This is a genomic window from Lentzea waywayandensis, from assembly GCF_900115955.1.
In the GTDB taxonomy this organism is placed as follows: domain Bacteria; phylum Actinomycetota; class Actinomycetes; order Mycobacteriales; family Pseudonocardiaceae; genus Lentzea; species Lentzea waywayandensis.
In genome coordinates this window covers 1-227,854 of the sequence record NZ_FOYL01000013.1, presented here as the reverse complement: position 1 = coordinate 227,854, position 227,854 = coordinate 1, and the positions used below count along the sequence as shown (strand labels likewise).

Here is a 227,854-nt window from a genome sequence, read left to right as displayed (position 1 = left end):
GTAGAACACCAGCAGCCTCGTCATGGACGTGCGGACGGCCTTCTTGATGGCGTGCTTCGGATCTGCGGCGTCGGCCGCGGCGATCGTGACGACCTCCAGGCCGCCGAACGCGAACACCACCGCCATGAACCCGGCGATCACGCCACCCCAGCCGTGGGGCAGGAAGTCGTGCAGGTTCTGCGTGCCGGGGGAGTCGACGTTCGGCAGCAGCCCGACGATGGCGGCCGCGCCCAGCAACAGGAACAGGACGATCGCGGCGACCTTGAGACCCGCGAACCAGAACTCGAACTCGCCGAAGTTGCGAACGTTCGCGAGGTTCACGGCGGTGAGCGCCGACATGAAGATCAGCACCCAGGCCCACTGCGGGACCGCGGGAACCCAGCCCGACGCGATCTTGGCCGCGCCGGTCGCCTCCACCGCGAGCACGACGCCGACCGCCGCCCAGTAGGTCCAGCCGACCGTGAAGCCGGCCCACGGACCGATCGCCTTTTCCGCGTGCACCGAGAACGCGCCGCCGCTCGGATGTTCTGCGGCCATTTCTCCGAGCATGCGCAGGACCAGCAGAGCCAGAATTCCGGCAAGGCCAAATGAGATGAGCACGGCCGGTCCGGCGAGCGCGATGCCGGCGCCCGTCCCGACGAACAGACCCGCTCCGATCACGCCTCCCAGCGCGATCATGGTGACATGCCGTTCCCGCAGGTGAGTCACGCTCTCCAGCCCCGTTCGAGTGTGCCGATGGCGGCCCGATAGTGAGTTCATGGCGGCGGAGAGTCAAATCGTGTGATCGGAGTTACACCGTACTGAAACAGAGTGAGGGTGAGATCGATGAACTCGCCTAAGGGAGTACTGCCGTCAGGAGTTCTGCCGTCCGGAGTTCTGCCGCAGCTCGACACCTTCTCCGGCGCGCTGGAGCGTTACTCGAGCTGGGGGTGGCTCGTGCTGCGGTCGGAGAACCGGCTGCTGCTGACCACCGACCACGCCGTGTCCGCCGTGGAGATGGCGGCCGGGATCGGCGGGGAGGTGCAGCACTACCTGTCCGTGCGGATGCTCGGCGGGCCGGTGGTGGTGTTGCCGTCCGCTTCCGGGGCTGCCGGGCGGTGGCTCATCCTCACTGAATCGGCCGATGAGGCTTCGCAGGTGAACTTGATTCGGTTGCGGGCTCGTGGGGCGCTGACCCATCGGCTGGGGACGCTGGTGCCGTTGCCGCCCTCGCGGATCGACGGGGGTGGGGTTCGGTGGTTGGGGGACTCGCCTGGGGGGCGGCCGTTTTTGCCGCCGTTTTCGGCTGTTGTGGCGGCGGTGAGGGCGGTTACGGAGACTGCCGGGTTGCGTTGATGGGTGGGGCGCGGCTTTTCGGGGTGGTTGCGTTGCGGGGTGGCGGCCTTGCGGGTGGTCACCTTGCGGGTGACGGCCTCGCGGGCGGTCACCTTGCGGGCCGCTAGCTTGCGGGTGGTTACCTTGCGGGCCGCGACCTTGCCGGGTGGTCAGCGTGCGGGCGGCGACCTTGTGTTGGGTGCTTTCCCTGGGGGCTCTGCCCCCAGACCCCCGGCAATCTGATCGGGGGAGGGCGCCACGGGCGGGCAGATGGCACGCCTGTTGCGTTGGGCGACCGCCGGTTGCTTGGAGAGTTGCGTTGGCGGTGGGGTCCCGTCACGAGCCGCACCAAGAGCGGGCCACACCTGAGGAGGGGTGTCAAACGGACGAAAAGCGTGTCCGTTTGACACCCCTCCTCAGGTGCAGCAAGAGCTGTGGTGCGACTCGTGACGGGACCCCACCGCCCTGACCGCGCGGTAGGACGGCTCGCCTTCGGCTTCGCTGTAGGACGGCTCGCCTTCGGCTTCGCGGGATCAGGTGGTGGGTGGGAGGACGTTCGCCGTGAAGTGGTTGAGGGTGTTGCCGCGCTTGGCGAAGTTCACAACGACGTAGGTGCCGTTGCGGCCCTGCGTCAGGCCCACGCCCACGCGGTCCGACGCCTTCCAGACCATCGCGGTGAAGTGCAGGACGCCGTAGTCGACGTTCGACGGTGTCATCTCTTTGCCGTAGTCGTATCGGCGTGATTCGGCGTACCAGTCTTCCAGGGCTTTCACGATCACGGAATCGATTTCCCTGCGGCCGCCGGTCTCGTAGAGGTTCTCGCCGTAGGCGTTGTCCGGGCGATGTTCGAAGCGGTTTGTCGCGTGCAGGTGATCGGCCCATTCTTGCGCCGTTCTTGACACTTCGGAATCGAGGGAGAAAGGCGGCGCGCCGTGCTTTGCGCGGTAGGAGTTCATGAGTTCCACGGCCTTGGTGACGGGGTCTGTGGCCACTGCCGGGGTCGCTGGGAGGACCAGGGCTGCCGCCACGGCGATTACGGTGAGCATCGGTCGCATGACTCGTTTTGTCCCCCAAATGGGGCATGACGGGCAATAGTCATGGGCAAATCCGTCGTCTTGATAGGCGGTGTGTAGTCATGCTGTAGCCTTGGTGTGTGATGGAGGTCACGGGTGGGCTAGGTGTCGGGGGATACCCCTACGACCCCCTTGGGTTACCGGCGACTACCCCGGTTGCGATGTAAATTCACTCCACAGGACGCGGCTGAGGCTCTACGGTTTGTGATGTCGAACACCAACGTGAGGAGCGGAACATGGATGGCTACGAAATTCTCGCCGACGAGGATGGCCACGTTCGCGGGTACGACTAGAGCTCACTCCACTGGCCGCGTGAGGGAGTCACCCCGAAGCGACTCCCTCACGGCCTGAGTGGGTTAGTGGGTTGTTGTTCGGTCAGGACGAGGAATGTGCCCTGGCCGTGCTTGCGCGGATCACGAGCGTCGTCGGGAGTTCCCGGTGCTCGGCCGGTCCGCCCTCGAGCAGGGTGGCGAGGAGGTCCACGGCGACTTCGCCGGCGGCCTCGGTCGGCATGTGGACCGTCGTCAGCGCGGGCGAGCACATCGCCGCGTACAGGATGTCGTCGAAGCCGGTCACGCTGATCTGTTCCGGCACCTTGACGTCGTGCTCCGCGAGGTAGGCGAGCGCGCCCAGTGCGATCAGGTCGTTGTAGGCGATGAACGCCGTCGCGCCGGTCCTGAGCGCCTGCTCGGCGGCGGCGTAGCCACCGTCGAAGTTCGGGTCGAACGAGCCGAGCAGCTGCGCGCGGCCTCCCAGGCCCTGCATCCTGCGGTTGTTCGACCATGCGGCGGCTGGACCGCCCAGGTAGACGTAGTCCTTGTGGCCCAGCGACTCCAGGTGCGCGACCACCTGGTCCATGCCGCTGGCGCTGTCCATCAGGACGGACGAGACGCCCGGCACGATGCGGTTGATCAGCACGAGCGGTGTCACCGCGGCCAGGTCGACGATCGTCTCGTCGGACAGCAGCGACGCGCACAGCACCACGCCGTCCACCTGCGACGCCATCGTCCGCACCAGTTCGGCCTCGGTCTCGGGGTCCTCCCTGCTGTCGCAGAAGAACACCGAGGTGCCCGCCTCGCCCGCCTTCGTCTGCACGCCCCGCAGGACGGACGGGAAGAACGGGTTGAGGAGGTCGGGCACCACGACGGCGAGGTTGCCGGTGCGGCCGGTGATCAGGCTTCTCGCCGCCCGGTTCGGCTGGTAGCCGAGCCCGGCGACGACGTCCAGGACCCGTTGCCGGGTCGTTTCCTTGACCAGGCCCGGCGCGCTCAGCGCACGCGAGACGGTTGAGACGGAGACCTGAGCCTGGCGAGCGACATCCCTGATCGTGACGGCCACGCGCAAATCATCGCAGTCAAGGTCAAGAGCGACCCGTCAAACGGTTACAACTCCAGGCCGGTCAGGACCAGCACGCGCTGTTCGGTGAGGTCGTCCATGGCCGCGCGCAGGCCCTCGCGGCCGATGCCGGACTCCTTCACGCCGCCGTACGGCATCTGGTCCGCGCGGTAGCTCGGCACGTCGCCGACGATCACGCCACCGACCTGGAGCCGTTGCGCGGCACGGAAAGCGAGTCGCACGTCCGTGGTGAACAGCCCCGCCTGAAGGCCGTACCGGGACGCGTTGACGCGGTCGAACGCCTCCTCGACGCTGTCCACCCGCGTCAGCGTCACGACCGGGCCGAACACCTCCTCGGCGTTGACCTTCGAGTCCTCCGGCACGTCCGTCAGCACGGTCGGCGCGTAGGTGCGGCCGTCACGGGTGCCGCCGGTCAGGACCGTTGCCTGGGCCTCGCGCACCCACGACTCGACGCGGTCCGCGGCGGCGTCGTTGATCAACGGGCCGACGTCGCCGGCCACGTCGAGCTTGTTCACGTGCTGCACCACGGCTTCCGAGACCGCGTCGTACACGTCGGTGTGCACGTAGACGCGCTGCACCGAGATGCACGACTGGCCGGCCTGGTACATCGCGAACGTGGCGATGCGCTGCGCCGCGAACTCGACGTCCTGCCAGTCCGGCGCGACGATCGCGGCCGCGTTGCCGCCGAGTTCGAGCGTCACGTGCTTGCGCGGCACGCGTTCCTTGATGCTCCAGCCGACCGGGCCGGAGCCGGTGAACGACACCACCGGCAGGCGCGCGTCCTCGACGAGACGAGCGGTGTCCTCATTGGACAGGTGCAGGATCGAGAAGGCGCCCTCGGGCAGGTCGGTCTCGGCCAGCAGCTCGCCGAGCAGGAACGCGACCTTCGGGGTGGCGGGCGCAGGCTTCAGCACGATCGGCGCGCCCACCGCGATCGCCGGGGCGACCTTGTGCGCCACCAGGTTCAGCGGGAAGTTGAACGGCGCGATGCCCAGCACCGGCCCGCGCGGCACCCGGCGCACCAGCGCGAGGCGGCCCTCGGCGGACGGGTCGGTGTCGAGGCGCTGCAACTCGCCGGAGAACCGGCGGGCCTCCTCCGAAGCCCAGCGGAACGTGGAGATCGCGCGGGTCACCTCGACGCGCGCCCACTTCAGAGGCTTGCCCGAGTCGTCGTTGATGGCCTGCGCGAACTCCTCGGCGCGCTCGGCCAGTCGTCGCGACACGTGGTCCAGCGCGGCCGCACGGCGGTGCGCGGGCAACGCGGCCAGTTCGGGAGCGACGGCAGCGGCCTTGGCGACCGCGCTCTCGACGTCTTCCGGAGTGTGAAATTCGATCATGCGAGCAGGGCTCCTTCGAGCACGTCGAGTCCTTCGGCGAGCAGGTCGTCCGGGATGACCAGCGGGGGCAGCAGGCGGATCACGTTGCCGTAAGTGCCGCACGTCAGCACGACGACACCCTGTTCGTGGCACGCCTTGGCGACGCGCGCGGCGATGTCGGGCGTGCGTTCGGTGAACTCGATGGCGAGCATCGCGCCACGGCCGCGGATGTCCGCGATGATGTCGGTCTTCTCCGCGATCGCCCTGAGCCTGCCCAGCACGGTCTCCTCGATGCGGCGCGCGGCGGCGTTCAGGTCGCGCTCGCGCATCGTGCGGATGGCGCCCAGGGCCGCCGCACACGCCACCGGGTTGCCGCCGTAGGTGCCGCCGAGGCCACCGACGTGCACGGCGTCCATGATCTCGGCGCGACCCGTGACGGCGGCGAGCGGCAGGCCGCCCGCGATGCCCTTGGCCGTGGTGATCAGGTCCGGCACCACGGCCTCGTGGTCGAGCGCGAACCACGACCCGGTGCGGCAGAAGCCGGTCTGGATCTCGTCGGCGACGAACAGCACGCCGCGCTCACGGCACCAGTCGGCGATCGCGGGCAGGAAGCCCTCGGCGGGGGCGATGAAGCCGCCCTCGCCCTGGATCGGTTCGATCACGACGGCGGCGGTGTTGTCCGCGCCGACCTGCTTCTCGATCGCGGCGATCGCGCGTGCGGCCGCTTCGGGGCCGGTCAGGCCGTCGTGCAGCGGGTAGGACGCCGGCACGCGGTAGACCTCGGGCGCGAACGGGCCGAACCTGTGCTTGTACGGCATGTTCTTGGCGGTCAACGCCATCGTGAGGTTCGTGCGGCCGTGGTAGCCGTGGTCGAACACCACGACGGCCTGCCTGCCGGTGACGTGCCGGGCGATCTTGACCGCGTTCTCGACGGCCTCGGCACCGGAGTTGAACAGCACCGACCGCTTCTCGTGGTCGCCGGGCGTGAGCTCGTTCAGCGCCTCGCAGACGTCGAGGTAGCTCTCGTACGGCGTGATCATGAAGCAGGTGTGGCTGAACCTGTCGATCTGCGCGTGCACCGCCTCGGCGACGGCGGGCGCGGGGTTGCCGACGTTCGTGACGGCGATGCCGGAGCCGAGGTCGATGAGCTGGTTGCCGTCGACGTCGATCAGCAGGCCGTCGTCGGCGGAGTCGATGTAGGCGGGCAGCGTCGAGCCCACCCCGGCGGCGACGGCGCCCTTGCGCCGCGCCTGGAGTTCCAGCGATTTGGGACCGGGGATCGCGGTGCGCAGTCGGGTCATAGCTTGAGCATGGCCCTGGTCAGCGCGCTGCGCAGTGCCTGAAATGGCGATCTGCGGGCGTCAAGTTGTACAAAGTGGCACATGGCCATCACGCTGCGGGAACTCGCTCGGACGCTTCGGCTGCCGGTGCTGGCGGGGGACGTGTCGAGGCCGGTCGGCTGGGTGCACGGCACGGAGCTCGCGGACCCCACGCCGTTCCTGGAAGGCGGCGAGCTGCTGCTCACGACCGGGCTCACGGCTGTTGGTGGCGACTACGTCGAACGGCTGGTGCGCGCGGGAGTGGTCGGGCTCGGCTTCGGCACCGGACTGGGCCACGACGTCGTGCCGTCCGCGCTCGTGGAGGCCGCGGCGAAGGCGGACCTGGGGCTCGTCGAGGTGCCGCGCGGGGTGCCGTTCATCGCGATCAGCAAGGCGGTGTCGAAGGCGCTGGCCGCGGACGAGTACGCGGCGCTGACGCGGACCAGTGAGGCGCAGCGAGCGCTCACGCGCGCGGCCGTGCGGGGTGGAGTGGGCGGGGTGGTGCGCAGGCTCGGCCAGTGGATCAACGGCTGGGTGGTGCTGCTCGACTCGGCGGGGGAACCGGTGCACACGCACAACCCGCGGCTCGTCCCGGACCTGGCGCGGCACCGCGGCCCCGACCTCGCCGCCGCCGTGGCGAAGGTCCGCAGCGCGGGCGGCCTGGCCAGCGCTGCGTTCGAGGCGGGTGGCTGGCACGTGTTCCTTCAGGCGTTGGGCAGCCGGGCCAGGGGAGTGCTCGCGGTCGGCACCGCGGAACCGCTCGACGCCGCCGACCTGAGCATCGTCAACACGGCGGCGTCGTTGCTGACCCTCGCGCTCGCCCAGAACGATGCCGTCGACGCGGCCCACCGCGAGTTGCGGGCGGGGCAGTTCCGCCTGCTGCTGGCGGGGATTCCGGTCGACGGGCTGCCATCGCGGTTCCGCGTGTTCTTGGTGGACGAGCCGCCTGACGACGGCTTCTGGGCCGAGCACGACGGCCGGATCGTCGTGCTGGCACAGGATTTCGACGGGTTCGCTTCGTCCGAAGTGGACATCGACGAGGTCGCGCGTGGCTATCGCGAGGCCCAGCAGGCACGTCGAGCGGGTGTGCGGACGTTCGAGGACCTGGCCGGCAGCCTGAAGGTCCCGGACGGGTTCGCGGACGCGTTGCTCAGGCCGCTCGACGCCGAGACCCGCGAGACGCTGCGGATCTGGCTGACCCACCACGGCGCCTGGGACCCGGCGGCGGCGGAGCTGGGCGTGCACCGGCACACGCTGCGCAACCGGGTGCGCAGGGCCGAGCAGGCCCTCGGCCGCTCGCTCGACTCACCCGGTCTGCGCGCGGAGCTGTGGCTAGCCCTCCACCGCGAAGGTCAGTGAGGCGGTGTAGCCGGACCCGACGTCGCCCGACATGGTCGCCATCTGGTGGTCGACGCCGTCGCGGAACACCATGTCCTGCTTCAGGGACGTCCGCGACATGTTCTGCACGCTCGCCGTGTAGCCGGTCGTGCCGTAGACCTCCTTGCACGTCGTCTCGGGCAACGCGAGCTGCGAGGTCGTGATCTTGTTGCCGGCCTTGGTCGCCTCGGCGAGGCTCGGGTAGACCTCGAAGTGGATGTGCGGCCAGCGCCCCGAGTACGCGCCGGGGAAGACGCTGACGAACTTCAGCTTGCCGGACGAGTCGGCCTCCTGGACGCCGCGCAGGAAGTTCTCGTTCTTCACGCGGTCCGAGTACATCGAGTAGTCGCCGTTGATGTCGCAGTGCCACAGGTAGACGGCGGCGCCCGCGAACGGCTTGCCGTCGTCGTTCTGCACCGTCAGGTCGATGGTCAGCTGCACGCCCTCGGCCGTGCGGGTCGAGGAACCGAAGCTGGACCGGATGTCCGAACGCACGATTCCGCTCTGCGTCAACGCGTTCGGGCCGTTGGAGCCGTCGCCGGGGTACGGGCCGGCTGTCTCCTCGGGGATCGTCTCCAGCGGCGAGCCGTCCGCCGTGGTGGACGAGCCCGCCGTGGTCGTGGTGGTCGAGGTCGCGGTGGTGGTCGACGGGGCGCAGGCCACGAGCGTGAGGCCCGCGCCGCCGAGCAGCGTCAACGCCCGCCGGCGCCCGATGAGCGTGGCGAGATCGAACTGGAGGCCGCGGTCGTGGTTGTCCGTCATGCGCCCAGATTGCGGCCGAATCCTGTGAGCCGCCTGTGGAAGAGCTGTCTGTGTCGTGTGGCCGCTGCTCCGCAGACGGCGGTGAGTTCGCCGGGAGGTCGATCGTCCGGCACGAACTCACGGAGACAGCAGCTCGAACTCCGGGAGTGTCAGCGCGGAGTGCTCCGGGCGCGCGGCCGGGGCGGGCATCGTCTCGCGCGAGCGCAGGGCGGCGTTGCGCGCGGCCAGTGCCTCGGCGGTGCCGGGGAAGAGCTCCGCGTTGCCCACGTCGACCAGGCCCTGGTTCGCCTCGACGAACGGCCGGATCGTGCGTTCGTACGCCCCGAAGTCGCGCATGTTGCCCGCCAGCACATAGGCACCGACCAGCGCGAGGCTCGACCCCTGCCCGGTGAGGAACGACGGGGCGTACGCGGCGTCGCCGACGAGAGCGACGCGGCCGGACGACCAGCGCGGCATCCGGATCTGGCTGACCGTGTCGAAGAACAGGTCGTCGGCCGTGTGCATCGCCTTGACCAACCCCGGCACCTCCCAGCCGTCGTCGGCGAAGACCGACGCCACGAGGTCGCGCTGGGCCTGGGGATCGCGGAACGCGCCGAACGGGGCCTCGGCGCGCGTGAAGCTTAGGAACCCGTGCACGCTCTCGTTCGACGCCACCGCGTACAGGGCGGCGGCGCGGCCGGGTTCGTTCCACATCACGGCCTCCTGCTGGAGACCGAGGTGGTTGGGCAGTGTGAAGCCCGCGAAGCAGTAGCCGAGGTAGCGGTGGAACTGTTCCTCCGGACCGAATGTCAGCGCGCGCACCGTCGAGTGCAACCCGTCCGCGCCGATGACGTGGTCATAGGTGCGTTGAAGGCCGCTGCGGAACGTCACGTCCACACCGCCCGGATGCGAGTTCATCGTGACGATGGTGTTGTCGAAGAGGAACTCCACGTCGTCGCGCACGGTGTCGTAGAGGATCTCGGCGAGGTCGCCGCGCCGGACCTCGAGGTCGCTGCCGTCGCCACCGGAGATCGCTTCTGGACGGATCGACGCGACGTGACCGCCGTCGGCGTCGAGGAACGTGATCTGCCGGGTGTCCACGTGGGCCTCGCGCAGGCGGGGGAGCAGGCCCATCCGGTCGACCACGCCCAACGCGGTGCCGCGGATGTCGATCGGGTAGCCGCCGCCGCGCAGGGCGTGGGACTTCTCCACGACGGTGACGTCGAAGCCGTGCCGCCGCAGCCAGAACGCGAGCGCGGGGCCGGCGATGCTGGCGCCGGAGATCAGGACTGAGCTCATGGTCCCTCCGGATAACTAACTTAGGTATCCTTTTTCAGGTCGCGATGATCGCTACGGTTGCGTGCGACTGAGGCAAGCATATACCTAAGTTAGGTAAGTAAGGTGTGAGATGAGCGAGGCCCTGGACCCTGCGGCACTGCTGCCGCGCCTGATGCAGCTGGGCACCGTGCTCAACCGCAGCCAGCTGGTCGAGCGGGGGATGGAGCACGTCGGCATCCCGCTGGACCGCCCCGGCCTGACCGTGCTCATCACCCTCCGGATGGCCGGTCAGCCGTTGCGGGTGGGGGAGATCGCCGCACGGATGCAGGTCGTCGGCCCGCACGTCACGAGGCACCTGCACGACCTGGAGCGCGCCGACCTGGTCCGTCGCGTCGTCGACCCGGACGACCAGCGTGCACGCCTGGTGGAGCTGACGGACACGGGTGAGGCGGCGGCCGGGCGCTACCTGGAGGCCGTCCTCGGCTGGTTCACCGGCGCGGTCGCCGACTGGTCCGAGGAGGACCAGCGGACGCTCGGCCGGCTGCTCAGCCGGTTCGTGGACGACCTCCAGGCGCACCTCAGCCGAGAGTGAGCAGCACGGTGCTGGAGCCGTGTCGGGGCTGAAGCTTCAGCACCGTGCCACCGAACGTGCCAGGCGCCGAGGAGACAGTCGCCCAGCCCGCCGCTTTGCCGCGCAGGTCCTCGACGGTCGAGGAACCCACGGGTCGGCCGTCGATCACCACGCGCTTCACGTCCGCCGGCACCATCAGCTGCGACTCGCTCGGCGCGCCGCGCAGCGTCACGAGGACGTGCTTGCCGAACGAGTCGACCTGGAGGTTGCCGAACCGGCCGTCCGCCGTGGGCGACACCAGCCAGCCGGCGCGATCGCGCCGGTCCAGGTCGTTGACGTCCCACGCCTTCGACCAGACGTCCGGCGTGCGGAAGTTGAACGGCATGGCCGAAGAAGCCCGCAGGTACAGCGGGAACTCGTCCAAAGTGGACTCGCGCGTGATCGTCCTGCCGCCGGTGACCCGCTCCCCGGAGAACAGGTCGATCCACTCACCGCGGGGCAGCCAGACGTCGACCGGTGTCGGTTTCCCGGCCGCGCCGTCGGTTTCGGCGCGGTCGGCGGTCACCGGGGCCGCGAGCAGGTCGGGCCCGACCATGAACTGCTGGTCGGCCTTCCACGCGGCCTCCTCGCCGGGATGGCGGAACGCCATCGGCTGCGTGATCGGCGTGCCGTCCCGGGAAGCACGAACGGCCTGCGCGAACAGGTACGGGAACAGCTCGTAGTGCAGGACGGCCGCCCGTTTGAACCGCTCGAACGTCGCCGCGTCGTACACCCACGGCGTCGAGTTGCGGCCGGAGCTGCCGACCTGGAACACCGGCGTCACCGCGGACTGCTGCGCCCACCGCACGAACAGCGACTCCGACGGGCCGCCGCCGAGGTTGCGGTAGCCGCCGATGTCCGAACCGTGCACCGGATGGCCGGAGATCCACGAGTTGATGCCGCGCCGGTTCGTGAGCCGCAGCCCGTCGAAGCTCATGTCCGCGTCGGCCTGCCAGAACCCGTGCAGGAGTCCGGGCATTCCGTCGCCGCCCGCGCGGAACAACGTCGTGTAGTTGTCGCCGTGCACCTTCCGCAGCATCTTCACCACGGATTCCGCGTACAGCAACGGATACTCGTTGTGGATCAACGTGCCGGGGCCGCCGGCGAACGTCGTCTCCTCGAAGTTGTGCTCCTCGCCGCGATCGCCCTTGACGAAGTTCACACCCATCCGGAACACGGCTTCCAACCGAGCTTCGTAGTGGGCGCGTGCGACGGGGTTCGTGAGGTCGAGGTCCCACACGTTCGTGCGATCCGACTGGGCGAACGAACCCTCGGGATAGTCGTGCGGGCACGTCTTGCCGTCCGAGGCCTTGCTCAGGAACGGCGCCACCCACACGCCCATGTTCACGCCACGCGAACGCATCCAGTCGATCGTGCCCTGCGCGTCGGGGTACATCGTCCTGTCGAACTTCAACGCGCCGATGCACGCGTAGGTCGGTCGGGCGCCCTCCGGACCCTGCTCCCACGGGTTGTCGACCCACAGCGTGTCCAGCGGCACACCGCGCGCCTGGAACTGCGTGACGTCCTCGACGACCTCGTCGGAGTGGTTGTACTTGTCCCGCCACTTCGTCAGCGCGAACTGGCGGGCGGGCGGCAGCGTGGGCGTGCCGACCCGTTTGAAGTAGGCGCTGTTGACCTTCTGCGGTGAGCCCGCGTAGACCTCGTAGTCGAGCCGGGAGGTCTTGAAGCACAGCTGAATCCGGTCCGGCACGCCGAACGTCACCGGGCACGGCGCCGGCTTGTCGGCGCAGTGGTCGTCGGCCAGGGCACCGGGGAACGCCGTCCTGCCGATGGCGCGAGTGTCGGCGTAGACGCCGTAGCCCGCGCTGGACATGAAGAACGTCGAAGGGGCGCCGTTCTTGTTGCACTTGCCGAAGTTCGAGGCGCCGACGAACACGGCCTTGTTCAGCAGCACACGTCGTTGCAGGTCGACGAACATCGTGTGCGCGCCGCCGCCGAGGAAGTGCTCCTCCAACGAGCCGGTCAGGTTCGCCGACACCTGCGCCACGCCGGTCGGCGGCTCCAGCGTCCAGCCGACGCGAAGCCCCCGATCGGTCCGCGTCACGACCACGTTCGCCGTCCGTGCGGCCTCGGTGGTCGCCACGACGTACCGAACGCCGCCCGGAACCCGTTTCTGGGCAACGACCATCGTCAACGAGTGCTGCGTGCCGTCGGCGAGCCGGTAGAACGTCTCGCGTTGACCGGTCAGCGTGCGCCCGCCGTCCTGGAAATCCAGCGAGAACGGGGTGTTCACGGCCTTCCACGTCAGGCCCGAACCGGCCACGGCGATCGGCGCACTGGCCGAGAGCCCGGCCGCCACCAGGAGAAGTGCGAGCAGGTGCCTCATGCCGGCACCACCCCGTTGATCGTGGTGTTGCGGAACACCAGGCCGTCGGTGTGCTCGATCAGGTTCGGCGCGGTGATCGCGGTGAACGTCGAGTTGGTGATCCGGACGTTCCTGATGTGCTGTTGCGGGAAGCCGCGGAAGGTCGCCGCGACCCGGCCGCCGTCGATCCGCATCCGGTCGATCGTGAGGTTGTCGATCTGCGGGAAGAAGCCCTTCGTGCCGCCGTTCTGGTAGTACATCGACACGTACAGGATCTCGCGCTCGACGTTCTGCCCGAAGACGTTGCGCAGGTGGACGCCGTCGATCACGCCGCCGCGGTCCTGGTTGGTCTTGATGTAGAGGGCGTGCTTGATCGGATAGCGGCCGGGGAAGTCCGGCGCGTTGATCTCGCAGTCGCGGCAGAACACCTTCCGTACGCCACCAGACATCTCGCTGCCGATCGTGATCCCGCCCCAGCGGCCGGAGAACTTGCAGCGCTCCACCACGACGTGCGTGGACGGGATGCCGACCCGCCGTCCGTCGGCGTCGCGTCCGCACTTCACCACGACGCAGTCGTCGTTGGTGTTGAACTTCGAGTCGTGCACGTGCGCGTAGGACGACGAGTCGAGGTCGACGCCGTCACCCTGCGAGTTCGTGGAGTAGATCTCGATCCGGCGCACGGTGATGTTGCGCGAGAACACGAAGTGCAGCGACCACATCGCCGGGTTGCGGATCAGCACGTCCTCGACCAGCAGGTTCTGGCAGCGGAAGAACTGGATCATGTTCGGCCGCATGTTCTTCCCCGGCCCCATGATCCGCTGCTCGACCGGGACGCCGTCCTCGCCCCACTGCCGCAGCAACGCCGTGGAGCCCGCGCCCCAGCTCGCCCATTTGCCGCTCGGAGCGTCGCCGTCGATCGTGCCGTGCCCGGTGATGGCGATGTTCTTCTGCTCGAACGCGTAGATGAACGGCTGGTAGTTGTAGCAGAGCGTGCCCTCCCAGCGGGTGAGCACGAGCGGCAGGTAGTCCTCGGGGTCGGTGGAGAACTTGACGATGGCACTCTCGCGGACGTGGAGCTCCACATTGGACAGAAGGCGGATGCCGCCGGTGAGGAACGTGCCGGCGGGCACCACGACACGTCCGCCACCAGCGCGGTGGCATGCAGTGATCGCGCGCTGGAACGCCTCGGTGTTCTTGGTGAGGCCGTCACCCTTCGCGCCGAACGCGGTGACGTCGTAGTCCTTCCTGCGGAAACGCGGCGGGCAGACGCGCGCCAGGATCAACGGCACCTCGCGCCAGGGGTCCGCGGCCGCGCCGGCGATCCCCGTGGGGAGCAGGACACCGGCGGCGGTCAGGCCGGAGACACGTGCGAAATCACGACGTGACAAGGACACAGGGGTTCTCCTCAGACCTTCTTGCCGTTGATGGTCACGTTGGTGAACGTGGTGCCGTCCGCGTTCTTGACGCTGGGCTTCGCGGTGCTCACGTTCGTGAAGGTGCTGTTGGAGATCGCGACGTTCCTGATGTGCGACTCGCCGAGTCCGTCCAGGGTGACGGCGGTCTTCTTGACCCCGTTGACGGTGAAGCCGTCGGCGGTGATGTTCTGCACCTTGGGGTTCACGATCGGGCCGTAGCCGGGGCCGGTGAGGCTGTAGTTCAGCGTCACCATGATCGCCTCGCGGTCGACGTCGGTGGCCTTGATCCGCCGGGCGTGGATGTTCTCGACGGTGCCGCCGCGCCGCTTGTTCGTCTTGATGTACAGGACGTGGAACGGCTTGTACGACGAGCCCTTCTTCACCGTGCAGTCCTGGAAGAAGACGTTGCGCACACCGCCGGACATCTCGCTGCCGACCGTCAGAGCGCCCCAGCGGCCCTCGAACGAGCAGTTCTCGATGACGATGTTCTCGCTGGCCACGCCGACTCGGCGGCCGTCGATGTCGCGGCCGGCCTTGATCGCGATGCCGTCGTCGCCGCAGTCGAACCGGCACCCGGTGATGTGGACGTACTGCGAGGCCTCGGGATCGCAGCCGTCGACCATGCCGCCGCGGCTGTAGACGAAGATGTTCCGGATCGTCACGTTGCCGCACAGCACGGGATGCACGTTCCACATCGCGGAGTTGCGCAGCTGAACGCCCTCGACGAGGACGTTGCGGCACTCGTAGAGCGTGATCATGTTCGGCTTCAGGTAGTGGCCCATGCCGAACTTGCGGTCGGTCACCGGCCTGTTGTCGACAGCCCATTTCTGGAGCTGTTCCCAGTCGGGCTGCCGCTTGCCGTCGTAGTCGAACCACGGACCGGACGGGCCCTGGCCGTCGATCAGGCCAGGCCCGGTGATCGCGATGTTCTCGGCCTTGCGGGCGTAGATGAACGACGAGAAGTTCATGCACTCGATGCCCTGCCACCGGGTGTAGACCAGCGGGAAGTCCTTGGGATCGGTGGAGAACCGGATGGTGGCGCCTTCCGAGACGTGCAGGTTCACGTTGCTCAGCAAGGTGATCGCGCCGGTCAGGAAGGTGCCCTTGGGCACGACGACCTGGCCGCCGCCCGCCGCGGTGCAGGCCTCGACGGCCTTCCTGAACGCCTCGGTGTTCTTCGTCTTGCCGTCACCCTTGGCGCCGTACGCGGTGACGTCGAACCTGGCATCGGGGAACGTGGGCGGCACGATCTTCGCGAGGATCGCCGGCACCTGGTCCCACGGCGACTCGGCCATCGGTATCGCGGTGTGTTCCTGGGCCGAGGCGACCGGCGCCGACAGGAACGAGCCGGACAACATCGTGACACCCGCGGTGGCACCGGCGACTTTGAGGAAGTCGCGGCGGTTGGTCTCCATCGGCCGTCCTTTCGCACGCATGCGTTGGCACAACTGCGAGCGGCGGCGATGAGAAGGTTGTGAAAACCTTTTCAACCGATGTCTACACCCGTTTCCGGCCCCGCGTCAACGCCTGCCCGAAGTCGGCATACTGGCTTGCGTGCTCGGATTGCGTCCGACGGAACTCGCGGTCTACGAGGCGCTCGTGGACTCCTACCAGCTGGGGCTGGCGGAGCTGTGCCCTGCGGCAGGGCTGGCCGAGCGGGCGGTGCGGACCGCTCTCAGGTCGTTGACCGAGCTCGGCTTCGTCCACCAGATCGACGGGCTGCACACGGCCGTCGCCCCGGACGTCGCGCTGGCGGCGTACTTCCTGCGCCGCGAGGACGACCTGCGGCGGGAGCGGCTGCTGGCGGGCGCGTTGCAGGTCCGCTACGAACGAGCGGCGGGCGTGCGCGCTCCGGCAGACCTCGTCGAGGTGGTGCACGGGGCCGACGCGATCTCGCGGCGCGCGGACCAGGTGATGCGCACGGCCCGGCACGAGGTGCGGTTCGTGGACAAGCCGCCGTACGCCAAGGCGCCCACGTCGTTGCACCCGGTGGAGGAGGAGCTGCTGAACCGCGGCGTCCGGTTCCGGGGCATCTACGAGCGCCGGGCGTTGGAACTGCACGACCTGCGCGCGGACCTGGAGATGGGACTCTCGCTGGGGGAGGAGGCGCGGGTCGTCGCGGTCGCGCCGACGAAGATGATCCTCGCGGACTCCCACCTCGGGCTCATTCCGTTGTACAGCACCGAGACGACGCTGGAGAGCGCGGTGATCGTGCACCGGTCGGCGTTGCTCGACTCGCTCGGGGCGTTGTTCGCGAAGCTCTGGGCGGACGCCGTACCGCTGTCGCTGCCCGGCCAGCCGGCGAGCTCCGAGGTCTCGATCGCGGACGCGCGGCTGCTCGCGTTGCTGGCCACCGGGTTGCCGGACCGCAGCATCGCCAAGCAGCTCGGGCTGAGCTACCGGACCTACCAGCGGCGCCTGCACCGGCTGATGGACGAGTTGGGCGCGCAGACCCGTTTCCAGGCGGGTCTGCGCGCTGCGGCTCGAGGTGCTAGTTCCCTGCTGCCACCACCTCAGCCACCGGAGTGAGTCCGGAAGGCCTTCTGCATGATCTGCGTGACCGTGTTCCCGGAGCCGTCCCTGGCCTCCGTGCGCAGCGACACCTCGCCGCTGGGCTTGTCGACGGTGACCTGCCAGCGGTCACCGTCGGGCTGGACCTGTGCGGGCCGCCACGTCACGCCGTCGGTGGACCACAGCACCTTCACCACCGTCACGGGCGCGCTGCCCGAAGCGCTGACGTGGTAGACGAACGACTTGTTCGCCGGCGCGGAGTTCGTCAGGTCGAGCGGCAGGTCGTGACGCAGCTGGACGAGTGGCTGGAACTGGCAGCTGGTCGCCTGGGCGTGGCAGGAGTAGCCGCGCGGCGGCGGGTTGAGCGAACGGCGTGACTGGAACGTCCACGTCGTCTCGGTGCGCGGAGCGAGCGTGAACAGGACCGGGTTGACCGCCCCAGCGATGGCTCCCGGCGCGTGGGTCTCGATCGTCTCGAGGCGATAGGTGGCCTGCTCGGGCGACAGGGGGAAGGTCGGGTAGAACGCGAGCGGGTCCTGGTTCTGCCCGATCTCGCGGTCGCCCTGGAAGAGCCGGACCTTGGTCGTCGTGAAGAACTTGCTGTTCTGGTAGGGGTTTGTGTAGTGGCCGGGGTTGCCGTCGCTCCACTGCAGGGCGGGGACGAACGTGTCGCCGGTCCGGCAGTTCGAGCAGAGCTGGCGCCACGCGTCACCCGCGGCGGGATAGCGGGCGGGGTGGTCGGACTGGAGGTCGAGCGCGGTGCTGTGCATCGGGCCCGCGAACCACCTCTCGACGGCAGGGGCCTGGCCGGCGCGGAACACGTTCTCCTGGTACATCGCCATCGCCGCCCTGGCGCCCTTGGCATCCGTGCCGCTCAACGTGACCGAGCGCTTCCAGACGATCCGGTCGTCGCCGGGGCCGATGTACTCGTTCCACGCCACGGGCGGGGTGAACGTGGTGCCGCGCATGATCTGCGTCTGCCACAGCCCGGTCGGGAAGGGATACCACGTCTTCTGCACGGTGAGGCCGGGCTTGTCGGCGTGGTAGGAGGTCCTGCGCAGAACGAGCTTCGCCGGATCGACGGTGCTGCGGTGGCCGGCCGGGATGCCGTTGGCGTCGAGGTAGCTGAGGTTGAACACGGACTCCGGACCGGGCTTGATGCTCAGCTTGATCGCGGGTTGCGCCGCGAGGAACTCCCCGTCGGCGTTGCCGACGCTCAGCGACGGCAGCGCGGTGCTGACCTGCCCGGTGAGCGGAAGCGCGCCCTGCTGGTCCACATAGGACAGAAGAGCCTTCCTGCCTTCCTGGGCGGCGGTGGCCGCGGCCGCGTTGGCGGCCTTGACCATGGCCGCGGGGGTGTCCGGCTTGATCTTCACGACCTTGATGCCACCGGTCAGCTCGCCGGACCACTTCGCGGACAGCACCGCGATGTCGCCCTCGGCCTTGAGCGTGCGGCCGCCGGAGGTCAGCGTGACCGTGGCGGTCTGCAGCGTGACGTTGTCCTGCAACGAGATCGCGCCCTTCTTCGCGGCCGGGGCAGGTGTCGCGCGGACCTCCCACGGCGCGGAACCGAGCGCGGCCGAGGTCTCGGTGATCGAGGACAGGTTCTCCCCCTCGGCGGGCAGCACGCGGCGCATCGTGACGGTGCGGTCGCGTTGTTCGGCCGGACCTGGTGGCACGACCTCGATCGGCACGGTCCGCTGCGCGTCGAGCGAGACGTCCTGAGCGCCGGCGACGGTCAGCTCCGGTGCGGCCAGCGCGGACCAGCGGCGCACTCCCGCCGTGTTCTCGGTCGCCCAGCTCACCGCGGAGTAACGCCCGCTCGGCACGTTCGCGAGGCCCTCGCCGTTCACTACGTCGAAGACGTAGTTGACGGTGTCGTCGAACGGGTCGTTGAGGTCGTCCCCGCCGTTGGAGTCGTCGATCAGCTGACCGAAGGCCGGCGCGGGCGCCCTGCCCGCGGTGTCACGGACGTGCACCGACACCGGGAACGTCTGCGGTGCCTCGTAGACGCTGACCGGCGTGCGCAGGGTGATGCCGGCACCGGTGGCGGTGACGACACCGCCGTAGACGCCTGCCGGGCCCGCGTCGGGGTCGAGGGTGAGGGTGGCGGTGGCCTTGGCGTGGGCCGGGATGGTCAGGCGGGCGGTGCTGAGCTGGAACGCGGTCGTGGCCCTGCCGTCCCAGCCCTTCACCGACGCGGTGAGATCGAGGGTGAGCGCGGAGTCGGAGTCGTTGGTGTAGCCGAGTTCCCGGGTGAGCCTGTCGCCGGTTCCCTTCTCCTGGCGCCCGAAGCTCGCGGACGCCGTCGCCGTCGCCTTCTGCGTCACCGCGCGCGCCACGTCCAGGCGACCCGCGCCCTGCTCGTGCCACGGCATGCCCACGTCGGCGGCGCTGGTCACGAGCGCGTTCTTCAAGGTCTGCGCGGACCAGCCGGGATGCTGCTGAGCCAGCAGCGCGGCCGCGCCCGCGACGTGCGGCGTGGCCATCGAGGTGCCGGAGGCCGCGGTGTGGAGGTCGGAGACCGGGGCGCCCATCGACGTGCCGGCGGCACGCGCGGCCACCACTGCCACACCGGGCGCGTTGATCTCGGGCTTCACGTGCGCGTCGCCGATGCGCGGGCCGGTGCTGCTGAAGGGTGCGAGCTTGTTCTGCCGGTCGACCGCGCCGACCGTCAGCGCGGAGGCCGCGGCGCCGGGGGAGGCGACCGAACGTCCGGCCGGGCCGTTGTTTCCCGCCGCCACCACGAACAGCACACCCGTCTCCGCGGACAGTTGGTCGACCAGCGCGCTGAGATCGTCGGAGCCGTCCGTGACGTCGCCGCCGAGGCTGAGGTTGACGATCTTGGCGCCGGACCGGGCCGCCCACTCGATGCCCGCCATCACCTGCGAGGTGTCGCCCTCGCCGGCACCGTTGAACACCTTCGCGATCACCAGGTTCGCTGCCGGGGCGACACCGGTGTACTTCCCGCCGGTGCCCGCGATGGTCGAGGCGACGTGCGTGCCGTGGCCGTGCTGGTCGGTGACGTCGGGCTCGTCGGAGAAGTTCGCCGTCGCGGTGATCCTCGCCGCGACGTCGGGGTGGTGCGGGTCGATGCCGGTGTCGACGACGGCGACCGTGACGCCGGTGCCGTTCAGGCCGGCGGCCCACGCCGCCGGGGCGCCGATCTGCCTGGTGGTCTGGTCGAGCGTGACCTTGATCGGCCGGTCGTACTTCACCCGCACGCCGGATTTCACGCTCATGTCCAGGGAGCGCCAGAACTCCTGCGCCTTGGCCTTCTCGACGTGGATGCCGGACGCGTTGAGGCTGTTGATCCTCGTGTGCGCGCTCGCGCTGATCCCACCGGTCATGAGCACCGGGACGGTGGTCGTGCGGTCGTCGGACTGTCCGGTGCGGACGAGTTCGGTGACGTTGAAGAGAGTGCGTTCGACGGTGCCGGACGTGACGGCGCCGATCGCGTCGGAGGGGTAGACGTGCAGACCTTTGGCCGTCGTCATCGTGTGGAAGATCGGCGGCTCGCCTTCCCTGGGCGCGGCGTGGATCTGGGCGGACTTCCGTCCGTCCGAACGTTCGGTGTAGTCGACGACGTCACCGGTGATCAGCGTGATCCGGTGGGAGGTCTCGGATGTCCGGGCCGGTGGCGGCGAGGCGGCGCCGTGCGCCGGCGGTGCGACGAGCGTGGCCACGGCGATGGCTAGTGCCAAGACGTGTCGAATCACGGCGCCCTCCTTGTGATCAGTTCACAGCAGGATGAGGGGCCGGAATTCCCTGCGGAACAGCGGAAAGCGGCGGTTGGTCGCCTTTGGCGACTTCGCGCCACGCGAGGAAGCCCGGGCCGTCGTCCGACGACGGCCCGGGCTTCCTCGGTGCACCTGCGGAGTGGTCTCTTAGAAGGTGCGCTCCTGCAGCGAGAAGTCACGCTGGTTGTTGTTGGTGTCCTGGTTCAGGATGTTGCGGGTGTTCGAGCCGTTCAGCGCGGCGGTCTGCGCGGTTTCAGGAGAGGCGTTGACGCTCTCCTTGGGAGTGACCGCGCTCGCCGAGAACGCGACGCCGTCGATCTTGAAGGCGGTCGGGGCGTTGCTGCCGAAGATCGCGATGCCGCCGTACACCGGAACGCCCTCGACGCCCATGAAGTTCACCGGAAGGACGTGCGGCGTGTTCGTCGTACCGGAGAACTCGGCACCCGTCAGCACCAGCGTGGAGCCGACGTTGTTCTTGGGCGCCAGCACGATCTGCTGGCCGAGGGCGTCCACCAGCGGGATCGTCTGGATGACCTGGTTCTGCTGGTTGTAGATCTTCAACACCCAGTTGGTGAGGTCGAGTTGCTGGTCCGTGGTGTTGATGATCTCGATGGCCTCGTCGAGCGGCCCGTTCGGGCCCATCGTCGAAACTTCGTTGATGAGCACAGCCGGCACGGCCATGACCTCAGGAGCACCCGGCTCCTCGGCCGCGGTGGCCATACCCGCGAACGCGATCGTGCTCGCGATTGCGAGAGCCGTGGCTCCGCTCAGCAGTCGACGCATTGTTCCAGTCCTTTCGAGAAAATGAACTCGGGGTATTTCTCGGAGCGGCGTTCTGGTCTGGGAGAACGACCTGTCTTGCCGCTGGGACTGACCTTGCTCCGATTTACTGGTGATCGTAAGGGGCCATTCAAGACTGCCTAAAGATTGTTTTCTCCCGGAGTGGGAATGCGGCAGGTGAAGTCTGTCGAGTTGTGATCGGTGTCTCGTGAGGCGCTGTCGCGGCCGAGCGCCGAGCTCTGTCCAGAATTTGGACAGGGTGTCGCCGGGCCGTCTTCCCGGCAGGGAGAAGACGAGGTCAGGCCCACGCTGTCGGTGTGTGCGCCGTGCCGGTTTCGAGCGATAACACCGGAGCCGTCCACGGTGTGCACGACGATCCCGTTGGGCACCGTTCCGCTGAACGCGCTGCCGACTATCAGGAAGTATTCACCCGGAGGTAGCACGGTGCTCGGTGGGATGGTGGCAAGGATTCGTGGAGTGCTGCCGGCGCAGGCCTGGACCGACCATCCTCCGATGTCTGCCTCGGTGGAGCCGGTGTTGCGCAGTTCTACGAATCCGCTCGATCCGAGCGCGATCTCGTTCACTTTCACCGGGGAGACTCCCGGTGCGCCGCCGAACGCCGCCCCGGCGAGTAGCAGGTACGTTGCGACAGAGTTTCGTGAGGGTGTCACGTTCGCAGTCTGGCCCGGCCCGGTGGCCGTCACAGGGGGCCAAAGGCCTGCTCTGCCTGGGACTTGCGGGAAGACGGTGGCCGCGGGGGCCTGGCGGTGCACCGCTTCCCGGGCAAGGGCAGGTTCCCTTCGGCCTGCCCGCCCTCCGTTAGTCGGAGTCGTCTTCCGAGGTCGCCCTGCGTGTCTCACGTGCGATCGTCGCCGCCTTGTCGACCGCGGCGTGCGGCACGTCGAGCGCCGCGCTGAGGAAGGCGCGCCAGTAGGGGCCGGGAATGCGTTTGCCGCGTTCCCATCTTGAGACTTCTTCACGGGTGACGCTGTCGTTTTGTGAGATCTCGCACAACAGGTCCGCGAGTTCGCGCTGGGTGAGGCCCTGCTCCCGCCTCGCCTGCGGAATCAGCGCGGTAATGGGCGGCACATCCTGGTGCTCTTGGGCTGGTCGGGCTGCCTTGAGCACGGTTCTGCTCCGTTTCGGTGTGATGAGTGGGTGTGTCGACCACCATGCCGCAAAGTCTGGATCATGGGGCCCTGCAATGCGGTGATACCGGCGGTCGTTGAAAGTTCGCGTACCTCTGGAATGCGCCGATCGGATGTTCGGGTGAAAGTGAGCTGGGCCAACGGGGTGCGCGATCTCGCATTGTGGTGCTTTGGCTAGTGTGACTGCGCCAGGACCGTTGCGACAGCAATGACAGAGATGAGAAGGTGGAGAAAATGCTCTCGACGGTCGAAGTGGTGCAGGTGTTTCTCGCGCGGCTGGCCGCGCAGGACGCAGCGGGCATCGCGCGGTTGTGCGCACCGACCGTGGAATGGGAGGCGCCCGACCCCGGTGGCGCCCGGTGGACGACCGGCCAGCGCACCCGCCGGGAGGTCGAGTCACAGTTCCTCACCCTGTTCGCCACGTTCGGCCTGGAGCGGCTCTCGGCCCGCCAGGTGATCGTCGACGGAGGAGACGCGGCCGTGGTCGGTTCGGCACGCTGGCGGGTCCTGACCACGGCAGAGCGGGTGGACGTGCGGTTCGCCGCCGTGGTGTCCGTGCACCTGGGAGAGATCGAGCAGTACTGGCAGATGCCGGACACACTGGCCGCCGCCGTCGCCACAGGGGCCGCGCGGACCGAGGCATGAGCGTCAACCGCGAGAGATCGGTCCGCACGAGGGCCAAGCTGCTGCACGCCGCCGCGGAGGTGTTCGACCGCGACGGGTTCGCCGGATCCAGCCTCATCGCCGTGTGCGCGCGAGCGGACGTGTCGAAAGGTGCGCTGTATTGCCACTTCCGCTCCAAGGAAGCTCTCGGCGTCGCGATCATCGAGGAGCAGTCGCTGTTGTGGCACCGGCTGCGCGACGAGCAGCTCGCGATCGAGCAGTCGCCGATCCAGGCGCTGATCGCCATGTCGTTCGAGTTCATCCGCAGGCTGGACACCGACCTCACCGTGCGGGTCAGCGCGAAGCTGTTGCGGGAGGCGGTGTTCTTCGACGTCGTGGCCGCCGCGCAGGTCGTCGGCTGGGTCGCCGTGGTGCGGGAGCTGCTCTCGCTCGCGCGGGAACGAGGCGAACTGCGGCCGGAGGTGAACGTCCGGCACGCCGCCGAGCAGATCGTCGCGGAGCTGCTCGGGTTGCAGTTCGTGGCACAGGCCCTGAGCGGCGGCACCGATCTCCGGACGCGGCTCGCGCGGGTGTGGCGGGCGTCGTCTGGCTGTCTGGTGACAGCACCTGTCTACAAGACGTTGCGTTTCGAGTGACGGTCGTCTCGACCCAATCGAGACAGGAATGCCTGCTCGCGCCAGTGCCGTTGTGCTCCTCGTTCGTCAGGTTTCCTAACGAAGGAGCAAGTGTGAGCAGCATCGTGGTGGTGGATCCGTACTCGGCGGGCAAGGGCATCGCCCCCGCGTTCGCGGCGCGTGGTGTCGACGCGATCGCGGTGCTGACGACGGAGAAGCCGCCCGCCGGCCTCGCCTCGACGTGGCACCCGGACGACTACCGCGAGGTCCACGTGCTGCACGACCTCGACGAGCTCGCCGCGAAGCTGGCTGTCCACGACCCGATCGCCGTCGTGCCGGGCACCGAGACCGGCGTCGAGGCCGCGGAGGCGTTGTCGGAGCTCATCGTGCCGGGCCGGTCGAACGTCCTGACGCTCTCCTCCGCGCGCCGCGACAAGTGGCAGATGGCCGTGGCACTGCGCACCGCCGAGGTGCCGCACCTGCGGCAGATCAGCTCCGACCGCGTCGACGAGGTCGCGGCGTGGCTGCGGCGCGAGGACCTCGAGCACTCGCCGATCGTGCTGAAGCCGCAGGAGAGCGGCGGTACGGACGACGTGTTCGTGGCGATGCCCGGCGACGACTGGCGGGCCAAGTTCAACCGGATTCTCGGCTGCGTTAACAAGCTGAACATCCGCAACGACAAGGTGCTCGTGCAGGAACTCGCGGTGGGCACGGAGTACGAGGTCGACACCTACTCGATCGACGGCGAGCACGGCCTGGTCGCGGTCTGGCGTTATGCCAAGCAACGGCGCGGCGACCGGCTCGGCATCTACCTGTCGAACACGTTGGTGGCGGCGGACGATCCCGTGGTGGACGTGCTGTTCGACTACGTGTGCCAGGTGCTCGAGGCGACCGGCGTCCGCAACGGGCCCGCGCACGTGGAGGTCATGATCACGGCCGACGGACCGCGGCTGATCGAGATCGGCGCGCGGCTGGCCGGTGCGGAGCAACAGGAGCTGACGGTGCTGGGCACCGGGGAAAGCCAGATCACCCGGATGGTGCGGCACCGCGTCGACGGTGACTCGTCGGTCGGGCGGTACTCGCGGCACCGGCACGTGAAGTCGGTGTACCTGTCCTCACCCGCGGCCGGTGAGCTCGGCAACTCGGTGCGATTTGACGAGCTGGCCTCACTTTTGCCCAGTTACCAGAGCGATGCGCTGCCTTACCGCGAAGGTTCGACGGTGCCGCGTACCGATGACCTGTGGACGTCGTTGGGTTCGGTAGTGCTGGCGACGACCGACGCCGACCAGCTGGAACGTGATGTGGCGGTCGTCAGGGAGATCGAAGCCGGGCTGATCGTAGTTTGATCGTCAGGTGTGACCGGGTAGCCGTGATTCCACGCGACCCGTTAGGTTTTGCGGTGCGACGGAGCGGAGGCCCATGAGCGAGCGCTGGGACGGTGACCTGACGGGCGCGGTGGTCGACGACCGCTACGTGGTCGGTTCGCTGCTCGGCTCGGGCGGTATGGCGGAGGTCTATCGCGCGTACGACCGCGAGACCACGTCGTCGGTCGCGATCAAGATCTTCACGGGCCCCGGCCTGCCGGACGACGAACTGCGCCTTCAGCGCGAGGCCTCGATGCTGGTCTCGCTGGAGTGCCCCGGCATCATCCCGGTCTACGCGTCGGGTTCGTTGTCGCGCCGCCCGTACTTCGTGATGCGCGAGATCACCGGCGGCACCCTGCGCCAGCGGATGCGCGAACCGCTGCCGCCGCGGTTCGTGGCGCGGATCGGCAGCCAGATCGCCGGCGTCCTGGACCACGTGCACGCCCTCGGCGTCGTGCACCGCGACATCAAGCCGTCCAACATCCTGATCGACGACGAGGAGAAGCAGGCGTACCTCGCTGACTTCGGCCTCGCGCTGGTGGCCGAGGTGACGCGGGTGACGACGTCCGGCGTGCTGGTCGGCACCGCCGGCTACCTGTCGCCGGAACAGGTGCGCGGCTCGGACGTCGGGCCCGCCGCGGACGTCTACGCGCTCGGCCTCGTGCTGCTGGAGTGCCTGACCGGGCGCAGCGAGTACCCCGGCGGCGACGCCGAGGCCGCGCTGGCCCGCCTGGCCCGGTCGCCGCGGATCCCCCTCGACCTGCCGCCGGCCTGGGAGTCACTGCTGTCCGCGATGACGGACATGGACCCGTCGCGCCGGCCGACCGCCGCCCAGTGCACGCGTTCGCTGGCCGCTGCTTTCGAGGCCAGCCGCGGGTTGCCGGCGTTGCTGCCCGACGCGGCGGTCGCTCCGGACGCACCCACGGGTGTGGTCGTGCCGGAGCCCCGGTCCTGGCGAGGCAAGCGCTTGGCGATCACGGCCGCCGTGGTGGCCGTCAGCGCGATGGCCGTGGTGGTCGCGAACTTCGCGGGTGGCGGGAGTGAGGAGCCGGCGGCGGACAAGCCGGTGACCCCGGACGCGCAGACCCAGGTGGTGACGGTGACGCAGTCCACGGTGACCGTGGTGCAGACACCGGACGGGTCGGACGCGCCGGGCGTGCCCGGGGTGCCGGTACCCGGTGCCGGCGGCGTTGTGTCGTCGACTTCGGCCGCCGAGACGACGGGGGAGGAGCCGGTCGAGGAGTCGACCGCGCCGAGCAAGGAGAAGAAGAAGGACCGCAGGAAGTCCTCGGAGGCGCCCACTCCGTCGCAGGAGCCGCAGCCCTAGGCGTTCGGTTCGGCCACCTCGGCGAACGGCAGGTCGGCCAGTTCCGCCCGCAGCGTGTCGAGGTCCGCGTACACCGCTGAAGCCCCGCGATCGACCAGTTCATCCTCTCCGAACCCGCCTGTCAGCAGTCCGATCGACGGCAGCCCGGCCCGCTTGGCGGCTTCGCAGTCCCACACCGAGTCGCCCACGACGACCGCGCGCTCGCCCTTGACCTCGCGCAGCGCCACCTCGATCAGGTCCGGCGCGGGCTTGCTGTCCTCGACGTCGTCGGAGGTCGTCCACGCGACGTCGCCGGGGTCGAGAAGCTTCAGGTAGTGCTCGACGTGCTTGCGCTTGCCCGAGCTGGCGAGCACCACGGCCAGGCCCAGGTCGGTCGCGGCCCGGACCACGCGGTGCGCGCCCTCCAGGGGCTGGATCTCGTCGAGCATCGCGTCGAAGTGGCGTTCCCACGCGGACCGCAAGGTGTCGCCGTGGTCCTGTTCGACCTTGTCGCCGGCCACGGCAGCGACCAGCTTGTCGCCGCCCATGCCGATCGCGCGGTGCACTCGCCAGCCGGGCACGGTGATGCCGGCTTCGCGGAAGGCGCGCAGCCACGCCACCGTGTGGTGGTAGTTGGTGTCGACCAGGGTTCCGTCCACGTCGAGGACCAGGGTGTTGCTCATGAAACCAGGTTTGCCCGTGCGTCTACCTCGGCAAACCCACCAGCTCGCGGGTCTCCTGCAACGAGAGGAGCTCCCGGCGCAGCACTCCGTCGAGCCATTGTGCGTCCGACATCCACGACTGGTTCGTGTTCAGGCAGACGTGCACGGAGTTGCGGTACACCGACAGCGCGATGCCCACGGCGTGGCCGGGTGCGACCGGCGCCACCGGGTACATCTCGCACAACGCGGCGCCGTCCAGGGCGAGCGGCACGGACGGCAGCGGGACCGACGTGACCAGCGTGTCGAACAGCAGGGGAGCGCAGCGGCCCATCACCGGCGCGGCCAGGCGGTGCACCAGCGGCGGCACCTTGTCGGCGAGCAACGGCAGCGCGCCCGCGCCCCGGTCGGGGCCGGCGGCCTTCGCGGACTCCATTTGCGCGCGGATGCCGCGCAGACGGTCCACCGGGTTCGCCTCACCGACCGGCAACGCGACCAGGAAACCGGAGATCTGGTTGCCCGAGGCGCCGTCGCCGGAGCGTGAGCGCTGGTTAACCGGGATCAGGGCGCGCACGACCGAGTCGGGGCCCGCGCTGCCGTGCGCGGAAAGCCAGTGCCGCAACGCACCCGTGACCAGGGCGAGCAGCACGTCGTTCACCGTGCCGCCGTGCGCGCGCCGGATTCGGTGCACGTCCGCGAGATCCAGGCGCGACATCACCACGCGGCGTGGCCGGGTGGACGCGGTGAGCACCGGCGAGTTCAGCGTCGGCGGGCGCGTGTTCATCAGCACCGAGGAGGCGATGTCGAAGGTGTCCTTGATCCCGCGCAGTGACGGGATGGACGGGATGATCGACTTCGCCGTCGGCTCCGGAGCGTCCGGAATGGACAGCCGGGAGGGGTCGAAGAGCTGAATTCCCAGGCCAACGGCCTTCATGCCGTCGCACAGCGAGTGGTGCAGCTTCGCGACGACGGCGAACCTGCCGCCCGCGAGGCCGGTGATGACGTGCAGCTCCCACGGCGGGCGCGCGAGGTCGAGCGGTTGCGCCATGAGGTGCGACACCAGGGTGGCGAACCGGTCGCGGCCGCGCACGTGGTGCGTGAAGACGTGGTCCTCAGGCGCGAAGCCGGGGTCCTCCACCCAGCGCGCGCCACCGAACATGGAGGTGCGGGCGCGCTGGCGCAGGCGCTGAATCTCTTGCGCCCGTTCGCACAGCACGGCGGCGATGCGGGCCGGATGCACCGGAGTGGACGGTGCGAAGGTCGCCACCGCGCCGAGGTGCAACGGGTTGCTGTCGCCTTCCATTGCGAGGAAAGCGATGTCGAGGGGGGAGAGGTGGTCTGTCATATCCGTGCAAGGAAAACAGGTCCCCGTGTCGTGCGCATTGCGATGAGATGGCGGCGACTCTCTACCGCCCCAAGTACACTCGAACGGTGGTACCGCTGTGACTCGTGTGGGTGCGAACCAGGTCACACAACAGGTTCACCATCACGATTCCGAAGCCGGACAGGCCGGTGAACGACGGCGGGAAACCGGCACCTTTGTCGCTCACCTCGCACACCACCGTGTCGCCCTCCCGCCACATCCGCAGCACCCCGCGCCCGGACGCGTGCAGGATGCTGTTCGTCGCGAGCTCGTTCACCGCGAGCATCAGATCCTCGATCTGCTCGCGGCGCAGCCAGTGCGCGTACGCCGACACGACCTTGCGCATGTGCGCGAGCGTGCCGACGGTGAACGGGTGCTCCTCGGCGTCGGCGGGCGGCGACGGCAACGGCACGTTGTAGATGTCGGCCAGGCCCGCCGGGTCGGTGTACCACTCGCTCGCCACCCGCCGCTCGCCGTCGATCACCACGGGATGGGTGCGCCGCGCGTCCTCCAGCACGTGGCCGGGCAACGCCGACGCGTCGTACGGGCACAGGATGACGCCCTGCCGGCCCTCGAACGCCGTGTTGATCAACGCCTCGTGCTGCACGCACGCCGGGTACTCGAGGTCGGTGCGGCCGGGCCAGATCGGTTCGCCGACCATGCGGAAGCGGCGTTGGGTGCTCGCGCTGAACGCCATCAGCACGCCGGGGATGATCCGGCCCGGGTTGCGGCCGGCCTCGGTCATGTCGATGAAGTGGACCTGGTCCGCCGCGTCGCCCAGCCGGGCGCGCAGCGGGGCGATGTGCGCCTCCGGCACCGCGACCAGCACCGGCTCGCCGCTGTCGACACCGTCCGCCACGAATCTGGCCGTCCCGGAGAGGAAGTCGCCCTCGTCTCGGTAGAACAGGGCCTCGTGCGCGAACGGAGCAACGGAGTTCATCGGCTTCCCGGTGAGGTCGGTGGCGGCGGCAGCTCACCATTCTGCTCCCTGTAACAGTGTTTCGGCGGGGGCCAGGCCGGTGGTTGTCGGTACTCGTGCCGCCGTACGCCGGATTCGTCGTGCGGTCGGGCAAAAGCCCAGGCAGACTCGCGGATGTCGGGGCACAGCGAGGAGGTGACGCCGTGCTGCATCACACCCTGACCGGCCCGGAGGACGCGCCGGTGCTGGTGCTCGGCAACGCGCTCGGCACGACGACCGAGCTCTGGCGCGAGTTCTCGCTGCCCTTCCGTCTGCTGCGCTTCGACCACCGCGGCCACGGCGGCAGCGCGCCCGTCGAAGGCCCGTGCACGATCGAGGACCTGGCGCGCGACGTCGTGGAGCTGTTGGACCACTTGGAACTGCGCCAGGTGTACTACTGCGGCGTGTCCCTCGGGGGCATGGTCGGCATGTGGCTGGCCGCGCACACCGACCGGATCTCCCGGCTGGCCCTCGTGTGCACCACCGCGTGGGTGCCGGACAAGACCAGGTTGGACGAACGCGTCGAACTGCTGCGCTCACACGGGATGGAGTCCGTCGCGGACTCGATCGTCTCGCGATGGTTCACGCCGACGTGCGAGCCGGCCGTCGTCGAGTACTTCCGCGCCGAACTGCTCAAGGCCCACCTGCCGTCGTACCTCGCCTGCGTCGAAGCCGTCCGGGCCATGGACCTGCGGGCGGACCTGGCGAAGATCGACGTGCCGACCGTTGTGATCGCGGCGGCACAGGATCACGCGACGCCGACGGAGCTCGTCCGGCACATCGCGGACGACCTGCCGGACTCGGAGCTCTACGTCGTCGGGGACGCCGCGCACCTGGCGGTCGTCGAGGCGCCGAGAACGATCTCGGTGATCCTCGACGACCACTTCGGCAACGACTAGACCTTCTCCAGCGGACGGTGCGGCTGCGCGGGCAGCTCGACGCGGATCTCGTCACCGGGCCGGACGACGCCGCCGACGAGCACGATCGACATGATCCCCGCGCGCCGGATCAGCTCCCCGTCCGGGCCCTTGCCCACGACCTCCTTGAGCAGCCCCTTCGAGAACCCGTCGATCTGCAGGCACGGGTTGCGCAGCCCGGTCACCTCGACCACGGCCTCGGAACCCAGGTGCAGCAACGTTCCCGTGGGCAGGCCGAGCAGGTCGATGCCCCGCGTGGTGACGTTCTCGCCGATCTGGCCGGGCTCCACGGCGTGGCCCTTGTCCCGCAGCTCGTCGAAGAGCTCCGCGTGCATCAGGTGCACCTGGCGGAGGTTCGGCTGGGTCGGGTCCTGTGCCATCCGCGACCGGTGTTTGACCGTGACGCCCTGGTGGACGTCGCCCTCGATGCCGAGACCGGCGAGCAGGGTAATGCTCTCCCGTGTCGGCTTTGTGAACGTGTACTCCTCGTTGCGGCTGACCGCTGTCACAACCCCCATGCCCCTGATTGTGCACGATCAGTTGAGACGCAACGGATGCGCCGTTCGGCGCAACGAAACACGGAGGATAGAATCGATCAAGGTATCTCAATTCGGGTCACCCGACAGTGTTCTACCTGCATCGATGCACCGAGCTGTGGAAACGCTCTCACGAACTTCCGGCAAGACTCTTGACTAATCCTCACGTCAGGCTGTTGACTCCGTCACACCTCGTCGGAACCGGTACCGAAACCGGTTTCAGGAGGCGGCGGAAGGAAGTTCGGCATGCGTGTCACGATCGCAGAGGTCGCCCAACGCGCCCAGGTGTCCAAAGCGACCGTGTCACGTGTGCTGAACGGCAAGCCGGACGTGGACGCCTCCACCGCGCAGCGGGTTCGCAAGGTCATCGACGAGATCGGCTACGTCCCCAGCGCGCGTGCCGTCGGTCTGGCGCGAGGCCGCACCCGCACGGTCGCCATGCTCGCGCCGTCGCTCACGTGGCCGTGGATGGGCGAGGTCCTGCAGGGCATTGTGGACACTCTCGAAGCCGACGGCTACGGCCTTCTGCTCTACACGCTGAACCGCGGCCCCGAGTCGCTGAACCAGTTCGCGAACCACGTGTCCGCCAACGCCTTCGACGGTCTGCTGGTCGTCGAGCCCCCGGACGCCCTGCACTACATCTCCACGCTCTACCGGGCGGGCCTGCCGGTCGTCATGATCGACGATCGCGGCTCGCATCCGGAGTTCCCTTCGGTGACGACGACGAACCGGCAGGGAGGCGCGGATGTCGCCAGGCATCTCGTCGCGGCAGGCCGCCGCAGGTTCGCCGTCGTCACCGGACCACCGCACTTCGGGTGCACTCAGGCGAGGCTGGACGGGTTCCGGCTCGCTTTGGCGGAAGCGGGCCTGACGCTGCACCCGGACCTCGTGGTCGACGGCGACTTCACCACGGAAGGTGGTGAAGTCGCCGTCGACAAGCTCGTCGCGAGTGGAATCCCGTTCGACGCCGTGTTCGCGCAGAACGACCTCTCGGCGGTCGGTGTGCTGCGAGCACTGCGGGAAGCCGGCCGCGTCGTCCCCGACGACGTGTCCGTGGTCGGCTTCGACGACGTCCCGGTCGCGGGACACACCGAACCTCGGCTGACGACGATCCGCCAGCCGCTGCAGGAGATGGGTGCCGCCGCCGCGCGGATGCTGCTCTCCACGCTCGAGGGACAGCCGATGCCCGACCATCCGCTGGTGCTGCCGACCTCGTTGATCGTGCGCGAATCCGCGCCCTGACCCACCCTGCTCCACCACAACTGAAACGAACACGCCGGGCCTGCCAAAGGCCTGGCGAGTTCGCCGTACGCATGAGAGAGCGCTCTCATGCTCCGTCGTGTCGGGAGATTCCCCCATGCGCAGAACAGTCATCGTCGCGCTAGCACTGGCGCTCGCGGCGACCGGTTGCTCCTCTGGTGGCGCCACCAAGGCTGCCGGAGTGCTGACCGTGGGCATGCCCAACGGGCCGCTGACCGAGAACCACAACCCGTTCCTGCCCACGTCGGCGGCAGGTTCGCTCGGCTACCGCTACCAGATCTACGAGCCGCTCGCGTTCGTGAACAACACGCGCCCGGCTCAGGACCCGGTGCCGTGGCTCGCCACCAAGTGGGACTGGACGCCCGACTACAAGAAGATCACCTTCACGATCCGGGAGAACGTGAAGTGGTCCGACGGCAAGCCGCTCACGGCCGCTGACGTCGCCTTCTCGTACGAGATCCTCAAGAAGTGGCCGGCGCTCAACAACCGCGACTCGCTCAAGGTCGAGACCGCGACCGCGACGCCGGACAACAAGGTCGAGGTGTCGTTCGCGAGCCCGCAGTTCGTGAACCGCAACAAGGTCATCAGCGCGATGGTGATTCCGCAGCACGTCTGGAGCACCGTCCCGGACCCGACGACCTACACGAACCCGAAGCCCGTCGGCACCGGTCCGTACGAGCTGAAGTCGTTCACCTCGCAGACCGTCACGATCGCGCGGCGCGCCGAGTACTGGCAGGAACTGCCCAAGGTTCCGGAGATCCAGTACACCTCGTACAACGACAACACGGCGCAGACGACCGCGTTGGCGTCGGGCGCGAGCCAGTGGTCGTACGTCTTCATCCCGGACTACCAAAAGCTTTACGTCGACAAGGACCCGGCGAACCACAAGCTCTGGTTCCCCGCCGGTCTGGGCATCCACGGTCTGTGGCTGAACACGACGGTCGCGCCGTTCGACAACGCCGCGCTCCGCTCCGCGATGAGCGACGTGATCGACCGCGAGGCGATCTTCGTCAAGGGTGAGGCCAAGCTCTTCCCGAAGCTCGAGTCGAAGACCGGCATGCCGTTGCCCGCCGGTGACTCGTTCCTCGCGCCGGAGTACAAGGACGCGAAGTTCAAGATCGACGTCGACGGGGCGAAGCAGAAGCTCACCGCGGCCGGCTTCAAGCTGGAGGGCGACGTGCTCAAGGCTCCGGACGGCAAGCCGGTCACCATCGAGCTCACGAACCCGTCCGGCTGGTCGGACTACCTGACGGTGCTCGACATCATCAAGGGCGACCTGAAGAAGATCGGCATCGAGGCGACCGTGCGCACGCAGACGGCGGACGCGTGGACGACCGACTTCGCCAACGGCGCGTTCCAGGGCTCGCTGCGCTGGACCAACACCGGTGCGACGCCGTACGAGATGTACCAGAACATCATGGACGCCGCGGAGATCAAGCCGATCGGGCAGACGGCGGCGGTGAACTTCGGCCGCTACAACAGCCCTGAGGCGACCGCGGCGCTGGCTGAGTACGCGAACGCGACGGACGACCCGGCGCGGGCCAAGGCTCTCGCGGTGCTGCAGAAGATCATGGTCGAGCAGGTGCCGATGATCCCGACCTCCGCCGGTCCGATCGGCGCGGAGTACAGCACGAAGAACTGGGTCGGCTGGCCGTCCGAGGAGGACCCGTACGGTCCGCCGCAGGCCACCCTGCCGAACGCCCTGCAGATCGTCATGAAATTGAAGCCTGCGGGATCCTAGATGAGTACTGTGTCTGATTTTGAGGCAGCGCTTGAAGCGAAGGGTCTGGTCAAGACCTACAAGCGCGTGCGCGCGGTGCAGGACGTTTCCATCGTCCTGCGCCGCGGGCGCGTGACCGCCCTCGTCGGCGAATCCGGATCGGGCAAGTCGACGGTGGCGAAGCTGCTCGCGCGGCTCGTGGAACCCACCTCAGGCGAGATCCTGCTGGACGGCGAGAAGGTGCGAAGGGTCCGGGAGTACCGGCGCAAGGTCCAGATGGTGTTCCAGGACCCCTTCGCGTCCCTCAACCCGATCCACACGATCCGCTACCACCTGACCCGGCCGCTGAAGATCCACAAGCGGCCGGACACGGTGGAGGAGCTGCTGGAACGGGTGAACCTGCCCGCCGACTTCGCCGCGCGGTACCCGCACGAGCTGTCGGGCGGTCAGCGGCAGCGCGTCGCGATCGCGCGGGCGCTCGCGGCCCACCCCGAGGTGCTGCTCGCCGACGAGCCGGTGTCCATGTTGGACGTCTCCATCCGGCTCGGTGTGCTGAACCTGTTGCTGGACCTGAAGGAACGGCTCAAGCTCGCGGTCCTCTACATCACGCACGACATCGCGTCGGCGCGCTACTTCGCGGACGAGACGTTCGTGATGTACGGCGGGCAGATCGTCGAGGGCGGTGAGAGCGAGTCCGTGACGCAGCGGCCGGCCCACCCGTACACGCAGCTGCTGATCGAGTCCGCGCCCGACCCGGAACGGTCGGTGCTCGCGCTGGACGCGCCGCTGGAGGAGGTCGCGCAGATCTCCACCGGGTGCCAGTTCGCCGCGCGGTGCCCGAAGGTGCAGGAGCGTTGCTGGACCCAGGCGCCACCGCGCACGGAGGTCGACTCCTACGGTCACTGGGCGGCGTGCTGGTTGTACGCGGAGGCGGCGGCATGACCTTCCTGCTCCGCCGTGCGCTGTTCTACCTGGTCACCCTGTGGGCGGCGATCACGGCGAACTTCCTGCTGCCGCGCTTTCTTCCCGGCGACCCGGTGCAGGCGATGATCACCAAGCTCGGCGGGCGGCTGAACAGCGACGCGATGGCGTCGCTGTACATCCTGTTCGGGCTGGACGACGACAAGTCGATCTGGGAGCAGTACGTCGACTACTGGGGTTCCCTGCTGCAGGGCGATCTCGGGCTGTCGTTCACGTTCTTCCCGACCCCGGTCGCCGACGTGCTCTCGCAGTCGATGCCGTGGACGCTCGGGCTGGTCGGTGTCACCACGGTCATCGCGTTCCTGCTCGGCACCCTGCTGGGCGTCTACGCGGGGTGGAAGCGCGGGTCGTGGATGGACAACCTGATCCCGATCACGACGTTCCTGTCGTCGATCCCGTACTTCTGGCTCGGGCTGATCGCGATCTCGCTGTTCTCCGTGACGTGGCCGCTGCTCCCGGCGTCCGGCGGCTACGCGCCGGGGCTGGTGCCGGAGTTCTCCGGCGAGTTCATCGGCAGCATGCTGGAGCACGCGGTGCTGCCCGGCATCACGATCATCGTGAGCTCGGTGGCCGGCTGGATCCTGGGCATGCGCAACATGATGGTGACCGTGACGGCGGAGGACTACGTGCTCGTCGCACGGGCCAAGGGACTCACCCAGAAGCGGATCATGTTCGCCTACGCGGCCCGCAACGCCGTGCTGCCGTCGATCTCCGGTTTCGCGCTGTCGCTGGGTTTCATCGTCGGCGGCGCCCTGCTGGTCGAGATGGTGTTCTCCTACCCGGGCCTCGGCTACGTGCTGTTCCAGGGCATCGGCGCGAAGGACTACCCGTTGATGCAGGGAGTGTTCCTGGTGATCACACTGGCGGTGCTGGTGGCGAACCTGCTCGCGGACATCGGCTACCTGCTGCTGGACCCGCGCACGCGGCGGGAGGGCTGAGACTCCGATGAACTTCAAGACCAAGCTGGGCCTCGGCATTCTGGCCTTCTTCACGCTGATCGCGGTGATCGGCGAGTGGATCGCGCCCTACGACCCGTCCGCGATGAGCGACGACCTGCTGTCGCCTCCCTCGGGCGCGCACTGGTTCGGCACGACCATGACCGGCCAGGACATCTTCTCCCAGGTGCTCGTGGGCACCAGGGGAGTGATGGTCGTCGGGCTGGTCTGCGGTGTGCTCGCGACGTTCCTGTCCATCCTGGTCGGGGTGACCGCCGGGTTCCTCGGTGGCGCGGCCGACGAGGCGTTGTCCATGCTGTCCAACGTCTTCCTGGTGATCCCGGCGCTGCCGCTGATCATCATCGTGGCCTCGATGCTGCCGTCGGCGGACACGGTCCTGATCGCCGGGGTGATCAGCCTGACGGCGTGGGCGTGGGGCGCCCGGATCCTGCGCGCGCAGACGATGTCGTTGCGGCGCAGGGACTTCGTGGAGGCCGCGCGGGCGTCCGGTGAGCGGACCTGGCGCATCATCGTGTTCGAGGTGCTGCCGAACCTGCTGGCCGTGATCGGCTCCGGCTTCGTCGGCACGGTGATCTTCGCGGTGATGCTCCAGATCACCCTGTCGTTCGTCGGCGTGATCTCGCTGTCGACCTGGAACTGGGGCACGATCCTGTTCTGGGCGCAGAGCAACCAGGCGCTCGGCCTGGGCGCGTGGTGGTGGTTCGTCCCCGCCGGCCTGTGCATCGCGTTGCTGGGCACGGCACTGGCTCTGATCAACTTCGGGATCGACGAGTACGCGAATCCCCGGCTGCGGAAGGTGCGCGCATGAGCCCGGTGCTGGAGATCCGCGATCTCTCGGTGGACTACGGCAACCTGCGAGCCGTGCACAACGTCTCGTTGACGCTGAACGCGGGCGAGGTGCTCGGCCTCGCGGGGGAGAGCGGCAGCGGCAAGTCCACTTTGGCCTATGCCGCGACCAGGCTGCTCCAGGTACCGGGCAAGGTGCCGTCCGGCGAGGTGCTGTTCAAGGGTCAGGACCTGCTGTCGCTGACCGACAAGCAGTTGCAGGTGCTGCGGTGGAACGAGATCGCGATCGTGTTCCAGGGCGCGATGAACGCCCTGAACCCGGTGATCTCGGTCGGCGCGCAGATCGACGACGTGCTGCGCACGCACCGGCCGCGGATGAAGCGTCCGGAGCGGACCGCGCGGGGCCGCGAGCTGCTGTCGCTGGTCGGCATCCCGGTCGACCGGCTGGGCTCGTACCCGCACCAGCTCTCCGGCGGCATGCGGCAGCGCGTGATGATCGCGATGGCGCTCGCGCTGGAACCCGAGATCGTGATCATGGACGAGCCGACGACCGCGCTGGACGTGGTGGTGCAGCGGCAGATCCTCGGTCAGATGATGCGGCTGCGCGAGACGCTCGGCTTCTCGGTCGTCTTCATCACCCACGACATCTCGCTGCTGGTCGAGTTCTCGGACCGCATCGCGATCATGTACGGCGGGCGTGTGGTCGAGGAGGCACCGGCGGACGAGATCTACCGCGCCGCCAAGCACCCGTACAGCCAGGGCCTGCTGGGGTCGTTCCCGGCGCTGCGCGGCCCGCGCCGTGAGCTGAAGGGCATTCCCGGCTCGCCGCCGGACCTGCGTTCGATGCCGTCCGGCTGCCCGTTCCACCCGCGCTGCCCTTCCGCGATGGACGTCTGCGCGGAGCGGATGCCGTCGCTGGAGTCCGTCGAGGAACGCCGTCGCGTGGCGTGCTGGCTGGAGGGCGTCCATGTCTGACGTCACGGCGGGCCTGCCCGCAGACTTCTTCTGGGGCGTCGCGACCTCGGCGTACCAGATCGAGGGCGCGTGCGCCGAGGACGGCAGGACACTGTCCATCTGGGACACGTTCTCCCGTCGCCCCGGCGCTGTGCTGAACGGCGAGAACGGCGACGTCGCCTGCGACCACTACCACCGCATGCCGTCCGACGTCGCGATGATCGCGCGCCTGGGCGTGGACAAGTACCGCTTCTCCGTGTCGTGGCCGCGCATCCAGCCCGGCGGCCGCGGCCCGGTGAACGCCAAGGGCATCGACTTCTACTCCCGGCTCGTGGACGAGCTGCTGGGCAAGGGCGTCGACCCGTGGCTGACGCTCTACCACTGGGACCTGCCGCAGGAGCTGGAGGACGCGGGCGGCTGGCCGCACCGCGACACGGCGTACCGCTTCGCCGAGTTCGCGGGCCTGGTGCACGACGCGCTGGGCGACCGCGTGCCGACGTGGACGACGCTGAACGAGCCGTGGTGCTCGGCCATGCTCGGCTACGACGTCGGACGGCACGCGCCGGGCCGCACGAACTTCGCCGAGGCCATGCGCGCGACCCACCACCTGCTGCTGGCGCACGGCCTTGCCGCACAGGAGCTCCGGACGCGCGGCGTGGCGTCGCTGGGCATCACGCTGAACATGGGCACCCACACGGCCGCCTCGGACGACCCGGTCGACGTGGACGCGGCCCGGCGCGCGGACGGCCTGGGCACGCGGATCTACCTGGATCCGTTGGTGTACGGGCGTTATCCGGAGGACGTGCTGGTCGACATCGCCGCGCGCGGTGCCGGGATCCCGGTCCGCCCCGGCGACATGGAGATCATCTCGACGCCGCTGGACGTCTTCGGCGTGAACTACTACACCTCGCACGTCCACAAGGCGACCGACGACCCGGCCGTGTCCGAGGTGGTGCCGCAGGGCCGTCCGGTCACCGCGATGGACTGGGAGATCGTTCCCGAGGGCTTCACGGCACTGCTGGTCCGCCTGCACCAGGACTACGGCGTGCCGATGGTGATCACCGAGAACGGCGCGGCCTTCGACGACCTCGACGTCGAGGACGGCTACGTCGCCGACACCGGCCGCGTCGAGTACCTGCGGTCGCACATCGCCGCCGTGGCCGAGGCCGTGCGTGCCGGCGCCGACGTGCGCGGCTACTTCGCGTGGTCGCTCATGGACAACTTCGAGTGGGGCTACGGCTATGCCAAGCGCTTCGGCATCGTCCGCGTCGACTACGAGACGCAGGCGCGCACGCTGAAGCAGAGCGCGCAGTGGTTCCGCGACCTGATCACCCGGTCCCGCGCCTAGCTCTCCCCGAACCCCGGCTCGGTCGTCGTGGAATTTCTGCGCCCCCACGGCGACCGGGCCGGTTCCACCTCAGGCGACGGCGAACAGCAACGCGGCCATGACCGCCTCCACCCAGAAGTAGAACCAGATCGGGTAGAACGCCGTGGGTCCGTCGGCGAGCCGAGAGACGAGCCGTCCCAGGGCCATGCCCGCCAGCGCCGCCGCGACCGTGACGACCACGCCCTGACGGATGCCGTCGTCGATCGCGGCGAAGGTCAGCACGGCGGCGATCGCGAGGCCGAAACCGCCGTAGACCGCGCGAATCTCGGACCGGCTCTCCGGTGCGTTCACGAGGATGCGGAACGGTCTGGCGAGGGCCGCGGGCGCGACCAGGGCGTAGAGGCCCATGCCGAGGAAGAACACCGCGGCGACGACGATGATCGTGATCTGCACACGTGGAATCATCGGGCGCGTGACCGATGCCGCGCTTCCGGAAACGTGCTGCCCCGCCGAGCGGGCCACGATCTGGATCTGGCCCGGTCAGGCCGCCTACCTGGGCCCGTCGCTCGAGCTCGACCCGCACTCCGGCTCCGTGCACTGCTTCGCGCTCGGCGTCGACGCGCCGTTCCTGCTCCGCATCGGCGACGACGAGCGCGAGGTCCGCAGCGTCCTCATCCCGGCGAGAACACGGCACCAGGTCGTGTCGGACGGCCGGATGCTGTTCCTCTACCTCGAACCCGACCTGGCCGACGACCGGATCCGGGCCGCGCTGGATCTCCTGCAGGCACACCCCTGCCTGAGCGCGCCGCAGGTCGCGGCCGAGCTCAGCCTGTCGGCGTCGAGGTTCCTGCACCTCTTCTCGGCGCACACGGGCACGAGTTTCCGCAGGTACCGGTTGTGGGTGCGGATGTTGAAGGTCGCGGCGGCCACCGCCGGAGGCGCGGATCTGACCAGGGCGTCCGCCGAGGCCGGGTTCGCCTCGCCGAGCCACTTCAGCGACAGCTTCCACGACATGTTCGGGCTGACCGCGAGCACGTTGCTCAGGAGGAACGCCCGAATCGTCCTCGAGCCGGGGTCGAACGGCGCTCCAGCGGCGTAGATCACGTCCGAATGTACTAGCTAAGGCATACCTTAGTTAAGTTAGGGTTACTTTACGCCTTGGAGAGTGCCAGGAGAGGATCGCGATGGAACCGGTGTTAGACCTGGCCGGAATTGGGTTCGGGCCGTCCAACCTCGCTCTCGCGATCGCAGTGGAGGAACACGCGCTGCCTGTCCGGGCCCGCTTCTTCGAGAGGCAGCCGCGGTTCGGCTGGCACCGGGGCATGCTGCTCGAGGACGCCACCATGCAGGTGTCCTTCCTCAAGGACCTTGTCACGCTGCGCAACCCCACCAGCGGTTTCAGCTTTCTGTGCTACCTGCGCGACCGCGGGCGGTTGATCGACTTCGTCAACCACAAGAACCTCTTCCCGCTGCGCAAGGAGTTCCACGACTACTTCGAGTGGGCCGCCGAACAGGTCGGGCACCACGTGTCGTACGGCGCCGAGGTCTCGCAGGTGCGGACCTGCGACGACGGCTTCGAGTTCACCGTCGGCGAGCAGCAGGTCAGGGCCCGCAACCTGGTGCTGGCGACCGGCCTCGAGGCCAACCTGCCGGACGGCATCGAGACGAGCGACCGGATCTGGCACAACAAGGACCTGCTCACCCGCGTCGACAGCCTGAAGAACCCGCGCCAGGTCGTCGTGGTCGGCGCCGGGCAGAGCGCGGCCGAGGCCGTGGCGTTCTTCCACGACCGCTTCCCCGAGGCGGAGGTGCACGGCGTCTTCGCGCGCTACGGCTACAGCCCCGCCGACGACAGCTCGTTCGCGAACCGGATCTTCGATCCCGCCGCGGTGGACGACTTCTACTCCGCGCCGGAGGAGGTCAAGCAGAAGCTGATGGGCTACCACGCCAACACGAACTACGGCGTGGTCGACGGCGACCTGATCGAGGAGCTGTACCGCCGCGTCTACCGGGAGAAGGTCGTCGGCCGGCAGAGGTTGTTGCTGCACAACACCTCCAAGCTCACCGACGTGACCGCCGACGGCAAGTGCGTGGTCGAGTCGCTCGCCGGCGGCGGGCAGCTGCCGATCGACGCCGACGTGATCGTCTACGCGACGGGCTACCGTCCGGCGAACCCGGTCAGGCTGCTCGGCGACCTCGCTCACCACTGCGAACGCGACGAGCGCGGCCGGCTGAAGGTGACCCGCGACTACCGCGTCGTCACGGACAACGGCCTGCGCGGCGGCATCTACCTCCAGGGCGGCACCGAACACACGCACGGCATCACGTCGTCGCTGCTGTCGAACACGGCGGTGCGCGTCGGCGAGATTCTCGACTCGGTGCTGCGGCGGGTCGCCCAGCAGCAGGCAGAACCGAAGCTCCAGGCAGTCAAGTAGTTCCAGTAGTTCGTGAGGAAGGACCTGTCATGACCAACCCGTTCGAGGACCCGGAAGGCCGTTTCTTCGTGCTGGTCAACGAAGAGCAGCAGCACTCGCTGTGGCCGGTGTTCGCGGAGGTGCCCGCCGGGTGGACCACGGTGTTCGGCGAGGAGAGCCGCGAGGCGTGCCTGGCCTACGTCGAGGAGAACTGGACGGACCTGCGTCCGGCCTCTATCCGTGTTTGACGGCCGCTGTGTTTGATTGCCGCTGCTCCGCAGACGGCGGTGAGTTCGCCGGGAAGTCGGCCGGACGACCGACGCGAACTCACGTGAGGCAGTCAGCTCAGGTAGTCCTCGAACGTTCGCTTGCCCACCGCGCGGCCGGGAGTCAGGTTCCCGCCCGCGCGGTAGGCGCGGTACGTGGCCCCAGGCACCTTCAACGGCACGAGCGTGCGCTTCTTTCCCGTTGCCGCCAAGTACATCCGTGCGAAGTCGACGGCTTCGCGGATCTCCGGGCCGCCCATCTCGGGTGCCTTGCCCGCCGGCGGCGCCTGGGCCAGCGCGGCCAGTTCCAGGCCGACCTCGGCCTCGTCGACCGGCTGGAAGCGGAACCCCGGCACGAGCATCAACGGCAGCTTCGAGGAGCCCTCGAACATCTTGTGCAGCAACGAGTGGAACTGCGTGGCCCGCAGAATCGTGTGCGGCACACCGGAATCGATGATCACCCGCTCGGCGGCGAGCTTCTGCTTGTAATAGGGGAGCGGCACCTCGTGACAGCCGACGATCGAGATGTAGACCAGGTGCGCGGGCTTCGAGGCCAGCACCGCCCGCGCCATCCGCACCTCGTGCCGGAACGACGTCGCGCAGTGCACCACCACGTCCGCCCGCAGAGCGTTCAACCCCGTGCCGCGCAACAGATCCGTTCCGGTGGAGCGTGAGACCGCCTTGGCCCCCGGCAGCGCGGCGACGACGTGCTTGCCCAGCGAACCACTGCCACCCGTGACGACGAAGGTCATGCCGTCACTCTGGCACGGTGGTAGTAGGCCAGCACGACGGTGCCGGACACGGCGGCCACGGCGCTGATCACCAGACCGGCCTGCGACAGCCCGCTCATGCCCGTGCCCTCGCCGAGCAGCTTGATGCCGATCCACGCGGCGACGATCGGGTTCACCACTGTCTGCCCGGCCACGACGAGATCCGGCGGTCCGGCGGCGTATCCGAGCTGGATGAACCACGCCCCGGTCAGGAAGGCGACTGCTAACCCGCCGAGCGAGACCCATTCGATCAGCGGCAGCGCGGTCGTCACGTCCCTGACCAGCACGGCGACCAGTCCGTAGGCGATCCCGGCGCCCACGGCGAGCGCCAGAGCCCGCACGGCGTCCGCGGTGAAGGTCGCGGCCACGACGCACACCAGCACGCCCGCGACGACGAGTTGCCCGGCCTGCAGCGCCACCTTCGGCGACACCTCGGTCGGTATCGCCGCGCCCGCCGTGATCGACACGAACACCACGATCCCGGCCGTCGTCACCAGCACCGCCACGGCGAGCAGCCCGGTCAGGCGTCGTGCGCGTGCCACCGCGATGATCGGGATGGCCAGCGCGTTCAGTGGCGCGACCACCGACACCGGGGCCAGCGCCAGCGCGACGACCTGCAGAACCGCGCACGCGAACAGCACCAGGAACCCGGAGACCCACCGGCGTGACCGCACGAGCTGGAGCGCCGAGGTCAGCTTCAGGTCGGTCGTCTCCTGCACCCCGGCGTGCTGCCACATCGCGCCGAGCGCGCTGCACCCGGCCGCGAGCACCGCGCACAGAATCGCGACCCCGACCACGTGGTGAATGCTACGCCGCCACTGCTATGGTTCATTACATGAGTAACGAACCAAGGAACTAGGCCCATGTTCGACGACCGGAGCCCGATCTACCGGCAGATCGCCGACCGGATCAAGGCGGACGTGCTCAGCGGGGTGTTGAAGGCGGACGAGCAGGTCATGTCGACCAACCAGTACGCCTCCTACTACCGGATCAACCCGGCGACCGCCGCGAAGGCGTTCCAGCAGCTCGTGGACGAGCAGGTGCTCTACAAGAAGAGGGGGATCGGGATGTTCGTGAGCACGAGGGCTCGCGACATGCTGCGGGCACAGGGGCGGGAGAGCTTCTTCGGCGAGGTCGTGGACCCGATGGTCGCGGAGGCCCGCGCTATCGGCATTCCGCTCGCCGAGGTCATCCGCCGGATCGAACAGCACGAGAACAACGGGGGCGTGTGATGCGGGTTGACGTACAGGGCTTAACGGTTCGCTATGGTGAGGTCACGGCCGTCGACGACATGAGCTTCTCGTTGTCCGGCAACAAGATCTACGGGCTGCTCGGCCGCAACGGCTCCGGCAAGACCAGCCTGATGTCGACCCTGGCGGGTTATCGCAAGCCTTCAGGATCCGTTCAGCTCGACGGCGCCCCGGTCTTCGAGAACGCCGCCGCGATGCGCCAGGTGTGCCTGGTCCGGCACTCCGCCGATGCCGCGGACAAGGGCGACAAGGTCTCGTACGTGCTGGAGTACGGCGCGGCCTGGCGTGACACGTGGGACAACGCGTACGCACTGGAACTGGTGGACCTGTTCAAGATCGACCTCAAGACGAAGGTCGGCGCGCTGTCGCTGGGTCAGCGGTCCGCGCTCGGCGTCGTGATCGGGCTAGCCAGCCGTTCACCGCTGACGATGCTGGACGAGGCGCACCTCGGCATGGACACGCCGACCCGGTACGCGTTCTACGACGCGCTGCTCAACGACTTCATGGAGCACCCGCGCACGATCGTCATCTCCACTCACCTCATCGAGGAGCTCGCCTCGTTGCTGGAGGAGGTCCTGATCATCGACAGCGGCCGCCTGGTGCTGCAGGAAGAGGCCGACGTGCTGCGCTCGCGCGGTACCGAGGTCACTGGGAACGTCTCCGACGTCGACGAGTTCACCGCGGCGTTGACCGTGCTCAGCGAGAAGTCGTTGGGAAGCACCAAGGCCGCGATGCTCTACGGCGCTCTCGACTACGACCAGCTGATCCGTGCCCGTCAGCTGGGCCTGGAGCTCGGCCCGATCGCGTTGCAGGACCTGTTCGTCCACCTCACCGAACCGGTCGGAGGCAAGCGGTGAAGATCTTCCGGCACCTGATCACCTCGATCGCCGTGTTCTGCGTCCTGGTCGCGGCCGGCGCCTTCGCGTTCGCCGTCGTGACCACGTTCGTGGTGTCGGCGTTCCGCGACGTCGAGATCAGCGCGTGGAACGTCGTGGCGTCGCAGGTCGCGCGCTGGTTCCTGTTCTGGGTGGGCATCTACCTGATCCACAACCTGTTGCCGATCGCCGTCGCGCACGGCCGGACGCGTCGGGAGTTCCTCGCCGGAGCCTCTGCTTTCAGCGTCGTGCTGGCGTTCGTGATGGGGCTGCTCGGCTGGCTGGGATTCCTCGTGGAGGGCGGGATCTACTCGCTGATGGACTGGCGTGCGGACGAGCACGGCTCATCGGTCGCGTACTTCCTGATGTTCCTGGTGTGGTGCGCGGTCGGCATGTTCTGCGCGGCGGCCTTCGACCGGTTCGGCGCCGGCGGCATCTTCTCGATCCCGATCGCCCTGTCGCTCGTGGCCGTCACGACCACGGGGATCCCCGGATCGGGCAAGCTGCCGTTCGTCCCAGACCTGCCGGTGTTGCTGGGCTCCGGCTGGCACCTGGTGTCGGTGGCGGCGTTCCTGGTCGCGCTGGCCGGGACGTGGGCGATCGCCAGGGACATGCCGGTGCGGCTGCGCACCACGTGATCAGCCGCTGTCCCGCACCACCAGCGACGGCTCGAAGACCACCGACGTGACGGGGGTGCGCGGCTCGCCGATCTGGCGCAGCAGCTGACGTGCCATCTCCGCGGCCATGTCGCTGATCGGCTGGCGGACGGTCGTGAGCTCGGGTTCGGACGTCAGCGCGGCGCTGCTGTCGTCGAACCCGACGATCGCCACGTCGTCGGGAACCTTGCGGCCGCTGCGGTGCAGCACGGGGATCGCGCCGTTCGCCATCAGGTCCGAGGCGATGAACACGCCGTCGACGTCCGGGCAGCATCCGATCAGTCGTTCCATCGCGGCCACGCCGGACTGCCGGGTGAAGTCGCCGTGCACCACCACGGCGTCCGGTACCTCGGCGAGGAACCCGGCGAGCCGGTCCTGGCCCGCCGGGGTGTCCTGCGGCCCGGTGATCGTCGCGATCCTGTTGCACTGCAACGACTTGAGCCTTCGGCCTGCGAGGGCGGCGCCAGCCGTCTGGTTCACGTCGACGTAGGTGATCGGCATCGGCCTGAGCGGGCGGCCGGCCAGCACGACCGGCAGCCCGGCCGCGATCAGCTGACCTGGCACCGGATCCGCCGGATCGGTGTGCACGAGGATCACGCCGTCCAGACGTCCGCAGCGCAGGTCGCTCATCGCCTGCTCACGCGTGCCCGGCCCGGTCATCATCAGCACCAGGTGGATGCCGAGCGGCCGCACGACCCTGGTGACACCGCTGACGACGCTCGCGAGGTGCGGGTCGCCGTCCATCCGGCGTTCGTCGGGCAGCAGCAACCCGATCGCGTCGGCCCGGCGCGTGACGAGCGACCGCGCGGCGATGTTCGGCAGATAACCGGTGCTGGAGATGGCTTTCTGCACGGCGTGCCGGAGTGACTCGTCGACGCTGGAGGCACCGTTGACCACTCTCGACGCGGTCGCGCGCGACACTCCGGCCACGCGGGCCACCTCCTCCAGCGTCACGCGCTTCACCCGGCCGCCAGTTCCGCCGTGCGGTGGCGTTCCATCAGCTTGACCACCTCGGCGGTCGGCGGGTGGGTGATCGCGGAACCGGCCGACCGCACGACCTCCAGCGACTCGGTGAGGTGCGTGCGGACGAACTGCTTCAGCGCGTCCGGGCTGGTCGAGGCGAGCTGGATCTCGGCATCCGTCGGCATTCCTGGCATGTCGTGCCCGGCGTGGTTGTTGACGTACGGCGCGTCGAGCAGCTTCCTCAGTTCGGTGAGCTCGATGTTCCGGTTCTCCTTGAGCGAGGCGGAGTCCGTCAGGTCGAGCAGCTTGAGCGCCTGCTCGTCGGTGGCGATGGCGAGCTCGACGAACGCCCGTTCCGTTGCGCCGTAACCGTTCTGGGGAGTCGTGGGTGGAGGAGGCTGCGGAGGTGGAGCCTGCTGGCAGGCCGCGAGAAGGCCTGCCAGCAGGAGTGCTGTCAACCGTGGTTGCCGGCGTGGTCGCACTTGATCACCACGTTGAGACAGTTGCGGACGCGGCGCTCCATCTCGGCGCGCGGCCACACGTTGAAGAAGTCACCGTGCATCGTCTGCCCTGTGCCAGAAGCGAGGCGCAGTCCGGCCGTGCTGCCGTTGACCGGATACCTGAGCACCATCCGGAGTTTCGGCACCGAGACGGGGTGGCTCGACGGGCAGCCGCCCGCGACCGGGTAGGACATGTGGGACTTGTGGTCGGCCGAGTCGAGGTTGCGGCCGTCCCAGCACTGCGGGAAGTCCAGGTAGGTCTCCAGCATCGTGCCCGCCGGGCAGGTCACGAAGTTCTTGGACGGGTTGACGTGCCCGGCGTGCAGGCAGGACCAGCGCGCGATGCTGTCGGCGTCACCCGTGGCCTTCGCGTTGCCCGCGACGATCTTCAACCCGTACGGCGTCGGCTGGATCGCCGCCGGGTTGTTCACGCCTTCGCCGAGGTAGTAGAACGTGACTCCGGTCGGTGCGATCGCCGTGTTGTTCCGGTACAGCGTCGGCACCCAGTAGGACGAGATGTCCGCGGCCGGGTTGCAGTTGCCGGTCTGGCCTTCCAGCGACTGCTGGGTGGACCGGGCGTTCGTCGAGTGGTTGCCGAAGAAGTCGTGGAAGTGCGAGGCCCCGGCCAGGTTCGGCAGCACGATCGGGTCGTCCGCCAGCCGGTGGCTGATCGGGCACTCCGCGAGGAACTCGGCCACGCGAACAGGTTCTCCTTGTGCCGCAACGGGAATGCTGAGAGCCGTGGCTATCAGTCCGATGACGGCGGCGATGTGGAACAAAGGCTTCCTCATTGAAGCTTTCCTCTCCGCAGCAGGATTGGGAGAGCGCTCTCACGCCCATCGAGCATGGCGCAGCCCGTAATGAGCCGTCAATCCGCAAGAAACGTTCAGAAGTCCCGGTTTTCTTGACACGGCATGCCTGATGCCCTGACTCTCGGCTCTGAACTCCTGTCCCAGAGAGCGCTCTCTCGCGCCGCCGTCCCGTTCTCCGGCCTCAGGAGCATTCATGTCAGGAAGGCTTCAACGCGGAAGACTCCCTCTGTTCGTCGCGGCGATGGTCGCGGCCGCTCTGATCGTCCCGGTGCCGGCCTCGGCCGCCGGTCCGCTGATCTCGCAGAACCGTCCGGTCACCGCGTCCAGCAGTGAGAACGCCGTGTTCGGCGCCGCCGCGGCGGTCGACGGTGACGCCGGAACCCGCTGGTCCAGCGCGTTCAGCGACCCGCAGTGGATCCAGATCGACCTCGGGCAGTCCGCGCGGGTCGACCAGGTCGTGCTGGCCTGGGAGACCGCGAGCGCCAGGGCGTACACGCTCAGCATCTCCGCCGACGGCAACTCGTGGCAGGAGCTGCGCAGAACGACCACCGGGCCCGGCGGCACCGAGACCCTGGCGGTCACCGGCACCGGCAGGTACGTGCGCCTCGACCTCACCCAGCGGGCCACGCAGTGGGGTTACTCGCTGTGGGAGTTCCAGGTGTTCGGCACCCAGGGGAGTGCGGCGGAAACCCTGCTCTCCTACGGCAGGACCGGTGCCGCGTCGACGTTCCAGGACGACCCGGCCTGCGGCCAGTGCACCCCGGCCAAGGCGTTCGACCGCGATCCCGCCACCCGCTGGGCGACGAGCGCGACGAACGGCTGGGTCGACCCGGGCTGGATCTCCGTCGACCTCGGCGCCACCGCCACGATCTCCAAGGTCGTGCTGCAGTGGGATCCGGCGTTCGCCACCGCGTACCGGATCGAGGTCTCCGACAACAACTCGACCTGGCGCGAGATCTACTCGACCACCGCGAGCCGCGGGTTCAAGGAGACGCTGACGGTCAACGGCACCGGACGGTACGTGCGGATGTACGGCACGGCCAGGTCGAACGGCTACGGCTACTCGCTGTGGGAGTTCCAGGTCTACGGCACGGGTGGCGCTCCGATCACACCACCGCCGTTGCCGCCGAACCCGACGTTTCCCGGCCGGCTGGTGTGGGCGGACGAGTTCAACGCGCCTGCGGGCGCCGCGCCGGACGCTTCGAAGTGGACGCCGGAGATCGGGCCGGGCGTGAACAACGAGCTCCAGTACTACACGAACAACAACAACGCCCGGCACGACGGCAACGGCAACCTGGTGCTCCAGGCGCGGCGTGAGGTGACGCCGGGCAGCGCGTGCCCGGTGGATCCGGTCAGCGGCAGCGGGACCTGCCAGTACACGTCCGCACGGCTCAACACCTACGGCAGGTTCACCTTCACCTACGGCCGGGTCGAGGCGCGGATCAAGGTGTCGTCGACGCAGGGGCTGTGGCCGGCGTTTTGGATGCTGGGCGCGGACTTCTTCGACAAGCGCACGCCGTGGCCCGCCTGCGGCGAGATCGACATCATGGAACACGTCGGTCGCGAGCCGAACAACTTCTACTCGACGCTGCACGCGCCCGGCTACTACGGCGCGGGCGGGTTCGGGCAGCAGCTCGCTCTCGGTCAACCGGCGTCATCGGCGTTCCGGACGTTCGCGGTGGAGTGGGACTCCAGCCACATGACGTTCAGCGTGGACGGCAACAGGTTCTTCACCGTCGACCGGAACCAGCTGGAGACCACCCGCGGGCCGTGGGTCTACGACCACCCGTTCTTCCTCATCATCAACAACGCGGTGGGCGGCGACTGGCCCGGCCCGCCGGGGGCCGGGACGCAGCTGCCGCAGGACATGGTGCTGGACTACGTCAGGGTGTACCAGTGATCGAGATCTGCGCGGGCGGTGAGACGTCGAACGCCTCGCTGACCGCCTCGACCTCGATCTGCGCGGTCTCGCCCGAGTTGAGCGGGATCGCCGGCACGAAGTACGCGTCGTTCGTCGTGCCACCGAGGAAGATCCGTTCGGAACCGGTCCACTTGTAGACCCGGTACTGCCTGATCGTGCCGGGCGAACGAGTCCAGGTGAGCCGTGCCGATGCCGTCGTGGCGTTGGTGCGGCTCACCTGCTCGACCCGGACGTTGGACGGGCTCGCGGGTGGCGTCATGACCGGGTTCGTCACGCCGATCCGGCCGATCAGCGCCGTGATCGCCGCGCCGGGCAGGACCCGCAGCGAGATCTCCGTGAGCGTCGCGCCGGAGTGCTCGCCGAGCGGGAAGACGCTGCGCCGCCACGCCCCGCTGACCCCGCCGAGGTCGAGGACGTGTTCTGCCGTGCCGAACCGCAGGATCGCCTGGAGCCTCGACGGACCGGTGCCGGTGCGGTGGACGATCTCGAACTGGCTGCTGCCGGTGAGCTTCAGCGACGTCGCGAACAGCCGGACGTCGTTGGCGGACTGCGGGGTGCCGGTGATCTTCAGCGCGGTGCCGCCGTCGTACGGGTCGTCCCAGTCGAGCGACGGCGTGACCTTCGTGCCGGTGCCGGTGACGCTCCACCGCCACGTCGGCAGGACGTCCTGCAACGACAGGTTGTTCCACGCCTGCGCCGACCGGACCGTGCCGCCGACCGCGAACTTCCTGCCGTGGCCGGTGTTGAAGTTCGTGACGAACGGCAGGCTCGTGATCGGCGTGAGCTCGGTGATGTAGTGGGCGACGCCCTTCCAGCTCGCCGTCGTCGTGGTGTTCGCCGGGTCGCCGTTCTGGCCGACCCAGAACCTGTTGTCCCGGCTGTAGAAGTCGGCGGGGCTGCTCGCCGACTTGAACGTCCATTCCGGACGGTAGAAGCCGAGCGACGTCACGTGCGGCTTGTTCTCGGGGAAGACACTCGCCCAGCCGATGCTCGTGTTGTAGCCGTTGGCCTCGACGTCCACACCGGACGCCAGGTCGTACGGGCTGCGGCCCATCTGCCGGGCCAGCGCGGCCGAGTTCGCGAGACCCTGCGTGCTCCACCAGAAGTTCATGAACATCTCGTCGGACTGCTCGAAGAACATCCGGTTGCGCGCGGTCAGGGCGTTCTGCCAGCTGACGCTGCCCGTGTCGGTCATCGCGTCGTACCAGATGACCCGCAGCCCGGACTTCTTCATGTACACGATGAAGTCGCGCATGTCGTTCGCGAGCTGGGTGTTGCCGCCGGCGGTCTCCTGGTTGAGGAACCAGCCGTCGAACCCGTAGTGGCGCGCGACCTGGATCATCTTGTCCGCCACGGGGAACCGGTCGCCCTCGCGTTTGACGAAGTCGCGGACCCACTGGATCTGGCCGCCGTACGCGGTCGGCGGGAGGAACACGTTGCCGATCACCTTGACCCCGTTGCGGTGGGCCGCGTCGGTGACGGTCGGGTTCGGCGCGAGGATCAGGCCCTCGGACGCGGATCCGCCCCAGAACACCAGTTCGTCGATGTACTGCCAGTAGTTCGTGGCGTAGTAGTTCATGTCGAGCGCGCCCTGGGCGGGGTTGTTGCTCGTGGGCGCGTACGCCACCAGAGCCTGCACTCGAGCCTCGTTGGGACGGGCGTGCGCGTTGGCCGGTCTGGCCGGAACGACACGTCTCGCGAGCGGCACCGTGCTGCGGTTGTACTTCGCGTCCCGGTCGGTCGACGGATCCCAGTTCAGGATCGTCGCCGGGTGCCAGTACGACGCGTAGGGCTGCGCGACTTCGGCTGCGGACGCGGGAGTCTCGGACAGCAGACTGGTGAGTGCTGCTGTGGAGCTCAGAACGAGGAACTGTCTCCGAGTGGGCACGTGATCACCCTTGTGCGCCATCTGATTCGCCGCATACCGCTTCTACGGTGACTGAACAGGACGACAACGTCCCGGTCCGCTGCGCTGGGTGACGAACCGCGTTCGGTGACCAGTTGTCGAACATCGTCGAAATGTCCCCGTAACCATCCATGTGGCCGAATCCGTTCGGAGCTACCGGGCGGTAGCGTGAGCCTCGCCGTCGGTTTTTGGTTCCCCTGCAACCAATCGAGGTGTCATCGTCGTGCGCATCAAAGTCGTGCTTGCGGCACTCACCCTGGCGCTGATCCCGGTCGCCACCCCCGCCGTCGCCACCGCGGCGGCCAACCCCTACGAACGCGGCCCCGCACCTACGGCCGCAACGGTCGAGGCAGCTCGCGGCACCTTCGCCGTGACGTCCGCGGCCGTGTCCCGCCAGTCGAACTTCGGCGGCGGCACGGTCTACACCCCGACCAGTGATCTCACGTTCGGCGCCGTCGCCGTCTCACCCGGCTTCACCGCCACCCAGTCGTCCGTCGCGCACTTCGGCCCGCGCCTGGCGTCCTACGGGTTCGTCGTGATCACCATCAACACCCTGTCCGGCTTCGACGACCCCGACAGCCGGGGCCGTCAGTTGCTGGCAGCACTGGACTACGTGGTCCGAACCAACCCGCGCGTCGATGCCTCGCGCCTCGCCGTGATGGGCCACTCCATGGGCGGCGGCGGTGCACTGCGCGCCTCCGCGACCCGACCCGCCCTGCAGGCCTCGATCCCGATGGCCGGCTGGCACACCACCAAGAGCTGGTCGACGGTCCAGGTGCCGACCCTGGTGCTCGGCGGCCAGAACGACCCCACCGCGCCCAACTCGCAGCACTCGACGCCGTTCTACAACTCGATCACGGCCGCGCCCGACAAGGCGTTCCTGGAACTGCGCGGCGGCGACCACTCGGCGCCTCGCAGCGACAACGTGACGGTACGGAAGTACACGCTGTCGTGGCTCAAGCGGTTCGTGGACGACGACGTGCGCTACGACCAGTTCCTGTGCCCGGCGCCCGCGCCGAACACCTTGATCTCGGCGTACCGGGACACGTGCCCACACGCGTGATCTTGAACGAGTAACCAGTACAGACAGGGAGTTGCCCAAGCGACCGCCGGGGCGGCTTCAACGGCCTGACTGATCGGGTTGCTGTGCCAGCTTGCGACGGCCTGGCGCAGCGACCCGGTCATGTCTCTCTCACCATCAGCCCGGCGCCCTCCGGGATCTCCAGCGGAACCGTGTAGAAGCGGATGTCGTACCCGTCCGGGTCGGTGACGCCGGACAACAGCCAGCCGACCTGCGTCCGCGTCACGCCCGCGTGCGCGACGCCCTGCGCGGCGAGGTGCGCCGCGAGCGCGTTGATGGCCTCCTCTCCCGGCACGCCGATGGCGAAGTAGTCGAACCCGGCCGCCGCGACGGCCTTCTCCGGGTTGAGGCGGATCGCGAAGCCCGGCCCGCCGTTGGGATGCGCCAGGGCGACACCCATCAGGACGCCCTCCTCGACGAAGTGCATGACGGGCAGGTAGCCGAGGTGGTCCTGGTACCAGGCCAGCGACTTCTCCAGGTCGGAGACCGGCAGTTTGAGGTGGTGGATGCCCTCCAGCAGTGGCGCGTTGCTCATCTCGTGACCTCCTGATTGCAGTAAGACTGCACTTATGCAGTTAGACTGCAACATGTGGCAGAAGACGTCAACAGGGATCTGCGAGCGGCACGGCGGGCGGACACCGAGGTCCGGATCATCGAGGCGGCGACCGAGCTGTTCACCGAACACGGCTACGTCGCCACGACGTTGACCGACGTGGCGAAACGCGCCGGCGTGGGCGCACGCACGGTGTACGTGCGGTTCGAGGGCAAGGCCGCGCTGCTCCAGCGCTGTCTCGACGTGGCGATCGCGGGGGACTACCACCGCGTGGCCGTGCCGGACCGCGACTGGTTCCAGCAGGCGATGAACGCGCCGACAGCGGGGGAGCGGATCGCGCGGATGGCCAGGATCAGCGCGCAGCTCATGGAGCGCACCGGGGCGTTGCTGAAGGTGGCGCAGCAGGCCGAGGCGATCGAGCCCGAGATCGCCGAACGCGCGCAGGCGGGCCGCACGCAGACACATCAGGCCATCGGCGGCTTCTTCCGGAAGCTTGCCGCCGATGGCCTGATGTCAGAGGAGAACGTGGACTGGGTCGCGGAGACCGGTGCGGTGCTCGGCCAGGCCGAGACCTACCTGCTGCTCACCAGGACCACGGACCTGTCGGTGGAGCGGTACGAGTCGTGGCTGGCCGAAACCTGGACACGACTCGTACAACCTCACTCGTAGGCGATCGCGTCCAGCACGTTCAGCCTGGCCGCTCGGATCGCCGGCAGGATCGCCGCGATCACGCCGACGAACGCCGCCACCACCAGGTACTGGGCCATGGTCATCCAGGGGAGTCCGATCTCCGAGATGCCCTGGTCCTTCAGCGCCTGCACGGTCGCGATGCCCAGGGCGAGACCGACCGCGAGGCCGAGCACCGCGCCGAACACCGAGATCACCACCGACTCGACGGTGATCATCCGCATCACCTGCGACCGCCGCATGCCGACGGCCCGCAGCAGGCCCAGTTCGCGGGTTCGTTCGATCACCGACAGCGCCAGGGTGTTGATGACGCCGAGGACGGCGATCAGGATCGCCAGCGCCAGCAGGATCTGGATCATCAGCAGGACCGTGTCGAACTGCGAGGTCGTCTGCTTCACGAACGCGCTGCGGTCCTGGACGGTGATCTCCGGGTTGTCCGCGAACAGCGGTTCGACGCGCTTCTGCACGTCCGCCGCGGACACGCCCGATGAGACCTGGACGAACGCCTGAGCGATCTGGTCGGACCGGAACTGCGCCGAGGCCGACTCCGGCAGGACGAGCGCGCCCTGCAGCACCTGCGACTTGGCCCAGATGAAGGCGACCGTGTAGTTCTGCGGCGCCGCGGCCTTGGCCAGTTGCAGCGTGACCGTGCTGCCGACCGTCCAGCCCTTCTCGGCCGCCATCTCCTCCGGCAGCGCGAGCTGGCCGTCCTTCAGCGGCTTGATGTCACCGGACTTCGGCTTCAGCGCGAACATCGTCGCCATCGCGGGCATGTCGGTGACGCCGACCGCGAACAGCTGGTTCTCGCCCTGGAGCACGCCGTCCTGCGACCAGCCGACCGCCGACTTGACGCCGTCGGTCTTCTCGATCTTGGTCAGGACGTCCCGCTTGAACGTCGCGGCCTGGCCCTCCATCTGGCCCTCGCCGGAGATGATCAGGTCGGTCTGGAGCTGACCGGTGGCCAGCTTCTCGATCGACTTGGTCGCCGACGTCAGCACCACGCTCACGCCGGTGATCAGCGAGATGCCGACCATCAGCGCGGCCGCGGTGATCGCGGTGCGGCGCGGGTTGCGCGCGGAGTTGCGGCGTCCCAACAGGCCTGGCATCGACCACGACAGCAGGCGGCCGATCAGCGACACCATCGGCTTGGACAGGATCGGGGTCAGCAGTGCGACACCGACGAACGCCACGAGGATGCCGCCGAAGATCAACGGCAGCGAGGCCTGGTTGAAGCCGAACGCCAGCGACGTGCCACCCGCGGCCGCCACCAGGGCGCCGGTGATCGTGATCTTCGTGAGTGGACGGTCCGGCGTGGCCGCCTCGCGCATCGCCGCCACCGGCGCGATCCGCGACGCCCGCAGCGCCGGCATGACCGCCGCGATCACGGTGACGATCATGCCCACCGCGAACGACGAGATGATCGCCGACATCGGCACGCCGATGCCCGCGAGCTGCAGGTTGGTGCCCCCCACCGAGCTGAAGATCTTCGCCAGCAACGCACCGATGCCGATCCCTGCCCCGAGACCGACGATCGACGCGATCAGGCCGATCACCAGCGCCTCCAGCACCACGGACCCGATGACCTGGCCGCGTGAGGCGCCCATCGACCGCAGCAGCGCCAGTTCCCGCGTGCGCTGGGCGACGATGATGGAGAACGTGTTGAGGATGATGAAGATGCCGACGAACAACGCGATGCCGGCGAACCCGAGCAGCACGTAGTTGAAGAACTTCAGGCCCTCGTTGATCTGGTCGGCCTGTTCCTTCGCCAGCACCGCACCGGTCTTGACGTCGTAGCCGGAGCCCATCTTCGCCGCGACGGCGTCCCGCAGCGCGTCGTCCGACGTGCCCTGGGCTGCGGTGACGGTGATGCCGGAGAAGACGTCCTTCTTGCCCAGCAACAACTGCTGCGCGACCGGCTCGGTGAACGCCACCGACAGCTCGCCGCCCAGCGAGTCACGGCCACCCGCGTACTCGTAGATTCCGGTGACCTTGAAGGTCTTCTTGGGCTCCAGCGTGAGCAACGAGATGTCGTCGCCCACCTTGAAACCGCCGGTCGTCGCGAGATAGCCGCCCAGGACGACCTCGTTCTCGGCGGCGGGCGCCTTGCCCTCGCGGATCTTCTCCTGGCCGGTGCCCGTCCAGTTGAAACCGAACCGGGGCGAGCCCGACGTGGTGATGACCTTGCCGTTCTTGCCGATCGGCCGCGCGGACCCCTGCACGTCGCCGACGGCCGACGCCACGCCCGGCACCGACTTCACGTCGGCGATCGCCTGCGGCGTCAGCGGTTCCGGCTCCTTGCCCTTCTCCGCCTTCGGCGCCACCGAAACGTCCACATTGGCGAAGGCCGACGAGAACAGGTCGGTGAACGAACGCTGAAGCGTGTCGGTCAGAACGAACGAACCGGACACGAACATCACACCCAGCACCACCGCGAGCGCGGACAGCACCAGGCGGAGCTTGCGCGACAGCAAGCTCTTGATAGTCGCCTTAAACATGCGGCACCGCGACAACGGAGTCGAGGTGCTTCATCGTGTCGAGAACCTCTTCGGCCGACGGAGACAGCAGCTCGCGGACGATGTGGCCGTCCTTGAGGAAGATGACGCGGTCGGCGTACGACGCGGCGTTCGGGTCGTGCGTGACCATCACGATCGTCTGGCCGAACTCACGGGCGGAGCGCTGCAGGAACCCGAGCACCTCGGCGCCGGACTGCGAGTCCAGGTTGCCGGTCGGCTCATCCGCGAACACGACGTCAGGGCGCGACACCAAGGCACGTGCGCAGGCCACGCGCTGCTGCTGACCACCCGAGAGCTGCGTCGGCCGGTGCGTGAGCCGGTCGCGCAGACCGACCGTGTCGACGACGACGTCGAACCACGCCTTGTCGACCTTCTTGCCGCCGATCGCGAGCGGCAGCGTGATGTTCTCCTCCGCCGTCAGCGTCGGCAGAAGGTTGAACTGCTGGAAGATGAAACCGACCTTGTCCCGCCGAAGCTCCGTGAGCCCGCGGTCCTTCAGCCCGGTGACCTTCGTGCCACCGACCCACACCTCACCGCTGGTGACGTCGTCCAGCCCCGCGAGGCAGTGCATCAACGTCGACTTGCCCGACCCGGACGGACCCATGATCGCGGTGAACCTGGACTTCTCCAGATCGACGCTCACCCCCGCGAGCGCGGTCACGGCGGCGTCGCCGGACCCGTAAGACTTCCACACGTCGACGGCTCTCGCCGCGACTCCATCGGACGCGCTCACTTCTTGTCCCCTCCTATGGGCTTTCGTGCGCACCATCTTCGGTGACACGGGCACACCGAAGGGTCAGGTCTTTCACTGAGATCGACCCTGAGATTAACCCCGGTGCCCCCGCCCGAGTCACCACGCTGAGAGAACTCTCAGCTGCGCCGAGTAGGCGTGCGGTTGCTTGGAGGAAACGTTATTTCACTGCTGCGGCAGTGTCTTCAGCCTTCGGATGACTAGGCCGTCAACTTCCGTCGCAAGGGGACGGTCGGTTCCATCAGCCATGAAACCAATTCCACGCGGAGGCCTTCCCTCAACGCGTTCTGGGCGAGCCAGTGGTCCACGTCCCCCGCGTAGGCGCCGGCCGGCCGCGGCCAGCAGGCCAGCCACTCGCCGAACGCCGCGTTGAACGCGATCGGGCCGCCCGGCGGGCGCACACCGAGCACCAGCACGGGGTCCTCTCCGGTGGTGAAAGAGGCGGCGGTGTCGTGCACACCACCGAAGAGGATCCGATCCGCACCCAACTCACGGGCCTTGTCCGCCACCCCGAAGAACGCCGACCCACGCCCGTGAGCGCGCACCACCAGCTGGTGCGCGCCGAAGTCGGTGTCGAGGAACTCGTCGGCGTACGTGCCGTCGTCGGCCAGCACCAGCACGTTCGTGCCGCCGGGGAGAGCCCCGACCTGCCCAGGATGCGTGATGCCGATGACGGTGATGCCCACGCCCGCAATCCTGCCGAGCTTGTGTTAACCCTTGGCACCGCTCGCGTTAAACAAGTTTCGGAAGCACTTCGGCGCCGAACAACCGGATCGTCTCGATGACCGACTCGTGCGGCATGCCGCCGATGTCCACGATCACCAGGTGCGTGTCGATGGACAGGTGCTCCGCCAACGCGTTCAGCCGCGCCGCCACCTCGTCCGGCGTGCCGCACACCGCCGCGCCGTCCATGATCGCGTCGACATCGATGTCGCCGTCCCCGCGCCACGGATCCGCGAACCGCGCGTACTCGGCCAGATGTGGCCGCCACCGTTCACGCGCGTCCTCCCGCGACACGAACACGTGACTGGGCACGCCGACCCGTCCGGCCGGGAAGTGCTCCCGGTAGCGCTGCACGACCTCCAGGTAGATCGACGGATCCCGCAACGTCGAGGGCAGCATCAGCGGCATCTCCAGCTCGGCGCCCAGATCCGCCGACACCGCCGACCCCGACCCGATCCACACCGTCGGCCGCGGCGTCTGCACCGGGCGAGGCGTCGTCGTCACGTCGCTCAGCTGCCCCCGGAACCGCCCGTCCCAGCTCACCGACGGCTCCTCCAGCAGCTTCAGCAACAACCGGAGGTGCTCCTCGAACCGCGCCCGCAACTCGCCGGGCTGCACGCCGAACGCCGCGTCCGTCTGCTGGTCGACCCCGCGCGCCACGATCAGCTCGGCGCGGCCGTTCGACAGCACGTCGAGCGTCGCCAGCGCCTCGGCGACCAGCACCGGGTCGCGGTGCGCCAGCAACGTCACGCCGGTCGAGAGTCGCAACGTCGAAGTCCGCGCCGCCACGGCCGCCAGCAGCAGCTCGGGCGCGGACACGATGTAGCGGGTGAAGTGGTGCTCACCGATCGCGACGCCCGCGAACCCGGCCTCCTCGGCCACCACCGCCTGCTCGACCATCGCCCGCAGCCGGTCGGCCTGCGGCACCTCCTGTCCCGTGCACGGATTGGGCAGGTGGTCACCCAGGATCAGCAGGTAGACGTCCATGCGGGCCATTTTCCATCGTCCGAGGCAAGATGGTTGATGTGGTCACCAACAATGAGGCCGAGAGCCGCTACGAGGTCCATGTCGACGGCGCGCTGGCCGGGTTCCTGGAGTACCGGATCATCGGTGAGGTCATCGCGCTCGTTCACACCGAGGTCGACGAGGCGTACGCAGGTCAGGGCCTCGGCGCCCAGCTCGCCAAGTACGCGCTCGACGACGCGCTTGCCCGTGATGTCAAGATTTCCCCGTTGTGCCCGTTCGTGGCGAAGTACATCGACAAGCATCCGGAATACCGTGTTACCGTCCGGTAGATAGTTGCGAGCGCTAACAAAGAGGTGGGCGAGCGTGTGGAGTGAGCCGGGCGCGTTCGAGGTCGCACCAGGTGTGCACCGGATTCCGCTGCCGCTGCCGAACGACGGGCTGCGCGCGGTCAACGTCTACGCGATCGAGGACGGCGACGGGCTCGTCCTGGTCGACTCCGGCTGGGCGCTGGACGAGGCCCGCGACCAGCTCGAAGCCGCGCTGGGCACGCTGAACAAGGGCTTCGAGGACATCAGGAAGTTCCTCATCACGCACGTGCACCGCGACCACTTCACGATGGCCGTGTCGCTGCGCCGGACGTTCGGCAGCAAGATCGGGCTGGGCCTCGGCGAGCAGCCCTCGCTGCGGCACATGCTGCACGGCCAGGACGACCAGCACGTCGGCGACCTGCGCAAATGGGGTGCCTCGGAGCTGGCCGAGACGTGGATCAAGATCATGCACCACGTCGACCGCGGTGAGGCCCTGCGCGACTACGAGGAGCCGGACGAGTGGCTCGTCCGCAGCACGGTCGGCCTCGAACATCGCGAACTCGAGGTCATCCCGACGCCCGGCCACACCCGCGGCCACGTCGTGTTCGTCGACCACACCGCGAAGGTGTTGTTCTCGGGCGACCACGTCCTGCCGCACATCACGCCGTCGATCGGCTTCGAACCGCTCCGGCCCGAACTGCCGCTCGGCGACTACATGACGTCGCTGAGGCTCACCCGCGAGCTGCCGGACCTCAAGCTGCTGCCCGCGCACGGCGAGGTCACCGACAGCTCGCACGCCCGCGTCGATGAGTTGTTGCAGTTCCACGAGCAGCGGCTGGAAGAGATCGGGAAGGCCGTGGCGGGCAGCGCGTTCGAGACCGCCCGCAAGATCGGCTGGACCCGCCGCCAGCGCCGGTTCGACGATCTCGACATGTTCAACCAGGTGCTGGCCATCGGCGAGACGGCCGCGCACCTCGACGTTCTCGTCGAACGTGGCGAATTGACCCGAACTCTGAACGCCGGCGTGCTCGAATACCAGGCGTGACACCGCTTGAGCTGGCCGCCTGGACCTGGAAGATGCCCCGCAGGGGCAGGGGATTCTGGTTCTCGCTGGCGATCGACGTGCTGTGGCCCGTTGTCGTGCTGTTCGTGCGCCTGAAGGTGCGGGGAAAGCAGCACGTGCCGGGCAACGGCGGCGTGATCCTCGCGTTCAACCACCTGTCCAATGCGGACACCGTGGCGGCCGTGGTGTTCGCGCTGATGTCGAACCGGGTGCCGCGCGTGCTCGCGAAGGCCTCCCTGTGGCGCATGCCGGTCGTCGGCTGGGTCATGCGCTCCGGAGGTCACATCCCGGTCGAACGGGGCACGGTGAAGGCCTCAGAGGCGTTGAGGCCCGCTGTGGAGGCACTGCGCGACGGGGAGTGCGTGATGGTGTTCCCCGAGGGCACCTTCACCGACGATCCCGAGAACTGGCCGATGAAGGGCAAGTCCGGCGTCGCGCGGATGGCCCTCGAATCCCGCGTCCCGGTCGTACCGGTGGCCGAGTGGGGCACGCAGGACCTGCTGCCGAAGGGCAAGATCCTGCCGAGGTTGTTGCCGCGCAAGAAGATCGAGGTCGTCGCGGGCGCGCCGGTCGACCTGTCGGACCTGTACGACCTCGATCTCACCGCCGAGGTGCTGGCCGAGGCCACCCGGCGGGTCATGGCGGCCATCACGACCATGCTCTCAGGCATACGTTCCGCTCAGGCGGGTAGCCAGAGTGCATGACCACGCGAGAGGAATTCGAGTTACGCAGGCAACGCCGTCCCGGTGGGACGGGGATCTGGGCCCCGGTCGTCCCTGAACCGCGCGCGCCCCAGGAGTGGGTCGTGCAGGCCGACGACGAACCCGTGATCGTGCGCAGCGTCGACTGAGTGTCTAGTTCACCTGGACGGCGTCTAGAGTCAGTAGACGCGTCTAGCTAACGTGGACGCCATGACTCTGGACGAGGAACTGCTGAGGGCGGCGCGGACGGCGGGCACCGCCTCCGCCGCTGCTCAGGATCAGGCGGACATCGCCAAGGCCGTCTACCACCACTCCGTGCTGCGGCTGCACCGCGCCGGCGGGTCGATGCGCGAGATCGCCGAGGCGCTGAAGATGAGCCATCAGCGCGTGCACCAGATCGTGGAGCAGTCCAAGCGCACCGAGCGCTGCTGGTTCTGCGGGCGCGTCGCCGACGAGGTCGACAAGATGATGGCCGGGCCCGCCGCGCTGATCTGCGACGTGTGCGTCGCCGAGGCTCAGGTCGCCGAGGTCGGCGACTGCTCGTTCTGCAGCGAGACCAAACCCGTCCACGAGGGCGCGGAGGCGAAGATCTGCCGTTCCTGCCTGGACTTCAGCGCCGCCGTGATCAGCGGGGCAGCTTCACTACGGTGACGAAGAAGTCGTCGATCTGGCGGACGACCTCGATGAACCTGTCGAAGTCCACCGGCTTGGTGACGTAGGCGTTGGCGTAGAGGCTGTAGCTGCGCAGGATGTCCTCCTCGGCCTCCGAGGTCGTCAGCACGACGACCGGGATCGAGCGCAGCTCGGCGTCGTTCTTGACCTCGCTGAGGACCTCACGGCCGTCCTTGCGGGGCAGGTTGAGGTCCAGCAGGATCAGGCCCGGCCGCGGCGCGTTCTCGTACTGACCCTCGCGGCGCAGGAACTCCAGCGCCTCGACGCCGTCCTTCACGATGTGCAGCGAGTTGCGGATCTTGTGGTGCTCGAACGCCTCCTGGGTCATCAGGGCGTCGCCGGGATCGTCCTCGACGAGCAGGACGTCGATCACGTTCAGTGGTGACTCAGACATGTACTTCCTCAACCTCGGCGGCAAGTTCCGCGACGACGGGCAGGGTGAACTCGAAGCTGGTGCCGGAGTCCACATCGGTCTTCAACCGGATCGTGCCACCGTGGAACTCGACGATCTTGCGACACATCGCCAGTCCGATGCCCGTGCCCGGGTAGGCGTCCTTCGGGTGCAGGCGCTGGAAGATGACGAAGATCCGGTCAGCGTACTCCGGCTCGATCCCGATGCCGTTGTCGCGCACCGTGAACTTCCACATCTCACCGTCGCGAACGACGTCGACGGCGATCACCGGCGCCTCGGCGCCCTTGAACTTCAACGCATTGCTTATCAGGTTCTGGAACACCGCGCTGAGCAGAGACGCCTCACCTCGCACGGAGGGCAGATCCGCGATCTCGAGGCGGGCGCCGGTCTCCTCGACGCGCTCGGAGAAGCTGTCCACGACGTGGCGCACGAGGTCGTTGAGGTCGATGACCGTCTGCTCGCGGGACATCCGGCCGACGCGGGAGAACGCCAGCAGGTCGTTGATCAGCACCTGCATGCGTTTCGCGCCGTCCACGGCGAACTCGATGTACTGGTCGGCGCGCTCGTCGAGCTGGCCGCCGTAGCGGCGTTGCAGCAGCTGGCAGAACGACGCCACCTTGCGCAGCGGCTCCTGGAGGTCGTGCGAGGCGACGTAGGCGAACTGCTCCAGCTCCGAGTTCGACCGCTGCAGCTCGGCCTTCGCCTCCGCGAGCGTGGCGAGCTCCTGCACGATCCGGCGGCGCATCTGGTTCACGTCCTCGCCGAGCATGACCGTCTCGCGTGGACCGTCCGCGTCGATCTCGTGCTCGAAGTCGCCGGACGCCACCTGCCGGGTGTGGTCGGCGAGGCTCGCGAGCGGCGCGATCAGCAGGCGGTGCAGCAGCAGCGACAGACCGCCGATCACCGCGACCAGCAGCACGCCCATGCCGATCACCAGCCACAGCACCACCTTCGCCGCGCTGTCGAGGTCCGCGCGGGCCTGCCGGGCGAGCCCGCCGATGTCGCTCTGCAGCGCCGCCGTCTCGCTGCGGAGCTGGTCGAACACCACCTTGCCGCGCTCGATGTCGCCGGCGACTCCGGCGGCGGGGCCGGACACCTTGATCGCGGCGACCGTCGGCTCCGCGTACTCGGAGCGCCACTGCCGTGCGAGGTCCTCGATCCGAGTGACCCGGCCGTTGACGTCGCCGACGAGGTCGCGCACGTTCCTGGCGGCCTCCGTCTGAGCCGCCTGACCGTCCAGGTACGGCTTGAGGAAGGCGTCCTGCCCGGTGAGGGTGAAGCCGCGCACGCCGGTTTCCTGGTCGAGCAGCGAGCGGTTCAGGGTCTGGGCACGGCGTGCGGCGGGCTCGATCTTGTCGACCGACCGCGACCGCGTGTCGCCGAGCGCGTCCAGCGCGACCACAGTGGACGAGATCGCCACCGCGGTCATGGCGAGCAGGACCACCACGATGGCGCCCAGCAGGCGGCTCGCCGGCATCCTCTGCGGGAGATTCACTTACCGTCCTTCAGCAGCAGAATGGCCACGTCGTCATCGAGCGCGCCTCCGTTGAGCTCCGTCACCTCCGCGATGACGGAGTCCATCCAGTTCGGCCCGTTCCGCAGGTGCCTGTGCAGGATGTCGCACAGGCGTTCCACGCCGAGCCGGTCGATGTCGTCAGGTACCCGGCCCTCGATCAATCCATCCGTGTAGCAGGCAAGTGACCAGCCGGACGGCAGCGGCACGTCCACGCCGGTCCACGCGTAGTCGGGCAGCACGCCGAGCGGCACGCCGATCTTCGACTGCGGCAGGTCCACGATCCGGTCGCCCACCATCAGCAACGGCTCGGGGTGCCCGGCGAGGAAGTAGCGCGCCGACCGGCGGTCCGGCGCGACCGTGACCATGCAGGCGGTGGTGAAGATGCCGTCACCGTGCCGTTCCGCGACCAGCACCTGGTCCAGCGTCTGCAGCACCTTCTCGGGCGGTGCGCCGGAGAGGACCAGCGCGCGCCACGCGATCCGCAGGCAGACGCCCAGCGCGGCCTCGTCCGGGCCGTGGCCGCAGACGTCGCCGATGATCGCGTGGACGGTGCCGTCCGGCATGCCGACGGCGTCGTAGAAGTCGCCGCCGAGCAGCATTCGCTGGCCACCGGGCTGGTAGCGGACCTCCAGGTCGACGTCCGAGTTCTGCAGCAGCGGGGGAGGGAGCAGGCCGCGTTCGAGCCGGGCCCGTTCGGCGGCCAGCAGCTTGGCTTCCCGCAACTGGCGCTGGGCGTCCTCGGAACGGCGGCGTTCGACCGCGTACCGGACACCGCGCAGCAGCAGTTCGCCGTCGACCTGGCCCTTGACCAGGTAGTCCTCCGCACCGGCCGCGACCGCGGTGATGCCCTCGCGTTCGTCGTCGCGCCCAGTCAGCACCAGGATCGCGGGCGCGTTCGGCTTGCTCAGCAACCGGTGCAGCGCGTTCAGGCCGGTCGAGTCGGGCAGGCCCAGGTCGAGAAGCACGCACTCGGCGTCGCCGAGCAGCCGTTCGGACTCCGCCAGCGTGCGGGCGCGCGCCAGCACGAACGGAGCGCTCACCTCTTCGAGCAACGCCTCGACGAGGAGGGCGTCGCCATCGTCGTCCTCTACCAGGAGGACGCGCACTGTCTTCGTTCGCATCGGGTCGGACTTTAACGTTATTGGGCTGCGGGGTCCGCGTCCGACCTACCAGGATGACGGGCGTGTTGATCCGTCTCGCCCAACCAGCCGAACTGCCGTACCTCCAGCAGATCGAAAACGCCTCCGGAGAGCCGTTCCGCGACATCGGGATGCCCGAGATCGCCGACGACGACCCGATGTCCCTGGAGGACCTCGCCGAGCACGAGGTCTGGGTCGCCATCGGCGCGCAAGGCGTGCCCGTGGCGTTCATCGCGGTCGGCGACGTTGACGGCGCCACCCACGTCCACCAGGTCAGCGTGCATCCAACGCATGCCCGCCAGGGGATCGGTGCGGCGCTGATCGAGCACGTCACCCGCTCCGAACGCGCCGTGACGCTGACGACGTTCCGCGATGTGCCGTGGAACGCGCCGTACTACGAGCGTCTCGGTTTCCAGGCCGTCGCGGACACGTCGCCCGGTCTGGCCGGGATCATGCGCGAGGAGGCCTCACGGGGCCTCGATCCCGCGACTCGTGTCGCGATGATCCTTCTCCCAGCGCAGGTACGAGCCTGAGGCCACCGAAAGACTGCTGAGCAGCCACACGAGGACACCCGCGTCGTCGGTCACGCCGATCACCGGAAGGAACTCCGGCAGGACGTCGATCGGCGACACGAGGTAGACCAGCCCCACCACCCACAGCAGCACCTGGCTGCGCGGCAGCTCCGGGTACTTCCCGCTGCGCCAGGTCTTCCACAGCCGAGGCAACGCCTTCGCGCGCTGGATCGGGTTCCCGACCGGGCCGGGACCGTTCTGCGCGCGTTTGCGGCGGTTGCGCAGCACGCCCAGGACCGCGAAGACCAGCCCGAGCGGGATCAGCACCCAGCCGACCACCGCCGGGCTCAGGCCGCCCAGCGGGGCGTTTCGCAGCAACAGGATCAGCAAGCCGGCCAGGGAGATGAACGATCCGAAGACGACCATCTGAGCGGACCCCTTAACTCGGTTCCTGGAAGAGCATCGTCGGAATGGCCTTGTGCGGCTGCTTGAGCTCCTGGGGTTCCGGCTCGCGCAGGTCGATCACCGGTTCGGGTTCCTCGACGGGCTCTTCTTTAACCACCGGCTTGCGGGCGGCTTTCACCGGTGCCACGTAGGGCTGGTCCAGAGCGGCACGCGCCTTGGAGATCCAGACCTTCTGCATGGCCTCGTCCTTGCCGCCGGCCGCCGTCGCCGCGAGTCCGGACAGGACGCCGCGAATGCGGGGGACGAGTGCTGGGTGACGCCGGATCGCCTGCCACACAGCGTGATCACCCGGTAGCCGGGCTGCGACGAGCTTCGTGATCTGAGCACGGAGCTCCTCTGTGGACAGATCGAGCCAGCGCTCGACCGCTGACGGGCCAATTGCCACGTAGATAGCCTCCCCGAAAACGACAACTGCCCCCACAGGATCTCACGGATCCCGCGGGGGCAGCCCTCTGGTGTCGCGAAACGTCAGGAAGCCACGACTTCGAGCAGGGTCTTGCCGTTCTCGTCGACGATCCGGAACGTCGCGATCTCGTGCCAGCGCATGGCCACGTTCGCCTGCAGCCGGATGGTCTTCTTGTCGCCCGCCACCGGTTCCGGGGCGTACCAGGACGTGACCTGGGCGACGCGACCCGCGCGTCCGACCGCGACGAGGGAGCCCCTGCTGGGGCCGGTCATGCCGCTGACCTCGATGTCCATCGAGGTTCCCCACGGCTCGTCGGAGGCGTTGATCTTCGTGAAGACACCGCTGTTCGGATCCTGCTGCTGGACCTTCATCGAGGAGTCCGTGGAGTTGTTCGCCACCGGAGTCTGCGACGTGGTCGTGGTGCCGCCTGGCGCGGCCTGGTTCGAACCTTCGTCTCCGCCGCGCACGACGAGCGTCGTCACCACGGCGGTCACCGCCACGATGCCGGCGGCGGCGGCCGCGACACCCTGGGCGACGAACCACCGGCGGCGCTTCCTGCGCGCCGAGACGGCGTCGAGCATGACCCGCACCGACTTGCCGTCGGGGCGTTCCGGAGCTGTCCCGCGCAGCATCCCGCCCGCGTCGGCCTCGTCGATGAGGTCGGGCACCACCGCGAAGTCGCGCAGGTCAAGAGCACACCGCCGACACTCGGTCAGGTGGTTCTCGAACGCCTCCACCTCATCGGCATCGAGGATGCCGAGCACGTAGGCGGCGACGTCGAGGTGATCTGGTGCCGTTGTCACCGCGTCTCTCCCCGATCGTGCAACGCACGCCGCAACGCACGGAGCGCGTAGTACACCCTCGACTTGACCGTTCCCGGCGGCACACCCAGTGCAGCCGCGGCCTCACCGACAGTGCGGTCCCGCAGATATGTCTCGAGAATAGCCTCCCTGTGTTCCTCGGAGAGACCGTTCATCGCCTCGGCCACGACGATCGCCGCGAGGGTGCGATCCTCTTCGCTGCCGGAAGGCGACTCGTCCGAAGGGGTCAGTTCGAACTCCTGCGGACGGACGCTTCTCTTACGCCTGTCGTCAATGACCAACCGCCTTGCCACCGTGAACAACCACGACCGCAAGAGCACGGGGTCACGCTCGAGCTTTTCGGCGTTGCGCCATGCCCTGACCAGGGTCTCCTGCACGATGTCCTCGGCCCACTGTCGATCGTGGCCCGTCAACCTCATGCAGTGTCCCAGCAGGGCGCTCCCGAATTCCTCGTACAGCCGACGGATCAACTCTTCCTCGAGAGACCCCGGTCTTGGTGATTGTTCGTCTAACTCGCGTTGACGTCTATGCCGCGCCACGGGGGACATCCTTGCCCTATCAACCGTCTCAAGTCGAGAGGCAAATATTCCTCACGAAGTTCGTGAACCGTTGCCGGAACGTGTCCGTACTCCTCGGTACCCCCGCTGAGAAAGGACCTGCCGATGCGACGTGGACCAGCCATCACCGCCCTGGCGGCACTGGCTATCTCCCTCACCGCGTGCGGCAGCACCCAGACCCCTCCCGGTGGGGAGGCCGCACCCGGTGGCCTGCAGGCGAAACCGGCTGACCTGGGGGGTCACAACAACTACTTCATCGCCAACACCGAGCAGATGGGGTGGTTCGTGATCGACGCCGAGGGGCTGCCCATGTACCGCTACGACAAGGACGTCCCCAAGCCGTCCAAGTCGAACTGCGAGGGCGAGTGCGCGAAGGCCTGGAAGCCGGTCCTCGCGGACAAGACCCCGATGGCGACCGGTGTGGACCCCATCTCGATGGGTGTCCTGACCAGGCCTGATGGCACCAAGCAGCTGACCATCGCGGGCTACCCGCAGTACACGTACGCCGAGGACAAGGTCGCCGGCGACATGAAGGGCCAGGCCAAGGGCGGTGTGTGGTGGGTCACCGCGCCGAACGGCGCCAAGATCACCGGCGGGAAAGCCCAGAACAACAGCAACAGCGGCAAGAGCAGCAGTACGCCGAGCACGTCCCCCGGTTCCGGAACGGCGCAGACACCGCAGTCCGCGGCACCTCCGGCAGCACCCGGCTACTGAGCCCACTGCTCACCCGAAATTCATTGATCCCCTATCGACTTCCTTTGGACAACGAGGACAACAAGACGATGACTAGAGCCCTCGCCACCGTCTTTGCGATGTTGTTCCTCTTCTCCGGCCTCTCCGCCACGGCTGCAGCGCAGCCCGCGGACACCGGGGGAGTGATGGACACCCCGAGCGGACCTTTGACCGCGAACGACCGCGAACTGCTCAACAGGGTGCGCCTCGCAGGCCTGTGGGAGATGCCCATGGGCGAGCTCACGGCCACCAAGGCGTCCAACGCCAGGGTCAAGCAGATCGGCAAGATGATCATGCTCGACCACATGATGCTGGACGCGCTGACGAAGAAGACGGCCGCCGGGTTCGGGCTGACCACGCCCGACGTGCCGAACCCGACGCAGCAGTCGTGGATGGAAGAGATCAACGCGCTCGAAGGCGACGCGTTCGACCAGGCGTTCATCGCCCGGTTGCGCGCCGCGCACGGCCAAATCTTCCCGTTCATCGCGAAGGTCCGCTCAGGAACGCGCAACGACGTGATCCGCGGGTTCGCCCAGGCGGGCATCGACGTGGTGATGAAGCACATGACGTTGCTGGAGAGCACCGGCCTCGCGGGCGACTCGTCGTTCGCCGAGCCCCAGCCCGCCGGCGGCATCATCAACGCGACTCTGGCCTCCGACGAGGGGCCGAACATGTGGGTGATCCTCACGGTCACCGCCGCGGGAGCCGTTCTCACCGTGCTCCTGCTCCGAGTACTCCGCCCGCGACGACCGGTGCGGTGATTCTGCAAGACCCCGTTGTACGGCAGCAAACGGAGGTGGTGTCCCAAGGTCAGAGGCACTCCAACGCGGACCTGTTCCCACCCGCCCGGCCCTGAAGTGTCCACTCCTGCACCGCAGGTCCGGGCGGGTTCCCGCGAAGTTCTCTCGGAGGAAGTGTTGTTGTCCAGCCAGATTCCGCTCCTGGTGGCCCAAGCCGAGTTCGACTCGGGTGTCAAGAAGATGGCTCAGCTGTCTGCCAGGCTGGCTTACGTCATGATGTGCGCCACCTTGTCCTGGGGTGTGCTCATCGCGACCGGGTGGGCCGAGAAGCTCACCGGACGTGAAGGACTGAAGAACGGGCACATGGTGCTCGCCTCGTTGGCTATCGCGTTCGGCAGCATCCACGCGTTCGCCTTCACGCTGATCCAGACCGGTACGTTCAGCTTCATCAAGCTCGTCCTGCCGTTCGTCGACGGCGGCCTGTTCCGGCACGCGCTGGGCATCCTCGGCCTGGAGGTCATGCTCGCGATCGCCGTGCTCGCCTCGATGAGGCACAAAGTCTTCTACCGCAAGTGGCTGAGGTTCCATCAAACGGCGTACATCGCGGTGACGATCACCGTGGTGCACTCCTGGTTCGGCGCCATCGCGAACGGCAACCTGTCCGTTCTCTGGCTGGCCGGCCTCACCGTTCTCGTTCCCACCGCGACCCTGGCCCTGGCCCGGTTCCTCCCGCCCGAGGTGCTGATGCGCATCGGCATGCTCGACTCCGAGCGCGGCAAGGAACCCGGCGTCGGCGAGGGCGACGCGATGGACGTGAGCGTCAACAACGAGAAGTGCCACCGCTACGGCACCTGCCAGGCGGAGGCCCCGGACGTCTTCCAGTTGATCGAAGACAACCGCCTGACCTACAACCGACGGCCGCCAGAGGAGCACTTCGCTCAGGCCCGGTCGGCAGCCCGCGCGTGCCCGATGCGCGCGATCGAGATCAGGGAGCGAGTGAAGTGAGCGAACGGATCGTGGTCGTCGGCGGCGGACTCGGAGGAGTCCGTTCCGCGGAACGGCTGCGGGAGATGGGTTTCGACGGGCAGATCACGATCCTGTCCGCCGAGCGGCACCTCCCGTACCACCGCCCATGCCTGTCGAAGCAGATCATCACCGGAGAGTGGACCCCCGACGACTCGTTGCTGTCGTTCTCGGGCGACCTCGACGCCGAGTGGCGGCTCAACTCCCCGGCCCTGCACCTGGACCCCAAGACGCAGTCCGTCTGGGTGCCCGGCGGCGAGGAGATCAAGTACGACGGCATGATCATCGCCACCGGCGTCGACGCCAGGGCGATGGGCGGGGCTCCGCGCCACGACCCGCGGGTGCACGTGCTGCGGACGTTGGACGACGCGGTCGCGATCCGGCGCAACATCCGTCAGTCGCAGGGCCTCGTCGCCGTCATCGGCGGCGGGTTCATCGGCTGCGAGCTCGCCTGTTCGGTTCGTCACATGGGCCGCGACGTGGCCCTGATCGTGCGCTCGCCCGCGTTGCTGGGCGGCGTCGTCGGTGACGACATCGGCAAGAAGATCACCGAGGCGCACGTCGAGCACGGCGTCCGTCTCGCCACCGGCGTCGGCATCAAGCACTGGGTGCGTCAGCCCGGCGGCATCGGCATTCATCTCTCGGACGGCCAGGTCTTCTTCGCCTCGTGCGTCGTGCTGGCCGTCGGCGCCTCCCCGGCCGTCGACTGGCTGCGCGGCTCCGGCCTCGACATCTCCGACGGCGTGCTGTGCGACTCGACGAACCACGTGGTCGGCGCCGAGAACCTCGTCGCCTGCGGTGACGTGGCCCGCTGGCCCAACATGCGCTTCAACGGCGTCGTGCGCCGAGTCGAGCACTGGCTCAACGCCGTCGAGGGAGGCCGTGCCGCCGCCGAGAACCTGTTGGTGGGCCGCAACCACGCCAAGACGTACACGCCGGTCCCGCGTTTCTGGACCGAGCAGTACGGCATGCGCGTGCAGGGCGCCGGCCTGCCCGTCCTGGGCACCGACACCACCGACGTGAACGGACTCACCGGCTTCATCGCCAACGGCAAGCTCGTCGGCATCGTGGGTCTCGAATCGCCGGGCAAGATCATCACCGAGACTCCGGAACTCTTCCGGCAGAACGAGGTCGAGACGAACACTCCAGTGTGGACGCAGCCAGAGGAAGAGCCCGCTGCCGCCGCCGAGGAGGTCCTCCCGACCACCATGATCCCGGTTCCCGAACCGGTCGCCGCCCGCGCATCATCAGTTCCCCCGTCCGTCTCGTCGTCGATGTCCCCGCCATTGCAGCGGCGGAGGCATTCGCGCTCGAGGCCGGAGATGGTGCGAGTGGGCGGAGGACGTGCGAGGCCCTAACCAGGTACAGGAGGACTTCAGGCAGTCGGTACAGGGCAAGCGGGAACGGCGAACTCCGACGTCGCCCGCGTGGCCAGGTGGCGGACCGATGACGTCACGCGGCGATGCGCTCGTTCCCGCACCGGCAGCCTGAACCTTCTTCTCGTGCGTCACCAACGGTGTGGCGGCTCGGCGGGCTCCCGAGTCGCCACACCGGCCTATTTCCCGGAGTGTGCGGTCACGGGGCGATGATCACCTGACCCGCCCACGACAGCCCGCCACCGAAGGCGAACAGCAGGACGGGCTGACCGGACGGAAGTTCCCCGCGCTCGGCCATCTTGGACAGCGCGAGCGGCACTGAGGCGGCGGAGGTGTTGCCGGACTCCACGACGTCGCGCGCGATCACCACGTCGTCGCGCAGACCGAGCCTCCGCGTCATCGCCTCGATGATCCGCAGGTTGGCCTGGTGCGTGACCACGGCCGCGAGGTCCGTGACGGCGATGCCGGCCCGTTCGCACGCCTGCACGGCGACGGCGGGCAGTTCGCTGGTGGCCCAGCGGAAGACGGCCTGGCCCTCCTGGGAGAACCGGGGCTGCCACTGGTCGACGAGACGCACCGCGTTGGCGCGCGTCGGGTCCGAGCCCCAGGTGACCGGGCTGATGAGGGCGTCGGGGGAGGCGCTGACCACGGCCGCGCCGGCGCCGTCGCCCAGCAGGATGCAGGAGGAGCGGTCGGTCCAGTCGACCAGGTCGGACATCTTCTCGGCACCGATGACCAGCGCGTGCCGCGCGGCGCCGGCCCGGATCGTGTGGTCGGCGGTGGCGAGCGCGGTGCAGAAGCCCGCGCAGGCGTTGTTGAGGTCGAAGACGACCGCGGACGGGATCGACAGGTGCGCCGCCACCCTGGCCGCGGTCGAGGGGGAGCGGTCGATCGGCGAGCAGGTGGCGACGATGACCTGGCCGATGTCGGACGGCGCGAGGCCGGACGCGGCGAGTGCCTTCGCCCCCGCCGCGGAGGCCATGTCGGCGACGGTCTCCGTCTCGGCGGCGATGTGCCGGGTGGCGATGCCGGTGCGCTGGCGGATCCACTCGTCGTTGGTGTCCACCATCTTTTCCAGGTCTGCGTTGGTCAGCACGCGCTCGGGCTGGTGATGGCCGAACGCGACGACACGGGATCCGGACAAGGTGAACTCTCCTTCAGGCCAGGCGACCCGGCGAATATAGCAACCGATCGGTCGGTAGCTAAAGAGACGTAGACTACAAACATGAGCCCGCGCCGATCCGTCGCCGACACCCGCGAGACGCGGCAGCGCATCCTCGACCGGAGCCTCGCCATCGCCTCGGCGGAGGGCCTCGAAGGACTCACGATCGGGCGGCTGGCGACGGAGCTCGGGATGAGCAAGGCGGGGTTGCTGGGGCACTTCGGCACCAAGGAGGCGTTGCAGCTCGCGGTGGTCGACCAGGCGGCGGAGGTCTTCCTGCGGGAGGTGCCGCGCAAGGTGAAGCAGATGCCGTCGGGACTGCCGCGCCTCATCGACGTCTGCGAGGCCTGGGTGTCCTACCTCGAACGCGAGGTGCTGCCCGGCGGGTGCTTCTTCACCGCCGCCACGGCCGAGTTCGACGGCCGCAGCGGACGGGTGCGGGACGCGCTGGCCGGCATGAACGCGTTGTGGCGCAGGGATCTGCGGATCCACATCCGGCGCGCGGTGAGCGACGGCGACCTCAAGCTGGACACGGACGTCGACCAGCTGATCTACGAGATCCTCGGGGTCATGCTGGCGCTCAACCACTTCCTGCAGCTCGAACACGACAGCGCGGCGCCGCGCCGGGCCCGTCAGGCGCTGAAGCGACTGCTCACGAAGTGATTGATCACTGAGGCGACTTCCGCGGGCTGCTCGGACACCATGCCGTGCGTCGCGTCGATCTCGTGCACCTGCACGTTCGGGGGCAGGTCGCGGCGCAGTCCCGCGCGATGGGCGTCCATCAGCGGCAGGAGATCGTGCGGCACCGGCAGGTTGCGGGTGGCGAGCACCAGCAGGAACGGGCTCTTCACCGCGGCGAAGATCGGCAGCGCGTCCAGGAACTCGGGTGACGTCCGCAGGACCGACGTGATCGAGCGGTCCGGCCTCGTGACCATCTCCAGCTGGGCGGTGAACATCGCGTTCAGCTTCGCCAGGCTCTCGGTCACCGCGTCGTCGGCCAGTCCAGCGTAGTTCGCCGGATCCGTGGTGGCGGAACGATGTCCGTCCAGGCTCACCGCCGCCGGGCACGACGGGTGCCGCAGCGCCCACATGCCCGCGAGGATGCCGCCCAGCGAATGCCCGACGACCACGGGGTTGTCGAGTCCGAAGTGGACGGCCGCCGCGTCGAGGTCGTCGAGCACCGCCTCCCACTCCCACGGCCCGTCGGGCGACTCGCCGTGCCCGCGCAGATCGACCGCCACCACGCGCCCGTCCAGTTGCGGCGCAAGCGTTTCCCAGACGGACCTGTCGCCACCCAGTCCGTGCAACAGCAGGAAAGGCGTGCCGTCGCCGCCGAAATCGGTCGCCGCGAGCTTCACAGTTCTCTCCTCAGGCCGAGCCGGGCGCGGATCGAGTCGACGGTCACGCCGCCGTCCGGGTGCCGCAGCAGCTTGTTGCGGTTCACGAGGTCATGAACGCCCTGGCGGGTGATGCCGAGCATGGCGCCGGCCACCCCCAGCGACACGTGGTCCTTGCTCGGGTGGCCGGCGCGGCGCGCGGTGACGCGGCCCAGCGGCGTCGCCCACCAGCTCTCGGGCGGGTCGAACGGGGTGTCGCCGGGATGCAGCACGCACATCAGGCGGACGGCCACCTGCCGGGCCAGCGCGTCGTCGGGCCCGAGCAGCTGGGCCGCCCACATCTCGGCGTCGGCCTCGACGGAAGACCGCAGGCCGACGAGATCGGCCTGCGGCAGCAGGATTTCCAGCGGGTCGAGCAGACGGCTCGTCACGAGCCGGATCAGGTCGGTCCGCAGGTCCACGTGTTCCGAGGTGGTCGCCACTTGACAGACGATAGCAAGTACTTGACGCCTGCCGTCAAGTAGCTACGCGGCCCACATCTGCACGGGAGCGATGTAGTTCCAGGAGTACAGCTGGTTCGCCCCGTCGTAGCTGCCGTCCGTGCCGGCGCCATAGGTGTCGTGGACGTAGAACTGACCGTTGTCGTGGTAACCGATCACCACGGACAGGTGGCCGGCGGTCGAGCCCCACGTGCCGCTCATGATCACGAACTTGCCCTGGTCGAGGAACGCGCGGACCTGCGCCGGGGTGAAGTTGCCCTGCTGGACGGCGGCGCCGTTGCGGGCCAGGAAGTCGCGCTCGGACTCCCACGAGGCGCAGGGACGGGCCGGGTTGCCGCCGCAGTAGTAGCCGGTGATCCAGCCGTGCGCGCCCTTCCAGCTGCCCGTGCGCGACCAGTCGTTCATGGTGCGGTTGAAGGTGGTGCCGCGGTTGGAGAACTCGTCGGTGATGTAGCGGCCCCACTTCGAGTAGTGCGAGAACGGCTGCGAGACCTGCACACCGAACTCGGTGGGCAGCTGGTAGGTGACGAGGTCGATCACCGCGCTGGTCGGGCCGCAGGATGAATTGCCGTTGAACTCGTTGCGCGTGTCCCACAGCTGGTGGATGTACTCGGCGCGGTTGAGCCGGCCCATCGTGGTCACCTCACCGTCCAGCGAGGCGGCGCGAAGGCCCGATGCCTTCACATACCCCTTCGCGGGGCTGCCGATCACGGCCTCCGTGCCGTCGATGCCGGTCAGCGCGTGGGTGAACGACAGGCCCTCGACGACTCGCGACGCCTTGCGCGTGGCCAGGTCCTGCACGTAGACGCCGTTGAAACCGGCGAACTGGTCGGGGCCGAGCGTCTTGTCGGACACGCACCCCATGACCTCGTACGCGACGCGCGCGCCGTCGGTGCTCCACACCGCGCTGCGGTAGTGGTGCCGGGTCTCGCCGATCAGCGACCGGACCTCGCCGTTCTCCGACGCCAGCCCCAGCCACTGCGGGTCGGCGCCGCCGCAGCGGTAGATCTCGTTGTGCTTGATGAAGCTGACGTGCCGCTCGCCCTTGACGTCGACGAGCTTGAAGTCGCGGTACAGCGACGAGGAATCCGACGTGATCAACGGCTTCGCGGCGCCCGACTTCACGTCGAACCGCACCAGCGAACCCACGTACGTGCTGTCGTCGGCGACGTCCGGGTGCTGCACGGCCAGCAGACCGGTGCCGTCGGTGGTGAAGCCGAGCAACTGGGGTGCGCGGCCCTTGAGCTTGCCCACGGAGACACCGTCGACCACGACGTTCTCGCCGTCCGCGTAGGCCAGCGTCGAACCGTGGAAGACGGCCGAGGTGATCGCCCCGCGTGCCACGAAACGAGACTTGCCGTAGCGGTCGACCGTGTTCAGGACGCTGCCGCTGGTGCCGTTGAAATCGGAGATCACGGCAGCCAACGCGCCGTCGGCTGAAGAGGAGGACCTGATCGTGAAGGCGGGGTCGCTGACGGCGAAGGTGGCTCTCTTGGCGCCGCCGACGATCACGTCGTAGCCGTCGCCCGAGCGGACGGCGTGCGACTCGGACGGGCTGGAGGAGTACGGCTCGACGGCCTGAGCGGGGGACACGGCGGCAGCCAGCGTGCCGAGTGCCACCACCAGTGCGAGTGAGGTTTTCGTCATGGCGCAAACGTCCTGGCGCGTGGCATGCGTCCGGTATGTGTTCGGTAGTTACGATCGGGAGTTGTGGAGTTCCGGGTGCTCGGGCCGGTCGAGTGTTACGCCGACGACGGCGTGCGGGTGAGCCTTGGGCCGCCCAAACAACGCGCGGTGCTGGCGCTGCTCCTCGCCCAGCCCGGCCGGGTGCTGCCGGTCGACCGGCTGATCAGCGTGCTGTGGGACGACGCGCCGCCCAAGACGGCGTTGAAGAACCTCCAGGTCTACGTCTACCAGCTGCGCAAGATCGTCGGATCGAGGCTGCTCTCGCGGGCGCCCGGCTACCTGATGTCGATCGACCCCGCCGAGCTCGACCTCACCCGGTTCACCGAACTGCTCGACGCCGCCCGCCGGGAACGCACGCCGCGCGGCTACCGGGAGGCGCTCGCGTTGTGGCGCGGGCCCGCCCTCGCGGATCTCGCCGCGTCCGGACTGCTGCGCGGGGTCGTCGCCCAGCTGGAGGAGCTGCGGCTGGCCGCGCGGGTCGAGTGCGCCGAGGCGGAGCTCGACCTCGGCCGGCACGTCGAGATCGTCGCGGACCTGAACGAGTGGGTGCGCGAGCATCCGTTGAACGAACGCCTGCGCGAGCAGCAGATGGTCGCGCTGCACCGCGCGGGACGTCCGGCCGAGGCGCTGGCCGCCTACCAGGAGTGCCGCCGGGTGCTGATGGACGAGCTCGGCGTCGAGCCGGGGGAGTCGCTGCGGCGGCGACAGGCCGAGATCCTGCGCGCGAAACCCGTTGGCGCGGCGGCGATCCGGCAACTGCCGCCCGACGTGGTCACCTTCTCCGGCCGCGGCCGCGAGCTGAACCTGATCAAGACGCAGCTCCGGCAGGACCGGGTCGCGGTGTGCGTGATCACCGGGCAGGCGGGCATCGGCAAGTCGGCGCTCGCCGTGCGGACGGCCCACGAGATCGCCGCGAGGTTCCCGGACGGCCAGCTTTACGCCGACCTCTCCGACGGCGCCTCCGAACGGATCCTGAGCCAGTTCCTGCGCGCACTCGGGGAACGGCCCGGCGACGAGGAGGCCCTGCGCTACCGCTCGCTCACCGCGTCGCGCAGGCTGCTCGTGGTGCTGGACAACGTCGCCACCGCAGGCCAGGTCAAGCGCCTGCTGCCGACCGGCCCCGGCTCGGCCGTGCTGATCACGTCCCGCCGCCCGCTCACCTCGCTGACCGGCGCCTCGTACGTGAAACTCGGGGCGCTGCCGCTGGAAGACGCGTTCCGGCTGTTGGAAGGCGTCGCCGGCAAGGTCGAGGACGCGACGGAACTGGTGCGCTGGTGCGGCGGACTGCCGCTCGCGCTGCGCATCGCGGGAGCCCGCCTCGCCGCCCGTCCACAGTGGACCGCACCACTGCTCGCCGCCAGACTGGCGGACGAGACGCGCCGTCTCGACGAACTCCGGCTCGGCGACGTCGCGGTGCGCTCGGCGTTCGCGGTCAGCTACGCCGAGCTCGGATCCACCGCGGTGGCAAGGGTCTTCCGGCTGCTCGGACTGCTCGACGGCCCCGACTTCGCGGTCGCGGCGGCACGGGCGCTGACCGACGTCCCGGACGTCGAGGACCTGCTCGCCGAACTCGCCGACGCACACCTGGTCGACGAACCGGTGCCAGGCCGGTTCGCGCTGCACGACCTGCTGCGCCTCTTCGCCCGCGAACGCTGCCGCGGGTCGGAGTCGTCCGAGGAACGGTCGCTGGCGCTCGAACGCCTGCACAAGCACTACCTGGAAGCGTTGGCGGACAACCCGACCGACCTCTGGCTGGCCGAGGAGCGCGACAACCTGATCGCCGCCGCACACCAGGCCTCACCGGCCGACGCGATCGCGTTCGCCGCCGGTCTGTCCTGGTACTTCCGCCGTCGCTCGGAGGTGGCGGACTGGGCCGCGTTGAACACGCTAGCCCTGGAGGCCGCCCGCTCGCTGGGCGACGTCCGCGCGGAGGCGTTGGCGTTGAAGGAACTCGGCGCGGCCTGCGAGCGCGGCTTCAAGTTCGCCGAGGCCCAGCACCACTGGACGGCGGCGCTGACGCTGGCCCGCGACCTGCACGACCGCCAGCTCGAAGCCGTGACGCTCAACAACCTCGGCATCGCGCACTGGCGCCGCCGCGACCTGCCCGCCGCGCTGACCTCGCTGGAGGCCTCGCTGACGTTGCGCGAGGAGCTGGACGACTCGCAGGGCGCGGCCTACGTGCGCACCAACCTGGGCCTGGTGCACGCGGCGCTGGGCGATCTCCCGGCCGCGCTGGTGTGCTACGAGGAGACGCTGACGACGCTGCGCGCGTGCGGCGACAGGTCCGGCGAGCTGCACGCGCTGGCGAACATGGCCGATGCCCACCGCCAGCTCGGCTCCCTGGACCAGGCGCTGGAACTGGCGGACGAGGCGTTGCGGCTCGCGCGGTCGGTGGGGGACAGGCAGATCGAGGCGGGCGTGCTGCTCGACCGCGGCACCGTGCACGAGCTGGCGGGGCGGGCTGGAGAGGCGCGCGTTTCCTACACCGAGGCCGTGGAGCTGTCGCGCCGCATCGGATTCCGGTGGGGGGAGGCGGAAGGGGCGCGGAAGCTGGCGGGGCTGGGTGGCTGGCGCGGCTGTGCGGAAGCTGGCGGGGTTGGGTGGCTGGCGCGGTTGTGCGGAAGCTGGCGGGGTTGGGTGGCTGGCGCGGTTGTGCGGAAGCTGGCGGGGTTGGGTGGCTGGCACGGCTGTGCGGAAGCTGGCGGCGCTGGGTGGCTGGCGTGGCTGTGCGATAGCTGGCGGGTTGGGTGGCTGGCGCGGTTGTGCGGAAGCTGGCGGGGCTGGGGGGCTGGCGCGGTTGTGCGGAAGCTGGCGGGGCTGGGTGGCTAGCGCGGCTGCGCACAAGCCGGCGGCGGTGGGCGGCTAGCGCCGCTGCGCACAAGCTGGCGGGGCTGGAGGCCAGCGCGGCTGTGCGGAAGCTGCGGAGCTGCGGAGGCCAGTGCCGCTGCGCACAAGCCGGCGGCGCTGGCCGGCCGGCGCCGTTGCCCACCTCACCCGCCGGCCGCGTACCTCCCCGGCGCGAACACCCCGTCCGGATCGAGCGCCTGCCCGATCCTGGCCTGCAACGCCGTCGCCGCCCCTGGCCGGTCGACATCCCGCCGATAGGCCAGAAATCCCTGTGCCGCAAACGCCTGGTGCAACCGATCGAGCGTCTCCCGTGCCTCGATGACGGCCGAAGGATCGCCTGCCGGGAAGCCGAGCGCGATGACGTGGTCGACGGCATCGCTGTCGAGCACGTTCACCGTGACAGCGGGCGTCGACGGGCAGCAGTCGCGGATCAGTTTCTCGGTGAGGGTCACGGCCTCGCCGGAGAACGGCACGATCGGCAGGAACATCAGCAACCCGAGCTCGGCGTCGATCCGCTCGGCCGGACAGCCCATGGTCCTGCGCTGGAACCACGTGTCGGCCGGATCAGGATCACCCGCGTACGTCGCGCGGACCACCTCGTCCGCCGGCGGGGCGGCGACGAGCGGTGAATGCCTTGCCGCGCCGAGAAGTACCGAACTGAGTGCCTCGACCACCTCGCCCGCACCGCTGAGGCAGACGTGTGCGAGGTAGCCGTCCAGCTGCGCCGCGACCGGGTTGTAGACCTTGGTCGTCGGCGGGATCAGCCGCTGCTCCGTCCACGACCGCAGCACGTCGACCGCGTCGGCGAGGTCGTCCCCGGCGAACGTGAAGGGCAGTACCCGCACCTCTTCCGGCCTCGGCAGCAGCCCGACGACAGCGGCCGTGACGACCGCGAACGACGACTGCGTGAACAGGTGCGTGAGCGTCGGCCCGAGACCGTGCGGCCGCGGGACGGCCGAGGTGCCCGGCCACCAGCCGACGTGCTCGCGCCGTCCGTCGGCGAGCACCACCTCGAGCCCGACCAGGTCCTCGGCGCGGGCCCGGTGCACACCGACGCCGCGCTCCAGTGAGTTGCCGATGATGCTGGTGCGCAACGAGGACGTGGTGAGGTTGAAGATCCTCGGCGTGCCGCGCAACAACTCCGCGAGCGCGCCCTGGGTCACGCCCGGCTCCACCACGGCGTAGCCGCGTTCGAGGTCGAGTGCGCGAACTCGGTCCAGGCCTGACAGATCCAGGACCGTGGCACCGTCGCTGACCGGCAGACCCGAACCCAGGCCCCAGTTGTAGCCCGTGCTGATCGGGTGCAGCGGCCGCCTGCCGGAACGGACGATCTCCACGACCTCGTCGGCCGTCGCCGGACGGAGGACCTCGGTGATCGTTCGCGGGCGGAAGGCGGCGGGTTGCTCGATGGACACGCGGCGCACGATAGGACGAAGCGGCGGCGGAAGCCGGTAGCCGGGCGCCGCGCGTCACGGTGAGGGCCTGACCCGAACGGCCTAGTCTGGATCAGGTGGAACTGCTGCACCTCAGGTACTTCGTGGCGGTCGCCGAGGAACTGAACTTCTCGGCGGCCGCGCGGAAGCTGCACATGGCCGCGTCGCCGCTGAGCCAGCGCGTCAAGGACCTCGAACACGAGCTGGGGCGGCAGCTGTTCGACCGCAGCACCCATCACGTGGCGCTGACGGACGCCGGCGCCGCCCTGCTGCCGATCGCGCGGGACGTGCTCGACCGCGTCGGGTCCATCAGATGGCGGCTCGACCAGGCCACCGAGCCTGCCAGGTCGACGGTCTTCGTCGGCGTGCCCGCCGGACTCCACCCGGCGCTGCGGGAACGGCTGACCCTCCTCGCCGACCGGGTCGGCGGCCGGTTCGAGGTCAAGCGGTGGCCGGGGACGACCACGGACCTCGTCGCGGCGGTGAAGGACGGCAGGCTCGCGCTCACGCTGGCGCGGTTGCCCGTGCAGGAGGCCTCTCTCGACACCCTGCACGTGATGTCGGAACGCCTCGGCGCCGTGGTGCCCGCCGACCGGTTCGAAGGCCGTGAATCGGTCAAACTGGCCGATCTCACCGATCTGGCGTACGCGAAGTCGCCGGAGGAAATCATGCCAGCGTATTTCGAGCAGCTCGACCGGCAATTGCACGAGCTGGGCATCAAAAAGCGCATCCAGCTGAGCAACACCGGCTACCAGGGCACCTCGGAGATCGTGTCGGGCGGGCTCGGGTTCTCCGTCTCGATGCTCGACGAGGACAGCTCGATGCGCGGATATCGCCTGGAGAACATGGTGGTCCTGCCGTTCGAGGACTTCCGCGCGCAGCTCGACACCGGACTGCTGTGGCGGCGCGACCGAGCAGAAGGTGGCGACATCGAGGAACTCGTCCAAGCGGCCCGAGAAGTGTTCGCGGAGCCGATAATCAAATGAACAATGGTGTGACCGCTGTGGTCATACCATTGTTCGCGACATGATCGTTCCCTTTCTCGCGGTTCGTCACTAACTTCGGTGGTGCAAGAACGAACAGGTGCGAAAGGACGAACGATGAAGGACATCACCGCCGGTCCGCTGGACGGCGTGCGGGTGATCGACCTCTCGACCGTGGTCATGGGCCCGTACGCGGCCCAGATCCTCGGAGACCTCGGCGCCGACGTGATCAAGATCGAGTCGCCTGTGGACACCGTCCGCAACGGCCGCTACCGCACCACGCCGGGCATGACCCCGTTGAGCCTCAACGTCAACCGGAACAAGCGCAGTGTCGCTCTCAACCTCAAGGACGAGAACGACCGCGAGACCACCCTCAAGCTGATCGACACGGCCGACGTGCTGATCACCAACATGCGCCCCGGCGCGCTGAGCAGGCTCGGGCTGAACTACGCCGACGTCGCCGGGCGCAACCCCGGCCTCGTCTACGCCCACGCGCAGGGCTTCCGCGGCGACTCCGACCGCGCCGGTGTCGCCGCCTACGACGAGACGATCCAGGGCGCGTCCGGCCTGGTCGACATCGCGAACCGCGCGATCGGGCGGCCCGTCTACCTGCCGACGATCATCGGCGACAAGGTGTCGTCGCTGACCATCGCCTACAGCGTGCTCGCCGCGCTGGTGCACCGGAACAACACCGGCGAGGGCCAGCGGGTCGAGATCCCCATGGCGGACACGATGATCGCGTTCAACCTGGTCGAGCACCTCGCTGGCCACGCGTTCGTGCCGGAGGAGGGCCCGACGGGCTTCAACCTGTCGATGGCCAAGGGCCACCACGCGGTGCACACCAAGGACGGCCTCGCCTGCGTCGTCCCGTACAACCCGCAGAACTTCCGCGACTTCTTCGCTGCGGCAGGGCGTCCCGACCTGGTCGACGACCCGCGCGTCGCCGGCGAGCGGATCGATCCCGGCGACAGCGACGACCTGATGGGCCTGGTCGACGAGTGCGCGCCCGCGCTGTCCACTGAGGACTGGGCCGAGGTGTGCGCGAAGCACAGCATCCCGTTCGGGCCGGTGCTGGAGCTCGACAAGGCCCACGAGGACCCGTACGTCCGCGACGGTCACCTCCTCGACGTCGTGCGGCACCCGAGCGAGGGAGAGATCCGGTCGATCGGCATCCCCGTCCGGTTCTCCGCCACCCCCGCCACCGTCCGCCGCCTGGCTCCGTTGCCCGGCCAGGACACCGCAGAAGTGTTGAAGGAGCTGGCATGAACGAGATTCGCACCGAACGCGTCGGGTCGGCACTGCTGATCACGATCGACCGGCCGGAGGCCCGCAACGCCGTGAACGCGGCCGTCGCCACCGGGCTCGCCGCCGCGCTGGACGAGCTGGAGGCCACGCCGGAACTGCGCGTGGGCGTGCTCACCGGAGCGGGTGGCTCGTTCAGCGCCGGCATGGACCTCAAGGCCGCGCTGAAGGGCGAGTCGCCGGTGGTCGGCGATCGCGGCCTCGGGGGTCTCACCGAGGCCGAGCTCACCAAGCCGCTGATCGCCGCGGTCGAGGGGTTCGCGCTGGGAGGAGGGTTCGAGCTGGCACTGGGCTGCGACCTGATCGTCGCGGCGCAGGACGCGAGGTTCGGGCTGCCCGAGGTGAAGCGGGGCCTGATCGCCGCCGCTGGGGGAGTCGTCCGCCTGCCGCAACGGATCCCGCACCACCTGGCCATGGAGATCCTGCTGACCGGCGAGCCGATCGACGGCGTCCGGGCCGGCACGCTGGGCATCGCCAACAGGGTCGTGCCGAACGGCGAGGCCGCCGCGATCGCGTTGCAGCTGGCGGAGCAGATCGCCCTGAACGCCCCGCTCGCGCTCGCCGCGGTCAAGAAGGTCGTGCGCTCCCAGGATCCCTGGGCCGCGCAACGCACCGAGAGCGCGAAGCTGATGACCACGGCCGACGTCCGCGAGGGCATGACCGCGTTCACCGAGCGCCGCACTCCACAGTGGACAGGACGCTGACATGCTGGGAGTCACACCGTTGAGCGCACCGGCCTTCCCCGCCGTGCAGCCTCGGTTCTTCGACCGCGAGTACCTGAACATCGTCTACCGGACCGACCCCGAGGCGTTGCGGGCCGTAGTGCCGCAGCCGCTGGAGATCGACGAGCCGCTCGTCCGGTTCGAGATCATGAAGATGAACGACGTCACCGGCTACGGCCCGTACACCGAGGCAGGCCAGGCGATCCAGGTCGTCTTCGACGGCGAGCGGGGCGAGTACCTGCACGCGATGTACCTCGACAGCTTCGCCGCCACCGCGTCCGGCCGCGAGGTCGGCGCCTACCCGAAGGTCATGGGATCGCCGAACCTGTACGCCGACAACGGCGCGCTCGTCGGCACCCTCGACTACGGAACCCTGCGGGTGGCGACCGCGACCATGGGCTACAAGCAGTTCGAACTGGACCGTCGTCAGGCTGAGGCGGAGATCACGGTTCCAACGTTCATGTTGAAGACCATCCCTGACTATGACGGTTCGTTGCGAGTGCAGGAGCTCGTGCGCACGGAGATCACCGACGTCGTGGTCAAGGCCGCGTACACCGGTCCGGCGCGCCTGCAGCTGTTCCAGCACGTCCTCGCGCCCCTCGCCGACCTCCCGGTGCTGGAGGTCGTGTCCGCCAGCCACGTCATCACCGACCTGACGCTCGCTCCCGCCAAGCCGGTTCACAACTACCTGGAGGCGTCATGAGCACCGTCGCTGTCGTTGGAGCAGGCGTGATCGGCCTGTCGTGGGCCCGCCTGTTCGTCGAGCACGGCCTGACCGTGCAGATCACCGACCCTCGTCCAGATCTCGCGGACGTCGTCCCGGACGGCGTGCAGATCGCCTCGACCGTCGCGGAAGCCGTGCGGGACGCGGACTTCGTGCAGGAGAACGGGCCGGAGAGCCTCGAGTTCAAGAAGACCCTGTTCGCCGAACTCGTCAAGGAAGCCCCGCAGCACGCACTGCTGCTCAGCTCGTCGTCCGCGATCCCCTCCAGCGCGTTCACCGAGGGCATCGACGGCTCGCGCGTCCTGATCGGACACCCGTTCAACCCGCCGCACGTGATCCCGCTGGTCGAGGTCGTCCCAGGGGAGCAGACGAGCGAGGAGTCCGTCGCGAAAGCAGTCGGCTTCTACCGCTCGCTCGGCCGCACGCCGGTCGTCGAGCGCAAGGAGATCCCCGGTTTCGTCGGCAACCGCCTGCAGGCCGCGCTCTCCCGCGAAGCCGCCTACCTGGTCGAACAGGGCGTCGTCACGCCGGCAGACCTGGATGCCGTCGTCACGAACTCGCTCGGCCTCCGCTGGGCGACCGTCGGGCCGTTCCTCGGTGCCCACCTCGGTGGTGGCCCCGGCGGCTACCGGCACCTCGCCACGCACATCGGCAAGTCCATGCAGGGCTTGGAACTCGGTGCCCCGTCACAAGATCCCGAACGGCTGATCAAGGCCGTCGAAGACGCTTACGGCTCCTCCACGTACTCGGCGCTCGCCGAGACGCGCGACCGCAGGCAGCTCGCCGTGCTCACGGCATTGGAGGAGAACTGATGAACCGCCTGGAAGACCAGCTGACCGCCGACTTCTACAACTACGAGGCGCTGCTGAGCGACGAGGAGCGCAAGATCCTGCTGAGCGCCCGCGAGTTCATGACCACCGAGATCAAGCCGCTGGTCAACGAGTACTGGGCCAAGGGCGAGTTCCCGCACGAGCTGATCGGCAAGTTCCGCGGCGCCGGCCTCACCGCGTTGTCGTACGAGGGTTACGGCGAGCACCCCGCCGCCGTCAGCAACCTGCTCACCGGCATGCTGGCGATGGAGATGACCCGCACGGACGCGTCGGTCGCCACGTTCTTCGGTGTCCACAACGGACTCGCGATGTACTCGATCTACGCGGGCGGTTCGCAGGAGCAGCGCGACCGCTGGCTGCCCGCCATGGCCGCGATGGACAAGATCGGCGCGTTCGCGATGACCGAACCGCTCGGCGGCTCCGACGTGGCGGGCGGCATGCGCACCACCGCGAAGCGCGACGGCGACGCCTGGATCCTCAACGGCGCCAAGAAGTGGATCGGCAACGCCACCTTCGCCGACTACGTGATCGTGTGGGCCCGCGACCTCGACGACAACCAGGTCAAGGGATTCGTCGTGGAGAAGGGCACGCCCGGCTTCGTCGCCGAGAAGATCGAGGGCAAGATCGCGTTCCGGATCGTGGAGAACGCCGAGATCACCCTGACCGACGTCCGCGTGCCGGAGGAGAACCGGTTGCAGCGCATCGACTCGTTCCGCGACGTCGCGGAGATCCTGCGCGCCACCCGCGGCGGCGTCGCCTGGCAGGCGCTCGGCGTCATGATCGGCGCCTACGAGCTCGCTCTCGCCTACTCGAAGGAGCGCGAGCAGTTCGGCCGCCCGATCGCGCGTTTCCAGATGGTGCAGGACAAGCTGGTGCAGTCGCTCGGCAACATCACCGCGTCGTGGGGCATGCTCGTGCAGCTCGCGAAGCTCCAGGACGCGGGCATCTTCCAGGACGAGCACTCGTCGCTCGCGAAGGCGTTCGTCACGTCCCGCATGCGCGAGGTCGTCGCCTGGGCGCGGGAGATCTTCGGCGGTAACGGCATCGTGCTCGGCTACGACGTGGCCCGCTTCTTCGCCGACGCCGAGGCGATCTACTCGTTCGAGGGCACCCGCGAGATGAACACGCTCATCGTCGGCAAGGCGATCACCGGGCAGAGCGCCTTCGTCTGAGGTTCAGGCCTCGGGAATCTCGACGACGACGTGCGTCGACTTGATCGAGGCCACCGCGACGCTGCCGACCTCCAGGCCGAGCTCGTCCGCTGACTCACGGCTCATCAGAGACGTGACGCGGAAGGGCCCGGCCTGCATGTCGACCTGGGCCATCACCCCGTCCTTGACGACACGGGTGACGATGCCCTTCATGCGGTTGCGCGCCGAGGCGGCCACGGTCGCACCGGTCTCGGCCACGTCGGTCATCTTCTGGGCGAACGCGGCGAGCTCGATCCCGCTCACGCCCTTGCGTCCGTTGTCGAGCACAACGGACGCAAGGCGGCCCTGGTCGATCCACCGGCGCAGGGTGTCGTCACTGACCCCGAGCAGCGCGGCGGCCTCGCTGATCCGCAAGTTCGGCACGGACGGGAGTGTATATCCGCGTTCGCGGAATCAGGAGTGCCCGGCGATCCGGTGTGGCTGGTAGCCCGACTCCAGCTGCTTCACCTCGTCGTCGGTCAGCTCGAAGTCCAGCGCCGCCACCGCGTCGTCGAGCTGCGCGGGCTTGGTGATGCCGACGATCGGCGCCGTGACGACGGGGTTGCGCCGCAACCAGGCCAGCGCGACCTGCGCCCGCGACACCCCTCGGGCGGCGGCGATGGCGGCGACCTGGTCGACGATCGCGCGGTCCGACTCCAGGTACAGAGTGGACCCGAACTCGTCGGTCTCGGTGCGCGCGGTCGTCGCGTCCCAGTCGCGCACCAGCCGGCCGCGGGCCAGCGGGCTCCACGGGATCACGGCGATGCCCTGGTCCGCGCAGAACGGCAGCATCTCGCGCTCCTCCTCGCGGTAGAGGAGGTTGTAGTGGTTCTGCATCGACACGAACCGCGTCCAGCCGTTCTCCCGTTGCGTGAACAACGCCTTGGCGAACTGCCACGCGTACATGGACGACGCACCGATGTACCGCGCCTTGCCGGACTTCACCACGTCGTGCAGTGCTTCCAGCGTCTCCTCGAGAGGGACGGTGCCGTCGAAGCGGTGGATCTGGTACAGGTCCACGTAATCAGTGCCCAGCCTGCGCAACGAGTTGTCGATCTCGGCGAGGATCGACTTCCGCGACAGCCCGAAACCGTTGGGGCCCTCGTGCATCCGGTGATGCACCTTGGTCGCGAGCACGATCTCCTCGCGCCGGGCGAAGTCGCGCAGCGCGCCGCCGGTGATCTCCTCGGAGGAACCGGCCGAGTACATGTTCGCGGTGTCGAAGAAGTTGATGCCGGCGTCGAGCGCGGCCTTGATGAACGGCCGGGACTCCTCCTCGGGCAACGACCACGGGTGGCCGCCCCGTTTCGGATCTCCGTAGCTCATCATGCCGAGACAGATCTCGGACACGTCCATGCCGGCGAGCTTGGTGTAGCGCATGGTCAGCCCCTCAGGAAAACGACGATCACGGTCGGGTGATGGTGACGACAACCCGTTCAACATCAACGTAGTCCGGCTCGCCGGATCGTGCCTCTGTTTAACACGTCAGTGGTTATTGGGCCTGATTGTCTGATCAGCGGGTTTAGCGTCGTTTTCCCGGGGTTTGAGAGGAACGCGCATGACGAGCATCGACGTGGTCGCGCCGCCGCAGGACGTGCTGGAGCGCAGCCGCGCCACGGTCGAGCCGTTGCTGCGGGCCGCGCTGGCGGAGCTTCCGGACGAAACGCGCGAGGTGGTCGAGTTCGGTCTCGCTCGACAGGACTTCTCGACGGCCGCGCTCGTGCTGCTTTCCGCCGAGGCGTTCGGTGACGCCGACGTGGCCGTGGTCGCCCTCGCGCTGGAGTTCGCGCACCTGCACGAACAACTGCACGCGGACCTCATGGCTCGCACGGGTGCGCGGGAGGTGTTCGGTGCGGACAGGACCGTCTCGGCGGCCGATGCCCTTCTCTCGCTGGCCTTCGCGCGGCTCACCAAGCCCTGGGTGATGATCCTCAACGTCGCGCTGATGTCCGTTGTGGACGGTTATGTCCAGGAGATCGAGATGGACGAACGCGACGACGTGGACATGGCCGAGTACCTGGGGGTGGCGGCGGCCAAGAACAGCTCGCTCACCGCGGCGGCCTGCGAGCTCGGCGCGCTGGCCGCCGGTGCGAGCGCGAGCCAGGCCGGCCACCTCAGGGAGTTCGGCGACGACTTCGGCCTGGCGCGCAGGCACGTGGACGACGTGCTGGCCCCGGACTCCGACCGGCGCACGCTCCCGGTGGTGGCGGCGAAGTGCGCCGGCATCACTGTGGACGGCGGGCGGAAGTGGTGCGAACAGCAGGCCGAACTGCTGCTCGCCCGCGCCCTGCACCACCTGAGGCAGTGCTCGCCGAGGGCGCGGGCGGCGGACGAGCTGTCCGGGCTCGCCAGGGCGGTCACGACCGCCAGGTGTGCACCGGCTCGAACCCCAGCACCCGTCGTGCCTTCTCAATCGACAGCAGAGTCTCGTGCGGAGCAAACTCTCGCTTGATCGGCACGCCGGGATAGACCTGCGCGACCAACTCCTCGTTCGGCGTCGTCATGCACGTGTCGGCGTTCGCGATGATGAACACGTCGAACCCCGTGGCGTCGTGGGCCAATGCTTTGCGCACGGCCTGCGCACCGTCGCGTGCGTCGATGTAGGACCAGAGGTTCCACTTGCGCGCGAACGGGTCGGCGTCGAACGGGAAGCGTTCGTAGTCGTGCGGCTCCATGACGTTCGAGAACCGCAAGCCGATGATCTTCATCGACGGCTCCCAGCGGCAGAACTGCTGGGCGAGCGTCTCGTCCACCAGCTTGCCCAGCGAGTACGACGTCTCCGGGCGTCCCGGGTACTCCTCGTCGACCGGGATGTACGGCGGGGGAGTGTCGAACGGCAGCCCGAGCACCGTCTCGCTGGACGCCCACACGACGTTGCGCACGCCCGCCAGCCGTGCGGCGGCGAACACGTTGTACGTGCTCGTCACGTTGTTGTGGAACGTGCGCGCGTTGGGTGCCACGCCCGGACCGGGAATCGCCGCCAGGTGCACCACGGCGTCCAGCCCGGCGTACCTGTCGTCGATCCCGCTGATCGCCTCGACGACCTGGCCGTAGTCGGTCAGGTCGACGCGGGTGAACTCTCCTTGGGGAACCGGGGGAGCGGCCTGGTCGAGGTTGTGGACCTCCCAGCCGTGGTCCAGCAGGTCGGCCACGACGGCGCGCCCGAGCTTGCCGCTGCCTCCGGTCACCGCGACACGTTGAGTCATGAGTCAATTATTGCCTCACGATGACGGCCGCAGCACGACCTTGCCCTCCGCGTGACCGGTCGCGCTCAGTTCCTGCGCCTTGCCCGCGTCCGCCAGCGGCAGGCTCTGGGCGATCCGCACGGCGAGCTTGCCGTCGGCGGCGAGCCGGGCGTACTCGGCGAGCCGGGCGCCGAACGGGCCACCGCCACCGGAGAACGTGACGCCCAGCCCGGCGGCCGCGGGATCGGCGATGGTGACGATCCGGTCGGTGCCGCCGCGCAGCTCGATCGACACCGGCAGGTCGCCCGCTCCGGCGGCGTCGAACACGGCGTCGACGCCGTTCGGTGCGGCGGCGCGGACGCGGTCGCCGAGCCCGTCCCCGTAGGCGACCGGGATGGCGCCGAGGGAACGCAGGTAGTCGTGGTTGCGCGGGGACGCGGTGCCGATGACCGTGGCGCCGCGAGCCACCGCGAGCTGGACCGCGACCGCGCCGACGACTCCGGCGGCGCCGTGCAGGAGCACGGTGTCGCCCGCCTCGACCTTCAGGATGTCGAGCACGCGGACCGAGGTCTCGACGGCCACGGGCAACGCGGCCGCGGTGTCCCAGTCGAGGTTGGCGGGCTTGGGGGCGAACTCACTGGCCAGGGCGTACTCGGCGTAGGCGCCGGTCGTCCAGCCCAGCACCTCGTCGCCCACGGAGACACCGGTGACGCCCTCGCCGATCTCGTCCACGACGCCGGCGGCCTCCAGGCCGGGAGTGACGGGGAAGGGAGGCGTCATCTCCGGGGGCATCCAGCCGTTGCGGATCTTGAAGTCGAGCGGGTTGACGGCCGCGGCGACTACCTTCAGCCGCACCTGACCCGGTCCGGCGTGCGGCTCCTCGACGTCGGTCAGGTTCAGCACTTCCGGGCCGCCGAACGTGGTGTAGGTGATCGCCTTCATGTCTGACTCCAGGACTTCGTCGTTTGGTTGACACGTCAACACTAGCGCTGTGGGGAACTACCTGCCCCAGTACTTCGGCTAGTCCCACCTAGTCGAAAGGCCAGCCGGTCACCCGTTCGGGCGGACTATCCTGGAAGTCATGGACCTGTCGAAGGCCGCCGAGGTGATCCAGGCGCCGTTGAGCGAGACGTTGTCGCAGCTGTCCGCGGCGTTCGCCGACGCCATTCCCCACCGGGCGATCTCCGAGTTGTCCAACTGCTCGTTCGCGCCGTTCAAGTTCCGCGGCGAGTCACCGGGGCCGTCCGTCACGATCGCCGACCTCGCCGCGCTGAGGTCGCTGGTGGGGGAGAGCGGAGCCTGGCAGGGCCGGGCGGTCCTGGCCGGCGCCGAGGTCCCGGTCGTGGTGCTGGTGAGCGCCTTCTCCGTGCCGAGCGCGTTGCTGGTGCTCCTGCGTTCCGAAGACACCCCGGTACCCGAAACGGACCTGGCGTCCGCCAACGCGCTGTGGGACGTCGTCACCGCCCACATGGAGGCCCTGCGCAACGAGGCCGTGCCCGCGACCCTCGCCGTGTCACGGGCGGCCGCGGCAGCGCGTGCCGTGGCCATCTCCGACCTCGGCGACGCCTACGGAGCCTCACTGACCGCGCTGCTCGGTGTGCTGCGCGACCGCGACGTGGACGACGCGCCCGCCCGTGCGCGCGCCGTCGACCTCGCGGTCACCTCGCTGATCGAGTTGCGTGCGCGCGCCGACCTCGACCGGGCCCAGACCGAGGAACGCGCGGGCGACGCCTTGGAACGGCTCGCCGAGTCGTTGCGCCGGGTCCTGCGCGGCCGCGACGTGCGGCTGGACCTGGGCACACCCGGTGCTGAGGAGGGCGCGGACCGAGTGCTGCCGACCGACATCGCCTCCACGGCCGGCGCGGTCGTCCGGTCCTCCGTGCACGCGATGCTGGACGACCAGCGGGGCGTGCACCGCGTCCACATCGGCTGGAAGATCGTCGGAACGGTCCTGCGCGCGACCGTGCGCGACGACGGTCCGGGCACCCTGTCCTGCGGCAGCCTCGACGCGCGCCGCGTCGCCGAACGCCTCGGGCCGCTCGGCGGCAAGGTCGAGGTCGACGCGGTGCCGGAGTGGGGGACGACGGTGACGATCGAGGTCCCGCTCGGCCCGCCGGAGAACCCGCGCGAGGACCCGCTGACCGTGCTGGGCGCGCGCGAGCTGGAGGTGCTGGGTCAGCTCGCCCGCGGCCGCCGCAACCGTGACATCGCCGGTGACCTGCACATCAGCGAGTCCACGGTGAAGTTCCACGTGGCGAAGATCCTGGAGAAGCTGGGCGTCGGCTCGCGTGGTGAAGCGGCCGCGCTGGCCCACGAATGGGGCGCGACGGCTCGCTAGCCGGCTGCGGCCACCGGCGTCCGCAAGTACCGCCGGTACAACATCATCAAGCGTTCTTCCGCTGCCGGCCGCCTCGTTCGCAGCCGCATTAGCCGATCTCGCCGAGGCGTTGGCGGATCAGGTCGCGCACCACGTCGTCGGGCAGCGGCATGTCCGTCGTGAACCGGATCGTGCCCTTGGACAGCGAGTAGCCGGTCAGCCGCTCGCGCACCACGTCCACCGCGGCCGGGCTGAACGGGAACACTGCCAGGTGGTCCTTCGCCGCCTTGAACCCGAGCAGCGGCTTGCCCTTGTGCCGAAGCGCGGCCAGGCCGTAGCTCAGGCCCTGCTCCGCGTCCGGTGCCAACTCCTCCGCGAGCGCCCTGACCCGTTCGAACGCGGCCCGCGCCGGGGCGTCGAGCGAGGCGAAGTAGTCGTCCACGTCGGCCATGCCGCGCACGCTACCTGGGCGAAGTGCTCCGCGAGCGAACCTGTGGCAGATGCCGCGATCATGTCGTTTCCTGCTCGATACAGAGACCTGGACCACGCTCAGTTGCACGTCCAATAGTAGGAAGTCAAACTATTCTCATGGCGACCACTCTGCACAAGCCGGTGAACCCGGTGCGCTTTGTGACCGCGTCCAGCCTGTTCGACGGCCACGACGCGGCTATCAACATCATGCGGAGGATCCTGCAGTCGCAGGGTGCGGAGGTCATCCACCTCGGGCACAACCGGTCGGTGGTGGAGGTCGTCAACGCGGCGATCCAGGAGGACGCTCAGGGCATCGCCATCAGCGCGTACCAGGGCGGGCACGTCGAGTACTTCTCCTACCTGGTCGAACTCCTGCGCGAACGCGGCGCCGGGCACATCCGGGTCTACGGCGGCGGTGGCGGCGTCATCGTCCCCGAGGAGATCGAGCTGCTGCACTCGCGCGGGGTCGCGCGGATCTTCTCGCCGCAGGACGGGCAGACGCTCGGCCTCGCGCGGATGATCAACCTGATGATCGAGGAGTGCGACCACGCGCTCACCGCGCCGTTCAGTCACGACGCGCTGCTGACGGGGGCGGACGAGGCCCTGGCGCGCGCGATCACGCACATCGAGGCCGGCACGGCCGAAGGCATCGAGACCACCCGCAAGGTGCCGGTTCTCGGCATCACCGGCACCGGTGGCTCCGGCAAGTCGTCGCTCACCGACGAGCTCGTCCGCCGGTTCCGGCTCGACCAGCAGGACAAGCTGCGCATCGCCGTGCTCGCCGTCGACCCGACGCGCCGCCGTGGTGGTGGCGCACTGCTCGGCGACCGCATCCGGATGAACTGCCTCGACGGCGACCGCGTGTTCTTCCGTTCGCTGGCCACGCGCCGTGCGGGCAGTGAGATCCCGGACGGCCTGGAGCAGGCCATCGTGGCGTGCAAGGCGTCCGGTGCGGACCTGGTCATCGTCGAGACGCCCGGTATCGGTCAGGGTGACGCGGCCATCGTGCCGTTCGTTGACTTCTCGCTGTACGTGATGACGCCGGAGTTCGGTGCCGCGTCGCAGCTCGAGAAGATCGACATGCTGGACTACGCGGACGCCGTGGCGATCAACAAGTTCGAACGCCGCGGCGCCGAGGACGCGCGCCGTGACGTCGCACGGCAGATGGTGCGCAACCGCGAGGCGTTCGGCGTCAAGTGGGAGGAGATGCCGGTCTACGGCACGTCCGCCGCGACGTTCAACGATGACGGCGTGACGGCGCTCTACCAGTTCCTGCGTGACGGACTGGTCGAACACGGTCTTGCCGTGGAAGAGGGCTCTCTCACGACGGTCAACGGCAAGACGTCGACATCGGCGTCCACGGTCGTGCCCGCCTCTCGTGCGCGCTACCTGTCCGACATCGCGGACACCGTGCGCGGCTACCACCGCAAGACCGACGAACAGGTCGGCGCGGTGCGCACCCACATCCAGCTCTCCGCGGCGCAGAAGGCTTTGGAAGCCGCGGGCAAGGGCGTCACGGACATCGCCGAGCTGGCCGGCGACGCCGAGCGCAAGGTCGACCGGGACACCGCGGACCTGCTCCAGGCGTGGCCGGCGACGGTGGAGCAGTACTCCGGCGACGAGCTCGTGTTCAAGGTGCGGGACAAGGAGATCCACACCAGGCTGACGCGGGAGACGTTGTCCGGCAACCAGGTCCGCCGCGTCAGCCTGCCGCGCTACGACGACGAGGGCTCGCTGCTGCGGTTCCTGCGCAAGGAGAACCTGCCGGGCTTCTTCCCGTACACGGCAGGCGTTTTCCCGTTCAAGCGCGAGGGCGAGGACCCGGCCCGCATGTTCGCGGGCGAGGGCGACGCGTTCCGCACCAACCGCCGCTTCAAGTACCTGTCGAAGGGCAACCCGGCCACGCGCCTGTCCACGGCGTTCGACTCCGTGACGCTCTACGGCCGCGACCCCGACACCCCGCCGGACGTCTACGGCAAGATCGGCACCTCCGGCGTCTCGATCGCGTCGCTGGACGACATGAAGGCCCTGTACGACGGCTTCGACCTCGTCGCGCCGACGACGTCCGTGTCGATGACGATCAACGGCCCGGCGCCCACGATCCTCGCCTACTTCCTGAACACCGTGATCGACCAGCAGGTCGGCGTCTTCACGGAGAAGGAGGGCCGCGAGCCTGCCGCCGAGGAACACGACAGGATCAGGGCGTTCGCGCTGGCCAACGTCCGCGGCACCGTTCAGGCCGACATCCTCAAGGAGGACCAGGGCCAGAACACCTGCATCTTCTCCACGGAGTTCTCGCTGCGCATGATGGCGGACATCCAGGAGTGGTTCATCCAGCAGCAGGTCCGCAACTTCTACTCGGTGTCGATCTCCGGCTACCACATCGCCGAGGCCGGGGCGAACCCCATCAGCCAGCTCGCCTTCACCCTCGCCAACGGCTTCACCTACGTCGAGTCGTACCTGGCGCGCGGCATGAACATCGACGACTTCGCGCCGAACCTCTCGTTCTTCTTCTCCAACGGCATGGACGCCGAGTACAGCGTCATCGGCCGGGTGGCACGCCGGATCTGGGCCGTGGCCATGCGCGACCGCTACGGCGCCGCGGAGCGTTCGCAGAAGTTCAAGTACCACGTGCAGACGTCCGGGCGTTCGCTGCACGCGCAGGAGATGGACTTCAACGACATCCGCACGACGTTGCAGGCTCTCTGCGCGTTGTACGACAACTGCAACTCCTTGCACACCAACGCTTACGACGAGGCGATCACCACTCCCACGGAGTCGTCCGTCCGGCGCGCGATGGCCATCCAGATGATCATCAACAAGGAGTGGGGCCTCTCGGCGAACGAGAACCCGCTGCAGGGCTCGTTCGTCATCGACGAGCTGACCGACCTCGTCGAGGAGGCCGTGCTGCTGGAGTTCGACCGCATCTCCGAACGCGGCGGTGTGCTCGGCGCGATGGAGACCGGCTACCAGCGCGGCCGCATCCAGGACGAGTCGATGCTCTACGAACAGCGCAAGCACGACGGCTCGCTGCCGTTGATCGGCGTCAACACCTTCCTGCCGGAGGACGGCACGCGCGAGGTCGTGAAGATCGAGCTCGCGCGCGCCACCGAGGAGGAGAAGGAGTCACAGGTCGACCGCACCCGCGCGTACCAGGCGGCGCACCGCGACGAGGCCCAGAAGGCGTTGGCGCGCCTGCGTGAGGTGGCGCAGACGAACGAGAACGTGTTCGCCGTGCTGATGGACGCCGCCCGCGTCTGCACGCTCGGCCAGATCACCGAGGCGTTCTTCGAGGTCGGCGGGCAGTACCGCCGCAACATCTAGACCGCGTAGGGCCGGCCGACGATCCACCCGCCGATGCGGTCGGGTAGCTCGTCGGTCGGCACCAGCTCCACCGGGTCACCGACGTCGACCACGCCCGGCTGGATCACCCAGCTGTCCAGGCACAGCACGCCCCCGAACTCGTGCCGGATGCGCCGGTGCACGTCGAGGTCCTGCGCGCCGGTGTCGGGGTCGATCGTCGTGACCACGCACCGGGCGCGCTTCTGGTACATCCCGATCACGACGTCGCCGACCACCAGCGCGTGGCCCGGCCAGCCGTCCTCCTCGCCGGCCTCGACGCCGCCGATGAGGATGTTGGGCCGCAGCCGCCGCACGTCGACGCCCGCGGCCTCGACCTGGCCGTCCGTGGCGACGAGGACGTTGAGCACGTCGAAGCGCTCCGGTCCGGTGTAGCGGGTCAGCCTGCCGCCGTACGGCAGCACCTTCTCGTGAGCCTGCCAGCTGTCCCACGGATGTCCGTCGACCAACGGGCCGTCCGGGCCGGTGGTGGCGGGGATGGTGAGCAGTCCGTACCGCGTGCGGCCGGTCAGGACGCCGCGCGGGCCCTGCACGTGCACCAGCCGGTCGCCCTCCACTCCGTCCGGGGTGAACGTGGCCTGCTGGAGCTCTTCGCCGCCCAGTGACTTCACCGGGAAGCGCCACAACGCCTTGACGTGCATGGTCGTCACTCCGCCGGGATCTCGTAGGTCGAGCCGGGGTCGACGCGGCGTTCGGATTCGGCGATCTTCACGTCGTTGATGCTCGCCTCGCGCCTGCTCATCAGGCCGGACTCGGCGAACTCCCAGTTCTCGTTGCCGTAGCTGCGCCACCACTGGCCCTCGTCGTCGTGCCACTCGTACTGGAAGCGCACGGCGATGCGGCTGTCGCCGAACGCCCACAGCGACTTGCGCAGCACGTACTCGTGCTCGCGCTCCCACTTCTTCGTCAGGAACGCGACGATCTCGTCGGTGCCGTGGACGAACTCGGACCTGTTGCGCCACACCGAATCCGGCGTGTAGGCGCCGGCGACGCGCCGCGGGTCCTTCGTGTTCCAGGCGTCCTGCGCCGCCTGCACCTTGAGGCGGGCGGTCTCCGCGTCGAACGGGGGAACGAGTTTCACGACGGTCCTTCCAACGGTTGGGCGACGCTGCAAACGTTAGAACGAGATTCTAATGGATGCAAGCCTGTGTTACCGTTAGACGTGCTGACCCCCGACGAACCCCGTCCGGTCCTGCTGATGAACACCGTTTGGGCCAATCGGTCGCAGGTGCACGACGACCTGACGACTGTCGGTGGGCTCCGCGATTTTCTGGGCGTGCCGGCGGACCAGGCCGACCTGACGGCGTTCCGCTCGTTGCGGCAGGCGCTTCGGGACCTCGCGGGCGTGCTCACCGAGGACACGCGTCCGGTCGCGCAGGATCGTGACCTCGAACGGGCCGTGGGTGAGGTCAACCGTGCGGCGCGCAGTGCGCAGCGGTGGCCGCAGCTGACCGTGCGCGACGGGGAACTGTTGCGGCTCAACGAAAGTGAGGGCTCGCTCGCGGATCGTGAGCGCGCCTCGATCGCTGCGGAGGCCGTGGAGCTGTTCACCGGTGAGAACAGGCTTCTGTTGCGCGCCTGTTATGCGCCGGGCTGCGTGCTGTACTTCGTGAAGGACCATCCGCGCCGTGAATGGTGCTCGCCGTCGTGCGGCAACAGGGTCCGCGCGGCCCGCCACTACCGGCGCAATCGGGGTGAATCCCCTGGTCCGAACGGGTTTTCCTGATCAGCGGGGGTAAACATGAGCCGCCTCAGTTCCGATTAAACGGACAACAGTTGGGCGCGTTTTGTGTGGTGGTGATCCGCGATGTCCCGAGAATCCGTGCCAGGTCACGACATCAGCTATCACCTCGTCTGCTTCGACGAGACAGGCAACGAGCGGGGGCGCGACAGCGCGGACGTCCTGTACGACGCCCGCCGCGGTGTCACCGACGTCTTCTTCTTCATCCACGGGTGGAACGGCGACGTGCCGGCCGCCCGCGAACAGTACGGGCGGTGGGTCGCGACGATGGCCGACTGCCGCGCCGAACGTGAAGCGGCACACCGGCTTCCGGGCGGTTTCAAGTCCCTGCTCGTCGGCCTGCACTGGCCCTCGAAGGCGTGGGGCGACGAGGACGTGCGGTCGGACGAGTTCATCAACGCCCAGGCCCAGCGTCTCGGCGGAGGTGCCGGACGCACGGCCGCGGTGCGCACGATCGTCGAGGCCGCGCGGCAACATCCGTGCCGGATGTCGGGCTCGGTCAAGCAGGCCTACGACTACCTGGAGAGCTCGGTTCCCGACCTGCCGGGCGAGGACGGCATGACGTTCGACGCCGAGCAGCTCTACCGCGCGTGCCTGGAGGATCCGGCCCTGGGCGGGATCCTGTCGCCGTTGCGGATCCTGACCTTCTGGAAGATGAAGCGCCGCGCCAAGGTGTTCGGCGAGAGCGGCGCCGCGAGGATCGCCCGCGAGGTCGCCCAGGCCGCGCCGAACGCGCGCGTCCACCTGATGGGTCACAGCTTCGGCTGCATCACCGCGACCGCCATGGCGAACGTGGTGCCCGCCGCGACGCTGACCCTGGTGCAGGGCGCGATGTCGCTGTGGTCGTTCGCGGAACGGCTGCCCGGCGAACCCGGCTCCGGCTACTTCCGCGGCGTGCTCGGGCGCGTGCCCGGCCCGATCATCGTCACCACGTCGTCGAACGACTACGCCATCGGCAGGTTCTACCCGCTGGCCGCGCGCTCGGGCCGCCAGGTCGACCTGGACGAGTACCCGAAGTACGGCGGCCTCGGCTCGCACGGCGTGCAGGGTACCTACGCCCACGGCCACAACATCGGATCTCCCGGCGAGCTTCAGCGCGGGCAGGTGCACAACGTCGACTGCACGTCGGTGATCCGCCGCATCGACGGAATCGCCGGTGCGCACAACGACATCTGTCATCCGGAACTGGCTCGGCTGCTCTGGAAGGCGGTGATGGTCCGCTAGATTGTCCGTTTTCAGAAACACGCGTTTCCGTTGACTGCTCCGATGTCTCGGTTCTACGGTGAGGTCACCGTCGCTGCCGAAATCCCTCGGAGCCGAGGACGGTAGCAAATGTTTCGTCGTCCATTGTGGATAGTCGCTGCCTTCGTGCTGGCACTGGTGGCCGGCACGACGCCGGCGCAGGCCGCGGATCCCGTGCTGGTGCCCGTGTTCGACGGCAAGACGCTCGACGGCTGGACCATGCACGCCAAGGACGCGTTCGTCGTGAAGAACGGCGCGATCCACAGCCAGAAGAACGCCTCGCGCGGCTGGATCTACTACAACAAGCAGCAGTACAAGAGCTTCCGCTGGATCTTCAAGCTGCGCCAGGTCTCCGGCAACCACAAGCCGACCGTGCTGATCTGGGGCAAGATCGCGACCCCGGCTCTGAACGGCCTGGGCGCCATCCAGTTCCAGCCGCCCAACGGTGGCGCGTGGGACTACCGGCCCGGCCACAACAACGGCGGCGGCAAGCTGTTCACGAAGTACCCGCACCCGAGCTGGGACGTGAAGAAGTGGGCGCAGTGCGAGATCCTCGCCAACGGTGACACCGGAATCGCGCGCATGGCGTGCTGCCCGTTGCCCGACGGCGCGGCGAAGTGCAAGGCGCAGGAGGTCCTGAAGTTCGAGGACAAGAAGGAACCCGCGGGCCGCGAAGCCCCGCTGGCGATCCAGATCCACAACAAGGGCATCGAGGACGAGTACAAGGACCTCGTCGTCGAGTCGCCCGTGGCCGACCCGACGAAGTTCATCACGACCTGATCGTGCTGCTGGGCGTGGTCTACTGCGCGCCCAGCCGCAGCACCATCTGCGGCACCAGCGTGCTGCCCAGGCACTGGCGCAGGTCCGCGCGCAACGCGGACAGGTCCACCGCGGCGACGGCGGGGGAGACGTCGAACCCCATCGTCCCCGCGGTCAGGATCACGCGTTGCATCGCCTGCCCCGCACGGATCTCCGCCGCCGCACCCTGGTTGAACGTGCACAGCACCAGCTCGGTCCCGCTGCGCACGTGCAGCCACGCCCGTTCCACCTCGGCCGCCCGCGACAGCAACCCGCGCCAGGAGGCGAGCTCGGGAAACGCCGTCCACGCGCGACGGTTCGTGCGCAGTGAGTGCAGCAACGCCAGCACGTCCGGATTCGGCTCCTGATACCCGCCGAGCCTGATGGCCGCGGCCGAGTCGTGCGCGCTCGGCCCCGGCAGCAACGTCACCAGTGGACGGATGCCGTGCCCTTGCAACGCCAGCCGGACGTTGAGCAACGCGACCCCGCAGGCAACACGCGTCTCCCGGCCGTGCGGAGTGGAGGTGTGCAGCTCGATCTGCTCGGGCCGCACCTCGAACCGCACGCCTGAGACTGAGTCCCTCGCGAGCGCCAGGACGGCGCGCACGTCCTCACCCGCGAGTCCGAGTGAGCCGGGTACGGCGATCGTCATGTGCTCACTCTCCGACCGGGGACGTAGATCGGCCACGGTCGAAGGTCCTCTCTTGCTAGGGCCGGTTTCAGTGTCTCGTTCACGACAGCCCGGGCCGGGGCGGCCACCGGGAACCACCTCGGCCGCGACTCTCCTCGAAAGAGACCTTGAAACAGGCCCTGGCCGTGCGTTGCCGGAAAATGTGCGAATCTAGGCGGCGTGCCTGACGTGCCTGGTCGCCGCGACCTCGACGAGCTGCTCGACGAGGTCCGAGACCGCATGGACGAGATCGTCACCACCCGCGACCAGATGCAGGAGCTCCTCGGCGCCATGCTCGCCGTCGCGTCGGGTCTGGAACTCGAGCCGACGTTGCTGCGCATCGTCCAGGCCGCCGCCGACCTCGTGGGCGCCCGCTACGGCGCGCTGGGCGTGCTCGGCACCCGTGACGACCTCTCCGAGTTCCTCCACGTAGGGGTGGACGAGGTGACGCGCGCGTCGATGGGCCACCTGCCCGAGGGCAAGGGCCTGCTCGGGCTGCTCATCAAGGACCCGACGCCGCTGCGCCTGCGCGACCTCGCACGGCACGAGATGTCCGTCGGCTTCCCGCCCAACCACCCGCCGATGCACAGCTTCCTGGGCGTGCCCGTACGTGTGCGCGACGAGGTGTTCGGCAACCTCTACATGACCGAGAAGATCGACGGCGCCGAGTTCACCGCCGACGACGAGGCCGTGCTGCAGGCCCTCGCCGCGGCCGCGGGCATCGCGATCGAGAACGCCCGCCTGTTCGAACGCTCCCGCATGCGCGAGCGGTGGCTGGAGGCGATCGGCGAGGTCAACTCCGAACTTCTGGGCGGCGCGTCCGGCGAGTACGCGCTGCGCCTGATCACCCAGCGCACCGTCGAGATCGCCGGCGCCGACTCGGCCCTCGTCGTGCTCGGCGACGGCCATCACACGCCGCTGTCCATCGCCGCGAGCGCGGGCGTGAAGATCGAGAACTTCAACGCCGCCGACTACGCCGTCGACGAGGTGATCCGCTCCGGCGTCCCGCTGCTGGTGGACGACCTGGGCACGGCGTTCGGCCCCGCCCTCGCCGTGCCACTGCGCTCCGAGATGGGTGTCACGGGCGCGCTGGTCGTGCTGCGCCTCGGCGGCGAGACGCGGTTCCTGCCCGACCAGGTGCCGATGCTGGCCTCGTTCGCCGACCAGGCGGCCGTCGCCCTGGAGTTCGCCGAGCAACAACGCTCGCAACGCCTGCTCGACGTGCTGGAGGACCGCGACCGCATCGCCCGCGACCTGCACGACCACGTCATCCAGCGGCTGTTCGTCACCGGCCTCACCCTGCAGGCCACCATGCGCCGCGTCACCGAACCCGACGTGGCCGCCCGCCTGCGGACCGCCGTCGAGCAGCTGGACGAGACGGTCCGCGAGATCCGCACGTCCATCTTCGACCTGCACTCGACGGACAACACCTCGTTGCGGCGCAGGCTCCTCGACCTCGTCGCCGGCCTGACCGAGGCGACGGACCTCAAGCCGTCCGTCCGCATGTCCGGCACCGTGGACAACTCGGTGCCCCCGGAACTGGCCGAACACGTCGAGGCCGTGGTGCGCGAGGCCGTGACGAACTGCGTCCGGCACGCGTCCGCGACCGAGCTGACGGTGCTCATCGACGCCGGCGAGGACGTGGTGATCACCGTGCAGGACAACGGGGTCGGTATTCCGGCCGACGCCGCCCGGAGCGGGTTGCGCAACCTCGCCCACCGCGCGTCCATGTTCGCCGGGTCGCTCGAGGTGCGCGCGACCGAGGGTGGCGGCGCCTGCGTCGTCTGGCGCGTACCCCTGAACTAGGCCGTGTCCTGTAAATCTCGTCCGCGATAGTCGCGGCCGAGGGCCCCGGAGACGGCACCGCCGAAACGCCCGAATACGCCCGGTATGAGGGCGTTCCGGCGGCACCGCCTCCGGGTCTCTCGCCCGTGACTCTCATCGAACGGACTTACAGGACACGGCTTAGTGCGGCTTGTCGACGTCCTTGCGGAACTGCGACGCGAACACGGCGGCCTGCGTGCGGCGTTGCATGCCGAGCTTGGCGAGCAGGTGGGAGACGTAGTTCTTGACCGTCTTCTCGGCGAGGAACATGCGCTCGGCGATCTGCCGGTTCGTGAGGCCTTCGCCGATGAGGTCGAGGACGGTGCGCTCCTGCTCGCTGAGCATGCGCAGCGGGTCGCCCTCCTCGCGTTCGCGGCGGATTCGGTTGAGCAGCGCGGAAGTCGTGCGGGCGTCCAGAAGGGACTGTCCTGCCGCGACGGTGCGGACGGCGTTGACCAGGTCGGCGCCGAGGATCTGTTTCAGCACGAAGCCGGAGGCGCCGGCCATGATCGCGTCGAAGAGGGCCTCGTCGTCCGCGAAGCTCGTCAGCATCAGGCACTGCAGGCCCGGGAGACGGCTGCGCAGCTCGCGGCACAGCTCGATGCCGTTGCCGTCCGGAAGCCGGATGTCGAGCACCGCCACGTCGGCCTGAGCGCCCGGCACCTTGGCCAGGGCCTCCGTGACCGACGCGGCGTCACCGACCACCACCAGATCGGACTCCTCGCCGAGCAGGTCCGCTATGCCGCGGCGGACGATCTCGTGGTCGTCGACGAGGAAAACACGCGTCGCCATGAGGGCCACGGTAGCCCAAAGACCCTGACATGAGGGGACCAACGGCACGCGGCTCACTGCGACGATCGGGCCTACTTTGGGATCATGAGCGGTCTGCCCGTCGTTGTCGGAGTCGATGGTTCCTCGTCCGCGCTGGCCGCGGTGGCGTGGGCCGCGCGGGCGTGCATGCACCACGATGCGCCGTTGCGGCTGGTGCACGCGTACACGTTGCCGACGCGCGGGTATCCAGAGGTCATCTCATCGGCGCGTGACCTGCGCTCGGCCATGTACGACCAAGGGCGGATGTGGCTCTCTCAGGCCGTTGCCGTCGCACGGGCAGAAGCACCTGATGTGTCCGTGGAGCACGACTTGCGCATGGAACACCCCACGCCCGTGTTGATCGCGGAGTCTGCACGCGCACGCGAGGTGGTGGTGGGGTCACACGGACTGGGCGGGTTCACCGGAGCGTTGGTCGGCTCAACGGCCGTGGCGCTGTCGATTCACGGTGAGTGTCCCGTGGTGGTGGTGCGATGGCCAAAAGAACGAGCGCAGCAGCACGACGGGCCCGTGGTGGTGGGTGTCGACCTCTCACCCGAATCGGACTCGGCCATCGGCTTCGCGTTCGAGGAAGCGGCGGCGTCCGGGGTGCCGCTGGTGGCGGCGATGGCGCACGTCGACGAGCAGTCGTCGTTGCTGAACGCGCGCATGTCCGGGTGGGCGGAGAAGTACCCGGACGTCGCGGTGGACCAGCTCGTGGTGGGGGAGCGGCCGATTCCGTTGCTGATGGACCTCGGGCAACGGGCCGGCCTGCTCGTCGTCGGGTCCCGGGGGCGTGGTGGATTCGCCGGGATGCTGCTCGGATCTACCTCGCAGGCCCTGATCTACCACGCCCCGTGCCCGGTGGCCGTCGTCAGGCCTGCTTGATCGCCGAGATCTCGAACTCGAGGACGACCTTCTCGCTCACCAGCACGCCACCGGTCTCCAGGGCGGCGTTCCAGGTCACGCCGTAGTCCTTGCGGTTGATGGTGTGCGAGCCCTCGAAGCCCACGCGGGTGTTGCCGAACGGGTCGACGGCCACGCCCTCGAAGGCGAACGGGATGGTGATGCTCTTGGTGACGTCCTTGATGGTGAGGTCGCCGGTGATCTCGAAGTTGTCGTCGTCGACCTGCTTGGCGGAGGTCGAGACGAACTTGATCTCCGGGTACTCCTCGACGGCGAGGAAGTCGTTGGTGGTCAGGTGACCGTCGCGCTGCGCGTTGCGGGTGTCGATGCTCGCGACCTTCAGGGTCACCTCGGCGGTGGTGTTGTCCGGCTTGTCACCGTCGATGGAGATCTTGCCGTCGAACTCGTTGAACGCACCGCGAACCTTGGTGACCATCGCGTGGCGCGCGACGAAGCCGATGCGGGAGTGCGAGGCGTCGATGACGTAGTCGCCGGTCAGTTCGGAGAGGTTGGTGGCGGTGGTCATGGTGTCAAGTCCTTCGGTTGCTCGATTTGGTTGAAGTGTCACTCACCCTGCCCGAACGTGGATGATGTGTCAACTATTCCCGTATGCTGAACCAGTGACACGATGGTTGGAACCTGAGCAGCAGCGGGCGTGGCGTGCCTACGTCCGCATGCAGGGGGAGCTCAATGCGCATCTGAGCAGGCAAATGTCAGTCGACTCGGACATCTCGATGGCTGACTTCGCCGTGCTGGTGCAGCTCACCGACACGCCTGACGAACGCGTACGCGTGTTGGAGCTCGCACGGTATTTGCACTGGGAGAAGAGCCGTATCTCGCATCACGTCGCACGGATGGAGAAGCGCGGCCTGGTGCGCAGGGAGAACTGCCGCAGCGACGGGCGCGGGTCGTTCGTCGTACTGACGGACCAGGGACGGTCGGCCATCGAGGCGGCTGCGCCCGCGCACGCCGAGACGGTCAACAAGCTGGTGTTCGACCTGCTCGACGACTCCGAGGTGCAGGCGTTGCGGGAGATCTCCGAGAAGATCTTCACCCGCCTAACGACAGGAGAATGCGCGGCGGTAATCGCTCGGTGCGATGCCGACGACCCGATGGAAGTGGTGCCGGAGGAGGGCGGCTGTCCCGAAGCCTGACCTGGTCGCGACCGCGTCGACGTCCAGGTCGGTCTCCTCGAGCAGCCTGCGCGCGTGAAGTACCCGTTGGAGTGACAGCCACTTGTTCGGGGTGGTGCCGGTCTCCGCGGCGAACCTGCGCGCGAAAGTCCGTTCGGACATGACGGCGAGCTTCGCCATCGTGGCCACCGTGTGGTTGTCCGCGATCGTGGCGAGCACCTGTTCCAGCACCGGCTCCAGGCTGTCGGAACTGCACTCCGGGATCGGGAGCTCCACGAACTGCCGCTGGCCGCCGTCGCGCTGCGGGGCCACGACCATCCGGCGCGCGATGATGTTGGCGATCTTGGTGCCCAGTTCGCGCCGGACCAGGTGCAGGCAGGCGTCGATGCCCGCCGCGGTGCCGGCGCTGGTGATGATGTTGCCGTCGTCCACGAACAGCACGTCCGGGTCCATGCGGGCCTTCGGGAACCGCTCCTGGAACTGCCGCGCCTCACGCCAGTGCGTCGTGCAGTTCCGGTCGTCGAGCAGCCCGGCCGCGCCGAGGATGAACGCCCCGCTGCACACGCTGAGCAGCGTCGCGCCGGTCTCCCGGAGCGCCTTGACGAGCTTCTCCGGGTACTCGTCGCGGACGCGCGCGGCGGGCAGTGCGACGAGGTCGACGCTCTGCAGCGCGTCGAACCCGTGTTCCGGCGTGATGCTCACGCCGCGGATGCTCGTCGGCACGGGCTGGTTCGGAAGCTCCCCGCACACGCGGAAGTCGACCAGCGGCACGCCCTCCTCGGTCCGGTCGATGCCGAACACCTCGCAGAGCAGGCCGAACTCGAACGGCGCGACGCCGTCGATGAGGGGAACCGCCACCGAAGCCAGCATGGCAGGATATTAGCGCGCGTCGTCAGATCTGCCACTGTTGGCGGGATATTGATGACCATACATTTATGACATGACTCTTGCAGCGATCGTCCTGGCAGTGGCAGCACTCTCCGTCTGGCTCGACCGGCACCGCGACCGCACCGCCGGCCTGGCAGGCTCCTCCGACGTCAACGACCGTGACCGCACCCGAGTGCGCAACGACCTCCGGTACCTCACCTGATGAGTGGTGCTGGTCCCGTGTAGCGGGCGACCGGGCGGATGATCTTCGTGTCCTCGGACTGTTCGAGCGCGTTGGCACACCACCCGATCACCCGGCTGCACGCGAACGTCGGCGTGAACATCTCGCGCGGGATGCCGCACTGCTCCATCACCACGCCGGCGTAGAACTCCACGTTCGCGTACAGCTGCCGGCCGGGCTTGAGCTCGGCCAGCAGCTCGGTGACCCTCCGCTCGACGGTGACCGCGAACTCCGTCAGCCTCGTGGGCTTCTCGAGCGCGATCTCCTTGAGCAGACGCGCTCGCGGGTCCTCGGTCTTGTAGACGGCGTGCCCGAACCCCATGATCCGGTCGCCCTGCTCGATGCGCTCCCGCACCCAGGCGTCGATGTTGTCCGGCGTCCCGATGAGGTCGAGCGCCTCCAGCGCGCGGTCCGGCGCGCCCCCGTGCAGCGGCCCGGAGAACGTCCCGATCGCCGCCGTCACCGCCGACACGACGTCCGCTCCCGCCGACGCGACCACGCGCGCGGTGAACGTCGACGCGTTGAAGCCGTGGTCGATCGTGGCGATCAGGTACTGCTCGACAGCACGACTCGCCCATGTCGACGGTTCCTGTCCAGTCAACATGTACAACCAGTTCGCCGACGTGGACAAATCAACCCTGGGGTTGACGGGATCAAGTCCGAGCTTGAGCCGGTGCAGTGCCGCGAGGATCGTCGGCGTCAGCGCGCTGACCTTGAGCGCGTCCGCCTTCCTGGTGCTCATCGGCGCGTCCCACATCGGCTGCGCCGGCAGCATCGACAACGCGGTCCGCAGCCCGGCCAGCGCCGTGCACCCCGACCGCGCGACCGCGGGCAGCACCTCGCGGATCGCCGCGGGCAGCGTGCGCAGTTCGGCGGTCTGGCGGGCGAACAGCGCGGACTCGTCCGGGTTCGGCAGTCTGCCCTCCGCGAAGAGGAACCACACGTCCTCGAACGACCGCGTCCTGGCCAGTTCGATCGCGTCGTGCTCGCGGTAGTGGTAGTAGCCCGCGGCACCGTTCACGTCCCCGATCAGGGTCGTGGTGACGACGACGTCTTTAAGCCCTTTGGGTGCATCAATCAACATGGACACCAGGCTCCGTCAACATGTCTTGTACAGTCAACGTTGATGGAATCAATGTTGACGACGAATCAAGCTGCTCGCCGCCTGGGCGTGAAACCGGCGACGGTCTACGCGTACGTCAGCCGCGGCCACCTGACCAGCACGAAGGTGAACCGCCACAGCATGTTCGGCGTCGCCGAGGTGGAGGCCCTGGCGCAGCGCACTGGTGCGCGCGGAGCAGTGGCCGCTGTGACGGATCGCATCCGCACCCGCATCTCCCTGCTGGAGAACGACCGCCTGCACTACCGCGGCCGGTCCGTTCCTGAACTCTCGAGCACCAAGCGCTTCGAGGACGTCGCGCACTGGCTGTGGACCGAGATCGACTCGACGGGCATGCAGTTCCCCGAGGGCCAGGAGATCTGGATGGCCCTGCCCGACAGCGCCACCCTCACCGACCGGGTCCGCGTGGCCATCGCCCTGGCCAGCGTCGGCGACCCGCTGCGCTACGACCTGGACCGGGCCGTCACCACGGCCAAGTCCCTGATCGCCGACGTCGTCGAGTCCCTGCCACTGGTGGGCAGGCCTCAGGGCACCGACATCGCCGAACGCCTGTGGGCCCGCCTCTCGCCGGAGCCTGCCCAGCCGGACCTCCTCAACGCCGCCCTGATCCTGCTGGCCGACCACGACCTGGCCATCTCGACCATGGCCGCCAGGGTCGCCGCCTCCGCCCACGCCAACCCGTACGCCGTCGTGTCCGCGGGCATGGGCGCCATGGAGGGCCAGAAGCACGGCGCCGCCACCACGATCGCGTACCGGTTCCTGCTGCAGGCCCAGTCCGACCCGATGGGCACCGTCGCCGAGCACCTGCGCTCCGGCCAGCCGATCCCGGGCTTCGGCCACCGCGTCTACCAGTCCCGCGACCCGCGCGCCGACCACCTCTTCGCCCTGCTGCGCAGCCACGGCGACCTGGTGGCGGACAAGGTGATCGCCACCCAGCCGCAGACGTTCCCGAACGTCGACCTGGCGCTCGCCCAGTTCGCCCTGTTGTTCAAGATGGCGCCGGACGCAGGCGAGGCGATCTTCGCGATCGCGCGGATCGTGGGGTGGATCGCGCACGCGATGGAGGAGTACCGGGAGCCGGGCCTGAGGTTCCGGACGATGGGCGTGTACACGGGGGACAGGCCGTAGCCGTGTGAAGCGCCAGGCGACCCCCAGGACGCCTGGCACCGCAGAGCTCGTTCAGTCCGGCAGGCCGGCGTGGTTCTCCCCGGCGAAGGCGAGGATCTGCGCGGTGGTCAGCTCAAGTTCCTCCAGGTTCAGCGCATGGGTCGCCCCCGGCACGATCTCGGTGCGCACGCGCGGGACGAGCGACTCGACGCGCGAGGCGAGTTCCCGCGCGTTGAGCAGCGAGCGCTCGCCCAGGACGAAGTAGGTGGGCACGTCGATCGACCGCAGTTCGTCATCGGTGAACTCGTGCAGCGGAGCCATCTGGATCTTGTACCTGAGGCCGCGGAACACCAGCGGGCGCATCGTGTGGCGCACGGCGGGATCGCCGGCGCTGACCCGGCGCAGGATCGCGGCGGGCAGCCACCAGCGGGCGAGCTCGCCGATGCTCCAGAGGACGAACCTCAGGAAGGCGATCCCGAACCCGCCCGGTTCGAACGCGAGGACGCCGGCGACCCCGGTGGGACGCCGGGTGGCGAGGTTCAGGGCCAGGTAGGCGCCGCGCGAGATCCCGACCAGGTGGACCTTCTCGTGGCCGAGGCCCGCGAGGACGTCGGCGAGCCAGTCCGCCTCGTCGTCGGTGCTCTCCAAGGGCCGGGTCTGTACCGAGTGCCCCGGTTCACCGATCGTGTCGACGGCGTACACGGTGTGCCGCGCCGCCAGTTCGGCCGCGTAGAAGTACCAGGACAACGACGTGCCCATCGCGCCGGGCAGCAGGACTATCGGCGAACCGGTGCCGCTGCGCCGGACGCGGGTCGAGCCGAACCGCGTCTCCACGTCCAGTTCCTCCGACGGCACCGGCCACTTCCGGCGGATCGCCTCGTAGGTGGCGAAGTACCGCTCCTGTGCCTTCTGGTCCACGAACTTCCCGACCATCACACCCCCAGGTAGTTTTTCTAATGCAGATGCAATGTAACAGCGTCGCGCGGTGCTCGTCGACACCGGTCGTTGTGACACAGTGATCACATGCCGAAGCGCGTCGATCACGAGGAGAAACGGCGTGACCTCGCGGAGGCGCTCTTCCGGATCGCTTCGACACGAGGCCTTCAGTCGGTGACGTTGCGCGCGGTCGCGGCGGAGGCGGGCGTGTCGATGTTCCAGATCCAGTACTACTTCCCGACCAAGGAAGAGATGCTGCGGCACGCGTGGCAGAGGATCACCGAGCTGGGCGCCGAACGTGCCGGGCACCGCATCACGGAGGCGATGCGGACGGGTGACGAACGCGCGGTCATGCGGGCATGTCTGCTCGCGGTCCTGCCGACGGACGAGCGCAGCCGCGTGCTCTGCGCGGTGCAGATCGCCTACTTCGCGCTGGACGTCACGCGCGGCGGTCAGTCGCCGGACCAGCAGGCGATGATGCCCTTCCTCGTGCGCCTGCTCGTTGACCAGCTCGGACTCGCCCGGAAACGCGACCGGGTGCCACCACACCTCGACCTCCAACTGGAGGCGGACGCGCTCGCGACCATGACGGGCGGCCTCCTCAGCGCGATGCTGGTCGACGTCTACGACGCGAAGCAGGCCGAGGAGATCGTCGACTACCGGCTCGGCCAGCTGTTCGGCAGTGAGGCCGGCTAGCGAGGTCCGCCCCTTGGCCGCTGGCGTGATCGCGTCGCGAAGCGGACCATGAAAACCATGAGATTGTCCGCTGTGGACAACCTGAAGGTGATCCTCGTGGCGTGGGTCATCGGCGGCCACGCGCTGCTGGGCTACGCCGCGATCGGTGGCTGGCCGTACGACGAGGTCAACGAGGTCACGTTCCATCCCGGCGTCGAGACGGTGCTGGCGGCGTTGATCGGGCCGTCGGGGCTGTTCTTCATGGGCACCTTCTACTTCATGGCGGGGATCTTCACGCCCGGCTCCATCGAGCGCAAAGGGCGGCAGCGGTTCATCGCCGAACGGCTCGTGCGGCTGGGGACGCCGTGGGTGGTCAGTGCTGTCGTGGTCTGGCCTACGTTCGTGTGGATCGCCTACAACGGGGCCGGGCGGGACGTCTCGTGGTGGCAGGCGTTCACGGGTCGGCAGCCGTTCCTGGACAGCGGGTCGTTGTGGTTCGTCGGGGTGTTGCTGATCTTCAGCATCGCGATCGCGCTGGCGCCGCCAATCGCCTCGGTCGTGAGTGTTTTCGGCCGCGAGGGCGGCCGAAAACACTCACGACCGAGGCCTTCGCTTCTAGGAATCGGCACAGAGCGCACCATCACGCCGCGGACCGTCGTGGGCATGACGATGATCGTGGCGGGGACGACTTTCCTGACGCGACTGGTCTTTCCGGCGCGCAGCGGGCAGGTCGGCGATCTGCACCTGTGGTGGTGGCCGCAGTGCCTGGGGATGTTGCTGCTGGGGGCGATCGGCGGGCACAAGCTCGCGGAACGGGTGCCGGACGAGATCTACCGGATGACCCGCAACGTCGTCGTCGGGACGATCGCGGTCCTGCCGATCGCGGCCGCGCTCATGGGCGTGCTGGATCTGGCCAAGAACGCGGAACCGTTCCTCGGCGGACTCACCTGGCAGGCCGCGACCCTCGCCCTCATCGAGGGGATCCTCGTGGTGGCGGGCAGTTTGTGGTTGATCGGGCTGGCGCAACGCCGGCTGACGCGCCAGGGGCCCTTCGCGGAGGGGCTGGCGCGGTCCGCCTACGTCGCGTTCGTCGTGCAGGGGCCGATTCTGCTCAGTCTCGCGACCGCCCTGCGCCCGCTGCACCTTCCCGCTGAGGTGAAGGCGCCGCTGGTGGGTGCGGGGGCGATCGCGTTGTCGTTCGCCATCGGCTGGTTCGTCACTTCGCGCCGAGGCGCTTCAGCACGCTCGTCGTGATGCCGGCGGCGTCCAGGCCGTGCGCTCGCAGGATGCGCGCGCGGGAGTCGTGTGGCAGGAAGCGTGGTGGCAGCGCGAAAGTCGCCACGCAGGTCGAGGAACCGGCCAGGGCCTGACCCAGGCGTGCGCCCAGGGCACCGGTCGACGTGGTGTCCTCCACCGCGAGGACCAGGCGGTGCCGGCCGCTGTACTTGACCAGGTGCGGGTCCAGGGGAGCGGTCCAGCGCGGGTCGACCACGGTGACGCGGACGTCGTGCCCCGCGAGTTCCTCCGCCGCGGCCAGGCACGGGCCGGCGAGAGGGCCGACCGCGATCAGCAGCACCTCGGCGTCCGGTTCCTCGCGCAGCACGTCGAAGTGGTTCACGCGCCGGAGTGCGGGCACGTCCGGGCCGACAGCGGCCTTCGGGTACCGCACGACCGTGGGACCGTCCGACACCTCGACGGCCTCGCGCAGCAGTGCGGCCAGCGATGCCGGATCGCGGGGTGCGGCCAGGCGCAGGCCGGGCACGACGGGCAGCACGGAGGCGTCCCACATGCCGTGGTGCGACGCGCCGTCCGGGCCGGTCACGCCGGCGCGGTCCAGCACGAACGTCACCGGGAGCCGGTGCAGGGCCACGTCCATCAGCAACTGGTCGAACGCACGGGACAGGAACGTCGCGTAGACGGCGACGACCGGGTGCAGGCCGCCCATGGCCATGCCGGCGGCAGACGTCACGGCGTGCTGCTCGGCGATCCCGACGTCGAACACGCGCGCCGGGAAGCGTTCGGAGAAGGGCCGCAGCCCCACCGGTTCCAGCATCGCCGCGGTCAGGCAGACGACGTCCGGACGTTCCGCGCCGATCGCCACGATCTCGTCGGAGAACGCGTCGGTCCAGGTCCGCCCGCTGGAGGCACCGGACGCGCCGACGGCGTGCATGCGGTCGGCCTCGTCGGACTCCGCGGCCTCGTACCCCTTGCCCTTCACCGTCTTGCAGTGCACGACTACCGGACGGCCGAGGGACTTGGCCTCCCACAGGGCGTTCTCGACGGCGTGCACGTCGTGCCCGTCGACCTCGCCGATGTAGGCCAGACCCAGCGCCTCGAACAGGTGCCGCGCCGAACCGGCCAGCAGGGACGCCGCGAAACCACCGGCCGTCGGGTCGTAGGAGCGGCCGTTGTCGTTCAGCAGCACCACCACGGGACGCGAGGAGCCGCCGATGTTGTTCAGGGCCTCCCAGCACATCCCGCCGGTCAGCGCGCCGTCACCGACGATGGCGACGACGCGGCGGTCGGTGCCGCCGAGCTCGAACGCCTTGGCCAGACCGTCCGCATAGGACAGTGCGGTGGAGGCGTGCGAGTTCTCGATGACGTCGTGCGCCGACTCGGCGGCGGACGGATAGCCGGACATGCCGCCGGCCTGGCGCAACGAGTCGAAGTCGGAGCAACGGCCGGTCAGCATCTTGTGCACGTACGACTGGTGCCCGGTGTCGAACAGCACCACGTCGGTGGGTGAGGAGAAGACCCGGTGCACCCCGATCGTCAGCTCGACGGCACCCAGGTTCGGGCCGAGGTGGCCGCCGGTCCGGTGCACCTTGGAGATCAGGAAGGACCGGATCTCGGAAGCCAGCGGGGAAAGCTCGGACGTGGAGAGCGCCCGGACGTCCGCGGGCGAGGTGATGTCAGCCAGCACGGCGCACCGCCAGCGGCAACGTGAAGGCGATCGTCTCCGTCGCGGTCGTGTGCGTCGACACGGAGACAGAACCCAACGCTTCCAGCGTGGCCACGACCTCGTCCACCAGTTCAGGGGGCGCCGAAGCACCGGCCGACAGACCCACGGACGTCACGCCGGAAAGCCACGCCGGGTCGATCTCCGACGCGTCGTCGATCAGATAGGCCGGAGTGCCGCCACGGGCCGCGAGCTCGACCATCCGCACCGAGTTGGACGAGTTCTTCGACCCCACCACCAGCACCAGGTCCGACCGCTCGGCGACCTCGCGGATGGCGACCTGCCGGTTCGTGGTGGCGTAACAGATGTCGTCGGAACCGGGGCCGCGCACCTGCGGGAACTTCCGCTCCAGCGCCTCGACCACCTCGGCCGTCTCGTCCACGGCCAGCGTCGTCTGCGTCAGGTAGGACACCGGACCGGTGATCTCCAGCGCCTCGACGTCCGCCACGGTCTCCACCAGCACCATCTGGTCGGGAGCCTCGCCGAACGTGCCCTCGACCTCCTCGTGCCCGGCGTGCCCGATCAGCACGATGGTGTCGCCGCGTTCGGCGAAGCGCCGCGCCTCGGCGTGCACCTTCGTCACCAACGGACAGGTCGCGTCCAGCACGTCCAGCGAGCGTTCCCGAGCCTCAGCCCGCACGGCGGGGGAGACGCCGTGCGCGGAGAAGACCGCCGTGGCGCCGAAAGGCACCTCGGACAGCTCCTCCACGAACACGGCGCCACGAGCCTCCAGCGAACGCACGACGTGGATGTTGTGCACGATCTGCTTGCGCACGTAGATGGGGCCGCCGCGCTGGTCGAGCAGTCGTTCCACGATCTCGATGGCGCGCTCCACCCCGGCGCAGAACGACCGGGGTGAGGCGAGCAGCACCGAACGCGGCGGATGTTCCGTCATCTAGTGCCTTCCAGAAGGGGACTCAGTGGTCCCGGTGGGTGACCAGCTGGGCGAGCGTGCCGAGCTCCACCGCCGCACGCGCGGTCGGTGAGGCCTCGCCGAGATGAACCAGCGCCTGCGTGTGGAGTTCGTCGGCCTGCGTCTGGCTCCACGCGCGACCACCGGCCAGGTCGACCAGGGATGCCGCCCGCGCAAGCGCTTCCGCGTTCATCTCCTGCTCGCCGAAGTACAGCGACGCCAGCTCCGCGGAGGCGGGAACGCCGGCGTTCAGCGCACGGACGACGGGCAGGGACTTCTTGCGGTTCACCAGATCCGAGTGCACGGCCTTGCCGGTCACCGCCGGGTCGCCCCAGATGCCGAGCAGGTCGTCCACGTGCTGGAACGCCAGACCCAGCTCGGCGCCGTAGCCGCGCATCGCCTCGACCTGCTCGTCGGACCCGTCGCCGTACAGAGCGCCCAGAGCCGTTGAGGCGCCCAGCAAAGCACCGGTCTTGCCCCGGGCCATCTGCTCGACCTCGGGCACCCGCACGTCATCGCGCGTCTCGAAGTCCAGGTCGTACGCCTGCCCGTCGAGCAACGCCACCGTGGCGTCACCCAGCGTCCGGATCGCTTCCAGGGCACGCGGATGCCCTGAGCCCGCGAGGACGTCGACGGCCAGCATCTGCAGCGCGTCCCCGGCCAGGATCGCCGCGTTGACGCCGAACACGGTCCACGCCGTGGCCCGGTGGCGCCGGGTCGTGTCGCGGTCCATCACGTCGTCGTGCAGCAGGGAGAAGTTGTGGATCAGCTCCACCGCGACCGCCGCCGGGACGGCGGAGGAGGCGGCGCCGCCGACGGCCTCGGCCGCCAGCAGCACCAACGCGGGACGGATTGCCTTGCCGCCGTTCTCCAGCACCGGGTTGCCGTACTCGTCGCGCCACCCGTGGTGGTACTCCGCGATCGTCCGCATCGACGGCGGCAGCTGGTCGACGGCCTTGCGCAGAGCCGGAAGCACGAGGCTCCGGCTCCACGCGAGCACCTCACCGGCCGGCCGTCCGGCCGCCAGTGGTTCGGTCATCTCGGCTGTCATGACTTAGAGACCGATCTCCACGTTCTCCAGCACACCCAGCGCGTCCGGCACCAGCACGGCCGCCGAGTAGTACGTGGACACCAGGTACTTGAGCATCGCGTGCTCGTCGATGCCCATGAACCGCACGTTGAGGCCGGGCTCGTACTCGTCCGGGATGCCGGTCTGGCGCAGGCCGACGACGCCCTGCTTCTCCTCGCCTAGCCGCATCGCGATGATCGACGTGGTGCCGTTCTTGTTGACCGGGATCTTGTCGCACGGCGCGATCGGGATGCCCCGCCACGACTGGAGCTGCTTGCCCTCGACCTCCACGGTCGGCACGTACAGGCCACGCGACGACAGCTGCCGGCCGAACGCCGAGATCGCCTTGGGGTGGGCCAGGATCAGCTTGGTGTTGCGGCGCCGCGAGATCAGCTCGTCCATGTCGTCCGGCGTCACCGGGCCCGAGGTGGTGCTGACCCGCTGCTTGAGGTCGGCGTTGGCGAGCAGGCCGAACTCCTTGTTGTTGATGAGCTCGAACTCCTGCCGCTCGCGCAGGGCCTCGATGGTCAGCCGCAACTGGTGCTCGACCTGGTCCATCGGCTGGCTGTAGAGGTCCGCGACACGCGTGTGGACGCGCACGATGGTCTGCGCCACCGAGAGTTCGTACTCACGGGGCCGCAGTTCGTAGTCGACGAACGTGCTGGGCAGCGTCGGCTCGCCGTCGTGGCCGGACGAGATGTCGATCTCGGCCTCGCCGTGCTTGTTCGACGCGTTCGTCGGGTTCGCCAGCTGCTGCGCGATGTGGTCGCGCAACGGTTCGATCTGCCCGTTGAGCTGCCGGAACGCCGCCCGCGACAGCACGACGGCCGTCGTCGGCGTCAACGCACGCGCGGTGAAGCTCCAGTTCTTGTCGGCGCCGGACAGGACCGGCTCGTCGCCGATGTACTCGCCGTCCGCGATCGTGCCCAGCGCCACGTCGTCGCCGTACTCGCCGAGCCCGGTCTTGGTGACCTTGCCGTGCGCGATGACGATGATCTCGTCGACGGACTCGCCGCGGTGCGCGATCACCTCACCCGGCAGGTACTCGCGCTGCTCGAAGCGGTTCGCGACGGCGGTGAGCGCCGCCTCGTCGTCGAACCCGCGCAGCAGCACGAACTCCGCCAGTTCCTGCGGCACGATCCGCACCTCGGAACCCACCGAGGTGAACGTGACCCGGCCGTCGCCGATCGCGAAGGTGAGCCGGCGGTTGACGCGGAACGCACCACCCTTCGCCTCGACCCAGGGCAGCATGCGCAGCAGCCACCGGGGCGAGATCCCCTGCATCTGCGGTGCGGACTTGGTGGTCGTCGAGAGGTTGCGGGCCGCCTTCGTCGAAAGGCTCAGCTGCCCGCCCTCGACCCCAAGGCCCGGATCGGTAACAGTCACTGGAAGTCCTGCCAATCTGTTGGTGCTGGGATGGAACTAACGAACTAGAAGAGCGGTCAGGTCACGCCGACACGCTTTTCGTCGGCGTGACCTGACCGCGCCCTTGCGGTTGAATCGAAAGCGACCGCGTGCCGAGACCGGACGGCCGGTGGAACGACTTCCGGGTGGGGACCGGGGAGTAGCTGAATCGACCGGATCGCTGTGTCCACAGCAGTTCACCGGCCAGCCACGACTTCAAAGCCTCGACGTACCGGGACAACCCGGCCTTGGCCTCCGCGTCGAGGCCGTACTCGTCGGCGATGGACGGCAGCTCACCGAGGATCGAGCCGATCTGCCGCAACCTGGCCGCGATCAGGTCGGCCACGACCGACACGGCCTGCTGCACCTCGCAGTCGAAGAACTGCTGCACGGCAAGAACAGCGCTGGTCGTGCTGCCCGCAGTCGCGTAGGTGTGGTCGAAGCCGACGATCTCCTGACGCAGCGCGGGAACGTCGCCGAACGAGTCCACCAATGCCCGCATCGTGCTGTTGCGCAACAACTCCGCGGGCAGCTCAGCGCCGACGGACTTGCGAGCGAGCTTCGCGGACAGCTCCGTGGCGATCGACCGGCGCCGCATCTCCACCAGGTCGATCGGGTCGGGCACCCGGCCCTGCGCGGTGTTGTGCAGCTCCCACAGCAACGCGTCGAAGAACTCGACCAGGTGTTCCTGGTCCTCGTTGTCCAAAGTGGACCGCGAGACCAGGTCGGCCAGGCCTCTCTCCGCCGGGTTCGACGATGGGAGCGAACCGCTCAGCACCGATTTCAACGCCGCCACGAACGCCTTGCCGCCCGCGACGTTGCGCGGCCGGAGGAAGCCGTCCCGGAACGCGTCGCTCACGTAGAAACCCCACGTGTGCCAGTCGTTGACGTGCTTCAGGTCGTCCAGGGACGCCGTCGGGTGGGTCAGCGGGCCGAAGCCGCCGTAGTCCGCGGCGTCGTAGAACGCCTCGGTCCACGGCACGCCGCCGAGCATGCCCATGTCCCGCACCCACGTCCTGGTGTGCTGGCGGACGCGGTCGACGTGCGGTGAAAGCCTTGCGGCGAAAGGCATGTCGAACGAGGGAACCTCAACCACGAGCCACCCCCAGCCACGCCGCGGACGTGCCCAGGCCGGTCGGCCCGCGCAGGATCGTGCGGAAGAACGCGGAGTTGCCCGCGCCTCCTTCGACTTTCGTGTAGCGGCCCGCGTGCAGGTGCCACTCGTGCCCGCCGGACTGCCAGTCCTGCAGACCCTTCACGTACTTGAGCACGCGCGCCTGCTCCAGCGGGTCCACGCCGTTCTCGGAGAACAGCACGGGCAGTTCGGTGAAGACGGTGTTCTCGAACTGGTGCAGGCGCGAGGTCAGCAGCGTGTTCACGGCCTCGACCGCGGTCTGCGTGTCGTGGCCGAAGAACTTCTCGAACACGAGCACCCCGTTGGAGTTCTCGCCCTCCCGCAACACTTCCCGCTCGTACGAGAAGATGTCGTTGCGCAGGTGGATCGCGTCGGAGAACGTGTCGGACAGGACCCGCAGCGGCCGGGTGCCCGCGATGGACGCGGGCACCTCGGCTGCTTCGGAGACCTCCACCAGGTTCGCCGACCACGGCGCGCCGCCGACCTTGCGGCGCATCTCGATGTACTCGATCGGGTTGGCGACCGTGCCGCTCTCGATGTTCTTGATCTCCCACATGCACTCGAGCAGCAGGTTGTGAGTGCTCGTGGTGAACCGGCGCCGCCAGTCCTGCGACATCAGCGGAATCGTCCGCTGCCACAGGTCGACGAGGCCGCGTTCGGTCGGGTTCTGCGGCTCCGGCCACGGGTCCGTGCCGTTGAGGGGCATGAACGCCGGCAGCCGGTCGAGATACGCCTTCGCACCCGCCACGTCCTTGGTCTGCTTGAACTCCGCGAAGAACTCGTCGTCGAAGTAGAAGACCCAGACGTACCAGTCCGTGATGAGGTCGAGGATCTCCGCGGGCGCGTCCGGATGGGTCCACGCGCACATGAACCCGTAGTCGTCGCCCGCGAGGATCTCGTCGGTCCACACCCCGGTGTCGAGCATCCCCATGTCCCGCGCCCACTGCGTCGAGTGGACGCGGGCGCGTTCGAGGTGGGGGTTCATCCGCGCCGGGTGCGGCACGTAGAACTCCGGCATGGTGAAGGAGGCCACCCGTTCAGAACTCAATTTGGCTAGCCCTCGCGACCGAGCTCGACGTGCTCCAGCACACCGATCGCGTCCGGCACCATGATGGCGGCCGAGTAGTAGGCGCTGACCAGGTAGTTGATGATCGCCTGGTCGTTGATGCCCATGAACCGCACCGACAGGCCCGGCTGGTACTCGTCCGGGATGCCGGTCTGGTGCAGGCCGATGACGCCCTGGTTCTGCTCGCCGGTGCGGATCAGCATCACCGACGACGTGCGGGTGTCGGAGACCGGGATCTTGTTGCACGGCAGCACGGGGACGCCGCGCCAGGCAGGCACCTGCTGGCCGTGGAAGTCGATGTGCTGCGGGTAGAGGCCGCGCTTGTTGAGCTCACGGCCGAACGCCGCGATCGTGCGCGGGTGCGCGAGGAAGTACCCGGGGTCCTTCCACACGATCGACAGCAGCTCGTCGAAGTCGTCCGGGGTGGGCGGGCCGGAACGGGTGTGGATGCGCTGCTTGAGGTCCGCGTTGTGCAGCAGGCCGAACGACCTGTTGTTGACGATCTCGTGCTCCTGGCGTTCGCGCAGGGCCTCGATCGTGAGCCGCAACTGCTGCTCGACCTGGTCCATCGGGTTGTTGTAGAGGTCCGCGACCCGGCTGTGGACCTGGAGCACGGTCTGCGCGACGCTCAGCTCGTACTCGCGCGGCGAGAGCTCGTAGTCGACGAACGTGCCGGGCAGCACGGGCTCGCCGTCGTGACCGGACGACATGCCGATCTCGGCCTCGCCGTACTCGTCCTGGGGCTTGTTGCGGCTGTTGAACGTCTGCTGGATGTGTGCGCGCAGGCCGCCCGCTTCCCCGTTGAGCGCCTGGAAGTCCTCCCACGACAGGGTGAGCACGGTGACCGGGGTGACCGCCTTGGCGGTGTACTCCCACTCGCCCTGCGGCCCCGCCAGCACGGTCTCGCCGAAGTACTGGCCGTCGGCGAGGTTGCCGAGCACGGTGTCGCCGCCGTACTCGCCGGTGCCGATCTTGTCGACCTTGCCGTGCGCGATCAGCACGACGGAGTCCTTCGGACGGCCCTTCTCGACGATGACGTCGCCGATGCCGAACTCCTGCTGCGTGAAGCGGCCGGCGAGCGCGGCGAGGACCTCTTCGTCGTCGAAGCCCTTGAGCAGCGCGAGTTCGGTGAGCTCCATCGGCACGACGCGGATCTCCGCGCCGATGTTCGTGAACGAGACGCGGCCATCGCCCAGCGTGTAGGTGAGACGCCGGTTGACGCGATATGCACCACCCGCGGCCTGCACCCAGGGGAGCACCTTGAGCAGCCACCGGGAAGTGATTCCCTGCATCTGCGGGACGGACTTGGTGGTCGTGGCCAGATTACGTGCGGCGGCCGTGCCCAAACTCAGCTGCTGACGGCCCTCATTGAGGTCAGAATCCGTCACAGTCACAACCCACACCCACCTATCTCAATGCGCTAATGGACCAATCCGATAAGCCGGAACGGACGTTAGTTCGCGCTGATGAGAACTGTGAAGGGGCCAAAAAGGCGACATTCGGGTGGGTGGTTTACGCCTGATGATGCTACGGAGCGTACAACTGCCGCCGCACGCAACCGCTCTTGTATCGGCAGGCGAGTGACCGACTGCTATTCGCGCAAGTATGGAATAAGGTACTCGTTTGGCCCAGTAGGATCACTCTTTCGAGCGCACTGATCGGGCTGGTCCGGATGATATGCAACACCACTTCGAGTGGAGTGCAATCCACTCGAAGTGGTGTGTATCAATACGACGTTGCGCCTCTCGGTGATACTGGTAAGCGTTAACCGGATTTTGTACCCACGGCTATTCGTGCTATTACGCGTCGCGACCGTTCAGGAATGATTCCAGCTCGGTGACGACGAACGCGTGGTCCTGCGCCTGAGGCAGTCCGGAGACGCCGACGGTGCCGACCGGGCCCGTGCCGCGAAGGATCACCGGGAAGACGCCGCCGTGCGCCGCGTACAGCTCCGGGTCGAGACCCGACTCGGCCTCGAACGTCGAGCCCTTCTCGCGGAACGTCGTGCCAACGTAGAACGAACTGTGGCCGAACAGGTCGACGACACGCGCTTTGCGCTCCAGCCACCTGTCGTTGTCCGGCGCGGTGCCGGGCAGCGCGACGTGGAAGAGCCGATGCCCGTTGCGCTGCACCGAGATCGCGATCGGCAGTCCTTGTTCCCTGGCGGCGGCGAGCAGGTGCAGGCCGAGCTCGATCGCGACGTCGTTGCCGAAGCGCGTGAACTGGAGCTTCCGCTCCTGGGCGAGCAGTTCTTCGCTGGACAGGCTCACAGGGACACCACCCGGTTCTCGCGTGCGGAAAGGAAAGCGGCCTCGATGACCCGCAGCGCGTCCACGGCGCCTGCGGGGTCGACGGGGATCCGTCCGGCCTGAAGTTCGGCGTAGAAGGTCTGGTACGCACCGGGTTCGACGGCGATCTCGGTCGTGTCGTCGAGGATGCCGAGCCGTCCGGTGCGGGACTCCTCACCCCAGCCGGGGTCGGTCGGGCGGCGACCGGCGTCGAGCGCGTCCTCCTGCTCGTCCAGGCCGCTGATCTCGAACGCGCCCTCGCTGCCGAGCAGCCGGAACCGCGGCCCGAGGTTCGCCGCGTGCGCGTTGGCCCACAGGTGGGAGCGGACGCCGTTCTCGTGCGTCAGCGCCACGAACACGTCGTCGTCCACCTGCGCGCCGGGGCGGCGCCGGTCGAGTTCCGCGTAGACGTTCCTGACCGGACCGAACAGCTGCAACGCCTGGTCGACGAGGTGTGCGCCGAGGTCGTAGAGCAGGCCGCCGGCCTCCTCCGGGGCGCCGAACTCGCGCCAGTTGTCCCAGATCTCCGGCACCCAGCGGTCGTATCGAGACTCGAACCGCCGAACTTCACCCACCTGGCCGATGATCTTGCGCAGGGTGAGGAAATCGCTGTCCCACCGGCGGTTCTGGAAGACCGTGAGCGGTACCTGTGCGGCCTGTGCGGCGGCGACGAGTTCCGCGGCTTCGGCCGACGACGGCGCGAACGGCTTGTCGACGACGACCGCGACGCCCTTGTCGATGGCGCGCTTCGCGTACTCGACGTGCGTCTTGTTCGGCGTGCCGACGACGATGAGGTCGAGGTCCAGCTCGAACAGCTCGTCGGCGGTGACGATCTTCGCGTCCGGGTGCGCGGCACGAGCCTGTGCCTGCCGCTCCGGGTTCGCCGTGACGATCGCGACGAGGTCCATGCCGTCCGTGGAGGAGATCAGCGGGGCGTGGAAGACCCGCCCCGCGATGCCGTAGCCCAGAAGTCCGACTCGAGTCATGCTTCCGATTAAAGCAACGCTGTTGAATAATTGCGACCGTGGACCTCACCTCGCTGCGTTCGCACAACGACAGGACCGTGCTCAGACTCGTCCGCTCCGGGGCTCTGAGCAGGGCTTCCATCGCCGATCAGGCCGGACTGACGCCGCAGGCGGTGTCGAAGATCGTGGCGCGGCTCATCTCGGCGGGCCTGCTGGAGGAGACCGGCGCCGTGCGGGACGGGGGCCGCGGCAAGCCCAGGATGTCGTTGCGGCTCGCCGCCGGCGGTGCCTACGCGTACGGCGCCTACGTCGACCGCGACGAACTGCGGGTGGTGAAGCTCGACCTGACCGGCGAGGTGGTGTCGGCGGCGGTCGCGCCGCTGGCCCCGATGTTCACGCCGGACGACGTGCTGGACGCCCTGGAGCCGTTGGTCCCGGTCGGGGAGAAGGTGCTCGGGCTCGGCATCGGCATCGCCGGTCCGCTGGACTTCCGCGACGGCGTGGCGTCGCCGAACGGCCTGCCCGGCTGGTCCTCGGTTCCGCTGAAGGCGCTGGCCGAGGAACGGCTCGGGCTGACGGTCGTCGTCGACAAGGACACCAACGCGGCCGTGCTCGCCGAGGCGTGGCGCCGACCGTTGCAGGACGCGGCGCTGGTGTTCGTGGGCACCGGTCTGGGCGTGGGCCTGCTCCTCGGAGGAGAGGTGCATCGCGGCGCACGGTCGGGGGCGGGCGAGTTCGGGCACACGACGATCCAGCTCGACGGGCCGTTGTGCGTCTGTGGACGGCGCGGGTGCGTCGAGGCGGTGCACGCGACCGCGACCGGAACGGAGGCGGCGCGTGTCCTCGGTGCGGCGGTGGCGAACCTCGTGCAGCTGCTGGACCTCGACCAGATCGTCCTGAGTGGACGGAGGGTGCTGGAGACGCCGGAACTGTACCTGCGGGCGATGCCGGACGTGGACGTGAGCGTCACGTCCTACGGCCCTGACCTGGTGCCGGTGGGCGCGGGGCTGCTGGTCCTGGGCGAATTGTTCTAGCATCGGCGGTGTGGACGTCGAGCACGTCATCGGCCTGCCGCACCCGCGGCTGCGGCCGTTCGTCACGCGGTACTCCGGGTATCGGATGCGCACCGAGCCTGGCATTCACCGCGGCCTGCCGTCGCGCTCGCTCACGCTCGTCGTCACGATGGACGGCACGGTCGACCTGTCCGAGGGTCGGTTCGCCACGCTGTGCGGCGGGCTGCACGACGAGGCCGTGATCATCACCCACGACGGGTTCCAGCACGGCGTCCAGTGCGCCCTCACGCCGTTGGGCATGCGCGCGTTCTTCGGCATGCCGGCCGGTGAGCTGGCGGCGACCACCGTCGGGCTCGACTCCCTCGACGCGCCGGCCGCCGAGCTGCGCGAACGGCTGCAGGACGCGCCGACGTGGACGGATCGGTTCGCCCGGCTGGACCTGATGTTCGACAGCATGGTCAGGCCGGTGCGGCAGCAGGTCGAGGTGGCGTGGGCGTGGCAACGGCTCGCGGCGGGGGCGCCGGTCGCGGAGATCGCCGCCGAGGTCGGGTGGAGCCGGCAGCACCTGAGCGCGCGGTTCGCGGCCGAGTACGGGCTCACGCCCAAGGTCATGGGCCGCGTGATGAGGTTCGAGCGGGCGAACCGGATGCTGCGGGGCGAACGGCGGCCCACGCTGACGGAAGTGGCCGCTGCCTGCGGCTACACCGACCAGGCGCACTTCAACCGGGACTGGCGCGCGCTGTGCGGGGCGACCCCGACCGAGTGGATCGCGGCCGAGCTTCCATTCGTACAAGGCAGCGAGCACGGTCAGAGCGCAGAGTTGCCGTCATGAGCACACCCGCACCTACCTGTTGGCCCTGTTTGTCCTATCAGGACGCTCCCGCCGCCGTTCGCTTCCTCGTGGAGGCGTTCGGGTTCAAGGAGCACCTCGTCGTGCCGGGAGAGGCCGACGGCGAGGTCGTGCACTGCGAGATGGTCTGGCCCGAGGGCGGCGGCGTCATGCTCGGGTCCGCCGTGCGATCGGTCGGCGAGGTCGAGGCGACCAAGGCCGGCGCCGGATCCATCTACGTGGTGACCGACCGGCCCGACGAGCTCCACGCGCAGTCACTGGCGCACGGGGCGACCGAGATCCGCGGTCTGCGCGACGAGGACTACGGCTCGCGCGGCTTCACCGTCGCCGACCCCGAGGGCAACCGCTGGAGCTTCGGCACCTATCGCGGAGCGTGAGGCAACCTTCACGCGGAGTTCGGAGTCTCCCTGGGTGGAGAGGTTCACACCCAGGGGAGGACACGTGCGTCTTGCACGATGTTCGGTGATCGCCGCTCTCGCCGCCGGGCTGCTCAGCCCGGCGGCGACGGCGCAGGCGGAACCGTTGAGAGCTCAGCAGACCTCGACCATCACGCTGATCAGCGGTGACAAGGTCGTGGTCAACGAGCGCGGGGAACTCGTCAGGGTCGAGGGTCGGCCCGGCATGCAGTTCGCCCAGTACGTCCAGAACGACCACCAGTACGTGGTGCCGGCGGACGCGGTCGACGCGGTGGGGCAGGATCGCGTCGACAAGCGCTTCTTCGACGTCACCTCGCTGCACGGCTACGGGTACACCGACGACAAGATCGACCGGATTCCGTTGCTGAACAACGGTTTCCGTGCGGCCGGCGCGGTGCAGAAGAAGGACGCGGCGCAGCAGTGGACGGCGCGGCGCACCAGCACGTCGCGTGCCGAGAAGCTGTGGCTCGACGGCAAGTCGAAGCTCTCGCTGACCGAGAGCGTTCCCATGGTGGGGGCGCCCGGTGCGTGGCAGGCCGGGTTCGACGGCACCGGCGTCACGGTCGCGGTCCTCGACACGGGTTACGACCAGAAGCACCCGGAACTCGCGGGCGTCGTCTCGGTGTCCAAGGACTTCACCCCGGCGGGCATCCAGGACAACGTCGGGCACGGCACGCACGTCGCGGCCACGGTCGCGGGGCGCGGCAGCCAGTACGTCGGCGTCGCGAAGGGCGCCTCGCTCGCGGTGGGCCGGGTCTGTGAGGCCGAGTACTGCTTCGACAGCGCGGTGATCGCCGGCATGGAGTGGGCGGCGCGCGACGTCAAGGCCGAGGTCGTCAACATGTCGCTGGGCGGCGACCAGTCCGACGGCACGGACCCGTTGTCGCTCAAGGTGAACGAGCTGACCGCCGAGACCGGCGCGCTGTTCGTGATCGCGGCGGGCAACTACGGCACCCGGCGGCAGGTCTCCGGACCGGCGGCGGCCGACGCGGCACTGGCCGTGGCGAACATGACCAAGCAGGGCGCGCTGCAGGAGTGGTCGTCGCGCGGTCCGCGGATCAACGACTACGCGGTCAAGCCGGACATCGCGGCGCCGGGCACGGACATCGTGGCCGCACGCGCCGAGAACACGTTGTGGGACCACGCGGTCGACGACCTGCACGCGAAGCTGACCGGTACGTCGATGGCGACGCCGCACGTGGCCGGTGCCGCCGCGGTCCTCGCGCAGCGCAACCCGACCTGGAAGGCCGCCGAGCTCAAGGCCGCTCTGATGGCGACGGCCAAACCGGTCGCGGACTCTCCCACGAGCGTCGGCACCGGTCTGCTCGACGTCGAACGCGCGGTGAAGCAGCAGGTCCGGGCGTCGGTGGGCAGCCTGTCGTTCGGGCTGCTGCAATGGCCACACACCAAGACGTTCACCAAGACGATCACCTACTCGAACGCGGGCACCGAGCCGCTCACCTTGGCGTTGCAGCACAACCTCGGCGCGGACTTCGCGGTACCGGCGTCGGTGACCGTGCCGGCTCAGGGCAGCGCCGCGGTCGACGTCGTGCTGGATCCGCGCAAGGGCAACGGCACGTTCTTCGGGCACCTCAAGGCTTCTGCTGAGGGTGTCTCCGTGACGACCGCCGTCGGCGCGTACGTGCAGGAGGAACGGCACGAACTGAAGGTGTCGATGACCGGACGCGACGGCAAGCCGGTCCCGAGCGAGTTCGTCGTCGTGGTCAACATGTCGACGCAGGAAGCGTCGGTGCTCTCCATCGTGGACGGCGTCGGAACGTCCCGGCTGCCGGTCGCGGACTACGCGGTGATCGGCCGCATCGACGAGCTGACGCCGAACTACGCCTGGTTCACGCCGGTCTCCGCGACCGAGGTGGCGGGCCGCGTCTCGCTGAACGCGGACGTGTCCGTCGCGCTGGATGCCAGGCAGGGCAAGCAGATCAGCGTCGAGCTGCCCGAACGCGACTCGGTGGTCTGGTACCGCGACGCCACGCTCGCGGTGCCGTTCAAGCCCGGCAAGATCAGCGGTGTCGCCAGCATCGTCGACGGCCGGGTTCCGTTGTACGGCCTGTCGTTCGGGGCGCCGCTGCCCGAACTGACCTACGACTCCGGGCTCAAGGGCGGACAGCCGCTGGTCTCGGTTCCCGGCGGGTTCCCCGTGCGGTACTACGAAGGCAGCAAGTACCTGCCGCCGGGTGAGCACAAGCTCGACGTGGCCGAACGCGGCGCCGACGTGCGCGGCAAGCTCGCCCTGGTCCGTCAGGCGGGCGAGGACCCCTACGCCGTCGCCCAGGAGATGAAGGACGCCGGAGCGGTCGCCGTGCTGTGGGCGGGGCCGGTGCCGTTCGGCTACGACCAGCAGACGGCGATTCCGGTGATTACCGTGGCGGAACACCACGTGACCACCACACCGGCGAAGCTGACGTTGCGGGCCATCGCGGGTTCGCCGGTCTCGTACACGTTGTTCCTGCGGGACAAGGGCGCGTTGCCGGCCGGCACCAGGAAGATCCGGCACTCGGACCTCGCCGAGGTCAAGGCGCGCTACCACACGTCCGGCGCGGACGGCTCCGTCCTGGAACGGAACTCCCCGGTCGTCAACGGCACTCTCGGCGACGTGCTGGACGAACGGATCTCAGCTCCCGCGCAGCGCACCGAGTACTTCACGCCGGGCACCTGGTACCAGGAGGGCTTCGACGGACGCAGCTCCGGTGCCGGCGACGACCCGGACACGACCTCGTGGGCCGACCTCGCACCGATGACCTACCAGGCGGGCAGGAAGTACGAGCGGACCAACCTCCGCGCGGTCACGTCACCCCGGCTCGGCGGTTCGCCGCTCGTGACGTGGGCGGACGGCGGTGGCGTCGAACGGTCGGGCGACCTGATCAACTCCAGGATCTCGCCGTTCGGCGGTTCGACCTGGGTGGAGAACTGGCACCGCGGCGGCTGGGGAACGCTCGAACTCCAGCACAACGGCGTCGCGCAGGGCTGGTCCGACGTCCGGCAGGGCTCGTTCCACGCCCCCGCCCGCGACGGCCGGTACAAGCTCCTGCTGGACGCCTCCCGCGAGACGCTGGCGTTGTCGACGAGCGTGAAGACGACGTGGGAGTTCTCCGGCGCCGCCGACGGCAAGTTGCCGTTGCTGGAGGTCGACTACTCGCTGCCGGTCGACCTGCGCAACAGCTGGAAGGCCGGTGCGCCGATGCCGGCGAAGTTCACCGCGTCGCGTCAGGCGGGCGCGGGCAACGCCTCGTTGCGCTCACTGCAGGCGTACGCGTCGTTCGACGACGGGGTCACCTGGGTGCCGGTGAAGTCGCTGGTACCGGCCGGTGGAGCGGCGGGTGGGTTCGTGTCGTTGCGCGTGGTGGCTTCCGACACGGACGGCAACACCGTCGACCAAACGGTGCTGCGGGCCTATCGCCTGCGCTGAAATAGGCCGAACGGTCGTGTGTATTGCGTCTGTAGGGCGTAACCACGCGGCCGTTCGGTCGTTATAACCCCCTGCGGCACCTGCCCCGCCGTGCGCGAGACGATCCAGGGACGCGGCGTCTCTGCGCCCGGGGCAGGTGCCGCATTTTCTCGGTGGCCGGTTCGGTGCCGCTGTGGTGGCATGTGGGTCCATGGGGACTTTCGAGGAGCTGGTGGCCGAGGGCGCGGCCGTGCCGCTGGAGGGCTGGGACTTCTCGTGGTTCGAGGGCCGGGCCACCGAGGAACGCCCGCCGTGGGGTTACGCCGGGTTGATCGCGTCGCGGCTCGCGGCCGTCTCGTCGGCGCTGGACCTGCAGACCGGCGGGGGAGAGGTCACCGCGTCCGCTTCGGTGCTGCCGCCGCTGATGGCCGCCACCGAGTCGTGGCCCCCGAACGCCCTGGTGGCGTCGAAGAACCTGCCGCTCGTCGTGCAGGCGCCCGACGACGGTCCGTTGCCGTTCCGGTCCTCGTCGTTCGATCTCGTGATCAGCCGGCACCCGGTGGTGACGCCGTGGCGGGAGATCGGGCGGGTCCTGCGGCCCGGCGGGACCTACTTCTCGCAGCAGATCGGTGCGGGCACGAATTCGGGGCTCACGGACTTCATGATGGGACCGCAGCCGGTGAGCGAGGCCCGAGGCACCGAACGTGCCCGCGCCGAGGCCGAAGCCGCCGGGCTGGAGGTGCTCCGGCTGGAACCGGCGGCGTTGCGGGTGGCCTTCTTCGACGTCGGCGCGGTGGTGCACTTCCTGCGGAAGGTGCTGTGGACCGTGCCGGGGTTCACCGTGGAGGGGTATCGGGACCGGCTTCGGGCCATGCACGAGCACATCCGGGAGCACGGCGAGTTCGTCTGCACCTCCACGCGGTTCCTGGTCGAGGCCCGGAAGCCGTGAGCTCCTAGCGGTCCTCGGTCCCGCCGGTGACCCCGAGGTAGTTCTGTCGGGCGATCTCCTTGTACCGCTCGACCTCCTCCTCCGCGATGCCCAAAGCCTCACCGTCGAGGTGGTCGTTGGCGAGCTCGTACATGTAGATGCTTTTCAGCCAGCCGGCCGTCGGCGTCCAGACCTGCTCCATCGAGTAGCCCTGGGGACTGAGCCAGGTCCGCAGGAGCGCGCGAGGACTCTCCACCGGGTGGAGGCTGGTCACGACCAGGGAGTAGAAGTACTGGCCGTCGGCGGGTTCGTAGCTCCGGACGCGAGCCGCCTGGAGCTCCTCGAACCGCCGGGCGGCCTCTTCGGTGACCGGATGGATCTCGCCGTCCATCTTGCCGCTGCGAACGAGGTGCACGGTGTTGCAGGCCTCCCACCTGAGGTTCTGCGTGTACTCCTCCTCGTGCGCACGGCCCTCTTCGTCCGTCCACTGGCGACAGACGATGGACGGTTCGTCCACAGACGGGTGCGACGAGTTGACGCGGGCGAAGTAGTGGTAGTTCACGGTGCCCCCAGGCGGTGTTCTGTCCGGTACGAGAACAGCCCCTCCGGAACTCGTCCGGAGGGGCTGCTTCGACAGTACTACTAGCGGGGCTGGCGCTCGCGGCGGATCGTCACGCGCTTGCCCTTGATCGTGGCGTCGCGCAGCTGCTCGATCACGTCGTTCGCGGCCGTGCCCGGCACCTCGACCAGCGAGAACCGGTCGGCGATCTCGATGGCGCCGATGTCGCGGCCCTTCAGGTTCGTCTCGCCGGTGAGGGCGCCGACGATGTCCTGCGGCCGGATGCCCGACGAGCGGCCGGCACCCAGGAACAGCCTGGTCATGCCCTCGGTCGGGCCACGGCGTTCGCGGCGCGGGCCGGAGGGGGCGCCGACGCCGTCGCGGCGCGGACGGTCCTCGCGGGGGCGGACCTCCGGGATCTCCTCCTCGTCGGCGGCGGCACCGGAGGCCTCGTGCGCGAGCTTGACCGCGGCGAGCGCGATCTCCATGACGTCGAACTCGTCCGCCAGGGTCTCGACCACGACGCGGAAGCGTGAGAGGTCGTCTTCCAGCAGCGACTCGTGCAGCGACGAGCGGGTCAGCTCCAGCTGGCGGGCGCGCAGGTCGGCGACCGTCGGGACCTTCTCGACCGGGATCTTGGTCTTGGTGACGCGCTCGATCGTCTTGAGCATCGAGTTCTCGCGCGGCTCGACCAGGGTGATCGCGACGCCCTCACGGCCGGCGCGGCCCACGCGGCCGATGCGGTGCGTGTACGCCTCGGGGGCGGACGGCACGTTGTAGTTCACGACGTGCGTGAGCTGCTCGATGTCGAGGCCACGGGCGGCGACGTCGGTGGCCACCAGCAGGTCGGCGGTGCCGGAACGCAGGCGCGACATGACGCGGTCGCGCTGCTCCTGGCTGATGCCGCCGTGCAGCGACTCGGCGCGGTAGCCGCGGCCGTTGAGCGTCTCGGTGAGCTGGTCGACCTCGTCGCGGGTGCGGCAGAAGACGACGGCGGCGGTCGGCGACTCGACGTCCAGCACGCGGCCCAGCGCTGCGGGCTTGTGCTCGCGGCGCACCAGGTACGCGGTCTGCCGGACGCGCGGGGCCTCGCCCGGCTCCGTCTTCTCGCGCTCGATCTGGATCAGCACCGGCGAGCGGAGGTGGCTCTTGGCCATGCGGTCGATGCGCGGCGGCATCGTGGCCGAGAACAGCACGGTCTGCCGTTCGGCGGGCGTCTCGCTCAGGATCGCGTCGATGTCCTCCGCGAAGCCCATGTCGAGCATCTCGTCGGCCTCGTCGAGCACGACGACCCGGAGGTCGCCCAGCTGCAACGTGCCGCGCTGGAGATGGTCGATCGCGCGGCCCGGGGTCGCGACCACCACGTCGACGCCGCGGGACAGCTCGCGCAGCTGGCGGCCGATGGGCTGGCCGCCGTAGATGGGGAGGACGCGTGCGCCCATGTGGCGTCCGTAGCGGTGGACCGCCTCCGACACCTGCACGGCCAGCTCACGGGTCGGCGCGAGCACGAGGGCCAGCGGCTTCTCGCCCTTGCCGATCCTGTCGGCGATGCGCTCGAGCAGCGGGAGCGCGAACGCCGCCGTCTTGCCCGTGCCCGTGGCCGCCTGGCCCAGCAGGTCGTTACCCGCGAGCAACGGCGGGATCGCTTCGCTCTGGATCGGCGTCGGCTCCTCGTAGCCCAGCGCGTTGAGGGCGTTGAGGAGGTCGGGCCGCAGCCCCAGGTCGGCGAAACCGTTGTCGGCGGAACCGTTGTCGGCGGTGGTCATGGGGAGTATCTTCCCTCACCGCCTCACACCGCACTCACTCAGACCAGGTCAAGCCGCCTCTCGCAGGTTCACACGCAGGTCCGCGCTGCTCGTCACGCCGTTCACCGTGACCGACATCTTGACCTGACCAGGCCTTATTCCGGTGAGGACACCGGTGTCCGATTCGAGCCAAGCCACGTGCCAGGGCCGGATACCGTCCGCCGCGCCCACGTGCAGACCAGGTGACCCTTCCCACACCGCGCCCATCGGATACCGCACCGGCACCGACCGGGATCCCTGTTTCACCGTCGCCGCAACCGTTTCCGTGGCACCGGAGCGCAGGGTGGACGGAACGTGCACCTGGAGTGCGTCCACATGAGGCCGGATCTCGGCTTTGACGCTGTTTCCGGAGACACCTACGAGCGTCCAGCCGGTGAACCCGCCCGCCTCCGCGGGTGCCTTGCCGGAGTTGCCGTTGATCACGAACGGCACGCCGTCCACAGTGGACGCGAAGAACCCGCCGACGTGCCCGCCGATGAACGCCGTGGGTTTGTCTCGTTCGGACAACAGCCGCTCGAAGTAGGAGGCTTCCAGCCGGTCGGCGAGCTGGCTCGTGCGCGCGGGCGTGGGATCGCGCGGCGGGTGGTGCATCATCACGACGGCTTGGCCTTCGGCGGTCTGCAACGCGTTCCGGAGCATCTCCATCTGCTCGAAGCCGCCGCCCCGGATCGTCCCGGTCGACGAGTCGAGCAGAACGAACCTGGTGCCCCTGTGGTCGAACGTGCGGTGGGTGACGCCGAACTCGCGGCGGAAGCCGTCGATCGTGCCCGGCCCCATGATCTCGTGGTTGCCCGGCACGTAGTACCAGGGGAAGTCTGCCAGCTCCTCGGTCAGAACCCTGCGCGCGAGCTTCAGGTCCTCCGGGGACGCCTCGTCGACGAAGTCACCGTTGATCACGACGAACTCCGCGCCGGAGTTCCTGATCTCCCTGAGCGTGCGGCGGGCGGACCGGACGAGGTCGCTGTCCGGGTTGCGGGCCACGAACTGGGCGTCGGACATGACCGCGAACTTCCAGCCCTCCGCCGGGCCGATCACGTCCTCGCGCAGGTCCGGGGCGGGTGGCAGGGTGACCGCCGGAGGCACTCTCGCCACGATGTCGTCGACGATCACCTCACCCTTGTACGACCGGTCGGCCTTGGTCTCGATCGTGTAGAACCTCGTGACCTGGACCGGGAACTTGAGCTCCGGCGGCACCGCGACCTCGATCTGCCGCCAGCCGTGCCAGGTGACGTAGGGGCCGTAGAGCGACCGCGACTGTCCTGTCGAGTCCGTGACGGTGAACGCCGTCCACTCGCCCTGGCCGCTGCCGCTGACCCAGGCGGCGAGCGACAGGGGTTGCCCGTCGACCTGGATCGGCTTCGGCGGGACCGCGTAGGCGGTGCGCGTGCCGGTCGACTGCGTGAAGTCGTAGCTCAGCCTCAGTCCCGCACCGGTGTGGCCGTTCGGCTCCGGTTCCACCTTGCCGGTCGCACGCGCCGACCCGAAGGTCCACTGTGGAGCGTCGTCGAACGCGGCGAGCGGCTGGTCGTGCACGCCGACCGTGACCGCCGTCCGCGTCTCCTTGCCCTGGGACCGCGCCCTGATCGTCGTGGCGCCGGTCTTCAGCGCCTTGATCCGCAGGTCCGGGGTGACCTCGATGACGCTCCGGTCGTAGCTGAGGTCGAGGTCGGCCCGTTCGATCGGCGCGCTGAAACCCTTCGCGTCGAAACCGTTGACGCGCAACGGCTTGCTCTCGTTCTCGCTCAGGCTGATCCGGGGGCTCTCCGGTGCGAGCCTGGTGAGCTTGCCCAGCACGGTGAGCATCGCGGTCTTCGTCGTGAGGCCGCGGAAGGCGGTGAACGACGCCGGTCCGCCGTGTGGTGCCGCGTGGAAGGTGTCGCCGATCGCCCACCCGCCCGTCGCGCGCGTGACGTGCTCGTTGTTCGTGGCCGGTCCGAACGTCTCGTCGTGGCCGCGCACGGTCATCCTGCGGGTCATGCCGGGGAAGACGCGGGTGCTCGCGGTCTGCACGTCGAAGCCGGTGAGCCGGCCGGTGCCGGCCGGGGCGTAGAGCGCGAGGCCGTTCGGGATCGGGCGTTCGCCGCCGTCCGAGGGCGTGTTGACGACCTTGAGTTCGGTGGTGCCGGGTTCGCGGGCGAGCATGGTCGACGAGCCGCCGCCGTCGAGGTTGAGGGCGTTGTGCGCGCCGAGTTCGATCATCGCGTCGGCGAGGTCCTGGAGGTCGAGTCCCTGGAGGTGGGCGCCCTGCCGCCCGTCGACGGTCAGCATCGTCATCTTCTTGCCGTCCGCGGAGAACCCGACCGCCGTGCGCGGGTGCAGAGGGTCGGCCGGAGCGACGTTCTTGCCGTCCTTGACCAGGAGTTGGCGTCCGCCGATGGCCGTCCTCGGCTCGCTGCCGTTGCTGGTGCGGCTGCGGTAGGCGATGTCCGCGCGGTCGCCCGGCTTGAGGGTTTTGAGCACGTCCGCGCCTTTGTCCCGGCCGACCAGCGCGTACCCCTCGACGGGCGTCGCGCTCGGGCTCCCCGCGGACTGGACGACGTCGTCCTTGACGATCACCTCGGCCGTGTTGGCCGCACCTTGCGTCGCGCGCGCTCTGCTGTACGTGCCCCACAACGGGTTGAAGACGCCGATCCCGTCAACGTCGATCCGCGCGCTGTTGAGCTGCGTCAGCTCGTGCGTGCCGTTGAGCGTGCCTTCGAAGAAGGTCTCCATCACGCTGCCGACACCGGCCGCGTCGATGCCCACGGCCCTGCCCTCGCCGGACTTGCGCAGCCGGCCGTCCTGGACGCCGACGCCTTCGGGAGCGTTGGAGTTGTTGATGTCGAAGAAGTCGCCGTTGATCGCCGCGACCGCTCTCGACGTCTGCCGTGAGAGCGGCGCCGCCTGCGACACGGTGCCGGGATCGACGTACCCGACCTGAGCTTTCGTGAGGTCGACGGCCAGCGCGTCCCCGCGGACCCACCCGTCGGCCTCGTACCAGTCGAACGAGCTGAGGGTGACGCCGGGAGCGACGGGTCTCTCGGTCCGTTCGGTCTCGATGCGTCTGTCGACGTCGGCGTGAGCGGGGGAAACGGGCGCAAGCAGGGCAGCGGTGATGATCACCGCAAGTGCACGTCTCGTCACGCCCCGGAACCTAGACTGGCCCGGTGAAGAAACGCCTAACGGTCTGCGCCTCGCACCTGATCACTCTGCCGAGCGCACCTCACGGCCCGGTCCGGTCGGCGATCGGTGCCGCCCGCGAGGCCGTTGACGAGTTCGATCCCGAGCTCGTCGTCTTCTTCGGCACCGACCACCGGCGCGCTTTCCGTTCCGTGGTCCCGACCTTCGCCGTGGTGCTGGAGGCGACCGCCCAGGGCGACGTCGCTGGACCCACCGGTTCCTACGACGTGCCCGCAGATCTGGGACGCGCGCTGGTGGCCGACCTCGTGGCGCACGAGTTCGACATCGCCACGGCCTACAGCGCGGCCCTGGACCACGCGTTCGGCCACACGACCCGCGACCTGCTGGGCACGATCTCCTCGAAGCCGGTGCTGCCGATCTTCATCAACTGCGCCTCACCGCCGCACGCGACCTTCCGCCGCGCGGCGTCGTTGGGACGCCGCGTCGGGGAGTTCTTCGCGGACAAGCGCGTGCTCTACGTCGGCTCCGGTGGGCTGGCGCACGACCTGCCGGGCTTCCGCGAACCCGAGACCGGCGTGGTGCTCACCGAGGAGGAGCGCCAGGAGTGGATCAAATCCGTCAACTCGAAGGCCCGCTCCGAGGGCACGATTCGTGAGCTGGTGCGCACGTGGGACGAGTCCTTCCTGGCCGGGATCGGCGGCACGGCGTGGGAGTGGCTCGACTCGATCGACGTCGATCTGGTCGAGCGCGGCGGGAACGGTGCGGCGGAATGCCTCACCTGGACGGCCGCGTGGGCCGCCGGTGGGCAGGGCCTGACGACGCTGGCGCACGAGTTCGACACCAGCGGCCGCGCGGTCGTGATGTCCGCGCGCTAGGCCCTCAAGCCGGCGGCGGCGCCTCCACGGTGGAGAGAAGGTCGGCCTCCGCCTGATAGAGGCGGCCGAGGTCGATGAGCAACGTGCCCAGATCGCGATAGTGCGCGGCGCGTTCGAGATCGGGAATCAGGCCGCACGTGCGCAACATGTTTTGTGCGAGCAGCTCACCGAACTGTGGATAAGTCTTCACCACCTCACGCGAGAGGCGCTGAAGAGATATGCGCAGAAGGTCTTCGGTCAGGATTTCCGCGGCCACGGCAGGATCCCCTCGTTCTCGCGCCAGATGCCGTCGCAGTCCCAGCACGTCGGCCAGACTATCTTGTCTCGCCACAGGCTGAACTCTTGCGGCACAAAGGGATCGCCGCATAGTGTCTCGACGAGCTGCCCCCTGGCCGGCTCGTCGGAGATGGCGTGTCGCCGCCCTTCGTGGGGCGTCCATCGAAATCTCACAGGATTATTCTGCAACTTGGAGGAGCTCCAAGCTAACGCCCTTTTGGGTTGTGTTAGCGGTAAATGTTCTGGAGCCCCTGAGAATGGGTCTACGGTCCTCGCCATGCCGAAAAGATTCTCCACTGCAAGGGGTCGGGAGTTCGGTGACGGGCTTCGCGCCGCCATCGCCGCCACGGGCATGACCTCGCGCAAGATCGCCGAAATCGTCGACTGGCAGGAAGCCAAGCTGTCCGACCTGATCAACGGCAAGGGCGGTGCCACCGAACTGGAACTCGCGTTGCTGCTGGGCGCGTGCCGGACGCCGTCGGACGAGCGGGAACACCTGATGAAGCTCTTCCGCGCGACGAACGTCAAGGGATGGCTTCAGGAACACGGGGCCGCGGAGCCGATCCTGCCGCGCACTCTCGTTCAGCACGAGGCGATCGCGAAGACGCTCGTGAGCTGGTTGCCGTTGCTGGTGCACGGCATGTTGCAGATTCCGGACTACGCCCGTGCGGTGATCGCGGCGAACGCGAACGTGCCCGAGGACGAGGTGGAAGAGCGCGTCGCGACACGAGTGGCACGGCAGGAGGCGCTGCGGCCGGGACTGAAGGCGACGTTCTACCTCCACGAATCCGTGCTCAGGACGCCGGTCGGTGGTGAGGAGGTGATGCGTGCCCAGTTGGAGTACCTGGTGAAGGTGTCGATGCGGCAGTACGTCGTCATCAGGGTGATACCCACGTCGATCGGGGCGCACGCGGGGCACGCGGGCGGCTTCAACCTGATGAGGTTCCACAAGATCGAGCCGGTCGTCTTCGTGGAGAGCGAGAACGCCAGCCTGATCATCGAGTCGCCGCTGCCGATCAAGAGCTACGACGCGGTGGCCGAATCACTCGCCCGGACGGCGTTGGACGAGGAACAATCGAGGAGTCTGATCAAAGACATCATCGGTTGAGGAGACACGGATGGCCGAGTGGCGCAAGAGCACTTTCAGCGCGAACGCCAGCGACTGCCTTGAGGTCGCCTGGCGCAAGAGCAGCTACAGCGCCAACGCCAGCGAGTGCGTCGAAGTCGCCATCGGCATCGGCATCCGGGACAGCAAGGCGCCGGCCGCACACATCGAAATCAACGCCGACGCCTGGACCGCGTTCCTGGCGGGCGTCACGCGGGAGCGCTGAACCGGCGGTCGTTACCATCCGAACCATGACGATGCCCGCAGCGATCGAAGCCGTCCGTGCCGCGTTCGTCGGGCTCAGCGCGGAGGAGTTCGACCTGCCCGCGCGGCACGCGTTCAGCGACAGCCAGTCGCTCGTGATGGCGGTGCACCACCGGCCCACGCGGTCCACGGCGGTCAAGGTGATCAGCATCGAGATCGAACGGGATCCGGTGATCACGGGCACGGTCGTGTACTCGCATCCGGACGGTCAGTTCGTCACGGACGCGGTGTCGCTCACGACGCTGCGGACTGGCGCTGTTGTTGGCGTGGCAACGGATCTGCTGGCCGACGACGACGCGTCGCACCTGGCGTTGCTGGGGGCCGGGGCGCAGGCGGCGGACCAGATCCGGGCCGTGCACGCGGTGCGGCCGTTGAAGAAGCTCGTCGTGTTCAACCGGAACGCCAAGAAGGCCGAGGCGTTGCTGGAGAGCATGAAGGACGAGTTGCCGGACACGGTGATGGACGTGGCGAACGACCCGGACGACGCGGTCGAGAGCGCGGACATCGTGTGTTGTGCGACGGCGTCGACCGTGCCGTTGTTCCGGTGCGACTCGCTCAAGGAACGGGTGCACGTCAACGCCATCGGGTCGTATCGGCCGGTGATGCGGGAGCTGCCCGAGGAACTGCTGGCGACCGCCGGAGTCGTTGTGGTGGACCAGGTCGAGGCCGCGCTCAGTGAGGCCGGTGAGATCATCCGGGCCGTGCAGTCCGGTGTGCTCAGGCTGGAGTCGCTCGTCGAACTCGGTGCGGCACTGGGGAATCCGCCGCTGCGAGAAGGCCGGACGGTGTTCAAGTCGGTCGGCGTCGCGGTGCAGGACTGGGCTGTGGCAAGGCTTTTGGCATAGAAGAAGCGCTGGACGTGAACCCATCCGCCGCGGGGGTTCACGTCCAGCGCCGTGATTCTCCGTGTCAGGCCATGCGCAACCTGACGTGGAGAGACCTCAGACCTGCCACTTCTGGCTGGCGACGCCGAGGCATTCCCAGATGTGGGTTCTCGTGCCGTCGGCCGAGGAACCACCGATGGCGTCCAGGCACTTGTTGGCCTGCGGGTTCACGATGTCCTGTGCCCCGCTGACGGCCCATTGCTGGGCAGCCGAGCCGTTGCAGTCCCAAAGCTGGACCACTGTGCCGTTGGCGGTGCCGCCACCGTTGACGTCGAGGCACTTGCCCAGCGCGCGGATCGTGCCGTCACCGGGACGGCTCCACTTCTGCGCGGCGTTGCCGTTGCAGCCGACGATCTGGATGGGCGTGCCGTTGGCGGTGTTCGCCCAGGGCACGTCGAGGCACTTGCCGCCGATGCCGCGGATCTCCGAGCCACCACCGCTGGGGGTGTCGTTGGAGACGCGGACCCAGTCGATCACGAGCTGCTGCGGGAACGTCGTGCTGCCGTCGGGGTAGCCCGGCCACTCACCACCGACCGCGAGGTTGATGATGATGAAGAAGGGCTTGTTGAACACCCACGGGTTGCCGTTGACGTCGGTCGGCGTGTTGCGGGCGTAGACGTTGCCGTCCACCGACCACGTGATCTCGCCCGGCTTCCAGTCAACCGCGAAGTTGTGGAAACCGTCGGAGAAGTTCGGGCCGTTGTAGGCGTGCGACTTGCCGCCCGCGCCGGAGTAACCGGGGCCGTGGATCGTGCCGTACACGGTGTTCGTCTGGTGTCCCAGGAACTCCATGACGTCGATCTCGCCGGAACCCGGCCACGGGTTGCCGGTGTTGATGTCGGCGCCCAGCATCCAGAACGCCGGCCAGATTCCCTTGCCGCGCGGCATCTTCATCCGCGCTTCGAACCGGCCGTAGGTCTGGGTGAACTTGTTCGCGGTGTTGATGCGGGCGGACGTGTACTCACACCGTCCGTACCAGCAGTTGTAGTTGCCGGGGTTCTCGCGCTTGGCGGTGATGACCAGGTTGCCCTGGCCGTCGTGCGCGGCGTTGGAGGTACCCGACTGGTACCACTGGCTTTCCCTGTTGTTGCCGTTGTTGTTGCCCACTTCCATGTTCCACTTGCCGCCGTCGACACCTGAACCGGCGGGAGCGTTGAACTCGTCGGCCCAGGTCACCGCCGCGTTGGCAGGGGGAGCTTGGCTGGTGGTGGCGACGGTGATCCCTGCGGCAACCATCAAGGCAGCGGCAAGGGCCGTCCCGATGCGTCGCTGCATCGAACCGACCTTTCCGGGTGTTGAGTTGTGCGCCCAGTGGTTCGGAAGTGTTGTCGCGCCGTGACCCTCGGTCAACTTGTAAAGGTTTTCACGAATTTGTCAGATGAGAGCGCTCTCAAGTGATCTAGGGGACTGCCAGCGGATTTAAGACTGCTTAACTCGAAGTCGCGTCTCCGGAGGGACCGAACCGGTCCCTCCGGAGACTGCGGGCATCAGCCCTGCGGGGTGGTGATCACGTTGAAGACCGAACCACCGCTCGCCTGGCGGGCGCTGAGGTCCTCGAGGATCGTCGAGATCGGGGCGTAGTCGGTCAGCTCGCCCAGCTGGCACGGGCCGCTGCGGGCCTGCTGGCTGCCCTCCAGGATGCCCAGGGCCGCCTTGGTGACCTGGCTGAACAGCGGGCTGCCGCTGTCACCGTTGCGCGAGCACAGGTCGGTGTTGATGCCGACGTCGGTCGAGAGGACCCGGCCGCAACGCGTGCCGGGGAGGTAGTCCGCGCCGGGGCCGCTGTCGTAGGAGTCCGGGTAGTTCACCGAGCTGGCACCGGAACCCGAGGAGCACACGACCGCGCCGGTCAGGACCTGCGCCAGCGGCGTGACCGAGGTGATCTCCTGGTTCTGGGAGGTCACCTGCGGGCCGCACGGGGTGTCGCCGTTGCTGTCCAGACCACCGTTGCGGCAGTACTTGAGCACCATGTTGCGGTTGGTCTGGCTCTCCAGCCACCTGTTCGCGGTGGCCGTGTCGACGTACCGCAGGGCGGCGTAGTCGTAGGGGTAGAAGTTCTTCTCGATGCCGTGCTGGTTGAGGATCACCTCGCGGTTGTGCTCGGTCGGCACGTTGTTCGTCTTGGTCGCCATGCAGTGGCCCGCGGTCAGCACCCACGGCACTCCCGGGAACGCGCCGCCGGTCGTGCGCAGGTTGAACGCGCTGGTGCAGCCGCCGGTGGTGCCGTTGTCGCGCCTCATGTCCAGGCGCAGGCCTCCGCGCATGGGGCCGTAGTTCGTGCAGTACAGCGGGTGGCAGAAACCCCAGTCGATCGGGTCGGCCGAGTAGGGGGTCGGCTTCTTCAGCGTGCGGGCCGAGACCAGGTTCGGGTCGGCGTCGAACGTGCGCGGCTCGGCCTGCGCGGCGATCCCGGGCTTCTTGAGCCAGGCGCGTTCCCAGACGACGACGCGGTTCTCGGTCGGGCTGATGGCCGGCAGGTACACCGACTCCGTCTTGGCGCCGACCTGGCCGCTGATCCGGTCGTAGGTGGCCTGAAGCGAGGCCAGGGAGTTCTTGACCGTGCGGACGCTGACGTTCGCGCGGTCGGGCAACGCTGCGATGTGTCGTTGCGCGGCAGCGGGTTTCGTCATCGCGACGACGAGCTTGCCCCCCGCCTGCTGGTCGATCCACATGCCGCCGTACTCACCGGCGGCCTCTCTCTTCAGTCTCTCGTCGAGCTTGGCCGCGTCGTTCTGGAGCTCCAGCCGGCGCAACGCCTCCCGCTCGCTGACGCGATAGGTCTGCACCAGGTAGTCGATCGACTCCTTGACGGTGCTCGGGTCGATCGTCGTCGTCGGTCCGGCCGTGGCCGGTGCAGCCGTGATGGTCGACGCGAACAGCACGCTCGCGGTGACCGCCCCCAGGATCTTGGCTAATCGCAATGGGTTCTCCTTGCCGATGCGAATGACTTGCCATTCATATCCGTAATGGGGCGGGTCGCGCCGGGGATCCACAAGATCTCCACAAAACCTTCGCTTGACGCCGTAGGCTAATGGCGTTAGCTTTTGGGCTATGGCTGTTCGCCCCCGTCTCACCACCGCCAAGGTCGTGGACGCCGCACTGGAACTGGTCGACGAGCACGGCGTCGAGGCACTGACGCTCGCCGCCGTCGCCGCCAGGACCGGTGTCGCCACACCCTCGCTCTACAAGCACGTCGCGAGCCTCGGCGAGCTCAAAGGCCACGTCGGCCTGCGGGTGATGGAGGAGATGACCGCCCGGTTCACCGACGCCGTCGTCGGCAGGGCGGGGGACGACGCCGTCCGGGCGCTCATGCACGCGTACCGCGCGTACGTGCAGGAACACCCGAAGCGCTACCTGGCCGTGCCGATGGACCCGCTGCACGACGAACTGCAGCGGGAGGCCGGCCTGAAGTTCATGGAACTCGTGCTCGCCACGCTGCGGAGCTACGGCCTGGAGGGCTCGGACGCCATCCACGCCACGCGAAGGCTGCGGGTGATCGTGCACGGCTTCGCGTCGATCGAGTCCAGCGGCGGCTTCGGCCTGCCGGAGGGACTCGACGACACCTACGACCAGCTCGTCCGGATGTACCTCGACGATCTCAGGGGGCAATCATGAAGTGGACGCTTTCCGCCGCAGGCCTGCTTTTCCTGCTGTACCCGGCGTCAAGACCGTGGCACGACGAAACGACCGCAGCAGGCGCCGCAGCCTCGATGGGATCGACCGCGTGGGTGCTGTCGCACCTGTTCGCGATGATCGGCTTCATCCTCGTGCCGATCGCGTTGCTGGAGATCCACCGCACGGCCGCGATCACGTTCTGGGTCGGCGCCGGGCTCACGCTGCCGTACTACGGCGCCGAGGACTTCGGCCTGCACGCGATCGCCGCGCAGCCGAACATCCTCGAACTGGCCGAGTCCGTGCGCTACAACCCGTTCGCCGTCACGACCTTCGCGATCGGGCTCGTCACCATGGGCGTCGCGGCGGTCATGGTCGCGCTGAAACTCCGCACCACCGCGGCGATCGTGTTCGCGGCCGGGTTCGCGTTGTTCCTGCCGCAGTTCTTCACGCCTCCGGCCGTTCGGATCGCCCACGGCGTGCTCATGATCGTGGGCTGCGTGTGGCTGGCGTGGGACTCAGCGCGCAGTGAGTCGAAAGACTCGCAGCTCGCGGCCGCCTGACCGCTCCACGTAGTCCTGGAACGCGGGGTAGGCCGCCACCATCCTGGTCCAGGCGGCCTCTCGCTCAGTTCCTTCGAGCAGCGTTCCCCGGACATCTCGGACGTCGCCGCGCACGTTCACCTGGATGTCCGGGTTCTTGAGCAGGTTCGTGGTCCACGCGGGGTGGTTCGGCTTGCCCCAGTTCGACCCGACGACCAGCATCGACTCGCCGTCGGCGACGTACTGGACCTGGTTCTCGCGCCGCTCACCGGACTTGGCGCCCACTGTGATCAGCGTCAGGCCGGTCTGCTTGCTGAACGAGACGAGGCCGACCTTGCCGCCGGTCAGCTTGTAGAGCAGGCGATCGGTGCCGACCACGGCCTTTTCCTGCCAGGACATTCAAAGCGCTCCCGTCGACCTCGCCGCGTGGACGGCGGCGGTTCTGTTGTGCACCCCCAGTTTGCGCATCGCACCCCGGAGGTAGGCCTTGACGGTTTCGGTGCTCAGTCCGAGCTCGGCGGCGATCTCCCGGTTGGACGCACCGACCGCGGCCAGCCGAAGCGTATCGAGTTCGCGCGGGGTCAGGCCGCTGGGGACGCTGACGGGTGGTTCGCCGCCGAGGTTCTGGTGCACCTTGCGGAGTCGTTCGCGCAGCACGGGATCGCCGACGAGCTTGGCGACCTCGGCGAGTTCGCGGAGTGCGGCCTGCGTGGGTATGGAAGGCATGTCCAGGTCCTGTGCGAATCCCTGCGCGATGGCGCCGGCCATCCTGATCGCCCGGTCACCCACTGTCGTCTGTCCGCGCACGGCTCCGTAGAGCACGCCGCGCACGGTGCCCCGCACCGTCACCGGGTAGGCGAACACCGAGGTCAGGCGTTCGTTCACCACCACCATCTGATCGAACTCGTGGGTGATCGCCCTGGTCGTGGCGTAGTCGTTGACGCGGACCGCCGTGCCCATCGCGATCGCGGTGCCGCCCAGGCCCCGGCCGGTGCCGACGCGCAGACCGTGCAACGAAGAGCCGTGCGTGCCGAGGAAACTGCTCAGCAGCAGGTCGTGGCCAGGCGTCAACGCTCCACCGAACACGACGGGCAGCCCGGTGGCTCGGCGAAGCATGTCCAGGCGCTGCGGCAACATTGCCTGGAAACGGTCTGGCAGCACATCCAGCAGTTTCGCTGACGGCAGCACCCTCGAAAAGGGGTACACCCCCATCCGGGGGTATACCGGCGGCTCCGGCACTCCCACCCTCTGCGTCATGTCCAGTCACGACATCTACCGCGCGGCCCGCGACCTGATGCTCACGGATCCCGACGCGTTCACCTGGCCGAGCTTCGACGGCGGCTTCAACTGGGCGCACGACTGGTTCGACGTCATCGCGGAGGGCAACACCACCACGGCGTTGCACATCGTCGAGGAGGACGGCTCCGAGCGCGCCTACTCGTTCGACGAGCTGCGCCGCCGGTCGAACAGCGTCGCGCGCTGGCTCGCGCGGCAGGGCGTCGGTCGCGGCGACAGCGTGATGATCATGCTGGGCAACCAGGCCGAGCTGTGGGAGTCGATGCTCGCGGTGATGAAGCTCGGCGCGGTGATCATGCCGACCACGACCGCGCTGGGACCGGCTGATCTCGCCGACCGGTTGCACCGGGGTTCGGTGCGGCACGTCATCGCGCGGGCCGAGGACGCCGGCAAGTTCGAAGAGGGACCTGTGGTGATCACGGTCGGTGGCACGGGTCCGTTGGACCACGCCGAGACCGCCGAGGTGCCGGACCACCCGTTGCCGCACCCGAAGACCACGGCGGACGACCGGCTGCTGCTGTACTTCACGTCCGGCACGACCAGCCGTCCCAAGCTCGTCGAGCACACCCAGGTCTCGTACCCGGTCGGGCACCTCACGACCATGCACTGGATCGGCGTGAAGCCCGGCGACGTGCACCTCAACATCAGCTCGCCCGGCTGGGCCAAGCACGCCTGGAGTTGCTTCTTCGCGCCGTGGATCGCCGAAGCGACGATCTTCGTCTACAACTACGCCCGGTTCGACGCGGCCGCGCTGCTCGGCCAGATCCGCGCGAAGAACGTCAGCACGTTCTGCGCGCCGCCGACCGTGTGGCGGATACTGATCAAGGCCGACCTCAGCGGCGGGCCGGGCGGGTTGCGCGAGGTCGTGGCCGCCGGTGAGCCGCTCAACCCCGAGGTGATCGAACAGGTCCAGAAGCAGTGGGGCCTGACGATCCGCGACGGGTTCGGCCAGACCGAGACCACGCTGTCGGTCGGCAACGTGCCGGGCGCCGAGGTGAAGCTCGGCTCGATGGGACGGCCGTTGCAGGGCGTTCCGGTCGTGCTGGTCGACCCGATCACCGGCGAACTGGCTCAGGAGGGCGAGATCTGCATCGACCTCGCGCAACGCCCGATGTCGTTGATGGTCGGCTACCACGGCGACGACGAGCGCAACGCCGAGGCGATGGCCGGCGGTTACTACCACACGGGCGACATCGCGAGCCGTGATGACGACGGCTACCTGTTCTACATCGGGCGCACGGACGACGTGTTCAAGGCGTCGGACTACAAGATCTCGCCGTTCGAGCTGGAGAGCGTGCTGATCGAACACCCGGCGGTCACCGAGGCCGCGGTCGTACCGGCGCCGGACCCGCTGCGGCTCGCCGTGCCCAAGGCGTACGTGGCACTGAGCGCGGGCTGGGAGCCGACTCGCGAGACGGCGCTGGAGATCCTGCGGCACGCCCGCGAGAACCTGGCGCCCTTCCAGCGGATCCGGCGGCTGGAGTTCTTCGAGCTGCCCAAGACCGTGTCGGGCAAGATCCGGCGCGTCGATCTGCGGACCCGGGAAGAGAAGGGCTTCGACGGACCAGGGGAGTGGCGGGACGATCAGTTCCCCGAGTTGCGCGCCTAGCATCGGTCGTGTGGGGAGATCCGGGGAAGTCGTTGTGCCACGGCAGTTGCCTGCCAGACCGCCGGTGTTCGTGGGGAGGCTGGACGAGCTCAAGGCGCTGGACGCGATCGAGTCCGGGGTGGCGGTGATCGGCGGGCCCGGCGGGTTCGGCAAGACGTCGCTGGCCGTGCGCTGGGCCTACGACAACCTCGACCGGTTCCCCGGCGGCCAGCTCTACGTGAACCTGCGCGGGTTCGACCCGGCCGCCGAACCCTCGTCACCGGCGGTGGTGCTGCGCGGTTTCCTGGACGCGCTGGGCGTGGTGCCCGAACGGATCCCGGACGACCTGGAGGCGCGCGGCGCGTTGTTCCGCGGGCTGGTGGCCGACCGGCGGATGCTCGTCGTGCTCGACAACGCCCGGGACGAGGAGCAGGTCAGGCCGTTGCTGCCCAGTGGAGCCGACAGCCTGGTGATCGTCACCAGCCGCAACCGGATGCACGGCCTGGTGGCGTACGAGCAGGCCCAGCCGCTCACCGTGCCGGTGCTGGCGGAGGACGAGGCCGTCGCGCTGCTGGCGCTGCGGCTCGGTGCCGACCGGCTCGGCGACACCGAGGCCGTGGCGGAACTGGTGCGGTGCTCCGGCGGGCTGCCGCTGACGCTGGCCGTGGTGGCCGCGCGGGTGTTGTCCTATCCGGCGTTTCCGTTGCGGGCGCTGGTGGACGAGCTTCAGAACGAACGTCTCGACGCGCTGGATGCCGTGTTCTCCATGTCCTACAACGCGCTGCCGGACGACGCGGCGCGGCTGTTCCGGTTGTTGGGCGTCCATTGTGGACCGGATTTGGACGTGCGGGCGGCCGAGGTCCTGCTGGAAGGCCAGGCGCGCAAGCCGTTGGCGGAGCTGACCCGCGCGCATCTGGTGGACGAGCACGTGCCCGGCCGGTTCCGGCTGCACGACGTGCTCAGGGCGTTCGCGGCAGACCTGGCGACGGAGGACGAGGCACGGCCGGCTTTGCGGCGGCTGCTGGACCACTACCTCCACACGGCCTTCGCGGCGGAACGGTGTCTCGCCCCGCATTGGCCGTCGATCGACGTCGAGTCGTCTGCGTCGTTCGGCGGGTACGAGGAGGCGCAGGCGTGGCTGGAAGCCGAGCTACCGGTGCTGCTCGCGGCCACAGACCTGGCCGTGCGGAAGGGCTTCGACGTCCACGCCTGGCAGCTGCCGTGGACGATGTCGACCTTCCTGTACCGCTGCGGCCGATGGGACGACCGGGCGTCCACCCAGCACCTCGCCCTGGCCGCGGCGAAACGGCTGGGGGACCGGTCCGCGGAGGCGGTCACGCTGCACCTGCTGGGGCGCGGCAAAGCCATGCTCGGCGATCACACTGGCGCGCAGGCCGACCTCGCGAGAGCCTTGGAGCTGCACCAGGGCGACGCCGTGAACGTCGGTGTCACGCACTTCTCGATCGCCTGGTCGCACGCGATGGCCGAGGACTTCACCACGGCACTCGCGCACGCCCAGAAGGCCCTGGAACAGTTCATCACCACCAGGAACCCGTCGTGGATCGCGCTCATCCAGGGCGCGCTCGGGTGGGCCAACGCGATGATCGGCGACCTCGACGCGGCACTCGATCACTCCACCGAGGCGCTGCACCGGTTGCGCGTCCTGGGCGACCTCGACGGCGAGGCGTACGCGCTGCGCACGCTGGGACACGTCCACCACAAGCTCGGCGAGCACGAACGCGCCGCCGTGGTGCTGTCGCTCGCGGTCGACCAGCTCGCGGGGCTGGGGGAGCGGTACGGCGAGGCGCAGTGCGCGGGTGATCTCGGCGACGCGCTCGCGGCCGCCGGAGACACCGAAGGCGCGCGTCAGGCCTGGTCGCGGGCCGAAGCGCTGCTCACCAGGCTCGGGCATCCCGATCTGGAAGGCGTTCGGGCGAAGCTGATCGACTCTGGTGTGGCGGAGCGATCACTGGAAACGTGAGGCGCTCACGACGACAGGGAGCACGAGCATGGTCCGCAAGATCTCAGGACGTCCGGCGGTGATCACCGGGGCGGCCTCGGGAATCGGCCGCAGCCTCGCGCAGCGACTGTCCCGGCACGGTTCGCCGGTGATCATCGCCGACGTCGACGAGATCGGCCTGGAGGAGACCGCCGCGTCGCTGAAGGGCCCGGTGCTCAGCCGGATCCTCGACGTCCGGGACGCCGACGACGTGCAGCGGTTCGCCAAGGAGGTGCAGGCCTGGCTGGACCTGCCGCTCGCGGCCGTGTTCAACAACGCGGGCGTCGCCACGTCCACGTCGGTGCTGAACTCCGTCGCGGAGGACGACTCCTGGCTGTTCGACATCAACTACTGGGGTGTCGTCAACGGGACGCGGGCGTTCCTGCCGTTGCTGGTCAAGCAGAACTACGGCGTCATCGTGAACACCTCCAGCGTGTTCGGGCTGTGCGGCATGCCGAACCAGAGCGCCTACTGCGCCGCGAAGTTCGCCGTCCGCGGCTTCACCGACTCGCTGCGCCAGGAGCTGCGCGGTACCGGCGTCTCGGCGGTCGCCGTGCACCCCGGCGGCATCAAGACCAACATCGTCCGCAAGGGGCGCTTCCACACCGAACTCGACGAGCAGGGCCGGTCGCTGGAGCAGATCGCGGCGGACTTCGACAAGATCGCGCTGACCACCCCCGACAAGGCCGCCGAGGTCATCCATCGCGGGGTTGAAAAGGGAAAGTCGCGCGTGCTGGTCGGGCCGGACGCCTACGTGTTCGACGCGCTCGCCCGCATCACGCCGACCCACTACTACACCATCATGGCGCGCCTGTTCGAACGGTGAGGCATGATCCTCGCCGTGGCTTCGGAAACGGTCGTGCGGCGGACCGAGCAGTGGTTCGTCCGGCAGGGCGCGCCGACCATGATCGAGGGCTACGGCTTCCAGTCGCACGTGCTGCCGCGAATGCTGCCGGCGCTGACGTTCGTGGCGGTCGGCAGCCTCGCCTGGCTGGTGCTGCTGCGGTCCGCCGGTCTGTCGAAGTGGGTGCTGCTCGGCGTGATCGTCGCGGTGATGGTGTCCGCGTGGTTCCTGCTCTCGGTGTTCGTGCGGCGGTTGCCGAGCTTCTCGCCGCGCATGACCGTGGCGGTGCTGGTGGCGTACGCGGCGATGCCGGTGATCGTGCCGTTGCTGCAACTCGCGATCGACGAGAAGGTCACCACGCCGGGAGCCGAGGATCCCGAGACGGCGTGGTGGGTGACCGCGTTGTGGTTCATCGTCTTCTTCGGCGTGGCGTTCGTGGCGACGATGCTGGCGACCACCTACGGGCTGGGTGCGTTGCTCAAGGCCGCCATCCGGCACGTGATCGCCGACCTGAGCAACAGCGTGCACCTGCTCGGCCGGGCGTTGCCGCCGATGCTGTTCGTGACGTTGTTCCTGTTCTTCACCGGTGAGCTGTGGCAGGCGATGAACCAGCTGCGCTGGCCTCGGGTCAGCCTGGTCGTGCTGCTGTTCGCCGCGATCACCGTGCTGGCGGCGGCCGCCCGGTTGCGCGACGAGATCGGCCGCGTCGAACAGGACCTGCGGCCCGAAGTGTTGCAGGTCGCCTGCAAGGGCACGCCGCTGTCCGAAGTGGAGATCACCGAACCGTTGCAGCCCAAGCGGTTGAACGGCCGCCAGACGCGCAACCTGCTGGTGGTGCTCGCGATCCGGCAACTGGTGCAGGCCGCGGTGATCGGGCTCGCGCTGTTCGCGTTCTTCGTGGTGCTGGGCCTGATCGTCGTGACGCCCGCGATCGCCGAGCTGTGGATCGGGGAGCCGCCGAAGATGTCGTGGCTGGGTGTGCCATCCGCGATGTTGCGCAACGCCACGCTGTTCGCGGCGTTCGGCAGCATGTACTTCTCGGTGACCTCGATGAGCGACGCCGATCACCGGCGCCAGTTCTTCGCGCCCGTGATCGAGAAGGTCGAGCGGACGCTGGAGGTCCGCGCGGTGTACCTGGACGTCAGAGAGCGGGCTGGAGCGTGAGCTTCGCGTCCTGGCTGGGCGGCACGCCGAACTGGCGGCGGTACTCGCGGCTGAACTGCGACGGGCTGTCGTAGCCGACGCGGTGGCTGACGCTCGTCACGTCCCTGTTCGTCGCGAGCAGCAACCTGGCCTCCTGCAACCGGATCTGCTTCTGGAACTGGATCGGGCTCATCGCCGTGACGGCCTGGAAGTTGCGGTAGAACGCCGACTCGCTCATGCCCGCGATCCGCGCGACGTTCTCGACCTTGAACGACTCGGCGTAGTTCTCGCGGATCCACCTGACCGCTTTGGCGATGTGGCTCAGGCTGCTGTCCTGGGTGCCGAGCTGACGGACGACCGCGCCCTGCTCGCCGGTCATGACCCGCCAGAGGATCTCCTGCTTGATCAGCGGGGCCAGCGCTCGCGCGTCCCTCGGCTGGTCGAGCAGGCGCGCGAGCCTCGTCACGGCGTCGATCAGCTCCGGGCTCGCGTCGCTGACGGCCAGACCTTCCGGGGTGCCGGCGGGTTTCGGGAGGTCGTTGGTCAGGAGCAGTTCGGCGACCTTGTCCGGCTTGAGGACGAGGCCGATGCCGAGCGCGGGTTCGGAGGGGCTGATGTCGACGTAGTTGCCGGTGATCGGCATGTCGACCGAGGCCACCAGGTACTGGCCGGCCCGGTAGTCGTAGACGCGCTCGCCCAACGCGATCCGTTTGCGGCCTTGGGCGACGAACGCGAGGATCGTGCCGGACATCGACGGCGTGGGCGGCCCGCCGGCCGTGGTCCTGGAGACCAGGACGTCCTCGATGATCGAGGTCATGTCCGGCCTGGCGTGCTTGGCGAGCAACGCGCGTAATTCGTCCACGAGGGTGATGCTCCCCGCTGGTGGGGGGATCAGGCAAGTCCGTCGGCGAACGTGAGTGCTTCCGCGAGCGGTTTGCGGTGGAGGTCCGGCACCTCGCAGTCGTCGGCCGGGTAGCCGATCGGGAACAGGATGTACGGCCGTTCGCCCTCACGTCCGAGGAGATCGGTCAGGAACGTCATCGGGTTCGGGGTGTGCGTGAGCGTCGCCAGGCCCATCGAGTGCAGTGCCGCGATGAAGAACCCGCAGGCGATTCCGACGCTTTCGTTGGTGTAGTAGGTCTTCTTGCCGTCCTGGTGCTTCTGCGCGAACGCGACCACCAGCCAGGGCGCGACCTCCAGGAACTCCTTGTCCGCGTCGGTCTCCAGCCGGGCGAGCGCCGCGTGCCAGTCCGGGATCTCGCGTTCGTGGTAGAAGCGGCGTTCCTCTTCTTCCGCCGCTGCCCGGATGCGGTTTTTGAGCTCCGGGCTCTGGGTGGCGACGAACCGCCACGGCTGCTGGTGCGCGCCGCTCGGGGCGGTGTTGGCGGCGTGGACCGCGAGTTCGATCGCTTCTCTCGGGACCGGGTCGGGGGAGAACCAGCGCACGGACCTTCGCTCGTCGAGCAGGCGGTGGAACGCCCTGCCGCGGTCGAGTCCGTCCTCGATCGGCAGCCGGGGCGGCGTGTACGGGATGAACGGGTGGGTGTGCGATCGGGTCACCGCTCGGACGATGCCGTTGAGGGACTCTTTTGGCCAGTTCACGTTTCTTCGGTCAGTTATAAGCTCAGCTCATGAATCTGCCCAACGTGACGGTGCGGCAGCTCGAATATCTGATCGCGGTGGCCGAGACGGGCTCGCTGACGTCCGCCGCGTCGCGTTGCCACGTCTCGCAGGGCGCGATCTCGCTGGCGTTGAGCGAGTTGGAACGGGTGCTGGACCTGCGGCTGGTCATGCGATCGCCGCGCCGAGGGGCCGCGTTGACGGCGGCGGGCACGCAGGTTCTCGCCGACGCTCGCCGAGTCGTCGGGGCGATGGGGGATCTCGGTGCCGAGGCGCGCGGACTCAGTTCGACCGTGAGTGGTGTGCTCACCGTTGGTTGTTACGCGCCCATCGCGCCGTTTCACCTGCCCGCGGCGATCGCGACGTTCGAGCGCGCGCATCCGGAGGTGTCGGTGCGGTTCGTGGAGGGGAGCCTGCCGGAGATCGGCGAGGATCTGATCTCCGGGCGGTGCGAGATCGCGTTCCTCTACGACCAGGACCTGCTGCCCGGCATCGAGACCCGGACGTTGTACGACCAGCCGCCCCGGATCCTGCTGCCCGCCGATCATCGGTTGCGGCGGCGCCGTGCGGTGGCGTTGAGCGAGCTGGCCGGCGACCCGTTCGTGCTGCTCGACGTGCCGCCGAGCGAGCGCTACTTCCGGTCCGTGTTCGCCGCCGCTGGTGTCGAGATGGTCGTGACGCATCGGGCGCGCAGCTTCGAGCTCGCCCGGTCGCTGGTGGCGCGCGGCATCGGCTACTCGATGACCGTCCAGCAACCGGCGTTGGCCCGGTCGTACGAGGGGCTGGAGGTGCTGGCCCTGCCGTTGCGCGACAACGTACCCACCACACCCGTGGTGCTCGGCTGGGCGAGTGGGCCGTTGACGCGCCGCGCGCAAGCGTTCGCCGAGCACTGCGCCGCGCTGTTCCGGTAGGTCAGATCGCTCGCGCGATGGCGATGTTGCCCGCCAGCCGGTCCCCGGCCTCGTAGATCATGTACTCCCGGCCCTGGTAGGTGCCGAACGACGGTGCGGCGGCCCTGCCGTTGTCCGGTGACCCGGACGTCGAGTCGTGGAAGACGCCCAGGTGGTTGCGCTTGCTGAAGTCGAGGCCCACCTCGGTGATGAGGATGTTGCCGCCGCTGCCGATGTCGGTGTTGTAGACGACGTAGACGCTGTTGTTGCGGAACAACAGGTGCGGCCCGCCGACGTTGACCGCGCCCACGTCCTGGTGCCGGACGAGCGGGGTCTGGGCGAACGTCCAGTCGCGTGCGTTCGGCGACCAGCCCCAGCCGATGTCCCGCCGGTTCGTGCTGTTGTTGATCATGAACACCATCACGTACCGGGCGCCCCGCGACGGCAGGTCGTGCCGGAACACCCTCGCGTAGGAGGTCTCGGTGGTGCCCGCGGGCTGCAGGCGCGTGGACAGGACCTCCTTCTCGTAGGAGAAGTGGATGCCGTCGGCGGAGCTGGCGAGCCGGGTCACGGTGTTCTCGCCGTGGAAGTACAGGTACATGCGCTTGACGTCGTCGTTCCACATCGCGTGCGGCGAGGACACGTGGGACACGGAGTATTCGCCGGGCCAGTTCCGCGAAATGATCGGGTTGCCGGCGTACTCGGTGAACTCCTCGTCCAGTGTGTTCGCGTAAGCGAGGCAGATTCCGCCTGGTGCGTCGTGGGGCGCGTAGTAGAGGTAGTAGGCCGCGAGTGCGCCGGAGATCCGATCTTTTGTGCCGCGAATGGTGGGAAAGATCAATTCGTTGGTCGGGTTGTAGCGAAGCTTGTTCTTCACCAGGGCGAGCCTGCTGTACCGGTAGTCCGGGAAGCCCGCCGGCGCCGCGACGGCAGGCGCGACTCCCGTCAGCAAGGCCGCTCCGGCGGTGCCCAGTAACAGTTGACGACGGTTCGGTGGCATGGGGCGCTCCTTCGCTTCGGGGACTCCGGGGTGATCCGGACCGTAGAGCCGAAGATGCGATGAAACAAGACTGTAATACGTATTATCACGAGAGGCGGTGCCTCGGTCGGGTCCGCGCGGGGTGTGGTGGACGAAGGTGGGTCGCGCTCCCGAATACTCTTCGCGAGCCAATTTGCCAAGTCGGGAAGTCCTAAACATTTCGGCTGGATCGAGAAGTATTTGGCGGTAAGGTCCAGACCAGTTGATCGTCCAGATGAGATGAGACGCATTTCTCGGAAAGGACGTCGTCGAATGACGAACAACGGTCTGCTCGACGAAGTTCGCCGCACCCGGTTCGAATTGGTGCGCAGTGGGCGGTGGAATGAGGCGGACCAGCTCGCTCGCGACGCGGTGCCGGGACTGGAGCCGGCCGCCGTCGCGTACCTGCCGGGGCTCCCGAAAGCGCGCGGGCGATCCGATCCAGACCTGTTCCGGGCGGTGCAGGCGGCCAATCGCGGCACCGGCCGTGCCGAGGCGTCCGGCATCGCCCAGCGCGTGCTGGCCTCGGCCGGGTCGCTGGACGCGGGCACGTTCTGGCAGGCGCTGACGGTCCTGATCCACGCCGACGAAGTCGCTCTGGCGCACCGGTACTGGGCCGCGGCCACCGGCCACGACCTCCTCGGCGGACGGGTCATGCTGCTGCGCGGCGATCCGCGCGCGGCGGTGCGGCTGCTGGACGGCGCGCTCGGCCGAGGCATCCGGCCGCGGGTGGTCGCGGTCGCGTGGCTGGTCCTGGCGCTCAGGGAGACCGGCGAGTTCGCCAGGGCGCACGCCGTGCTGGAGACCGAGCGACTGACGGGCCCGTTGCCCGAGCGTCCGGACAGCGCCGAGCTGTGCTTCGCCCGTGGCCGGCTTCTGCTGGCGCAGGGACAGAGCGCCCTGGCGCTGGACGACTTCCTCGACTGCGGACGGCGGCTCGCGACGTGGGGTGTGGTCAACCCGGCGGTGGTGCCCTGGCGGTCGTCCGCCGCCCTGGCGGCCGCCGATCTCGGAGACCTCGTGCTCGCGCGGATCTGCGCGGACAAGGACCTGGTCGCCGCCAGACGGTGGGGCGGGCCGAGGGGAATCGGACTCGCCCTGCACGCCTGCGCCCTGGCGCGCGGCGGTGACGACGTCCTGCTCGAGGAAGCGCTGACCTGCCTGGGACGGGCCTCGACCGCGGGTGAGGCGCTGCGTGCGCGCCACGACCTGGCACAGCTCCTGCTCGCGCGCGGTGCGATCGAGCGGGCCCGCGAGCACACCCGGCGGCTGCGGGAGGCGAAGTTCTGTCCACAGTGGACTCGTGAGGCGGACGTGCTGGCGTCGCGGCTGTTGCGCAACGACGGCGAGTCCGCCCTGAGCGGACAGGAACGCAGGATCGCCCTGATGGCCAGGTCGGGGAGGTCGAACCGGGAGATCGCAGCCGAGCTGGGCCTGACCGTGCGCACCGTCGAGATCCACCTCACCGCCGTCTACCGCAAGATGGGGGTGGCGGGGAGACCGGGTCTGCGCCGGGCGCTCGTCCCCACGGCGTGAGGTGGTCGCCTGGTCCGGACCCCGAGTGCCCGGCGGTCGTCTCGGCCGGTCTGCTCGCGGCGGGGGAGAACTGGACCGAGGCCGTCCAGACGGCCGAGCGGGCGTTGGCGGCGCCCGGTTGCCGGGAGAGCGCGTCGTGCGTGTCGCGCGCGTTGGGGACGCTGGTCTGCGCGGGTGAGCTCGTGGCCGCCGACGCGCACAGCCTGGCCCTGCTCGACGAGAGTCCCGGCGACCGGGTTATGGCGGAGCACGTGCTGCTCGCCCGAGCCGGCGTGGCGCGCCGCACCGGCGATCTCGCGCGGTGCTCGTCACTGCTGGACGCGTTGCGGGACAACGGCGACGAGGACGAGATCCGCCCGGTGGTGCTGCTCTGGTCGGTGGAGTTGCTCGTCGCCCGAGGAGAACCGCGGGCCGCCGAGGCCGTGCTGCTCGACCACGAGGCCGACGCGAAGATCCAGGCCTTCCACCCCGACCGTGCGCTGCTGCTCGCGGCCGATGCGGTGGTGGCGATGGCGACGGGCCGCCCGCGGGACGCCCTGGCGGGTCATCTCGCGTGCGGGCGGGAGTTCATCGAGGCCGGTGTCCTCAACCCCGCCGTCCTGCCGTGGCGTTCCTGGGCTTCCCGCGCGGCCCTGGCGTGCGGTGACACCGATGAGGCCGTGCGCCTGGCGAGGGAGGAACACACCGCCGCGGCCCGGTGGGGCGAGCCGGGAGCCCTGGGCTGGAGCCTGGCGGCGGTCGCGGCGGCGAGTGCTCCTGGTGGCGAGGACCTCGTGGCGTACGAGCGGGCGATTCGCTTGCTGGAACTGGCGAACGCCAGGATGGAACTCGCGGAAGTGCTCTACGACTACGGCGTTCGGCTCACCGCACACGGCAAGCAGGCGGCGGCGTACGAGATCTACGCGCAAGCGCGCGCCACGGCCCTGGACATCGGCGACACCGCCATCGTGCGGCGTGCGGAAGAGGCCATGAGCGGCGCCGCGGCGTGCGGCGGTGAGCCGACGCTGACGCCAGTCGAGACGGAGATCGCCCGGCTCGTGCGCTCGGGCTTGCGCAACAGGGAGATCGCGGTTCGGCTCGCGATGGCGACACGGACCGTCGAACTGCACCTGACCAGGGTCTATCGCAAGCTGGGGCTGTCGGGCCGACGGGAGTTGCGGGCCACCGGGTGGGCCGGGCTCCACCAGAAAACCTTGCGGGCTCACCGTGATGCCCCCGCGGGCTCCTCGGGGTGATCGTGGAGCCCTGAGGGAGGAGCCCGCAGATGCTCACACGACTACTCGCGACCTTGTTCGCGCTCACGTTCGCCGTCGCCGGCGTGCCGACCGCGAACGCGGCGATCGACCACACGGTCACCCTGGTCAACAACACCGGGCAGACGATCTGGGTCGGCAGCACGGTCAACGCGGACGGTTCCAAGGCGCTGACGAACCTGCCGACGCTGCGCAACGGCCAGTCCGCGACCATCACGATCCCCGAGACCTCCGCACCCGGCCACTGGCGCGGCACGTTCTTCGCCCGGCAGGGGTGCACCGGTACCTCCGGCTCGAACTTCCGTTGCGCGGTAGGCGATTGCGGTGTGCAAGCCGCCCGCTGCGTCACCGGGGAACAGCCGGCCAGCCTCGCCGAGTTCAACTTCGACTCCCGGGACCGGCTGGCCCCCTGGTACAACGTCAGCTACGTCAACGCGTTCTCCGTGCCGGTGTCCATCGCCGCGGTGAACGCGGTCGTACCGCCGGGGTCCACCTCGTGCGGCACCGCCGGGTGCACCGAGAACCTGTTGCCCCGCTGCAACCCCGCGTACGTCAAGTACGGCGCCAACGGTCAGCGCGTCAACTGCGTCAACCCCAACCGCGACGCGCCGACCGACTACAGCAACACCATCAAGTCCCGCTGCCCCAAGGCCTACGCCTGGTCCCGGCAGGACACCGAACCCGGCAACCAGACCGTGTTCCAGTGCGCGAACTGCAGCGGCTTCAAGGTCACGTTCCACTCCGTCGCCTGAAACGGTCCCCACCGCGAAAGGAAATCCATGAGGTCCACCGCCAAGGTGCTCGGCGCCGTCGCGTCGGCCGCGATCCTGTCGTTCGTGTTCTCCGGCACCGCCTCCGCCGTCAGCGGCACCGCCAGCTACTACAACGACGCCGGCTACGGCGCCTGCGGCACCAAGATCAACGCGGCGACCGAGCTGCTGGTCGCGGCTCCCGCCGCGCTGTGGACGACGCCCAACCCGAACAACGACCCGTTGTGCCGCAAGTCGATCCGGGTCACGCACAACGGCAAGACCATCACGGTGCGGATCAAGGACAAGTGCCCGAGCTGCGCGAGCAACAAGATCGACCTCAGCCAGCCCGCCTTCTCCAGACTGGCCAACACCTCCGTCGGCATCATCAACGTGACGTGGCAGATCGTCTGACGTCGTGCACACCGAGGGGGAGCCGCATCCCGGCTCCCCCTTCTCTCACAGGAGATCAACCATGTTCGCGTTGCGCACCTCCCTGCTCGCCGCCGCGACCCTGGCGCTGGCGGCCACACTCACACCCCAGGCCACGGCGGCCACCGTGCAAGAGGACGTCATCGCCCGCACGAACGCCGAACGCGCCAAGGCCGGATGCCCCGCCCTGCGGCAGAACGCCGCGCTGAGCACCGCCGCACAGCGTCACTCGGCCGACATGGCCACGAAGAACTTCATGAGCCACACGGGCTCGGACGGCAGCACCATGGTCATCCGGATCGAACGGGCGGGCTACACCCGATGGACCAGGGCCGCCGAGAACGTCGCCGCCGGGCACGCGACCGCCGCCGACGTCGTGCGCGGGTGGATGAACAGCTCCGGGCACCGCGCCAACATCCTGAACTGCGCCCTGCGTGACATCGGTGTCGGCCACCAGTACCGGCAGAACACCCGGTACGGCCACTACTGGACGCAGGACTTCGGAACGCGCTGAACCGCGCACGCCGAGCGCTGCGCCACCCTCCGCCACCCCTGATACGTTGCCTGGTGGTCGGGTCGCTGAGGATCCAGCGCCCAGCGAGAAGGGTTGGCTCGATGAGCTTGCTGCGCAGCTACGTGTCGGGTGGGTGGCACACGCCCTCGGTGGAGGGCGCGCCGTTGCACGACGCCGTGACGGGCGAGGAGATCGCGCGGATCTCGTCGGCGGGCGTCGACATGGGGGCGGCGCTGCGGTACGGGCGCGAGGTCGGCGGGCCCGCGTTGCGCGAGCTCACCTTCCACCAGCGCGCGCAGCTGCTGAAGGCTCTCGGGCTGTACCTGAAGGAGCACAAGGCCGAGCTGTACGCGCTGTCCGCGCGTTCCGGCGCGACGAAGTCCGACTCGTGGATCGACATCGACGGCGGCTTCGGCGTGCTGCTCGGCTACGCGTCCAAGGCCAAGCGCGAGCTGCCGAACGATCGCGTGTACGTCGACGGGCCCGTCGAACCGCTCGGACGGGGCGGCACGTTCGTCGGCCAGCACATCTGCACGCCTCTGCACGGTGTCGCGGTGCAGATCAACGCCTTCAACTTCCCCATGTGGGGGCCGCTCGAGAAGTTCGCGCCCGCGTTCATCGCCGGCGTGCCGTCGCTGATCAAGCCCGCGTCCCAGACGGCGTACGTGACCGAGAAGATGGTCGAGCTGATGCTCGCCTCCGGGCTGCTGCCCGAGGGGTCGTTGCAGCTGGTCTGCGGTTCGGCGGGCGACCTGCTCGACCACCTGACCGAGCAGGACCTGGTCGGCTTCACCGGCTCCGCGTCCACGGCCCAGCAGCTGCGCACGCACCAGGCCGTGATCCGGTCGTCGGTGCGGTTCAACGCCGAGGCCGACTCGCTGAACTGCTCGATCCTCGGCCCGGACGCGGTGGCCGGCACGCCCGAGTTCGACCTGTTCGTCGGTCAGCTCGTGGCCGAGATGACGACCAAGGCCGGGCAGAAGTGCACGGCGATCCGGCGCGCGCTGGTGCCCGCGTCGCTGATCGACGAGGTCGGCGAGGCGGTGGCCGCGAAGCTGGCCGAGGTCGTGATCGGCAACCCCGCCGACAAGTCCGTGAAGATGGGCGCGCTGGCCGGGCTGGAGCAGCGCGAGGAGGTGCTGCGGTCGCTGAAGGCGTTGCGGGAGAACGCCTCGGTCGTCTACGGCGACGGTCCTCTGTCTCTTGTGGACGCCGACGCCGAGCGCGGCGCGTTCATGTCGCCGATGCTGCTGCGCGCCGCCGCCGACGCCGTGCAGGCGCACGAGGTCGAGGCGTTCGGGCCGGTGTCGACGCTGATGCCGTACGACTCGATCGACGACGCCGTGACGCTGGCCGCGCGTGGTGCCGGTTCGCTGGTGGGCTCGATCGTCTCGGCCGACACGGACTTCGTGCGCGACGTCGTCATCGGCGTGGCGCCGTGGCACGGCCGGCTGCTGGTGCTGGACCGCGAGGACGCCGGCGAGTCGACCGGGCACGGCTCGCCGCTGCCGATGCTGGTGCACGGCGGACCTGGCCGGGCCGGCGGCGGTGAGGAGATGGGTGGCATGCGCGGCGTGCTGCACCACATGCAGCGCACGGCCGTGCAGGGCAGCCCGCGCGCGTTGAGCGCCATCACGAACCGCTGGGTGACGGGCGCGCCTCGCCGTGAGGACGCCGTGCACCCGTTCCGCAAGACGCTCGCCGAACTGCGCCTGGGCGACACGGTCGTGGCCGGGCCGCGTGAGGTGACGCTGGAGGACATCGAGCACTTCGCGGAGTTCACCGGCGACACGTTCTACGCGCACATGGACGAGGAGGCCGCCGCGGCCAACCCGTTCTTCGGCGGCCGGGTCGCGCACGGCTATCTCGTGGTGTCGTTCGCGGCGGGGCTCTTCGTCTCGCCCGAGCCCGGACCGGTGCTGGCGAACTACGGGCTGGAGAACCTGCGGTTCGTCACGCCGACGTTCCCCGGCGACCAGCTGACCGTGACCCTGACGGTCAAGCAGATCACGCCCCGCGAGGACCAGGAGTACGGCGAGGTCCGCTGGGACGCGGACGTCGCGAACCAGAAGGGCGAGTCGGTCGCGAAGTACGACGTGCTGACGCTGGTCGCCAAGAGCTGAGGCGGTTCCGCGCGGGGAGAGGCTGGCTCTCTCCCCGCGCGACGTTGGACCGCGGCCGCCGGCAGGGTGTGCGCTCTCCGTGGGCGAGCACCGGGTGTCGTTGTCGGAGGCGGGTTCGGCGGCCTGAGCGTCGTGCGCGGGCAACGCAACGCGCACGTCCTGCTGGGCGAGGTCACCGGGTTCGACACGGCCTCCAGGCGCGTGCACGTCGACCTGACGGATGGGGGCGCTGCTCGGTCACCGACGACGTCTTCGCCATCGGCGACATGGTGAACCTGAACGACCTGCCGGGCATCGCCGACCCCGCACTCCAGGCGGGCCACCACGTCGCCCGCGTGATCAAAGCACGCCTGAAGGGCCGCAGGGCCGAGCCGTTCCGGTACCTCGATCTCGGCACGATGGCCACCATCTCGCCTGGTGACGCCGTCGCGGACATCAAGAGGCTGCGGCTGAAAGGCCTCGTCGGCAAGGCGGCGTGGGCGGTCGTGCACATCGCGTTCCTGGCCGGGTGGCGCTACCGGGTCGCGGTGCTGTCGCAGTGGGGCTGGAACCTCGTCACCGGCCGCCGCGCGCAGCCGATCATCCTGGAGCCGGTGCGCGCGATAGAGCGGAAATAGCGTCCGCGGCTAGCGTCCACCCGAAGCCGAAGGCTGGTTCGGTGCTCTCCGTGGTGGACAAGCGGAAGTGGACGTATGTCGAACCTGGTGAACCAACTGCCCGTCGAGGTCGTGCGCTGGCCGGTGGACGCGGCGGCTCGGGAGGCGTGCCAGCGCAGCGGGACGTTGTGCCTGCTCGTGCTGGAGAAGAACGTTCCCGCGCCCGTGCTCACGGACATGCGGGAGGACTGGGTCCGCGCGCCGGTGCCGCATCAGGACCTGGCCGTGCGCATCGCGATGCTCAGAGCCCGCGCGGCCCGCTACGCCGTGCCGGAGCTGGACATGTCCGGCATCCTGCGGTTCCGCACGCGGTCCGTCGTGCTCTCGCCGACGGAACGGGCGTTGGTCGGCGAACTCTTACGTCGCTTCCGGTCACTGACGACACGGGAGGACCTGCTGCTCTGCCTGCCCACCAAGGACGGCGACACCAGCAACGCCCTGCACCTGCACATCATGCGGTTGCGGCGGCGGATCTCCCCGCTCGGCCTGGTCATCAAAACCCTGTGGAACCAGGGCTACCAGCTGGGCCCGGCGGGTCCGTAGAGGTTTGGCCACGGGTAACCGAAGAACGTGAATACGGAGCTGCTGGGCATCTACCTCAACGACCACCTCGCCGGTGCGATGGCGGGCACCGAGCTCGCCCGTCGCATCGGCCGCACCCACCCCGAGCTGCGGGTTCTCGCGGACGACATCGAGGCCGACCGCAAGGAACTGCTCGACCTCATGCGTGAGACCGGCGTCGAGTCGCGTCCGCACAAGGAAGCGCTCGGCTGGCTGACGGAGAAGGCGGGCAGGCTCAAGTTCAACGGCAGGGTGCTCGGCCGTTCGCCGCTGAGCGACGTCCTCGAACTGGAGACCCTGCGCGTCGGCATCGAGGGCAAGACCTCGCTGTGGCGGACGTTGCGGCAGCTGGGAAGCTTCGACGACACGCGGCTGGAACGGTTGGAACACCGCGCCGTGAGCCAGGCGGAGCTCGTCGACCAGTACCGGCTCCACCTCGCGCCGCGGGCGTTCAACTCGCCGCACGTGTCCGGTGTGGACGTCGAGCGCACCTTCACCGTCGCGTCCACCCCCGAGGGCGTCGTCGAGTACCTGCGCGACTTCTCCCGTGCCGAGCAGTGGGATCCGGGCACCGTGTCCTGCACGCGCCTGGACGACGGCCCGGTCGAGGTCGGTTCGCGCTGGCGCAACGTGTCGCAGTTCCTCGGCCGCAAGACCGAGCTCGTCTACGAGCTGACCCGGGACGACCCGCACGGCCTGCAGTTCGTGGGGCGCAACGACACCGCCACCTCCACCGACGACATCTCGATCTCCGCGGGGGACGCGCCGGGCACGGCCAGGATCGCCTACCGCGCCCACGTCGAGTTCAACGGGCTCGCGCGGTTCGGGGCGCCGGTGGCGAAGCTCGCGCTGGAGAAGCTGGGCAACGACACCGAGAAGAACCTGGTCCGCGTGCTCGGGCCGGTGCGCTGAACTCAGTCGTCGCGGACCGCGTCGAGCCAGGCCTGGCTCGACGCGGCCGAACGCCGGACCGTGCCGACGACCAGCGGTCGCGAGGTTCCCGAACCTGACCGGCCTCGCCCCGGCGCTACCGGTAAAGACAACGGAAAAACGCAGGTCAGGCGCGATTCCGCCATTCGGACGTGATCCCTAGACTCCGTCGGGCCGGTGGGTGAGACAGGCCCTTCCTCCTGCCGCCGCCGGCTTGGACACAGAGGGAGTACTGGGGTGTTCGAGAACAACGTCACCAGGCGCGGCTTCGTCACGGGCGCGGCGGCGGTCGCCGGTCTCGCCGGCCTGTCCACCATCGCACCGGGCCTGGCCAGCGCCGCCCCCGAGACCAACGACCAGCACACCGACGCCGAGATCCAGGCCGCCGAGGTCGGCGCGCTGGCGATGATGACGTTCCAGAAGATCGACGGCACTCCCGTCTACTACTGGCGTTCCAACCGCGGCAACACGACCGCGCGCAACTGGCAGGCCACCGACGCGTTCTACAACGCGCTCGTCGCCTGGGTCCGGGACCTGCGCTCGCTGTCGTCGAGCTACGGCTCGATCAGCTACATCGTCTCGGCGGGCTTCTACGTCAACAAGCCCGGCCAGCACGGCGCCGGCACCGCCATGGACCTCGACCACGTGCGCTGGTCCAACGGCAACGTCACCTCGCCGCTCGACCAGCACCACGCGTCGGGCACCGCGGCGCTGCGCAAGCGCTACCTCGCGACGGAGGCCGTGTGCCGCCGCCGGTTCCGTTACGTGCTCGACGGCTGGTACAACGCCGACCACCGCGACCACATCCACTCCGACTTCGGTGGCATGCCGGTCCGCGTGCTCAAGGACTCCGAGGCCGACACCAAGTTCGTGCAGGGCACGTGCAACAACTTCCGCGGCTCCGGCCTCGCGATCGACGGCATCTGGGGCCCGAACACGCAGAGCGCGTTCAACGGCCTCAAGTCCGCGCTCGGCGTGACCGGCGACCCGCACACCAGCACCTCGGTGTGGCAGGGAATGCTGTCGAAGATCGCGACCAAGGGCTTCGCGAACCAGAACATCTGATCAGGGGCAGTGAGACGGCAAGGCCGGAGCCCATGCCTCCTGGGCTCCGGCCTTGCCTTTTCGCTGCCGGCTTTCCAGCGACGGCTAAGAATTGTCGCCGAGTCAGAATCTCATGGAGTTTCAGAAGTCCTTCATCGTCGAGTTGCCGAGTTCACGTCCGCGGCGCGCGGACATCGGTGCTGTATTGCGATGAGTAAGCGCAAAACAGCAAGGCCGGAGCCCCATGCCTGCTGGGCTCCGGCCTTGCCGCGCGAGGGCGCTGGTCACGTGACTACTTGGGGCACTTCTTCCACGCGAAGTGGTAGATGGTCTCGATGGAGCCGTCCGTCGAGTCCATCGCCATGAAGCTGGTCTTCTTCGGGTCCGACGTGCCCTTGTCCACCCGCAGCTCGGTGTTGATGTTGAAGTTCCGCTTCGCGCCGCACGGGTGGTAGATGATCGAGGCGACGTCGGTCTTGTGCGTGACCTGCCAGCCGTCGCTCAGCGCGCCGTTCCAGGTCTTCGTGCGCTGGTCGGTGTCCGACATTCCCTGGAAGTAGTAGCTCGCCTTCTGCGTGCCCTTGGCGCCCCTTTCCAGGTGCGCGAAACCTCTGTAGTCGGCCTGCGCGATGCCGAACGTGAATCCGCCGGGAACGTTGACCTTGAGGTTCAGCTGGCAGTTCTTCCGGAAATCGGTCGGCCGCGAGTCCGGGCCCACCTGCGCCAGGTAGTCGCTGTAGGTGACCGTGAACGCCTTGTTGTCCGGGGAGACCGCGACGGCGGCTGTGCCGGCACGACAGCCGGAGCCGTTGACCGTGACGACGTCGATGGTGATCTGGCCCGTCGGGGGCGGGTCCGCGACCGGGGGAATGACGATGGTGGACAGAGCCAGGCCGGCTGCGGCCAGCATGCTAATCATGGGACACCTTTCCGAATGTGCAGGACAGTTCGGGCGGCGTGGTACGAGACCGTATCGGAAAGGTTGTTGATGAACCGTCCGCCAACCAGAGCAACATTGCCGGGCGAGCGTGCCCTGAAATGTCTCGACGTGCGCGTCGGTTAATTGCCACCCAGGTCGCGGGAACGCTGTTCAGGAACCTGGAAATCAATTCGTGAAGCGTCCACGCGGCGAACCTGACGAAAACGCAACAAGGGCGCGTCCACTGATGGACGCGCCCTTGCGGGTGAAACCTGGGTTACCGCTGCTGGCCGTTGCCCATCGAGCCACCGAGGCCGAACAGGATGCGCTGGATGAGCTCGGGATCGACGTCCGGCTCGTCGCCCAGCGCCTCGGCGGCGGGGGAGCGGCGCTTCTCGCGCCGGGGCAGCGGCACCGCGTTGGCGTTCACGCCGGTCGGCAGCTGCATCTCGCACCAGATCAGCTTGATGCCGCCACCGAGCTGAAGCTCGCCGGTGCGCAGGTCAGGCGAGGTCGGCGGCATGATGAACCTGGCTGCCTCCAGCTCGACGACGAGGTAGTCGCCGCTCAGTCGCAGTCGCAGCGTGATCAGCCGCGAGGTCTTGGGATCGGCTGATTCGACGGCTGCCTCGACCAGCGCGCAAGCGACGGCCGAGCACTCCGCGGTCATGTTCCGAAGGCGCCACTCACCAAGGGTGAAGCGCACGAACAGATCCGCGCAGTTCACCGCGGTGGGCAGCGCGATGAGTGTCAGGTCGTCGACCTGGGCGGTCTGGGCGTTCGCCTGCATGCTGCCTCCGTTTCGCGTGCGGCGCGCGAGCCCGCGACAGTCACCCGAATGGCCGTCACGGTGAGCGGGAATCTACATGGGTATACGCGGGAAGCAATGCCCTGGTTGACTCACCCGTCAAAAGTCACGTGCGGGTCACGAGAAGAGGGCCCGATGCTCACTGTGAGTATAGCGCCGGGCCCTCTCCGTGATCATTCTGGGTCAGCATCGCTTCCAGGCGAACTGGTAGCGGGTGTTGACGCTGCCGTCGGTGGAGTCCATCGACACGAATGACGGTTGGTTCGCCGTATTCGTGAACGCTCGCACCTCGGTGTTCACGTTCAGGTGCCGCACCGCGCCGCACGGCGCGAAGACGATCTCAGCCACGTCGGTGGAGTCGGTGAACTGCCAGTTGTCGCTCGTGGGCACCGCGATGTTGTGCGTGCTCGTGACCGTGGCCGACTGGCCGGCGAAGTAGTAGCTGGCGCGCTGCATGCCCCGCGCCCCTCTGGGTAAGTGCGCGAACCCGCGGTAGTCGGCCTTCGCGATCCCGAAGGTGAAGCCCTGCGGGTAGTGCACGCGCAGGTTCAGCTGGCAGTTCTTGCGGAACTGCGTCGGTGTCGATCCGGAACCGGCCTGGGCGGTGTAGTCGCTGTACGTCACCGTGAATGACGTGTTGTCGTCCGAAACCGCTACCGCGGCCGTTCCGGCGGGGCAGCCGGAACCGTTCACCGTGACGACGTCGACCGTGATTTTTCCGGGCGGAACCACGTCGGCCGTGCTCGGCGCCTCAGGGGCGACGAGGAGGGAGAGTGCCAAACCCGTAGCTGCCATCGCACTGAGCATGAGTGGCCTTTCAATTTTGAACGGGGATGGCGGCGTGCGGGTGACGTTATCTTAAATTGACTTAAGTCGTGGACGACCGACCGGGCGAACTTAAATATATTTAAAACGGATTAATCGTCTGAACGGTGGATTGGCGACGATCAGCGGTCGGCTAACTTCATGTCAGATCGCAAAAACCGATCACCCAGACCCACTGAATACGCCGGTCCCCACACCAGGCGCCGAGAGCCCCGGCTGATCCACCTCGTTTCACCGGTGTGGGAAGGCAAGCGCGCACTGCTCATCGGGTTCCTCCCTCCTGCTCGGGACTCGGTGGTGCGGCAGCGGTGCCGCGCAGCCGGCCGGTGCCCGCCGGCGGCGTCGGATCCGTCCCACGGTCCGCGCCGCCGGCGGTGTTCGTCTTTCCGGCCCCCGACGAAGGGGACCTAGAGCCTCCGGAGCCTCATTTGCACGCGAGCCCCACCCAGCGGCCCGCGGTCGACGTGGAGAGAGCCACCCGTGCTTTCCGCGGCGCGGCGGGCGATGTCGAGCCCCAGCCCCGTGGAACCGCCACCGCTGGCGCCGCGCCGCACCGCCCGTTCGGTGTCCGCGATGCCGGGACCCGCGTCCTCGACCACCAGCGCCACCAGATCGGCCTGGTGCACCAGCGTCACGGCGAACCGCGTGCCCTCCGGCGTATGGCGGAAGACGTTGCCCAGCAACGAGTCCAGTGCGGCGGCGAGCTCGGCGCGAGCGAGCGGCACGTGCGCGGGCTTGTCCGCGCCGCGGATCGTCCACGGCCGTTCCTGGTCGTCGGCGAGCGCGGACCAGAACACCAGCCGGTCGCGCACCACGCCGGCCGCGTCGGTGCCGGAGTTGTCGGGCTGCAGGCCGGAGCGGGCCGCCTTGATGATCTCGTCGACCTCCCTCTCCAGGCCCTGGACGGCTTCGCGGACCCGGTCCGCCCCTTGCCCACTGCCGAGGGTGTCCGCGTCCAGGAGAAGGGCCGTGAGAGGCGTTCTGAGGCGGTGCGAGAGGTCGGCGACCACCTCGCGTTCGGCGGCGAGCAGGTGCCGGACGCGCTCGGCCATGACGTTGAAGGCCTTGCCGACCTCCTTGAACTCGGGCGGTCCCTTCACCGGCACGCGGACCGTGAGGTCGCCCTGGCCCATCCGGCGCGCGCCCTCGGCCAGTGCCCTGGTGGCCTTGACGGCCCGCGCGCCCAGGCGGTCGGCGACGAGCACCGACCCGGCGACCAGGCCGACCGCGACGCCCGCCAGGACCCACCAGGTGCCGATGACGCCGTGGGTGAGCTGCTCGTGCGGCACGAACGCCTCGACGATCGCGAGCCCGTTCTCGCTGTTGGCCAGCGGTTGCAGATAGGCCACGCCATCGGGACGTTCGATCGTGGACGCCGTCGCGCGCTTCTGGGCCTCCTGCAGGTCCGCCGCGGTGATGTGCGAGTAGCCGTAGGTGCGGGCCGGGACGCTCAGGTGCACGGCCAGCCGCTGCTCGCCGCCGTACCGGGTGCTCCTGATCACCTGGCGGATCTCCTCCGGCTTGCGGGTGATCAGCAACGTCTGCGTCATCGCGTTGGCCTGCTTCTCCGCCTCGCTCAGGGCGCGGGTGTACGCGGAGCTCTTCACGACGATCGCGAGCGGGATGAGGAACGCCAGCGCCACCATGCTGGTCGCCGCGAGAGCGACCAGCACCAGTGACCGCCTCATTGCGGAGCGACCATGCGCACGCCGACTCCTCGCACCGTGTGCAGGTAACGAGGCTGCGCGGCCCGCTCACCGAGCTTGCGGCGCAACCAGGACAGATGGACGTCGAGAGTCTGGTCGTCGCGGTTGGACGGCCACAGGCTCGCCAGGATCTCCGCCCGCGGCACCACCTCCCCCTGCCGTGCCGCGAGGTAGGAGAGCAGCTCGAACTCCTTGTGGGTCAAGGAGAGTTCCTGGCCGTCCACAGTGGCCCTGCGGAGGTTCACGTCGATCTCCAGGCCGCCGATGACGAGTTGCTTGCTGTCGCGGGCACGTCGGAGCACCGCCTGGAGGCGGGCTTCGAGGTGCTCGCTGGAGAAGGGTTTGACGAGGTAGTCGTCCGCGCCCGCGTTGAGCAGCCGGATGATCTCGGCCTCGTCGTCGCGGGCGGTCGCGATGACCACCGGGGTGTTCGTGACGCCCCGGATCATCCGCAGCGCGTCACCGCCGTCGAGGTCGGGGAGTCCGAGATCGAGCACCACGACGTCGTATTTGTTGGCGGTGACTTCGCGCAAGGCCTCGATCGCGAGCGCGACACCGTGCACGATGTGGCCCTGGCCGGTGAGGGCGCGCGTGATCGCCGCCCGCACCACCGGGTCGTCCTCGACGAGCAGTACTGATGTCATGAGCCGCTACAGGAGGATTGTCGCAGTGAGACGGTCGGTCGGATACCTGGTCGCCTGGGCTTTGGTGACCACGGTCGCCATCGGCCTGTCCTGGTTCGGCATCCGGTGGGCGATGGAACCCGCCCCGGTCGCCGCCGTGCAGGTCACGACGGGGTCGGCCGTCCTGCCGATGCCGACCGTCACCTCGATCAGCGTCCCGGCGCCCGAATCGGGTCCCTCCGTCAGCACGCCACCTGCCACGCCTTCGTCCACCAGGCCTCCTGAGGTCACTACGTCTGTTCCGGCTCCTCCCAGTAGTACGGATGCGCGTCCCACCTCGGCTCAACTTCCGCAGGGGGAATGGCAGTCGGACGGCTCCTACGTCCACGCGTTCCACCTGCAGGGCGGGGACGTGGTCGTGCGCTACCGGCCGCAGGGGGTGCAGGCGTTGTCGGCCACCCCCGCGGACGGCTACTCGGTGTCGGTGGAACAGCCCGGCGGGCCGTTGGTGGTGAACTTCCGCAACGCCGCCGGCCGGTTGTCCAGGCTGGAAGCCACCTGGAGCAACGGGCCGACGGCGAAGGTGATCGAGCAGTAGCGCGGGACGCCACGGACTCTCCGAGAGAGTGAAAGCTCCCCGCGTGCCGTGAAGCAGCGAGCTACAGGCCGATGGCCTTGGCGATCTGAGCGGGCTTGAGCACCCGCAGGATCGCCTCGTACAGGTAGTAGTCGCCGTACGGCAGCGAGACCTCCACGCCGTCCTCGGACGGGCGGTTGCGGGTGCCGCGGGCCATGATCGCCTCAGCACGCGCCGACCTGGTCGTGAGACACGTGCCGACCAGGCCGTCGAGGATCTTCAGCGCCCGGTCGCGGTAGCGGTCGGTGCCGGTGGCCTTGGCCAGGTCGAGCAGGCCGCACGCCATGATCGCGCCCGCCGACGAGTCCTTGATGTCGTTGACGCCCAGCGGCGACCGGTAGTCCCACACCGGCACGCTGTCCGGTGTGAGCACCGACAGCGCGTAGTCCGACAGCTTGCGCGCGGTGTCGCGGAACTCGCGCAGGCCCGTGCGGCGGTACATCGTCGTGAAGCCGTAGATGCCCCACGCCTGACCGCGCGCCCAGCACGACGTCGGGCTGTAGCCCTGCACCGTGTTCGGGCCGATCGCCGCGCCGGTGTCCGGGTTGAAGTCGAACACGTGCGGGGTCGAGCCGTCCGGGCGGACGAAGTGCGTCTGGGTGGTCCTGGCGTGCGCGATCGCGATGTCGAGGAACTTGCGGTCGCCGGTCTGCTCGGTGGCGAACGCGAGCAGGTCCAGGTTCATCATCGTGTCGATGATGACGCGGCCCGCGTTGCCCGGCGTGCCCAGCGCGCCCCACGCGCGGATGTACCTGCCGACCGGGTTCCAGCGCTGGATCAGCGTGTTCGCGGCGTCGATCGCGCCGTCCCGCCACCTGGTGCCGCCGGTGAGCCGGTACGCGGTGACCCAGGACGGGTAGAAGAGGAACCCCAGGTCGTGGTCGCGCGGCTGGAGCCGGCGGGGTGCCAGCCTGTCGTTGGCGGCTTCGGCGAGAGCGCGGAACTGAGCGTCGCCGCTGTCGAGGTGCGCGAGCCACAGCGTGCCCGGCCAGAAGCCGCCGATCCAGCCGCCGTCGGCGACGTATGTCCACTTCTCGGCCCTGGTGATCTCGGGGAACGAGGTGATGCCCGGTGCGACCGCCTTCAGCTTGGAGTTGCCGTAGTCGAGGGCCGCGCGGAGTGTGGCGGGCGAAGCGGCGGCTTCTCCCGCGCCGATGGCGACTCCTGCTCCGGTGAGCAGGGGAGTGGCCGCTGCGGACGCCAGAAGGGTGCGTCGAGACAGATTCACGAGACCGTCCAGTCCCTTTCATTGTCTTGCGCCCGGCGCCACGATGCCAGATCGGATCAACGCGTGTAAAGGTGCGTCAAAAATTGATTCCCGCGCCTTGCTGCGGGCCGCTGAACAGCGTAAAGGGTGCGGTTGCCGGTTGATCAGATATATGAACTTCCTGGAATCCGACGTTGTAAAACCAATTGTTCACTCTTGTGAACAATTCGCTGTTCAGATGCGGTGGAGAACGGCGTCCAGATGGCGTGGGCTCAGGCCGTGCCGCCGCTTGAAGGCCTCGTTGCCGCGGCCGCCTTCCAGCGTCGACTTGCCGAGGCGGATCGCGAGCCGGACCGACTCCGCGAACAGCACGCCGTACGGGCTGTAGTTGCCGTCCACGGCGTAGTCGACGCCGCACGTCCAGGTGTGGAAGCGGGTGGCGTCGGTGAGGCAGACACCGGCCGCGACGAGCTTGCCGTGCTGCCGCACCTCGATCACGTGCGCGAGGTCGCCGAGCGCCGTCACGAACCTGGCGAAGGCCTCGCCGGGGTAGTAGCCGTTGTTCTCGAAGCGGCTGGCGGTCTTGACGCACAGCAGGGTGATCTCGTCGAGCGCGGCGTGGTCGACGGGCAGCGCCTCGATCGTCACGCCGGCCTCGGTCGATCTTCGGTCGTTGCGCCGCACGTTCGCTCTGGCGCGCAGGCTCAGGCTCGCGAGGTAGTGCTCGTAGGTGGTGAGGCCGGTGGCCCACCGGTCGGTGAGGTGACGCGCGGGCAGCCCGGCCCTTCGCAACGCCCGCGACAGTTCGTTGCCGCGCTGGACGTTCATGAACCCGCACCAGCGCGCGCCGAAGATCGACGCCGTGCGGATCATGGCGTCCAGCAGTCTCGGCAGCACCTCCGCGGCGGCGGGCACGTGCGCGTCGTAGCAGTGCCAGGTGTGACTGAGCAGGGCGGGCTGGCCGACCGCCTCCGGATAGGCCTCGTGCAGGCGGCGCAACGGATTCGCGGCCGTCTGGAGGTAGGCGGGCAGGACCGCGATCGGCTTGTCGCCTTCGCGCACCACGAAGTACGCGAAGGCGTCGACCGTCGTCAGCGGCGACTGCTCGTAGGCGCTGACGTACGCGTGTCGGTAGAAGACCGGCGCGCCCGCGTCGCGGACCACCGCGTCCCAATCAGCAGAATCGATTTCCCTTATGGTGTTGGAGAATTCGACGCGCACACGGTCACTGTACGGCTTGCCAGACCGCGAAGGGGACGTCGATCTCGTCGCGGCTCAGGCCGCCGTTCTCGTAGCGGACGGACGGATCCGGGAGCGGGAACCTCGGTGACGCGGCCACCGCGACGACCGGGCCGGCCTCCGGCTGGGGCAGTCCGAGATCGGTGGCGTGGTGCACGGTCGCCGTGTCGCCCAGAGTCGTTGCCACGCGGTCGAAAACGGCCTCCAGGCGATCCGCCTTCGGGTACAGCCAGCGCGTGCGTCCCGCGCCGCCGGAGGGGATCACGCACTCCTCGCGCACGATCGCGTCCCAGGCCTCGACGAGCTCCGGGTCGGGGTCGACGGCGACCATGCCGTGGTCCGAATGCGCGACGACGGTCCAACCCTGTGCGGCCCAACGGGAAGCGTGCGCGTCCAGACGCAGCATCGCCTCGTGGACCGACTCGTCGTACCCGTGGCGGCGCACGTGATCGCCGATGTTGACGTAGGTCCAGAGGAACCTGGCGTCCTTGAGCGCCTTGTCGAGATCGGCGACGACGTTGGCGACGAGCAGCGGCGGGTCCTCGGCCTGGGCGGTGAGTTTGTGCAGGGCGTGCGCGGGTATCCGGGTGCACCCTCGCAACAGGGCCTGCGCCCAGGTTCCTTCGAGCAGGTCGAGCTCGCGGGCCAGCACGGTCGCGCCGTGACGTTCCAGCACGGTCGGCAGGTTCGGGATCGCGGGCATGCCGTTGACGGCGTGCACGAGGCCGGATCCGTTGCGGTACACCATTCCCGGCACGCGGTGGACGTCTGCGGGGACGCCTGTCAGCGCGGTCAGCAACGCCGTCGCGGACGTCGACGGCACCGTCGAGGACAGCGTGGAGACGGAGGCGGACAGCCACGACTGTTTGGCCACGTCCGAAGAGAGGCCGTGCACCGCCAGCACGATTACGCCGGAATGAGCCTTGCCGAGGGCGTGTTCGAGCCGGGAAGGTATCTCCGCCAGTGACATTCGGTGACTGTAACGCATCTCATCAGGGCAAGATTGCTCGTTCGGGGGCTGAGTTCCGCACAATGGCTGCCGATGGGGTAAAGAACACCGGGTAGAAGGAAGGTGGCGGATGTCGGTCGGAGTTCTGGACGTCGGGTGCTTCAGCGCACACCTGGTGGTCGTGGAACGAGACTTGACGCGTCCGCTGGTGTCCCACAAGGTCCGGCTGCGGCTGGACCGCGAACTGGATTCGGACGGGGCCATCAGCCGCGACGGCGTCGAGTCGCTCTGCGCCGCCGTCCTGGCCGCCCGCAAGAAGGCGGGCGACGTCCCGTTCCTGTCCTTCGCCACCTCGTCCGTGCGCGACAGCCTGAACTCCGCCGAGGTCATCGGCAAGGTCGCCAGACGCACCGGCGTCGACCTGAAAGTGTTGTCCGGCAAGGAAGAAGCGCGCCTGTCGTACGCCGCGGCCCGGCACTGGTTCGGCTGGGGCGCGGGCCCCATGGTCGTGCTGGACGTCGGCGGCGGCACCGTCGAACTGGCCGCCGGCTCCGGGGCGGAACCCGAGCGCGCGGTGTCGTTGCCTTTGGGGGCAAGGACTTTGACCCGCGCCGGCCTGACCGTCACGGACATGCGCGCCGAGGTGGCCGAGCGTCTGGAAGCCGCTTTCCCCTGGGGTGAGAGCGCTCGCGCGGTCGGGTGCTCGAAGGTGTTCGAACAGCTGGCCCGCCTCGCCGGGGCGCGCAGCGGCGCCTACTCGCCGCGCCAGCTGCGGCTCAAGGACCTGGAGAAGTGGATTCCGCGCCTCGCGAAGCTCTCGGTGCGCGAACGGGCGGCTCTGCCGGGGATCTCGCGCCACCGGGCCCAGCAGTCGCTGGCGGGCGCGGTGGTCGCGGAGGCGTTGATGAAGGTCTCTGGCCACGACGTCGTGGACATCTCGCCGTGGTCCACCAAGGAAGGCCTGCTGCTCTCGCTGGTGGAGCGCTCTCGCGCGAGGAAGTCGTCAGCCGCCTAGAAGCTGCTCTTCAGAGCGGTGACGGCGTCGTTGACGTCGTTGAACAGCAACAGCAACTGGTCGACGGCCGTCATCTCCAACGGACGCAACACGACTCTGGTGTCGCTGACGACGCCGAACTTGACGCCGAGCTCGTCGGCCTGGGCCTGGGTCTCCACGAGCGCGCGGATCCCCTCGGATCCGAAGAACCGCACCTCGCGCAGGTCCACGACCAGGGCGGGCGGCTTGCGGTCGAGCAACTCGGCGAGCCTGCTGGTCACCGGAGCCGACGACATCATGTCGATCTCACCCGTGAGCGAGACGATCGGGATGGATTGGACGTAGGTAGTTCTCTGTCGAAGCTGGTTCATAAGGACTCCCGTCCGCACCGACCGTACGCGCCAACGTCCGGCAGTCACAAGCCGAACAGGCTTTCACCAGGTCTTCAGGCCTCCAGATGGGCCCAGACCACCTTGCCGCCGCGCTGCGGCGTCGTTCCCCATCGAACGCTCAGCGCCTGCACGAGCTGCATGCCCCGCCCACGCGCGCTGCTGGGGTCCACCGGTCTGAGCTGAGGCAGCTGCGACGACTCGTCGTGCACCTCGACGAGCATCCCGCCCGCCTTCCGGCTCACCGTCAGTGTGATCGGTCCCTCACCGTGGTCGATGCCGTTGGACACGAGCTCCGTCACCACGAGCTGCGCGTCGTCGGTGAGGTCCTCGGACAACTCCCACGAGGCAGCGGCCTCGCGCACCACCTGACGTGCGCGAGCGCACGAGCCGCCCTCGGCGGTCAGGATCACCCGCACCTCTGCCAGTGGGTCGTTCAACACAAGGCGCATCGTCGCACATCCGGCGTGCCGTTCGGATCTTTCAGCCCCCCGGTGGTCGCATGGTCGGGCCTCGTGCTGCACGATTTGGGTCGCACGAGTCGGGCGTGGCGGAAGGAACGGCGACGATGGAGCTCAACGTCGGCAGCGAGGTCCAGCGGGGATGGCGTGTGCTCGCCGTCGCCGGTGAACTGGACATCGACACCGTCCCCCTGCTGTCCGCGCGGCTTGACTCCGATGTCACCGGGGTGCACGCCGTGCTGGACCTGTCGGAACTGGCCTTCATGGACTCGACCGGGCTGGCGCTGGTGCTGGACTGGCATCGGCGGCTGGCGGAGGGCGGCGGGCAGTTGCGCGTCGCGGCCGCCCAGGGGCCGGTCCGGCGGTTGTTCGAACTGGCCGACGTGGCCGAGGTGCTGAGCCTGCACGAGTCGGTGGACGTGGCTGTTCAGGAGGCCGTCGACTCGGCTCGGTGACGGCCTGTTCGTATCGCGCTGTTCGCGTTCCAGTGGCGCGACCCAGAACGTTGACTGGGTAATTCACGCCCAGCAGGGCACCTCGTCGTACGACGATGCACCCGTCTGACCGCGAATTCGCCCGGCAACGTTCTGGGCCACGCCACTAAGCCTCTCCGGACACGCCCAGGTAGTAGGCGATCAAACGGATCAGGTGTTCGGTGTCGACCGGCTTGGTGACGTAGTCGGTGGCGCCTGAGGCCAGGGACTTCTCACGGTCGCCCTTCATCGCCTTGGCGGTGACGGCGATGACCGGGAGGTCGGCGTAGCGCTCCATGGCGCGGATCGCGGAGATCGTGGCGTTGCCGTCGAGCTCCGGCATCATGATGTCCATCAGAACGATGGCCACGTCGTCGTACTGCTCCAAAGCCCGCACGCCCGTGATGCCGTTGTCGGCGTAGATGGCCTCCAGGCCGTGCAGTTCCAGCACGCTCGTGAGGGCGAAGACGTTGCGCAGGTCGTCGTCCACCACGAGGACCTTCTCGCCGTGGAAGCGCATCGCGCCGGAGGCGGCCAGCACCGGAGCGGGCATGACGATCGGGGTCGGTTCGGGCAGGACGAAGCTGTCCGAGACGACCTTGCCCAGGGGGAGGCAGAGGGTGAACGTCGAGCCGATGCCGGGCTCCGAGCGCACGCGCAGGGCGCCGTTCAGGAGCTGAGCCAGTTCACGGCTGATGGACAGGCCTAGGCCCGTGCCGCCGTACTTGCGGGACGTGGTGCCGTCTGCCTGTTGGAAGGCCTCGAAGATGACGGCGAGCTTTTCGGCCGGGATGCCGATGCCGGTGTCGTGCACGTCGAACGCCACGGTGAACGGGTCGTCCATGCGCACGTGCAGGCGGATGCCGCCGTCGTGGGTGAACTTCACGGCGTTGGACAGCAGGTTGCGCAGGATCTGCTGGAGGCGGTGTTCGTCGGTGTGCAGGGTCTCCGGCACGTTCGGGTCCACGCGGACGGAGAACTCGAGGTTCTTCTCGGCCGTCAGCGGCAGGCACAGGGTCTCGACGTAGCGGACTAGCTCGTCCAGGCGGACCGGGTCCTCGTGCAGCTGCATGTGGCCCGCCTCGACCTTGGTGAGGTCGAGGATGTCGTTGATGAGCTGGAGCAGGTCGGAGCCGGACGAGTGGATCGTGCGGGCGAACTCGACCTGCTTGGCGTTGAGGTTGCCGTCGAGGTTGTCGGCGAGCAGCTTCGCCAGGATCAGCAACGAGTTCAGCGGTGTCCGGAGTTCGTGGGACATGTTCGCCATGAACTCGGACTTGTACTTCGAGGCGGTCTGGAGCTGGCGGGCCCGGTCCTCGAGTTCCTCGGAACCGGCGCGCAGCTCGGTGGTGAGGCGCTGCGACTCGACCAGCAGGGCGTCGGTGCGGGAGTTGGCGAGCAGCGTGTTCACGTTGACGCCGATGGCCTCCTTGAGCTGGTCAAGGAGGTCCAGGTGGACGTCGGAGAACTCGTTCAACGACGCCAGCTCGATCACGCCGAGGGTCTCGCCCTGGAACAGGATCGGCAGGATCACCAGGTTGACCGGGGCCGACTCGCCCAGCGCGGAGGAGACCGTCAGGTAGCCGCCGGGGACCTGGGTGACCAGGATCGTCTTCTTCTCCAGCGCCGACTGGCCGACCAGCGACTCGCCCATGGCCACGTGGGTCGCGCGGGCGGCGTCCAGCCGGAAGCCGTACGAGGCGGTGAGCTCCAGCATCTGCTTGGAGTCGTCCTCCTCGATCTGGAAGAACGCGCCGTGGTGGGCGCTGACCAGCGGCGTCAGCTCGCTCATGATCAACGACGCCAGCGCGCGCAGGTCGCGGTGGCCCTGCATCAGGCCCGACAGGCGGGCCAGGTTGGTCTTGAGCCAGTACTGCTCGCGGTTGGCGCGCGTGGTCTCCTTGAGGTTCGCGATCATCTGGTTGACGTTGTCCTTGAGCTCCGCGAGCTCTCCGGACGCGTCGACGGTGATCTGCCTGGTCAGGTCGCCCGCGGTCACGGCGGTGGCGACGGCGGCGATCGCGCGGACCTGGGTCGTGAGGTTCGAGGCGAGCTGGTTGACGTTGTCGGTCAGCTTCGACCACGTGCCGGCGACGCCGTCGACCTCGGCCTGACCGCCGAGCTTGCCCTCGGTGCCGACCTCGCGGGCCACCCGCGTGACCTCGTCGGCGAACGACGAGAGCTGGTCGACCATCGTGTTGATGGTGGTCTTCAGTTCGAGGATCTCGCCCCGCGCGGAGACGTCGATCTTCTTCGTCAGGTCGCCCTGCGCGACGGCGGTGGTGACCTGGGCGATGTTGCGGACCTGGTTGGTGAGGTTGTCCGCCATGAAGTTCACCGAGTCGGTGAGGTCCTTCCACGTGCCGGCGACGCCGGACACGCGTGCCTGGCCGCCCAGGATGCCCTCGGTACCGACCTCACGGGCGACACGGGTGACCTCGTCGCCGAACGCGCGCAGCGTGTCGACCATGCCGTTCAGGGTCTCGGCCAGGGCCGCGACCTCGCCCTTCGCCTCGACGGTGATCTTCTTCGAGAGGTCGCCGGTCGCGACGGCGGTGGCGACGGCGGCGATGTTGCGGACCTGGTTGGTGAGGTTGTCCGCCATCAGGTTGACGTTGTCCGTCAGGTCCTTCCAGGTGCCGGCGACGCCCTGCACGCGGGCCTGACCGCCCAGCCGGCCGTCGGTGCCGACCTCACGCGCGACACGCGTGACCTCCTCGGCGAACGACGACAGCTGGTCGACCATCACGTTCAGCGTGGACTTGAGCTCCAGGATCTCGCCGCGCGCGTCGACGGTGATCTTCTGCGACAGGTCGCCGTTCGCGACGGCGGTGGCGACGTGCGCGATGTTGCGGACCTGGTTGGTCAGGTTGTTCGCCATGAAGTTGACGTTGTCGGTCAGGTCGCGCCACGTGCCCGCGACGCCCGGCACCGTCGCCTGACCGCCCAGCCGGCCCTCGGTGCCGACCTCGCGGGCCACGCGCGTGGCCTCGTCGGCGAACGAGCTGAGCTGGTCGACCATCGTGTTGATCGTGGTCTTGAGTTCGAGGATCTCGCCGCGGGCGTCGATCGTGATCTTCTGCGTCAGGTCGCCACGCGCGATGGCGGTGGTGACCGAGGCGATGTTGCGGACCTGGGTCGTCAGGTTGTTCGCCATGACGTTCACCGACTCGGTGAGGTCGCGCCACGTGCCCGCGACGCCCGGCACCTGCGCCTGACCGCCGAGGCGGCCGTCCGAACCGACCTCGCGGGCGACACGCGTGACCTCGTCACCGAAGCTCGACAGCTGGTCGACCATCGTGTTGATCGTGGTCTTGAGCTCGAGGATCTCGCCGCGCGCGTCCACGGTGATCTTCTGGGTCAGGTCGCCGAGCGCCACGGCGGTCGTGACCTGGGCGATGTTGCGGACCTGAGTGGTCAGGTTGTCCGCCATGAAGTTCACGTTGTCGGTCAGGTCGCGCCAGGTACCGGCGACACCGGGCACCTTCGCCTGACCGCCGAGCTTGCCGTCCGTGCCGACCTCACGGGCGACACGGGTGACCTCGTCCGCGAACGAGGAGAGCTGGTCGACCATCGTGTTCAGCGTGTTCTTCAGCTCCAGCATCTCGCCGGAGACGTCCACGGTGATCTTCTGCGTCAGGTCGCCGTTCGCCACCGCCGTCGCGACCTGGGCGATGTTGCGGACCTGGTTGGTCAGGTTGTTCGCCATCGAGTTGACGTTGTCGGTCAGGTCGCGCCACGTGCCGGCCACGCCGGGCACCTTGGCCTGACCGCCCAGGCGACCGTCCGTACCGACCTCGCGGGCGACACGGGTGACCTCGTCGGCGAACGACGAGAGCTGGTCGACCAGGCCGTTCACCGTCGACCCGAGCGTCGCGAACTCACCGCGCAGGGTCTGGTCCGACATGCGCTTGGTCAGGTCGCCCTCGGCGACGGCGGCGAGCACGCGGCTCAGCTCGCTCGTCGGCCGCATGAGGTCCTCGACCAGGCCGTTCACCGAGTCCGCGATCAGCGACCAGCCACCGGCGGTGCCCGCGGGCGCCACCCGTTCGGTGAGCCGGCCCTCCTGGCCCACCGCCTGGCGGACCCGGCCCAGCTCACCGGCGAGCCACTGGTTGCGTTCCGCGATCTCGTTGAACACGTCCGCGAGCGCGGAGACGGGTCCGCTGCCCGGCACCACGAGCCTGCGGCGGAAGTTGCCGTCCCGCAGGTCTCTCATGGCGGCGAGAACCCGTTCGAGGGTCGCGTCCGTCTCTTCGTTGGCCGTGGTCACTCCAAGCCTCCGTGCCTCGGTGGTCGCAGCCAAGCCTGCCACGTTAGGTTGGGAGCGAGGTAACTTGATGCCGCGATGCACGCCAACTACCCGCAGGAGGCCGTGATGATTCGGCCGGCTGCGCTGGGCGACTGCTGATGAGCAGCGCCGTGGGGATCGACCTCGAAGGCTGGCAGCGGCTCGTGGACGGGCTGCGCGAAGCCGTCTTCGTCGTGGACCCGGCCGGGGTGGTGCGCGTGCGCAACGCCGCGGCCGCCGACCGGTTCCCCCGGCTCGGCCTCGGCGGGCACTTCGACGTGCACGTCGCGGGCCGCCAGCACGACCTCGGCGAGGGCTGGAGTGCCTGGTACTTCACGGACTCCACGCTCGATCACGCCCATCTGCGGCTCGCCGGCGGCACGTCGCGGGAACTGACCCTGAAGACGATCGTGCAGCTCGCGGCGGAGTTGCTGGGCGAGCACTGCGTCGCCGTGGTGCCCGCCACCCGTGACCGGCTCGAGTGGTGGCGTTGCGGCGGAGGCGAACCGACGGTCGTGCGCACGCCTCGCCGGGCGTCCGAGATCTCCGAGGTGCTGACCGGTACGTCGACGCTGACCAGGATCACCTCATTGGGTGACGGCAGTTGGGGTGTGGAGGAGGACTTCGACGGCTGCGCCCTGGCCGTACCGCTGGGCGTCGGCGGCGCGCTGGTCGTGGTGCGCAAGGGCGACTTCGCGCCGAACGACGTCGAGCGCATCCGGTTGTTCGGCAAGCACGCGGCCGTGGCGCTGGAGTCGTCGTCGAAGCTGACCGAGCAGCAGCGGACGATCGAGGTGCTGCGGTCGGCGTTGCTGCCGTTGCCGCTGCCCGAGGTGCGCGGTGTGACGATGGCCTCGGTGTTCATCCCGGCCCACCAGCGCGCGATGGTCGGCGGCGACTTCTACGACGTGCACCCGCGCACGGACGGTTCGGCCACGTTCGCGCTGGGCGACGTCTGCGGCCACGGCCTGGAAGCCGCGGTCCACAGTGGACGTGTCCGGCAGTCGCTCCAGGCGCTGTCCCTGGTCGAGACGAACCCGGTGAGGCTGCTGCACCTGCTCAACACCTCGTTGCGCGCCACCGGCTCGAAGCTCTTCACCACGATCGTCGTCGGCGAGCTGGTGCCGCTGGCCAACGGGGGAGCGCGGCTGTCGCTCGCGTCCGGCGGCCATCCCGCGCCGATGATCCTGCGGGCGGACGGCAGCGTGCACGAGGTGAGCGCGCCCGGTGCGATCGTCGGCATCCTGTCGGACGTCCGGTTCTCCGGCGAGCAGGTCACGCTGGCACCGGGGGACACGCTGGTGCTGTACTCCGACGGGTTCACCGAGGCCCGCGCGCACACCGATCGCACGGAACTGTTCGGCGAGCAGCGGATGCGGGCGTTGTTGAAGGAGTGCAAGGGCCTGCCGGCGGAGGAGATCGCGCGGCACTGCGAGCGGGCCGTGCTCAAGTGGCTGGATCGGGACGATCACGACGACCTGGCCTTGCTGGCGGTCCAGGCCGTGTGAGTGAAATTCCCGGTACAAGCGTTCATCATCCGTTCGTTTGCCTCGCAAGCTTGACCGGTTGAGATCTGCGCATGTCCCACTCTCACGATCACTCGCACGGTGATCACACGCACCACCACCACGAGGTAGAGCCGGTCGAAGGCAGCTGGCTCGACCCCGAGGACGACCGTCCGTCGTCGGTGCGCCGCCGCGAGTTCCTGGCCGGCCTGGGCATCGCGGCCGGAGCGGTCGGTGCCGTCGGCGCCGGTGTCGCGGCCGGCACGGGCAAGGCCGAGGCGCACGTCCCCGTCAACCCGTGGGGCGGCGGTGAGCGCTGGTACTCGGGCGACCACCACATCCACACCCAGTACTCCGACGACGGCCAGTACACGATCGCGCAGCAGGTCGGGAAGGCCCACGAGTTCGGCCTCGACTGGGTCGTCATCACCGACCACGGTGGCGTCGCGCACCAGAAGTTCTCGATCGACCAGATCACGCCGGACATCGAGCGCGTCCGCCGTTCCCAGCGCGACGTGCTGGTCTACCAGGGCCTCGAGTGGAACATCCCCGGCGCGGAGCACGCCACCGTGTTCATGCCGCCCGGCAGGAACACCGTCGACATCCTCAAGGCCTTCGAGCTCTCCTACGACGGCCGCATCGCGAACAACACCGAGTCGCTCGCCCTGGCCGCGCTGCGGTACCTGGAGGCGCAGGTCCTCTCCGGACGGACCGAGATCGCGCTGATGTTCGCGAACCACCCGTCGCGGCGCGGTGTGGACAGCCCGCACGAGATCCGCGGCTGGCGCGACGCGGCTCCGGGCGTCGCGGTCGGCATGGAGGGCGCGCCCGGTCACCAGGCCGCCGGCACGCCGAAGTCCGCGGGCGGCTCCGGCCGTGCGCGCGGCTACTACGACACGGCCGCCCCCGGGCCGGAGTCGTTCCCCGGCTACCCCTTGGAGTCGTACCGCACGCACGGCGGGTTCGACTGGATGACCGCGAAGGTCGGCGGTCTGTGGGACTCCCTGCTCGCCGAGGGACGCCCGTGGTGGATCACCGCGAACTCGGACGTGCACCAGGTCTTCAACGACACCCTCACGCCGGGCAAGCAGGACTACGCCACGACCGGGTCGAAGGGCGCGCCGATCGACTCGGGCGTCAAGCAGACCACCTACGGCGACTTCTTCCCCGGCCAGTACGGCGCGAACGTCGTCGGCGCGCGGTCGAAGTCCTATGTGGACATCATGCGGGGCCTGCAGTCGGGCAAGGTGCTGACCGTGCACGGCCGCCTGATTGACGGCCTGGAGCTGCGCGTGCGGTCGCGTGACGACCTGCGCGGCGTGACGCTGGGCGGGCGGACGTTCGTGCGCCGCGGCGGCGACGTCGAGATCACGATCGAGATCGACCGCACCGACGGCCCGAACTTCTCGGGCACCAAGCCCGTGCTGGCCAAGGTCGACCTGATCTCGGGTCCGGTGACCGGTCCGTCCGCGGACCGCGACCTGTTCCTGGCGCCGGAGACGACGGTCGCGAAGACGTTCGAGGTGCCGCGCACGGGCAAGATCCGGTTCACGCACACCTTCAAGAACGTCGAGCGGTCGTTCTACCTGCGGCTGCGGGGAAGTGACGGCAAGCGGCTCACCTCGTCCGGTGACCCGATGGTCGACGAGATCGCCAACTCGGACCCGTGGGCCGACCTCTGGTTCTACGCCAACCCGGTGTTCGTGGACGTGATCTGAGTCCTTTCAGGACTACGGTGGTCGGGTGTCCATGAAGCGCGAGCCCGACCGCCTGGTTCTCTTCACCGACGCCGTGGTCGCCATCGCGATCACCTTGCTGGTGCTGCCGTTGGTGGAGATCACCTCGGAACCGGGCTCCGAGCCCGCGAGCGAGCTGGTCGCCCACCACTGGCCGCAGATCTTCAGCTTCCTGCTGAGCTTCGCGGTCATCGCGCACCTGTGGCTCACCCACCACCGGCTGTTCGAGAACGTGAAGCAGTACAACTCGGTGCTCGTGACGCTGAACATGGCCTGGCTGCTCACGATCGTGGTGCTGCCGTTCCCGACCGAGCTCGCCGGCCGGCCGGGTGAGGACCACTTCACGCAGTACTTCTACATCGGCACGATCACCGTCAGCAGCGTGTTGCTGACCGCGATCACGCTGCTCGTGCACGGCAACCCGGAGCTGGCCGTGGAAGCGCGCGGGCTCACGCGGCCGGTGGTGCTGCGGGCCATCATCCCGACCGTCGTGCTGCTGATCGCCCTCGTGCTGTCGCCGTTCATCAGCTACTGGGGCCTGCTGCTGTTGCTGGTCAGCCCGGTAGTGCAGCGGATCCGATGACGGCCAGCAGCTGAAGCTTCTCGTAGCTCTCGCTGCCGGGCGTCGCGGTGTAGACCAGCAGGAAGTGATTCTGGTCGGGGTCCAGCAACGTCTGGCACTGCAGTTCCAGCGCACCGACGCTCGGGTGGACGTACCGCTTGAACTCCTTGGGGCGCAGGCCGATCTCCTGGGCGGCCCACAGGGTCCGGAACTCCTCGCTGCGGGCGAGCAGCAGTTCGGTGTAGTGCGCGGCGCGGGAGCCGGGGCCGTGCCGGGTGAGGGCCTCGCGCAGGCCGGAGGCGAACATCCGGCCGAGGAACTCGTGGTCGTCGGGTGCGTACAGCGCGCGGGAGTCCGGGTCGGCGAACCACCGGTAGCCGAGGCTCCTGGCCGGGCCGGTGTACCGGCTCGCGTCGCCGGTGAGCGCGATGCCGAGCGGGGTCTGGCGCAGGGTCTCGCCGAGTTCCGTGACGATCTCGGCCGGGGTGTCCTGGAGGCGGTCGAAGATCCGCGCGAGGCCGGGGCTGACGTGCTCGCTGAGCGCGCCGCGGTGCGGTGGGCTGTGCCCGGCGAGCCGGAACAGGTGGTCGCGCTCGTCCAGCGACAGGTGCAGGCCCTGGGCGATCGCCGCGATCATCTGCTCGGACGGGTGTGTGCCGCGTTCCTGTTCCAGGCGCGCGTAGTAGTCGGTGGACATGTTGCACCGGGCGGCGACCTCCTCGCGGCGCAGCCCGTTGGTCCTGCGTCGCGGCCCGCGCCGGAGTCCGATGTCCTCGGGCTGCAACGCCTCCCTGCGGTGGCGCAGGAACGCCGCCAGGCCGGCTCGGTCGATCGCCACGTCGGCTCCCTTCGTCTCCCTGCTTTCTAACGTGCGCGCGCTGCCGTAGCCACGGAGCGAGAGGTCCTGGATGCGGGCGCGCTGGTCCGGCCACTGTGGAGGACAACACCACAACGAGCAGGGGAGTGCCCGATGGCCGGCAGGAAGTTCGACGTCGAGGTCCCGGATCTGACCGGCAGGCGGGCCGTCATCACCGGCGCCAGCGACGGTGTCGGACTCGGTATCGCGGGACGGCTCGCTGTGGCCGGGGCCGAGGTCGTCATGCCCGTCCGCAACCAGCGCAAGGGCGAGGCGGCGATCGCCGCGATCCGGCGGCAGGCTCCGGACGCCGACGTGTCGTTGCGCTCGCTCGACCTCTCCTCGCTGGCCTCGGTCACCGCGCTGGGCTCGGTGTTGCTGGCGGAGGACAGGCCCGTCCACATCCTGATCAACAACGCGGGCGTCATGACCCCGCCCGAGCGGCAGACGACCGCGGACGGGTTCGAGCTCCAGTTCGGCACCAACCACCTCGGCCACTTCGCTCTCGTCGCGCAGCTGCTGCCGTTGCTGAAGGCCGGCCGTGCGCGCGTGACCTCGCAGGTCAGCATCGCCGCCAACCAGAACGCCATCAACTGGGACGACCTGAACTGGGAGCGCTCGTACAACGGCGGCAAGGCCTACAGCCAGTCGAAGATCGCTTTTGGCCTGTTCGGACTGGAGCTCGCGCGGCGCAGCGAGGCGGGCGGCTGGGGCATCACGAGCAACCTCGCCCATCCCGGCGTGGCCCCCACGAACCTGCTCGCCGCCCGCCCGGAGGTCGGCCGCGCCAACGACACGCTCGGCGTGCGCGCGATCCGGGTCCTGTCCAGCGTGGGCGTCCTCGGCACCGTCGAGTCCGCCCAGCTCCCGGCACTGCTCGCCGCGACGGCACCGCAAGCCGGGGTGTTCTACGGGCCGAGCAGCTTCGGCCACCTGAGCGGACCGCCCGCCGAGCAGGCTCTCTACAGCCGTCTGCGCGGCACGGACGAGGCCCAGCGCGTGTGGCGGGTGTCCGAGGAGCTGGTCGCTAGCGGACTCCGTGCGGGCGGAACTGGACGCTGATCCTCGGCCCGACCACCTTCGAGGTCTTCGGGATGGCGTGCTCCCACGTGCGCTGGCACGAGCCGCCCATCACGAGCAGATCGCCGTGCCCCAACGCGTACCTGTGCGTCTCACCGCCTCCGCGCGGCCGCAGCAGCAGGGCACGCGGGGTGCCCACGGAGAGAATCGCGACCATCGTGTCCTCGGTCTGGCCGCGGCCGATCGTGTCGCCGTGCCACGCCACGCTGTCCCGCCCGTCGCGGTAGTAGCAGAGGCCGGCGGTCGTGAACGGTTCGTTCAGCTCAGGCAGGTAGTGCTCGGAGAGCACGTCGCGGGCCGCGGTGAGGACGTCGAACGGCAACGTGCCGCTGTAGAAGCAGAGCAGACGCGGCACGTCGACCACGGCGTCGTACATCTGGCGGCGTTCGGCACGCCACGGCACCTCGTCGACGAGCTGGTCGAACAACGCGTCGGCGCCCGCGAGCCAGCCCGGCTGCACGTCGATCCACGCGCCGTGGCCGAGTTCGGTGCGGCGCGGGGCGAGCGGGGCCAGTTCCGGCTCCGCGTCCAGGTCGAACAGTGATCCCTGGCGCATGGACCGCAGCATAATCGAACAGGTGTTCTATGGCCAACGAAGGTCGTTCGTAGCTGATAATGGCGGCATGACTGGGGATGACGACGAGGCAGGGCAGGCGGAGCGAACCGTCAACATCATCAGCGGGACGGTGTTCGGCACCGTCGTGCAGCTGGGAAGCGTCAACGGCAACGTCGTCTTCCCGGAGCCGAAGGCTTCCGCCGACTAGGGCTTCAGCACGGCCCACACGGCGTCCGCGACGATCTCGCGCGCCTCGGCCAGATCGAACACCCCGAGCAGGAACCGTCGCACCGACTCGTGCGCGGGTCCCATCACCACGGGCTCCAACGCCCACGGTGGCACAGTGCGCAGGTCGCCGGCCGCCATCCGGTCGAGGAACCAGGCCAGCACCGGCGCGAACTCCGCCATCTTGGCCGCCGGGTCGGCGTGGTCCGGTGCGGCGTAGAGGAAACGGGCCCGGCTGGGGTTCGCCATGACCCAGTCGAGGTAGCTCAGCGTCAGTCCGCGCACGCCCTCGGACGCCGTCTCTGCTTTCAGCGCGGGCAGCATCGCGGCGACGCAACGGGCGTAGCTGTCGGCGTAGAGCTGCGCGAACACGCCCGCACGGCTGCCGAAGTGGTGGTAGATGCTGCCGTTGGACATGCCGGACCGCTCGGTCAGCGCCGCGATCGTGACGGCGTCGAGGCCGCCTTCCTCGACGAGCCTGAGCGCCGCGTCGAGGAGAGACTGTCGTCGGTCGGACATGAGAGTTAGAGTACCGCTCTGGAGCGACGCTCCAGAGAAGGGGAGAGCAATGGCGCTGTCGATTCCCGGCCTGCTGCGCGACCGGGTCGCCCGCACGCCCGACGCCGAGGCGATGCGGTACCGCGACAACGGTGGCTGGATCTCGCTCACGTGGTCCGAGCTGCAGGAACGGGTCGCCGCCGAGGCGTTCGGCCTGGGTGGGCAGGGCCTGCGCAAGGGCGACCGCGTGGCGTTGATGGGGCGCACGAGCATCGAGTGGATCGTCACCGACCTCGCCGTGCTCGCCGCCGGGGGCGCCACCACCACGATCTACCCGAACAGCACGGCCGCGGAGGTCGCGCACATCATCGGCGACTCCGGCAGCCGGATCGTGGTCGTCGAGACCGACGAGCACGCCGCGATGATGCCGGACGGTGTCGAGGTGCTGCGGTTCGGCGCGGTTCCTCAGGCTTCGGGCGACTACGAGGCGTTGATCGACGGGCTCGCGCCGGACGACCTGGCGACGTTGATCTACACCTCGGGCACGACCGGCACGCCCAAGGGCGTCGAGCTCACCCACGACAACTGGCTGACGACGTCGGAAGCCATTGCGTCCCTGGGTATTCTGCAGCCGACCGACCTGCACTTCCTGTGGCTGCCGCTGTCGCACGCGTTCGGCAAGGTGCTGACGATGGCGATGATCGCCGCGGGCGTGCCGACGGCCGTCGACGGCAGTGTCGAGCGGATCGTGGACAACCTCGGCGAGCTGCGACCGTCCATCGTGGCCGCCGCGCCGCGCATCTTCGAGAAGATCCACGGCCGGATCGTCGCGGGAGCGCGGGAGAAGGGCGGCGCCACCGAGAAGATCTTCCGGTGGGCCGACCGCGAGCACGGCCCGGCGACGCGCTGGCTCGCGGATCGCCTGGTGTACCGCAAGTTGCGCGACCGGGTGGGCGGCCGGATCCGCTACTTCGTGTCGGGCTCGGCGCCGCTCGCGCCGGAGATCGCGGAGTTCTTCGAGCGCGCCGGCATCACGATCCTGGAGGGCTACGGGCTCACCGAGTCGTCCGCGGCGACGTTCTTCAACCGGCCGGGCATGATCCGGATCGGCACGGTCGGGCCGCCGATCCCCGGCATGGAGGTCAAGATCGCCGACGACGGCGAGGTGCTGCTGCGCGGCCCCGGCGTGATGCGCGGCTACCACAACCGGCCGGACGCGACCGCGGAGTCGCTGGTCGACGGCTGGCTGCACACCGGCGACATCGGCGAGCTCGACGACGCGGGCCGGTTGAAGATCACCGACCGCAAGAAGGAACTGATCAAGACCTCGGGCGGCAAGTACGTGGCGCCGACCCGGATCGAGAGCATGATCAACGCGGCGTCGCCGTACATCAGCAACGTGATCGTGCACGGCGACCGGCGCAAGTACTGCGTGGCGCTCGTGACGCTCGACCCGGACACCGCCGCGGGGCTCACCGATGCGGAGTCCGAGGTCGAGAACGCCGTCAAGACCGTCAACGCGCAGCTCGCGCGGCACGAGACGATCAAGCGTTTTGCCGTTCTGGAGCACGACTTCAGCGTCGAGGACGGGTTGCTGACCGCGTCGCTGAAGCCGCGCCGGCGTGAGATCGAGAAGCGCTACAAGGACGTTCTCGACGGTCTTTACTGATCAGACCAGCGGGCCGTAGAGGTTGTTGCCGGCGGCCTTAGGGTCGGTGCTGGTGAAGTACTCCCTGGTGGCGACCGAGATCTCGGCGCGCGTCAGGTAACCGCTGGCGTCGGCGTCGAGCAGGCGGAACGACTCCTCGGCGGCGGGCAGGGGAGTGCCGTAGCCGCCCTGAAGGCGCAGCCAGTCGTTCATGCTCAGCCTGCCGTCGCCGTCCTCGTCGCCGATGACGAGCAACGCGTCGATGGCCGGCTGGAAGATCGTGTCGTAGCTGTCGTCCTCGGCGAGAACCGCCATGCCCGCGACGAACTCGCCGCGGGAGACGCGGCCGTCACCATCGGTGTCGAGCGAACCGACGAGCGAGGTCCACACCTGCTGGAACCCGTCCGCCACCGACTTCGCGCGCTCGGAAGCAGGGTCGTAGCCGCACGCCGTGGCGACCTCTTCGCCGCGCTGCACGAAGTCCTCGTGTTCGATGTACCCGTTGCCGTTGGCGTCGAAGTGGTTGAAGAAGTTGTCCCACTTGCGATCCAGCAGTGCCTGCGTCATTTTTCCCTCTGGTGTCAACAAACTGGTGATCATCTTCGGGATCGGCAGGCCGGGTGGAATCCTTGCGGTGATCGACCGTTTCGGGTGAAGGTTTCGGTGTCGCCTGGAATTGAGGCGAACCGCCCACCGGCGGATGTGGTGGGCGGTTCGCCGGACATTCGGTCAGCGGCGGCCGCGCGGTTCGTCGTGGCGCTCGACCTCGACGCGTTCCTTGCGGACCTCGCCCTTGACGTCCTTCTGCTCGGTGACCGCGTCCTTCTCCAGCCGCACCCGCTCCACGGCCTCGGTGCGCTTCTGCACCACCGGTTCCTCGCGGTGCAGCGTGACTTCCGCCTGTTCGTCGGCGAACGCCTTGCCGCTGCTGCCTTCCGCGGGTTCGCGGACGACCCGGACCTCCTCGTGCGTGACCGGCACGGTGACGTTGCGCTGCTCGGTGACCGTGTGCTTGACCAGCCGCACCCGGCCCGTCTCGACGCTGCGGGTGCCGACGTCGAGCCTCTCCTCCGAGAGCGTGACCTCGGCCGCGTGGCCCGCGCCACGCTGCCGGCCGTTGCCGTCGAGCCGGTCGTGCTCACCGGTCTTGGCCTGCGGGATCATCCCGTAGTGCCGGTAGAGCGCCTCCTGCTCCTGGTCCGACATGTGGTCGCCCGAGGTGTGCGTGCTCGGCGACTCCTTCACCTGCTCCTTGGTGACGGGGACGGTGATCGCGCCGCCCGCCACCTGTCCCTGCTGGATCGGGACGAAGCTCTCCTTCATGCCGAACAGTCCGGTGTGGACCTCGGCCCACATCGGCCTGCCGGTGCCGTCCTCGAGCCACACCCGCTTGACCGAACCGATCTTCTCGCCCCGGTTGTCGATCACGTCGCAGTCGTACAGAGCCTCAACGTGCGTCTGATCGATCATCGTGTCGTCCCTCCGCGTCGGCTGTTGCCTGCCACCGCGAAGTACCCGCCGCTGTGAGTTCGATCGCGGGTGCCCACCGACCGGGTGACCGTGCCCGCGTGGCGAGTTCAGCCGACCGGGCGACCCTCTCACCAGGCGATGACGCCCTCGTCGTCGAAGAAGCCGCCGCGCGGCCCGTCGTCCGGCAGGGTGGCGAGCCGGAGCGCGATCGCGGCGCCCTGCTCGGGTGTGCGCGGTGAGGCGAAGCCGGTGAAGTCGGTCGCGACGTAGCCGGGGCAGCAGGCGTTCACGATGACGTTCGTGCCGTCGAACGCCCGCGCGTACTGCACCGTGATGCTGTTGAGCATCGACTTCGACGGCGCGTACGCGGCCATGATCGGACCGGTTCGCAACGCGAGCGAACCCATGTTGCTCGACACGTTGACGATTCGTGGCGAGGTGGCCTGGCGCAGCAACGGGAGCATCGCGTTCGTCACCCGGACGACCCCGAACACGTTGGTGTCGAGGACGGTGCGGACGACGTCGAGGTCCAGTGTCGTCGGGTCCTGTGCTCCCGCATCGGTCCGTCCGCCGATGCCGGCGTTGTTGACGAGCACGTCGAGCCGTTCGATCGTCGCCGCGGCCTCCGCGACGCTGTCGTCGGAGGTGACGTCCAGTGCCACTCCGAACGCGTCGATTCCCCTGGCGCGCAAGCGCTCGACGGCATCCTTGCGGCGGACGTCGTCGCGTGCGCCCACCGCGACCCTGAAGCCGAGCGCCCCGAGCCCTTGGGCGATGGCGAAGCCGATTCCCTTGTTCGCGCCGGTGACCAGCGCGGTTTTCGTGTCCTTCACCCGACCCATGCTCGGCCCGCTGTGCACGTGCTGTCCAAGATCGATTCAGTAAGCTCTGATACCCACCGGGTATTAGGCTCGGGTTCGTGGACGATCTGGAGACCCGCGAGCTCCGCTACTTCGTGGCCGTCGCGGAGGAGCTCCACTTCGGGCGTGCCGCCGAACGGCTCGGGATCGCCCAGCCGCCCCTCTCACGGGCGATCACCCAGCTGGAACGACGGCTCGGCGTCCGGCTGCTCGACCGGGACCGTCGTGGCGCGGCGCTCACCGACGCGGGCCGGGTGTTGTTGCGGGAGGCCAGAACGGCCCTCGACGCGGTCTCGGCCGCCGTCCGCCGTACCCGTCGAGCGGGGGATCCGGAACGCCCGTTGGTGCTGGTGACGAAGGCCGGAGCGTCGCACGAGCTGCTGCGAGCGCTTCTCGACGCGCTGGCCGACCCGGTCGAGGTGCTGCTGTGCGAGGTGGGGGAGCAGGCGCACCGGCTGCGCGACGGGCAGGCCGACGTGGCGTTGATGCACCGCCCGTTCGACGACCTCGCCGGGTTCGACACCGCCGACCTGCACACCGAGAGCCAGGTGGCGATCGTCCCGGCGGCGCATCCGCTCGCGGCCCGCGAGAGCGTCACGCTGGCGGAGGTCAGCGCCGTGCCGGACCTGCCGATCGCCCGCTGGCCCCGGCTCGACGGGACCTATCCGGACGGGCCAGGACCCGAGGTGCGCACCCAGTCGCAGCTCGCCCAGCTCGTGGCGCTCGGCAGGACCCTGCTCGTCATCCCCGCCTCCAGCCGTGCCTGGCAGTGGCCGGAGCACGTTGCGGTGCCCGTGGTGGACGCGCCGGAGGTCACCACCTTGCTCGCCTGGCCGCCGGGCTCGCCAGTGGCCTCACTGGTTCGCTCGGCGGCCAAGCTCAGCTTCTAGTCGCAGACGGCTCCGCGTGACGCCGAGCCGACCAGCTTGGCGTACTTGGCGAGCACACCGCGTTCGTAGCGCGGAGGCAGCGGTGCCCAGCCGTCCTTGCGGCTGTCCAGGTCGGCGTCCACGTCGAGCGTGCCCTTGGCGACGTTCAGCGTGATCTGGTCGCCGTCGCGCACGAACGCGATGGGCCCGCCGTCGACCGCTTCCGGCGCGACGTGCCCGACGCAAAGTCCTGTCGTACCACCGGAGAACCGGCCGTCGGTGAGCAGCAGGACGTCCTTGCCGAGGCCCGCGCCCTTGATCGCCGCGGTGATCGCGAGCATCTCGCGCATGCCGGGCCCGCCCTTGGGGCCCTCGTAGCGGATGACCACGACGTCGCCGGCGGTGATGGTGCCGTCCTCCAGCGCGTCCATCGCGGCGCGTTCGCGGTCGAACACCCGCGCGGTGCCGGTGAAGACGTCCGAGTCGAAGCCCGCCGACTTCACCACGGCGCCGTCCGGGGCCAGCGAGCCCTTGAGGATCGTGATGCCGCCGGTGTGGTGGATGGGCTTGTCGAGCGCGCGCAGCACCAGGCCGTCCGGGTCGGGCGGGTTGATGTCGGCGAGGTTCTCGGCGACCGTGCGACCGGTGACGGTGAGGCAGTCGCCGTGCAGCAGACCGGCGTCCAGCAGCGCCTTCATCACCACGGGCACGCCGCCGATGCGGTCGACGTCCGTCATCACGTGCCGTCCGAACGGCTTCATGTCCGCGAGGTGCGGCACGCGCTCGCCGATGCGGCTGAAGTCGTCCAGCGACAGCTCGACGCCGGCCTCGTGCGCGATGGCGAGCAGGTGCAGCACCGCGTTGGTGGAGCCACCGAACGCCATGACGACGGCGATCGCGTTCTCGAACGCCTCGCGCGTCATGATCTGCCGCGCGGTGATGCCCTTGCGCAGCATCTCGACCACGGCCTGGCCGGAGCGGCGCGCGAACCCGTCCCGGCGGCGGTCGGTGGCCGGGGGAGCGGCACTGCCGGGCAACGACATGCCCAGCGCCTCGGCCGCACTGGCCATGGTGTTCGCCGTGTACATGCCACCGCACGCGCCCTCGCCGGGGCAGATCGCGCGTTCGATCAGGTCGACGTCCTCACGGCTCATCAGTCCGCGCGCGCAGGCCCCGACGGCCTCGAACGCGTCGATGATCGTGACCTCCTTCTCGGTGCCGTCGGTCAGCGTGACCCGGCCCGGCAGGATCGAGCCCGCGTAGAGGAACACGCTGGCCAGGTCGAGCCGCGCCGCCGCCATCAGCATGCCGGGCAACGACTTGTCGCAGCCCGCGAGCAGCACCGAGCCGTCCAGCCGCTCGGCCATCATCACGGTCTCGACGCTGTCGGCGATCACCTCGCGCGAGACCAGCGAGAAGTGCATGCCCTCGTGGCCCATCGAGATGCCGTCCGACACCGAGATCGTGCCGAACTCCAGCGGATACCCGCCCGCCGCGTGCACGCCGTCCTTCGACGCCTTCGCGAGGCGGTCCAGCGACAGGTTGCACGGCGTGATCTCGTTCCACGACGAGGCGACGCCGATCTGCGGCTTCTCCCAGTCCTCGTCACCCATGCCGACGGCCCGGAGCATGCCGCGCGCGGCGGTGCGCTCCAGGCCGTCGGTCACGTCGCGGCTGCGTGGCTTCACGTCCGGTGTCTCGGTCATGAGCGCACGCTAGTACCTCTTAGCTGGGGTTGGCTGCGTGAGTCAGCGTCTCCCACGCGATGAAGAGGTTGTCGGTCCCGTGTGGACGCTTCGACTCCGTGTAGAGCTTGGTGTTCGCCATCGCGATGCCCAGCCGGGTGTTCAGCGCGTTGTAGCTGACCTCCGGCGTCGGCCCGAGCTCACGGCTGTACGAGCCGCCGCACAGCCACGACGGCACCGGCTCACCGTTCTGGTACTTGGTGTGCAGGCCCCACGCGTGCCGCATGCGGTCCTTGATCTCACCCCAGATGTCCTGCCCCTGGATCCGCGCGGTCTCGGCGAGGTGCGAGGCGGCGGAGAGTCCGTAGGCCGTGTGGGCGAAGTCGCGGCAGGTCTCCTGGGTGAGGCCGTCGACGAACGTGGACTGGTTGTGCCAGTAGGAGATGATCTCGGCCCTGGTGTCGATGCCACTGCCCGGCGGCGTCTTCGGCAGCGCGCCGTCGGTGGTCAGGTAGATGAACGCCTGGATGCGCGTCCGGAAGATGCCGATCGCCTTGTCGTAGGCGGCCTTGTCCTCCAGGAACACCGCGATGCCGATCGACGCCTCCATCATGCTCAGTTCCCAGTTGCCGTTGGTGTTCGCGCGGCCGTTCTGGATCTCGGGCAGGTAGACGTTGCGCAGCATCGTGCCGAACCTGGCGCTGTTGGGCCAGGTTCCGTAGACGTGCTTCATGATCTCGGCGGCCTTGGGCCAGCTGCTCGCCGACCACGCGGTCTGCAGCGGTGCGTTCGAGTTGGTGTGGTCGCGGATCGTGGCCGACCAGGCGTCCATGATCTGGATCGCCTTGGTCGCGTACCTGGCGTCCCGGGTGACGTACCAGGCCAGGGAGAGGGTGTAGGCCGCGAGCGCGTCCTCGCGTTCGTCGGTGCAGCCGTTGTTGGGATTGCTGACGGGACCGCATTCCACGACGGCGCGAGGCTTCGGCGTGCGGTTCAGGTCGGCGTACTTCGACGCCATCATGCGGTCGTAGGCGAGCTTCCACGGCTGTGCGCCGGCCAGGACCTTGGTGCGCGTGAAGTCGAGCTGTGGCCGGGAGACCACGACTCCTGGGTGGACGAACGTCGCCGGCGCCGCCTGAGCTGAGCCGGTGACCGGGACCAGAAGAGATGCCAGCAGTGCGATCAGCACCGTGCAGGAGCGGGTGACCATGCGGCCAGTGTTAGTGGTCTATACCTTTGCGGTCAACCATTCCGGCACAACGTTCACGCTGGTGAACAGACCTCAAGCAGGACAACGAAAATCCCCCGGTGCGCGGGAGGGGCACCGGGGGATTTCGCCTATCTGAACTACGAGGTCAGAGCGTCACTCGCGGCACTTCTTGCCCGTGTTCACGCAGTTGACGAGGCGGTTCATGATCTTCTGCGACATCACGTTGGCGAAGTCGTCGTGGTCGGTGAGCGGGTTGTGCTCCTCCTCCGGGAAGGAGTCGACCAGGTAGCGACCGTCCTTCTGGACGTCCAGCGGGATGTTGTAGGTCAGGGAGATCCGCAGCTGGGGAACAGCCTTGAAGCCCTTCTTGCACTTGCCGTTCGCGTCGGGGAACACGATGTGGTCCCGGTGGTTGGCCGAGTCGATGTTCTTGCCGTCCCAGCAGCTCGGGAAGTCGTGCACGCGCTTGACCTTCGAGCCCTGCGGGCAGATCGGGTACTTGTCCATCAGGACCTTGTCCTCGAAGCCGGAGCAGGTCCACGAGGCCTTGGCGTTCTTCGGGCCGTTCTGGCCGGCCTTCGCGTCACCGTAGAGAACGCGGAGGAACTTCGGCATCGCGACGACCTTGCCGGTCGGGCTGCCGCGGAACTGCAGGTCGACGACGGCGGGGCGCTGGATCTCGCCCTCGTTGCCCTCGAGCTCGTTCTCGGCGTTCTCCTCGGGGTTGTTCTGCTGCTTCTTGGCCTCGGTGCCCTCGGCCTGAGCGGCTTCGGCGTTCTCGCCGCCGTTGTCGAGACCCTTCGCGCCCGCGGCCTTGTCCTTCACCGCACAGGCGGCGGCCGGGTTCAGGTCGGGAGCCTGCTTGCCCTGGCGGCTGAACGCCAGCATCATCCGGTTCAGGATGGCGGCGCGCTTCTCACGCGTAGGGCCGACGATGATGTTGTCGCGGTCCTGGGCCTTGGTGGCCGCGACCTTCTTCTCGGCCTCCTCGGTCACCTTCTCGATGTTCTCGAGTTCCTTGTCGATCTCCGCCTGGGCCGCGTCCGGCACGTCCTCGGGCAGCAGCGACGCGACGTCGGGGCACTCGAGGGCGGGTGCGGCCTTGTCGGCCTTGTCCTTGTCCTGCTGCGCCTTGTCGTCCTTCTTCGGCGGGGCCTGCTCGGCGGGAGGCGCGGCCTCTTCCGGCTCCTCGTCGACGATGCGCACGACGGGCCAGAAGTACGCGGACTTGTCGCCGTTCTTGCAGGTCGTGCCTGCCGCCTGCAGCGACTTGTTGTTCGAGTCCGCGTTGGTGGAGAGGTTGCCGACGTAGTCGTGCAGGTGCTGGGCACCGTTGCGAACACCAGGCTGCGCGATGAAGTTGTCCGGGTTGAAGTGCCCGTTCTCGTTCCGCCCGCAGTTCACGGTGAACGTGCCTGTGGTGGCGTCGTTCTCCGGCTTTGGTTTTTTGACGTTCGGCTTCACCTTGGTGATGTCGACGAACAAGCTCTTGTCCGGCCCGTCGGCGAGCGCGGCGCCATCAGAAGAACTGATGGCCACCACCGCGGCACCGCCCGCGACCACGGCCATCGCCGCCGCGGCGGCGGTGAGCCAGATCGTGGATTTCCTCCGGTGAATAGCCATTTGCCACCTCGTGGTAGTCCGATAAAACGGCATGGTGAAGCTGACGGCGGTATGGGGCCGCTATCTTCGGGATGAACCTGGGTGTGCTGTTTTTGCTAGAACGAACGAGATTTCCGCCGTGATTTCTTCGACCGGGATATCATTCGCATCCCCACCAGCGCGAGCGCGAGCACCCCGATGGCGGCGAAGAAGACACCGTTGTTGTCCCCGAACACGCCTTGCTCGGCGGTGCGGGTGAACCTGGTGCCCTCCGGCACGGTCGGGATCACGCCGTCGGTCGGGTTGGCTGACTGGTCGGCAGCCTGGTCACCTGTCGCGTCCGGTGCCCCGGCGTCGTTCGCGGGCGGCGGTGGCGCGAGTGGTTGTGGTGACTCCAGTCCGGCGAAGTCGACGCGACCGGTCTCCTCGAGCACCTTCATGTGGTCGAAGACGGTGATCATCGCTTGCGTGGAAAGGATGCGGATGAGCTCGTTCTTGGTGCCCGCCCGGATCTGCGCGGCATAGGCGTAGACCTTGCCGTGCGCCGCGCGGAGCCGGTTGGCGAAAACGGCGTCGAACTCGTCGCCGTTCGCCGCGTCCATCTCGGCGAGCCAGCCCTTCTGCTCGTCCGAGGCCTCCGTGGGCAACGTGTGGCCGAGCAGAACGCCCGCCCGGTTCACCACGTTGTCCAGGAGCGTGTGCCCCTCGATGAGGTGCTTGGAGGCCTCTTGGATCTTGGGCTGGTCGGCCCGCTTGGCCTTGCCCTTCTCGCCCGCGGGCTTCTCCCACAGCCCGGCCTGCTTGACGCGGTTCATGAAGTCCCGGTCAGCCGGCCCGAGCGGCCCCCACTGCGTCTGGACGACCTCGTCGCCCTTGCCGCCGCTGTCGGGCGGCGGGGTCGAGATGGGGGTGGACGGCGTCGTGCTGGGCTGGCCGACCGCGCTCCCGGTGTTGAGGAGCACCGCCAGCGCACAGCCGGCCAGCGCGACCATCAGTCGCGTCGGCTTCGCCAAGTCCGTGGAGAGTCGCACGACCGGGGATACGGCCAGCAATGCGATAGCGCCTCAGTTCGAGACGTGGCCGTTATCGAAACGTTATCGACGAGGCCGCAACCCCGGCCATGTCTGCGCCGAATGCCCCACATAGGGTCGTGAGCATGAGCAAGCGTTTTGTGGCGTTGGGGGACTCGTTCACCGAGGGTGTGGGCGATGACGACGCCAGTCGACCGAACGGAGTGCGGGGCTGGGCGGACCGCGTCGCCGACGTGCTGGGCGCGGCGGATCCCGAGTTCACCTACGCCAACCTGGCCGTGCGCGGCCGGCTGCTGCCGCAGGTGCTGGGCGAGCAGCTTGAGCGCGCTCTCTCGATGAAGCCGGACCTCGTCTCGCTCTACGCGGGCGGCAACGACCTCATGCGCCCGAAGGTGGACATCGACGCGTTGATGCGCCGCTACCGCGCGGCCGTCGCGCGGTTGGCCAACGCGGGCGCGCGCGTAATCCTGTTCACGGGCGTGGACGGCGGGGACGACCCGGTGTTCCGCAAGATGCGTGGTCGCGTGGCCATCTACAACGAGCACGTGCGCGCGATCGCCGCTGAACACGAGTGCGTCCTGGGCGACATGTGGAACATGCGGCAGCTGCGCGACCGTCGCATGTGGTCCGCGGACCGGCTGCACCTCAACTCGCTCGGGCACACCGAGGTCGCGATCTCCGTTCTGGAGGGCCTGGGGGTCGAGCACGCGCTGGAGCGGACCCTGCTCGGCGTGGCTCCGCTGGTCGACCGTCGCGCGCGGCGGGCCGAGGACTGGCAGTGGGCCCGCGAGCACGTCGTTCCGTGGGTGATGCGGCGGGTGCGCGGGGAGTCCTCCGGCGACGTGATCCGGCCGCGTCGTCCGGAACTGCTGCCGCCCTCGTAAGTAGAACGTGTTCCTTGGCGCGGTCGCTCCTAACGAGGCGACCGCGTTTTGGTGACGCCTTTCCGCACGATTCTTTGCAGATAGAACGCGTTCTAGAAGTTGCTTGGGTCTGGATGGATGCAGATCCCTAACGTCAGTGCGCATGCGTCGCAGGACCGCACTGATCGCACTCACGATCTGCGCGTTGCTCGCCGGATGCGGAAGCAGGCTCACCGACGAGCAACGGGCCGCACTCGTCGTGCCTCAAGGAGGCACGGCGGGCACTCAGGACGGCGCGGTGACCGGCGAGGACGGCGCCGTGTCCGAGGGCACCGCGGAGCAACCGGGCGCCGCGAACCCGCAGGAGCCGAACAAGCAGCCGAACCCGCCCGGCAGCATCGCGGGCGGCTGTCAGGGCACCGGCGGCGCCACGGACAAGGGCGTCACGGCCGGCGAGATCACGATCGCCAACATCTCCGACATCAGCGGCCCGGTGCCCGGCATCTTCCAGTCGGCACAGCAGGCGACCAAGGCGTTCGTCGAGTACTTCAACGCCACCCAGGGCTCGGTGTGCGGCCGCAAGCTCAAGCTCGTCTCGTTCGACTCCCGCACCGACAGCGGCGGCGACCAGCAGGCCACCTCGCAGGCCTGCGAACAGGCCTTCGCGCTGGTCGGCTCGATGTCGGCGTTCGACCAGGGCGGCGGACCGGCGGCGGCCGGGTGCGGCATCCCGGATCTGCGCGCCTCGACCGTCACCGCGCAACGCCAGCGCACGCCCGTGAGCTTCGGTGTCGCGTCGAACGTCGTGAACCTCGTGTCGTCGGCGGGACCTGACCTGGTCAAGTCGAGCTTCCCCGGCGGCATCAACGCCGCGGCGTACCTCTACCTCAACGCCGACGCGAGCGCGCAGAACGCCAAGAGCATGCAGAAGGCGGCGGAGGCGCGCGGGATCAAGTTCGTCTACTCGCAGGCCATCGACATCACCGACGTCAACTACGCGCCGTACGTGGCGAAGCTGAAGGAGACCGGTACCAAGATCGTCTACTGGATCGGCTCCGCGCAGTACGCGGTGCGGTTGCAGCAGGCCATGCGACAACAGGGATACACCCCGGAAGCGTTCATCACGGATCCGACCGCGTACGACCCGCAGTACATCAAGCAGGGCGGCGCGGCGGTCGACGGCACCGTGGTCTACACGAACGGCGCGCTGTTCGAGGAGTCCAACGCCCAGGTGGCGCTGTACAAGCAGTGGCTCGGCCGGGTGGCTCCCGGTGCGGCGCCCTCGTACTTCGGGATGTTCGCCTGGTCGGCGGCGCGGTTGTTCGTCACCACCGCGGCGAAGGTCGGGCCCCAGCTGACCCGCAAGGCGATGATCGAGGCCGTTCGCGGGGTGCACGACTTCACGGCCGAGGGGATGGTCGCGCCGCAGGACGTCGGCGGCAAACGGACCTCGGCCTGCATGACGCTGGTGCGGCTGAAGGGCGGGGCGTGGTCGCGGCTGGCCCCGGCGTCCGGCTACTCGTGCGGGACGTTGATCGACACGGGGGTGGGCGGATGACCGGGACGCGCGCTCGCCTGGCCTCCGGCTTCGGCGTCGAGAGTGGACGGACATCGGGGCTGCCGGCTCACCCGGCCCTCGTCTTCGCCACCGGGAGCGGCGCATGACCGCTCTGCTCGCCTACACCATCTTCGGCCTGGTCACCGGCGGCGCGTACGCCGTCGTGGCCGGTGGTCTCGTGCTGACCTACAGCACCTCCAAGGTGTTCAACGTCGGCCACGGCGCGATCGGCATGGTCATGGCGTTCCTCTACTGGGAGCTCGCCGAGAACCGAGGACTGCCGCAGTGGCTCGCGCTACTGCTCGTGGTGGGGGTGTGCGCGCCGCTGTTCGGGCTGGTGATCGAGCGGTTCATCATGCGCAGGCTCGCGGGCGCGCCGGTCGGGATCACGCTGGTGGCCGGGGTCGGCGTGCTGGTCGGGCTCATCGGGGTGGCGCAGGTGATCTGGCCACCGCAGGCACGGCCGGTGCGGCCGTTCCTCGACCAGCTCGGCGTCCACATCGGACAGTCGTTCGTCAGCGGGCACGACCTGGTCACGCTGGCCTGCGCGGTGCTCGTCGCGGGCGGGTTGTACGTGCTGCTGAACCGGACGCGGACCGGGCTCGCGATGCGGGCCTGCGTGGACGCGCCGGAACTGGCCGCGCTCTACGGGACGCGGCCGCACCGGCTCTCGGCGCTGAGCTGGGCGATCGGGTCCGCGCTGGCCGCGTTGGGCGGGATTCTGCTGACGCCGGTCGTGCAGCTCGACTACGTGACGATGACGTTGCTCGTGATCACCGCGTACACCGCCGCACTGGTCGGGCGGTTGCGGAGTCTGCCGTGGACGTTCGCAGGCGCTTTGGGGCTTGGGCTGGTGCAGTCGTACGCGGTGGCGTACCTGCCGTCGTCACCGTTCTGGATCTCCTTCCGGGCGGCGATTCCGGCGTTGTTGCTGTTCGTCGTGCTGCTCGCGATGCCGCAGTCGCCGCTGCGCATCGGCGGCGTCCGAGGGACGCGCGGGGTGGCGGTGCCGAACGCGCTGACCACCGGCGTGGGCGCCGGGCTGTTCGCGGGTGCGGTCGTCGCGCTCGCGTTGCTGGTGGACTCGGTCGTGGCGGGGCAGCTCGCGCTGGCGCTGGTGTTCGGGATCGTGCTGCTGTCGATGGTGCTGCTCACCGGGTACGGCGGGGTGGTGTCGCTGGGGCAGTTCACGTTCGTCGGCGTGGGCGCGGTGACGGTGGCGCGGCTCGGGTCGGCTTCTCCGCTCTCGCTGCTCATCGGTGCGGTGGTCGCGGCGGCCGTCGGAGCGCTGATCGCGTTGACGGCGCTGCGGGTCAGCGGGTTGTACCTGGCGCTGGCGACGCTGGGATTCGCGCAGCTCATGGACAAGCTCGTGTTGCAGTCGCCGGTCGCGTTCGGGGTGCGGGGCAGTCTTCAGGTGCCCCGGATGGTCGAGTCCGCGACGGGGCAACTGCTGCTGGCGGCGGGTGTGTTCGTGCTGGTCGGGATCGGTGTGCTGGCCGTCCGGCGGGGACGGCTCGGGCGGCGGATGATCGCGGTCAAGGACAGTTCGGCGGCCTGCGCGACGCTCGGGTTGAACGTGCGCTGGATCCGGGTCTGGGTGTTCTCGCTGTCGGCGGCGATCGCGGGGCTGGCGGGCGGGCTGTTCGCGCAGCTGCGGGAAACCGTCGCGGCGAGCGACTTCCAGCTGTTCAACAACCTGCCGTTGCTGCTGTTCGCGGTGATCGCGGGCGTGACGTCGGTGTCCGGAGCGTTGCTCGGCGGAGTGCTGCTGATGCTGCTTCCCGTGCTGCAGAGCGGTTTTCCGGCGTTCGCCGGGGTCGCGGTCGTGCTGCTCGGCGTCGCGGCGGCCGGGCTCGCGCGGGATCCGAACGGGCTGGTCAGCTGGGGCTTCCGGGCCTGGTCCTGGCGGCGCGCATGAGCACGTTGAGGGTGGAGGGCGTGACGGTGCGCTTCGGCGAGGTGACTGCGGTCGACGACGTGTCGCTGGTCGTCGAGCCCGGGGTCACCGGCCTGATCGGGCCCAACGGCGCGGGCAAGACCACGTTGTTCGACGTGATCAGCGGCCTCCGGAAGCCCTCGTCGGGCCGGGTCACGCTGGACGACGCGGACATCACCTCGCTCGGCCCGCACCAGCGCTCCAGGCTCGGTGTCGCGCGGACGTTCCAGCGGCTGGAGGTCTTCGGGTCGCTGACGGTCTGGGAGAACGTCCTGGTGGCGCTGGAAAGCCGGCGCCGGCCCGCGAAGCTCGCGCAGGAGCTCCTGGAACGGGTCGGGATCGCGGAGTTCGCCGGCAACCAGGCCGACACCGTCCCGACCGGCGCGGCGCGACTGCTGGAACTGGCTCGCGCGCTGGCCACCGACCCGGTGTTGCTGCTGCTGGACGAGCCGTCGTCCGGCCTCGACCGCGCGGAGACCGACGCGTTCGGCTCGTTGTTGCAAGAACTGAGTGCCGAGGGCCGTTCGGTCGTGCTGGTGGAACACGACATGGACCTGGTGATGGGCTACTGCGACCACGTGCACGTGCTGAACCTGGGGCGGCTGCTGGTGTCCGGCACGCCGGACGTCGTTCGTGCGCACGAAGGTGTCCGGGAGGCGTATCTCGGATGATCGATCTGAAGGACGTCCACGCCGGCTACGGCCGGATCGAGGTGCTGCGCGGGGTGTCGCTCAACGTCCCGCGGGGGACCGTCACCGCGTTGCTGGGCCCGAACGGCGCCGGCAAGTCGACGCTGGTCAAAGTCCTCAGTGGACAGCTGCGGGCCACCTCCGGCCACGTGCACCTGGGCGGCGTGCACGTGAACGACGCCGCGCCCGACGAACTGGCGCGCGCGGGCCTGTGCACGATCCCGGAAGGCCGCGCGATCTTCCCGAACCTGACCGTCGCGGAGAACCTTCGTCTGATGCGCGGTGACGCCGACGTCGTCTACGCGCGGTTCCCGAAGCTTCGCGTACGGCACAAGCAGCTCGCGGGCTCGATGTCCGGTGGCGAGCAGCAGATGCTCGCGTTCTCCCGCGCGCTGATCACCGACCCGGCCGTGCTGGTGATCGACGAGCTCTCGATGGGCCTCGCGCCGGTGATCGTGGCCGAGCTGTACGAGGTCGTGGGGGAGCTGGCGCGGTCGGGCGTCACGATGCTGATCGTGGAGCAGTTCGCCGAGACCGCCTCCGCCGTCGCCGATCAGGTCGTCGTGATGACGCACGGCGAGATCTCCGCCGATTCCGACCTCGCCACCGTCTACTTCGGAGGGACGTCATGAGGTACGCGCTCGTCCTGCTGCTCCTCCTGCTGTCCCCGGCGCCTGCCCGGGCTTCGGACATCGGCGGCTTCACGCTGTCCGCCCACGCCGCGCCCGTCTCCGTGCTGCTGCACACCGACCTCATCCCGGTGCCGGCCGAACCGCAGGGCGAGGTGCACCTCTCCTACACCCAGACCGAACTGGGCGCGGGCCCGATCGGCCGGTCGGTGGCCAGCTCGCTGTGGCCGGGCGCGGCCGTGGGCACCGGCCTGCCACAACTGCTCGGCTTCGCCTACCCGATCCAGGCCAACGCGGCACACCCCGGCGGCCCGGCCGATCAGTCGCAACCGGGCATGCGCGCCGCGGCCGGTGCGGCCAAGGCCGAGTCCTACGCGGGTGCCAAGCAGGAGGTGCCGTTCCTGCTGACCGCCGACGGCCTGTCGTCGAGCAGTGTCAGTTCGGTCAGCGCGTCCGAGGCCAGGTCCACAGCCGTCACCTCCGCGCAGACGATCTCGCTGCTGGCAGGCCTGGTCGTCATCTCGGGGATCCGCTTCGAGTCAGTGGCTTCGAGCGACGGCAGCAAGGGCAGCGGCACCAGCACGTTCTCGGTGGCCGAGTTCACCGTGCTGGGCCAGAAGTTCCCGGTCAAGTCCCCGGACGCACCGCCGGACGGCCTCCTGAAAGCGTTGGAACCACTGGGAATCACGGTCGCCTGGCCGACGTCGTCCACCAAGCTGGAGGCGACGTCGGCGACGTCCTCCAGCCGCGGCCTGACCCTGACCGTCGACGTGCTGACGTTGCGCACCAAGCTGGGCCTCGGCGGCATCCTGGACGGCATCGTGGCCCCGTTGCTGCCCAAGGAACTCGTGCCGCTGCTCAACCCGCTGCGCAAGATGGTGGTGATCGTCGGCGACACCGAGGCCGTCGCGAACGCCTCCGTCTCCGCACCCCTGACCCCACCCGACGCACCGGCACCGGTCGTACCCCCGCCGCCGTTGGCCGACACACCGCCACCTGCTTTGGGCGCACCTCCGGTAGCGGGCGTGACCCCGCCGTCGAAGTCGGTCACCCCGGTCGCCTCGGCCCGCACCAGGCCCCGCTCACTGCTCGACTTCCCCGGCGTACCGGCGTTGCTGGTGCTCACCGGCCTCGGGGTCGCCGCGGCGGGAGCGTTCGGCATGAAGTCGTTCGGCACCTTCCTGCTGGGCGGCGCCCCCTGTCCCTCCGGACACCCGACCGGTGTCCCCGACCTGCGGGTGAACCCATGACCATCCAGGACCGGCGCCGCGCACGGATGCGCAGCGGACTCGGGCTCGTCGGCACGATGCTGATGACGGCGGGCATCGCGGCGATCCTCTTCGCCTGGTGGGGCGTCGCGCACACCGGGTACACGTTCGAGCAGATCCCGTACGTCGTGTCGGGCGGGATCCTCGGGGTGGGGTTGATCGGGGTCGGCGGGTTTCTGTACTTCGGGTCTTGGCTGACGAAGCTCGTCGAGGAGCAGCGGCAGACGACCTACGCGATTCTCCAGTTGCTGGAGGAGCGGGATCGGGAACGGGTGGAGCAGGTCTAGCCGTCTGTCGGGTGCGGCCAGAGGCGGTTTGATCAAAGGTCGGTGGTACTTGCGGACGCCGCCGGAGCCGTCCCGGTCTCGGTACCGGTTTCATCCACGTCAGGGACTTTCGTCAGTGGTCAACTGACAACCATGCCAAGTGGACCGATCGTGAGAGCGTTCCCGCGAACCGCTCTGACGAGGGCGAACGATGTCCGGTTCATCCCCTTGAACCGGTGGTTTAGACCAGTTAACGTGCCTGCCATCACGTACCCCCTGCACGTGAATGGAGCACCATGAAGAAGTTTCGCTGGCAGATCCTGACCATCGGCCTGGCGATAGCCACCGTGGTCGGAGGCGTTGTCGCCGCGCCCGCGAGCGGCGCGTCGGGCGTGACGGCGGCGTTCACCAAGACGTCGGACTGGGGCAGCGGCTACGAGGCCAAGTACACGATCTCCAACAGCGGCGGGTCCGCGCTCTCGTCGTGGACCGTCGAGTTCACGCTGCCGAGCGGGCAGTCGATCGCGTCGCTGTGGGACGGCAGCTATGCCGCCAACGGCCAGACCATCACCGTCCGCAACACCTGGAACGGCAACGTTCCGGTCGGTGGCAGCACCAGTTTCGGCTTCACCGTGAGGGGTTCCGGCGCGAACCCGTCCAACTGCACGGTCAACGGTGGTTCGTGCGACGGCACCGGCAACCCGCCGACGACGACCACGACGACCACCACCACGACGACGTCCAACCCGCCGTTGCCCGGCTCCGGCCGTGGCGCGCCCTACCTGTACCTGGGCTGGGGCGACCCGCAGAACGCGACGCAGGTCATGAGTCAGACCGGCGTCAAGTGGTTCACGCTCGCGTTCGTGCTGTCCAGCGGCGGCTGCAACCCGGCGTGGGACGGCCAGCGTCCGCTGACCGGTGGCGCCGACCAGCAGACGATCAACGCCATCCGCGCGGCCGGCGGTGACATCGTGCCGTCGTTCGGTGGCTGGAGCGGCAACAAGCTGGGCCCGAACTGCTCGACCCCCGAGGCGCTGGCCGGCGCGTACCAGCAGGTCATCAACGCCTACGGGCTCAAGGCGATCGACATCGACATCGAGAACTCCGACGAGTTCGAGAACACCGTCGTGCAGGACCGGATCATCACCGCCCTGAAGATCGTCAAGCAGAACAACCCCGGCATCCAGACGATCGTCACCTTCGGCACCTCGACCACCGGCCCGAACTTCTACGGCAACCGGCTGATCGACCAGGCCAAGGCGCTGAACGCGAACATCGACGTGTTCACGCTCATGCCGTTCGACTTCGGCAGCTCCAACATCCGCACCGACACCATCGGTGCGGCGACGGGGCTCAAGAACAAGCTCAAGTCGACCTTCGGCTGGAGCGACGCCGAGGCGTTCAAGCACGTCGGCATCTCGGGCATGAACGGCCTGTCGGACCAGCGCGAGCTGACCACGGTCGACGACTGGACCGCGATCCGCGACTGGTCGAAGTCCAACGGCCTCGGGCGACTGGCCTTCTGGTCGGTCAACCGCGACCGCGGTGGCTGCGACGGCCAGGTGTCCGCGAGCTGCTCGGGCATTCAGCAGTCCGACCTGGCGTTCACGAAGATCACCGCTGGTTTCTAGGCGGCTACGGGCCGTCAGCGCCATTTAATCGGTGGCGCTGGCGGCCTAGTCTTGTCCCATGCGACGACGACATTGATCTTCAACTGATCTGACCCGAACCGCGACGGCGTACGCGTGGTGTTCGCACCTCATCCCCATCTACGCCCTGTACGCGTTGCTCTTCGCCGACAGCGGGCTGTCCGACGCCCAGATCTCGGTGTTGCTCGCCATCTGGTCGCTGACCGCGGTGGTCTTCGAGGTGCCGTCCGGTGCTCTCGCCGACCGGTTCTCGCGGCGCGGTTCCCTGGTGGTCGCCGGCGCGCTCCAGGCCGCCGGGTACGCGACCTGGGTGCTGTTCCCGTCGTTCTGGGGTTTCGCGGCCGGTTTCGTGCTGTGGGGTCTCGGCGGAACGCTGACGTCAGGCGCGTTCGAAGCCCTGCTGTACGACGGGCTGGCGGCCGGCGGCGACGAGGACCAGTACGGACGGCTCAACGCCCGTGTCGACACCATCGAGCTGATCGCTCAGGTGCCGGTCGCGGTCGTCGCCACCGCGCTGTTCTCCTTCGGTGGCTACCAACTCGCCGGCTGGGTGTCCGTCGCGATGTGCCTCGCCTCGTCGGTGATCGCTTTGAGGTTCCCCGAACCTGAACGCGGCTCCGAGGACGACGACGAACCCGGCTACTTCGCGACGCTGAGAACCGGTCTGCGCGCGTCCATCCCGATCAAACGTGCCGTGCTGGCAGTGGCGCTGGTGTACGCGCTCGACGCGTTCGAGGAGTACTTCACGCTGCTGGCCCAGGACTGGGACGTGCCGACGGTGTGGGTGCCGCTGGCGACGATAGGCATACCGCTGATGGGTGCGGCCGGTGCCTCACTGGCCGGCCGGTTGCCGTTCAGGGGCTGGGTGCTGTTCGCCTCCGGTGCGCTGCTGATCGTGGCCGCGTGGCTGGCGGTTCCGCCGGCGATCGTCCTGTTGGGACTGTTCTACGGCCTGTACCGGTTCGTGCTGGTGCACGTGGAGACCGAGCTCCAGCACCGGATCGAGTCCGATGCCCGTGCGACGGTCACGTCCGTGGCCGCTATCGGCTCGGAGTTCGTGGCGTTCGCGGTCTACGGACTGTGGGTGCTGGGCTCGGCCATCGCCATCGGTGTGATGGTTTTGCTGGTGGCGCTGTTCATCAGGCGTCAGTGAGGGAGTGCGCGGCGAGGGCGTCGGTCATCGATGCCCTCGCGGTACTCCTCGATCGCGAGCGCCACGTCGAACGCCGTCCGCGTCTTCTCCAGCGCCGGCAGGTAGTGCACGCCGCGGGCCAGTGCGTCCAGATCCACGCTGAAGTACACGCCCATCAACGGGTTCACGAACAGCTCGCTGCCCTCGGTGCGGGTGGTGAACTGCACGTTCCCGAACTCGCCGCGCAACGAGGCCGCGATCTGCCCGTTCACGATGCTCGGTGACAACGGCGTCGCGTCCTGCGCCTGCTGCACCGCGGTCGTGTAGGCGCGGGCCTCGTGGCTGTCCGACGGGATCGACAACGCGCCGAGGTAGGCGCCCTGCTTGTCCAGCGCGGCGAGGTTCTCCAGCACGTGCGCGTGGCACACGCCGTGGTGCGCGTCGACACCGAACCCGAGGCTGGTCACGATCTTCACGACGCCGTCGATGCCCGTCACGGCGGCGAGGCTCGTCATGTCCTCGGTGGGCGTGCCGAGGTGCTGTTCGTCGCCGCGCAGCAGGATGTCCGTGCCGCCGTCGACGAGCACGACCGCGTCGATGGCGTGCTTCTTGATGATCGTGCGGTAGGCGCTGCGCAACGGCCGCACGCCCGTGCGCGGGAACGCGTAGACGGTGTCGTCGAGGAACCGCGCGAGCTCGCGTTCGGGGAAGTAGGCGTCCTCGCCGGAGGTTTCCGGTGTGACGGCGGCAATTCCGCGCTCCAGCCACGCGTCGAGGTCGAGACGTTCGAGGTCGCTGAAGCTGAGGCTGGCGTAGTGCACGCGCTTGCCCTGGCCGCGCAACGCGACGCCGAGCGGGATGCCGGCGAACACGTCGAAACCGCCGCCCGCCCCGGCGATCAGGACGTTCTGTGCGTCGTGGAGCCGGGCGAAGAGCGGCGGCGTGGCAAGGCTGAACACACCGCCGACCCTAGCTTTTCGACGTCGCCGGGGCTGCCGACTTCGACCAGCAGGCGGTCGGGTTCGCAGGCCAGAGCCTCGTCCAGTTCGGTCGCCAGCACGCCGACCCTGGGATGCGCGGCCTGGTCGCGGTACCGGGCGAGGTGCTCGGTCTGATCGGCGAACACGAACAACCCGTCGTCGTGCTCCGCCGCGAGATCGGCGATCTCCGGCGAGCGCGTGCAGGCGTGCCAGAGGTAGGGCCGGTCCGGCCACAACGCCTTCAACGCCAGGTAGTGCTCGATCGTCAGCGGCAGGCTGTACTCGATCTCCTTGCCGAACCAGCCGAACACCTTCGCCGTGTTGCCTCGCCCGAGCACCAGGTCGGTCCTGCCGGGAGCGAGGAGGGCGAGCGTCGCGTACTCGGCGGCGAGCCGGGCCGGGTCGTTCGTGGTGATCAGCGTGGTGGCGGTGGAGAGACGAAGCGTCGTCCGAGCCGCGACGTGCGCCAGCAGCGTGGCGGGGGAGGACGAGTTGTAGGGCGGGTTGTGGTGCTCGCCGACCGCGAAGACGTCGAAGCCCGCTTCGTCGGCCGCGACCGCCAGGGCGACGATCTCCGACGGCTGGAGGTCGCCCGCGGTGAAGACGCCGATCTGCACGCCGATCAGTGTCGCAGCCGGATCGTCCACAGACAGCCGGCCAGCGCGACCGCTCCCGCCGCGGCCAGCGCGGCGGAGGTGGAGACGTTGGCGACGAGACCGAGCAGGATCGGCCCGCCGCCCAGTCCGACGTCGAGGAACGCGCTGGCCGTCCCGGACGCGGCGCCGCGCTGATCCGGCCGCGCAGTGGCGAAGACGGCGGCGAAGAACGCGGGCGTGCTGAAGGCGACGCCGGCGCCGAGCACGACGCTGCCCGCGATCAGGTTGAACGGCATGAGGAACAGTCCCGCCGCGATGATCGCCATGGCGATCGCGCCGAGCCGCAACGGCGGCAGGCGGTCCGGGACCTTGGCGAAGACGACTCTGGCGATGACGACCGTGGCGCCGTAGAGGAAGAGCGGCAGGCTGACGTTGCCGAGGCCGATCTCCTGCGCCCGGATCGAGGCGAACGCGAGGAAGCCGCCGCTGGCCGCGATCGCCGTGCAGAGCGCGATGCTCGGCGCGATGGCCGGGCGGTGGATCAACGGGGCGTGAGGGCCGTCCGAAGGCGTGCCGGTCTCGCCGACGAACGCCGCGGCGACGCTGCCGGCCACGCAGAGCGCGGCCGCGGCGACCCAGGCCGTGGGGAACGACCGGTGCGTGAGGACCTCGCCCAGCGGAGGGCCCGCGGCGAGACCGAGGTAGAGGCCGAGCGAGTTGAGACTGAGGGCTTCGCCGAGACGGTCCGGCGGGGAGATGTCGACCAGGGCCGCGAACCCGGCCACGAAGAACGCGGCCTCGGCGACACCGAGCAGCAGCCGCAGGGCGAGGATCGTCGGCAGATCGGTGGCCAGGGCGGTGAGGGCGAGGCTGACGGCCGCGAGCAGGGCACCGCCCAGCAGCAACGGTCTTCGGCCGACGCGGTCGGTCAGGCGGCCGGCGATCGGGCGCAGCACCAGGGCCGAGACCGCGAACGTGCCGAACGCCAGCCCCGCCGCGGCCTTGGAGGCGTGCAACGGGCCGGTGACGTAGAGGGGCAGCGCGTAGACCGCGATGCCCATCGCGGTGAAGTAGCCCAGGTCAGCCGCCGTGAGAAGGGCGAAGCGCGGGGTCAGCAGACGCGCCATCGCCTCAGGGTGCGCTAGCCGCGGGCGTCCGACAAGAAGCCGGCGAACGAACGCAGACCCGGATGCAGGGAACGCAGGGCCTCGATGTCGACGTCCGGTTCGGCGTCGCTGGTGAACACCTTCCGCAACTCCGGATCGTCCACCTGGAACTGTTCGTATTCGAGACCCATCAGCCCGGCGATCTCCACGGGCGTCAGCAGATCCCCGGCCAGCGTCAGCGACGAGCCGATGAACCGGGCGGGATCGGCGAAGACCCGTGCGGCGATCGCGCCGATGTCGTCCACCGCGATCAGGTGGTAGCGGACCGACGGGTGCAGCAGGTGGGTCAGCTTCGGCAGGTCCGGCGCGTACAGGCCGTCCATGAACGTCGTCGGCCGCAGCACCGTCGTCGGCAGGCCGATGGCGGCGATGTGCCGCTCGACCTCCCACTTGCTGTCGAACGACGCGACGCCGGTCTCCTCGACGGCCTCCACCAGTGACGCGTACACGAGGTGTGCGACGCCGGCGGCCTGTGCGGCGTCGGCGACGTTGCGGCCCCACCGGGTCTCGACGGCGGGGGAGTAGCCCTGCGGTGATCGAGGGTCGTGCGGCGCGGGCTGCACGCTGAACACCGCGTCGGCACCGGTGAAGGCCCGCGCCAGCGACTCCGGGGAGTCCTGGTCGGCCACCGTGCCGCCGGGGACCGCCGGGTTGCGGGTCACCGCGCGGACGTCCCAGCCCGCCGCCACGAGGTGCCGTGCCACGGCGCCGCCCTGCTTGCCGGTCGCTCCCAGCACCACCGCGATCATTCTGCCCCCAGAAGGTTTTCTACAGGACTATCACGGATCTGGGGCGTGGTGACGCCACCTGGCCGATTCCATCGGGCCGGGCGTAACGCCAGGATCTTCCGAACAGATCAAACTGCACAAGCTGGACATCCGCGGAGGCCACCGTGCTAGTCGTACAGATCTTCCTGCCGCTGGCACTGGGCCTGGTGATGTTCGGACTCGGGCTCACCCTCACGGTCGCCGACTTCGCCAGGGTCGCGAAGTACCCCAAGGCCGCGGTCATCGCGCTCACCTGCCAGGTGATCATCCTGCCCGCGATCTGCCTCGGGCTGGTGCTCGCGTTCGGACTGAAGGGCGTGCTCGCGGTCGGCATGATGCTGCTCGTCGCGTCGCCGGGCGGCACGTCGGCGAACCTCTTCAGCCACCTCGCGGGCGGGGACGTGGCGCTCAACATCACGCTCACCGCGATCAACTCGGTGCTGGCGGTGTTCACGCTGCCGTTGGTCGTCGGCCTGAGCATGGCGCACTTCATGGCGGACAGCGCCGAGGTCGGGTTGCAGCCGGCGAAGTTCGTGCAGGTGTTCGCGATCGTGCTGGTGCCGGTGGCGATCGGCATGCTGGTGCGCCGCAAGTTCGAGGCCTGGGCTTTGAAGATGAACGACCCGGTGCGCATCGCGTCGGTCGTGGTGCTGGTGCTCGTCATCATCGCGGCGATCGCGCAGGCCTACCAGCAGCTGATCGACAACATCGGGACGCTCGGCCCGGTGGCGTTGCTGCTGAGCATCTTCAGCCTGCTGATCGGCTACTACGTGCCCAAGGCGTTCAAGGTCGAGCGCAAGCAGGCGATCGCGTCGGCGATGGAGATCGGCATCCACAACGCCACGATCGCGATCACGCTGGCGCTGACGGTGCTCAACGACGAGACGATGGCGATTCCGCCCGCCGTGTACGGGGTGCTGATGTACCTGCCGGCGGCGGTGGCTGCACGGTTGTTGTCCCGCAACAAGGCTGTTGTCTAAAGCGCTTGCGGCGAGGGTTAGGTTGATCGTGACATGCGTTCAACCTCAACCCTTGTGATGGCGGCCGTACTCGTTGCCGCAACTGCCGTTCCCGCCCACGCCGCGGGAATCGTCCGCTCTGACACCGGATTCGTGTCAGGAACCATCATCGACGCCCAGCGCTCGTTCCAGGGCATCCCGTTCGCCGCACCGCCGGCCGGGGAGAACCGCTGGCGCGATCCGCAGCCCGCGAAGCCCTGGCAGGGCGTCCTCAAGGCGGACAAGCCCGGTCCTCGTTGCGAGACCGACGAAGACTGTCTGTATCTCAACGTCACCACGCCGCTGAAAGCCACGAACCGGCCGGTCCTGGTCTGGATCCACGGCGGCGGCTTCACCAGCGGTGCCGGCTCCGACTACGGCGTGGACCAGTTGGTGCGCAACGGTTCCGTCGTCGTCACCACCAACTACCGGCTCGGCGCGTTCGGGTACTTCGGCTTCCCCGGACTCGACGGCTCCGGTGCGTTCGGTCTGCGGGATCAGCAGGCCGCGCTCGGCTGGGTCCAGCGCAACATCAGGCAGTTCGGCGGCAACCCGCACAACGTCACGCTCTTCGGTGCGTCGGCGGGCGGCTTGTCGACGTGTGCGCAGCTGACCTCGCCCAAGGCGAAAGGCCTGTTCCACCGGGCGATCATCCAGAGTGGACCGTGCCAGTTCGGAACGCCGGCGGGGGAGAACCAGATCCAGCACGCCTGGGCCAAGCGCGAAGACGTCGAACGGGCCGGCGCCCAGGCAACGGGCTGTGCCGACGTCGCGTGCCTGCGCCGGCTCACGGTCGAGCAGGTCACCGCGCTGACACCGCGGTTCTCGTCTCCCGCGTACGACACGGAAGCGTTGCCGGAGAACCCGATCACGGCGCTCCGCGAAGGCCGCTTCCACCGGATTCCGGTACTCGCGGGCACCGCGCGCGACGAGTTCTCGGTGTTCGCCGCGATGTTCTACCCACCGCTCGACGCCGCCGCGTACCAGCAGGCGTTGACCGAGGGTTTCGGCGCGGCCAAGGCGCAGCGGATCCTGGCCGCCTACCCACCGCGCGGTGGCGACGAACGAGTGCCGCTCTCCGCGGCGCTCTCGGACATGACCTCGGCCTGCCCCACCGCCGAGCTGCGCGCGCAGACGCACGCGTTCGGCTACGAGTTCGCCGAACCCGACCCGCCGATGATCTTCCCGGGCATGCCGGACTTCCCGTACGGCGCCTACCACGGCTCGGAGCTGCCGTTCCTGATGCGGTACGCCGGCGTCGAGCTCGCCGGGAAGCAGCAGAAGCTCTCCGAGGAGATGGTGCGGGCGTGGACCCGGTTCGCGCGGACCGGACATCCCGGCTGGTCACGCCAGGACGTCCGGCTCTTCGCGACCGAGCAGGTCGCACCGGCGGATCACCGGTGCGACCTCTGGGCTAGCTAGCGGAACCCTGTGGCGCGCGTCCGTGCGACTTGCCGGGCGCGCGCACGCCGTTCACCGTCGAGGTGTCGAACGCGAACGTGATCACCGCGGTGGCGATCGCGTCGGCGTTGACGTCCAGGGCGGTCAGGTTCAGGTTCGACCGGTCGTCGCACGGCTGGTGGTAGCACGGGTCGAACGCGATGCCCGCGGTGCCTCCGTACCGTGCCGCCTGCTCGGCCGTCTTCACGTCCTCGGCTCCGGTGAACAGGCCGCCGGCCGGGATGTTGACCGCGATGAACGGCCCGTAGTCCGACCGTCCGGAGAAGTCCGTGTCCTCCGAGGGCAGCCCGCGGTCGGCGTAGAACTTCTCGAAGACGTCCTCGATCTGCGCCGACCCCGGCGGGATCGGCACGGGCGCGGTGCCGCTGGAGTCGTCACCGTCGTAGATGCCGTAGAAGTGGTTCGGCGAGCCGACCATGTCGAAGTTCAGGTACAGCGCGATCTTGTCCTGTTCGGCCTGCGGCAGCGTGGCGACGTAGTGCTCGGACCCGAGCAGGCCCTCCTCCTCGGCACCCCACCAGGCGAAGCGGACCTTCGCGTTGGGCTTGACCTTGTTCATGTGGATCGCCGTCTCCAGCAACGCCGCCGAGCCGCTGCCGTTGTCGTTGATGCCGGGCCCGTCCTGCACGCTGTCGAGGTGCGCGCCGGCCATGACGACGTTGTTCGCGTTGCCGTCCTGGGTCTCGGCGAAGACGTTCCACGCCTGCCGGGTCTCCTCGGTGAAGTCGACCTTCACCCGGACCGTGGCGCCGGGCGTGAGCACGATGAGCTCCTCGGCGGCGGCGTAGGTCGCGAACACCACGGGGATCGCGAGACCCGGCGTGTCCCCGATCGGCGTGACCAGGCCGGTGCGGCCGGGCTGGCCCTCGTTGAACAGGATCGCCGCCGACGCTCCCGCGGCCTGGGCGTTCAGCGCCTTCACGTTGAACCCGCACGAGCCGCGTTGCAGCATCGCGACGCGGCCGGGAACGAACCCGGCGAAGTCGGCGGCCTCGCAGCCGCTGCTGTTGCCGTTCGGCGCCGGAGTCGGCGGAACGACCACGTCGACGGGCTGGATGACGCCCGTGACGTCACCCTCCGCCGTCGGGACGAACCCGTTGCGGTTGAAGTCGGTGTCCCGCTGGAAGACCCGCGGCACCGGCGAGACGCGGTCGAGCCGGGAGTTGTCCTCCACGTACGGGAAGTCGAACGACTGCACGCTCGGCGAGTAGCCGGCCGCGTTCAGTTGTGAGACCACGTAGTTCACCGACGCCTGGTATCCAGGACGTCCGGCCGCGCGGTCGCCGTGGGTGTCCGCGATGGACTGGAACGCGTCGAGATGTCGCAGGACACCGTTCAGCGTCACGGCTTTGGTGAGCTTCGCAGGAGAGTTGTTGTTGGGATCAGCGAGTGCCTGTCCGGTCACTGCCAGTGGTAGAACCAGTGTCAGGACCGACAACAGCGCCAAGCGCCGAGGACGTTGGACCATCGGTGTACCTCCATGCGTACATCGCCGCCGAATGCGTCCCCCGACGATCCTTATCTGTCCGATGTGTCTCGTGTTACACCGTTGCTACGGGAGGTGGGTGTTTGTTCCGGTTGCTGGAGACCGCTCTGCGCGTCGAACCGCTGCCAGGAGAAGGTCTCACCAACGTTCTGCACCTCGTCACGCTGGCCGACGGGCGCAAAGCCGTGCTGCGGCAACCGAAGGTGGCGCGCGACCTGCCGAAGTTCGTCGTGCCCGGCGCGCCGGAGATCCTCGCGCACAACGGCCGCGGTGACGTGCTGGTCGAGTACGTCGAGGGCCGGACGCTCGCCGACGCGCTGCCGGTCTCCGACGAGGTCTGGCGCAGCGTCGGCCTGGCGTTCCGGAAGATCCACCGCGTCGGCCTGCTGCACAACGACGTGAACCTCCACAACATCATTGTCGGAGAAGGCGAAGCCACGCTGATCGACTGGGACAACCCCGGCCAGGGCAACCCGCTCGACGAGCTCGCGGCGTTCGAGGAGCACCTCTACCTGCACGGAACCGTGCTGCCCCAGGCGTTCTGGATCGGTTACGGGACCAGGCCGGATCCGACCCTGCTGCGCGTGCACCGGATCGCCGGGTGCATCGGCTGGCTCGCGAGCGAGGACTGGCGGGCGTGGGAGGACGACCGGACGCTGAAACCGGAGAACCTGGCCAGGGTCCGGAACTGGCGGCGACTGCTCGCGCAGTGGCTCGCCGACCAGCTCCGGACCGATCTCCTATCGGCTGAGGTCGCGGTACTTCAGCACCGACAGCGGCCAGAAGATCGCCACGAACACCGCCGGCCACAGCACAGCGAGTAGCAGCGAGTTCTGCGCGGCCCACGAGTCGCCGCCGACACCGGGGTTGCCGAACAGCTCCCGCGCCGCCGCCACGGTCGACGACAGCGGGTTCCACTCCGCGACCACCCGCAGCCAGCCGGGCATCAGCTCCGGCGAGACGAACGTGTTCGCGAACATCGTCAGCGGGAACAGGAACATCCACGACGCCTGCGCGGCTTCCGGCTTGACCAGCAGGCCGAGGTAGATGCCGACCCAGACCAGGGCGAACCGCAGCCACAGGAACAGCGCGAACGCCAGCAGCGCGTTGAGCAGCCCGTCGTGGAACGACCAGCCGATCACCAGGCCGCACAGCGCGAGCACCAGCAGCTCCAGCGACGAGTTCACCAGGTCCGCGATGCTGCGCCCGGCCACGACGCCGGTCTGCGACATCGGCGAGGCGCGGAACCGGTCCGTGACGCCCCGGTCGGCGTCCATCGACACCATCATGATCGTGCTCGCGATGCCGAACGCGATGGTCTGACCGAACATGCCCGGCAGCAGGAACTCGATGTAGTCGCCGCCGCCGAAGACGTTCATCGCGCTGCCGAACACCAGCCCGAAGATCAGCACCGAGATGATCGGGTAGGCGAGGTTCGCGAACACCCTGACGGGCTCGCGCACCCAGTGGATCAGGTCCCGCTTGGCGACGATCCACGAGTCGATGGCCGCGTACCTCACGCCCGCACCTCCGAGACTGCCTTGTGGCCGGTGATGGCGAGGAAGACGTCGTCCAGCGTCGGTCGCCGCAACGCGATGTCCTCCGCCTCGACACCGCGAGCGGCCAGCGCCGACGTCACCCGCGTCAGCGCCGCCACCCGGTCGGCCACCGCCACGCTCACCCGGAACGTGTCGGGGTCCACCTCGGCGTCCGGGCCGAGCACTTCTGCCGCGACCGGCAGCTCGTCGGCGTCGCGGACCACGACCTCGATCCGGTCGCCGCCGAGCTTGGACTTGAGCTGGTCCGGCGTGCCCTGCGCCGCCACGCGACCGGTGTCCATCACGACGATCTGGTCGGCGAGCTGGTCGGCCTCGTCCAGGTACTGCGTGGTCAGCAGCACCGTCGTCCCCTCCGCGACGACCCGCTTCACCTCCCGCCACACCTCGCCGCGGTTGCGCGGGTCGAGACCGGTCGTCGGTTCGTCCAGGAACAGCACCGACGGGCGCATGATGAAGCTCGACGCCAGGTCCAGGCGCCGCCGCATGCCGCCCGAGTACAGCTTGGCCCGCTTGCCGGCCGCGTCGGTGAGCCCGAACTGCTCCAGCAGCTCGTCGGCCCGGACCTCGGCCTGGCGCTTGGACAGGTGGTAGAGCCGCCCCCACATGACCAGGTTCTCCCTGCCGGTCAGCACGCCGTCGACCGTGGACTGCTGGCCGTTCAACGCCACCTGACGGCGCACCGCCGGTGCCTCCCGCGCGACGTCGTGACCCGCGACCTCGGCGCGGCCGCCGTCCAGGCGCAGCAACGTGGCCAGGATGCGCACCGCCGTGGTCTTGCCGGCGCCGTTCGGGCCGAGCAGCCCGCAGACCGTTCCCGCCGGTACGGCCAGGTCGAACCCGTCGAGCGCCGCTTTCTTGTCGAACATCTTCCGCAGGCCTTCCGCGAGCACCGCGTGTCCCACGCCTTCACCCCCACAACTGCTTATGTTGTACACCAGGTGTACGTTGTACACGGTTCTAGGATTCACATGCAAGCGAGTTGTGAACGAGGGGGTCGGGTGAAGAGCGATCGTGACCGGAGCGTGCGGCTGCTGTGGGAGCCGCCGGCCGAGCCGACGAGAGGGCCGAAGGCCGCGCTGAGCCAGTCACGGGTGGTCGAGGCGGCCATCAAGGTGGCCGACGCCGAGGGCGTCGAGGCGCTCACCATGCGCCGGGTCGCCGAGACGCTGGGCTTCACCACCATGTCGCTCTACCGGCACGTGCCGGGCAAGTCCGAGCTGCTCGATCTGATGGTCGACGCGGTGTGGGCCGGGACCGAGCACACGCCGAAGGGCGCGTGGCGGGCCGGGCTGGAGTTCTTCGCCCGGCAGGTGTGGGCGATGTACCGCGCGCACCCGTGGATGCTCCAGCTGACGTCCTCGCGGCGGATGCCCGGCCCGGAGGCCATGACCCGCCAGGACGCCGCCTACGCGGTCGTCTCCGAACTCGGGCTGGCGTCCGAGGAGATCGTGGCGGTGGTGACGGCGGTGTCCCACTTCGTCCACGGCGTCGGCCGGACGATGGCGGACCGCGTGCAGGCCGAACGGGAGACCGGCGTGTCCGAGGAGGACTGGTGGAACGGCAGGGAGGCGCTCTGGGAGCACTTCACGCCCGACCGGCTGCCGATGATGACCCACATCTGGAACTCGGGCGGCTTCGAGCGGATGCTCGACGACTTCGAGTTCGGTCTCGCGAGGGTCCTGGACGGCCTCGCGGCGTTCATTGAGTCGGAGGATCGACCGCTGGTTCGTCCAGAGACGTGCCTGTAGTCGGACAACCCACCTTGAGTCGTCCGATCGAGTGAAAAGCGCAGCTCAGCCGGGGCCGGAACCGTAGTTGAACGGTTACGTAATGCCATTGTTATGCGCAATCAGAATGAACTCGTTCGCAGGCTGAACCGACCACTCCTATCTGCCCGTTTTCCTTCGTGACACCGTTTCGCCGCGGGGGTCGAATCGGGACGACGAGGAGGTCGTATGACAGCTGGCGCGCACGACGCGGTCACCCTTGGCTGCTACGCGCTCGGCGTTCTGGACGCGCACGAGAGTCTTGGCGTGGAGCAGCACCTTCGGGGCTGTCCGTCCTGCCGTGCGCAGGTCGCCGACTTCCATCGGATCCGCACAGCGCTTGACGACGTGCCACGTGAGGCATTTCTGCATGAGCTCGAGGACGACCTGCCCATGCCTTCGGACCTTCTGCTGCAGCGCACGCTGCGGCAGATCAGGCAGGAGTCGGTCATTCCGCAGCAGCGGGAGTCCGACCCACGCCCGAGAGCCAGTCCTCCACTGCCGGTGGAGGACCTCCCCGAACCGCAGCACGCCAGGCCACGGCGCTGGCCGGGCTATCTCGTCGCCGCGGCCGTGGCCGCGGTGGTCGCGTTCGGGGGTGCGGCGGTGTTCATGCAGAACCAGGCACCGCAGTCGACGATCGCCGGACCTCGCACGGGCGAGGGCAAGGCGACCGGAGGCATCGAGCTGAAGGCGAACATCGCGCCTTCGTCTCAGGACCGGTACCTGGTCACGGCCGAGGTCAACGGCCTGCCCGCACTCCAGAAGTGCAAGCTGGTCGTGATCGGCAAGGACGGCAGCAAGACCGAGGCGTTCGCCTGGACCTCGTCCGAGAAGGCGAAGGTCGAGGGTGCGACCGTGCGGGGCATGGTCAGCGTCCCGCCGGACCAGGTGCGGTCGATCGCGGTCGAGAACACCGAGGGCAAGCAGTTCGTGGTGGCGAACCTGTAAGGACGGAAACGGACGAAGGCCCCGGATTCTTCAAGAATCCGGGGCCTTCGACTTGCATTGGTGTAATTAGACCGCCTGCAATGTCAGCCAGGCGCCGACGACGATGACCATCGCGGCTGTGCCGACGGGTGCGTAATGCGACAGCATGCGGGTGGCACGGCCGTCCAGGATTTTCTCGACGCGTTCTCGCGCCTTCACGAGCAGCAGACCGACCGCGGTGAGCGTGCCGGCCATGCCGATTCCGTAGCCGACGACCAGCAGCACGCCGAACCACGTGCGGCCCAGGGCCATCGCGCCGAGCAGGACCACCAGCGCGGACGGCGAGGGGACCAGGCCGTTGGCGGCGCCCATGCCGATGAGGCTCGCGCGGCTGTACCCGTGGCCGTGCCCATGACCGTGCCCATGTCCGTGGCCGTGCCCGTGTCCCGTCAGGGCTCCGGCGAGCGCGGGTTCGCGGGTCGTCGACAGGGCAGAGCGCAGCAGCATCACGCCGATCGCCGCGATCAGCACGCCGCTGACCAGCCCGAGCCAGCGCAGCACCTGTTCACCGGCCAGCGCGCTGGAAGCACTGATGATCAAGCCGAGGACCAGCACGCCACCGGTGTGCGTGGCCGTGACCGACGCGCCGACGATGAACGCGTCCTTCGGCGTGCCCTGACGACCGGCCAGATAGGCCGCGATGAGCGTCTTGCCGTGACCGGGCAACGCCGCGTGCGACGCGCCGAGCACCAACGACAGCAACAACGCCAAAAACCCGAGCCACGGCGTGAGGTCGTCGCTGCCCAGGATGTCGTTGAGCTTGGCCGCCGTGACGCTGAGGGACTGGATGGGGGAGCCGGTGGCCTTCTTCGGCTCGGACCCGCTGCCCGGTTCGGCGCTGAACGCGACGGAGCGGACGTCCATCGGACTGCTGAGCAGGTCCTCCGGGTACGTCCGCAGTTCGTCGCTGATGCTCTCGGTCGGCACCGGCGAGTCCGTCAGCCTGATGCCGGTGCCGGCGGCGGTGATCTCACGCCAGCCGACCCGGTCGACGTTCGACTCGTCGCGGAACTCGAGCCTGGCCGGCCGGTCCAGGTCCACCTTGGCGGTGAACTCGCAGACCAGCCGGGTCGTGATGAGATCGGCCTGGCCGACCGGGTGTTCCTTGGCGGAGCTCGCCAGCGTCCAGGAGATCTGCCGGCCGTCCACAGTGGAACGGTCGGTCCTGGAGACCTCGTCGCACCACTGCTTCGCGTCGCGGGTCTTCAGGTTCTCCTGGAGCGTCGGGATCTCCGCCACGTCGACCACGGATCTGAGATCGATCCGGTCCGGGTGCAGGTGCAGCCCGTGGTAGTGGTTGACGCTGAAGTTGCCCAACGGGTGGGCGGACGCCTCGCCGTTGATGAAGAAGATGCCGGCGAGCAGCAACGCCGCCACCAGGACGGGCCGCACCACCCAGTTGGACAGGCTCACCTGCCGCCTCGAAGCTCCGCGAGCTTGCGACCGGCCTTGAGCGCCTGCAACGGGGAGAAGTTCGCGTTCAGCCGGAGCGCCTGCACCAGTGCCTCCTGGGCCTCGGCGACCCGGCCGAGCGCGGCCAGGATCATGCCGCGGTGGTAGGAGAACGTGGCGTTCTGCCAGCCCAGCGCCACCGCGCGGTCGGAGTAGCCCAACGCCTCGGCGTCCCTTCCGTTCACGTGCAACGCCCAGGCCATCGCGTCGGCCACGAAAACGCTCTGCCGGCGGCTCCACTCGGCTTCCGCACGGCGCAGCGCCTGCATGCCATCACCGCGGTCCGCGGCGACGAGGGCCGCGGCCAGATCGTCGGAAGCACCCTGCGACTCCATCAGCCGTTGCTGCTCGGACAGGACGTCGTACTGCCTCGCGGCCTCGTCGCTGCGGCCGTTGGCCTCCAGCAGTTCCGCGTACTCCTGCAGGTACTGAGGCAGGGGAGCGCGCGCGACGAGCCTGCGGTACGCGTCGAGCGCCACCGGGACGTCACCTCGCGCCGCGTCGATCTTGGCCATGCCTTGAGTGAGAGTCATGTCGTCTCCTCTCGCCGCCAGTCCCTGCTCGTAGTGCTGAGCGGCTTCGTCGAGCCGGTTGTGGTCGAACGCGAGTTCGCCCAGCCGGTAACGGCAGAACGCGATCTCCTCGGGCGTCGTGGCGGCCTTCAGCGCGCGCTGCATCGCGTCGCGGGCGCCGTCTACGTCACCGTGGAGTTCGAAGTGGAAGGAAGCGCGGGCGAACGACGCCGTGTTGGGCTTGATATCCAGCATCTTCTGCACCGCGTCCTGCGCGCCCGCGTCGTCGCCCAGTTGCGTCAACGCGTCCGCCAGCACGCCGTACGCCTCCGAGGAGGACGGCAGTGCGGTGATGGCCTTCTGTGCCCAGTCACGGGCCGTGTGGAAGTCGTGGCGGGAGTTGGCCAGCGTGCCCATGCCGATCGCGGCAAGGCCCGTGTCGCCCGCGTTCTTCAACGCGCCTTCGGCCTTCGCGTAGTACGCGGGATCGGCCGTGACACGTGCCAGTTCCACATAGGACGAACCAAGCCGCGCCCAGGAGTCCTTGTCCTGCGGAAGCTCGTGCAGCCGCTGCTGGAGCTGGTGCACCACGCGATGCATCTGGTTCTGCTGCGCCACCGCCGGAACCGGGGGCGCAGGGGGCGCGCCCCCGGCCCTGCTGTCGGCAGGACCGGAGGCGGCGAGGTAGGCAAGCGCCGCGGTGACCAGGAGAACCACCGCGACGGCCTGCCGTTGCTGGTACTTCACTTCGAGTGCGACCCGTACTTGCGGATCGATGCCTGGCGCTTGCGCCACAGGAAGAAACCGGCTCCGAACACGAACGCCGAGCCGACCGCCGTGGTCATGGCCATCGGGTCGATGTTGCCGATCTTGCCGACCGGGTTGACCGCGACCTCGGCCGTGGTGCCCGAGGCGTTGACCGCGGTGCCGTTGCGGGGCAGGCCCACGTACGGGAAGTTCGCCTCGAACGGCTGGTCGTTCGCGTCGACCTTGTCACCCGTGGCCAGTGCGTCGACGAGCTTGCCGGACGCCGCCGCGCCTTCCATCGCCTGCACGGCGATGTCCACCACGTCGTCGGCGAGGCGACGGCCGTTCGGGAAGCCCTGCGTGTCACCCGCGAGCAGGCCCAGGCGGTTCGGGTTGGCGTTCGGCTCGATCATCATGTTCAGCCGCAGCATCTCGGACGGGCGGAACCGCCGCGCGTCCACGTCCGCGTTGTTGACCTGCGAGTTCAGGTCGGCGTTGATCTGCGCGCCGAGCTTCTTCGTGATGCCGGTCAGGAAGATCTCGGCCAGGTCGTCACGCTGACCCTGCGGTGCCGGGATCTTGTAGATCGCCTCGATGAGCTTCGGCAGCTCCGGGTTCACCACCCGGTCGACGAGCTCCTTCACGCCGGCGTCCTGGTCGGGGCGCAGACCGTTGAACGCGTCCTTGAGGCCCGCGGGGGCCACGACCTCGTTCACCAGCGGGTTGCCCAGACGGGAGACCTGCACGAAGTCGCCGACCGCCTCCGCCTTGCCGGGCGAGAGCTTCAGGCTGCGGCGCTGCGTGGTGCTCCAGATGCCGATGTTCGGGTTGCGGTGTGCGTCGTTGCGCAACGCCAGCGCCTGCTTGGGCAGCTGGATCGCGATGGTGTTGACGTTGTAGCCGCGCAGCGTGTCCTGGCCGACCTCGCTCAGGTTGCCGCCGTAGAGCAGGTCGAACACCCGCAGGTCGGCGAAGAACGCGTCCTCGGACGGGCCCACGTAGACCTTGCCGCCACCGGCGATCTGCGTGATCGCCTGGTCGCGCAGCTTCTTGAAGTCCGGCATCGACGCCGGTCCGTTCGGGGACGGCGCCACCGGGGCGTTGTCGGCGAGCTTGACCTTCTGACCGTTCTGGTAGATCGCCTCGAGGTCGTAGCGCTGCCGGAACAGCAGGTTCTCGTCGTCGAGCGAGTCCACGACACCGTTGGAGTACAGGAACGTGTTGTTCTTGCGCCGGTCGTCGTTCTGGAAGCTGAACCGCAGGGTGACGTCAGGCTTGGCGTCACCGTCGCTGTCGACGTTGAAGTCGTACTGCGCGTCCTCGGCCCACGGGAAGAAGTTGGGGCCACCGTTGGGTTCCTGGAACCCGGACCAGTTGCCGACCAGCGTCACGGTGTCCTTGTGGTCCGGACTCACGAACGCGTACAGGTCGGTGTTGTCCACTGCCGGGTCGCCCGCGATGAGCGGAGCCTCACGGTGAGACGACGCCGTGGCGTTCGTACCGCCGAACATGGCCGCGTTCAGCAGTGTGGCGGCCACCAGCGCGGCCGCAGCCACCTGGCCGCGCCGACCGCTGAGGGCGTGCGGTGATGACATTTGTGGGCAACCTTTCGGAGATGAATTCAGGATGCTGTGCGTTCGTTCAGGCGCTGTGCATGAGCAGCGACGGTTCGCTGGAGTGGCTGGAATGAACGGCGTGGCTTGTCCACCTCGCCTGGGTGAAGTCGCGGATGCCCTCGACGAGCCGTTCCACGTCCTGTTCGGGGCGGACGACCAGCCGGGCGAACTTGCTGGTCATACCGAGCTTGTTGCCGCATTCGCGGATGAAGACCTGGTGCTTGGCGAGCAGGTGGTCGCGCAGTTCGCGGCCGTCCATGCCTCCGCCGAGCTTCACGAACAGGAAGTTCGCCTGCGACGAGTAGACGGTCAGGTCGGGGATGCGCGACAGCTCCATGCCCATGCGGTAGCGGTCGCGGCTCAGCAGCCGCAGGCTCTCGGCGTACTCGCCTTCGTGCTCGGCCAGCATGAACACGACGGTCTCCGCCAGGGAGTTGAGGTTCCACTTCGGCAGCGTCTTGCGCATCTTCCCGGCCAGTCCCGGGTTCGCGACCAGGTAGCCGAACCGGATGCCGTGCAGGCCGAAGTTCTTGCCGAGGCTCTTCAGCACGACCACGTTGGGCCGGATGGACGCCTCGGCGGCGACCGACGGGTTGCGCTCGACCTCGACGAAGTCGATGAACGACTCGTCGATCACGATCAGATCGAGGTCGGACAGCTCGTCCATGAACCGGATGATCTCCCGGCGCGGCAGGTAGCCGCCGTCGGGATTGTTCGGGTTGCAGATGACCGCGACCCTGCTGCCCCGCGTGCGGATGAACTTGATGTACTCGTCGATGTCGAGCTCGAAGTTGTTGCTCTCCTGGAGCAGGAACATGTCGACGCGCTTGTTGCTCTCCATCGGCTGGTCGGTCCAGCGCCCGAAGGTGGGAATGGGGATGGCGATGCTCTCGTGGATCCACAGGTGGTCCATCCACGTGATGAGCTCGGTCGAGCCGTTCGACATCGCGAGCGTCGCCGGGTTCAGTCCCAGCACCTTGGAGAGCTGGTCCGCGATCTTGCTGGAGTCGCTCGGATAGAACTTGAGCACCGACTCCAGGTTCTTCGACAGCTCCTCGAACATCTCCGGCGTCGGGAAGTACGGATTGCACGGGATGCAGAAGTCGACGAGCTCGCCCACACCCGTCCGCGACAGCTCGAAATAGGACGGGCTGTGCGCGGTCTGCTGGAAGAGACCCGAGTCCACACCATGCCGCACGCGACCACTCCGTCCTTCGATCCGTTTCCGACACCGGGGCATACGTGCCGATGTTCATCCCGGTTCACGGGTCGGTTCCGGGAAGGTCTCGGAACGGTCTCGTACGCAACCTCGCGTACTCCGGATCCTCATGTCGTCGGACGCCGCTTTGTCCGGTTCCCGGGACGCTGTGATCCACGTGATCGTCGTGGCCGTCCACACCGGACAGATCGAGGGTGTCGAACTCCCGGTCGAGGTGCCATCTCGTTGGAACGGAACGCTTTTGGTCTGCGGCCACGAGACCTGTCAGGCCGGGTGCACGCCGCCGATCGAGATGGCCTCACGGCCCGCGGCGGGGGCGATCGCCTGGGGACCGTGGCGGGGGCGTGGGGCGGTCCAGCCGGCTGCCCGCCCCCGGGATTCGTGGTCCGGACTCGTTTGGAACCGTCGTCGGAGTTCGTTCGGACCTCTGACGCGTCGGCGGACGCCGTAGCGGGTATCCCCACCTGTTCACGGGTGCGCGAGGCCCCGTCCGGTGAAGGTGGTGGAGGCGGTGCGCCAGGCAGCCGTTCACGACCGAACGCTCGCGCGCTCGCGGGCGGGTGCAGTGGCCGGCGTGACTGTGGAAGACCGGATCTCCACCGGACGCCGCCAAGCCGCCGGCGCGAATGCTTTGGCTGGTCAGTACGGCCCTGAGACGCGGGTACCCCAGGGCTGGACCACGACTCCACGCCGTGAGGAGACCGTGAAGCCCGGGCTTTGTGACGTACCACCCAGGCCGGTTTCCACGACCGTGACGGGCGTCCTGCGAAAAATTGTCGGTAGGTGCGGATACCCTGCTGGCAGTCCGCACACAATCAGGGAGCAGTACCCGTGACCGCAGAGACCCTGTACGGGGCCGACGACCTCACCCATCTGGAAGGTCTGGAGGCCGTACGCAAACGGCCAGGCATGTACATCGGGTCGACCGACAGCCGGGGCATCAACCACCTCTTCAGCGAGATCGTCGACAACTCCACCGACGAAGGCGTCGCGGGGCACGCGACCAAGATCGTGGTCACGCTGCACGCAGACGGCAGCGTCCAGGTCGACGACGACGGCCGGGGCATCCCCACCGACGTGCACGCGAAGTCCGGTCTGTCCGGTGTGGAACTGGTGCTCACGAAGCTGCACGCCGGCGGCAAGTTCGGCGGCTCCGGCTACAAGACCTCCGGCGGCCTGCACGGCGTCGGCGCCTCCGCCGTCAACGCCCTCTCCCACCGCTACGACGTCACGGTGCGGCGCGGCGGCAAGGTCCACGAGATGTCGTTCGCCCACGGCGTTCCCGGCGTCTTCGACGGCCCCGGCCCCAAGGCCAAGTTCACCCGCCAGAACGGGCTTCAGGTCACCGGCAAGATGAAGCGGTCCGAGTCCACCGGCACCTCGACCCGTTACTGGTACGACGCCCGCTACTTCGAGAACGGCGCCGTCCTGGACGTGGACGTCGTCCGCCAGAAGATGCGCAACACGGCCTTCCTCGTCCCCGGCGTGACCTACGTTCTTCGTTCGGCGCTGGAAGAGACCATCTCCGAAGAGGTCTTCCACTACCCGCACGGCCTGACGGACATGGTCGACTTCCTGGCCCCCAACGGCGACCGCGCCGTCTCCGGCACCCTGGTGATCACCGGCAACGGCACCTACTTCGAGAACGCCGCCGACGAGAACGGCGTGATGCGGTCCAAAGTGGAGCGTCAGGCCGAGATCGAGGTCGCACTCCGCTGGGGCACCGGCTACGAACGCACCGTCGAGTGCTTCACCAACACCATCCGCAACGTGCACGGCGGCACCCACCGGCGCGGCTTCGACCGTGCCGTCGTGAAGTCCGTCCAGGACGCCATCTCCAAGACCCGAGGGCTCCTGAAGCCCAAGGAGGAGATGCCGACCCTCGACGACGTGCTCGAAGGCATGACGGCCGTCATCCACGTCCGCATCCCCGAGCCGCAGTTCACCTCGCAGACCAAGGACGAACTCTCCACCGCCGGCATCACCAAGGTGCTCCAGGGCATCGTCGACCAGCACATCCGCGCGTGGACCGAAGACCGCAAGACCAAGATGGAAGCCAAGACCGTCCTGCAGAAGGTCGTCGACGCCTCCCGCGTCCGGCTCACGCAGAAGCAGCAGAAGGACGCGGCCCGCCGCAAGACCGCGCTCGAGGGCGCGGCGATGCCCGCGAAGCTGGTGGACTGCCGCACCACCGGGGTGGCTCGTTCTGAGCTGTTCCTCGTTGAAGGCGACAGCGCGTTGGGCTGTTTCGTGAAGGAAACTCGCGTTTCGCTCGCGTCTGGCAAGTCGTTGTCGTTCGGTGAACTCGTGGACGACTGGGAACGCGGAGTCACGCACTTCGGTTACGCCACCAACAAAGCAGGCCGCGTCGTCGTCGTACCGCTGGTCGAGCCGCGGCTGACCAAGAAGGACGCGGCGCTCGTCCGCGTCACCCTGGACAACGGCGAGTCGGTGCGTTGCACGCCGGACCACCTGTTCCGGCTGCGTGACGGCTCCTACCGGCGCGCGGACGCTCTGCAGGCCGGCGACTCGCTGATGCCGCTGTACCGGTCGGTGTCCTCGAAGGCGGAGGGCCACAAACTCGACGGCTACGAGCGGGTCTGGATGAACGACCGGCAGGAATGGGTCTACACCCACTACCTGGCCGACGCGTACAACCTGCGCCACGGCTTCGACAGCACCGAGGACGGCAACGTCCGGCACCACGTCGACGTCGACAAGCGGAACAACGACCCGCGCAACCTCAAGCGCATGACGTGGGAAGACCACTCTGCGCTGCACGCCGCGATGATGGGCGAGCACGTGCACGAGGGCTACCGCGCATGGCTGGCGGCCGGCGGCACCGAGTTCAAGTCCGCGATGCTGTCCGAGCAGTGGAAGAACCCGGAGTTCCGCGCCTCCTGCCTCGCCCGGCTCGCCGAACGCAACCAGGATCCGGAATTCCGTGCCCGCATCGAGCAGGGTTTCCTCGACTGGTACTCGGCACTGAGCGAGGACGAGAAGGCGGCCTACGCCGAACGCCTGCGCGCTCTGCAGGCCGAGTACTGGGCCAAGCCCGAGCACCGCGCGGCCGCCGCCGAGCGAGTGCGCGCGTTCTTCGCACAGCCCGGCAAGCGCGAAGAGTGGAGTGAGCGCTCCCTGGCGCAGTGGCAGGACGAAGAGCTGCTCGCCTGGCGTTCCCGCACCACGATCGACCAGTTCTCGGACCCGGCAGAACGTCAGCGCCAGCGTGACGCCGTCATCGCGTGGCACGAGAACAACCCCGAGTTCGGCCGCAAGCACTCGGCGCGGATGCAGCAGCGCATGGCCGACGCCTCCACCGGCCACCTGGAGAAGATCCAGAAGGGTCGTCGCCAGTACGTGGAGTCGACGCCACGCGCGGAGCGGGTCGCCAAGCAGGTCGAAGGCCGTCGGCTCGCCGCACTGAAGCGGATGGCGCCGATGCTGGACACGCCGTCGAACTTCGAGCTGGCGTTGTCCTACGAGCTCGACCGCAGGGAGAACGCGAGGACCGGACTGAAGTTCCTGAAGGTGCTGGCGCACTACGACGACGACTTCGCGCGGTTGCGCGAGGCAGCGTCGATGGTGAACCACTCCGTCAGGTCCGTCGAGGCGTTGCCAGAGCGGGAAGACGTCTACGACCTGACCGTCGACGGCTACCACAACTTCGCACTCGAAGCCGGAGTGTTCGTCCACAACAGCGCTCGCATGGCGCGCGTCTCCGAGTACCAGGCGCTGCTTCCCTTGCGCGGCAAGATTCTCAACGTCCAGAAGGCCTCACTCGCCGACACGCTGCGCAACGCCGAGATCGCCTCCATCGTCCAGGTCCTGGGCGCCGGCACCGGCCGCACGTTCGACCTCCCGCAGATGCGGTACGGCCGCGTGATCCTGATGGCCGACGCGGACGTCGACGGCAGCCACATCCGGACGCTGCTGATCACGTTGTTCGCCAAGTACATGCGCCCGGTGATCGAGGACGGCCGCCTCTACGCGGCCATGCCGCCGTTGCACAAGGTCATGACGCGCGGCCGCAACGCCGAAACGCACTTCACCTTCACCCAGCGTCAGATGGAGCAGAAGGTCGCCTCGCTGGAGAGGGCCGGCAAGCAGGTGGTCACACCGGTGCCGCGGTTCAAGGGCCTGGGCGAGATGGACGCGGACGAGTTGTGGGAGACCACGATGAACCCGTCCACCCGCTCCGTCCGGCGCATCACGATGGACGACGTGGAAGCCGCCGAGGAAGCCCTCGAACTCCTGATGGGCGAGAAGGTCGAGCCACGCCGCAACTGGCTCGTCGAATCCGCCGCACGGGTCGACCAGTCGGCCATCGACCTCTAAGCCTCAAGAGACAGACGGAGTCACGAAGTCATGGCACGCCGCAAGGGACCCACGACCAAGGTCGACCCAGCCGCGTTCGACCGGGCCGGCGCCAAGGTGCTCGACAACTCGCTGAAGACGGAGATCGAGGACTCGTACCTGGAGTACGCGTACTCGGTCATCCACTCGCGGGCACTGCCGGACGCGCGGGACGGCCTCAAGCCGGTGCACCGCCGCATCCTCTACTCGATGCACGAGCAGGGGTACCGGCCGAACCACGCGTACGTGAAGTCGTCGCGCGTCGTAGGCGACTGCATGGGCAAATACCATCCTCACGGCGACACGGCGATCTACGACGCGTTGGTCCGCCTCGCCCAGGACTTCAGCCTCAACGAGCCGCTCATCGACGGCCACGGCAACTTCGGCTCCCCGGACGACGGCCCGGCCGCGAGCCGCTACACAGAGTGCCGCATGTCCCCGGTCGCCATGCAGCTCGTCGGCGAGCTGAACGAGGACACCGTCGACTTCCGGCCGAACTACGACGGCTCCCTGCAGGAGCCGGTAGTGCTGCCGGCGGCGTTCCCGAACCTGCTGGTCAACGGCACGTCCGGGATCGCGGTCGGCATGGCCACGAACATGATCCCGCACAACCTCCGCGAGGTCGTGGGTGCGGCGCGGTGGCTGATCAGCCACCCTGAAGCCGACCTCGACAAGCTCATGGAGTTCGTGCCGGGGCCCGACCTGCCCACCGGCGGCATCCTGCTCGGCCTCGACGAGGTCCGGAAGGCCTACGAGACCGGACGCGGCGTCGTCAGGATGCGTGCCAAGGTCGAGATCGGGCCGCTGGAGGGATCGCGCGGCCGGCAGGCCATCACGGTCACCGAGCTGCCGTACGGCGTCGGTTCCGAGCGGATCGTCGAGAAGATCACCGACGAGGTCAACAAGTCCAAGCGCCTCACGGGCATCGCGGACGTCAAGGACCTCACGGACCGTGAGAACGGCATCCGGCTCGTCATCGAGTGCAAGGTCGGTGTGAACCCGCAGGCCCTGCTCGCGGACCTGTACCGGCTGACGCCGATGGAGCAGTCGTTCGGCATCAACAACCTGGTGCTGGTCGACGGTCAGCCGCAGACGTTGGGTCTCAAGCAGCTGCTGGAGGTCTTCCTCCAGCACCGCTACGAGGTCGTCACGCGGCGCACGAAGTTCCGCCGCCGCAAGCGTGAGGAACGGCTGCACCTGGTCGAGGGCCTGCTGCTGGCGCTGCTGGACATCGACAAGGTCATCAAGCTGATCCGGGGCAGCGAGAACGCGGCTGCCGCCAAGGACGGCCTGATGAAGCAGTTCAAGCTGTCGGAGATCCAGGCCACCTACATCCTCGACACTCCGCTGCGCCGCCTGACCCGTTACGACAAGCTCGAGCTCGAGAACGAGCAGGACAAGCTCCGCAAGGAGATCGCCGAGCTCAGCACGATCCTGGACGACGAGGGCGTGCTCAAGAAGCTCGTGTCGACCGAGCTCGCGGCCGTGGCGAAGGAGCTGGGCGGTGAGCGCAGGACGAGCCTCATCGACGGCGACCTCAAGGAGGTGCTGGCGGCGTCCAAGCCCGCCGGGCCGCTGGAGGTGGCGGACGACCCGTGCCAGGTCATCCTGAGTGCCGCCGGTCTCGTCGCGCGCACCGCGGCGGAGTCGGAGGAGGCGTCCGAGGGCAAGCGGCGGGCGGGCCGGGTGAAGCACGACGCCGTGATGGCCGTTGTGCACTCCACGGCGCGTGGCCAGGTCATCCTGATCACGAACCTGGGTCGCGCGTTCAAGACGGACGTGCTGCCATTGCCCGTGCTGCCGGAACAAAGCGGCACTGTCAGCCTCAGGGGCGGCATGGCGGCGAGTGAGCTGGTGCCGTTGGAGAAGGGTGAGAAGGTCGTCGGCATCGCGCCGTTCGATCCGAAGGACTCACCCGGCATGGCGCTGGGCACGAAGCTCGGCACGGTGAAGGTGTGCGTGCCGGAGTGGCCGGTCCGTTCGGACGAGTTCGAGGTCATCTCGCTCAAGGACGGCGACGAGATCGTCGGCTGCACGTGGCTCACCGACGGCAGCGAGACGATCGCGTTCGTCAGCTCCGACTCGTCCCTGCTGCGCTACGACGCGAAGCTCGTGCGGCCGCAGGGCCTCAAGGGTGGCGGCATGGCGGGCATCAACCTGAGCGGCGACGCGTACGTGGTGTTCTTCGGTGCGATCCGCACGGACGACGACGAGCACGGCGAACCGATGGTCGTCACGTCGTCCGGGCAGAGCGTCAAGGTGACGCCGTTCAGCGAGTATCCGGCCAAGGGTCGTGCGACGGGCGGCGTGCGTTCGCAGCGCTTCCTCAAGGGTGAGGACCACCTGGTGCTCGCGTGGATCGGCAGCAGGCCCGCTGGTGCGGACGACAAGGGCACGCCGGTGGAGTTGCCGGAGGTCGACCCGCGCCGGGACGGCTCCGGTCACGCGCATCCCGGCCCGGACGTCATCGGGCACCTGATCGAACGGGACTAGTAGACCGTCGCTTCTAACCTTTGGGGTAGAGGTGACGGAGTCGGGTGCGGGCGTCGTCGGTGGTGAACTGCCAGTCGACTCCGCGCTGGTTGGTGTTGGTGGTGTGTTGCCAGGCGGCGAGTTCGGTGTTGAGGGTGTCGAGGTCGCTGATGCGGCGGTCGAGGCATTGCCGTGACAGTGCGGACAGTTCGATCTCGGCGATGTTGAGCCAGGAGCCGTGTTTGGGGGTGTGGTGGATCTCCAGGCGCTGGGCCAGGGCGAAGGCCTCGCCGGGTTCGAACGCCTCGTAGAGCGAAGAGATGGTGTGGGTGTTGAGGTTGTCCATGACCAGCACCACG

General features: G+C 68.7%; 216 protein-coding genes and 1 pseudogene (1 of these 217 cut by a window edge). 108 read left to right on the top strand and 109 right to left on the bottom strand.

The genetic code is table 11. The features are described 5' to 3' along the window. On the bottom strand, positions 1 to 708 hold the 5' portion of the coding sequence (locus tag BM417_RS37415; protein ID WP_245822483.1) for an amino acid permease. Its footprint begins 618 nt before the window's first position; only the first 708 of its 1,326 coding nucleotides appear in the window; its start codon is at positions 706 to 708; its stop codon lies off the left edge, out of view. Positions 709 to 825: 117 nt separating this feature from the next. Between BM417_RS37415 and BM417_RS37410 the strand changes: the two genes are divergently transcribed. After that, positions 826 to 1,335: a hypothetical protein gene (locus tag BM417_RS37410; protein WP_093604321.1), complete on the top strand. Its 510-nt coding sequence runs from the start codon at positions 826 to 828 to the stop codon at positions 1,333 to 1,335. 512 nt (positions 1,336 to 1,847) lie between these two features. Here the strand turns inward: BM417_RS37410 and BM417_RS37405 are convergent. From BM417_RS37405 to gabT, 4 genes are all read right to left on the bottom strand, one after another. Then, positions 1,848 to 2,342 (bottom strand): CAP family protein, encoded by a 495-nt coding sequence (locus BM417_RS37405; protein ID WP_177320819.1) that lies wholly within the window; start codon positions 2,340 to 2,342, stop codon positions 1,848 to 1,850. Between the two features lie 420 nt (positions 2,343 to 2,762). Beyond that, a complete protein-coding gene (locus BM417_RS37400) occupies positions 2,763 to 3,725 on the bottom strand; it encodes a LacI family DNA-binding transcriptional regulator (RefSeq protein ID WP_093604317.1) in 963 nt (320 codons plus the stop codon). A gap of 44 nt (positions 3,726 to 3,769) precedes the next feature. Continuing rightward, positions 3,770 to 5,182, bottom strand: a complete 1,413-nt coding sequence (locus BM417_RS37395) for an aldehyde dehydrogenase family protein (RefSeq protein WP_407656195.1) — start codon at positions 5,180 to 5,182, stop codon at positions 3,770 to 3,772. Then, positions 5,077 to 6,360, bottom strand: a complete 1,284-nt coding sequence (gene gabT / locus BM417_RS37390) for a 4-aminobutyrate--2-oxoglutarate transaminase (protein WP_093604313.1) — start codon at positions 6,358 to 6,360, stop codon at positions 5,077 to 5,079. The genes BM417_RS37395 and gabT overlap by 106 nt, the downstream gene beginning before the upstream one ends. Positions 6,361 to 6,441: 81 nt before the next feature. On the opposite strand from gabT, the gene BM417_RS37385 reads away from it, so the two are divergent. Continuing rightward, positions 6,442 to 7,737: a PucR family transcriptional regulator gene (locus tag BM417_RS37385; RefSeq protein WP_093604311.1), complete on the top strand. Its 1,296-nt coding sequence runs from the start codon at positions 6,442 to 6,444 to the stop codon at positions 7,735 to 7,737. Here BM417_RS37385 and BM417_RS37380 read toward each other — a convergent pair. Beyond that, the gene (locus tag BM417_RS37380; RefSeq protein WP_093604309.1) at positions 7,711 to 8,517 is read right to left on the bottom strand and encodes a dioxygenase family protein; all 807 of its coding nucleotides are present in this window, start codon (positions 8,515 to 8,517) and stop codon (positions 7,711 to 7,713) included. The genes BM417_RS37385 and BM417_RS37380 overlap by 27 nt on opposite strands. Positions 8,518 to 8,634: 117 nt before the next feature. Next, positions 8,635 to 9,795: an FAD-dependent monooxygenase gene (locus BM417_RS37375; protein WP_093604307.1), complete on the bottom strand. Its 1,161-nt coding sequence runs from the start codon at positions 9,793 to 9,795 to the stop codon at positions 8,635 to 8,637. Between the two features lie 109 nt (positions 9,796 to 9,904). On the opposite strand from BM417_RS37375, the gene BM417_RS37370 reads away from it, so the two are divergent. Next, on the top strand, positions 9,905 to 10,366 hold the full coding sequence (locus BM417_RS37370) for a MarR family winged helix-turn-helix transcriptional regulator (RefSeq protein ID WP_093604305.1): 462 nt from the start codon (positions 9,905 to 9,907) through the stop codon (positions 10,364 to 10,366). Here the strand turns inward: BM417_RS37370 and BM417_RS37365 are convergent. Genes BM417_RS37365 through BM417_RS37355 form a run of 3 tightly spaced genes read right to left on the bottom strand, consistent with a single transcriptional unit; the run spans position 10,353 to position 15,540 of the window. Then, a complete protein-coding gene (locus BM417_RS37365) occupies positions 10,353 to 12,731 on the bottom strand; it encodes a TIM-barrel domain-containing protein (protein ID WP_093604303.1) in 2,379 nt (792 codons plus the stop codon). The genes BM417_RS37370 and BM417_RS37365 overlap by 14 nt on opposite strands. Continuing rightward, a complete protein-coding gene (locus tag BM417_RS37360; RefSeq protein WP_093604301.1) occupies positions 12,728 to 14,104 on the bottom strand; it encodes a glycoside hydrolase family 28 protein in 1,377 nt (458 codons plus the stop codon). The genes BM417_RS37365 and BM417_RS37360 overlap by 4 nt, the downstream gene beginning before the upstream one ends. An 11-nt stretch (positions 14,105 to 14,115) precedes the next feature. Further along, positions 14,116 to 15,540, bottom strand: a complete 1,425-nt coding sequence (locus BM417_RS37355; RefSeq protein WP_177320818.1) for a glycoside hydrolase family 28 protein — start codon at positions 15,538 to 15,540, stop codon at positions 14,116 to 14,118. A 139-nt stretch (positions 15,541 to 15,679) separates the two neighbouring features. Between BM417_RS37355 and BM417_RS37350 the strand changes: the two genes are divergently transcribed. After that, a complete protein-coding gene (locus tag BM417_RS37350) occupies positions 15,680 to 16,654 on the top strand; it encodes a helix-turn-helix domain-containing protein (protein ID WP_245822481.1) in 975 nt (324 codons plus the stop codon). On the opposite strand, the gene BM417_RS37345 is transcribed toward BM417_RS37350, so the two are convergent. The 4 genes from BM417_RS37345 to BM417_RS37330 all read right to left on the bottom strand — a co-directional run bounded on the left by BM417_RS37345 (position 16,639) and on the right by BM417_RS37330 (position 22,284). Beyond that, entirely contained in the window at positions 16,639 to 20,355 is a 3,717-nt protein-coding gene (locus tag BM417_RS37345) for a S8 family peptidase (RefSeq protein WP_245822479.1), read from the bottom strand. The genes BM417_RS37350 and BM417_RS37345 overlap by 16 nt on opposite strands. Positions 20,356 to 20,523: 168 nt before the next feature. Continuing rightward, positions 20,524 to 21,159, bottom strand: coding sequence for a hypothetical protein (locus tag BM417_RS37340; RefSeq protein ID WP_093604295.1), 636 nt, complete (start codon positions 21,157 to 21,159; stop codon positions 20,524 to 20,526). 137 nt (positions 21,160 to 21,296) lie between these two features. Next, the gene (locus BM417_RS48215) at positions 21,297 to 21,746 is read right to left on the bottom strand and encodes a lamin tail domain-containing protein (RefSeq protein ID WP_177320817.1); all 450 of its coding nucleotides are present in this window, start codon (positions 21,744 to 21,746) and stop codon (positions 21,297 to 21,299) included. A gap of 229 nt (positions 21,747 to 21,975) precedes the next feature. Beyond that, a complete protein-coding gene (locus BM417_RS37330) occupies positions 21,976 to 22,284 on the bottom strand; it encodes a helix-turn-helix transcriptional regulator (protein ID WP_245822478.1) in 309 nt (102 codons plus the stop codon). A gap of 254 nt (positions 22,285 to 22,538) precedes the next feature. On the opposite strand from BM417_RS37330, the gene BM417_RS37325 reads away from it, so the two are divergent. The 4 genes from BM417_RS37325 (at position 22,539) to BM417_RS37305 (ending at position 26,233) form a co-directional block, all read left to right on the top strand. Beyond that, entirely contained in the window at positions 22,539 to 22,949 is a 411-nt protein-coding gene (locus BM417_RS37325; RefSeq protein ID WP_093604291.1) for a nuclear transport factor 2 family protein, read from the top strand. Then, positions 22,946 to 23,563, top strand: coding sequence for a ScbR family autoregulator-binding transcription factor (locus tag BM417_RS37320; RefSeq protein WP_093604289.1), 618 nt, complete (start codon positions 22,946 to 22,948; stop codon positions 23,561 to 23,563). Before BM417_RS37325 ends, BM417_RS37320 begins: the two co-directional genes overlap by 4 nt. A 92-nt stretch (positions 23,564 to 23,655) precedes the next feature. After that, the gene (locus tag BM417_RS47240) at positions 23,656 to 24,888 is read left to right on the top strand and encodes an ATP-grasp domain-containing protein (RefSeq protein WP_177320816.1); all 1,233 of its coding nucleotides are present in this window, start codon (positions 23,656 to 23,658) and stop codon (positions 24,886 to 24,888) included. Positions 24,889 to 24,961: 73 nt separating this feature from the next. Further along, a complete protein-coding gene (locus BM417_RS37305; protein WP_093604283.1) occupies positions 24,962 to 26,233 on the top strand; it encodes a serine/threonine-protein kinase in 1,272 nt (423 codons plus the stop codon). On the opposite strand, the gene BM417_RS37300 is transcribed toward BM417_RS37305, so the two are convergent. From BM417_RS37300 to BM417_RS37290, 3 genes are all read right to left on the bottom strand, one after another. Further along, positions 26,230 to 26,895 (bottom strand): HAD family hydrolase, encoded by a 666-nt coding sequence (locus BM417_RS37300; protein WP_093604281.1) that lies wholly within the window; start codon positions 26,893 to 26,895, stop codon positions 26,230 to 26,232. The two genes, BM417_RS37305 and BM417_RS37300, sit on opposite strands and share 4 nt — an antisense overlap. A gap of 22 nt (positions 26,896 to 26,917) precedes the next feature. Beyond that, positions 26,918 to 28,216, bottom strand: a complete 1,299-nt coding sequence (locus tag BM417_RS37295; RefSeq protein ID WP_093604279.1) for a wax ester/triacylglycerol synthase family O-acyltransferase — start codon at positions 28,214 to 28,216, stop codon at positions 26,918 to 26,920. Between the two features lie 61 nt (positions 28,217 to 28,277). Continuing rightward, complete coding sequence (locus BM417_RS37290; protein WP_093604277.1) at positions 28,278 to 29,174, bottom strand: anti-sigma factor RsbA family regulatory protein; 897 nt, start codon at positions 29,172 to 29,174, stop codon at positions 28,278 to 28,280. A 182-nt stretch (positions 29,175 to 29,356) separates the two neighbouring features. Between BM417_RS37290 and BM417_RS37285 the strand changes: the two genes are divergently transcribed. Beyond that, on the top strand, positions 29,357 to 30,091 hold the full coding sequence (locus tag BM417_RS37285) for an alpha/beta fold hydrolase (protein ID WP_093604275.1): 735 nt from the start codon (positions 29,357 to 29,359) through the stop codon (positions 30,089 to 30,091). On the opposite strand, the gene BM417_RS37280 is transcribed toward BM417_RS37285, so the two are convergent. Next, positions 30,088 to 30,627, bottom strand: coding sequence for an MOSC domain-containing protein (locus BM417_RS37280; RefSeq protein ID WP_177320815.1), 540 nt, complete (start codon positions 30,625 to 30,627; stop codon positions 30,088 to 30,090). The two genes, BM417_RS37285 and BM417_RS37280, sit on opposite strands and share 4 nt — an antisense overlap. 264 nt (positions 30,628 to 30,891) lie before the next feature. On the opposite strand from BM417_RS37280, the gene BM417_RS37275 reads away from it, so the two are divergent. The 7 genes from BM417_RS37275 (at position 30,892) to BM417_RS37245 (ending at position 38,650) form a co-directional block, all read left to right on the top strand. Continuing rightward, on the top strand, positions 30,892 to 31,887 hold the full coding sequence (locus BM417_RS37275; RefSeq protein ID WP_093604271.1) for a LacI family DNA-binding transcriptional regulator: 996 nt from the start codon (positions 30,892 to 30,894) through the stop codon (positions 31,885 to 31,887). Between the two features lie 115 nt (positions 31,888 to 32,002). Beyond that, a complete protein-coding gene (locus BM417_RS37270) occupies positions 32,003 to 33,646 on the top strand; it encodes an ABC transporter substrate-binding protein (protein ID WP_093604269.1) in 1,644 nt (547 codons plus the stop codon). After that, positions 33,647 to 34,567, top strand: coding sequence for an ABC transporter ATP-binding protein (locus BM417_RS50405; RefSeq protein ID WP_093604267.1), 921 nt, complete (start codon positions 33,647 to 33,649; stop codon positions 34,565 to 34,567). Continuing rightward, on the top strand, positions 34,564 to 35,544 hold the full coding sequence (locus BM417_RS37260) for an ABC transporter permease (protein ID WP_093604265.1): 981 nt from the start codon (positions 34,564 to 34,566) through the stop codon (positions 35,542 to 35,544). Before BM417_RS50405 ends, BM417_RS37260 begins: the two co-directional genes overlap by 4 nt. 7 nt (positions 35,545 to 35,551) lie before the next feature. Next, positions 35,552 to 36,370: an ABC transporter permease gene (locus tag BM417_RS37255; protein ID WP_093604263.1), complete on the top strand. Its 819-nt coding sequence runs from the start codon at positions 35,552 to 35,554 to the stop codon at positions 36,368 to 36,370. Beyond that, positions 36,367 to 37,323 carry an ABC transporter ATP-binding protein gene (locus BM417_RS37250; protein WP_093604261.1) on the top strand — a complete coding sequence of 319 codons (957 nt, stop codon included), beginning with the start codon at positions 36,367 to 36,369 and terminating at the stop codon, positions 37,321 to 37,323. The genes BM417_RS37255 and BM417_RS37250 overlap by 4 nt, the downstream gene beginning before the upstream one ends. Continuing rightward, positions 37,316 to 38,650 carry a GH1 family beta-glucosidase gene (locus BM417_RS37245; RefSeq protein WP_093604259.1) on the top strand — a complete coding sequence of 445 codons (1,335 nt, stop codon included), beginning with the start codon at positions 37,316 to 37,318 and terminating at the stop codon, positions 38,648 to 38,650. The genes BM417_RS37250 and BM417_RS37245 overlap by 8 nt, the downstream gene beginning before the upstream one ends. A 69-nt stretch (positions 38,651 to 38,719) precedes the next feature. Here the strand turns inward: BM417_RS37245 and BM417_RS37240 are convergent, their stop codons facing one another. Continuing rightward, a complete protein-coding gene (locus BM417_RS37240; RefSeq protein ID WP_093604484.1) occupies positions 38,720 to 39,082 on the bottom strand; it encodes a DUF4345 domain-containing protein in 363 nt (120 codons plus the stop codon). Between the two features lie 19 nt (positions 39,083 to 39,101). Here BM417_RS37240 and BM417_RS37235 point away from each other — a divergent pair, with 19 nt between their 5' ends. From BM417_RS37235 to BM417_RS37225, 3 genes are all read left to right on the top strand, one after another. Continuing rightward, positions 39,102 to 39,728 carry an AraC family transcriptional regulator gene (locus BM417_RS37235; protein WP_245822476.1) on the top strand — a complete coding sequence of 209 codons (627 nt, stop codon included), beginning with the start codon at positions 39,102 to 39,104 and terminating at the stop codon, positions 39,726 to 39,728. A gap of 85 nt (positions 39,729 to 39,813) precedes the next feature. Beyond that, entirely contained in the window at positions 39,814 to 41,064 is a 1,251-nt protein-coding gene (locus BM417_RS37230) for a lysine N(6)-hydroxylase/L-ornithine N(5)-oxygenase family protein (RefSeq protein ID WP_093604255.1), read from the top strand. 29 nt (positions 41,065 to 41,093) lie between these two features. Next, positions 41,094 to 41,291 carry an MbtH family protein gene (locus BM417_RS37225; RefSeq protein WP_093604253.1) on the top strand — a complete coding sequence of 66 codons (198 nt, stop codon included), beginning with the start codon at positions 41,094 to 41,096 and terminating at the stop codon, positions 41,289 to 41,291. Positions 41,292 to 41,383: 92 nt separating this feature from the next. On the opposite strand, the gene BM417_RS37220 is transcribed toward BM417_RS37225, so the two are convergent. After that, positions 41,384 to 42,061 carry an SDR family oxidoreductase gene (locus tag BM417_RS37220; RefSeq protein ID WP_093604251.1) on the bottom strand — a complete coding sequence of 226 codons (678 nt, stop codon included), beginning with the start codon at positions 42,059 to 42,061 and terminating at the stop codon, positions 41,384 to 41,386. Then, on the bottom strand, positions 42,058 to 42,876 hold the full coding sequence (locus BM417_RS37215) for a DMT family protein (protein ID WP_093604249.1): 819 nt from the start codon (positions 42,874 to 42,876) through the stop codon (positions 42,058 to 42,060). Before BM417_RS37215 ends, BM417_RS37220 begins: the two co-directional genes overlap by 4 nt. A gap of 66 nt (positions 42,877 to 42,942) precedes the next feature. Here BM417_RS37215 and BM417_RS37210 point away from each other — a divergent pair, with 66 nt between their 5' ends. Genes BM417_RS37210 through BM417_RS37200 form a run of 3 tightly spaced genes read left to right on the top strand, consistent with a single transcriptional unit; the run spans position 42,943 to position 44,842 of the window. Next, entirely contained in the window at positions 42,943 to 43,311 is a 369-nt protein-coding gene (locus tag BM417_RS37210; RefSeq protein WP_093604247.1) for a GntR family transcriptional regulator, read from the top strand. After that, positions 43,311 to 44,186, top strand: coding sequence for an ATP-binding cassette domain-containing protein (locus tag BM417_RS37205; RefSeq protein WP_093604245.1), 876 nt, complete (start codon positions 43,311 to 43,313; stop codon positions 44,184 to 44,186). Before BM417_RS37210 ends, BM417_RS37205 begins: the two co-directional genes overlap by 1 nt. Next, on the top strand, positions 44,183 to 44,842 hold the full coding sequence (locus BM417_RS37200; protein WP_093604243.1) for a hypothetical protein: 660 nt from the start codon (positions 44,183 to 44,185) through the stop codon (positions 44,840 to 44,842). Before BM417_RS37205 ends, BM417_RS37200 begins: the two co-directional genes overlap by 4 nt. Here BM417_RS37200 and BM417_RS37195 read toward each other — a convergent pair whose 3' ends face one another. From BM417_RS37195 to BM417_RS37185, 3 genes are read right to left on the bottom strand one after another with little or no spacing between them, the layout of a single operon-like run. Further along, a complete protein-coding gene (locus BM417_RS37195; RefSeq protein WP_245822474.1) occupies positions 44,843 to 45,814 on the bottom strand; it encodes a LacI family DNA-binding transcriptional regulator in 972 nt (323 codons plus the stop codon). It abuts the gene before it with no gap. A gap of 5 nt (positions 45,815 to 45,819) precedes the next feature. Continuing rightward, positions 45,820 to 46,281, bottom strand: coding sequence for a hypothetical protein (locus BM417_RS37190; protein ID WP_093604239.1), 462 nt, complete (start codon positions 46,279 to 46,281; stop codon positions 45,820 to 45,822). After that, positions 46,278 to 47,114 (bottom strand): DUF1996 domain-containing protein, encoded by an 837-nt coding sequence (locus BM417_RS37185; RefSeq protein WP_093604237.1) that lies wholly within the window; start codon positions 47,112 to 47,114, stop codon positions 46,278 to 46,280. Before BM417_RS37185 ends, BM417_RS37190 begins: the two co-directional genes overlap by 4 nt. A gap of 214 nt (positions 47,115 to 47,328) precedes the next feature. Between BM417_RS37185 and BM417_RS37180 the strand changes: the two genes are divergently transcribed. Continuing rightward, on the top strand, positions 47,329 to 49,035 hold the full coding sequence (locus tag BM417_RS37180) for a discoidin domain-containing protein (RefSeq protein WP_093604235.1): 1,707 nt from the start codon (positions 47,329 to 47,331) through the stop codon (positions 49,033 to 49,035). Here BM417_RS37180 and BM417_RS37175 read toward each other — a convergent pair. Then, positions 49,019 to 50,944 carry an endo-beta-N-acetylglucosaminidase gene (locus BM417_RS37175; protein ID WP_177320814.1) on the bottom strand — a complete coding sequence of 642 codons (1,926 nt, stop codon included), beginning with the start codon at positions 50,942 to 50,944 and terminating at the stop codon, positions 49,019 to 49,021. The two genes, BM417_RS37180 and BM417_RS37175, sit on opposite strands and share 17 nt — an antisense overlap. Before the next feature lie 241 nt (positions 50,945 to 51,185). Here BM417_RS37175 and BM417_RS37170 point away from each other — a divergent pair, with 241 nt between their 5' ends. After that, a complete protein-coding gene (locus BM417_RS37170; protein WP_093604231.1) occupies positions 51,186 to 52,025 on the top strand; it encodes a dienelactone hydrolase family protein in 840 nt (279 codons plus the stop codon). A gap of 118 nt (positions 52,026 to 52,143) precedes the next feature. Here the strand turns inward: BM417_RS37170 and BM417_RS37165 are convergent, their stop codons facing one another. Continuing rightward, the gene (locus BM417_RS37165) at positions 52,144 to 52,578 is read right to left on the bottom strand and encodes a VOC family protein (protein ID WP_093604229.1); all 435 of its coding nucleotides are present in this window, start codon (positions 52,576 to 52,578) and stop codon (positions 52,144 to 52,146) included. Positions 52,579 to 52,632: 54 nt separating this feature from the next. Here BM417_RS37165 and BM417_RS37160 point away from each other — a divergent pair, with 54 nt between their 5' ends. Then, the gene (locus tag BM417_RS37160; protein ID WP_177320813.1) at positions 52,633 to 53,265 is read left to right on the top strand and encodes a TetR/AcrR family transcriptional regulator; all 633 of its coding nucleotides are present in this window, start codon (positions 52,633 to 52,635) and stop codon (positions 53,263 to 53,265) included. Here the strand turns inward: BM417_RS37160 and BM417_RS37155 are convergent. The 4 genes from BM417_RS37155 to BM417_RS37140 all read right to left on the bottom strand — a co-directional run bounded on the left by BM417_RS37155 (position 53,256) and on the right by BM417_RS37140 (position 58,257). Further along, positions 53,256 to 55,778 carry an ABC transporter permease gene (locus BM417_RS37155; RefSeq protein WP_093604225.1) on the bottom strand — a complete coding sequence of 841 codons (2,523 nt, stop codon included), beginning with the start codon at positions 55,776 to 55,778 and terminating at the stop codon, positions 53,256 to 53,258. The two genes, BM417_RS37160 and BM417_RS37155, sit on opposite strands and share 10 nt — an antisense overlap. After that, entirely contained in the window at positions 55,771 to 56,565 is a 795-nt protein-coding gene (locus BM417_RS37150) for an ABC transporter ATP-binding protein (RefSeq protein WP_093604482.1), read from the bottom strand. The genes BM417_RS37155 and BM417_RS37150 overlap by 8 nt, the downstream gene beginning before the upstream one ends. A gap of 182 nt (positions 56,566 to 56,747) precedes the next feature. Beyond that, positions 56,748 to 57,233, bottom strand: a complete 486-nt coding sequence (locus BM417_RS37145) for a hypothetical protein (protein WP_093604223.1) — start codon at positions 57,231 to 57,233, stop codon at positions 56,748 to 56,750. A gap of 46 nt (positions 57,234 to 57,279) precedes the next feature. Further along, on the bottom strand, positions 57,280 to 58,257 hold the full coding sequence (locus tag BM417_RS37140) for an LLM class flavin-dependent oxidoreductase (protein ID WP_177320812.1): 978 nt from the start codon (positions 58,255 to 58,257) through the stop codon (positions 57,280 to 57,282). Positions 58,258 to 58,295: 38 nt separating this feature from the next. Here BM417_RS37140 and BM417_RS37135 point away from each other — a divergent pair, with 38 nt between their 5' ends. From BM417_RS37135 to BM417_RS48810, 5 genes are all read left to right on the top strand, one after another. After that, positions 58,296 to 58,565 carry a GNAT family N-acetyltransferase gene (locus BM417_RS37135; RefSeq protein WP_093604219.1) on the top strand — a complete coding sequence of 90 codons (270 nt, stop codon included), beginning with the start codon at positions 58,296 to 58,298 and terminating at the stop codon, positions 58,563 to 58,565. A gap of 34 nt (positions 58,566 to 58,599) precedes the next feature. Beyond that, positions 58,600 to 59,589: an MBL fold metallo-hydrolase gene (locus tag BM417_RS37130; RefSeq protein ID WP_245822472.1), complete on the top strand. Its 990-nt coding sequence runs from the start codon at positions 58,600 to 58,602 to the stop codon at positions 59,587 to 59,589. Beyond that, positions 59,586 to 60,311, top strand: a complete 726-nt coding sequence (locus tag BM417_RS37125) for a lysophospholipid acyltransferase family protein (protein ID WP_245822470.1) — start codon at positions 59,586 to 59,588, stop codon at positions 60,309 to 60,311. The genes BM417_RS37130 and BM417_RS37125 overlap by 4 nt, the downstream gene beginning before the upstream one ends. Then, a complete protein-coding gene (locus BM417_RS48210) occupies positions 60,308 to 60,457 on the top strand; it encodes a hypothetical protein (protein ID WP_177320810.1) in 150 nt (49 codons plus the stop codon). The genes BM417_RS37125 and BM417_RS48210 overlap by 4 nt, the downstream gene beginning before the upstream one ends. Before the next feature lie 61 nt (positions 60,458 to 60,518). Next, on the top strand, positions 60,519 to 60,959 hold the full coding sequence (locus BM417_RS48810) for a ClpX C4-type zinc finger protein (RefSeq protein ID WP_218164684.1): 441 nt from the start codon (positions 60,519 to 60,521) through the stop codon (positions 60,957 to 60,959). Here the strand turns inward: BM417_RS48810 and BM417_RS37115 are convergent. The 3 genes from BM417_RS37115 to BM417_RS37105 are packed head-to-tail and all read right to left on the bottom strand — an operon-like array spanning position 60,934 to position 64,029. Continuing rightward, a complete protein-coding gene (locus BM417_RS37115) occupies positions 60,934 to 61,374 on the bottom strand; it encodes a response regulator (protein WP_093604213.1) in 441 nt (146 codons plus the stop codon). The two genes, BM417_RS48810 and BM417_RS37115, sit on opposite strands and share 26 nt — an antisense overlap. Beyond that, entirely contained in the window at positions 61,367 to 62,887 is a 1,521-nt protein-coding gene (locus tag BM417_RS37110) for a sensor histidine kinase (protein WP_093604211.1), read from the bottom strand. Before BM417_RS37110 ends, BM417_RS37115 begins: the two co-directional genes overlap by 8 nt. After that, complete coding sequence (locus BM417_RS37105) at positions 62,884 to 64,029, bottom strand: PP2C family protein-serine/threonine phosphatase (protein ID WP_093604209.1); 1,146 nt, start codon at positions 64,027 to 64,029, stop codon at positions 62,884 to 62,886. The genes BM417_RS37110 and BM417_RS37105 overlap by 4 nt, the downstream gene beginning before the upstream one ends. Positions 64,030 to 64,094: 65 nt before the next feature. On the opposite strand from BM417_RS37105, the gene BM417_RS37100 reads away from it, so the two are divergent. Beyond that, positions 64,095 to 64,580 (top strand): GNAT family N-acetyltransferase, encoded by a 486-nt coding sequence (locus BM417_RS37100; protein ID WP_093604478.1) that lies wholly within the window; start codon positions 64,095 to 64,097, stop codon positions 64,578 to 64,580. Here the strand turns inward: BM417_RS37100 and BM417_RS37095 are convergent. The 4 genes from BM417_RS37095 to BM417_RS37080 all read right to left on the bottom strand — a co-directional run bounded on the left by BM417_RS37095 (position 64,515) and on the right by BM417_RS37080 (position 66,799). Continuing rightward, complete coding sequence (locus BM417_RS37095) at positions 64,515 to 64,985, bottom strand: YkvA family protein (protein WP_093604207.1); 471 nt, start codon at positions 64,983 to 64,985, stop codon at positions 64,515 to 64,517. The genes BM417_RS37100 and BM417_RS37095 overlap by 66 nt on opposite strands. Positions 64,986 to 64,998: 13 nt before the next feature. Continuing rightward, positions 64,999 to 65,409 carry a hypothetical protein gene (locus tag BM417_RS37090; protein WP_143138969.1) on the bottom strand — a complete coding sequence of 137 codons (411 nt, stop codon included), beginning with the start codon at positions 65,407 to 65,409 and terminating at the stop codon, positions 64,999 to 65,001. Between the two features lie 83 nt (positions 65,410 to 65,492). Next, a complete protein-coding gene (locus BM417_RS37085) occupies positions 65,493 to 66,233 on the bottom strand; it encodes an anti-sigma factor family protein (protein ID WP_093604203.1) in 741 nt (246 codons plus the stop codon). After that, the gene (locus BM417_RS37080; RefSeq protein ID WP_045315736.1) at positions 66,230 to 66,799 is read right to left on the bottom strand and encodes a sigma-70 family RNA polymerase sigma factor; all 570 of its coding nucleotides are present in this window, start codon (positions 66,797 to 66,799) and stop codon (positions 66,230 to 66,232) included. Before BM417_RS37080 ends, BM417_RS37085 begins: the two co-directional genes overlap by 4 nt. Before the next feature lie 114 nt (positions 66,800 to 66,913). On the opposite strand from BM417_RS37080, the gene BM417_RS37075 reads away from it, so the two are divergent. The 4 genes from BM417_RS37075 (at position 66,914) to BM417_RS37060 (ending at position 70,661) form a co-directional block, all read left to right on the top strand. Continuing rightward, positions 66,914 to 67,522, top strand: a complete 609-nt coding sequence (locus BM417_RS37075) for a hypothetical protein (RefSeq protein WP_093604201.1) — start codon at positions 66,914 to 66,916, stop codon at positions 67,520 to 67,522. 98 nt (positions 67,523 to 67,620) lie between these two features. Continuing rightward, complete coding sequence (locus tag BM417_RS37070; RefSeq protein ID WP_177320808.1) at positions 67,621 to 68,301, top strand: DUF4142 domain-containing protein; 681 nt, start codon at positions 67,621 to 67,623, stop codon at positions 68,299 to 68,301. A gap of 159 nt (positions 68,302 to 68,460) precedes the next feature. Then, positions 68,461 to 69,285 (top strand): 4Fe-4S domain-containing protein, encoded by an 825-nt coding sequence (locus BM417_RS37065; protein ID WP_093604476.1) that lies wholly within the window; start codon positions 68,461 to 68,463, stop codon positions 69,283 to 69,285. Beyond that, complete coding sequence (locus tag BM417_RS37060) at positions 69,282 to 70,661, top strand: NAD(P)/FAD-dependent oxidoreductase (RefSeq protein ID WP_177320807.1); 1,380 nt, start codon at positions 69,282 to 69,284, stop codon at positions 70,659 to 70,661. Before BM417_RS37065 ends, BM417_RS37060 begins: the two co-directional genes overlap by 4 nt. A gap of 217 nt (positions 70,662 to 70,878) precedes the next feature. Here BM417_RS37060 and BM417_RS37055 read toward each other — a convergent pair whose 3' ends face one another. Beyond that, positions 70,879 to 71,823: a beta-ketoacyl-ACP synthase III gene (locus BM417_RS37055; RefSeq protein WP_093604195.1), complete on the bottom strand. Its 945-nt coding sequence runs from the start codon at positions 71,821 to 71,823 to the stop codon at positions 70,879 to 70,881. An 81-nt stretch (positions 71,824 to 71,904) separates the two neighbouring features. On the opposite strand from BM417_RS37055, the gene BM417_RS37050 reads away from it, so the two are divergent. Further along, a complete protein-coding gene (locus tag BM417_RS37050; RefSeq protein WP_093604193.1) occupies positions 71,905 to 72,504 on the top strand; it encodes a TetR/AcrR family transcriptional regulator in 600 nt (199 codons plus the stop codon). Here the strand turns inward: BM417_RS37050 and BM417_RS37045 are convergent. From BM417_RS37045 to BM417_RS37035, 3 genes are read right to left on the bottom strand one after another with little or no spacing between them, the layout of a single operon-like run. Continuing rightward, the gene (locus BM417_RS37045; protein WP_093604191.1) at positions 72,474 to 73,199 is read right to left on the bottom strand and encodes an alpha/beta fold hydrolase; all 726 of its coding nucleotides are present in this window, start codon (positions 73,197 to 73,199) and stop codon (positions 72,474 to 72,476) included. The two genes, BM417_RS37050 and BM417_RS37045, sit on opposite strands and share 31 nt — an antisense overlap. Next, complete coding sequence (locus tag BM417_RS37040; protein ID WP_093604189.1) at positions 73,196 to 73,660, bottom strand: hypothetical protein; 465 nt, start codon at positions 73,658 to 73,660, stop codon at positions 73,196 to 73,198. The genes BM417_RS37045 and BM417_RS37040 overlap by 4 nt, the downstream gene beginning before the upstream one ends. Before the next feature lie 42 nt (positions 73,661 to 73,702). After that, positions 73,703 to 75,325: a C39 family peptidase gene (locus BM417_RS37035; RefSeq protein ID WP_093604187.1), complete on the bottom strand. Its 1,623-nt coding sequence runs from the start codon at positions 75,323 to 75,325 to the stop codon at positions 73,703 to 73,705. A gap of 63 nt (positions 75,326 to 75,388) precedes the next feature. Here BM417_RS37035 and BM417_RS37030 point away from each other — a divergent pair, with 63 nt between their 5' ends. Next, on the top strand, positions 75,389 to 78,193 hold the full coding sequence (locus BM417_RS37030) for an AfsR/SARP family transcriptional regulator (protein ID WP_093604185.1): 2,805 nt from the start codon (positions 75,389 to 75,391) through the stop codon (positions 78,191 to 78,193). 161 nt (positions 78,194 to 78,354) lie between these two features. On the opposite strand, the gene BM417_RS37025 is transcribed toward BM417_RS37030, so the two are convergent. Then, the gene (locus tag BM417_RS37025) at positions 78,355 to 79,626 is read right to left on the bottom strand and encodes an FAD-binding oxidoreductase (protein ID WP_218164683.1); all 1,272 of its coding nucleotides are present in this window, start codon (positions 79,624 to 79,626) and stop codon (positions 78,355 to 78,357) included. Between the two features lie 95 nt (positions 79,627 to 79,721). Here BM417_RS37025 and BM417_RS37020 point away from each other — a divergent pair, with 95 nt between their 5' ends. The 6 genes from BM417_RS37020 to BM417_RS36995 all read left to right on the top strand — a co-directional run bounded on the left by BM417_RS37020 (position 79,722) and on the right by BM417_RS36995 (position 85,377). Continuing rightward, positions 79,722 to 80,630, top strand: a complete 909-nt coding sequence (locus tag BM417_RS37020) for a LysR family transcriptional regulator (RefSeq protein WP_093604181.1) — start codon at positions 79,722 to 79,724, stop codon at positions 80,628 to 80,630. A gap of 114 nt (positions 80,631 to 80,744) precedes the next feature. Next, positions 80,745 to 81,893, top strand: a complete 1,149-nt coding sequence (locus BM417_RS37015; RefSeq protein WP_177320806.1) for a CaiB/BaiF CoA transferase family protein — start codon at positions 80,745 to 80,747, stop codon at positions 81,891 to 81,893. Continuing rightward, on the top strand, positions 81,890 to 82,633 hold the full coding sequence (locus tag BM417_RS37010; protein WP_093604179.1) for a crotonase/enoyl-CoA hydratase family protein: 744 nt from the start codon (positions 81,890 to 81,892) through the stop codon (positions 82,631 to 82,633). The genes BM417_RS37015 and BM417_RS37010 overlap by 4 nt, the downstream gene beginning before the upstream one ends. 1 nt (position 82,634) lies before the next feature. Beyond that, positions 82,635 to 83,354, top strand: a complete 720-nt coding sequence (locus tag BM417_RS37005) for an acetoacetate decarboxylase (protein WP_093604177.1) — start codon at positions 82,635 to 82,637, stop codon at positions 83,352 to 83,354. Continuing rightward, positions 83,351 to 84,187, top strand: coding sequence for a 3-hydroxyacyl-CoA dehydrogenase NAD-binding domain-containing protein (locus tag BM417_RS37000; RefSeq protein WP_093604175.1), 837 nt, complete (start codon positions 83,351 to 83,353; stop codon positions 84,185 to 84,187). The genes BM417_RS37005 and BM417_RS37000 overlap by 4 nt, the downstream gene beginning before the upstream one ends. Further along, a complete protein-coding gene (locus tag BM417_RS36995; RefSeq protein WP_093604173.1) occupies positions 84,187 to 85,377 on the top strand; it encodes an acyl-CoA dehydrogenase family protein in 1,191 nt (396 codons plus the stop codon). Before BM417_RS37000 ends, BM417_RS36995 begins: the two co-directional genes overlap by 1 nt. 3 nt (positions 85,378 to 85,380) lie before the next feature. Here the strand turns inward: BM417_RS36995 and BM417_RS36990 are convergent, their stop codons facing one another. Beyond that, the gene (locus BM417_RS36990; RefSeq protein WP_093604171.1) at positions 85,381 to 85,779 is read right to left on the bottom strand and encodes a TOBE domain-containing protein; all 399 of its coding nucleotides are present in this window, start codon (positions 85,777 to 85,779) and stop codon (positions 85,381 to 85,383) included. Positions 85,780 to 85,809: 30 nt separating this feature from the next. Further along, positions 85,810 to 86,775, bottom strand: coding sequence for an aldo/keto reductase (locus tag BM417_RS36985; RefSeq protein WP_093604169.1), 966 nt, complete (start codon positions 86,773 to 86,775; stop codon positions 85,810 to 85,812). A gap of 178 nt (positions 86,776 to 86,953) precedes the next feature. On the opposite strand from BM417_RS36985, the gene BM417_RS36980 reads away from it, so the two are divergent. After that, positions 86,954 to 87,847 carry a polyprenyl synthetase family protein gene (locus BM417_RS36980; protein WP_093604167.1) on the top strand — a complete coding sequence of 298 codons (894 nt, stop codon included), beginning with the start codon at positions 86,954 to 86,956 and terminating at the stop codon, positions 87,845 to 87,847. Here the strand turns inward: BM417_RS36980 and BM417_RS36975 are convergent. Next, positions 87,753 to 88,601, bottom strand: coding sequence for an NAD-dependent epimerase/dehydratase family protein (locus BM417_RS36975; protein WP_093604165.1), 849 nt, complete (start codon positions 88,599 to 88,601; stop codon positions 87,753 to 87,755). The two genes, BM417_RS36980 and BM417_RS36975, sit on opposite strands and share 95 nt — an antisense overlap. 15 nt (positions 88,602 to 88,616) lie before the next feature. Further along, on the bottom strand, positions 88,617 to 89,522 hold the full coding sequence (locus BM417_RS36970; protein ID WP_093604163.1) for an NADP-dependent oxidoreductase: 906 nt from the start codon (positions 89,520 to 89,522) through the stop codon (positions 88,617 to 88,619). Positions 89,523 to 89,661: 139 nt separating this feature from the next. On the opposite strand from BM417_RS36970, the gene BM417_RS49995 reads away from it, so the two are divergent. Continuing rightward, a complete protein-coding gene (locus BM417_RS49995; protein ID WP_093604161.1) occupies positions 89,662 to 90,918 on the top strand; it encodes a LuxR C-terminal-related transcriptional regulator in 1,257 nt (418 codons plus the stop codon). Positions 90,919 to 91,006: 88 nt separating this feature from the next. Here BM417_RS49995 and BM417_RS36960 read toward each other — a convergent pair whose 3' ends face one another. Further along, positions 91,007 to 91,348: an iron chaperone gene (locus BM417_RS36960; RefSeq protein WP_093604159.1), complete on the bottom strand. Its 342-nt coding sequence runs from the start codon at positions 91,346 to 91,348 to the stop codon at positions 91,007 to 91,009. 137 nt (positions 91,349 to 91,485) lie between these two features. Here BM417_RS36960 and icmF point away from each other — a divergent pair, with 137 nt between their 5' ends. Beyond that, positions 91,486 to 94,692, top strand: a complete 3,207-nt coding sequence (icmF, locus tag BM417_RS36955) for a fused isobutyryl-CoA mutase/GTPase IcmF (RefSeq protein ID WP_093604157.1) — start codon at positions 91,486 to 91,488, stop codon at positions 94,690 to 94,692. On the opposite strand, the gene BM417_RS36950 is transcribed toward icmF, so the two are convergent. Next, positions 94,689 to 95,369: an MOSC domain-containing protein gene (locus tag BM417_RS36950; protein WP_093604472.1), complete on the bottom strand. Its 681-nt coding sequence runs from the start codon at positions 95,367 to 95,369 to the stop codon at positions 94,689 to 94,691. The genes icmF and BM417_RS36950 overlap by 4 nt on opposite strands. Positions 95,370 to 95,374: 5 nt before the next feature. Next, positions 95,375 to 95,809 carry a nuclear transport factor 2 family protein gene (locus tag BM417_RS36945; protein WP_093604155.1) on the bottom strand — a complete coding sequence of 145 codons (435 nt, stop codon included), beginning with the start codon at positions 95,807 to 95,809 and terminating at the stop codon, positions 95,375 to 95,377. A gap of 117 nt (positions 95,810 to 95,926) precedes the next feature. Between BM417_RS36945 and BM417_RS49505 the strand changes: the two genes are divergently transcribed. The 3 genes from BM417_RS49505 (at position 95,927) to BM417_RS36930 (ending at position 98,491) form a co-directional block, all read left to right on the top strand. Beyond that, positions 95,927 to 96,454: a CGNR zinc finger domain-containing protein gene (locus BM417_RS49505; RefSeq protein ID WP_143138967.1), complete on the top strand. Its 528-nt coding sequence runs from the start codon at positions 95,927 to 95,929 to the stop codon at positions 96,452 to 96,454. Positions 96,455 to 96,535: 81 nt separating this feature from the next. Then, positions 96,536 to 97,693 carry a hypothetical protein gene (locus BM417_RS36935; RefSeq protein WP_093604151.1) on the top strand — a complete coding sequence of 386 codons (1,158 nt, stop codon included), beginning with the start codon at positions 96,536 to 96,538 and terminating at the stop codon, positions 97,691 to 97,693. A gap of 123 nt (positions 97,694 to 97,816) precedes the next feature. Beyond that, positions 97,817 to 98,491 carry a family 16 glycoside hydrolase gene (locus BM417_RS36930; protein ID WP_245822468.1) on the top strand — a complete coding sequence of 225 codons (675 nt, stop codon included), beginning with the start codon at positions 97,817 to 97,819 and terminating at the stop codon, positions 98,489 to 98,491. Positions 98,492 to 98,510: 19 nt separating this feature from the next. On the opposite strand, the gene BM417_RS36925 is transcribed toward BM417_RS36930, so the two are convergent. Continuing rightward, positions 98,511 to 99,161 (bottom strand): nitroreductase family protein, encoded by a 651-nt coding sequence (locus BM417_RS36925; protein ID WP_093604147.1) that lies wholly within the window; start codon positions 99,159 to 99,161, stop codon positions 98,511 to 98,513. 198 nt (positions 99,162 to 99,359) lie between these two features. Between BM417_RS36925 and BM417_RS36920 the strand changes: the two genes are divergently transcribed. Further along, positions 99,360 to 100,985: a sensor histidine kinase gene (locus BM417_RS36920; RefSeq protein WP_407656194.1), complete on the top strand. Its 1,626-nt coding sequence runs from the start codon at positions 99,360 to 99,362 to the stop codon at positions 100,983 to 100,985. A gap of 159 nt (positions 100,986 to 101,144) precedes the next feature. Here BM417_RS36920 and BM417_RS36915 read toward each other — a convergent pair whose 3' ends face one another. Continuing rightward, positions 101,145 to 101,795 (bottom strand): response regulator, encoded by a 651-nt coding sequence (locus BM417_RS36915; RefSeq protein ID WP_093604145.1) that lies wholly within the window; start codon positions 101,793 to 101,795, stop codon positions 101,145 to 101,147. An 84-nt stretch (positions 101,796 to 101,879) separates the two neighbouring features. Between BM417_RS36915 and BM417_RS36910 the strand changes: the two genes are divergently transcribed. Continuing rightward, entirely contained in the window at positions 101,880 to 102,698 is an 819-nt protein-coding gene (locus tag BM417_RS36910) for a universal stress protein (RefSeq protein ID WP_093604143.1), read from the top strand. Here BM417_RS36910 and BM417_RS36905 read toward each other — a convergent pair. Further along, complete coding sequence (locus tag BM417_RS36905) at positions 102,685 to 103,242, bottom strand: YceI family protein (RefSeq protein WP_093604141.1); 558 nt, start codon at positions 103,240 to 103,242, stop codon at positions 102,685 to 102,687. The genes BM417_RS36910 and BM417_RS36905 overlap by 14 nt on opposite strands. 94 nt (positions 103,243 to 103,336) lie before the next feature. On the opposite strand from BM417_RS36905, the gene BM417_RS36900 reads away from it, so the two are divergent. After that, entirely contained in the window at positions 103,337 to 103,870 is a 534-nt protein-coding gene (locus tag BM417_RS36900; RefSeq protein ID WP_093604139.1) for a MarR family winged helix-turn-helix transcriptional regulator, read from the top strand. Here BM417_RS36900 and BM417_RS36895 read toward each other — a convergent pair. After that, on the bottom strand, positions 103,775 to 104,719 hold the full coding sequence (locus BM417_RS36895) for a helix-turn-helix domain-containing protein (protein ID WP_093604137.1): 945 nt from the start codon (positions 104,717 to 104,719) through the stop codon (positions 103,775 to 103,777). The genes BM417_RS36900 and BM417_RS36895 overlap by 96 nt on opposite strands. Positions 104,720 to 104,789: 70 nt before the next feature. Between BM417_RS36895 and BM417_RS48205 the strand changes: the two genes are divergently transcribed. Continuing rightward, the gene (locus BM417_RS48205; RefSeq protein WP_177320805.1) at positions 104,790 to 104,939 is read left to right on the top strand and encodes a hypothetical protein; all 150 of its coding nucleotides are present in this window, start codon (positions 104,790 to 104,792) and stop codon (positions 104,937 to 104,939) included. Here BM417_RS48205 and BM417_RS36890 read toward each other — a convergent pair. Next, on the bottom strand, positions 104,932 to 106,041 hold the full coding sequence (locus tag BM417_RS36890) for a citrate/2-methylcitrate synthase (protein WP_093604468.1): 1,110 nt from the start codon (positions 106,039 to 106,041) through the stop codon (positions 104,932 to 104,934). The genes BM417_RS48205 and BM417_RS36890 overlap by 8 nt on opposite strands. A 42-nt stretch (positions 106,042 to 106,083) precedes the next feature. Between BM417_RS36890 and BM417_RS36885 the strand changes: the two genes are divergently transcribed. After that, positions 106,084 to 107,205 carry a citrate synthase gene (locus BM417_RS36885; RefSeq protein ID WP_093604135.1) on the top strand — a complete coding sequence of 374 codons (1,122 nt, stop codon included), beginning with the start codon at positions 106,084 to 106,086 and terminating at the stop codon, positions 107,203 to 107,205. A 51-nt stretch (positions 107,206 to 107,256) separates the two neighbouring features. Here BM417_RS36885 and BM417_RS36880 read toward each other — a convergent pair whose 3' ends face one another. Continuing rightward, positions 107,257 to 108,117: an alpha/beta fold hydrolase gene (locus BM417_RS36880; protein ID WP_093604133.1), complete on the bottom strand. Its 861-nt coding sequence runs from the start codon at positions 108,115 to 108,117 to the stop codon at positions 107,257 to 107,259. 90 nt (positions 108,118 to 108,207) lie between these two features. Here BM417_RS36880 and BM417_RS36875 point away from each other — a divergent pair, with 90 nt between their 5' ends. Together BM417_RS36875 and BM417_RS36870 are read left to right on the top strand one after the other, a co-directional pair. Then, positions 108,208 to 108,816: a TetR/AcrR family transcriptional regulator gene (locus BM417_RS36875; RefSeq protein ID WP_093604131.1), complete on the top strand. Its 609-nt coding sequence runs from the start codon at positions 108,208 to 108,210 to the stop codon at positions 108,814 to 108,816. Between the two features lie 57 nt (positions 108,817 to 108,873). Beyond that, entirely contained in the window at positions 108,874 to 110,049 is a 1,176-nt protein-coding gene (locus BM417_RS36870; protein WP_177320804.1) for an acyltransferase family protein, read from the top strand. Here BM417_RS36870 and BM417_RS36865 read toward each other — a convergent pair. The 9 genes and pseudogenes from BM417_RS36865 to BM417_RS36825 all read right to left on the bottom strand — a co-directional run bounded on the left by BM417_RS36865 (position 110,012) and on the right by BM417_RS36825 (position 120,615). Beyond that, positions 110,012 to 111,718, bottom strand: coding sequence for a 1-deoxy-D-xylulose-5-phosphate synthase (locus BM417_RS36865; RefSeq protein ID WP_093604127.1), 1,707 nt, complete (start codon positions 111,716 to 111,718; stop codon positions 110,012 to 110,014). The genes BM417_RS36870 and BM417_RS36865 overlap by 38 nt on opposite strands. Continuing rightward, on the bottom strand, positions 111,708 to 112,649 hold the full coding sequence (locus tag BM417_RS36860; protein ID WP_093604125.1) for a 4-hydroxy-3-methylbut-2-enyl diphosphate reductase: 942 nt from the start codon (positions 112,647 to 112,649) through the stop codon (positions 111,708 to 111,710). The genes BM417_RS36865 and BM417_RS36860 overlap by 11 nt, the downstream gene beginning before the upstream one ends. A 22-nt stretch (positions 112,650 to 112,671) precedes the next feature. After that, on the bottom strand, positions 112,672 to 113,706 hold the full coding sequence (locus tag BM417_RS36855) for a family 2 encapsulin nanocompartment cargo protein polyprenyl transferase (protein ID WP_093604466.1): 1,035 nt from the start codon (positions 113,704 to 113,706) through the stop codon (positions 112,672 to 112,674). Positions 113,707 to 113,721: 15 nt separating this feature from the next. Next, positions 113,722 to 115,122: a family 2B encapsulin nanocompartment shell protein gene (locus BM417_RS36850; RefSeq protein ID WP_218164681.1), complete on the bottom strand. Its 1,401-nt coding sequence runs from the start codon at positions 115,120 to 115,122 to the stop codon at positions 113,722 to 113,724. 61 nt (positions 115,123 to 115,183) lie between these two features. Next, positions 115,184 to 116,212: a terpene synthase family protein gene (locus BM417_RS36845; RefSeq protein WP_093604121.1), complete on the bottom strand. Its 1,029-nt coding sequence runs from the start codon at positions 116,210 to 116,212 to the stop codon at positions 115,184 to 115,186. A 46-nt stretch (positions 116,213 to 116,258) separates the two neighbouring features. Beyond that, positions 116,259 to 117,293 (bottom strand): annotated as a pseudogene (locus BM417_RS36840) (terpene synthase family protein); the annotation flags it as partial. Positions 117,294 to 117,328: 35 nt separating this feature from the next. Then, complete coding sequence (locus BM417_RS36835; protein WP_218164680.1) at positions 117,329 to 118,735, bottom strand: family 2B encapsulin nanocompartment shell protein; 1,407 nt, start codon at positions 118,733 to 118,735, stop codon at positions 117,329 to 117,331. Positions 118,736 to 119,140: 405 nt separating this feature from the next. Continuing rightward, complete coding sequence (locus tag BM417_RS36830) at positions 119,141 to 119,611, bottom strand: heme-degrading domain-containing protein (protein ID WP_093604117.1); 471 nt, start codon at positions 119,609 to 119,611, stop codon at positions 119,141 to 119,143. Beyond that, positions 119,608 to 120,615 carry a Gfo/Idh/MocA family oxidoreductase gene (locus BM417_RS36825; protein ID WP_093604115.1) on the bottom strand — a complete coding sequence of 336 codons (1,008 nt, stop codon included), beginning with the start codon at positions 120,613 to 120,615 and terminating at the stop codon, positions 119,608 to 119,610. The genes BM417_RS36830 and BM417_RS36825 overlap by 4 nt, the downstream gene beginning before the upstream one ends. A 38-nt stretch (positions 120,616 to 120,653) precedes the next feature. Here BM417_RS36825 and BM417_RS36820 point away from each other — a divergent pair, with 38 nt between their 5' ends. From BM417_RS36820 to BM417_RS36800, 5 genes are all read left to right on the top strand, one after another. Beyond that, a complete protein-coding gene (locus tag BM417_RS36820) occupies positions 120,654 to 121,628 on the top strand; it encodes an ROK family transcriptional regulator (protein ID WP_093604113.1) in 975 nt (324 codons plus the stop codon). A gap of 10 nt (positions 121,629 to 121,638) precedes the next feature. After that, on the top strand, positions 121,639 to 122,439 hold the full coding sequence (locus BM417_RS36815) for a helix-turn-helix domain-containing protein (RefSeq protein ID WP_218164679.1): 801 nt from the start codon (positions 121,639 to 121,641) through the stop codon (positions 122,437 to 122,439). After that, positions 122,436 to 122,834, top strand: coding sequence for a VOC family protein (locus BM417_RS36810; RefSeq protein ID WP_093604112.1), 399 nt, complete (start codon positions 122,436 to 122,438; stop codon positions 122,832 to 122,834). Before BM417_RS36815 ends, BM417_RS36810 begins: the two co-directional genes overlap by 4 nt. A 64-nt stretch (positions 122,835 to 122,898) precedes the next feature. After that, the gene (locus BM417_RS36805) at positions 122,899 to 126,300 is read left to right on the top strand and encodes a S8 family peptidase (RefSeq protein WP_143138966.1); all 3,402 of its coding nucleotides are present in this window, start codon (positions 122,899 to 122,901) and stop codon (positions 126,298 to 126,300) included. 190 nt (positions 126,301 to 126,490) lie between these two features. Beyond that, positions 126,491 to 127,228 carry a methyltransferase domain-containing protein gene (locus BM417_RS36800; protein WP_093604108.1) on the top strand — a complete coding sequence of 246 codons (738 nt, stop codon included), beginning with the start codon at positions 126,491 to 126,493 and terminating at the stop codon, positions 127,226 to 127,228. A gap of 4 nt (positions 127,229 to 127,232) precedes the next feature. Here BM417_RS36800 and BM417_RS36795 read toward each other — a convergent pair whose 3' ends face one another. The 3 genes from BM417_RS36795 to BM417_RS36785 form a co-directional block, all read right to left on the bottom strand. Continuing rightward, positions 127,233 to 127,769, bottom strand: a complete 537-nt coding sequence (locus BM417_RS36795) for a hypothetical protein (protein WP_093604106.1) — start codon at positions 127,767 to 127,769, stop codon at positions 127,233 to 127,235. A gap of 80 nt (positions 127,770 to 127,849) precedes the next feature. Further along, positions 127,850 to 129,532 (bottom strand): DEAD/DEAH box helicase, encoded by a 1,683-nt coding sequence (locus tag BM417_RS36790; RefSeq protein ID WP_093604104.1) that lies wholly within the window; start codon positions 129,530 to 129,532, stop codon positions 127,850 to 127,852. Positions 129,533 to 129,580: 48 nt separating this feature from the next. Then, complete coding sequence (locus BM417_RS36785; protein WP_093604102.1) at positions 129,581 to 132,694, bottom strand: phosphodiester glycosidase family protein; 3,114 nt, start codon at positions 132,692 to 132,694, stop codon at positions 129,581 to 129,583. 23 nt (positions 132,695 to 132,717) lie between these two features. Between BM417_RS36785 and BM417_RS36780 the strand changes: the two genes are divergently transcribed. Continuing rightward, positions 132,718 to 133,566 carry a DODA-type extradiol aromatic ring-opening family dioxygenase gene (locus tag BM417_RS36780; RefSeq protein ID WP_093604100.1) on the top strand — a complete coding sequence of 283 codons (849 nt, stop codon included), beginning with the start codon at positions 132,718 to 132,720 and terminating at the stop codon, positions 133,564 to 133,566. 4 nt (positions 133,567 to 133,570) lie between these two features. Here BM417_RS36780 and BM417_RS36775 read toward each other — a convergent pair whose 3' ends face one another. Both BM417_RS36775 and BM417_RS36770 read right to left on the bottom strand, forming a co-directional pair. After that, positions 133,571 to 133,822 (bottom strand): hypothetical protein, encoded by a 252-nt coding sequence (locus BM417_RS36775; protein WP_143138965.1) that lies wholly within the window; start codon positions 133,820 to 133,822, stop codon positions 133,571 to 133,573. Continuing rightward, a complete protein-coding gene (locus tag BM417_RS36770; RefSeq protein ID WP_143138964.1) occupies positions 133,804 to 134,121 on the bottom strand; it encodes a zinc finger protein in 318 nt (105 codons plus the stop codon). The genes BM417_RS36775 and BM417_RS36770 overlap by 19 nt, the downstream gene beginning before the upstream one ends. Here BM417_RS36770 and BM417_RS36765 point away from each other — a divergent pair. Genes BM417_RS36765 through BM417_RS36755 form a run of 3 tightly spaced genes read left to right on the top strand, consistent with a single transcriptional unit; the run spans position 134,120 to position 136,056 of the window. After that, entirely contained in the window at positions 134,120 to 134,950 is an 831-nt protein-coding gene (locus tag BM417_RS36765; protein WP_143138963.1) for a DUF5753 domain-containing protein, read from the top strand. The genes BM417_RS36770 and BM417_RS36765 overlap by 2 nt on opposite strands. Positions 134,951 to 134,960: 10 nt before the next feature. Continuing rightward, positions 134,961 to 135,173 (top strand): DUF397 domain-containing protein, encoded by a 213-nt coding sequence (locus BM417_RS36760; RefSeq protein WP_093604092.1) that lies wholly within the window; start codon positions 134,961 to 134,963, stop codon positions 135,171 to 135,173. 25 nt (positions 135,174 to 135,198) lie between these two features. After that, positions 135,199 to 136,056 carry an ornithine cyclodeaminase family protein gene (locus BM417_RS36755; protein WP_093604090.1) on the top strand — a complete coding sequence of 286 codons (858 nt, stop codon included), beginning with the start codon at positions 135,199 to 135,201 and terminating at the stop codon, positions 136,054 to 136,056. Positions 136,057 to 136,152: 96 nt separating this feature from the next. Here BM417_RS36755 and BM417_RS36750 read toward each other — a convergent pair whose 3' ends face one another. Together BM417_RS36750 and BM417_RS36745 are read right to left on the bottom strand one after the other, a co-directional pair. Beyond that, on the bottom strand, positions 136,153 to 137,370 hold the full coding sequence (locus BM417_RS36750; protein WP_093604088.1) for a glycoside hydrolase family 16 protein: 1,218 nt from the start codon (positions 137,368 to 137,370) through the stop codon (positions 136,153 to 136,155). 212 nt (positions 137,371 to 137,582) lie between these two features. Continuing rightward, a complete protein-coding gene (locus BM417_RS36745) occupies positions 137,583 to 139,016 on the bottom strand; it encodes a trypsin-like serine protease (RefSeq protein ID WP_245822466.1) in 1,434 nt (477 codons plus the stop codon). A gap of 130 nt (positions 139,017 to 139,146) precedes the next feature. Here BM417_RS36745 and BM417_RS36740 point away from each other — a divergent pair, with 130 nt between their 5' ends. Then, positions 139,147 to 139,710 (top strand): TetR/AcrR family transcriptional regulator, encoded by a 564-nt coding sequence (locus BM417_RS36740; RefSeq protein WP_093604086.1) that lies wholly within the window; start codon positions 139,147 to 139,149, stop codon positions 139,708 to 139,710. Beyond that, on the top strand, positions 139,707 to 140,270 hold the full coding sequence (locus BM417_RS36735) for a hypothetical protein (protein WP_093604084.1): 564 nt from the start codon (positions 139,707 to 139,709) through the stop codon (positions 140,268 to 140,270). The genes BM417_RS36740 and BM417_RS36735 overlap by 4 nt, the downstream gene beginning before the upstream one ends. Here the strand turns inward: BM417_RS36735 and BM417_RS36730 are convergent. Next, a complete protein-coding gene (locus BM417_RS36730) occupies positions 140,226 to 140,648 on the bottom strand; it encodes a nitroreductase family deazaflavin-dependent oxidoreductase (RefSeq protein WP_093604082.1) in 423 nt (140 codons plus the stop codon). The two genes, BM417_RS36735 and BM417_RS36730, sit on opposite strands and share 45 nt — an antisense overlap. Further along, positions 140,649 to 141,365 (bottom strand): LuxR C-terminal-related transcriptional regulator, encoded by a 717-nt coding sequence (locus BM417_RS36725; protein ID WP_177320803.1) that lies wholly within the window; start codon positions 141,363 to 141,365, stop codon positions 140,649 to 140,651. It abuts the gene before it with no gap. Between the two features lie 139 nt (positions 141,366 to 141,504). On the opposite strand from BM417_RS36725, the gene BM417_RS36720 reads away from it, so the two are divergent. Genes BM417_RS36720 through BM417_RS36705 form a run of 4 tightly spaced genes read left to right on the top strand, consistent with a single transcriptional unit; the run spans position 141,505 to position 147,140 of the window. Beyond that, positions 141,505 to 143,154, top strand: a complete 1,650-nt coding sequence (locus BM417_RS36720) for an AMP-binding protein (RefSeq protein WP_093604078.1) — start codon at positions 141,505 to 141,507, stop codon at positions 143,152 to 143,154. 34 nt (positions 143,155 to 143,188) lie between these two features. After that, positions 143,189 to 145,114: an ATP-binding protein gene (locus BM417_RS36715; protein WP_245822464.1), complete on the top strand. Its 1,926-nt coding sequence runs from the start codon at positions 143,189 to 143,191 to the stop codon at positions 145,112 to 145,114. Positions 145,115 to 145,142: 28 nt separating this feature from the next. Next, positions 145,143 to 145,958, top strand: a complete 816-nt coding sequence (locus tag BM417_RS36710) for an SDR family NAD(P)-dependent oxidoreductase (RefSeq protein ID WP_093604074.1) — start codon at positions 145,143 to 145,145, stop codon at positions 145,956 to 145,958. A gap of 15 nt (positions 145,959 to 145,973) precedes the next feature. After that, positions 145,974 to 147,140, top strand: a complete 1,167-nt coding sequence (locus BM417_RS36705; RefSeq protein WP_143138962.1) for a hypothetical protein — start codon at positions 145,974 to 145,976, stop codon at positions 147,138 to 147,140. Here the strand turns inward: BM417_RS36705 and BM417_RS36700 are convergent. Beyond that, positions 147,118 to 147,981, bottom strand: a complete 864-nt coding sequence (locus BM417_RS36700; protein WP_245822462.1) for an AraC family transcriptional regulator — start codon at positions 147,979 to 147,981, stop codon at positions 147,118 to 147,120. The two genes, BM417_RS36705 and BM417_RS36700, sit on opposite strands and share 23 nt — an antisense overlap. 29 nt (positions 147,982 to 148,010) lie before the next feature. Continuing rightward, on the bottom strand, positions 148,011 to 148,679 hold the full coding sequence (locus BM417_RS36695) for a nitroreductase family protein (RefSeq protein WP_093604456.1): 669 nt from the start codon (positions 148,677 to 148,679) through the stop codon (positions 148,011 to 148,013). Positions 148,680 to 148,750: 71 nt separating this feature from the next. On the opposite strand from BM417_RS36695, the gene BM417_RS36690 reads away from it, so the two are divergent. Then, the gene (locus tag BM417_RS36690; protein ID WP_093604070.1) at positions 148,751 to 149,650 is read left to right on the top strand and encodes a LysR family transcriptional regulator; all 900 of its coding nucleotides are present in this window, start codon (positions 148,751 to 148,753) and stop codon (positions 149,648 to 149,650) included. A gap of 1 nt (position 149,651) precedes the next feature. Here BM417_RS36690 and BM417_RS49500 read toward each other — a convergent pair whose 3' ends face one another. After that, positions 149,652 to 150,629, bottom strand: coding sequence for a hypothetical protein (locus BM417_RS49500; RefSeq protein ID WP_093604068.1), 978 nt, complete (start codon positions 150,627 to 150,629; stop codon positions 149,652 to 149,654). A gap of 291 nt (positions 150,630 to 150,920) precedes the next feature. On the opposite strand from BM417_RS49500, the gene BM417_RS36680 reads away from it, so the two are divergent. The 10 genes from BM417_RS36680 to BM417_RS36630 all read left to right on the top strand — a co-directional run bounded on the left by BM417_RS36680 (position 150,921) and on the right by BM417_RS36630 (position 160,466). Next, positions 150,921 to 152,183 (top strand): helix-turn-helix domain-containing protein, encoded by a 1,263-nt coding sequence (locus tag BM417_RS36680; RefSeq protein WP_177320801.1) that lies wholly within the window; start codon positions 150,921 to 150,923, stop codon positions 152,181 to 152,183. Beyond that, the gene (locus BM417_RS36675; RefSeq protein WP_093604064.1) at positions 152,180 to 153,418 is read left to right on the top strand and encodes a helix-turn-helix domain-containing protein; all 1,239 of its coding nucleotides are present in this window, start codon (positions 152,180 to 152,182) and stop codon (positions 153,416 to 153,418) included. The genes BM417_RS36680 and BM417_RS36675 overlap by 4 nt, the downstream gene beginning before the upstream one ends. 29 nt (positions 153,419 to 153,447) lie before the next feature. Beyond that, entirely contained in the window at positions 153,448 to 154,188 is a 741-nt protein-coding gene (locus BM417_RS36670) for a thaumatin family protein (RefSeq protein WP_093604062.1), read from the top strand. Between the two features lie 27 nt (positions 154,189 to 154,215). Continuing rightward, complete coding sequence (locus BM417_RS36665; RefSeq protein WP_093604060.1) at positions 154,216 to 154,599, top strand: cysteine/serine endopeptidase inhibitor; 384 nt, start codon at positions 154,216 to 154,218, stop codon at positions 154,597 to 154,599. Positions 154,600 to 154,660: 61 nt separating this feature from the next. Further along, the gene (locus BM417_RS36660) at positions 154,661 to 155,131 is read left to right on the top strand and encodes a CAP domain-containing protein (protein WP_093604058.1); all 471 of its coding nucleotides are present in this window, start codon (positions 154,661 to 154,663) and stop codon (positions 155,129 to 155,131) included. Between the two features lie 101 nt (positions 155,132 to 155,232). Further along, on the top strand, positions 155,233 to 157,254 hold the full coding sequence (gene paaZ / locus BM417_RS36655; RefSeq protein ID WP_093604056.1) for a phenylacetic acid degradation bifunctional protein PaaZ: 2,022 nt from the start codon (positions 155,233 to 155,235) through the stop codon (positions 157,252 to 157,254). A 266-nt stretch (positions 157,255 to 157,520) separates the two neighbouring features. Continuing rightward, positions 157,521 to 157,871, top strand: a complete 351-nt coding sequence (locus BM417_RS36650; protein ID WP_093604054.1) for an NAD(P)/FAD-dependent oxidoreductase — start codon at positions 157,521 to 157,523, stop codon at positions 157,869 to 157,871. 75 nt (positions 157,872 to 157,946) lie between these two features. Further along, entirely contained in the window at positions 157,947 to 158,453 is a 507-nt protein-coding gene (locus BM417_RS36645; protein ID WP_093604052.1) for a helix-turn-helix domain-containing protein, read from the top strand. Between the two features lie 27 nt (positions 158,454 to 158,480). Then, on the top strand, positions 158,481 to 159,383 hold the full coding sequence (locus BM417_RS49495; RefSeq protein WP_245822460.1) for an SRPBCC family protein: 903 nt from the start codon (positions 158,481 to 158,483) through the stop codon (positions 159,381 to 159,383). Between the two features lie 255 nt (positions 159,384 to 159,638). Beyond that, positions 159,639 to 160,466 carry an extensin family protein gene (locus BM417_RS36630; protein ID WP_093604050.1) on the top strand — a complete coding sequence of 276 codons (828 nt, stop codon included), beginning with the start codon at positions 159,639 to 159,641 and terminating at the stop codon, positions 160,464 to 160,466. 271 nt (positions 160,467 to 160,737) lie between these two features. Here BM417_RS36630 and BM417_RS36625 read toward each other — a convergent pair whose 3' ends face one another. The 5 genes from BM417_RS36625 to BM417_RS36605 form a co-directional block, all read right to left on the bottom strand. After that, the gene (locus BM417_RS36625; protein WP_093604048.1) at positions 160,738 to 161,364 is read right to left on the bottom strand and encodes a DUF4360 domain-containing protein; all 627 of its coding nucleotides are present in this window, start codon (positions 161,362 to 161,364) and stop codon (positions 160,738 to 160,740) included. Positions 161,365 to 161,641: 277 nt separating this feature from the next. Beyond that, positions 161,642 to 162,154: a histidine kinase gene (locus BM417_RS36620; protein WP_093604046.1), complete on the bottom strand. Its 513-nt coding sequence runs from the start codon at positions 162,152 to 162,154 to the stop codon at positions 161,642 to 161,644. A 201-nt stretch (positions 162,155 to 162,355) separates the two neighbouring features. Continuing rightward, complete coding sequence (locus BM417_RS36615) at positions 162,356 to 162,979, bottom strand: DUF4360 domain-containing protein (RefSeq protein ID WP_093604044.1); 624 nt, start codon at positions 162,977 to 162,979, stop codon at positions 162,356 to 162,358. Between the two features lie 425 nt (positions 162,980 to 163,404). Further along, positions 163,405 to 164,685, bottom strand: a complete 1,281-nt coding sequence (locus BM417_RS36610) for a HAMP domain-containing sensor histidine kinase (RefSeq protein ID WP_093604042.1) — start codon at positions 164,683 to 164,685, stop codon at positions 163,405 to 163,407. After that, the gene (locus BM417_RS36605; RefSeq protein WP_093604040.1) at positions 164,682 to 165,347 is read right to left on the bottom strand and encodes a response regulator transcription factor; all 666 of its coding nucleotides are present in this window, start codon (positions 165,345 to 165,347) and stop codon (positions 164,682 to 164,684) included. The genes BM417_RS36610 and BM417_RS36605 overlap by 4 nt, the downstream gene beginning before the upstream one ends. A 25-nt stretch (positions 165,348 to 165,372) precedes the next feature. On the opposite strand from BM417_RS36605, the gene BM417_RS47230 reads away from it, so the two are divergent. Further along, positions 165,373 to 165,924, top strand: coding sequence for a superantigen-like protein SSL4 (locus BM417_RS47230; RefSeq protein WP_143138961.1), 552 nt, complete (start codon positions 165,373 to 165,375; stop codon positions 165,922 to 165,924). A gap of 61 nt (positions 165,925 to 165,985) precedes the next feature. Here BM417_RS47230 and BM417_RS36590 read toward each other — a convergent pair whose 3' ends face one another. The 3 genes from BM417_RS36590 to BM417_RS36580 form a co-directional block, all read right to left on the bottom strand. Then, positions 165,986 to 167,191 (bottom strand): glycoside hydrolase family protein, encoded by a 1,206-nt coding sequence (locus BM417_RS36590; protein WP_093604034.1) that lies wholly within the window; start codon positions 167,189 to 167,191, stop codon positions 165,986 to 165,988. A gap of 213 nt (positions 167,192 to 167,404) precedes the next feature. Further along, positions 167,405 to 168,391: a GNAT family N-acetyltransferase gene (locus BM417_RS36585; RefSeq protein ID WP_143138960.1), complete on the bottom strand. Its 987-nt coding sequence runs from the start codon at positions 168,389 to 168,391 to the stop codon at positions 167,405 to 167,407. Positions 168,392 to 168,395: 4 nt separating this feature from the next. Then, positions 168,396 to 169,379 carry a hypothetical protein gene (locus BM417_RS36580; RefSeq protein ID WP_093604030.1) on the bottom strand — a complete coding sequence of 328 codons (984 nt, stop codon included), beginning with the start codon at positions 169,377 to 169,379 and terminating at the stop codon, positions 168,396 to 168,398. Between the two features lie 109 nt (positions 169,380 to 169,488). On the opposite strand from BM417_RS36580, the gene BM417_RS36575 reads away from it, so the two are divergent. Continuing rightward, positions 169,489 to 170,373, top strand: coding sequence for a Ppx/GppA phosphatase family protein (locus BM417_RS36575; protein ID WP_093604028.1), 885 nt, complete (start codon positions 169,489 to 169,491; stop codon positions 170,371 to 170,373). On the opposite strand, the gene BM417_RS36570 is transcribed toward BM417_RS36575, so the two are convergent. Next, complete coding sequence (locus BM417_RS36570; protein WP_093604026.1) at positions 170,370 to 170,723, bottom strand: STAS domain-containing protein; 354 nt, start codon at positions 170,721 to 170,723, stop codon at positions 170,370 to 170,372. The genes BM417_RS36575 and BM417_RS36570 overlap by 4 nt on opposite strands. Positions 170,724 to 170,797: 74 nt before the next feature. Continuing rightward, positions 170,798 to 171,193, bottom strand: a complete 396-nt coding sequence (locus BM417_RS36565; RefSeq protein ID WP_245822456.1) for an ATP-binding protein — start codon at positions 171,191 to 171,193, stop codon at positions 170,798 to 170,800. A 95-nt stretch (positions 171,194 to 171,288) separates the two neighbouring features. Here BM417_RS36565 and BM417_RS36560 point away from each other — a divergent pair, with 95 nt between their 5' ends. Beyond that, positions 171,289 to 171,657: an STAS domain-containing protein gene (locus BM417_RS36560; protein WP_245822454.1), complete on the top strand. Its 369-nt coding sequence runs from the start codon at positions 171,289 to 171,291 to the stop codon at positions 171,655 to 171,657. A 145-nt stretch (positions 171,658 to 171,802) separates the two neighbouring features. On the opposite strand, the gene BM417_RS36555 is transcribed toward BM417_RS36560, so the two are convergent. Further along, complete coding sequence (locus BM417_RS36555) at positions 171,803 to 175,948, bottom strand: hybrid sensor histidine kinase/response regulator (protein WP_093604020.1); 4,146 nt, start codon at positions 175,946 to 175,948, stop codon at positions 171,803 to 171,805. Between the two features lie 137 nt (positions 175,949 to 176,085). On the opposite strand from BM417_RS36555, the gene BM417_RS36550 reads away from it, so the two are divergent. The 3 genes from BM417_RS36550 (at position 176,086) to BM417_RS36540 (ending at position 179,790) form a co-directional block, all read left to right on the top strand. Continuing rightward, on the top strand, positions 176,086 to 177,474 hold the full coding sequence (locus BM417_RS36550) for a PP2C family protein-serine/threonine phosphatase (RefSeq protein WP_093604018.1): 1,389 nt from the start codon (positions 176,086 to 176,088) through the stop codon (positions 177,472 to 177,474). A 71-nt stretch (positions 177,475 to 177,545) separates the two neighbouring features. Further along, on the top strand, positions 177,546 to 179,189 hold the full coding sequence (locus tag BM417_RS36545; RefSeq protein ID WP_143138959.1) for a PHP domain-containing protein: 1,644 nt from the start codon (positions 177,546 to 177,548) through the stop codon (positions 179,187 to 179,189). 31 nt (positions 179,190 to 179,220) lie between these two features. Further along, complete coding sequence (locus BM417_RS36540; protein WP_093604014.1) at positions 179,221 to 179,790, top strand: TMEM175 family protein; 570 nt, start codon at positions 179,221 to 179,223, stop codon at positions 179,788 to 179,790. On the opposite strand, the gene BM417_RS36535 is transcribed toward BM417_RS36540, so the two are convergent. Next, positions 179,762 to 180,601 (bottom strand): helix-turn-helix transcriptional regulator, encoded by an 840-nt coding sequence (locus tag BM417_RS36535; RefSeq protein ID WP_218164688.1) that lies wholly within the window; start codon positions 180,599 to 180,601, stop codon positions 179,762 to 179,764. The two genes, BM417_RS36540 and BM417_RS36535, sit on opposite strands and share 29 nt — an antisense overlap. 138 nt (positions 180,602 to 180,739) lie before the next feature. On the opposite strand from BM417_RS36535, the gene BM417_RS36530 reads away from it, so the two are divergent. Beyond that, complete coding sequence (locus tag BM417_RS36530; RefSeq protein ID WP_093604010.1) at positions 180,740 to 181,687, top strand: SDR family oxidoreductase; 948 nt, start codon at positions 180,740 to 180,742, stop codon at positions 181,685 to 181,687. Here BM417_RS36530 and BM417_RS36525 read toward each other — a convergent pair. Further along, positions 181,653 to 182,261 carry an alpha-ketoglutarate-dependent dioxygenase AlkB gene (locus BM417_RS36525; protein ID WP_245822452.1) on the bottom strand — a complete coding sequence of 203 codons (609 nt, stop codon included), beginning with the start codon at positions 182,259 to 182,261 and terminating at the stop codon, positions 181,653 to 181,655. The genes BM417_RS36530 and BM417_RS36525 overlap by 35 nt on opposite strands. Positions 182,262 to 182,328: 67 nt before the next feature. Here BM417_RS36525 and BM417_RS48195 point away from each other — a divergent pair, with 67 nt between their 5' ends. Next, positions 182,329 to 182,469 carry a hypothetical protein gene (locus BM417_RS48195; protein WP_177320800.1) on the top strand — a complete coding sequence of 47 codons (141 nt, stop codon included), beginning with the start codon at positions 182,329 to 182,331 and terminating at the stop codon, positions 182,467 to 182,469. Here the strand turns inward: BM417_RS48195 and BM417_RS36520 are convergent. Beyond that, positions 182,466 to 183,005 (bottom strand): TetR/AcrR family transcriptional regulator, encoded by a 540-nt coding sequence (locus tag BM417_RS36520; protein ID WP_093604006.1) that lies wholly within the window; start codon positions 183,003 to 183,005, stop codon positions 182,466 to 182,468. The genes BM417_RS48195 and BM417_RS36520 overlap by 4 nt on opposite strands. 49 nt (positions 183,006 to 183,054) lie before the next feature. Between BM417_RS36520 and BM417_RS36515 the strand changes: the two genes are divergently transcribed. Then, the gene (locus tag BM417_RS36515) at positions 183,055 to 184,653 is read left to right on the top strand and encodes an AMP-dependent synthetase/ligase (protein WP_093604004.1); all 1,599 of its coding nucleotides are present in this window, start codon (positions 183,055 to 183,057) and stop codon (positions 184,651 to 184,653) included. Here the strand turns inward: BM417_RS36515 and BM417_RS36510 are convergent, their stop codons facing one another. From BM417_RS36510 to BM417_RS36500, 3 genes are all read right to left on the bottom strand, one after another. Further along, positions 184,654 to 185,199 (bottom strand): EF-hand domain-containing protein, encoded by a 546-nt coding sequence (locus BM417_RS36510; RefSeq protein WP_093604002.1) that lies wholly within the window; start codon positions 185,197 to 185,199, stop codon positions 184,654 to 184,656. 162 nt (positions 185,200 to 185,361) lie between these two features. Beyond that, positions 185,362 to 186,102, bottom strand: a complete 741-nt coding sequence (locus BM417_RS36505) for a DUF2382 domain-containing protein (RefSeq protein WP_093604000.1) — start codon at positions 186,100 to 186,102, stop codon at positions 185,362 to 185,364. 128 nt (positions 186,103 to 186,230) lie between these two features. Further along, complete coding sequence (locus BM417_RS36500) at positions 186,231 to 186,944, bottom strand: SDR family oxidoreductase (protein ID WP_177320799.1); 714 nt, start codon at positions 186,942 to 186,944, stop codon at positions 186,231 to 186,233. Positions 186,945 to 187,021: 77 nt separating this feature from the next. On the opposite strand from BM417_RS36500, the gene BM417_RS36495 reads away from it, so the two are divergent. Further along, entirely contained in the window at positions 187,022 to 187,852 is an 831-nt protein-coding gene (locus tag BM417_RS36495; RefSeq protein WP_093603996.1) for a LysR family transcriptional regulator, read from the top strand. Here the strand turns inward: BM417_RS36495 and ilvD are convergent. The 4 genes from ilvD to BM417_RS36475 form a co-directional block, all read right to left on the bottom strand. Then, complete coding sequence (gene ilvD / locus BM417_RS36490; RefSeq protein ID WP_093603995.1) at positions 187,849 to 189,537, bottom strand: dihydroxy-acid dehydratase; 1,689 nt, start codon at positions 189,535 to 189,537, stop codon at positions 187,849 to 187,851. The genes BM417_RS36495 and ilvD overlap by 4 nt on opposite strands. 19 nt (positions 189,538 to 189,556) lie before the next feature. Next, complete coding sequence (locus BM417_RS36485; protein WP_093603993.1) at positions 189,557 to 190,726, bottom strand: alginate lyase family protein; 1,170 nt, start codon at positions 190,724 to 190,726, stop codon at positions 189,557 to 189,559. 153 nt (positions 190,727 to 190,879) lie between these two features. Then, positions 190,880 to 192,349, bottom strand: a complete 1,470-nt coding sequence (locus tag BM417_RS36480; RefSeq protein ID WP_093603991.1) for a DUF1996 domain-containing protein — start codon at positions 192,347 to 192,349, stop codon at positions 190,880 to 190,882. Between the two features lie 95 nt (positions 192,350 to 192,444). Continuing rightward, positions 192,445 to 193,341 carry a DUF4142 domain-containing protein gene (locus tag BM417_RS36475; RefSeq protein ID WP_143138957.1) on the bottom strand — a complete coding sequence of 299 codons (897 nt, stop codon included), beginning with the start codon at positions 193,339 to 193,341 and terminating at the stop codon, positions 192,445 to 192,447. A gap of 143 nt (positions 193,342 to 193,484) precedes the next feature. On the opposite strand from BM417_RS36475, the gene BM417_RS36470 reads away from it, so the two are divergent. The 9 genes from BM417_RS36470 (at position 193,485) to BM417_RS36430 (ending at position 203,373) form a co-directional block, all read left to right on the top strand. Then, positions 193,485 to 194,243 (top strand): SGNH/GDSL hydrolase family protein, encoded by a 759-nt coding sequence (locus BM417_RS36470; protein ID WP_093603987.1) that lies wholly within the window; start codon positions 193,485 to 193,487, stop codon positions 194,241 to 194,243. 142 nt (positions 194,244 to 194,385) lie between these two features. Next, complete coding sequence (locus BM417_RS36465) at positions 194,386 to 195,780, top strand: ABC transporter substrate-binding protein (protein WP_093603985.1); 1,395 nt, start codon at positions 194,386 to 194,388, stop codon at positions 195,778 to 195,780. Positions 195,781 to 195,883: 103 nt separating this feature from the next. After that, a complete protein-coding gene (locus BM417_RS36460) occupies positions 195,884 to 197,701 on the top strand; it encodes an ABC transporter permease (protein ID WP_093603983.1) in 1,818 nt (605 codons plus the stop codon). After that, a complete protein-coding gene (locus BM417_RS36455; protein ID WP_093603981.1) occupies positions 197,698 to 198,390 on the top strand; it encodes an ABC transporter ATP-binding protein in 693 nt (230 codons plus the stop codon). Before BM417_RS36460 ends, BM417_RS36455 begins: the two co-directional genes overlap by 4 nt. Beyond that, the gene (locus BM417_RS36450; RefSeq protein ID WP_093603979.1) at positions 198,387 to 199,040 is read left to right on the top strand and encodes an ABC transporter ATP-binding protein; all 654 of its coding nucleotides are present in this window, start codon (positions 198,387 to 198,389) and stop codon (positions 199,038 to 199,040) included. The genes BM417_RS36455 and BM417_RS36450 overlap by 4 nt, the downstream gene beginning before the upstream one ends. Continuing rightward, positions 199,037 to 200,287 (top strand): choice-of-anchor P family protein, encoded by a 1,251-nt coding sequence (locus tag BM417_RS48795; protein ID WP_093603977.1) that lies wholly within the window; start codon positions 199,037 to 199,039, stop codon positions 200,285 to 200,287. Before BM417_RS36450 ends, BM417_RS48795 begins: the two co-directional genes overlap by 4 nt. Beyond that, positions 200,284 to 200,592, top strand: coding sequence for a hypothetical protein (locus BM417_RS36440; protein ID WP_093603975.1), 309 nt, complete (start codon positions 200,284 to 200,286; stop codon positions 200,590 to 200,592). The genes BM417_RS48795 and BM417_RS36440 overlap by 4 nt, the downstream gene beginning before the upstream one ends. A gap of 275 nt (positions 200,593 to 200,867) precedes the next feature. Further along, complete coding sequence (locus BM417_RS36435; protein WP_093603973.1) at positions 200,868 to 202,202, top strand: cellulose binding domain-containing protein; 1,335 nt, start codon at positions 200,868 to 200,870, stop codon at positions 202,200 to 202,202. 88 nt (positions 202,203 to 202,290) lie between these two features. Next, the gene (locus BM417_RS36430; protein ID WP_407656196.1) at positions 202,291 to 203,373 is read left to right on the top strand and encodes an MFS transporter; all 1,083 of its coding nucleotides are present in this window, start codon (positions 202,291 to 202,293) and stop codon (positions 203,371 to 203,373) included. On the opposite strand, the gene BM417_RS36425 is transcribed toward BM417_RS36430, so the two are convergent. Genes BM417_RS36425 through BM417_RS36410 form a run of 4 tightly spaced genes read right to left on the bottom strand, consistent with a single transcriptional unit; the run spans position 203,367 to position 206,843 of the window. After that, entirely contained in the window at positions 203,367 to 204,311 is a 945-nt protein-coding gene (locus tag BM417_RS36425) for a DUF1152 domain-containing protein (protein ID WP_093603969.1), read from the bottom strand. The genes BM417_RS36430 and BM417_RS36425 overlap by 7 nt on opposite strands. Further along, positions 204,251 to 204,949: an LLM class flavin-dependent oxidoreductase gene (locus BM417_RS36420; protein ID WP_245822447.1), complete on the bottom strand. Its 699-nt coding sequence runs from the start codon at positions 204,947 to 204,949 to the stop codon at positions 204,251 to 204,253. The genes BM417_RS36425 and BM417_RS36420 overlap by 61 nt, the downstream gene beginning before the upstream one ends. A 5-nt stretch (positions 204,950 to 204,954) precedes the next feature. Next, the gene (locus BM417_RS36415; RefSeq protein WP_093603965.1) at positions 204,955 to 206,055 is read right to left on the bottom strand and encodes an MFS transporter; all 1,101 of its coding nucleotides are present in this window, start codon (positions 206,053 to 206,055) and stop codon (positions 204,955 to 204,957) included. A gap of 14 nt (positions 206,056 to 206,069) precedes the next feature. Beyond that, complete coding sequence (locus BM417_RS36410) at positions 206,070 to 206,843, bottom strand: NmrA family NAD(P)-binding protein (RefSeq protein WP_093603963.1); 774 nt, start codon at positions 206,841 to 206,843, stop codon at positions 206,070 to 206,072. A gap of 143 nt (positions 206,844 to 206,986) precedes the next feature. Between BM417_RS36410 and BM417_RS36405 the strand changes: the two genes are divergently transcribed. Next, the gene (locus BM417_RS36405; RefSeq protein ID WP_245822445.1) at positions 206,987 to 207,841 is read left to right on the top strand and encodes a bile acid:sodium symporter family protein; all 855 of its coding nucleotides are present in this window, start codon (positions 206,987 to 206,989) and stop codon (positions 207,839 to 207,841) included. Positions 207,842 to 207,874: 33 nt separating this feature from the next. Next, positions 207,875 to 209,281 carry a carboxylesterase/lipase family protein gene (locus BM417_RS36400; protein ID WP_093603961.1) on the top strand — a complete coding sequence of 469 codons (1,407 nt, stop codon included), beginning with the start codon at positions 207,875 to 207,877 and terminating at the stop codon, positions 209,279 to 209,281. Here BM417_RS36400 and BM417_RS36395 read toward each other — a convergent pair. Continuing rightward, complete coding sequence (locus BM417_RS36395; RefSeq protein WP_177320796.1) at positions 209,274 to 210,725, bottom strand: M28 family metallopeptidase; 1,452 nt, start codon at positions 210,723 to 210,725, stop codon at positions 209,274 to 209,276. The two genes, BM417_RS36400 and BM417_RS36395, sit on opposite strands and share 8 nt — an antisense overlap. Before the next feature lie 164 nt (positions 210,726 to 210,889). Here BM417_RS36395 and BM417_RS36390 point away from each other — a divergent pair, with 164 nt between their 5' ends. Then, positions 210,890 to 211,630 (top strand): lipopolysaccharide kinase InaA family protein, encoded by a 741-nt coding sequence (locus tag BM417_RS36390; protein ID WP_177320795.1) that lies wholly within the window; start codon positions 210,890 to 210,892, stop codon positions 211,628 to 211,630. Here BM417_RS36390 and BM417_RS36385 read toward each other — a convergent pair. Both BM417_RS36385 and BM417_RS36380 read right to left on the bottom strand, forming a co-directional pair. Next, on the bottom strand, positions 211,547 to 212,326 hold the full coding sequence (locus BM417_RS36385) for an ABC transporter permease (RefSeq protein ID WP_093603957.1): 780 nt from the start codon (positions 212,324 to 212,326) through the stop codon (positions 211,547 to 211,549). The genes BM417_RS36390 and BM417_RS36385 overlap by 84 nt on opposite strands. Then, the gene (locus BM417_RS36380) at positions 212,323 to 213,231 is read right to left on the bottom strand and encodes an ATP-binding cassette domain-containing protein (RefSeq protein WP_093604449.1); all 909 of its coding nucleotides are present in this window, start codon (positions 213,229 to 213,231) and stop codon (positions 212,323 to 212,325) included. Before BM417_RS36380 ends, BM417_RS36385 begins: the two co-directional genes overlap by 4 nt. 132 nt (positions 213,232 to 213,363) lie before the next feature. Between BM417_RS36380 and BM417_RS36375 the strand changes: the two genes are divergently transcribed. After that, on the top strand, positions 213,364 to 214,113 hold the full coding sequence (locus tag BM417_RS36375; protein ID WP_177320794.1) for a TetR/AcrR family transcriptional regulator: 750 nt from the start codon (positions 213,364 to 213,366) through the stop codon (positions 214,111 to 214,113). A gap of 207 nt (positions 214,114 to 214,320) precedes the next feature. Next, complete coding sequence (locus BM417_RS36370; protein ID WP_093603953.1) at positions 214,321 to 215,082, top strand: anti-sigma factor family protein; 762 nt, start codon at positions 214,321 to 214,323, stop codon at positions 215,080 to 215,082. A gap of 66 nt (positions 215,083 to 215,148) precedes the next feature. Here BM417_RS36370 and BM417_RS36365 read toward each other — a convergent pair whose 3' ends face one another. From BM417_RS36365 to BM417_RS36350, 4 genes are read right to left on the bottom strand one after another with little or no spacing between them, the layout of a single operon-like run. After that, on the bottom strand, positions 215,149 to 216,534 hold the full coding sequence (locus BM417_RS36365) for a nickel/cobalt transporter (protein WP_245822441.1): 1,386 nt from the start codon (positions 216,532 to 216,534) through the stop codon (positions 215,149 to 215,151). Next, positions 216,531 to 217,832 (bottom strand): tetratricopeptide repeat protein, encoded by a 1,302-nt coding sequence (locus BM417_RS36360; protein WP_093603951.1) that lies wholly within the window; start codon positions 217,830 to 217,832, stop codon positions 216,531 to 216,533. The genes BM417_RS36365 and BM417_RS36360 overlap by 4 nt, the downstream gene beginning before the upstream one ends. Further along, positions 217,829 to 219,427, bottom strand: coding sequence for a DUF4331 domain-containing protein (locus tag BM417_RS36355; RefSeq protein ID WP_093603949.1), 1,599 nt, complete (start codon positions 219,425 to 219,427; stop codon positions 217,829 to 217,831). The genes BM417_RS36360 and BM417_RS36355 overlap by 4 nt, the downstream gene beginning before the upstream one ends. A gap of 46 nt (positions 219,428 to 219,473) precedes the next feature. After that, positions 219,474 to 220,646, bottom strand: a complete 1,173-nt coding sequence (locus tag BM417_RS36350; protein WP_218164678.1) for a pyridoxal phosphate-dependent aminotransferase — start codon at positions 220,644 to 220,646, stop codon at positions 219,474 to 219,476. 852 nt (positions 220,647 to 221,498) lie between these two features. Between BM417_RS36350 and BM417_RS36345 the strand changes: the two genes are divergently transcribed. Then, complete coding sequence (locus BM417_RS36345) at positions 221,499 to 225,005, top strand: ATP-binding protein (protein ID WP_093603945.1); 3,507 nt, start codon at positions 221,499 to 221,501, stop codon at positions 225,003 to 225,005. A gap of 30 nt (positions 225,006 to 225,035) precedes the next feature. Further along, entirely contained in the window at positions 225,036 to 227,516 is a 2,481-nt protein-coding gene (locus BM417_RS36340; protein WP_093603943.1) for a DNA gyrase/topoisomerase IV subunit A, read from the top strand. 13 nt (positions 227,517 to 227,529) lie between these two features. Here BM417_RS36340 and BM417_RS36335 read toward each other — a convergent pair. Further along, positions 227,530 to 227,854, bottom strand: a 325-nt coding sequence (locus BM417_RS36335) for a transposase (protein ID WP_177320634.1), incomplete at its 5' end; no start/stop codon positions are given.

Coding starts and splice junctions, on each gene's coding strand:
- BM417_RS37410 (WP_093604321.1), top strand. CDS start 826: ATGAACTCGCCTAAGGGAGTACTGCCGTCAGGAGTTCTGCCGTCCGGA.
- gabT (WP_093604313.1), bottom strand. CDS start 6,360: ATGACCCGACTGCGCACCGCGATCCCCGGTCCCAAATCGCTGGAACTC.
- BM417_RS37385 (WP_093604311.1), top strand. CDS start 6,442: ATGGCCATCACGCTGCGGGAACTCGCTCGGACGCTTCGGCTGCCGGTG.
- BM417_RS37380 (WP_093604309.1), bottom strand. CDS start 8,517: ATGACGGACAACCACGACCGCGGCCTCCAGTTCGATCTCGCCACGCTC.
- BM417_RS37375 (WP_093604307.1), bottom strand. CDS start 9,795: ATGAGCTCAGTCCTGATCTCCGGCGCCAGCATCGCCGGCCCCGCGCTC.
- BM417_RS37370 (WP_093604305.1), top strand. CDS start 9,905: ATGAGCGAGGCCCTGGACCCTGCGGCACTGCTGCCGCGCCTGATGCAG.
- BM417_RS37365 (WP_093604303.1), bottom strand. CDS start 12,731: ATGAGGCACCTGCTCGCACTTCTCCTGGTGGCGGCCGGGCTCTCGGCC.
- BM417_RS37355 (WP_177320818.1), bottom strand. CDS start 15,540: ATGGAGACCAACCGCCGCGACTTCCTCAAAGTCGCCGGTGCCACCGCG.
- BM417_RS37340 (WP_093604295.1), bottom strand. CDS start 21,159: ATGCGTCGACTGCTGAGCGGAGCCACGGCTCTCGCAATCGCGAGCACG.
- BM417_RS37325 (WP_093604291.1), top strand. CDS start 22,539: ATGCTCTCGACGGTCGAAGTGGTGCAGGTGTTTCTCGCGCGGCTGGCC.
- BM417_RS37320 (WP_093604289.1), top strand. CDS start 22,946: ATGAGCGTCAACCGCGAGAGATCGGTCCGCACGAGGGCCAAGCTGCTG.
- BM417_RS37305 (WP_093604283.1), top strand. CDS start 24,962: ATGAGCGAGCGCTGGGACGGTGACCTGACGGGCGCGGTGGTCGACGAC.
- BM417_RS37300 (WP_093604281.1), bottom strand. CDS start 26,895: ATGAGCAACACCCTGGTCCTCGACGTGGACGGAACCCTGGTCGACACC.
- BM417_RS37295 (WP_093604279.1), bottom strand. CDS start 28,216: ATGACAGACCACCTCTCCCCCCTCGACATCGCTTTCCTCGCAATGGAA.
- BM417_RS37290 (WP_093604277.1), bottom strand. CDS start 29,174: ATGAACTCCGTTGCTCCGTTCGCGCACGAGGCCCTGTTCTACCGAGAC.
- BM417_RS37280 (WP_177320815.1), bottom strand. CDS start 30,627: ATGGGGGTTGTGACAGCGGTCAGCCGCAACGAGGAGTACACGTTCACA.
- BM417_RS37275 (WP_093604271.1), top strand. CDS start 30,892: ATGCGTGTCACGATCGCAGAGGTCGCCCAACGCGCCCAGGTGTCCAAA.
- BM417_RS37270 (WP_093604269.1), top strand. CDS start 32,003: ATGCGCAGAACAGTCATCGTCGCGCTAGCACTGGCGCTCGCGGCGACC.
- BM417_RS50405 (WP_093604267.1), top strand. CDS start 33,647: ATGAGTACTGTGTCTGATTTTGAGGCAGCGCTTGAAGCGAAGGGTCTG.
- BM417_RS37260 (WP_093604265.1), top strand. CDS start 34,564: ATGACCTTCCTGCTCCGCCGTGCGCTGTTCTACCTGGTCACCCTGTGG.
- BM417_RS37255 (WP_093604263.1), top strand. CDS start 35,552: ATGAACTTCAAGACCAAGCTGGGCCTCGGCATTCTGGCCTTCTTCACG.
- BM417_RS37250 (WP_093604261.1), top strand. CDS start 36,367: ATGAGCCCGGTGCTGGAGATCCGCGATCTCTCGGTGGACTACGGCAAC.
- BM417_RS37245 (WP_093604259.1), top strand. CDS start 37,316: ATGTCTGACGTCACGGCGGGCCTGCCCGCAGACTTCTTCTGGGGCGTC.
- BM417_RS37230 (WP_093604255.1), top strand. CDS start 39,814: ATGGAACCGGTGTTAGACCTGGCCGGAATTGGGTTCGGGCCGTCCAAC.
- BM417_RS37225 (WP_093604253.1), top strand. CDS start 41,094: ATGACCAACCCGTTCGAGGACCCGGAAGGCCGTTTCTTCGTGCTGGTC.
- BM417_RS37220 (WP_093604251.1), bottom strand. CDS start 42,061: ATGACCTTCGTCGTCACGGGTGGCAGTGGTTCGCTGGGCAAGCACGTC.
- BM417_RS37210 (WP_093604247.1), top strand. CDS start 42,943: ATGTTCGACGACCGGAGCCCGATCTACCGGCAGATCGCCGACCGGATC.
- BM417_RS37205 (WP_093604245.1), top strand. CDS start 43,311: ATGCGGGTTGACGTACAGGGCTTAACGGTTCGCTATGGTGAGGTCACG.
- BM417_RS37185 (WP_093604237.1), bottom strand. CDS start 47,114: ATGAGGAAGCCTTTGTTCCACATCGCCGCCGTCATCGGACTGATAGCC.
- BM417_RS37180 (WP_093604235.1), top strand. CDS start 47,329: ATGTCAGGAAGGCTTCAACGCGGAAGACTCCCTCTGTTCGTCGCGGCG.
- BM417_RS37165 (WP_093604229.1), bottom strand. CDS start 52,578: ATGAGCAACGCGCCACTGCTGGAGGGCATCCACCACCTCAAACTGCCG.
- BM417_RS37155 (WP_093604225.1), bottom strand. CDS start 55,778: ATGTTTAAGGCGACTATCAAGAGCTTGCTGTCGCGCAAGCTCCGCCTG.
- BM417_RS37150 (WP_093604482.1), bottom strand. CDS start 56,565: ATGGTGCGCACGAAAGCCCATAGGAGGGGACAAGAAGTGAGCGCGTCC.
- BM417_RS37140 (WP_177320812.1), bottom strand. CDS start 58,257: ATGGACGTCTACCTGCTGATCCTGGGTGACCACCTGCCCAATCCGTGC.
- BM417_RS48210 (WP_177320810.1), top strand. CDS start 60,308: ATGACCACGCGAGAGGAATTCGAGTTACGCAGGCAACGCCGTCCCGGT.
- BM417_RS48810 (WP_218164684.1), top strand. CDS start 60,519: ATGACTCTGGACGAGGAACTGCTGAGGGCGGCGCGGACGGCGGGCACC.
- BM417_RS37115 (WP_093604213.1), bottom strand. CDS start 61,374: ATGTCTGAGTCACCACTGAACGTGATCGACGTCCTGCTCGTCGAGGAC.
- BM417_RS37105 (WP_093604209.1), bottom strand. CDS start 64,029: ATGCGAACGAAGACAGTGCGCGTCCTCCTGGTAGAGGACGACGATGGC.
- BM417_RS37095 (WP_093604207.1), bottom strand. CDS start 64,985: ATGGTCGTCTTCGGATCGTTCATCTCCCTGGCCGGCTTGCTGATCCTG.
- BM417_RS37080 (WP_045315736.1), bottom strand. CDS start 66,799: ATGTCCCCCGTGGCGCGGCATAGACGTCAACGCGAGTTAGACGAACAA.
- BM417_RS37075 (WP_093604201.1), top strand. CDS start 66,914: ATGCGACGTGGACCAGCCATCACCGCCCTGGCGGCACTGGCTATCTCC.
- BM417_RS37070 (WP_177320808.1), top strand. CDS start 67,621: ATGTTGTTCCTCTTCTCCGGCCTCTCCGCCACGGCTGCAGCGCAGCCC.
- BM417_RS37050 (WP_093604193.1), top strand. CDS start 71,905: ATGAGCCCGCGCCGATCCGTCGCCGACACCCGCGAGACGCGGCAGCGC.
- BM417_RS37035 (WP_093604187.1), bottom strand. CDS start 75,325: ATGACGAAAACCTCACTCGCACTGGTGGTGGCACTCGGCACGCTGGCT.
- BM417_RS37015 (WP_177320806.1), top strand. CDS start 80,745: ATGAAGGACATCACCGCCGGTCCGCTGGACGGCGTGCGGGTGATCGAC.
- BM417_RS37010 (WP_093604179.1), top strand. CDS start 81,890: ATGAACGAGATTCGCACCGAACGCGTCGGGTCGGCACTGCTGATCACG.
- BM417_RS37005 (WP_093604177.1), top strand. CDS start 82,635: ATGCTGGGAGTCACACCGTTGAGCGCACCGGCCTTCCCCGCCGTGCAG.
- BM417_RS37000 (WP_093604175.1), top strand. CDS start 83,351: ATGAGCACCGTCGCTGTCGTTGGAGCAGGCGTGATCGGCCTGTCGTGG.
- BM417_RS36995 (WP_093604173.1), top strand. CDS start 84,187: ATGAACCGCCTGGAAGACCAGCTGACCGCCGACTTCTACAACTACGAG.
- BM417_RS36985 (WP_093604169.1), bottom strand. CDS start 86,775: ATGCGCTACACCAAGCTCGCCGGCATGGACGTGTCCGAGATCTGTCTC.
- BM417_RS36980 (WP_093604167.1), top strand. CDS start 86,954: ATGACGAGCATCGACGTGGTCGCGCCGCCGCAGGACGTGCTGGAGCGC.
- BM417_RS36975 (WP_093604165.1), bottom strand. CDS start 88,601: ATGACTCAACGTGTCGCGGTGACCGGAGGCAGCGGCAAGCTCGGGCGC.
- BM417_RS36970 (WP_093604163.1), bottom strand. CDS start 89,522: ATGAAGGCGATCACCTACACCACGTTCGGCGGCCCGGAAGTGCTGAAC.
- BM417_RS49995 (WP_093604161.1), top strand. CDS start 89,662: ATGGACCTGTCGAAGGCCGCCGAGGTGATCCAGGCGCCGTTGAGCGAG.
- BM417_RS36960 (WP_093604159.1), bottom strand. CDS start 91,348: ATGGCCGACGTGGACGACTACTTCGCCTCGCTCGACGCCCCGGCGCGG.
- icmF (WP_093604157.1), top strand. CDS start 91,486: ATGGCGACCACTCTGCACAAGCCGGTGAACCCGGTGCGCTTTGTGACC.
- BM417_RS36950 (WP_093604472.1), bottom strand. CDS start 95,369: ATGCACGTCAAGGCGTTGTGGCGCTTCCCGGTGAAGTCACTGGGCGGC.
- BM417_RS49505 (WP_143138967.1), top strand. CDS start 95,927: ATGAACACCGTTTGGGCCAATCGGTCGCAGGTGCACGACGACCTGACG.
- BM417_RS36935 (WP_093604151.1), top strand. CDS start 96,536: ATGTCCCGAGAATCCGTGCCAGGTCACGACATCAGCTATCACCTCGTC.
- BM417_RS36925 (WP_093604147.1), bottom strand. CDS start 99,161: ATGACGATCGCCGTACCCGGCTCACTCGGACTCGCGGGTGAGGACGTG.
- BM417_RS36915 (WP_093604145.1), bottom strand. CDS start 101,795: ATGGCGACGCGTGTTTTCCTCGTCGACGACCACGAGATCGTCCGCCGC.
- BM417_RS36910 (WP_093604143.1), top strand. CDS start 101,880: ATGAGCGGTCTGCCCGTCGTTGTCGGAGTCGATGGTTCCTCGTCCGCG.
- BM417_RS36905 (WP_093604141.1), bottom strand. CDS start 103,242: ATGACCACCGCCACCAACCTCTCCGAACTGACCGGCGACTACGTCATC.
- BM417_RS36895 (WP_093604137.1), bottom strand. CDS start 104,719: ATGCTGGCTTCGGTGGCGGTTCCCCTCATCGACGGCGTCGCGCCGTTC.
- BM417_RS48205 (WP_177320805.1), top strand. CDS start 104,790: ATGACTCTTGCAGCGATCGTCCTGGCAGTGGCAGCACTCTCCGTCTGG.
- BM417_RS36890 (WP_093604468.1), bottom strand. CDS start 106,041: ATGTTGATTGATGCACCCAAAGGGCTTAAAGACGTCGTCGTCACCACG.
- BM417_RS36885 (WP_093604135.1), top strand. CDS start 106,084: ATGGAATCAATGTTGACGACGAATCAAGCTGCTCGCCGCCTGGGCGTG.
- BM417_RS36880 (WP_093604133.1), bottom strand. CDS start 108,117: ATGGTCGGGAAGTTCGTGGACCAGAAGGCACAGGAGCGGTACTTCGCC.
- BM417_RS36875 (WP_093604131.1), top strand. CDS start 108,208: ATGCCGAAGCGCGTCGATCACGAGGAGAAACGGCGTGACCTCGCGGAG.
- BM417_RS36870 (WP_177320804.1), top strand. CDS start 108,874: ATGAGATTGTCCGCTGTGGACAACCTGAAGGTGATCCTCGTGGCGTGG.
- BM417_RS36860 (WP_093604125.1), bottom strand. CDS start 112,649: ATGACGGAACATCCGCCGCGTTCGGTGCTGCTCGCCTCACCCCGGTCG.
- BM417_RS36855 (WP_093604466.1), bottom strand. CDS start 113,706: ATGACCGAACCACTGGCGGCCGGACGGCCGGCCGGTGAGGTGCTCGCG.
- BM417_RS36845 (WP_093604121.1), bottom strand. CDS start 116,212: ATGCCTTTCGCCGCAAGGCTTTCACCGCACGTCGACCGCGTCCGCCAG.
- BM417_RS36825 (WP_093604115.1), bottom strand. CDS start 120,615: ATGACTCGAGTCGGACTTCTGGGCTACGGCATCGCGGGGCGGGTCTTC.
- BM417_RS36810 (WP_093604112.1), top strand. CDS start 122,436: ATGAGCACACCCGCACCTACCTGTTGGCCCTGTTTGTCCTATCAGGAC.
- BM417_RS36800 (WP_093604108.1), top strand. CDS start 126,491: ATGGGGACTTTCGAGGAGCTGGTGGCCGAGGGCGCGGCCGTGCCGCTG.
- BM417_RS36790 (WP_093604104.1), bottom strand. CDS start 129,532: ATGACCACCGCCGACAACGGTTCCGCCGACAACGGTTTCGCCGACCTG.
- BM417_RS36765 (WP_143138963.1), top strand. CDS start 134,120: ATGCCGAAAAGATTCTCCACTGCAAGGGGTCGGGAGTTCGGTGACGGG.
- BM417_RS36770 (WP_143138964.1), bottom strand. CDS start 134,121: ATGGCGAGGACCGTAGACCCATTCTCAGGGGCTCCAGAACATTTACCG.
- BM417_RS36760 (WP_093604092.1), top strand. CDS start 134,961: ATGGCCGAGTGGCGCAAGAGCACTTTCAGCGCGAACGCCAGCGACTGC.
- BM417_RS36755 (WP_093604090.1), top strand. CDS start 135,199: ATGACGATGCCCGCAGCGATCGAAGCCGTCCGTGCCGCGTTCGTCGGG.
- BM417_RS36750 (WP_093604088.1), bottom strand. CDS start 137,370: ATGCAGCGACGCATCGGGACGGCCCTTGCCGCTGCCTTGATGGTTGCC.
- BM417_RS36740 (WP_093604086.1), top strand. CDS start 139,147: ATGGCTGTTCGCCCCCGTCTCACCACCGCCAAGGTCGTGGACGCCGCA.
- BM417_RS36735 (WP_093604084.1), top strand. CDS start 139,707: ATGAAGTGGACGCTTTCCGCCGCAGGCCTGCTTTTCCTGCTGTACCCG.
- BM417_RS36730 (WP_093604082.1), bottom strand. CDS start 140,648: ATGTCCTGGCAGGAAAAGGCCGTGGTCGGCACCGATCGCCTGCTCTAC.
- BM417_RS36725 (WP_177320803.1), bottom strand. CDS start 141,365: ATGCTTCGCCGAGCCACCGGGCTGCCCGTCGTGTTCGGTGGAGCGTTG.
- BM417_RS36720 (WP_093604078.1), top strand. CDS start 141,505: ATGTCCAGTCACGACATCTACCGCGCGGCCCGCGACCTGATGCTCACG.
- BM417_RS36710 (WP_093604074.1), top strand. CDS start 145,143: ATGGTCCGCAAGATCTCAGGACGTCCGGCGGTGATCACCGGGGCGGCC.
- BM417_RS36690 (WP_093604070.1), top strand. CDS start 148,751: ATGAATCTGCCCAACGTGACGGTGCGGCAGCTCGAATATCTGATCGCG.
- BM417_RS49500 (WP_093604068.1), bottom strand. CDS start 150,629: ATGCCACCGAACCGTCGTCAACTGTTACTGGGCACCGCCGGAGCGGCC.
- BM417_RS36680 (WP_177320801.1), top strand. CDS start 150,921: ATGACGAACAACGGTCTGCTCGACGAAGTTCGCCGCACCCGGTTCGAA.
- BM417_RS36670 (WP_093604062.1), top strand. CDS start 153,448: ATGCTCACACGACTACTCGCGACCTTGTTCGCGCTCACGTTCGCCGTC.
- BM417_RS36665 (WP_093604060.1), top strand. CDS start 154,216: ATGAGGTCCACCGCCAAGGTGCTCGGCGCCGTCGCGTCGGCCGCGATC.
- BM417_RS36660 (WP_093604058.1), top strand. CDS start 154,661: ATGTTCGCGTTGCGCACCTCCCTGCTCGCCGCCGCGACCCTGGCGCTG.
- paaZ (WP_093604056.1), top strand. CDS start 155,233: ATGAGCTTGCTGCGCAGCTACGTGTCGGGTGGGTGGCACACGCCCTCG.
- BM417_RS36650 (WP_093604054.1), top strand. CDS start 157,521: ATGGTGAACCTGAACGACCTGCCGGGCATCGCCGACCCCGCACTCCAG.
- BM417_RS36645 (WP_093604052.1), top strand. CDS start 157,947: ATGTCGAACCTGGTGAACCAACTGCCCGTCGAGGTCGTGCGCTGGCCG.
- BM417_RS36625 (WP_093604048.1), bottom strand. CDS start 161,364: ATGATTAGCATGCTGGCCGCAGCCGGCCTGGCTCTGTCCACCATCGTC.
- BM417_RS36620 (WP_093604046.1), bottom strand. CDS start 162,154: ATGCAGGCGAACGCCCAGACCGCCCAGGTCGACGACCTGACACTCATC.
- BM417_RS36615 (WP_093604044.1), bottom strand. CDS start 162,979: ATGCTCAGTGCGATGGCAGCTACGGGTTTGGCACTCTCCCTCCTCGTC.
- BM417_RS36610 (WP_093604042.1), bottom strand. CDS start 164,685: ATGAGGCGGTCACTGGTGCTGGTCGCTCTCGCGGCGACCAGCATGGTG.
- BM417_RS36605 (WP_093604040.1), bottom strand. CDS start 165,347: ATGACATCAGTACTGCTCGTCGAGGACGACCCGGTGGTGCGGGCGGCG.
- BM417_RS36580 (WP_093604030.1), bottom strand. CDS start 169,379: ATGTCACTGGCGGAGATACCTTCCCGGCTCGAACACGCCCTCGGCAAG.
- BM417_RS36575 (WP_093604028.1), top strand. CDS start 169,489: ATGTCGGTCGGAGTTCTGGACGTCGGGTGCTTCAGCGCACACCTGGTG.
- BM417_RS36570 (WP_093604026.1), bottom strand. CDS start 170,723: ATGAACCAGCTTCGACAGAGAACTACCTACGTCCAATCCATCCCGATC.
- BM417_RS36565 (WP_245822456.1), bottom strand. CDS start 171,193: ATGCGCCTTGTGTTGAACGACCCACTGGCAGAGGTGCGGGTGATCCTG.
- BM417_RS36550 (WP_093604018.1), top strand. CDS start 176,086: ATGAGCAGCGCCGTGGGGATCGACCTCGAAGGCTGGCAGCGGCTCGTG.
- BM417_RS36545 (WP_143138959.1), top strand. CDS start 177,546: ATGTCCCACTCTCACGATCACTCGCACGGTGATCACACGCACCACCAC.
- BM417_RS36540 (WP_093604014.1), top strand. CDS start 179,221: ATGAAGCGCGAGCCCGACCGCCTGGTTCTCTTCACCGACGCCGTGGTC.
- BM417_RS36530 (WP_093604010.1), top strand. CDS start 180,740: ATGGCCGGCAGGAAGTTCGACGTCGAGGTCCCGGATCTGACCGGCAGG.
- BM417_RS36525 (WP_245822452.1), bottom strand. CDS start 182,261: ATGCGCCAGGGATCACTGTTCGACCTGGACGCGGAGCCGGAACTGGCC.
- BM417_RS48195 (WP_177320800.1), top strand. CDS start 182,329: ATGACTGGGGATGACGACGAGGCAGGGCAGGCGGAGCGAACCGTCAAC.
- BM417_RS36520 (WP_093604006.1), bottom strand. CDS start 183,005: ATGTCCGACCGACGACAGTCTCTCCTCGACGCGGCGCTCAGGCTCGTC.
- BM417_RS36515 (WP_093604004.1), top strand. CDS start 183,055: ATGGCGCTGTCGATTCCCGGCCTGCTGCGCGACCGGGTCGCCCGCACG.
- BM417_RS36510 (WP_093604002.1), bottom strand. CDS start 185,199: ATGACGCAGGCACTGCTGGATCGCAAGTGGGACAACTTCTTCAACCAC.
- BM417_RS36505 (WP_093604000.1), bottom strand. CDS start 186,102: ATGATCGATCAGACGCACGTTGAGGCTCTGTACGACTGCGACGTGATC.
- BM417_RS36500 (WP_177320799.1), bottom strand. CDS start 186,944: ATGGGTCGGGTGAAGGACACGAAAACCGCGCTGGTCACCGGCGCGAAC.
- ilvD (WP_093603995.1), bottom strand. CDS start 189,537: ATGACCGAGACACCGGACGTGAAGCCACGCAGCCGCGACGTGACCGAC.
- BM417_RS36485 (WP_093603993.1), bottom strand. CDS start 190,726: ATGGTCACCCGCTCCTGCACGGTGCTGATCGCACTGCTGGCATCTCTT.
- BM417_RS36480 (WP_093603991.1), bottom strand. CDS start 192,349: ATGGCTATTCACCGGAGGAAATCCACGATCTGGCTCACCGCCGCCGCG.
- BM417_RS36470 (WP_093603987.1), top strand. CDS start 193,485: ATGAGCAAGCGTTTTGTGGCGTTGGGGGACTCGTTCACCGAGGGTGTG.
- BM417_RS36465 (WP_093603985.1), top strand. CDS start 194,386: ATGCGTCGCAGGACCGCACTGATCGCACTCACGATCTGCGCGTTGCTC.
- BM417_RS36460 (WP_093603983.1), top strand. CDS start 195,884: ATGACCGCTCTGCTCGCCTACACCATCTTCGGCCTGGTCACCGGCGGC.
- BM417_RS36455 (WP_093603981.1), top strand. CDS start 197,698: ATGAGCACGTTGAGGGTGGAGGGCGTGACGGTGCGCTTCGGCGAGGTG.
- BM417_RS36450 (WP_093603979.1), top strand. CDS start 198,387: ATGATCGATCTGAAGGACGTCCACGCCGGCTACGGCCGGATCGAGGTG.
- BM417_RS48795 (WP_093603977.1), top strand. CDS start 199,037: ATGAGGTACGCGCTCGTCCTGCTGCTCCTCCTGCTGTCCCCGGCGCCT.
- BM417_RS36440 (WP_093603975.1), top strand. CDS start 200,284: ATGACCATCCAGGACCGGCGCCGCGCACGGATGCGCAGCGGACTCGGG.
- BM417_RS36435 (WP_093603973.1), top strand. CDS start 200,868: ATGAAGAAGTTTCGCTGGCAGATCCTGACCATCGGCCTGGCGATAGCC.
- BM417_RS36415 (WP_093603965.1), bottom strand. CDS start 206,055: ATGGCGCGTCTGCTGACCCCGCGCTTCGCCCTTCTCACGGCGGCTGAC.
- BM417_RS36410 (WP_093603963.1), bottom strand. CDS start 206,843: ATGATCGCGGTGGTGCTGGGAGCGACCGGCAAGCAGGGCGGCGCCGTG.
- BM417_RS36400 (WP_093603961.1), top strand. CDS start 207,875: ATGCGTTCAACCTCAACCCTTGTGATGGCGGCCGTACTCGTTGCCGCA.
- BM417_RS36380 (WP_093604449.1), bottom strand. CDS start 213,231: ATGTTCGACAAGAAAGCGGCGCTCGACGGGTTCGACCTGGCCGTACCG.
- BM417_RS36370 (WP_093603953.1), top strand. CDS start 214,321: ATGACAGCTGGCGCGCACGACGCGGTCACCCTTGGCTGCTACGCGCTC.
- BM417_RS36355 (WP_093603949.1), bottom strand. CDS start 219,427: ATGTCATCACCGCACGCCCTCAGCGGTCGGCGCGGCCAGGTGGCTGCG.
- BM417_RS36340 (WP_093603943.1), top strand. CDS start 225,036: ATGGCACGCCGCAAGGGACCCACGACCAAGGTCGACCCAGCCGCGTTC.